The organism is Marinomonas gallaica (assembly GCF_001639745.1).
GTDB classification, from domain to species: domain Bacteria; phylum Pseudomonadota; class Gammaproteobacteria; order Pseudomonadales; family Marinomonadaceae; genus Marinomonas; species Marinomonas gallaica.
This window is the reverse complement of sequence record NZ_LTAX01000008.1, coordinates 1-172,005: the sequence shown is the minus strand read 5'-3', so window position 1 is coordinate 172,005 and position 172,005 is coordinate 1. Positions and strand designations below refer to the sequence as shown.

Sequence of the window (172,005 nt, the reverse complement as noted above, 5' to 3'; positions counted from 1 at the left end):
CAATTTAACGATGGAGTGCCACCTGCCAAAGCAGAGAATCAACCTAATTTACTGTCCGGAATTAGTTGACCACTACATATTTCAACGAGTAAGTGGCACACGTTTATTTCATAGCACTTCAATCAGCGTGAGGTTTTTTAGCGATCTTTACATAAAGACGATAGATTAATGAAACCTGACTTCGAACTGCTCTAACCTCATTGGGGCTAAAACCCATAGAATAGATGTCAAAATCCATTTTAAAATCCTTTTATCGAGCGCACGAAAGTTAATTTATCTTTAATAGTCAGAGTGTAACTCAGACATCGATGAGTAGATCAGCCTCCAGATGTAAATAAAAAGTAAAATCCGTTAACATTAATAACCAATGTCTAAGGTGAATTTATCTACCGGTAAGTGATTAAAACCACATTAATTTATGCAAGATACATCAGCCTGCAAAAAAAAAAGCGAGTTAGGACTGCTCGCTTTGGTTGTGGGCTATGTGGCGTTTTTGAGTGACTACAGCAATTCCCAAACTCGTATAATCACGGCAGGATCTTCAGCAAAGTTGTCGGCCAGTTCAACGGTGCCTAGAAATATAGACTTGTTCATCCACTCGTAAGGACTGTCGATCGGAGCGTCGAAGCTCAACACACTGCGCACGTAGTCATTCTCTGGGTTGTCTGGCGTTGGACGACGATCAATCAGTGCCTTGTTATTCACCAGAATCACATACCCATCGTCGGTCTTCAACGCATACTTCGCTTCCAGATCTCTCACACCGTCAGGACGTCCAAGCTGCCAATCTCCACCGCCGGAGATCACATTGGCTTGAATCTTTGGCCCTTTTACAGTGCCACCAGTAATCCAAACGATGCCTCGTTCTCCGTGTTTACTCTGTCCTACCGTAACGCGCTGCGGATCAATGGACACACGTGATTCGTAGACAAATTCAGTATCAAAGCGGTTAGGTCGGTTCGGATCCGGCTCAGCGCTGATTGCTTTGACACTACACATGGAAAACAACATTGTTAAAAGAAGCATTCGTATTGTCATTCTTTATTTCCTCCGAGGTTTCTTAGCAAACAAAGAATGACTGTATAGTATTTGTACGGACTACCTGTATCCGCGATCGGCAAACTATAAAATACACGCGACTTAAATACGGAAATCCGGCAGAGTTCTTGCTTGCTACCTTCTCTATGGGCTCAACATTTCATACACTGACCCAGATGGCTCTACGCGCCATCAATGTTTTCACTGTATCTGTTTTCGTCCACTTTTTTCTGTAGATCCCAGCATGACTATTGAGATTTCGAGCCAATATATTTTTCTTGCAGGCTTGCTCGCACTGCTCAGCATTTTAGCGAGCGTATTGTCGAGCCGTTTAGGCACACCGTTGCTATTAGTGTTCTTAGTCATCGGCATGTTGGCTGGAGAAGACGGTATTGGCGGTATTCACTTTGATGACGCGGGCCTTGCCTTTCTGTTTGGTAACTTGGCACTCGCAACCATTTTGTTAGATGGTGGTCTCGGCACTCGACGCGAATCGTTCGCCATCAGTTTAAAGCCCGCCTTTTTATTAGCTACGGTAGGCGTGCTGCTGACGGCTGGAATAACGGCTTCAGCGGTGTATTGGTTGTTTGGGCTGCCATGGAAAGAAAGCTTGTTACTCGGTGCCATCATTGGCTCAACCGATGCCGCCGCGGTATTTGGCTTAATTCGTAACGCAGGCTTACGCATTAAGGAACGAACGGGGGCGACCCTTGAAGTGGAATCAGGTGCCAACGACCCGATGGCCATTTTCTTGACGATCACTATGGTCAGTTTGATCAGCAACCCTGAACAAGGCCTTGGCTGGCCTATATTAGTGAAGTTTATTCAACAAATGGGGCTGGGGCTAACCATTGGTGTATTGGGCGGTTTGCTGCTCAAACGGGTGCTACCAAAACTGCATTTAGCCAGCTCGTTGTACCCGCTTTTAGTCACCAGTGCGGGACTGAGTATTTTCGGCATTACCAACTTATGGGGCGGCAGTGGCTTCCTCGCCATCTATATTGTTGGCGTTATTCTAGGTAACGCTAATAACATGCCTTACAAACGCGATGTTCACCGTTTCCATGATGGTATGGCGTGGCTCAGCCAAATCAGTATGTTCTTGATGCTAGGTCTGTTGGTCACACCAAGTGAAATTGGGCCGGTGATTTTGCCTGCTTTGGCTATCGGCGCGGTGTTAATCTTTATTGCGCGCCCTGTGGCGGTACTAATATCGTTATTGCCGTTTCATTTTCCGTGGCGAGAACAGCTGTTTATCAGCTGGTGTGGCTTACGCGGCGCTGTGCCGATCATCCTCGCTATGTATCCGTCTTTGTCTGGCGTCGAGCAAACGCCCATTTACTTTAATTTCGTTTTTGTTGTGGTCATCATGTCGCTGGTCTTACAAGGCTGGACTATTCCTCAAGTCGCACGCTGGCTCAAAATCGAGCTACCAGACAAAGAAGCGACACCAAAAGCTTTTAGCATTACCTTTGATGACTACAATAATCGCCATATTTTGATTTACGAAGTGCCAGATGACAGTGACCTTGTAGGCTGTTCTGTTGAGTCATTACCGTCGACACCATATTCACGGCCAATGGGCGTGATGCGTGGTGGACAACTGCTGGTCGAATACGATGAAGTACTGCGTGGGACTGACAAAGCGGCGTTTTTCTCTCAGTTAGAAAATGACTCCGAGCTGAACCGATATTTCACCCCAGGCCAACGTATGCAACAAACGTCCATGAGTCAGTTTTATGGTGACTTTGTCGTCAACAGCGATGCAAAAATGCGCGACATTGCCTACGTCTACTTTTTTAGAGTTGAAGAGGCGTACCTCGATAGCAGCGTAAAAGAGTTTTTCAAAGAGAAGTTCCATGGACGAGTCGTGATCGGCGACCGTTACCGCTTTGGTGAGATAGAACTGACGGTTAGAGAGTTTGAAAACGGAGAAATCAGCAAGTTTGGTCTTAAAATCATTCGCCAGAAGTAAGCATTTAAACGCTTACGTCATGATCAACCAGCGCTTCATGGCGCGCCGAAAGTTGCTGACATCGTAGAAGCATAACGTGTCAGCGATTTGCTCAGAACTGTAACCTAATACATGTGCGTAATGATGACTGAGTAGGGCGCGCGCACTGTCGACTTGCTTCTGATAACTGGTGCGATGCGCTTTTAACTTGCGCTTCAGCGTTGCGGGACTCATCGCCAGCCGGTCGGCCATTTGCTGCAGTGACGGCATATCGGTTACCTGCTCCAGTAAGTAACTTTGTATGGTCCCAAGAAAGCTCGCAGGGACACTTTCAATCTGCTGACACGTCATCTGATACAGGCTATCGGAAGCGTGAATAAACGGCTGCGTCAGCTGTGCTTTAGGAATCCTCAAACAAGCAAACGTGGCATGCTTCACATCCCCCAATAGCCAGTGGCTTTGGCACTCCGAATTCAGTGCTGGCGATAAGCTGTTTAGCTCATAACGCCATTGGCGACCGTCGATGCCTTGCCCAAACCAGCAGAGCGCAGAACGCAATGCTTCCATGGTTGCCACAAACAATGTATTACGCTCATAAGCGTCTAACAACACACCTTGGGCATCGCTGAAATACCAGTGCAAATGACCAGCACTGCTCAATGAAGTGATGTGTACCAGTGGTGACCACAGTGCTTGAGTGTGTTCTAAAAACACCAACGCCCGCGCCACATCTGGGGCGTACATTAAACCAGCACTAAACTGTACCAAACTGCTGGGCAAAAGTTGCTGCCCGAGCCGTAATGCTAAATCAGGGTGAGTCGTCATGGCGCGGGTATTGCGATACAACTGAGCCAACTGCATCGCCGAAAGCGTGACATCTGGACGCTGTAAATCGTTTCGAAAGAGTTTGGTTTTACGCAGAAACACATCAAGATGTTCGCCATTCTGGAGAACAAAATCGGTTAATTGCGCTGATCCTGCCTGTAGAGGTAGATACGAGTCGTGATTTTCACGCCATTCAGTCATCACTTAAGCGACTTGCACATCAGTCACTGAGTGGCGTGACCAAATACCATCGCACTCATCCGAGAGTGTCTTTTGTACACACTGAACTTTGTCTCGCAATGCTCGCTCGCTCAAAACGCCCTCAATCAATACCGTACACGCTTTGACGTGCAAATGGCTGGCTAACACACGTTTCTCGCCATGAAAGCGCATCGCGCGCAGCAGCAAGACCACATCATTGATTTGTTCTTGAGCAATCGGAGTAGAGGAAAATAGCGCATAGCTCTCGCCCGTTAAATGGAATACCTTGATCGACTCAGGAACGTTCCACAGCAACATCTCCGCCAATAGGAAGCGCAGTTTACTGGTATCAGACACTGACAACGGGGGTTGATTCGTGGTTTCGGGGGTCGCTCGCAACAGCACTAACGTGGACTGTCGATTCGGTGCTTGGTCAATGGCGTTTACAAGACCAGTCCAAGAGGGCAGCAAACTGTCATCGTTTAGCGGTGGCTGATTCTGAAACGCTGGCGCCCGCTTGCCTAGATAGTGGTCCAATTGACGCTGCTCGCGATACCAAAAGAGCAGCCCAATCGCCAAGGCTGTTAACCCAATAGGAAAAGATTCCACCCAGCCATCCCAATGCATGTGCGTCGGAATCAAAAACATTTCATCCATCACATCCTGCAAACACGCCACATACATACCAAGAAAACCGAATGCGAGCCAATTGGTCGTGTGGCCTTTCTTACGGGTCGCTAACACGATCATCATCCAAAATACGGAAAACAGTGCGAAGCCACCTTCTCCGACAATATCTAACCAAGTCCAATCGGAGACGGGAATGAGCCCCCCCGTCGCACTGTTTGCCAACAGAACCAGTGATGTAGCAACCGGAATAGACATTAACCAAATCCAATGCAAACTGACTAACTTTATAAACTTATGGGTATGTAGGGCGACATAATGTAGGTGTCGGATCATATAACTCTCCTAGAAACTGTACCGTTTTGTACTCCGATCACATGACATTTATGTGACAACCAAAGTCCGATCGGCTCATAGAAGACGCTATTTTTTATCAAACAACAGAGTCTGGTGTTAAATATCGTCGGTTCATGCTGATAAAACACAGCTAAAACCCAGTCAAATAAGCTCAAATAGCGTCGATCTCCCATGAAAACTTGCTTATAAAGAGGTTGGGGATGATACCTGTCACAAATCTGCCATGAGTAGGTCGTACTGTGCCTGCATCGCTTTTCTTAAGACACATTTTTTGGAGCATGACCATGAGCTTTTTCAAACCCACACTGATCGCCACAGCCATTCTGGCTGCTAATATTAGTTACGCCGTTGTCACGGACACCAGCTACGAGGACATTGCCGACAGTGCGGTCTGGCAGTCCAGCGATCAGCAACAGTCCCTATTGATCGCGACCCTTGAGGGCGATGGCATTGCTGTGTATGACGCGCAAGGCAGAGAACGCCAGCGTATTAAAGGCATTGAAGCCATGGGAGCGGACGTGCGTTATGGCATTCAAGCAGCGAATGGTGCACGCATCGACATCGCCGCCATCGCGCTGCCAGACGAAGACGCAATTGGCTTTTACCGTATTGATCCAGAGAGTAGCACCCCTTTAACGAAGCTAAATCAGTTGTCTATTTCCATGACGCCCGAAGGCGTCTGTTTGGGTAAAAACGCAACGACCAGCGCATTATTTGTCGCCGCTTACGATGAAAAAGGTACCGTTAAGCAATACAAGTTAGGCTTCGATGGGCATCAGATCCAAAGCATTATCAACAATACTGACGGCCCGTTACCGGTTCGTATTACTCAAGTGGGCGGAGAGTTAAGCGCCTGTGCCATCGACGATGCAACCAGCACGATATACGTTGCCGAACAAAACGTTGGCATCTGGGTGTATGGTGCCGACCCTGAAAATGTCAAAGACCGTACCTTGGTTGACGTGGTCGCCCCCATTGGCCAGTTACAAGAAATCGAAGACCTGGACATTCTTTACTCTGCCGAAGGCAAAGGGGCTTTAGTGGTCGCAGACGAAGGCCAAGGCTTTTTACTGTACGACCGCGAATCGCACGCCTTCATCAATAAATTTGCCGTCGACAACATCGAAGAAGCTAAATTAATCACCACGGCCAGCAATCAGCTGTGGCTCGGCAATACGGAGCTGGATACCCCTGTTTATCAAACGTTATCGTGGTCAGAGCTGAAAACGTTATCTGGCTATGATGTCACTAATGCCATCACGCCACATCAGCTAGAGATCACTGGTGTTAAACTGGTGCCCGCGAAAGCGGAAACAAAAGCCGTAGCAAACGGTGGCGATGCAGCCGATGATCCGGCTTTGTGGATCAATCCGGACCATCCGGAAAAGAGTCTTATCATTGCCACCAATAAGAAAGGTGGCTTAATGGCCTACAACCTATCCGGTGAAGAGGTCCAATACCTAGAAGGCGGTCGACCAAATAACGTTGATCTACGCCAAGGCCTGCATGATGCCCAAGGCCACACACTGACGCTGGCGGCTGCGTCAAATCGTGACTTAAACACGATCGCTCTTTACACCATTGATGGCAGCAACACCCCGATTAAACCTCTGCCAGTGAAGCAAGGCCCCGTTCACTCGGAAGCACCAGAGCTGCTGTCTAACGTCGACGAAGTGTACGGCCTGTGTATGTCTCGCGGTGAAGACGGTACGCCGTACGTGTTTGTAAACGGCAAAGATGGGCAGATTGAACAATGGCGCATCGGCGTCGACCAGGGTGTCGCAGAAGGCAAGCGAGTCCGCACCTTGCAGGTGGCCACGCAACCAGAAGGCTGTGTCGTCGATGACGCGACTCAAACGCTTTATGTTGGCGAAGAAGACCACGCGATCTGGTCGTTTGATGCGCGCCCTGATGGTCATGATGACGCCACCTTGTTTGCCAAGGTCGATGGCGAGCACTTGATTGATGATATCGAAGGTCTAACACTGTATCAGACGGCACAACAGAACCTGCTGATTGCTTCAAGCCAAGGCAATAATACCTATGCCGTGTTCGATTTAAACAACGACGGCGCATTTGTGAACAGCTTCGCTATTGTCGGCGATGACGCATTGGGCACAGATGGCGCGACGGATACCGATGGTATTCACGCGGTATCCGCGAACTTAGGTAAAGACTACCCTAATGGTCTGTTCATCGCGCAAGACTGGTACAACATTGACCACCAATACCAAGTCAATAATCAAAACTTCAAAATTGTGGATTGGGATGCAATCCAAGCCATTCTGAAATAAAAAATCGCGGACTCTAACCATAAAGACGGCCTCACGTGAGGACGTCTTTATGGCACGATGGCGCCATATGTGATCAGAAATCTGGACGATGCCGACTCGGCATTCTTACCAAAGATGACAAAAAAATAGAGATTATCCCCTTATATTCGCACCAAAAGAAGGCTTTAGTAAGTTAAGTGCACCAAATATGAGCATTTTTTGACCTTTTCCTATTGCCAAATCCCTCAAAATCGCTAGGCTTACCCTCCTTCACAGCTTCCTTAGTAAGCGTGAAGTGCTTCTAGGACTCTTTAAGAGCCCATTCCCCTTGCAAATAACGACAAATAACCGGGAGTGCCTAATGGCAACACTTATCGATTCTTTGAACACCCTATTCTGGGGCTATATTCTCATTTATGGCCTGTTAGCAGTCGGCGTGTTCTTTACCCTACGTTTGGGTTTTATTCAGATTCGCCACTTTCCAGAGTTTATTCGTACCGTTTTCAAAGCCCCTCAAGCCGACCGTGGCGGAATTACCCCTTTCCAAGCACTGTGTACCAGTCTGGCATCACGTGTCGGTACGGGTAACCTTGCTGGTGTGGCCGTTGCATTGGCCTTAGGCGGCGCTGGTGCGATTTTCTGGATGTGGGTCGTCGCTTTGATCGGTATGGCGACAGCGTACGCTGAGAGCACCTTAGCGCAGCTGTACAAAGTACGTGATCAAAATGGTCAGCTACGTGGTGGCCCTGCGTTTTACATCAGTAAAGGCTTAAAAGCCCCTTGGGCAGGCGCAGTCTTCTCGCTGGCACTGATCCTAGCGTTTGGTTTGGTCTTCAATGCCGTACAAGCCAACTCGATTGCTGGTGCAATGGAAGGTGCGTTCGGTATTCCAAAACTGACCACAGGCTTGATCATCATGGCTTTAGCCGCGATCGTGATTTTTGGCGGCATTCGTAAAATCGCTCGTTTCGCTGAAATCGTCGTGCCATTTATGGCCGTTGCTTACTTGCTATTGGCCTTGTTCGTTATTGCGATGAACATCACCGAAGTGCCGGCCATGTTTGCGCTGATCTTCAAGAGTGCCTTTGGTATCGAGCAAGCAGCTGGTGGTGTGGCGGGTGCCCTATTAAACGGTGTGAAACGCGGCCTATTCTCTAACGAAGCCGGTATGGGTTCTGCTCCGAACATTGCGGCGGTTGCGACACCTAACCCGCATCACCCATCGTCACAAGGTATGGTTCAGGCACTGGGTGTCTTCATTGATACGCTATTGATCTGTACGGCAACGGCGCTGATGATCTTGCTATCTGGTGTACTTGGTAACGGCGAGTCAGGCATTGTGCTGACACAGACCGCTTTATCCCACCACATCGGTGGCGCGGGTCATTACTTTGTTGCGATTGCGATCTTCTTCTTCGCCTTCACGTCGATCATTGGTAACTACAGCTATGCTGAAAATGCCCTAACCTACCTAAAATGGGCCAGCAAACCGGGTATCTTTATTCTACGTATCTTAGCGTTGGCGATGATTCCTTGGGGCGCTTACGAAAGTGTTGCGATGGTATTCAATGCCGCCGATGCGGCGATGGGTCTAATGGCGACGATCAACTTAATCGCAATCGTATTGCTGTCCGGTCTGGTTGTGAAACTGACCAAAGATTACTTCGCGCAAAACAAAACGCATACACCGACGTTTAACTCAGACGACTATCCAGAAGTCCAGAAAGACATTGACCTAAGTGTGTGGGACGAAAAGCCAAAACAAGACTAATCCAGTCTCTGGAAAAGCAAAAAAGCGGTTGGCTTATACCACCCGCTTTTTTTATACCTGTTAAACAAACTACCCAACATTCCGTTTAAACAAATACTTAAATAAAGTCATTACACGTTTAGCAATAAGTGCTCACGTTCCCAAGAGCTAATTACTCGGTTAAACGTTTCAAACTCACTGCGTTTCACCCCCATGTAGGCGGTCACAAAGTCCTTGCCTAAGATGTCGCACAGTGGCTCGCAATCCTCCAATAGACGCAGACCCTCTTCTAATGTACGAGCAATCTCAACTTCCGGGTATTCAGAAGGTGGCACATTACCTTGTATCGGATCGGTTGGCTTGAGCTGTTGCTTAATGCCAAGGTAGCCACAGGCCAGGGTCGCGGCAATCGCAAGATAAGGGTTACAGTCCGCACCGGGGAAACGGTTCTCGATGCGTGTCGCTTCAGGCGCAGCATAGGGAATACGCAGCCCGGCCGTACGGTTATCAAAGCCCCAGTTCATGTTTATCGGCGCCGCCATCTCTGGCGAGAATCGACGATAGGAATTTACATTCGGTGCAAAGAACGAAATCGCATTGGGCGTGTATTGCTGCAGACCACCTAGATAATGGTAAAACAACGCGCTGGGCTCGCCGTTATCATCAAACACATTTTTACCCGTCTTGGCATCAATAAGACTTTGATGAATATGCATGGAGCTACCGGGCTCATCCCTCATAGGTTTCGCCATAAACGTGGCATAAACACCGTGTTTCAAGGCGGCTTCACGCAAAGTACGTTTGAATACAAAGACTTGATCCGCCAAATCCAATGGATCGCCATGAATAAAGTTGATCTCCATCTGGGCCGCACCCGATTCATGAATCAAAGTATCGACGTCTAGGTTTTGTGCTTCACAATAACTGTAGAGTGTGTCGATGATGGTATTGAACTCATTCACCGCATCAATGCTATAGGAGCGTCGAGAAGTCTCACGTTTACCAGAGCGACCAGCCGCAGGTTTCAGCTCATAATCAGGATCGGTGTTTGGATCAATCAGGTAGAACTCCACCTCGGGTGCAATCACCGGTTGCCAGCCTTCTTTCTCGTACAAAGACAAGATGTGGCGCAATATGGTGCGACTGGAAAGCGGATGCAAGCGGCCGTCCGTGGTGTAACAATCATTAATCACTTGCGCTGTTGGCTCATCTGCCCAAGGCACCATGCGCAAGGTATTTGGGTCAGGCTTGAGCACCATGTCGCGGTCACTGGCGTCGACAATATCGTAGTGGTTATCGGCCCAATCTCCGGTGACACTTTGCACTAACACGGTTTCAGGAATACGTCCGGTCTTCTCTGCTAAAAACTTAAATGTTGGATAGAACTTGCCACGAGCATTGCCTGTCATGTCTGCTAACGTTGATTCGACTTCCGTAATGGCATGCTCTTTTAAAAACGTCTCGAATTCTGTCATAACTCACCTTACGTGGACGGCTTTGTACACCATACAAAGCAGTACATTGCTCTTGCGATCTGTTTGTATTGGGTTATGCTTGGCAATAAACCGAACAATACTTCGGTTTAACCATATTTTAGATTACGGGTTAAATCAACCATATCGCCTACATCGATACCAGAAAGTGATGACATATTTATCAACTGACGAAGCAACCCGTTTTTAGGCTTTGATACCAACAGGAGTGTCTTTGTTTGAGCACACATGAAACGTCTTATTACACCGCTACCGCCGCAAAGATGAAAGAGCATCCCCAGCTTATCGGCGAACACAGCAGTGATATTTGCATCATTGGTGGCGGCTTTACTGGCACCTCTGCGGCGTTGCATCTGGCACAGGCGGGCTATAACGTCACCTTACTCGAAGCGAATAAAATAGGCTGGGGGGCCTCCGGACGTAACGGTGGACAACTGTGCCCAGGTCACAACATGAGCCATGCCGATATCGCGAAACAAGTCGGCAAAGCGACAGCCGACATATTGTGGCAGAGCTCAGTTGACTCAGTGGCCTTGGTTAAATCTCTAATCAACACCTATCAAATCGACTGCGACCTGACCGATGGCGTCTTACACGTCGCGAATAAAGCGCGTCACGCCCAAGACATACAAGCGGCTGTCGACTATAAACATTCCACGTTGCATTACGAGGCCGTCGAATACCTTGATGCGAACGCCGTTGCCCAAACATTAGGCACCGACCGTTATCACGGAGGCGAATGGTACAAAGAAGGCGCTCATCTTCACCCGTTAAATTTTGCATTGGGATTGGCCGATGCAGCCCAATCCCATGGGGCTCAGCTGTATGAGAATTCTGCGGTCATCGGATACACGACGGGGCCGCGACCTGTGATCACCACGGCGAACGGGCAAGTAACCTGTCGTTATGTCTTGTTTGCCTGCAACGGCTATCTAGGGCACTTAAATGGCCCAGCGGCACGAAAAATCATGCCGATCAACAATTTCATCATCGCCACTGAACCATTGCCTGAGGCTGTAGCAGATCGCATCAACCCGCACCGCTTAGCCGTTGCCGATTCAAAATTCGTGGTGAACTATTACCGCCTATCTAAAGATAGGCGCATGTTATGGGGCGGCGGCGAAAACTACAGCGCCCGCTTTCCAACAGACATCGCCAGTTTCGTTAAAAAGCACATGCTGCAAACCTATCCCGAGCTAGGCGACTATCAAATTGACTACGCTTGGGGCGGCACATTAGCCATCACGCTCAACCGCATGCCACACATAGCACGTCAAGAAGACACTATCTTTGTGGCACATGGTTACTCTGGTCATGGTGTGGCCATGGCCACTTACGCAGGCGCTATCTTTGCCAAAGCCGTACAAGGCTCACTGGAAGGCATCGATGCGTTTGAGCGGCTGCCGATGCGAGATTTTCCTGGCGGCACGCTGTTGCGCTGGCCCGGCTTAGTGGTAGGTATGCTCTATTATTCTATGCTCGACCGGTTACCCTAGCACCGCAAACCACATGCCCAAGCTGAACAAAGATATTCAGTGTGAAATCGGAAGTGTATAATTTCAATCTACGACTCACCGTCATTAGCTAAAAGGATGCCACCCTCATCATGGCCAAGACCCACGAGACGATGAAAACCCTGCAATCTGTTTCTCCGCGGAGTGAGCCGGTACAATCGCGCTCGATTAAACGCACACAACAGATTTTAGATGTCACCAGTGAACTGCTTGAAACGGTAGGTCTAAATGACTTAAATACGGCGATCATCGCTAAAGAAGTAGGGATCTCGGTTGGTTCTCTGTATCACTATTTCCCCAATAAGCAGGCCATTTTATACGCCATGGGCAAAACTTGGCTCGACAGTATCGAAGTCGTACTGAAAGAAATCCAAGAGTGGGATTTAGAAGCGCTGAGCCTATCGGAATTCATCAATCAGGTGGTCGATATAAACCTGCATACCTATCGTCAACAGCGTGCAGTACTGCGACTAGTACAAGCGATGTTCTCCGTGCCAGAACTGCGTGAACTCGACGAGCGTCATGACGACATGGTGATCTCGCAAATGTCGAAAGTCTTTAAACGCATTGGCTTGAAAAAGCATATCCGAGAGCGTGAGCGGATCGCCCGCTTATACCTTGAATTCACACACAGCACCTACTTAGTTGTGGTCAACCAAAACGAGCGCCGTGCTTTACGTACCCTTGAAGATCTGAAACTGATGCTAACCAGCCTGCTGGCACACCATCTACAAACAAGCGACTGATCGTACCTTCTTTACAGAAAAGCCTTGAGACATTATATGTTCAAGACTTTTCTCGTCCTTGGCTTAGTGATTCTTTTCAAGCGCCAGGTAGTTTTCAATGCCTGATATCTGGTCTTCGGCATGATGATTTACATACAGTACTGTTGTTTCATGGCCTGCGCAGATTTTCTCAATCAACGCTAGCACCAGCTGGCGGTTCATGTCGTCCAACCCCAAGCACGGCTCGTCTAGGATCAATAGTGGCGGGTGTTTGACCATGGCACGAGCAATCATTAACAAACGCTGATCGCCATATGAAAGCTTATTAAACGGCTGATCAGCACGATCTTTCATACCGAGCAGCGCAAGCCACTCATCGGCAATTTTTTTCTGATTATCGGTCGATTTTGAGTACATACCGATACTGTCGTAGAAACCAGAAATAATCACGTTTTTACAGCTTACGCTGACGCGGTATTCCCACTGCAACGACGTCGAAACATAACCAATGAACTGTTTAATTTGCCAGATGCTTTCACCGTTACCACGCTGGAAACCAAACACAAAAATATCGTTGCTGTAACACTGCGGATGATCGCCAGTAATCAATGACAAAACACCGGTTTTACCGCTGCCGTTGGGGCCGCTCAACTGCCAATGCTTACCCGGTTCAATCGTCCAATTGAGCTTGTCGACAATCACGGTTTCATCGTATTTTATGGTGGCATCAGTGAGCTTTACCAGCGGTTGATCGGGGTCGAGGCTTGGGAGCTTAGACGCTGAATCCGGCGCAGGGACTTGCAGATCGGTGGTTTTCAGATGCAGCAGTTGGTACAACTCAGCAAAGGCGCTTTTATCCTGACGATCCACTTTGAACGCCAATTGACCGCAATCGTCGGCGGCTTTTTCTAAGTACGCCACATGGGTAATAAAGTCGGGCATTTCGTCAAAACGGTTCAACACCATGACCATCGGCGTGGTCTCAATGATGGATGCAAGATGCTGCTGCAACATCGCCAAAGTATCCACATCCAAACCATCAAACGGCTCGTCTAAGATCAGTAAATCAGGTTTGCTCGATAAAGCCCGGATCAACATCACTTTGCGGGTTTCACCGGTCGATAACTTACGAAACGCACGGTCTAATAAATGGCTTAGGCCAAACTTCTCAACTAAGTCCGTGGCCAACTCAGGGTCGGCACACGCATCAAAAATCATCTCTTGAACAGGTGTGCCTAACGAAATGACATCCATAATGTCGGCGTCGTCTTTCTTCAGCTCTTTGGCAATCAACTCGGCTTGCGCCTCAAAGGACACCAAGCCTACGCGGCTCGGCAGGCCGGATAACGTACCTTGCTCGATATCGCCGACACCCGCCAACACCGCCGCCAGAGCCGACTTCCCTGAACCATTGGTGCCAGTAATGACCCAGTGCTGGTTCGGCTCAATCGTCCAGTTGATGTGATGTAGATGAAAGCGATCATCAAAGTTAACGCTCAGATCGTCTAAGCAGATGGCAGTATCCATGAGAGATTCCTTTTCAAAGACTAAAAGCAAACAGTAACGCGACAAAAAAGCCGAGCAACTCTAGGAGTCACTCGGCTTTTCATATAAACATTACGATGTCATGAGCGAAGCCAAGACGAGTCTATTTTTAACAAAGTATTGGCAAGCGCAATAATCGTATTAAACGATTTTTTTCATGTCCGCCATATGGCCACGTAATACAGAACCAATCGCTTCAACTGGGTGAGAACGTAGCGCTGTGTTTACTTCGATTAGGCGAGCGTTATCAACGCCGTTGTCATCAGAAGAAAGACCTTTACCGATCACGTCAGTTTTGATGTCTTTCATGAAGTCAGCCAATAGAGGTAGACACGCGTGGTTGTATAGGTAACAACCGTATTCAGCTGTATCAGAGATTGTCGCGTTCATTTCGTAAAGTTTCTTACGAGCGATTGTGTTCGCGATTAGCGGCGTTTCATGTAGAGACTCGTAGTAAGCAGATTCAGCAATGATGCCGGCAGCCGTCATTGTTTCGAATGCTAGCTCAACACCTGCTTTAACCATAGCAACCATCAAGATACCGTTGTCGAAGAACTCTTGCTCAGAGATTTCAACGTCACCCGCTGGTGTTTTCTCGAAGTTAGTTTCAGCCGTGTCTGCACGCCATTGTAGAAGGTTCTTATCATCGTTCGCCCAGTCTTCCATCATAACGCGAGAGAAAGTGCCGTCGATGATGTCATCTTGGTGCTTGTTGTAAAGTGGGCGCATGATCACTTTAAGCTCTTCCGCTAGATCGAATGCTTTGATCTTAGCTGGGTTAGAAAGACGGTCTAGCATGTTAGTCACGCCACCGTACTTAAGTGCTTCAGTGATGGTTTCCCAACCGTACTGGATCAGCTTAGATGCGTAACCTGCGTCAACACCTTCTTCAACCATTTTGTCGAAGCAAAGGATCGAACCTGTTTGCAACATACCACAAAGGATCGTTTGCTCACCCATAAGGTCAGACTTAACTTCCGCGATGAAAGAAGACATTAGAACGCCTGCTTTGTGACCGCCAGTACCAACAGCGTACGCTTTTGCTAGTGCAAGACCTTCGCCTTTAGGATCGTTGTCTTCGTGAACAGCGATAAGCGTTGGTACACCGAAGCCACGAACGTATTCTGCACGCACTTCAGAACCAGGACACTTAGGTGCAACCATGATAACCGTTAGGTCGTCACGGATTTGCATGCCTTCTTCCACGATGTTGAAACCGTGAGAGTAAGATAGGCAAGCGCCTTCTTTCATAAGCGGCATAACCGCTTTAACAACTGGTGTGTGTTGCTTATCAGGCGTTAGGTTAAGAACAACGTCTGCAGTTGGGATCAAATCTTCGTAAGTGCCTACAACGAAACCGTTTTCAGTCGCGTTTTTCCAAGACTGACGCTTCTGCTCAATCGCTTCAGGACGTAGCGCGTAAGACACGTCTAGGCCAGAATCACGTAGGTTAAGACCTTGGTTAAGACCTTGTGCACCACAACCGATAACAACCATTTTTTTGCCTTTAAGCGCTTCAACGCCATCTGCAAATTCAGAGCTGTCCATAAAACGACATTTTGCTAGTTGAGCTAATTGCTCACGTAGCGGCAAAGTATTGAAGTAGTTAGCCATGGTAAACACATCCTAAAATTTTATGTTTAAAGTACCGACATCTAAGCACGCCGATATTAAAAAAGAGTGACACAGACACGCCTTGAACAAATAAGACCTGCTGCGAGTGAGATCAATGTATAGAAGCGCAACTCTTTCGTAAATTGATATATTTGCAATATAACGTCCCATTTTTTGCAAAACAGAGCTATCATAAGATCTATGAACACAAAAGCACTTAAACAATTCCTCGCGTTAGCGGAAACACTCCACTTTGGCCGCGCCAGTGACGAGTGCCACATCAGCATTTCCGCACTGTCCCGTAACATCCGAAGCTTAGAAGAAGAGCTGGGGGTCGACTTATTTAATCGGGACAACCGTACCGTCGCACTGACTCGCGAGGGTAAGCGCTTTGTTAAATACGCACGGGAAACCACCAGCCAGTGGAACTTAATTCGTCACGAGTTAACCGACAACTCTGATCAACTGAGTGGTGAAATCAGCATCTATTGCTCCGTCACCGCCAGTTACAGCTTTCTATTCGAACTGTTGAACCGCTTTCGTCAAGTACACCCACACATTGAAATCAAGTTGCACACCGGCGACCCAGACAAAGCCATCACTCGCATTTTAGATGGCATCGAAGAAATCACCATCGCCGCACGCCCCGTGACCATGCACCGAGGTTTGGCGTTTAAACCCATTACCAAATCCCCCTTGGTATTTATCGCGCCCGTCGAGCAACAACCCAACGTACCTACGACGTCACCCACTACCTTACAAGATTGGGAAAAAATACCGATGATCGTGTCGGAAGGCGGTGTCTCGCGTATTCGCGTAGACGATTGGTTTAGCGAACTCAACATCACACCGAATATCTACGCGCAAGTCGCGGGTAATGAAGCGATCGTCAGCATGGTGAGTCTAGGGTTTGGCATCGGCGTAGTACCGAAAATCGTGCTGGACAACAGCCCATTGATGGAACGGGTACAGATTTTAGACGTACAACCCGAACTGGAACCGTACGACATCGGCTTGTTTACATTAAAGAAAAGCCTGAAAAACCCACTGGTAGAGGCGTTCTGGGAATTGATGTAGGGGGCAACTAAACTTGCGCCATGTCTCGCAACTCGACACATCAGCGCTTAATTAAAGGGTGGGCGCGGCTTAATGTTGACAGTAAAGCTGAAATTGAAATACGCGCCCGTCATATCATGCTAGAAACACTAATTAAGCCTACTTTTTATTTAGAAGCTATAAGCGCAACCTGCTCTTTCTTGCTAACATCAGCGAAAATAAGCAAAGCGATAAATGACAAAATATTAACACTAAACAGGTCTATTACTGCGATCACACCCAGCTGTATTGACTTTCTTTTAACTATGGTAAAATGCTTCCAAGCTGAAAAACCAGTTAATATAATAAAGGAAAATAAAAATAGACCCAGAGAAGAGCTATCTTCTTTATCACTCAAAAATTTACTAAACAAAAATCCGACCAATACCAAGGTGAACAACCACATCAGTATTATATAAACTTTTCGTACCCAACCAAGATTTGAAAAACAAAAGTCTTCCTTGTTCATAAACCATTTCCCTATGTAAAAATATTTATTCAAAATTGATAAACGTATTTTATCCATAAAAATTTTACATGTGAAAATTTCTAAATCTATCCTGCGAAAAATTACAATAAACTGACATTTGAAAGAATCATGACTGCGTTTTGGCCGTGAAAAACCATGCTGGTCGAGGTATTTTGGGAGTTGAAGTAGCGATCAAAGCACATGCACACTCAAAACAGTCGCATTAGCCCTTGATCCGATTGGCTTTTTTAAAGCGTCTTACCTTAGTTCGAACATTTTTCATGGGCGACGACGTGTTGAACTGAATCATGCGTCCGAGCGTATAGTTCTCGTACCACAAGGTTTCATAAAGGTCATAATTATCAAGGGATTGAACCAACGCCAAAATCTCTTGAGTTACTTGTTGAAGCTCCTTCTGCAAGCTAATGAAACTCCAATCTTTATATTCTTCTTGGAAGTGCTGCGCTAACGGCCCTAACTGATTCCATTTATATCCAGTTTCAGGAAAATCAACTTGCTGCCCACTAGACATTCGAGAGTGCCACTTAAGTATCAGCCTACCCCAGCCGATTAAGTATGCGGCGGTGTCACATACGCTGATCTCTGTTCCCTTAACATTGCCTTCAATCCCAACAACTCTCGACATATCTTCGGGTATCGCAATGTAATCCTCTAACAGCTTTGATGACGCCGCGGTGATAGCGCTAAGCAACTCGTCTTTGTTCTTGGGTATGGATGACATGAATGGCTCCGATTAGCTAATACCCTGTTAAGGTGTGAGCAACGCAATACAGACACACCAGCTTAAACATAAAACCCAACGATGGGATGAGAAATGCCATGCGTTGGGAGTCACTCTTAAATAACTTGTTATAACACAGCTTCACACTTCATCTTCCGACAATATTTGACAAAAATTACGAACTGTTAGTACGCGGATCTCATGGCTTAAGCTGTAGATAATACGATAGTGACCAAAAATGATTTCACGATACTTAGTATGGGTATTTCAGGAACAAAGCGTCCCATTTCAGACATACTTCCAAGTAGTTCAGTTTTGTTAAAAACTTCATTTACCCACTTTTCTGCCGCTGATGGATTATCTAATGAAATAAATTCCGCTTCATCGCCTAGCTTCTGAAGTGCTAATGGAGACCAAACTACTTTCATTTCTTAATGCGACCCAGCACTTGAGTACGCGCATCATCATTTGAAACACCAAGCCCTGATGCTAATTGGGTTTCAGCTGTACGCATTTCTTCAAGTAACTCGATTTTCTCTTGCATTGCTTCATACTCTGCAACATCGATAACAACAGCTACACCTTTACCCCGCTGTGTGACGACCAATGGACGGCGAGTCTCATTGATTTGTTTGATGTAAGAAGCTACGCCTGCGCGAAATTCTGATAACGGCTGAATATCTTGATCGAAACGAATACGACTCATATTGAACTCCAGTTGGTACTAAATAACATACAAATAATGGTTCAACCAGCCGCTTTGAACAAGGAGTTGATTCTGTGCCATAACGCTCGGCTCCTCGGAAATTTGTCTGGAGCAGCCGTTTGTTAGCGCAGAGCTACTGCATAGATCTAATTTTCTTTAACTCTTCTAGGCTTTTTTTTATCTGACCCCAATTATTATTTGTAATCTATAATGCAAAGAATGTGATCAATAAGTGAAAATTGATATATTACCAACTCTAATCAATGAAAAGTGGAGCCAGCATGCGTTTCAGCCATAAAGTCGTTGCGATGTCATCGCTATTGTTAGCCTTAACCGTTGGCTTGTTGAGCATTCAGCAGTTAATGACTGTTCGCTCAGAGGTCGAAGGTTTAGTAAAAGTCAGCCTGAAGGAAATGGTTGTCGGAGTAGGGAATACAATTAGCGCAGAATTGTCTAATAAACGGGCTTTGGCGCAGAGTATGACCGAGAGTATAGAAATCAACCCTAACGATCGCACATACGTTAAACAACTCCTTGAGAAGCCAGCCATCAAAGAAAGCTTCTTGGCCATCGGATTGGGTTATGAGTCTGATGCTGCTGTCGTTGAAAATGATGCGGGGTGGGAGCCGGATGCGAGCTATGATCCGCGTAAACGCCCATGGTACATGGACGCTAAACGCGAGCGACAACAAGTTGTTACTGCCCCTTATGTCGATGTATCGACTAAGCAGATGATTATCTCTATTGGCAACCCAGTGATGAACGGTAACCAATTTGTTGGTGCCATGTTTTATGACCTAGAACTGGGTGGTTTGTCTGAGTTGGTAAACTCTGTGAACATCTTTGATGCGGGTTATCTATTTCTTGTGACGGGCAACGGACAGGTCATTGCACACCCTGAAACACAACTCAACGGCAAGTCAATGAGTGATATCATGCCCTCCGTGACGTTGAAAGAAGGCTTACAAGAGTTGGAAGTTGATGGCGTCAAAAGCCTCATCAGCATCGCCCGTGAAACAAGCCAAGATTGGTACGTGATCGCCGTTGTAGATGAAGACAAGGCCTTTTCAGCGCTGGCGACACTTCGTAATAACGCACTGGTATTTGGCATTCTAGGTATCCTCGTGAGCATCGTCGTTATGACGCTGCTGATTCGTGCCCTGTTGCGACCTCTAGGCGAGCTGAACTTAGCCATCCAAGATGTTGCCACAGGCGAAGGCGACTTAACCAAGCGCATCACACCTAGCAATACACCAGAGTTCGCAGAGCTCGCACAAGGGTTTAACCAATTTGCAAGCAGCCTACAAGATCGAATCACCCAACTAAAATCGTTAGGTGATAGTGTGGTAGCAAGCGGTGCAGAAACCATTACCAGTTCGCGCCAATCTTCGCAAGCCATGCAAGATCAGCTGAAAGAGCTAGAAATGCTGGCAACGGCCATCCATGAAATGTCATTGGCATCCAACGAAGTGGCTGAAAATGCGCAACGAGCCTCCGAGTCAGCAAACGAAGTCGACCGCACGACGATAGAAGGCTCATCTGTTGTCAGTGACACAGCGAAATCGATTGATGCGCTATCAGATCGAATTGATCAAGCAGTTGAGCAAGTAAAAGGCCTAGAGCATGCAACCAGTAACATCGAGACCATTTTGGCGGTGATTAACGAGATCGCAGACCAAACTAACTTGCTAGCTCTGAATGCGGCGATAGAAGCCGCTCGCGCAGGGGAATCTGGTCGAGGCTTTGCTGTCGTAGCGGATGAGGTTCGTACTTTAGCGCAACGTACTCAAGAATCAACAACAGAGATTCGAGGCATGATTGAGCAACTACAGAATGGTTCTGCTGCGGTTTCTCATGCGATGACGGAAAGTCGCAATACCGCCGTAAAAGCCGTGGAGAATGCAAAGCTGGCTGACACGGCTCTGATTCGCATTCGTCAATCCATTGAGCAGATCAGCGACATGAATGCGCAAATTGCATCCGCGGCTCAGGAGCAAAGCCACGTTGCGGAAGAAATTAATCAAAATGCCGTAAAAATTAAAACCCTGTCCACTGCTGTTGTTGATCTAGCACAAGACTCTAATAACGCCATGGACACACAACGCTCACACACTGAGTCTCAGAAATCCATTCTGGATCGTTTCAAAGTATAGGTCCTGCATGCCCTCCTAAAAGCCAGCGATCTTAGCTGACTTTTTTATACCCCCAAAGGGCTAACCCTTTGGGGGTATATGTTCCATCTTGTGTTTCAAGGTAGTTTTTAAGCCATAACAACTATTCTACGAATCGGGAACACTCCATGGAACAAGTCATTAAGGTAATGAAAGCCATTCATCCTAAGCGACATCTGTTGCTCTCTATATTAATTACGCTCGCCGCCATTGCCTTCTTTTGGTCACTGTCAGCCAGCCATTCCCCTGGGGAGGAGTGGGGCGCTCAATCTTTATTACCCACCTTACTTGTTCTTGCGATTGCTCTGATATCTCGCGCCCCGTTTGAATCTCTACTGATCGGTGTTGTCGCAGGTTTAATCATGATCGACAACACCACGGTGGTCGCGTCATTCACGGATACTATTTCTGCTGTCATGGGCAACGACACCATTGTCTGGGTAGTGTTGGTCTGTGGTTTGATGGGCGGGTTGATTGTGCTACTGGAAAAAAGTGGCTGTCTTAATAGCTTTAGTGATTGGCTCAAAGGGCGCATAAAGTCCCGTCGCCAATCGTTATTAACGACCTTCTTTATCGGTTTAGTGGTGTTCATAGACGACTACTTAAACTGTCTAGCCGTCTCGTCTACGGTTAAAAAAGTCACCGACCATTACAAAGTATCCCGTGAAAAACTGGCGTACATCATCGACTCGACGGCGGCGCCTATGTGTATCTTAGTGCCGGTTTCTACTTGGGCGGTGTTCTTCTCTGGTCTGTTAGAAGAAAACGACTTAGCCGCTACCGGTAAAGGTCTGAGTGTTTATATGTCGGCCATCCCATATATGGTTTATGGCTGGGTTGCACTGGTAGTGGTGTTCCTGGTTGCTAGTGGCATGCTGGGTAACTTCGGCCCGATGAAAAAAGCTGAACAGCGCGCGATGAATGGTCAGCCATTGCCGGATGACTACACTGGGGACACCATGGAAGCGGCGGCACCTGAATACCGCAAAACCAGCAACTTGGTCGGCATGCTTAACTTTATCGTCCCGATGTTGATCCTCATCGGTGCCACGCTGTATTACGATATTGATCTATTGAAAGGCATTATCGTCACGCTCGCCATCACTGTGGCTATGTATTACGTGCAAGGGTTGCTTTCATTAGAAGATCAAATGAAGGGGATCTTTGAAGGCTTTAAAGTCATGTTGTACCCACTTTCAACGGTGATCGCCGGCTTTATGCTTAAAAGCGTGAACGATGACTTGGGCATGACCAGCTACCTAGTGAGCGTTGTAGCACCACTGATGACGGCAGAATTGATGCCTGCACTGGTATTTGTCGTAATGGCCGCAGTGGTCTTTGGTACCGCTTCAAGCTGGGGGTCGTTCATCATTGCGATTCCCATCGTGGTACCGATTGCTTTAGGTGTCGATGCCAATATGGCATTGATCATCGGTGCACTGTTGTCAGCGTCTTCATTCGGTAGTCATGCGTGTTTCTTCAGTGACTCGACCGTACTCGCGGCCCAAGGGGCAGGTTGTTCGCCTATGTCGCACGCTCTTACTCAACTGCCGTATGTCGCCATTGGTGCGGTTCTCAGCTTCGCTATCTTTGTGATACTGGGCTACACCGTCTAGCAAGCACATAACTCTCAACGCAAAAACCAGAGCGCTTGCTCTGGTTTTTTGAATCTAAAACACGTCATTTTTCCAACGTCATATCGATGTGCTCAATACCGTCTTCCAAATACATCGTCGACGAGGGTTTAAAACCGTGGCGCTGATAAAAAGCGGACAAATGATGTTGCGCTCCGATCTCTATTGATTCACTCGGCCAACGCTCTTCACACACCTTCAGCGCCTCTTCGAGCAACTGATGCCCTGCGCCACCACCACGATGGGCCTCGGCAATCGCCACTCGGCCAATACTCACCGAAGGGTAGCTCAGCCCTTGGGGCAACAACCGCGCGCACGCAACAAGCACATCGCCTTGATAGCCTAATAAATGATACACCCCTTGATGATGATCTTTATCATCCAGCTCGGCATAAGCACACTGTTGCTCAACAACGAACACATCCACTCTGAGTTTGAGCATTTGGTATAACTGCAAGGTTGTCAGCTGAGAGAAACGTTTAATTTGCCAATTGATCATGCTGTGTCTTCTTTCGAGTTTATTGACTTGAAAGTAATGGTAAGGATGCCTCGGCTCCTAGTCCAACAAACAGCGTCATTTTTAACGACTTTGAATCATGACATTCAGCAAAGGTTGTTATTCAAGTGACGACCATGAGCAAGTGCATTAAGTTGCATGGATTCAGAAGAACCCTTCCAGTGGATCGCCGCCTTCGTAGTGTTCAAACTGCATTAAGGCGCCCATGAAAAGGTTGTGTAGGTCCACTTGGGAACCAATATCGAGTTTTCGGTAGCTGTTGCGCAGATGAACTCGCACTGTACCGGGTGAAATAAATAACTTTTCGGCGATGGCGGACGTGGAGTAGCCCTGCAACACCATGCGGATGACGGTGCCTTCGCGGTCGGTGAGTTTCGACGAGCCAAAGTTGGCGAGGGCCTGATCCAGTTGTCGATTCAATGGGTTGGAGAGTTGCTCGCCCCAGTGCTGTTGGCACAGCATGTCGATCAGCGGCGTCAAAGTGTCCAGCAATTGCAGTTCGGAGGGGTTTAAGCGAGCCTCGCTGCCCTTTCCATGACCGACACTTAGGTGCAAAAATTGCCCGCCAGGGAAGATAATCAAATAACCACATTCATCTTCTAGCCCGATTTTAACGAGATATTGCTTGTAGAATTCGCTCTGACGAAAGCCATCCGGCACCAACTCATCGTAGGTAAAGAATTGGCTTTTTTTCAGATCAACACTGGCGCGGTAGAAAGGATCCAGCAAGTAAGCACCGGCCAGATACATATCAACAGACTGGCTGCCAATCAGCTCCGTCTTTTCCGAGACCAGAAAGACGGGCTTATCTTCAAACAGGATCAGTGTGAGCTCGTCTGATGGCACAAACTCTTTGATCACCTCAGCCAGTAAGCGAGGAAAGTCCTCGCTACCGATTTGAGGGACGAGATCAACCAAGCCTTTTGACAACCGATCGACCATTGCTAGGGCGGTTGGAGATATTGTTCGACTCATACGTACCTCAATGTTATATACCTGCGACGAATTGTTGCAGGATATAGACCGTTTCCACTAGCAACGGATCACTCATTAAAGCTGCATGATCACGGTTTTGACTTGTAGAAAGTGATCTAACTGCTCTGGGCCTAAATCTCGACCAATACCAGACTGCTTGTAACCACCGAATGGCAATGATGAATCCATGGCATCATGAGTGTTTACAAATACTGTACCCGCTTCCATTTTCTTAAGCAAACGGTGCGCACGGCTGACATTTTGGGTGAAGATCGACGCCGTTAGACCATAATCCGAGTCGTTAGCAAGACGTACTGCTTCCTCTTCGGTATCAAATGGGATCACCGCCAGCACAGGGCCGAAGATCTCTTCGCGTACGATTTTCATGTCGTTGGTACAGTCCGCAAACACTGTGGCCTGTACGTAGTAGCCTGGGCGATCTTCCTGCTGACCACCGCATACTAATCGTGCACCGTCGGCTTTACCTGATTCAATGTAGTTCAGTATTTTGTCCAGTTGCGCACGGCTAATCTGAGGCCCTTGTGTAATATTCGGATCAAGTGGATCGCCCGTAACCATCTCGTTGGCGGCTTTGGCGACCGCCTGTACTGCTTGTTCGTATAAGCCGCGCTGAACATACAAGCGCGAGCCTGCTGAACACGTCTGGCCCGAGTTGAAGAAGACGGATTGCAATGTGCCAGTGACGATGTCATCTAGCTTGGCATCGTCAAACGCGACCATTGCCGATTTACCGCCTAGCTCCAGTGTCGCGGGGTTCAGATTCTCCATGGCGGCTTTACCCACGAGCTTACCGACCGGCGTTGAACCTGTGAAGGAAACTTTATCGATCCCAGGATGGCCTGCCAATGGGCTACCAATCTCAACACCCGTCCCGATCACGATGTTGACCACACCGTCTGGTAGGCCCGCTTCTTGCCAGATTTTCATTAGGTAAATCATGCTCATAGGCGTGATTTCAGCGGGTTTCAGGACAATCGTACAACCGACGACCAGCGGCGCGCACATTTTCCACATTGCCATGTTCAGTGGCCAGTTCCAAGGTACAATCGCTCCCACCACGCCGATGGGCTCTTTCAAGGTAAAACCAAATGCTTCCCCAGGGCAGGAGACATTACGCGTGTTGCCTTGCAGCTTCGTGGTCCAACCGGCCATGTAACGCAAGAAGTCGATGGAGCCTGCGATGTCCACTTCTTGGCAACCGCTGATGGCTTTGCCGGCGTCGATGGCTTCTAGCTCTGCCAGTGTCTGAGCGTGTTCTTCCATCACATCGGCCATGCGGAAGAGTAGCGCCTGACGCTCATTTGGTTTCATGTCTACCCAAGGGCCACTGCGAAAAGCACGATTGGCCGCCGCGACGGCTTTATCCAAATCAGCCTCGGTCGCTCTCGGGACAGTCAGTAAATGTTCGCCGTTGGAAGGGTCTTCGATGTTCAGTGTTTGCCCGCCCTCACTGTCAACGAACTGTCCATCAATAAACATTTTTTGATGGCCGGCTTCAAGGAAAGCACGCGTCTCGGGGGTGACATTGTATTTTTCCAGCATTGCTTCAATCGTCTTATTCATAACAGATCTCGTAATTGTCTTGGTGGAAATCAAACGGAGGGGGCGGTTGGACGAGCGTTTTAACTCACCACTCAACACAAACCTTCCATGCACTTCAGAAAGTCTGAATCGCCGTGTGTCAAAGCGGTATACCCTGCGCAAGGTATTTTTCCCGATTGCATCGCGCAAATTACACCACAGGGGATATAGCCTTCTTTTGATACGCCTCTCACACTAGGCTCCATGGTCATATACCAACCAAACACTTAGCGACTCTCTATTCTTGAAAGGATAAAAACATGACGAATCATTCATCTTTGGCTAACCGTAATCCGCCTCAGTTTGAACTGTCCCAAATCAAATCATTGGTGCAGGAACTGTATGGTCTGGAAGGTAGCTTTACTGCCCTAAACAGCGAACGGGATTTAGCTTGGTTGATTCGTAATGACGATGGCCCACAAGCTGTCATCAAAATCTCCAATGCGCAGGAGCCAGAAGGCATCGTCGATCTGCAAATCAAGGCGGTGGACCACATTTTAGAGCAGGAGCCAACGCTGGTGGTTCCGCCTGTCATCACGACTCGCGAAGGCAAAGCCTACGACTGGATTACGTCTGATATCAGTGGTGAGCGCCACATGATCCGCCTGATTGCCTTCATGGATGGGCGCGTGGTGGAAGACACCCCCGAGGCCTATTGCGATGCGTATTACTACAATATTGGCGAGACCATGGGGCGCATGAACGCCGCGTTGCAAAGCTTCTACCACCCCTATGCGGGCAGCAACAAGCACTTATGGGACTTGGGCCACTGTCTGCAATTACGTGACATGATTTCCGGTATTCCTGAAGGCGAACTGCGTGATCTGTTGACCTCTGTTTTCACGCTTGCAGAACAACACACGCTACCGGCATTGAAGAAAACGCGCTGCCAGTTAGTCCATCAAGACGCAAACGACGCCAATGTCATGGTCAGTCATGATGATCCGACAGAAATCGCCGCGATTTTGGATTTTGGCGATGTGGGTTTCAACAGTATTTTGGCAGAAATCGTTACTATTTCAGAGACTTACGGCGAAGGCGAAGACGATCCAATCCGCCCTTTACTGCATGTGGCACAAGGGTTCGACAGCGCTTACCCATTGACGGGGCAAGAAGTCGATTTGCTGTTTGATGTCATGCGTCTGCGCTTGGCGATGGCGTCTCTTATTATCAACTTCCGCCAGCTCAACGACCCCGAAGCCGGCACGCATTTAGAAGATCGCTTCTTTACCAAGATGCTGTTCAAACTGAACGACATGGGCCAAGAGACGGTGACTCGCCGCTTGCGCGAGGCGTTACGCTTCCCTGTCTACAGCCCCATTGACAACGAGGGTCAGCCGTTTGCGACCGATCAAAACGAATTGGTGCAGCACCGTGAACAGCACCTCGGCAAGATTTGGCACTTCTATGATCAGCCTTTGCACATCACTCGTGCACAAGGCGGCTGGATGTACAGCGCGGATGGCACGGCTTACCTTGACGCCTACAACAATGTCCCTCAGATGGGCCATTGCCACCCGCACATCGTTAAAGCCATCGCCCGTCAGGCCGAGGCCCTAAATACCAACACGCGCTATATGTGTGACATCGTTGCCGATTATGCCGCCCGATTGACCAAAGACCTCCCCGACCATTTGGACACCTGCATTTTTGTCAACTCAGGCAGTGAAGCCAACGATTTGGCGATTCAGATTGCCCAATCGCTAAGCGGCCATCAAGGCGGTTTGGTGCTGCATAACGCTTATCACGGCTGTACCGAGCTGACGACCAAATACTCGCCTGAATCGTGGCAACACCTGCCTGAGGCGTTGCATCCCAAGCAGATTGAACGTCTGATCGAACCAGACATGTACAACGGCCCCTATGCGGGCCAAGCGGATGCCGCGTTACACTACGCCGCGGATGCCGACCGCGCCATCGCAGCGCTGGACAATCGTGGCTATAAAACCGCGGCGTTGCTGCTCGACACCGCCCTGTGTGCCCATGGCGTGATCACACCTCCTGAGGGGTATTTTGATCAGGTGGCGGACAAAACACGTGCAACTGGAGGTTATGTCATCGCCGATGAAGTGCAAGCGGGTCTTGGCCGCATGGGATCGTTTTGGGGATTCATGGGCGCGGGACTCAATCCCGAAAAAGTGGACTTCATCACCATGGGCAAACCGGTCGCCAACGGTCATCCATTGGGAGTGGTGATTCTCTCTAGCAAGATGATGAAGCAATTTATTGGTGGCACCCATCCGTTGCTGTTCAGTACATTTGGCGGCAATACCGTGGCGTGTGCGGCCGGCATGGCGGTGTTGGATGTCATCGAACGTGAGCAACTGGTGCAAAAATCCAACGACATCGGTGACTTACTCCGCGCAAGACTGCGCCAGTTGGCAGAGAAACACCCGTTGATCGGGGATGTTCGCGGCCGTGGTATGTTGGTCGGTATCGAGCTGGTGAATTGCCGTGAGCAACGCACCCGTGCAGAAGCCGAGACCGAGCAGTTGATCACAGAAATGATTAAACGCCACGTTATGATCGGTAAATCCCTTCCCGGCACTCTCAAGGTCCGCCCTTCGTTGGCGTGGGGGGAAGCGGAAGTCGATTTCTTCATCAACGCGATGGACGAGAGCCTCACAGCGCTGGGTTAATACCCCAGCACTCTGTTGATCTCTCAACACGTTACGCTCAAAAAAGCCTGGTCGATTCGCCAGGCTTTTTATATTTCTTTATGACCCATTAAGCCTTAATGCTTTCAGTCTCTTATGAGTCGTTCAAAGGTATGCTCCGCCATCCCCGCCGACAATCCGCCGTCCACACTGATGGATTGCCCTGTCAGGTAACTGCAATCCGGCGCAGCGAGAAAATGGCACAGCGCCGCGACTTCCTCCGGATGACCCACCCGTCCCATAGGGCTGGTACGTTCAGTCATCAGAACTTCTGGATGGTCTGGCGTCAGCATCTCCGTCCATACCGACGCTGGGCAGATGGCATTGACTCGAATCTTTCTGGGTACCAACTCCATCGCCGCGACGCGCGTTAGGCTGCACACCGCTGATTTGGTAGCCGAGTATTGACCGTAACCGGGGTAGCCGACTTTTGATACGTCTGATGATGTATTGATAATGGAGCCGCCGTCGTTCATGTGCTGGGGCGCGAAGCGCAAGCCGTTGTAGACCGCCTTAACATTGATGTCCAGAATACGCTGAAACTCATCCGCGCTTTGCTCGGCAATGGTCGGCCCTGAATTCTCAATGCCCGCGTTGTTCATAATAATATCGAGCTTACCTAGGCGCGCTTCGGCCGCTTCAAAACACGCACGTAACTGATCTTCGTTGGTCACATCTGCCTGCAAAAATATTCCATCTAGCTCTTCTGCAAGACTCGTGGCATCCCGACGGCCCACAATCGCCACCCGAGCCCCTGCGGCTGCAAACCGTCTGGCCGTTGCCAGTCCAATACCCGACGTACCGCCCGTAATAAGTGCATTCATTCCTTCGAGAGAAAACATAGAGACCCCTGAGATTTATGGCAACGTCATACGTGCCTGTGGTGAGTAGGTAGCGCGCACGATAGCGCATCGATCATTGAGCATAGGTCAGTTACGAGCATCGCTAAAATACCCAACAGAGCGTAGTTCTCCTTTGTAAACCGACAAAAAAAGCCCCATCAACATGATGGGGCTTTTCGTTCTGACTCGTGATACGGCAAACGTTTGCGCCACATTGACCAACAGAGGTGTTATCGACAAATGCGGTTTCGGCCGGCGTCTTTCGCCTGATACATTAATTTATCCGCACGTTTCAGTAGGTCACTCTCGTTATCCGTCGCGGTATTTTCTGCGATGCCTGCACTAAACGTCACGGGGCCGTGCTCCAAATCCGTCGTGCGAAATGACTCTGCAAGGTAATTCAGCTCTCGATAGGTGTCATCTAATGTCAACGGTAACAGGAGCACAAACTCCTCTCCCCCTTGGCGGATCGCTAAGCCCTTATTACGCGCTGCGGTCTCTTGCAATAACGCCGAAAAGCTTTTTAGAATCTCATCGCCATAGCTATGGCCCCATTGATCATTTTGGTACTTAAAATGATCGAGGTCCAACAAAGCCAGACTGAAAATAGGTTGATGACCTTTCCATGTCAGAAACTCTTTCTCCAACATTCTCCTATTGAACAATCCGGTCAAAGCGTCTTTTTCTGAAAGGGCGCGTAACTGTTCAGCCAACGTCTCTGCTTTCGCTCTTTCTAGCTTGAATCGAGTTGATAAACTTTCCATCATGACCACTAAAAAAAGCCCCATAATGATGAACGCAAACGTCAGATCAAATTGTTTCTGTTCTTCCGTCGCATATTGAAAAATAATATCGGGATAATGTTTCTCAATTAAAATCAATGGAATAGGGATGATGATACAAAATAACTGCCCGAGGCGTCGGTACCAACCTAGGTCTTTGAAGGACACAGAAATATAGCTAAGGCAACCAAAGATCATGAGATAAGTAGGGCCATTAGATCCCGCATTTCCAATCCAATTTGCGGGGATCGACACCAATACAACCAGACCGATAAAGACAAACCTCATCGCGTGGAATTGCATTTTCCAGCGCGACAGATACCAAATCATCAGTATCAAGAGAGAGAGCGCGTATTGAAGGTAAATATTAAAAGCGCTGGTTAATTCTAAGCCATAATTGAAAACGGCCGAACACAGATACAGCACTGAAGCGACCAAAAGCACCGCATGATGTGTGTATTCAAATGGCTGATTGTTATCACCAAGCAGCCACTCCAATGTCTTACCTAAATAACGTTTGTTCATACCGTCTGTCCATGCCTTCACCTGTTTATAATAGTGGTTGCGCACTCGACAAACGACACCCATATTGAAATAAACGGTGTCTGTAATAGCGACTTTTGTATGGATTTGGTTAATATCGACGATATTAGGAAGGGAACGTCGCGCATGATGGGGACACTAGCGAATCTGCTCAATTAAGAAATCCACCATGGCTCTTACAACAGGGCGCTTAGCGCTGCTGGCTTTCCAATTAAGGTAGATCATGGCTTCGCCACTTTCAGTTAACGAGGGTTGCCAGTCTGGTAATAACTCTACTAGACGCCCAGAGCGCAAGTCGTCCTCAACAAATGTGCGGCTTACCAATGTGATGCCTTGATTCGCGCGCGCCCACATTAGCAAAGGCGCACCACCGTCTGACGCCAGCACAGGATCAATGCGCACTTTGCGAGTGTCGTTGCCTTTTTGAAAATACCACCAGGTAAATTGACGGGGTCGGAAAAACGTCAAACACGCATGCTTGTGTAAATCCTCGGGGGTGGTTAAAGGTGGGTGTTTGGCGACATAGTCTGCCCCCGCGACCAAGACCGCAGACATATCCAGTAATGGGCGATAAATCAAATTGGAGTCTTCTGGACGACCATAGCGAATGGCTAGATCGAAAGGGCTTTCATAGAGGTTAACCAGTTGATTCGTCAAATGAATTGCTACGCGGGCGTCTGGATAACGCTTGCGAAACTCTGCCACGAGCGGCGTCAATGTTTCTCGTCCAATCGTGTCAAAGGTCGTTATCTGGATCAGCCCTTCTACCCGCTCGCTTGGCTTGCCAAAGCTCTCTTTGATTTGGTTAACCGACTGCAAAACCTCTTGGCACTGACTGTAGAACTGTTTTCCATCCGGCGTTACTTCAAGGTGCCGTGTTGAGCGCACCAGTAATTTGACCCCTAGCTCGTGCTCCAGTTGGTCCAGCCGACGCGTAATGGTACTGGGCGTTTTCCCTAATGTGGACGCCGCGGCACTGAACGAACCCAGCTCTACCACTTTGACAAACTGCTCCATCGCTTCAAGCATGTTCTGCTCCCTTAGCCAAACCTGAACTAAATACCACCATCGACCACAAAGTAAAGCGTTTGCTTTTGCAAAATACGCAAAACCGAAACGATGATATCGATAATTTACGCAAAGAGCATATCAAAACACAATGGCTTCTATCGTCACTGACCCTTTATAGGAGCTCCAAATGAACACTATTGAAGCCATTCATCATCGTCGTTCCATTAAGCAATACGACCCTAACCATGTTATGCCCCAAGAGGATGTAAACACCCTGCTCGAAGCCGCCAGCCTCGCACCGACCTCGTTCAATATTCAACATTGGCGTTTTGTGCATGTCACAGACATGGACATTCGCCAACAGCTGCGTAGCGCAGCATGGGATCAAACACAGGTGACCGATGCGTCGACTCTGCTGGTGGTTACCGCGAATACTCAATCATGGCAAGAAACACCAGAACGCTACTGGGAAAATGTCGATCAAAGCACTCAAGAAACCTTGGTCAACATGTTGCAGGATTTTTATCATGGCCGAGAGTGGCTACAACGGGACGAAGCCATCCGCTCAGGAGCCATGGCCGCACAAAATATTATGCTCTCTGCCACAGCACTGGGTTATCAGACCAGCCCCATGATCGGTTTTGATATCGATAAAGTCGGTGAGATTATTAACCTGCCCGAAAGCCACGTGATTGTTATGATGATCGCCATCGGCAAAGGCACCACGCAAGCCTACCCGCGAGGCGGCCAGCTACCGCTGTCTGAAATCGTCATTCAGAATACGTTTTAAATAACGGTGGCGACGGCAACGTTGCGCAGAGAATAGTGAGAGTCAGATGAGAAGCATGGCTCCTTTTCATTTGGCTCAATTCGCTGCCTGATCGGGTAGCTTTTTTAATCTAGTGATCAACTTAACACGCGTTAGATCGTTATTTCGCTCGTTGCGTTAGGCTAAACCAATTTCCCGAGTTATCGACGCCTAAGGCTTCGACCCCGTAAAACTGCTCGGTAGGCGGTTGGATAAACTCAACGCCTTTCGCGACAAGCTCTTCGTAGGTCTTTTGACAGTTCGCTGTTTCGAAAACCCCAGCACCAAACGCGCCATCCGCGACGAGGGCTCGTATCTTGTCCGCGGCATCCTTGGTAAACATTGGCCCTTCTTTTGGCTCGGCTAAGACAAGCTCAAGATCCGGCTGCGCTTTTGCAAAGACGGTTAGCCAACGGAAACCTCCGTCTACGGTCATGTCGGTTCCGACTTCAAAACCTAACTTATTTTGGTAGAAATCGAGCGCTTCATCTTGGTTAAGAACGTAAACGGTAACATGGGCGATTGACTGAATCATTGGCATCTCCGGCAACAAAGTAAGTAGAACCACTGATCATAGCCAAAGGAAGCGAAGATACCTTATTCAATATTGCTCTTTTCAAGCTTGGCGCCAAACAAACGGTGCGCGTAACACATAGGAATAGACTGAATGGGGTGAGTGAGCGGGTCGTTCGCTAACGCCTGTAATTTTGTCCGATATTGCGTCGGCGACAACCCAGTCTTTTTGCGAAATAACACAGAAAAGCTGCCAATACTGGTGTAGCCAACCAACTCACAAATGTCATTGATACTGCGTTGGCTCGTTACCAAGAGTTCCTTTGCTCGCTCTATCCTAATTTTCGAAATGTACTGGTACGGCGACTCTCCAAACACTTCAGAGAACACACGGCAAAAGTGATATTTAGACATGCACGAATACGTTGCGACGTCCGCTAGATCGAAAGCGAGCGCGTAGTGCTGGGTGAGATAGTCTCGACCAAGGCAAACTTTCTTATATTGCGTGTGGTTAACCGTCATGCGTATCCAACATAATATTTGCTTACGTTGTCACTAACGCTACCACAAAGCTAATAATTTTAGACCTTTGGATCCGAGTAAATCGCTGCAGGGGAGTCATTTTCAGGAAGGTAACGCCTACTCGACTTATCGAGTAGGCGTTGAGTTTACGCTTTGGCTTTTAAAAACTGTCCAATCCAAGCCATCAACTGGGGGCTTTGTATATCGTCTTGCTCCACACTCTGACGGGCTTTTTCAGCCACCTCAGGGGTTAACGTAACCCCATCATACAGCTCGATTAGTTCGTTTTCGTATTGCTTCGAAAACTCCGGATGCCCCTGAAACGTAAGAATACGATCTTGGTAAATAAGCCCTGCATGTTGGCAGAAGTCACTGGTTAAAAACGTCTCCAACTTCTCGGGTTTTTCAAGCACTTGGTCTTGGTGAAACGCACAGAACGCAATGTCTTTTTGATCCACTGGAATGTCAAAACCCTCCACGACTTGGTAATGATGCACACCCACGCCCCAGCCGTTCTGGAATTTTGCTACACGCCCACCCAGTGCTCGGGCAATCACTTGATGCCCAAAGCAGATACCGACTAAGACTTGGCCTTTAGCATCCGCGTCACGAATGAAATCACACAGCTGAAGAATCCACGGCTCATCGCCATAGGCATCCGACTTAGAGCCCGTAATGAGCCAGCCATCACACACATCGATGCTGGCTGGAAACTTATCTAGGCGCACGTCGAAGATTTCAAATGCGAGCTCAGGTTCATGCGCTTGCAGCTGCTGTGCAAACATTTGTGCGTAAGTCGGATACTGCGACTGCAGTACCTCGGGCGTCACACCCGCCGCAAGAATACCTATTTTCATGTACAACTTTCCTCTGACAAACCGCGTTTAAGGCCCTTGGAATCGATTTTGACGACGCATGATCACAATGGCCGCAATCACTGCGATGGATACGGCAAGAATCATTAAGGTCGCTAGGGCATTGATTTCTGGTGTAACACCGAGACGAACTTTAGAGAAAATCACCATCGGCAAGGTCGAGTTACCCGGACCGGAAACAAAGCTGGCAATCACTAAATCATCCAGTGATAAGGTAAACGACAGCAACCAACCCGACAAGATAGCAGGGGCGATCAACGGTAATGTAATTAAGAAAAACAACGAGGTAGGTTTGGCACCCAAGTCCATCGCCGCTTCTTCCAGTGTTTCATCTAACGACGCTAGGCGTGATTGCACCACCACGGCGACGTACGCCAAACAAAACGTCGTATGCGCGATGACGATCGTCATCGTGCCTCGGCCCGCAGGCCAGCCGAACATATTTTCCAAAGCAACGAACAACAGCAACAAGGATAAGCCGGTGATCACTTCTGGCATCACCAAAGGTGCCGTTACCCAACCCGATAAGATGGTTTTGCCACGAAATTTACGCATTCGGCTTAAAACAAAGCCCGCGATTGTGCCTAGAACCGCAGCTAAAGTCGCACTGATCAGAGCAATTTTCAGGCTCACCCACGCGGCATTCATGATTTGCTCATTCTGAAACAGCTCGCCATACCATTTCAATGACCAACCACCCCAGACCGTTACCAGCTGAGATTTATTGAAGCTGTAGACAATCAGCGCAATGATGGGCGCATAAAGAAACAAAAAACCAAAGCCCGCACTGAGTTTAAGTGTCCAAGAGTTACCTTTAATCATAACCCCTCCTTATTGCCATTACGCATGAACATAATTGGCCCTACCAGCACAATTAACATGACAATGGCGACTGCAGAAGCGAGCGGCCAGTCTCGATTTAAGAAGAACTCATCCCACAGTACTCGTCCGATCATCAGCGTATCGGAACCGCCTAAGAGTGCCGGGATAACGTATTCGCCCACCGCTGGAATAAACACCAGCATACAGCCAGCAATAATGCCGGGCTTGGCCAACGGCAACGTTACTAAGCAAAACGCGCGCCAAGGTTTGGCACCAAGATCTTGCGCGGCTTCGATCAAGCTCAAATCCATTTTTTCCAGCGTCGTGTAAAGCGGCAAAATCATAAACGGCAAATAGGTATACACAATGCCGAGGTACACGGCAAAATCCGTCTGTAGTATCTGCAACGGCTGATCAATCAAACCAATCGACATCAAAACTTCGTTGACCAAACCATTCTTTTTCAGCAGCGCCATCCAGGCGTACACACGTAATAAAAACGAGGTCCAAAAGGGCAGTATCACCAACGACAGTAGAACCGTACGCATTGTCGGTCCACTGCGAGCAATCAAATAGGCAATGGGAAAACCGATAATTAAGGTGAAAAACGTTGAGATGGCCGCAATGCGTAATGAGCTTAAATACGCGTCGAGGTAAAATCGCGATTCAAACAAAAACAAGTAGTTGCCAAAGGTCACTTTAAGCGTCGCAAAGGCACTGTCTGGGTCCCATTCAAACAAAGGTGAATAGGGCGGAATGGCAATCATCGCCTCGGATAAGGAGATTTTGAACACCACCAAAAAGGGAATAAAGAAAAAGGCCGCCAACCACAACATGGGAACCATGATCACTAACCAGCGACCTAAACGACGTGATTTAAACCGCTGAAACAGACTTGGACGCGAGGAATCGGAGGGTGCTGAAGTAGTCATCATGATGTCAGTACCACGCTACTCTCAGGTTCCCATGAAAGGTAGACATGATCATCCCATGTTAAACGGTCGCCCGAATCTCGATACACATTAGGCTGTGTCACTCGCACTTCTTTGCCTGAAAGTAATCGCACTTTGTAGATCGATTGGCTGCCCATATACGCCACGTCTGTGATCACGCCTTCGCTGCGATTGTGAGGGCTGTCGGGGGCATCACGGGTGATGCGTATTTTCTCTGGACGAATGGCAACACTGACACTTTGGTTCGGCGCACAGCTGACACCATGATCCAAATACACCATCTCTTGGAGGTCAGAGCAATGCACGGTAGCGCTATCGCGTTCATCCGTAACCACGGTACCTTCAAATAGATTCACATTACCAATGAATTCGGCGACAAAACGATTGTTTGGGTATTCGTACATGTCATGGGGCTCGGCCGTCTGCACAATCACACCATTGTTCATCACGCCAATACGCGTCGCCAACGTCATGGCTTCTTCTTGGTCATGGGTGACCACGACGAAGGTAATGCCCAACTCTTCTTGTATGCGCATCAGTTCAAACTGCGTTTCTTCACGGAGTTTTTTGTCCAGCGCACCGAGCGGTTCGTCCAATAGAAGAAGCTTGGGTTGTTTCACCAACGAGCGTGCCAGTGCAACCCGCTGACGCTGTCCACCCGACAACATATGCGGTTTTCGGCGCGCCAAGTGACCGAGTTGCACCATGTCGAGCATATCAGCAACGCGCTTTTGCACTTCACCACTGGGCAACCCTTCGCGTTTCAGGCCAAACCCCACATTGGCTTCCACGCTCAGGTGCGGAAATAACGCGTAGGACTGAAACATCATATTGACTGGGCGTTCCCAAGGAGGCGTGTTAGACATATCAACGCCATCAATAATGATGCGGCCTGACGTCGGCGCTTCAAAGCCCGCTAACATGCGTAATAAGGTACTTTTCCCGGAGCCAGAGCCCCCCAGCAGACAAAACAGTTCATTCTTATAAATATCCAGCGAGACATTATTGACGGCGGTGAAATCGCCGAACTGTTTGTTGATTTGTTCGATTCGGACAAAGGGTTCCGCATCGTTCTGACGCCAGTTTAGTTTCTCATGTGACGTCGTTTGAGGCATAACGGAGGATACAGACATAGCTCACCTACTTAGCAATAAAAGAAAGCCGCTAGGCGATGAAGGGCACCGCCTAGCAACGTCGCGTGAGCTTAACGACCGGTTTTGATATTGGTCCAAGCACGCGTTAACGAACGGTCAAAGCGCGATGTATGCGCCGACTGTACGTATAGATTTTCTTTTACCGCTTGCGGAGGGTAGATGCCTTTATTGTTCGCTACGTCGTCATTAAGCATCGACTCAGCGGCTGTATTCGGTACCGCGAAGTACACATAGTTTGAGATCGCCGCAGCGATGTCCGCTTTTAAGATAAAGTCGATGAATTTATGCGCTGCTTCTGGGTGAGGGGCATCGGCAGGAATCGCCATCAAGTCGAACCACGCCACCGTGCCTTCTTTCGGAATCACAAATTCAATGTCTACGCCCTGTCCCGCTTCGGTAGCACGACTTTGCGACTGCAATACATCGCCGTTGTAACCCACTGAGACACACACATCACCGTTGGCCAGATCAGAAATGTACTGACTCGAATGGAAGTACTTAATGCTGTCACGAAGACCCGCCATCAGTTTAGCCGAGGCTTCCAGCTCACCTTTGTCTTCCGAATTTGGATCTACGCCGCGATAGTTATTCACGACAGACATCATTTCAGCCGGCGAATCCAACACGGTAATGCCACAATCCGCCAGTTTTGCCGCTGTATTGGGGTCAAACAGAACATCCCAAGAATCGATCTCAGTAGTCCCCAGACGCTCTTCGATCATTTTGGTGTTGTAGCCAATCCCAATGGTGCCCCATGCGTAAGGAATATTGTATTGGTTGCCAGCATCATGCTGCTCAATCGTCTTCGCCAAGGTCTGGTCGAGGTTGGCGTAGTTGCTTAGCTTGCTCTTATCGATTTTCTGGTACACGCCAGCCTGTACTTGACGCTCAAAGAAAGAGTTAGACGGCATGACAACATCGTAGCCAGAACCGCCCGCCATCAGCTTGGCTTCTAGCACTTCATTGCTGTCATACACGTCGTAATTCACCTTGATACCGGTTTCTTTGGTGAATTGATCCAAAGCGCCCGGCGCCATGTAGTTTGACCAGTTGTAAACGTTGACAACGTCCTCTGCGTAACTACTCATAGCAAAGGTCGACACAGCACCAGCGATCAAAAAACTTAATGTATTACGTTTCATATTGGGGACTCCCATTATAGGCCAACTGTCATTGGCCTGTTCCAGTTGTGACATTATTTTTTGTTCTTGGAGGCTTTGAGACTCTCTTGTTATTTATTCAGGGTAACGCGCTTATAAATAGGCTTCATATTCCACATTGGATATGCGCGCATAAATTTTTTGTTGTTCCTGTTCTTTGGCCGAGCCATAAACACGGACAAATTCAGGCCCTAAGTAATCCAGCAAAAAGGCGCTATCCAGAAACGATTCAGACGCCAACTCCCATCGATTAGGCAGTGCTTCAAAGCGTTCAGACATCGCGTAGGCATCGCCTTCAATAGGTTCAGGTGGCGACATTTTCGCTTCAATGCCATGTAAGGCAGCGCCCAAGACGGCGGCTAAAACAAGGTAAGGATTCGCATCGGCGCCCGAGACACGGTGCTCGATACGGCGTGCAATGTTTTCGCTTTCTGGAATACGAACGGCTACGGTGCGGTTTTCATAGCCCCAGCTGGCGAAGGTAGGTGCATGAGCGCCATTTTGAAAACGGCGATAAGAGTTTAAATGCGGCGCAAACACCAGCATAGAATCTGACATGTGATTGAGCAGTCCGGCCACGGCTTGTTTTAACAAACTTGAGCCTTCTTCCGTGCCATTGTCGAACACGTTATTGCCCTTTTCGTCCAGCAAGCTGAAATGTACATGGAACCCATTACCACTCTTATCCGCGTACGGTTTCGCCATGAAGGTCGCGCCGAAATCATGCTGACGCGCCACGCCTTTGATTAAACGCTTGAACATGATCGCGTGGTCCGCAGCAAGTACGGCATCATCGGTGTGCTTCATGTTAATTTCGAATTGGCCTGGGCCTAATTCCGAAATGATCGTATCCGCTGGAATGCCTTGCGCTTCACAGGCAGCACGTACTTCGGCGAAAAAGCCTTCTAGGCCATCCATTTCTTCAATGGAATAACAATCTGTCTTGCTAAGACGACAGCCATTGCCATCCACAATGACCGGTGGCGAAGGGACACGCTTGGCTTCAGACGAACCATCCAACAGGTAAAACTCTAATTCTGTTGCCACCACTGGGGTATAACCGAGATCTTTAAAGCGCTTTACGATGCGCGTTAGGATTTGACGAGGATCTGGGTAAAACGGTGTGCCATCGGCATTGAACATCATCGCTAAGAGCTGATCACGTGCCGACTCGGCCCACGGTACAGAAATCGGTGCATCATGAACGGGTAAACAAATACCGTCGCTGTCGCCTGTCTCAAACACCATGCCATTTTCAAGCACGTCATCTCCCCAGTGGTCAAAACCGATGACAGAATGAGGCAATTTCACTCCTTGCGTCATCACGCTTTTCAAACCACTCGAAGGCATACGCTTACCGCGCAAGTTACCGTTAAGATCTGTAATGAACAAATCAAACTCATTGTTGCTATCGTAAATATCCGACATAAAAAGCTCTCTTATGAAATTAGTCTTACTGCGGGAGACTCTTTAACGCATGAATAGCCGAACTTTAATTCGAGTTAAGCATTAAATCAGTGATTTCAGGTTAGGTTCTCTCGATATAACTCACTGTAACCCGAGCAAATGATGCGAGTAACTATCCCCGATTAGGTATATGCAATAAGGCACTATTTGTATAAAAACTACTCTAATAGGATTACAGTTATTTATCTTTACTGCTCTAAAGGCATTGATATATAGGCACTTTGATAAGAAAGCAGACCTAAATGGAGCGAAGCTGCGCATCTTAAACCGAAAAATATTTCGGGTTATCCGATTTATTTTTACTACACGGAAAGATACAAAGTCGATGTATTTTTGTCTGACTAAGAGCACATTCCTAGACGGGATAAGAAAATAAAAACCGACATTTTGATCGATTTACAGAGGATGCGTTAAGGCCTGAAAACTGGCGCACAAGTTGCTTCATTTAAGCCAGCGTCAAGACGGCTAGGCTTGCTTGACCCGTCACACCGTATTCGATCCAAGTAGAAGAGGCGTTATACTCATGCAAACAAACACCTTACGAGGACAGCTAGGTCTTTCAGAAATCATGAAGGATTTAGCCACACTGACCTGTCACGTTCGTGTGCCTAGCTTTCCAAGTGTATTAGAAGGGGTTTTAAGCAATCTATGCTACTTTGACACCATTATCGTGGTGACTTATAAAAAAGCACTGAAACCACTGCTCATTTATCCCTCCGACCCAGCGGAACAAAGCCAAACCTTACGCACGTATTTAAATCAAGCGTATTTACTCGACCCTGTGTTTAACTCGATCCAACAAGGCATTGCACCCGGCATTTATCGTTTGGTGGATATGGCGCCCGATTCATTTGAAGAAACGGAGTATTACCAGTCCTGCTATCAAAAGTTTGATTTGGTCGATGAGATCAACATCTTGGTGGACTTGGATAAAAACACCACCTGCGCCGTGTCTCTGGGGCGTAAAAAAACGGTTGGCTCTGTGCGCCGTACAGAGCTGAATAATCTAAAAACCGTGTTCCCTATGTTGGAAGCGTTAATAGGGCAGTTTTGGATGGCGCAAGCAGGGGAGTTTATTGAGCGAGCACCGTCTACCGGGCCACTTAAACATGCACTGAAAACCTTTGCCCAAGGTGTTTTAACGACCCGCGAGCAGGAGATACTCGGGCTATTACTGAAAGGGCACTCATCAAAATCCATTGCCAACGAACTGGGCATCAGCGCTGGCACAGTTAAGGTGCATCGTAAAAACATTCATGCGCGCTTGGACACCTCCACACAATCTGAAATTTTCACGCTATTTCTCAGTCACTTAGACGCATTAGACCGAGAAGTTGTATAACTGACTGCGATCACTGCCGAATGTATAAACACAAAACAGCCGCTCATGAGCGGCTGTTTTCATTGCTTTATCCGTGACCCCGCTAGATGCCTAATCGATCACGCATGTTGTAGTACGCCGCGCCAACAACGGTGTAGGGCACGCGTAACATGCGACCGCCCGGGAACTGATACTGTGGCATGCTGGCGAACACATCAAAGCGTTCGGTATCACCGTCTATCGCATCCGATAAGATTTCGCCCATCAGATGTGAATTGGTCACGCCATGGCCTGAGTAGCCTTGTGCGTAGTACAAGTTCTCGCCGATTTTACCGACCTGAGGCATGCGCATCATGGTCAACAGGAAGTTACCGGTCCACGCAAAATCGATTTTTGTGCCTTTCAACATCGGATAGGTTTTCAGCATCTTCGGCACAATGATCGACTCAATTTCACCTGGATCACGCGCGCCATAGGTGGTGCCGCCGCCATAAATTAGACGTCCATCGCCGGATAAGCGGTAGTAATCCAGCACATAGTTACAGTCTTCTACACAACGATCCGTTGGTAACAGTTGTTTTTGCATCTCAGGCGATAACGGCTCGGTAGCAATCACTTGTGTGCCACAAGGCATGGCCTTTTTCTCGATCTCTGGCAATATGCCAAAGATGTACGCATTACCTGCGACGACGATTTTATCGGCAATCACAGAACCTTGTTTGGTCACGACTTTGCCTGGCACACCTTTTTCTAAACGCACCACTTCTGAGTCTTCGAAGATCAGTCCACCAAGACTTTCAAAGGCTTGTGCTTGGCCTAAAACAAGGTTTAACGGTTGAATATGGCCGCCTTTGCGATCCAGTAAACCACCCTCGTAGCGATCGCTACCAATGTGGTCTTGAATCGTAGAGGAAGTCAGTAGTTCAAGTTCATTGTGGCCATGAGACTCCCACAATGCTTGCTTGGCTTTTAGCTCTTCAAATTGCTTTTTATTACAGGCCGCAAAGACGTTGCCGTGTTTTAAGTCGCAATCAATATTGTATTTTTCAATGCGATGACGGATCAGATCGGCCCCAGCAAAGGCCATTTTCGCCATTTTCTGGCCAATATCCTCACCGTAATTATCAAAGATGTAATCAATATCTCGGTTGAAGCTGTTAACGATCTGACCGCCGTTACGACCCGAGGCGCCAAAACCAATGCGACTGCCTTCAACGACAATCACACGTTTGCCTTTTTCGGCCAACGCCAGCGCAGTAGAGATGCCGGTAAATCCAGCCCCCACCACACAGACATCGCAACGGTGCTCGCCGGTTAACTGCGGACGCGGTGTTTTGTCGTTTGCGGAGGCCGCATAATAAGAGTTTGCATGAGTAGGAGATGACATAATAAACGACCTTCCAAAGCTTAAAGACTGATAATAGGTTTATGGCAGGTTTCGCCTGCCGCCCTCGTTTTAAACGCTGAGAGGGCGATAAACGGTGGTTAGCAACCCCAATATTTATTTGAGACTGATCCACGTATTTTTGAGTTCGGTGTATTTCTCTAGTGCGTGCCATGATTTATCACGGCCATTACCAGAGGCTTTAACGCCACCAAATGGCACTGTGCTATCACCATCGCCCCACGTGTTTACCCACACCATGCCAGATTCCAGCAAGCGGCTGACACGGTGAGCGCGTCCTAAATCATTAGTCCACACGGACGCCCCTAAGCCATATTGGGAATCGTTCGCTAGCTCAATCGCTTCGTCTTCGCTGTCAAACCCCATGACCGCCAATACTGGGCCAAAAATTTCTTCGCGAACAAACTCCATCTCATGTGTCGCATCGGTAAAGATGGTCGGCTTAGCATAGAAGCCTTGCCCCGCTTGATACTCAGGTACGCCGCCTAAGGCTAACGTCGCCCCATCCGCGATGGCACTTTCAATAAAGCGCGTCACGGTATCTAGCTGGGCTTTGTCGACCATCGGCCCCATTTTGGTTGCAGGGTCCAAAGGGTCGCCCGGCACATACGCTTTGGCCGCCTCCAGTAGCGCCACCATGAATTCATCTTTGATGCTGTTTTGCACATACAAACGCGAACAAGCGATACAGACTTCGCCTTGATTAGTAAAGATGGCCGTTGCGGCGCCTTTCGCGGCCGCTTGAATGTCTTTGCAGTCTTCAAACACCAAGCACGGGGATTTACCGCCGGCTTCGAGCCATACGCGCTTCATATTGGACTGACCCGCATATTGCATCAGCATTCCGGCGACACGGCTGGAACCAGTGAAAGCCAACGTGCCAATATCGTGGTGCAACGCAAGGGCTTTACCAGCGGTGTGACCATAACCGGGGAGGACATTGAAGACACCATCTGGGACCCCCGCTTGCGTTGCTAACTCGGCAATTCGTAACGCACTCAACGGCGACTTTTCAGAGGGTTTCAGGATAACGCAATTGCCCGCTGCCAGCGCAGGCGCAATCTTCCACATCACCATCATCAAAGGGTAATTCCATGGTGTGATGATCGCTACCACACCTAATGCTTCGCGACTGATCAACGCTAGATTGTCTTTATTGGTTGGCGCAATTTCGCCATACAGTTTATCGATGCATTCCGCCGACCAACGTAGGGAGTCGATCGAGTCAGGTACATCAATGTTGACCATTTCAGAAATGGATTTCCCCATATCTAAGGTATCGATTAACGCCAACTCGTCTTGGTGCTGCTCCAGTAAATCGGCCCACTTTTGTAAAATGCGCTTGCGTTTACTCGGTGCCATCTCCGACCAAGTACCGCTTTTAAAGGCCGCTTTCGCCACATCCACAGCGATGTCGACATCCGCCGCATCACAGCTGGCAACGTTTCCCAGTAAGCGCTCGTCAGTCGGATTAATGCAGGCGAATGTGTCACCGCTTTGCGCTGGCGTTAAACGTCCATTGATGTAGGCCTGCGTCGACAGAGACAGTTCCTGTTGAAGTGTTTGCCATTGTTGATAGGTTTTCATTCGTCCGTCCTTTCTCTGACGCTCACGGGGAACGTGTAGTGAATTGCTAGGGTTCTAAGTTAACTGAGTGCCATCCTATCTCACCATATCCCCGTGGGGGTATATCGTTTTTTTAGCAGCTCACTAAGATGAGGCAGTACGTCAAAGCAAACTCTTTGCCGATTTGTTTATTACAATAACTGTACCCATCTGGGTGATGATCTGGAGAGCACACTATGTCAAAAGTAACGGTGGCGGCCACACAAATGCACTGTACTTGGGATCAACAGGACAACCTCAGCCGTGCTGAAAAGTTGATTCGCAACGCGGCCTCGCAAGGCGCACACATTATTTTGATCCAAGAGCTTTTTGAGACGCCGTATTTTTGTATTGAGATTCATGAGCCTTACCATGACTTGGCCACCACACTTGCTGAAAATGAGGCATTCCAGCGTTTTACCACTCTGGCCAAAGAGCTTAATGTGGTCTTGCCGTTCAGCTGGTTTGAAAAAGCAGGGCAAGTTCGCTTTAACTCCGTCGCCATGATCGATGCCGGTGGTGAGTTACTGGGCGTATATCGTAAAACACATATCCCAGACAGCGATGGCTACTTAGAAAAATACTACTTCAGCCCTGGGGATACCGGCTTTAAAGTATGGCAAACCAAGTTCGGTTGCGTTGGCGTAGGCATCTGTTGGGATCAGTGGTTCCCTGAAACCGCACGCTCTATGGCCTTAATGGGTGCGGATATCTTATTGTTCCCAACTGCGATAGGCTCTGAACCTAGCCAACCACAGCTTGATACCATGCCACACTGGACCAACACCATGCGCGGTCATGCCGCCGCCAACCAAGTACCTGTGATTGCCTCCAACCGTATTGGCAAGGAAACCGCTCAGCATCGCGATTTAGAACTGACGTTCTACGGGTCTTCATTTATTTGTGATGAAACTGGCGAGCTTGTTCAACAAGCCAACCGCGACAGCGAAGACGTGTTAGTGCACACATTCGATCTTGCGCACATACGCACTCAGCGCAAAGCGTGGGGCTTATTCCGTGATCGTCGTCCAGAGCATTACGATGTGATCAAAACCCTTGATGGACAAGTCAAATAGGAGCCGCTATGCAAGTACCTACCCCTAAAACAGACGGTTTTTGGATGCCGGGAGAGCATAGCCCTCTTGCCAGCGTTTGGCTGGCGTGGCCCACTCGACCAGACAATTGGCGCAAACAGGCTGTGCCAGGGCAGGCAACGTTTGCGCACTTTATCGAGCGTCTCAGCGACTACGTCACCGTCAAAGTCGCCGTCCTGCCGGAGCAAGAGGCACAAGCAAGAGCCATGCTGCCAGAAAAGGTACAGATTTTCCCGATGGCCTATAACGATGCGTGGATGCGGGACATCGGCCCGACTATGGTCGTGAACAGCGCTGGCGAAAAACGCGCCGTCAATTGGCAGTTTAATGCGTGGGGGGGCGAGCTAGATGGCCTCTACGATGATTGGTCTGACGACGAAACCGTTGGCATACGTATCTCCGAACATGAAGATGTGGTGTGCTACAACGCCCCGCTTATTCTTGAAGGTGGCTCCATTCACTGCGATGGGGAAGGTACCGTCTACACCACCGAAGAATGTCTACTGCACCCCAGTCGTAACCCAGATTTAAGCCGTGCAGAGATCGAAGCGTATCTCATGGATTACTTGGGCATCGAAAAAGTCATCTGGCTGCCATTGGGTTTATTCAACGATGAAACCAACGGCCACATCGACAACATCCTGCATGTGGTCAAACCCGGCGAAGTGATTCTGACTGTCTGTGAAGACAGCTCTGATCCGCAGTATGCCATCAGCCAACAAGCACTCGAAATACTGGCCAATGAAACCGATGCCAAGGGGCGGAAGATCAAAGTGCATCAGATGCCGCTTCCGGGACCACTCTACATGTCTCAAGAAGAAGCCGCAGGCTTGGTACAACCGGACCGCATGGCACGCGAAGCAGGCGAACGTCTCGGCGGATCGTACGCGAACTTCTTAATCTGCAACGGCGCCATCTTCTACCCGCAACTGGACAGCACACAAGATGAACGCGCGAAAGACGTCTTAGCAACCGCCTTTCCAGAGCATACGTTAGTGGGCATTCCCTCACGCGAAATCCTACTGGGCGGCGGGAACTTGCACTGCATTACCCAGCAAATTCCTGCGTAACCAACACGCCTGACACACAAAAGACACGCCTGATACAGGCGTGGCTTTTTTTGGTTACTTTCATCTGAACCCAATTACTTCACGGAAAACTTTACGGTTTCAACACCTCTATTAACCGGACGTATCACGACTGTACCAGCAAGCTTGTCATGCCACGCTTGTTTCTTTTTATCCCAAGCGACCCAGAAAAAACCAAGACCAAACGGGAGCATTGAAATAAAATAGCCAAAATAACGAATGATTGACTGCTTTATTGTTGGAACGTTACCTGTAGCGGCATCGAGTATTCTGGCTTTGATCACCATTTTACCTGGGGTGGCTGATTTATAAATCCAAAACAAAACTGTTACGACAATAGGCAGCACCCAACTAATAATAAAATCAGGCAACCCTATAATGAACTGATCTGAGCTCCAATACTGACTGCCATAGATTGTATGTAACATTGGAAATGTAAATACAATTATTAAAATACTGTCAATAAATGACGCGCCACATCTTGCCCAAAACCCAACGTACTCTTGTGTTGATTCGAATGCTTCCATTTCAGTCCTATTCATCCTTACTACTCCATTTTCAAAAATCTTAAATCCCTAATGTTCTGCTACGCTGATGCGTTATCACACACAGACTTGAGTGCCGCATTATAAGCCAATTGACCGATAATCAGCACATGCCTAAAGCAAGAAGCCAACGAATTCCCCTACTACCACTGTGTTTCACGCTGTGTAAGACGCGTCTTTCTCTGCAGTGAAGACATCAGATTAAGGAAAAGCTACGAGCATCGCCGTTGGCGGTTCGAGATTATTTTCATCTTACCCAAACCATCTGATCCCAATTACCCAATGATTTTAGTCACTTAGTGTTTGCACTCTTTTTGTCCAGTTGATCGATTTTATAATTGCTATGTTTAATGTCGCGCTGTCTTTGCGTGCTTCCAGGGAAGGGGCGCTCGATCCTATGCTCCATGTGCTTTCCCTACATAAAAACATAATATGGAGAGTCTTATGGCTGCTATTATTGATACATTAAACAATCTATTTTGGGGTTATATCCTCATTTATGGCTTGCTCGCGGTCGGTGTATTCTTCACCATCCGACTCGCATTTATTCAAATCCGACACTTCCCAGAGTTCATTCGCACCATCATGCGCACCCCACAAAACGACCGTGGCGGTATTTCTCCTTTTCAAGCACTTTGCACCAGCCTTGCTTCTCGTGTCGGCACCGGCAACATGGCAGGCGTGGCTGTTGCACTCGTCTTAGGTGGCCCAGGCGCGATTTTCTGGATGTGGATGGTCGCATTGATTGGTATGGCAACCGCCTATGCTGAGAGCACTTTGGCGCAGCTTTATAAAGTGCGCGACGCCAACGGCCAGCTACGCGGCGGCCCTGCATTCTATATTGCTAAAGGCCTAAAAGCCCCGTGGGCTGGAGCGCTGTTTTCATTGGCATTGATTCTTGCCTTTGGCTTAGTGTTTAACGCCGTGCAAGCCAACTCAATTGCTGGCGCAATGGAAGAAGCCTTTAACATCCCTAAACTTGCAACCGGCTTTGTCATCATGGCGCTGGCTGCTGTGGTAATTTTCGGTGGCATCAAGAAAATTGCCCGTGTTGCCGAGATCCTTGTTCCGTTTATGGCGGGCGCCTACTTGCTATTGGCGCTGTTCGTGATTGTCGTCAATATTGAAGAAGTACCTGCCGCACTGGCACTGATTGTGAAAAGTGCCTTCGGCTTTGAGCAAGCGGCAGGTGGCGTCGCGGGTGCCTTACTAAACGGTGTAAAACGTGGTTTGTTCTCAAACGAAGCGGGCATGGGGTCGGCGCCGAACATCGCCGCCGTCGCGACACCCTATCCGCATCATCCATCGTCTCAAGGCATGGTGCAGTCACTCGGTGTGTTCATTGATACCTTGCTTGTCTGTACTGCCACGGCATTGATGATCTTACTGTCAGGCGCAATGGGTACAGATGAAACCGGCATTATGCTCACACAAACAGCCCTTGATGAGCACCTAGGCGGCTTTGGTAGCTACTTTGTTGCCATTGCGATTTTGTTCTTTGCCTTTACATCCATCATTGGTAATTACAGCTACGCAGAAAATGCGCTCACGTACCTCAAATGGGCGACCAAGCCCGGTATTTTCATTTTACGTATCTTAGCCCTAGCTATGATCCCTTGGGGCGCTTATCAAAGTGTCGCGATGGTGTTCAATGCCGCCGATGCGGCCATGGGATTGATGGCAACCATCAACTTAATCGCCATCGTCATGTTGTCAGGCGTGGTCGTGAAATTGACCAAAGACTACTTCAAGCAACGTAAAACTCATATTCCTATCTTTGATGCCAGAGAATACCCTGAGCTGAAAGACCAGATCGATGAAAACATCTGGAATGAAAACAACGAAGATGAAACCCAAGACATCCCCACGACGAAATCGTAACGATTTGCCTGTCTAACAAAAACGGCCTCATCGGAGGCCGTTTTTTGTGCTAATCATTGTCAAATAGAAAGAGGTACAGACCTGATAAGTCTAAAAGACCTTAAACAACATGCTTTGTCGAATCCAAAAATGCATGACAGCTATTTTTCATCTGAACCCAGTAACCGTTCAAGCTGAGCAATGCTAAAGACCTTCTTTCGCTCGCGAGATGGCAGCTTCAACAGCCGCCAATGCTTGAGGACTATTTTTCCAACAGCTGGTTCTCAGCATTGAAGCCACCATTTCTGCGACATTTTTTGCAGTGTGCGCAGATAACGCCTCGAAGGAATCAATACCGATTTCTTCAAACCTCCTAACCACAGTAGGCCCAACACCTTTCACCGCTAACAAAGCGGCTTTTTCAGATTCTGAGAACCCCACGACTCATCTCCTTGTAGCAGCATAACGCCCGCTTAAACGGTGAAAACTTAATGGCGCTTATTTTGGGCTATTTTTCATCTGCCCCCGATTACCTCAATGACCCACCATCTCAAGCTTGTCTTTATATATAACAACTAATCTCATGCGTATTCCTTGAATACTTAACGCCCAAAGAAAGGGTAATTACTAGTAATGATAACGGCACGAAATAACCGTAATTGCTGTATCATCCACGGCATATACCAAACGATTGGTATCATCTATTCTGCGAGACCAGAAGCCTGAAAGGTATTCTTTAAGAGGTTCCGGTTTTCCAATCCCAGCAAATGGCGTGCGCTTTACATCGGCCATTAGCTTATTGATACGTTTCAAGGTTTTCTTGTCATGAGTCTGCCAATATACGTAACCATTCCAAGCTTCATCAGTCCATGATAATAGCCTGTCACTCATCAATAAGTTCTCGCTGGGTCGTTTTACCCGCTTTAAACTGTGCCATTGAACGATTTAAGTGTTCAGCGTTCGCTGGAGAACGAAGTAAATGAACCGTTTCCATAAGACTGTTGTAGTAATCCAATGACATTACAACAGCATCTTCAGAGTCACGACGAGTGATTACAGTCGTATCCGCATCGTTAATGACATTATCCAAAACGGCTTTTAGGTTATTTCGAGCTTCGGTAAAAGAGACTATTCTCATTTTGCACCTCACTTGTACAATATATGGGACAAGTTTAGTTTAAGACTAAGTACATGTACAGTATGTTGTACATCAGTTTACAGTACTGCTAATGCCGCAATAATCGGCGCGAGGTAGGAGCATCCGGCTCTGCAGGCGCGCAGTTGATTGCACTTACTACAAGTGATTCCACTCCGAAGCAGTAGCACCACAGTAGGAGCACTGGAACTATCGTGATCCATGCCGAGAAGCTTCTTTTACTTGCTCATTTGTTGGAACAATTATTGGGACTATTTTTCATTTGACCCCAATCAATTAATACTTGAGCGAAAGCGAATTCGGTACATGTTTACGAATCCGACTTGAAGTCGTTTGTTAGGCATAGCACCTAGATGGCCTTTATTGCAACATAAATCCCAAAACCTAGCCCAGCAAAAAAGGTAACAACCTGAATGAAGGATGTCCATTTAACCGATGAGTTGTAGATATCTAAAGATGGAAGCGGCTTTCTATTTGAGCCAAGTATCCCAGTCAATGCCATTAAGCAGATTTGCCCAAACAAGACTGATATCAAAAGCAAAACCCAAACTGCTGTTGCTTTCCACTTTACTTCATCTGGAGCATTACTTATGAAATCTTTTGAAAACGTTACTGTTAATGCAATAAAACCTGTTGCCAGAGTCATTAATTGTTTCGTTGTCTCTTTAGCATAATCAAATGCTAATTTATCTCTTTCACTACTATCCATCAACTACTCCCCAAAAGGCCAAATATCACTTAGCAACTTTTTTATACCACTCAAAAGAGACCTACGAATAACCGCTCTTTTCTCGTGACTTTTTGATTTTGGAGCATCTTGATGAAGCTTTTTTGAAAACTCTTCAATTAAGTGTCTAATCTCTAGATGATTTAACTCTTCCCAAGTCTTGCCTTTAGGTATTCTAGAGCGTACTAAAAACGCTATATCTCTTTGACAAGTGTCTGATATACGTGTCTGTTCATCATGAACTCTGTCAATTATTTCTTTAATGATATGACGTTCAATATCAAGTTGGTTTTTATCCATATAAATCCCTTTATTTTTGTTTGTGAATGAGAAAAAAGCCTAACGCCTCAATCTGCCGCCGCTTCAGCGGTCGGCTGAATTGATTTGTTAGAGTCTTTTCTGATTGCCTTAATCTGAATTAAATATTTTTCACCAAAGGTAGTCAGCTTCCAATAAGTGTTTGTGTCAGAGACTGCTCGCTTTTTCGTCCCCGGCTCCATCAATCCAAGAGCCTGAAGCTGTACGTGAATTTGGTCTTCACAAACATAAGGCAATCCCATCCTTCGATACTGGGTATACTCTAAAAACTCATCAGGAATTGAATGGTAATATGCCAACACAATCTTATCTTTCAGCTCTGAAGCCGTACATTCGCCAGCCAATACTGGACCACAGTAAGAGAATATTTTATCCCATGAAGCCCTAATGGGCATTCTTTCTGTATCACCATCATCGTTAATGACGATATTGCACGGAACAGTATACTCTATTTCCCCACCAGCCAATTCATCGAAGTTATCAGGTACAGTATTTTGTTTTAACAAGGACTCCATTTCCAGCTCAGCAACCCTGGCTCTCATTTTCTCCATTTCCGCAACCATCTTTTGATCAACGGCAAAACGACCAGGAACCCAGCCATCTGACGGGTGTTTCTTTTTCAACTGGACTAAACTTCTTGAGACTTTCCCTCCTAGATCAGGAGCAGAACTCCAAAATTTACAATGTTTCTCACTAGCTTTCTCTCGAAATTTAGCTAATCTAGATTTGCCAACTTCGGAGGACTCGATCTTTTTAGCCGGTAGGTTTTCGATATCATCGTAAAGAAAGCAAATAATTGGCTTCCCAGTGTCTAGAGCATAGTCAAATTCCATTTCAGTGAAGCCCACTCCATCTTTGTTTACGGAACCATACTTGCCGGCCAATATAAGTAAATAATAGTCACACCCATCGATTACTTCCGTAATGAGAGACCAAGCATCTTCATCAGTAGCGGGAAAAAGTTCCATTCCAGATGGAATGCAATCTAGCTCAAGAAGCGCATGAATAACTTCTTTCCGCTCTTCAACTAAATCCTTAAATGTAGATGAAACGAAGACCTGATGCTTTCTTTCCATAAATATCTCTGATTATTCGATTAAAACTCTAACAATTAAGGGTTATACGGCAGCGTAGCTGCGGCTATAAACCCACGGTTGAACGGCTGCGTTGTCTATATAAAGGATTTGCTTTTTTCATGGTGGGACTTCCCTGTTAAATAACTCGCTAAACTTCAGAGTCTGTTTGGACTATGCCGCTTCAGATCGTCTTTGATCGCCGCTATGTTGGTTCTTAATGTACCCTTTTGTAGCGTGATTTGATCAGAGAGGCAAGCGATTCCCTGAGGCCTTATGACCTGATCTTTTTTTATACTCTGATCTCACTAAGCACTAACGCTAACCGCTATTGTCCCATAGCAACATGACGCGAAGCCGTTCTGTCACTTTACTCTCAGAGACGTCGCCAAGATATGTAACAGTACGTTCTTCACAAGCAGGGCATGAACATCCTGATTCAGCCGTCTTTTCACTGCCTCCATTGGCTTTCGGTTCGTACCTGCCTAACTGCTTATCTACCCGCTTCTTCACCTTGGCTCTTATGGCATTCGATAAACAGCCATAGTGCCTGATTCTCATAAATCCTTTGGGTAAGACATGGAGTAAGAAACGCCTCACCAACTCTTGTGGCGTGAGTGTTAAAAACGACTGTTTATTAGAGCGGTAATCTCGATATTGAAGGCTGATTTTGTCGTTGTTCCACACTTGGAAGCGATTGTTAGATAAAGCAATACGGTGACTGTATCGGGCTAAGTAACTGACTAATGATGAGCGATATTCAAGCGCTGATTTGCAATAGACCACCCAAGGCTTTTGCATTAAAACATTCAGTAGCTGACTCACCTCCGTTTTGCATAACGCTGGCAATAACCCTTCGCTAAAAGCGGCTCTTAGTTGACTGACCATAGCCCCTCTAAAACGATTTGATAACAGCTTTACCGGAAGAAAATAGTGTTTCCTCAGACTATGCCAGCCTTGATCTCTATACACTTCAGAGGGAACCAAGGCATGAAGGTGAACATGACGCACCAATGTCTGGCCCCATGTGTGTAAGACTGCTGTCATACCTGCCCGACCTTTGTGTTTTCGTTGGCTTAACTCATTCAGCGCCTGCCATGCAGCATGAAACAAGGCGTCATAAATGACTCGATCGTGTTTGGCTATCCAAGCGTTTAGCTCATGAGGCAGCGTAAAAACGATGTGAAAATATGGCACTGGCAAACATCGTTCTTCTTGCCTCAATAGCCATTGTTCGCTTGCCTTCTTTTGGCACTGGGGACAATGCCTATCTCGACAGCTATGATGCCAAAACCAATGATGACCACAGCCATGGCATTGATATTTGCCTGTGCCCATGCGCTCGGTTCGACAATCTTCTATATGATGCAGCACTTGCCATTGTCTTGCATTGGCGTGTATCTGTTGTTGTTCGTGACAATAATGAATCACGCTCGCTAGGCTTATCCCGTTCATGATGGACTCCAGTCGATGGCAATAGATTCTCACTGTCCCGTCTTTTTAGATCCATCATCGCGATCCATTGCAGATAGCGAAAAGTGGTTTGTATCTGCTTATGGCCTAATAAGGCTTGCAGCCGTGGTAATGGCATTCCAGCTAACAGTTGATGGCAAGCAAACGCAAGGCACTCTAACCTCTACGGATTAGCTCAATTCTGAAATCAACCTATACTTTTTAAGTACTAAAAGAAGGGGCTTTCTTAATGAGAAAAATGACGGCTACAGATGCTCAAAATTCACTTTATGAGTTGATTGATCAGCTAAAACAAGACGATGAAGTCATCGAGGTTCAACATAAAACGGGGAATGTAATGATCATGTCTCGTGAACACTATGAAGGCTTACAAGAGTCTCTGTATTTGCTTTCTCAAACAGGCTTTAAGAGCGACTTCGATCAATCGGTAAGAGAAGCAGACCAAGGGCAGACAGATAGTTTTGAGCAAGTTTTTGGTAAGTCGTAAACTTTTCCCCGATTGAGTCGGTTCGTACAAGCGCCTTGCTAAGCGATGCTACGCGTTTGATTCGCGCTGACGGTCTCGGCACAAGACATTGCGCAAGCGAAGGAAATGCATGGCAGCTCCAACCAGCAGATGAGAAGCGGAGCGGGGGCGGGTTCCCTCGCACAGCGAGGTCGTACAACGTGTCCCTGATACAATCGGGTCGTACAAACGCTTTGCTAAGCGATGCCATGCGTTTGATTCGCGCTGACGGTCTCGGAACGAGACATTGCGCAAGCGAAGCAAATGCGTGGCATTGCAAACCTGCAGGTTAGAAGCGGAGCGGGGGCGGGTTCCCTCGCACAGCGAGGTCGTACAAAGCAAAGAAAATGCGTGGCATCGCCAACCCACAGATATGAAGGGATTCTATTGAGTTCCGATTTCGTCGCATGTTTACAGGTGTGATGATTTACACTGTTGCTGACACTCTTTTTTAATGGGTAATAGGGATGAGCAGTAATACGCTTTCTAGTCAGCAGCGGTCGGCCTTTCAGCAAGCAAGGCTGGCGCGTGATCAGCGCTTTGATGGGACGTTTTTCGTGGCGGTCAAAAGTACGGGGATTTTCTGTCGTCCTATTTGCCCTGCGCGTTTGCCGAACGAATCCAACGTTACCTACTACCAACAAGCGCTGGAAGCGATGCGCGACGGTTTTCGACCGTGCTTACGTTGTCGACCCGACAGTGCGCCCGGTTCCTGTGCTTGGCAGGGCACTCAAACCACAGCCACGCGAGCGCAAACGCTGCTGTCGAATCTGCCACCGGAGCCGATTAGCACGATTGCCGAGCGTTTGGGCATCTCCGAGCGTTACTTACATAAATTGATTCATGCCGAGTTGGGCCTGTCACCTAAGAGTGTTCAGCTTTATCACCAGCTGATGTTTGCTAAGCGTCTGTTGCAGCAAACCCGTCTGCCCATTGATGATGTGGCATCGAGCGTTGGCTTTCACTCCGCCAGACGTTTGCAGAGCGTTATGAAAAGCCATTGGTCATTAACCCCCTCGCAACTGCGTCGCGCTAACCCCGACTGCATGGAACAGGCTGTGCCTCAGTTAACGCTCTTTCTTGCGTATCGTCCGCCTTACCAATGGGCGATGGTTCGGGACTTCTTGCGTAGGCGCGCTATTACCAAGGTAGAAGAGGTGCGTGATAGCAGCTATCGACGTGTATTTAGCGAGGATGGCGTCAATGGTTGGATTTATGCAGAGCATCAACCCGAGCACAATGGGTTTGCAGTGAGCGTATCGATTGATACGTTGCAAGCGGCACCTAACATACTGGCGACGTTAACGCGCGTGCTCGACCTCAATGCCGATCCTGATCTTATTTTCCAAGCGCTCTTGTCGGCGGGCATTAGCCCTAATGAGGCGGTCGAAGGGCTGCGGTTACCCGGTGTTTGGAGTGTGTTTGAAGCGGGGTGCCGAGCCATTTTAGGTCAGCAAGTGGCGGTGAAAGCGGCCATTTCCCAACTCAATAAACTGACTCAAGCCTTAGGGCAAGACAACGGCTTTGGCCTGTCATTTCCGACGCCAGAGGCGGTCGCGGCCAGTGACCTAGCCTTCTTTAAAATGCCGCAAGCGAGAAAAAACACCTTGCGAACGTTTGCTCATTATATGGCCACCACCGACACCAAAGACTTTGCACCCGACGCCGTACTCGCGTTAAAAGGCATTGGCCCTTGGACGCTGGATTATATAATGATGCGCGGATTGAGCGACCCAGACAGAACGTTAGCCGGCGACTTAATCGTCCGCACTATGACCGATACACTGCCGATTCAACCTGAGCACGCGGCTCCTTGGCGCAGTTATTTAGCCATTCAGTTGTGGCACATGGCCGATGTCATCAAGAATAAGGAGCCTGCTATGTACAACCAATACCTTCAAAGCCCATGCGGCCTGATTCATATTCAAGCGACTGAGGAGGGCATTACGTCGATTCGATTTGTCGAAGCGTCGGGGGCGCACACGTCGAATCCATCTGAGCTTACCATCGAAGCCTGCCGCCAACTCGACGCGTATTTTGCGGGCCAGCTGACGGTGTTTGATTTGCCTTTAGCGGCTCAAGGAACGCCGTTTCAGCAAAGTGTCTGGCAAGCACTCTGCGCCATACCTTTTGGTGAAACGCGCAGCTATAAAGAAATCGCGAATGCCATCGACAACCCGAAAGGCGTGCGCGCGGTTGGGCTAGCCAATGGCAAAAACCCTATTTCCATTGTAGTACCGTGCCACCGCGTCATCGGCAGCAACGGCAAACTCACTGGCTATGCGGGCGGGCTAGAACGCAAAGCCGTGCTATTGGAACTGGAAGGCGTCCATTAAACCAGCGTCTTTTTCAGTGCTTACACTTTCTCCGCCAAGCGATGGGCCAGTTGATGTAAGAAGGGCGCAAACACAAACGAGATGACACCCGCTGCAGGCCAAGCCAATATCCAAGCGTGCAGCCAAGAGGAAACGAAGTCAGGGTGCAGGCCGATGTTCAAGAAGGTAATCCAAGCGGACATCAATAACGACAATACGAAAGACATCATCGTCGCAAAAATAATACGGTGTTTCATAGGAAGCCTCAGCGTTACTGCATAAGTTTAACAATGCATACAGCATAACAAATCGCTATATTGGTAAAAATAGACACTTTTAAGGACCCTTTTTACAAATATGCAAAATGCTAGATGATCTAAAAATCTTTATCACCGCGGCGCAAACCAAAAGCCTGACGGCGACAGCCGAGAAGTTGGGTATGACCATCGCAACGGTGTCACGTCGTATAGCGAATCTTGAAAGCACCCTTGGTTCGGTGTTGCTGCATCGCTCTACCAAAGGCCTGACGCTGACAACAACGGGGGCGTCTTATTATCGTGAGTGCGCGGAATTTATCGAAGCCCTCGACCAACGTATCTCCGATTTGGACCACACGCTAAACAGTTTAGAAGGGGAGGTGAAGATCCTCGCGCCGACGAACCTTGGTGCGGGGCCGTTGGATGAGTTTTGGCCTCTGTTCGCCATCAAGTACCCACAAATTTCACTTCGTATTGAGCTGAGTAATGATTTTCAAAGCTTACAAGATACTCAAGCAGACCTCGCTTTGCGCTCTGGCCAGTCCAGCAATCAATCGTTAATTCAACGTAAGGTGGGTGAAATACAAGGAATATTGGTGGCTTCACCCAGTTTGTCGCCTTTTCCCGAGACGATAGAGCAACTGGAACAAACACAAAGTATTGCAGGGCAGCTGTTTAATGAGTGGCATTTGATTCACGATGCGTCTGGCGCGGAGCAAACCATCGATAAGCCCCATCGCCACACCTGTAACGATATGCGCATCTCAGTCAACCTTGTCAAACATGGGCACGGGGTGACGTTTTTACCCGAAAGTCTTGTGTATGACGAGATTCAAGCAGGGCAGCTCAAGCGTGTGCTACCTGAATGGCGTGGTCGATCGCGCGAAATCTATGTGGTATGGCCGTATCGCCGCAGTTTATCTGTCAGAGCAACACTGGTACGCGATGAGTTGATGGCCTTTCTCCATAGCCAAGCGTGGTTCAAACCCTCATAATTTAGCCACTCAGATTCACAACGAGACCACCTCATCATGGAACATTTAGTTTGGTGGCAGTACGCTGCCATCGCAGGGATTTTTATTTGGAGCGGCTTTGTCCGTACAGGATTAGGCTTTGGCGGTGCCGTCTTAGCATTGCCATTTCTACTGCTCGTCCATAACGACCCACTGGTATTTTTACCCATCATTTCGATTCATTTACTGGTGTTTTCGAGCTGGATCGCCTGGCGAGGCTCGCAAAAAGCCAAACAGGAACACGCCACCACAGAGCACGGCGAAGCCACGGGCAATATCGCATGGGGCTATTTGCGCAAAGCGCTGGGGATTATGATTGTCCCAAAATTGATCGGTGTATTTGGTTTGCTGACCTTGCCCCATGATATTGTGACTGGGGTGATTTTCATTATCGTTGCGGTGTTTGCCGTGTCTTATATTCTGGCTAAACCGTTCTACAGCAACAACCCTGTTGTCAGCACCGGTCTGCTGATGATGGGTGGTTATGTGAGCGGCACGTCATTAATCGGCGCGCCATTGATTGTTTCGGTGTTTGCCACCAAAGTACCGCGCCATCAGTTACGCGATACCTTGTTTGTGCTGTGGTTCATCTTGGTCTGCATCAAGATGGTCTCGTTCCTGATTGCGGGCGTCGATCTGCAACTGATCCATCAGCTGTGGTTGCTGCCTTGTGCTTTCATTGGGCACCTGATCGGCCAGCATTTTTACGACAAAATTCAAAAGGCCGAAACGCCTGTGTTCTTCAAATTCATCGGCTGGGCGCTGTTACTCGTCTGTGTGTTTGGGTTATACACCACGTTTTGGTTGTAACCCTCCCCTTAAAAAAACAAGGGGAGGGAACCCGAAACGCGACAGTGCCGGAAGGGGTGAGCTCAATGTGTCAGTTGATCTACTAGATACACAATCGACTGGTACTCTATCCCCGAATGCTCGGTTAAACCTATCTCGCAGGTGCGGGAGTTGGAATAGCCGACATCAAAGTCTTGTACAGCGCTTTTCAGGGTTTTGAGGGCGCTTTGGTTCAGCTCAGGTGTGGAGAATCCTTTGTCTCCGGCAAAGCCACAGCAGGTGATATCAGGCGGTATCACAACATCGTCTGCCAACTGTCTCGCCAAGTCGATAAACGTTTGACCCAAGCCCATACGGGTGGTGCTGCAGGTGATGTGCAGGGCCATTTTTGGGATTTTGCGTTCAATAGTAAGCTTCGGCAGCGCTTGCTCTGCAAGGAACTGCACTTGCTCGTACAGTTTCAAGGATGGATCCAGCGTGTCTTTCATGGTGAGTAAGCATGGGCTAGTATCACACACGATCGGTAATGCGCCTTGTTGACTGGCGTCCATTAGTAACGTGTTGAGATCCTTGGCTTTTTTCGCTGCTGCGTTAAATTGGCCTTTAGATTGAAACGCCATGCCACAGCATTGGCTTTCGACGTCTTTAGGTACAATCACGTTATAACCCGCTTTTTCGAGTACAGACAACATGACTTCCATCACAGGACGTTTGTCAGAAGCATCTGGGCCTGCGCCCATAACACGGGTGGCACAACTGGGCATGTAGACGACGCTGGGGCGTTCGTCATTGACCATAGGAATACGTTTTGGCATAGACGCGGCTGTGGGCATTTGCGGATGCCAGTTAGGCACCATGCCGCCACTGACTTTATGGGCCACGCCCGTCACCGCTTTCATAGCGCCGTTACCCAAGGCACCTCGCATCGTACCCGCGACAGCAAGCCCCGTGCGTGCGGTTTTGGTGACGCCGGCAAAATGATCGGCGATCCAATAGCCAACTTTGGTGTCCTGATAACGCTCATGTCGCAGCTCGCGAGTCAGGTCGCCCGTATTAATGCCGACAGGACATTGCATTGAACATAAGCCACACGCGGCGCAGGTATCGACGCCTTGGTAACTGTATTCTTCTCGCAACTCAGCAAGACGCTGGGGCGATTCACCAGAGCGCTCTAAACGCTGTATTTCACGCCACAGTACGATGCGCTGGCGTGGTGTTAAGGTCAGATCGCGGGAAGGGCAAGCGTGCTCACAGAAGCCACACTCGATGCAGGTATCTACCTTGTCGTTGGCTTGCGGTAAGGGCTTTAGATTTTGCACATGGATATTAGCGTTATGACTGAGTATCACATCGGGATTCAGTAAGCCTTTAGGATCAAAGGCTTTTTTCAACTGCCACATGATGTCGTAAGCTTGTTGCCCCCATTCCAGCAGCACATACGGTGCCATGTTGCGGCCCGTGCCGTGCTCTGCTTTTAGCGAGCCGTTGTATTTCACCGCCACCAATTGCGCCACTTCATCCATCAACGCTTCGTAACGTGTTACTTCCGCCGGATCATCAAAGCCTTGGGTAAAGACAAAGTGCAAGTTGCCTTCCAGCGCGTGGCCAAACAGGATAGCTTCGCGATAACCGTACTTTTGAAAGACGCCCTGCAGTTCCGCGACGCCTTCCGCTAATTGTTCCACGGGAAACGCGACATCTTCAATGATGACGGTGGTGCCAACTTTCCGGACGGCGCCCACCGCGGGAAACATGCCTTTGCGGATTTTCCAGTAGGTATCGTAAAGTGCTTTTTCTTGGGTAAATTCAATCTCGTACAGCGCGTTCATACCCTGCAATGATTGTGTTACCTGTTGTACTTTTTGATCGAGTTCATCGGCTGTGCTGCCACGAACGTCGATCAGCAGGCCAGCGACGTCATCGCCTAAGTCCGCCAAAATGGCTGGCATGCCCGGTTTACCGGCGACGGTACGAAGACCAGCACGGTCAATCAGTTCAACCGCGGAGACAGGCGTGCTTTTTAGAACCGTCACCGCACGACAGGTCGCTTCCATATCAGGGAAATAAATCAGTGCCGCGGCTTTGATCGGGTGATCTTCAACCGTTTCATAGGTCACTTCACTGATAAACCCCAGTGTGCCTTCCGAACCGATCATTAAGTGAGTCAGAATGTCGAACGCATCCTCAAAATCAACCAAACTGTTCAGACTGTACCCTGTGGTATTTTTTAGCCTGTATTTGTGTCTGATTTTATTGGCTAAATCGCTGTTATTTTTCACGCTGTTCGCGAGTGTTTCCAATTCAGACAGCAAATCTGCGTGGCTTTCGCGAAACGCTGTACGACTGTGCTCATCGGATGTATCAAGCAAGGTGCCATCTTCCATGATCACGCGCATGCTTTTCACGGTGTGGTAGCTGTTTTGTGCGGTACCACAACACATGCCACTGGCGTTATTGGCGGCAATGCCGCCAATCATGCAGGCATTGATCGAGGCCGGATCTGGGCCGATCTTGCGTTGATAAGGCGCCAATAGCTGGTTGGCTCGGGCACCAATGATACCGGGCTGTAACGACACCGAATGACCGTGATCGTGAATGCGATAGCCTTTCCATTGATCCGACAGTTGAATCAGTACCGATTCTGTCACGGCTTGCCCTGATAGACTGGTCCCAGCGGCGCGAAAGGTCACCGGAATATCAAGCGCACGGGTCTGTTGCAGCACGAACCGCACTTCGTCTTCGTCATGCACACGTACCACAAGCTGCGGCACAAGGCGGTAAAAGCTCGCATCCGTGCCGTAAGCGAGGGTGCGCAACGGGTCATGAATTAAACGTTCTGGGGCGATGCGGCTGGATAATTTGTCGAACAGAGATTGATACTGAGATTTCATAATGCCTTCCACGATCAAAATAAATTGGTATTACCAATTTACCTTTGTTATTTTGTAGACAATAGAAACCTTTCCGATCATTGTCAATATACGACTTTAACGGATTTTAAGCGCATAATTTCTGATTTTTATTGGTTTTACCAATTTTAGTTTTATCCACAGATATTGTGGATAGTGGGATAACATGATCCTTGGTCTGACCAATTTTAGAACACTATGCAGTTCAACCATTTAGCGATAACCACAGCAGGATTTAAAATGGATCGACGCCCTTTAGGCCGTGTACAGCAGCCAAAAATCTCTGACATCATCATGCAAGAGCTGGAAAGCATGATACTAGATGGCACCTTTAAACCCGGTGAGAAACTTCCGCCTGAGCGTCAATTGGCCGAACAATTTGAAGTATCACGTCCATCGCTACGCGAAGCCATTCAAAAATTGGTGGCTCGTGATGTGCTGTATTCGCGCCAAGGCGGAGGTACATATGTGTCAGACAAGCTGGGAGCGTCGTTCACGGATCCACTGCAAGCCTTGCTCAGTTCTCATGATGAGTTTCTGTACGATCAGCTTGAGTTTCGTGATGCTCTGGAAGGGTTATCCGCTTATTACGCGGCACTACGCAGTACGGCCGCCGATAAAGCCATGCTTACACGTAAGTATCAAGCACTCGTCGCAGCAAACGAAGTAGAAGACGCACAACAAGAGTCTAAACTCGATGCGGAATTTCACATGGCCATCGCAGAGGCTGCTCATAATGTTGTTCTGCTACACACGCTAAGAAGCTTATTTTCGACACTAGAACGCAGCATCTCCTCTAATCTCACTAATTTGTTTGAGAAGAAAAATGCTCGATCACAAGTGATGGCTCAGCATCAAGCACTGTATGAAGCGATTATGGAAGGCAGACCAGAAGATGCACGCAAAGCCGTGCATGAACATCTGATCTTTGTCGAAGACAGCCTATTGAAAATGCGCCGCGAGGAGTCACGTATTCAACGCTCCTTGCGACGCACAAAAAGCGGCACTTGGTAAGTTACCAATAGTACCCAGCTCCCACAGTAAATGAGGTGTCTTGGGACTTTTCTAAAGTTACTCTTACATCCCAATGAGGCGAAGAGCTGAAGGCTTGCTGCCACTTAATACTGTCTGACGACAAAGAGCTATTCAACCCTAATTCGGACGTAATCACCAACCTAGAACGCCACCAATTAACAGGTTTAATAACGGCACCGATTTCAGCGCCTAAATAGCCAGTATCGATGTTGTGATGATGAGTTTGTAGACGTGTTGTTAATAAACCATAAACCGTTCTATTGAAGCCTCCGAATGCTTTACCGAAGCCACCTTCAACGTATCCTACAGAGCAATTTGAGCATGCTGTTGTAGCCGGTTGAAAACCAAATTTTGCAGTCCACGCATGACTTTGATCGCCATCCAGCTGAGTATTATCTGGCTTAATATTTCGAACATTGATTAAATCTATTCTCTTCAGGCCTTTCGATTCACTATCTGACAATACAAAGTTCATTGTTTCAAGTGCTGAGAAGTTGTTCTCTGGTTCGTTAATGGACAAGGCATCGTAATAGCTGCCTCGTACCTTCAGCTGAGTCTCTGAACCATTTTGTTGCCAAACATGTGATAACTGTATCAGCATTGGACGTTGAGTTTTGTGGGGGGGTAATACTTCACGGGTAGTCCATTCAGCCGCCCCTATTCCCATAGAGAAGCGAGCAACTAGTAGTTCTTGCCTCTGCTTTAATTGTATCTTAGTAAGCGAGTCTTGGCGGATTTCTAAATAGCTAAAGTAATCGAGCAACACTTCAATTAACTGTTTTTTCTCACTTTTCTGACTTACTGAATCTAGAATTTGAGATAAAGATCGATTCTCTGAGAGGTAATTTTCAATTAAATTTTGAGTAATAGCTGTCAATTGTTGGTAGCGATCATAAAACAACTGTTGTCGGGAGGGCCTACGTTTAAAGGAAGTTATTATCGAGGGCTCAAAATCCGCTAGCGCTGTAATCACGTCAATCGGCAGTACCCAAGGATATTTCCTCTGTAACACAGGCTCGTCATTCACTAAGCCTAATAAAAAAGCCAGTTGATAGGCGCAATTCTCCGTAAAAAAGTAATAGTCGAACGTTACATTTCTAAGTTCAAAACGATGTGCTAGCAATAACGATATCTGAGTCTCATCAAGATCTAGTTCATACTCCCACATGTTACGAAGTTCATCTTCATTATAGATGTTACTGTGATGATAAAACGGCTCATCGGAAAAACGGGAGACATATCCGCCTGTAATTCCTTTGAATATATAAACGAATTTATTATCTTTTGGTGGCACAATCGCACCAAAGTTGAAAGTGTTATCTAATAGTTGCGAAGACTGGCCTAAGTTCAAGCGTAATAACAAGTGCCCAAACATCGAAGCTGGATTACCTAAAAACCCGGAAGCGTATACTAAGCTGATACTCTTTACAGGCAGCTCTGCTAAGTAGTTTCGATATTCAATACACGCCGATTTTACATCTCGCGGATTAACTAATTTATATTGTAGTAAAAACAGGTATCTAGCAGGGTACTGACAATAAACTTTAAGCTGATCTGATTGAAAGGCTTCTATCGTTGCAATGAGCTCGGCTTTAGGGTCATTTGAACCCTGCTTAGCCAAAAAAAAATTCGCTGAAGTAATAGAGCTTTTAAAAGCGCCAAAATACGGCTGATAATGCCCTAAGACACGCCACTGCTGAGTGCTTGCAATGGTCTCAAGAGAAGTTGATGCGGTTGAGTAGACTTGAGTACTCAATAGACCAACCAATATACACAGTATGATTTTATACATATCAATGGCTCATTCCATCTGCGCCACAAATAAAAAAGGCCATACAAAGTATGGCCTTAAAGAAAATTCAAATAATTACCTTAGGCGCCACAAGTTGCTGCATTTGCAGTCAATGCAGTGTAGTAAGCTTCTGATTTAGCACTAACAGACAGTCCTTGATAACTTGGCTGAGCCACCTGATCCGCCACGTCGATACGAACATTTGATAAAATAGCGGTAAAGTCTTCTTCACGACAATCCATCATGCCTAACATTGCAGTAACGTACTCACCTTCACCTTTAGCTGTCTCTTCTAGCACATTGTTAAAGCTCTTTTGAATAAACATAGCTGTTTGTATACGCTTACCTTCACAAGAGTCTTCAGATGTGACTTTTGAAGAAACAGCTGTTGTTCCTAAATCCCAAATGATGTTTGAGATAGCTGCTGCAGTCCCATTGTCATCAAAAATCATTGCACCGATACCACAATGTTTCCAAGGATTGATGTTATCTTGTGCAAGAGCTTGAGTAGATGCCAAAGCGGCTGTTGCTAAAATCGCTGCAGAAACTAATTTCATGAAATTTTCCCTAAATATATAGTTAAGATTTAACAATTCAAATCATTATGAATTGCTAGCAAGATACAAAAGCCTCTTTGTTATGGCAATATAAAGTCTGTAATTTTGTAAGAATTATTCACGATATTGCGTTAATTAAACCAAACACCATTTCTCATATTCCGACGATAACACCACCAAAGTGTGATCGCGCGGGCGACAAAGAACACCGCCATACTGAACCATAAGCCATGGTTGCCGAACCCTTGGGTGACAAACCACAATGGAAAGAAGATGCCTAGAACACTGGCGATCATGGTGTTTTGCATCTGTTTCACACTGGTCGTGCCGATGAAAATACCATCGAGCATATACGACCAAATACCCAACAGAGGGAAAGCGATTAACCAAGGCAGGTACAGTTTGGCGTCAGCGCGAACAGATTCAACATTGGTCAGTAAATCAATGATCATGCCGCCAAAAGCGCTAAAAATCAGCATCAAGAGTACAGCAGCGAGCAGTGCCCAATAGGTTGATAGACGTATCACCTTTTGAAACAGCGCTTTTTGCTTACGGCCGAGAGACTCGCCACACAGCGCTTCCACGGAAAAAGCAAAGCCATCCAAAGCATTGGAGATAATCATTAGAAAGGTCAGCAACACCGCGTTGGCCGCTAGGACCGAGTCCCCTAGGCGAGCCCCTTGCGCGGTAAAGAAGCTCATCACGGTAAGCAGTAAAATCGTGCGCACAAACAAATAACGATTCACTTGTATCAATTCGATATAAGTACGCCATTTCGATAAGTCGATTAACGGCACATGACCGTCAAAACGTCGTAATTGTTTCGCCGCGAAGAATAACGCCACCATAACGCCCAAGTAATGAGACGCTACGGTCGCCCAAGCGACGCCAACACTGGCCATGTCCCACTGATACACCGCCACGTAATCCAATACCATATTGGCAATGTTGATCACCAACAGCATCCAAAGAGGCCCTTTAGAATATTGCACGCCAAAGAACCATCCCATGAGCGCATAACCCGCCAACACGGCAGGCGCACTGTAAATACGCGCTTCACAATAGGCTCTCGCCCAAGGCTCTAATTCAGCACTGGGTGCCATAAAGTAGAGGGCAAGCTCAATGATTGGGGTTTGCAGCAGAATCAGCAGCAAGCCGAGTCCCACGCCCATGGTAATGGACTGCAATAACAATGCTCGAACTTGGCGGCCATCCTCTCGGCCGAGCGCTTGCGCGGTCAATCCGGTGGAGCCCATACGCAAAAAGCCAAACGCCCAGAATAGAAAACTAAAAATGCTCGCGCCAATGGCAACAGCGCCAAGATGTACGGCCGTCCCTAGATGACCCACGACCGCCGTATCCACCAATCCCAATAGAGGCGTGGTGATATTGGCAACCATCGGCGGCCAAGCCATGCGCCAAATTTTTAGGTTCAATTCACCGTCTTTTTGAAAGCGCTTTATAAGATGTTGATAAAACAATACAAGCCTCAACAATAGGTCATCTGTGGATATCCACTCATTGTGGATAAGTGGTTGTTTTATGCACTGCCAAAGAAAAATATTCACTTGTGGACATAACAGCACTTTATACACAAAACAGGGAATACTAGAAAGTTTTCAACTGCAAGCTAGGGAAATAAACACCATTTATACCCACAATCCACTCTTTGAATTTGTTTATCCACAAAACAAACCGCTCATCTTGTATCGCAAGGCAAACATATTGACTTCTGGATAAGTGGGTGTTTTTTCCACAATTTGCTTTAAAATAGTCGGTATTTTGCTAAACTCAGCGTCGAAAAATTTGGGGAATTTTATGAAAAAAGCACTAAAACCTGTTCTTGAAGGCCTCGCCGTTGGCTGTGTCTTTGTCAGCATTACCATGTTGTTTGATATTCCAATGTACATGAGTTTAGTCATTGGCGCTTTAGCGGCGTTAGGCGGTTACCGCAACTCCATCAAAATGGACAAAGCGAAAGCGGACAAAGCAGCCGCTGCGGAACAAAAACATGACTGAAGCGACTAAAACAAGCGTATACGGTGAAGGCGATGCTACCTTACAAGCCATGGGTGGCTTAGAAGGGTTGACCAAACTGGTGCATAACTTTTACCGCATTATGGCTGAAGTACCCACTTACCGTCCGCTGTACGACATGCATCCGCAACCCATTGAGACTTCGATTGATAAGCTCATCTTGTTTTTGCATGGTTGGTTGGGTGGTGAACGTCTGTATGCAAAGAAATACGGTCAAATCGCACTGCCGCGTGCCCATGCGCACCTGAAGATCAACGATCACGAACGCTTAGTTTGGCTAAACTGCATGTCGGATGCGATCAGTGATTTAGGCTACCCTGAAGACCTACGTGAATACTTAGTATCCGCATTTAGCGTGCCAGCTGGGCGTATTCAACAAGTCAGCCAAGCAACGCACGCCGCACAATCTTAATCCCCTCTAATGAGCAGCGTATCAACTGCGCTGCTTAGTGATTTCGATACCCAAGCGCTTCGCTAAACGCACTAAGTTTGCTCTATCCATGGACAACAAGCGTGCGGCTTGCGACCAGTTTAACTGTGATTGATCAAGCGCCCGTTGAATCAAACGACGTTGATAAGCTTCTGTGACCTGTTTCAAATCGAGTGTTTCAACTGCATCCTTTTCATCCTCGCTTATCGCGGGCGTATCCCAAGGTTCAGGCTCCGCTATAAACGCATCCAGGTCACTCAAATGCGTCACGTCAATGCAGGTAATCCCTTGATTTGTATGTTGTTTGGCTAACAACGCCGCACGCGAGAGTACGTGTTCTAGCTCCCTGACATTGCCTGGCCATGGATACTGCTGCAATTGCTGACGTGCTGATGCACTGAGGGTAATTTGCTGTAAGCCAAACTTGCGACGCAGTTGTTCGGCAAAAAATCCTGCCAACAAGAGTACATCGCCCTGACGCTCTCGCAATGGCGGCACTGTAATCGGAAACACACTCAAACGGTGGTACAAATCGGCTCGAAAACGCTTTTCGCCGACTTCTTGTTTTAAGTTACGATTGGTCGCCGCAACTATGCGGACATCGACGTACTCGACAGTATCTTTCCCCACGGCTTGAATTTCTTGGTTTTGGATGGCTCTCAGCAAGCTCCCCTGTGCTTCGAGTGGCAGCTCACCAATTTCATCCAAAAATAGGGTGCCGCCATTGGCCAGCGTAAACTTGCCCGTTCGATCCCGATCCGCGCCAGTAAACGCCCCCTTCACATGACCAAACAGCTCACTTTCAATCAAGCTTTCCGGAATGGCCGCACAATTGACGTACACCATCGGCGCTTGGGCACGTTTCGAGAGTCGATGCAGCGTTCGCGCCGCCAGTTCCTTGCCGACACCGGTTTCACCTTCAATCAATACCGCAAGATCGGCGGGCGCGACCAGTTCAAGATTTTGTCGAAGGGTTTGCATACTCTGACTGTTGCCAACCATATCACTGCCTTCTTTGAGCAGCGCTTCTTCGTTTAATTCGACAAGTAGGTTTTGCGCATGCTTCGATTTCTGCTCAAGGCGATCCAACAACATGGCCGTGTTAAGGCTCATCGCCGCCATCGTCGCGACAATGTCCAGTGCCCGTGAATCAATGTCATCAAAGACCCCCGGGGTCATGCTGTCGAGCGTCACTACACCCAGTAGCTTCCCTTGAACATACAGAGGAATCCCCATACAAGCATGCACAGGCAGACCGTCATCGTGTCCGGCGACCATGCCATCATAAGGGTCAGGCAGTGTACTGCCGGTCGGAAAGCGTACCGGCTGATACGAGTCACAGATGGCCGCGAAGCGTGGGTGCTCAGCAATCACAAAACGACGACCCATCACATCATCCACTAAGCCTTGTTGCGCCAGCGGCTGAAGATGTTCACCTTGATGCACAAGCAACACCACGGCATCGCTTTCAATGGTGGCACGCACCGCACGAATTAGCCGCTCAAAGCGATCTTCAAGCGTGACAGAGCTGGCAAGATCTAAGGCAAAACGGAGCAGATTATCGCTGGCAATCATAGAGTTCTCACTGATTCGTTCTTGTATATGTCATATTGACCTATTTAAAGCATAATGACATATCTTAAAAAGAGTCAAATTGACATAAATCAGATTTATTGAATTTATTAACCTTATGATTTTTAAGGAAAATTAAAACTGGCACTGTTTTCGCAATAGATCTAGGTAATTGTTATGAAAATTGCTCAGTCAATCGAGCTTATTACCTTGAGCGTTCTTAGGAGCCTATTTATGTTATCGCAAACTCATATCGACACCGTCAAAGCTACTATCCCAGTCTTAGCGTCTGCTGGTACTGCTATCACCGATCATTTTTACAAGCGTATGTTCACACACAACCCTGAGCTTAAAGACGTGTTCAATATGTCGCATCAAGCCACTGGCCGCCAACCAGCGGCTTTGTTTAATGCCATTGCCGCGTACGCGACACACATCGATAACTTAGAAGTATTGACGGGCGCCGTGATGCGAATTGCTCACAAGCACACCAGTTTTAACATTCAGCCTAATCAATACCCAATCGTCGGCCATCACTTAATCGAAACACTACGTGAATTACTGGGCGATGCGTTCACACCAGACATCGAAGAAGCATGGGGGGCAGCGTACCAACAACTGGCGGATCTGTTTATTCAGATTGAAGGTGATTTATACAAAGCCAATGCGGCGAAGCAGGGTGGTTGGGATGACTTCCGTACTTTCCGCGTTGCCAAAAAACACCCTGAATCTGAGTTGGTGACAAGTTTTGTGCTCGAGCCAACGGATGGCGCTGCGGTGGTCGATTACGTTCCCGGCCAATACTTGGGCATTAAGTTACATCCAAGTAATCATGAATTCGATGAAATCCGTCAATACAGCCTTTCTACGGCCCCAAATGGCAAAAGCTACCGCATTAGCGTGAAACGCGAGCTGAGCGATGTGAAAAATGGTGTGGTATCGAACTATCTACACGAAAGTGTTCAAGAAGGCGATGAAGTTGCATTAATGCCACCAGCCGGTGACTTCCATTACCAAGAGCGCGAACGTCCAGTCGTTCTGATCTCAGCAGGGGTGGGTTTAACCCCAATGAACGCAATGCTGGATACGCTGGCGGCACAAGGCAGTAAAAACCCTGTTTTCTACCTACACGCATGCCGTAACCCTCAACAACACTCATTCGCCGAGCATGTTGCCAGCTTAGCGGATACGTTAGCACTGACTTACTACACTTGGTATGAAACCGATGCGCCTGAGAACACTGATCATGTGTTAGCCGGCCAAATGCAACTGGCACAAGTGGCTGAAGTACTGCCGCTAGCAGAGGGTGACTTCTACTTATGTGGTCCTGTAGGTTTTATGATGTTCGTCAAAGAACAGCTGCTAAGCCTTGGCGTGAGCGAAGATCGCATTCATTACGAAGTGTTTGGTCCGCATCAAAGCTTTTAAGAAAAAGCCAATGTAGTACCGCGGTTTCCGCGGGAATGGCTTCAATTCAGAAGCTTAATCCCTTGCGCAGCGAGGTTTCTACTGGTTAGGGGATTTAAACGGCAGTAACGCGTGGGTATCTTGATAGTAGCCACGCACGGCTTCGGCTTCTTCTTTGCAGAAGTGGCCGATCGCGTCACGAAAGCCTGGGTTGTCGATGTAGTGAATGCTGTGGCTAAAGACAGGTTCAAAGCCACGGGCGATTTTGTGTTCCCCTTGAGTGCCTGGATCAAAATGCTGTAACCCTTTTTCGATGCAGAACTCGATGCCTTGGTAGTAACAGGCTTCGAAGTGCAAGCAATCAAATTCCTCGATACAACCCCAATAACGGCCATAAAGTGAGTAATCGTCGAAGAAACACCATGATGCGCCTACTGGCTGATCGCCTTTATACGCCAATACCAATAGAATTTGATCTGCCATGGTATCGACCAATTGCAGGAAGAAGGCTTCGGTTAAATAACCTGTCTGACCGCGTTTAGCGTAGGTACTCTGATAGCAAGCATAAAAGAACTGTATCTCTTCTGAGGTTAACTCCGAACCCAGTTTACGGGTTAAATGCAGCCCTTGTTGAACAATCTTATCGCGCTCTTTTCGGGCGCTTTTACGTTTGCGGCTGGAGAAATGGCTAAAGTAGTCCTCCATGGACTGGTAGCCCTTGTTAAACCAATGGAACTGACAGGAGACGCGATGTAAGTATTCATCAGATTGCCCTAAGTGTTTGGCAAGATGCTCGCGACAAAACAGTAAGTGCCAGCTGGAGAACTGACGATCTTGGTTGGCTTGCGTCAGTAGCGGCGCCAGCGCTGCATACATAGACACGTATTCTTCAGAGCGGCCACTCGGATCTAGATGCGTAAACAGACGCGGGCCAGTCACAGGCGAATAGGGAACCGCCCAAATGCGCTTGGGATAATAGGGGTAGCCATAGCGCTCATAGGCTTCGGCCCATGACCAATCAAACACAAACTCGCCTTGCGAATGCGTTTTCAAAAACGTCGGTGCGATCGCAACCGGGCTTCCATCGTCCTCCATAACCAGCAGGTATTCTGGATACCAACCTGTTCCATCACCCAGGCAGTTGTGCGCTTCTAATGCTTGATAAAAGGCGTATTGGGCAAATGGATAAGAAGTCTCACCAATGGCTTCTTGCCACCGGTGGTAGCCTATGTCCGCTACCGACGCAAACCATTGTGCTTTCATGACACCTCCGAAATGAAGTTATTTATTGTGACTTAGCCATCATCTCCGAGTCGACTAAACAGCACATCCCTGTGCCGTTTAGTCAGTGCGAGGTGAGTTTATGATTTTAAAACTGAAAGCCTTACATCTCAGCGCGAAGTTTCTCAATCACGGGAGCTTGCTCTGGGCGTTTATGAAGCCATAAAAAGAACGCTTCTGCGGCTTGCCCAACCAACATACCAAGACCGTCCGCGCCTTGCGCACCACGGGCAAAGGCCCATTGCATAAAGACCGTCGGTTCAGCACCGTACACCATATCGTACACCCAGGTTTTATCGCTCACGAGGCTGTCTTTTAGTGGCGGTAGTTCGCCCCCTAAGCTAGCCGACGAGCCATTGACAATGATATCAAACGGCCCTTCAAGGTCATCATAGCTTGAGTAATCGCAACTGAACTGCAATGCCAACTCTTCCGCCTTGGCCACCGTACGGTTTGCAATGGTAATAATGTCGGGATTTTGCGCCATCATCGGACCCAAGACTCCGCGTACCGCACCGCCTGCGCCCAACACCAAGATACGCTTATCTTTGAGCGGTTGCTCAAGTACTTTGACAATGTCTCGTACCATGCCAGCGCCATCTGTGTTGTCACCGTATAACTCACCGTTTTTGCCCATCATCAAGGTGTTCACAGCACCGGCTTGTTCGGCGCGTTTGCTCAGTTTGTCACACATATCAAAAGCACGCTGTTTAAACGGCACGGTGACATTTAAGCCTAGGCCGCCGTCAGCAAAGAAGTCACGCACTTGCTGCTCGAAGCCTTCTAAGTCGCCCAGAATTTTAGTGTAATTCACGGACAATTCTGTTTGTGCGGCAAAAGCATGATGAATATCTGGAGACTTGCTGTGTTCTATTGGATTACCAATTACTGCGAGCTGTTCCACTGTACACCCCAATCATTGATCTAGTTATGCTTATGAAAATTAGGCGCGACCTAGCCAATCGCGACCCGTTAAGTAGTAATCCGTTAATGCAGCTTCTGGGCTGCCTGCTTCTGGCTCATAGCCGTAAGTCCATTTCACTTCTGGTGGCAAAGACATCAGTATTGATTCTGTGCGCCCCGCGCCACTTTGCAAACCAAAGTGCGTGCCACGGTCAAATACTAAGTTAAATTCTACATAGCGACCACGACGATGTAATTGAAAATCGCGTTCATGTTCGCCAAATGGCGTATTTTGATGTTTCGCTAAGATCGGTTCGTACGCTTCAATGTAGCCATCACCGACGGCTTGCATGAGAGCAAAGCTTTCATCGAACGGTAACTCATTGAAATCATCAAAGAAAAGACCACCAATGCCGCGGTGCTCTTGGCGATGTTTTAGGAAGAAATATTCGTCACACCACGCTTTAAAGCGGTCGTAATAGTGTTCGCCAAATGGCGCTAACGAGTCGAACGCTTGTTGGTGCCATTGGATACAGTCTTCATCATCGCCATAATAAGGGGTCAGATCAAAACCTCCACCAAACCACCAAACCGGGTCTAAGCCTTCTTTGTGAACAACGAATAAACGGACATTGGCGTGCGATGTGGGGGCGTAAGGATTACGCGGATGAATAACAAGCGAAACGCCCATGGCTTCAAAGCTACCACCGGCCAGTTCTGGACGATCGGCCGTTGCTGACGGCGGGAGTTTATCACCACGAACGTGGGAAAAGTTAACGCCCCCTTTTTCGATCACTTCACCTGACAGCACTCGAGTGCGGCCCATGCCGCCGGTGTCACGCTGCCACGCATCTTCATGGAAACGAGCACTGGGTTCAAATACTTCCAGACGCTGACAAATGCGATCTTGCAGGCCCATCAAATACGCTTTGACGGTGTTGATCTTATCCTCGGTTAATGCGCTCACAATTTGGCTCCAATCCGTATGACATAAATTGGAGCCATTCTAGCATTGTTCAGCGCGTACACTGAACGCTCTCGCTGGATAAGATTAAATGCGATCGACGAGGTTACGCCATGGGGCAACCGCTTGTTCAAAGCACTCTGACTGACCGGTAGCACGTACCAGCACCGAGGCACCATGCATGCTGGCCAAGATTTGGCTGGCATATTGGCGGGATTCTTCGGTCGGCATCCATTCTTTTTTCATATACGAGATAACCGTAGCGAGCCAGTCGTACTTCATTTCATAAAATTCAGACATGGCTTCCAATGTTGCCTCGTCGAGTAGACTTTTCTCCACCGCCAAGACCGTACAAAGGCTGACGTACTCTTCGTCAATCACTTGCAGCTTAAAATCGTCAATAAACTTATTCAGTGCTTTCTGCGCGGCTTGACGTTTTTTCTTCGGTAATACCAAGCGCTCGGCGTAATCATCTCTATAGCGGCGCATGACCGCTGTGCATAGATCACCTTTGGTCGGGAAATGATAATGCACACTGGCACTTTTAATCCCCACTACAGCCGCTAAATCACGAAAGCTCATAGCCTTGTAACCTTGCTTTAGCATGGCCTCAAGTGCCGCATCAAGAATCGCTATCTTGGTCGTATTAACCGCTTTGTTTGGCGCTTCCAACTTTGACTTCATATCCATCGTGCGTATCCATGTTTAAAACTAATCAATTGATAGATCTATTTTTAACCTATCGCTACGTCAGACGCTATAGGGAAATATGGAGAGACAGTTTAAATGAAACTTTATGAGCAGATGCTACAATGCGCTGTTTTTTTTATTTTGAGCGAAAAATATTGTATGAAACACCTTGATTACCAACCCATGCGATCCATCAGCTGGAGCTTAAGACTGGGTTTTGTCTGCTTAGCATTTGGTTATTTAATTGCTTTACGTTATCTTGCTGGCGTAGCGTGGCCTGACTCCTTTCTTGGTGCTGTTTATCTGACAACCGCTTTTGTCGGGCATTTCGCCTTCTTAGCGCTCATCGCTTGGTGCAGCGTCATCTTGCCCACGGCGTTAATTATCCCCAATCTGAAACTCGCCAAGGTTCTGATCACGCTTGAACTGGGCGCGTTACTCTTGCTTCTTATTGTGGACACCTTTGTATTCCAACAATACCGCTTTCACCTAAACATGTTTCTCTGGAAACTGATTCTTAATGATACCAATAATGAGATCTTCGCTTTTTCCAATACAATGAAGGCCTTGGCTGTGATGGCCATTGCGTTGGTAATGGCGATATTGTTCTTTATCGGTCAAAAGCTCGCACAGCCCAAAAAATCATGGCCACATGTACGCCTCATCTCAGCACTTTTGGTAGTCTATTTAAGCGCAAACCTCATTCATATCTGGGCCGATGCTCAATATATTCAAAGTCTCACGCGCTATAATCGCAATCTGCCCGTCTATTACCCAGCGACCGCGACCAAGTTTATGGCGAAACATGGCTGGCTCAATGAAGAGGCGCAACAAGCCAATGCTTCGTTGTCGATGAATAAACAAAATGCCAGTATTCAATACCCGCTGAATCCGCTGCGAGCGGCCCCATTAACAGCACCGATGAATGTCCTGATTATCGCGGTGGACTCTTGGCGTGCCGATGAAATGAACGCAGAAGTGTCGCCAAACATTTGGGATTTCTCGCAAAGAAGCATGCGCTATAACGCGCACTTTAGCGGAAGTAATTCGACACGCGCTGGGATATTTTCGCTGTTTTACGGTTTACCCAGTGTTTACTGGGATGCCATGTTTGCCAACAAACAAGGCCCCGTACTAATACAACAGCTCAAAGACAACGACTATCAATTTGGCGTATTTACCGCCGCGACCCTAACTAACCCAGAGTTTGACCGTACTGTATTTCGCGACGTCGATAACTTGCGTCTAACCTCTGAAGGCGATACCCCTATTGCGCGAGACATTGATCTCACAGAGGATTGGCTACAATGGATCGATCAACATCAACAACAAGGCGCTGATAAACCTTTCTTCGGTTTCTTATTCTACGATGCCCCTCATGGCTACTCGATAGATGACTCATTGCCTGCGCCATTCTTGCCAGAAGAAGACATTAACTATCTGGTACTGGATAATGATTATGATCCCACCTTGATCCGTAACCGCTATCGCAATGCCGTTTACCAAGATGACAAATTGATCGGGCAAGTCCTCAGCGACTTGCAAGATAAACAGTTGTTAGACAACACCATTGTCATCATTACCGGCGACCATGGGCAAGAGTTTAATGATACTAAGCACAACTACTGGGGGCACAATAGCAACTTTGCGGCCCCTCAAACCCATGTCCCCTTTATCATGCACTGGCCTGGGCAAACAGCAAATGAAATCGCTGTAGAGACCTCTCACTTTGATATCGTACCAACACTATTGCATCGCGCTTTGAGTGTGACTAGCCCTGAACGAGACTACTCTATGGGTGGTAACTTACTCGCTCCAGTACAGAAGAACTGGCGCCTAGCGGGTAGCTACAGCTCTTTTGCGGTGATTTCTGAAGGGCTTATTATCGTCTCCAGTTTAGACGGATCCATGCACATCTATAATGAAAACATGGATGAGGTCTCTTCCGCTGCACTGGACTATAGTGTGTTATCAAAAGCTATGGACGAAATGAAGCGCTTTTATAAATAATCGAATTTCTATCTGTACAGGGACGTACTAACACAAATATTTACTCCCCCTTGAGCTTCCTCTTTTTAAATCGCTTGTTTTTTTAAACCTACTCTTTTTCAACCTTTCAACAGAATCTAACTTCAGATTTTGATCAGCAGCTCATGAAAGATCATGAGGTGAAATACTCTTAAAGTCAGACAACATAAAGCCATTCTTTTTAAAATAACATAAGTTATTGATATATATTGATTTTATAATTCAGCCTTAGTTCACGATCGTATTTTTTGAACAATTTTCACCCATCTTTATTGACGCCCCTATGCGCCAAGTGTATTTTGGATACAAAATACACTTCTAATAAAAAACATAGAGGAACACAGACAATGAAATGGCCATTAACATCGTTCATCGCCGCAGCAAGCATTTTGGTATCAACTCAAGCCAGCGCTGACACCCTAGACAATGTCGTCGATCGCGGCACCCTTCGCTGTGGCGTCGTATTAGACTTCCCCCCAATTGGCTATCGCGATGCCAACAATCAACCCGCCGGTTTTGATGTGGAATATTGCCAAGATTTGGCGAAATCACTGGAAGTGGAAGCGGAAATTATGCCGGTGACGTGGTCAGAGCGTTTACCAGTCATTGCCACGGGGCGCGCAGACGTCGTTTTCGGCGCCACCTCTGACACCTTAGCGCGAGCGCGTACGGTTGGCTTCAGCATTCCTTACGCTGTCTATTTCTCCCAAGGGGTGATCAACGCAGACAGCGGAATTGAGTCTTTTGAAGACATTCGCGGCAAACGTGTTGCCGCGGCATTAGGCACCATGCCAGAACAAGAATGGCTGAAAATCGCAGAGCAATGGGACGAGACCCATTCTTACCAGAGCTATCAGTCTGAAAACGAAGTCTTTTTGGCCGTTGCGCAAGGCAAAGCCGACATTGGTTTAACCACTAATACGGCGGTCAAAGCCATCACAGAACAGTATGACAGTCTCGACCCAGGCCCTCGCATGCCTTGGACACCAGATTACACGTCCATTGTCGGCAAGCGCCAAGACGTGACGTGGCTAAACTACCTCAACCTGTTTGTCACTCACCAAGTACGTTCTGGTCGTTACGATGAATTATGGAGCAAGTATGTTGGTGCCGAACAGTCGCCTGAACTGCGTATTCCAGGCGTGTTGTACTAACCGCTGATGATCGAACGCGCCTTACCTAATCGGTAGGGCGCTAAATGAGGTAGCTCTATGTTTGATTACAATTTCCATTGGCGCCCGGTACTGAAAACGCTGCCAGATCTTATTCAGGCAGGGTTGACGACACTTGAGGTCGCCTCTCTGTCTATGCTGATCGGCATTGTTTTAGGTCTTTGCTTAGCGTTGATGCGAATGAACATGACAGGGCCTTTAAAATGGTTCGCCGTGTCTTGGATTGAGCTGGCACGTAACACGCCCGCGTTATTTCAACTGTTCTTTTTTGGCTTCGGTTTAGGTGCCATCGGCATCAACTTAACGCCTTATACCATTATCTTAACCGGCCTCAGTTTTAACTGCGCAGGTTACTTAGCCGAAAACTTTCGCGGCGGTTTTCAAGCCGTTCCCGACACACAGCTTAAGGCCGCACGCTGTTTGGGTATGAATGCGTGGCAAGCGTACACCCGTATTGTTATTCCGCAAGTTTTTAGGGTGGTGTATCACCCCATTACGAACCAGATGGTTTGGGCGGTCTTAATGTCTTCCCTTGGTATGTTGATCGGCTTTCGAGAGCTCAGCGGCGAAACCCAGTTTTTCGCTAGTCGAACCTTCCGCATCTTTGAATACTTTGCGGTCACAGCGGTGCTGTATTACATCATCGTTAAGATTGTTCTAGCGGCCAGTCGTTTACTAGCAATGCGATTGTTCCGCTATTAGGAGAGCCATAATGCAAGAGTCTATGAGTTTCTTTACCGGCTTTGGCCTAAACGATCTTTGGTTTTTGGGGGAAGCGGCTTTAAAAACCCTTTGGATTTCCGTCCTCTCGATCTCCATCGGCACCCTATTGGGTACTTTTTTTGGCTGGTTACTGCATGAAGGCAAATGGGTGGCGACGTTTACCATTGCCCCCATTTTAGATGTCTTTCGATCTGTACCCTTAATCATTCAGTTGGTGCTGTTCTATAACTTTGCGCCGATTATTGGCTTAAATTTTGATCCGTTCGCCTCTGGCGTAGTGATTTTAACGTTGTACACGGCAGCGTTGGTCGCCAGTGTGGCGCGCGGTGGTATTGAGTCTGTACCGCCATCGATGCGTCGCGCGTCGCGTTCACTGGGCATGAGTTACTGGCAAGACTTGTTTCATGTCGTGTTGCCCATCGGTGGCCGTGCGGTTTTTCCTGCATGGGTCGGCGTGGTACTGGGCGTTATGAAAGACAGCGCTTTGGTGTCCGTACTGGGCTATGTTGAGCTGCTTAAAGCCAGCCAAGTGCTGATTACACGCACCCAAGAGCCCTTATTGATCCTCGCTATAGCTGGTGCATTTTATTTTGCCCTGTCTTACCCCATTTCACGCTACGCACACAAGTTTGAACAAAGGTGGTCTAAATGATTCAAGTTCGCGGCCTACATAAACATTTTGGTGATCTTCATGTACTAAAAGGGATCGACTTAGACGTAAATAAAGGCGAAGTATTGTCTGTTATCGGTTCTTCCGGTTCAGGAAAGTCCACTCTGTTGTACTGTCTCAACAGCTTAGAGCAGATCCAAAAGGGCAGCGTGCACGTCGACGGTATCGATGTGCACGCCAAACAAACCGACGTAAACAAGCTGCGTCAAAAATTGGGCATGGTATTCCAACAATGGAACAGTTTTCCGCATCTGACCGTCTTGGAAAATGTGGCTTTAGCGCCGCGTATTGTGTCGGGAAAATCAAAAGAAGAGGCCTACGCCATGGCCGAAAAGCAACTCAAACACGTGGGTCTGGGCGATAAGCTCAAAAATTATCCCTCGTCTTTGTCAGGTGGCCAACAGCAACGTCTGGCGATCGCCCGTGCTCTGGCGATGGAACCAGAATACATGCTTTTTGATGAAGCGACCTCGGCACTCGATCCCGAAAAAGTCGGTGAAGTACTCGACACCATGCGTCTGCTCGCAGAAGAAGGCATGACCATGATTTGTGTGACCCACGAAATGGGCTTTGCGAAAGAAGTCTCAGACCGTGTGGCGTACTTTCACGAAGGCATCATGGAAGAAATCGGCCCACCAGAGCAAATCTTTCAAGCGCCACAATCTGAGCACACACGCAAATTTTTAGCGAATGTGCTTTAACACCAAAACGCAATATTTGAGTGCTCTCACTCCCCCTAACCAGCGAAAATTATAAGGTAAATGATCATGAACAAAGATGTATTCAATGGCGTAATGCCCGCTCTAATGACGCCTTGCAAAGCCGACCGTACCCCCGATTACGATGCGTTGGTTAAAAAAGGCCATGAGATGATTGCCGCAGGCATGTCTGCCGTCGTCTACTGTGGGTCGATGGGTGACTGGCCATTGTTGACCGATGCAGAACGGATGGAAGGTGTAGAACGCCTTGTCAACGCAGGAATTCCCGTCGTTGTCGGTACCGGAGCCATCAATTCCAAGTCGGCTGTGGCGCACGCGGCCCATGCTCAAAAAGTGGGGGCAGCAGGGTTAATGGTTATCCCGCGTGTTTTATCTCGCGGTGCTTCAGTCACCGCCCAGCGTCACCACTTTAAAGCCATTCTGGAAGCGGCGCCCGATGTGCCTGCGATCATTTATAACAGCCCAGTCTATGGCTTTTCTACGCGCGCTGATTTGTTCTTCAGCTTACGCGCAGAGCATGCCAACCTAATCGGTTTCAAAGAATTTGGCGGCGCCGAAGACATGCGCTATGCCGCCGAAAATATCACCTCAAAAGACGATGATGTGCTATTAATGGTGGGCGTCGATACCGCTGTTTTCCACGGTTTTGTGAACTGTGGAGCCGTCGGTGCGATCACAGGTATTGGTACTGCGTTGCCAAAAGAAGTGCTGTTGTTAGCCAATTTATCTCGCAAAGCTGTAGCAGGCAGCGCTGAAGCGCGCACTCGGGCACTGGAGTTGGAATCTGCATTCAATGTGTTGGCAAGCTTCGACGAAGGGCCAGAGCTGGTTCTGTTCTTTAAATACCTACTCGAATTGAATGGTGAAGAAGAATACCGCTTACACTTTAATGAAACGGATGCTTTAGACGATGCGCAACGTCACTACTGTGAGCAACAGTATGCATTGTTCAAAGCATGGTTTGCCGACTGGTGCCAACAAGGTGGAGTTATTACAGAATGCTTAAAGTAGTCGATAGCCATACAGAAGGCGAACCGACCCGCGTGGTACTAGAAGGAGGCCCTGATCTTGGATCAGGGCCTTTGTCTGAGCGGGCGCAGCGGCTTGCCACAGAACATACCGATTTTTACCGATCTCTAGTGGTGGAGCCTTACGGCCAAGAAGCCATGGTGGGCGCATTGCTCGTGGAGCCCACCGATCCAAGCTGCGTCACAGGGGTCATTTATTTCGATGCCGCCGCGGTCATTGGCATGTGTGGCCATGGCACGATTGGCTTAGCCGCCACGTTAGCGCATCTGGGCAAAATAGGCGTTGGGCGGCATCGAATTGAAACTCCTGTTGGCGTTGTCGAAGTGACCTTAACCGACTGCAACACCGTTACCGTGCAGAACATCGAGAGTTACCGCTTTAAGCAAGGCGTCGAATTAGAGGTAGAAGGCGTTGGAAAGGTAATCGGCGACATTGCCTACGGTGGTAACTGGTTCTTCATTGTTGACGACAGCCCCGTGCCGGTATTACCCAGCAACTTACGCACTTTGACAGAGGTGGGTATTAAGGTGCGTGAACACCTCTATGCCCAGGCCATCGAGGGCGAACACGGTGGGGTCATTGACCATATTATATTTTATGGTCCCGCATTAAACGCTCACGGCCACAGCCGAAATTTTGTGCTCTGTCCAGACAACGCCTACGATCGTTCGCCTTGTGGTACTGGCAGTTCCGCACGCTTAGCGTGTCTGGCCGCCGACCAGCGTTTGGCACCAGGGGAAGACATCTATCAAGAGAGTACGATTGGAAGTGGCTACACCTTGAGCTATCAGCCTGGGCACTCTGGCCGCGTTATCCCCTCGATTACAGGTCAGGCCTTTGTGACTCGAGAAGCCAATATCCTAAGTCATCCTTCGGACCCATTACGCCACGGAGTCTCGCTATGACTGCACAGCCATACGACGTTGTCGTGATTGGCGCGGGCATTATTGGTATCAGTGCTGCGCTTAAGCTGCAGCAAAAAGGCAAGCACGTACTGGTGCTGGACAGTAAAGGCGTTGCCGCGGACACTTCTGCGGGCAACGCGGGGGCCTTTGCCTTTGCCGACGTCATTCCTCTGGCTACACCTGGGGTCATGCGCAAAGCGCCAAAATGGTTATTGGACCCATTGGGGCCATTGTCTATCCGACCCGCGTACGCGCTTAAAATACTGCCTTGGATGATGCATTTTTGGCGTGCAAGCTGGACCGACAGATACCAACAAGCCCTCACAGCTCAAGCACAGCTGATGGCATTGTCGAAGGCGGCCCTTGAACGCCAAATTGATTCAGTTGACGGCCAGCATTTGATCCGTCATGAAGGGCAGCTGCAACTCTATGAAGGTGAAGCGGAATTCAATGCTGCCTTGCCCAGCTGGCAAACACGTAAAGCGCACGGCGTAGCATTTGAGCTGCTCGAAAGCGCCGAAGCCATTGCCAACATTCAACCAGGGATCGATCCGCGCTTTACGCACGCAGGCTTCACGCCCGAGTGGAAAAACGTTGTGCATCCAAAAGTGTGGACCGAACACTTGGCCAACCACTTTCAATCTCTGGGCGGCACCCTCACTCTCGACACCGTTCAATCTATCGAATTGTCAGTGGATCACGTACGAGTGGTCGCTGCGCAGCGTACTTATCAAGCCGAGCACATAGTACTGGCAACAGGGGCATGGTCGAAAACCCTCGCCGCACAGCTAGGTGACAGAGTGCCTCTGGATACCGAGCGTGGGTACAATACTACCTTGCCAGCGGGCGCATTCGACTTAAAAACGCACATTACTTTTAGCAACCACGGCTTTGTGGTCACCAAAGCGGGGGAGGGCATCCGTGTCGGAGGGGCCGTCGAGCTGGGCGGATTAGCGCTGGCACCCAATTATAAACGCTCCGATATTTTATTGGCTAAAGCGGCGCAATTCTTACCGTCCTTAAAAACGGATCAAGGGGTACAGTGGATGGGGTTTCGCCCGTCAATGCCAGACAGTTTACCCGTCATCAGCTATGCCAGTTGCTCTAAACGCGTCATTTACGCGTTTGGTCATGGCCACCTTGGGTTAACCCAGTCCGCCGGCACCGCTGAACTTATTCTGGCGCTTGTGCAGGGCAAAATGCCGAGTATTTCTGTCACTCCTTATCGAGTGCAACGCTTTCAATAATCCTTTTTGCCATGTGAGGTACCGTATATGCGCAGTGTTAAAACCATTCATGTAATTTCCGCTCACGCTGAAGGCGAAGTAGGCGATGTCATTGTCGGAGGGGTTACGCCGCCTCCGGGTGACACGCTTTGGGCGCAGCGAACCCACATTGCAAACGATCAAACCTTACGCAATTTTGTGCTTAACGAGCCACGTGGTGGCGTCTTTCGTCATGTTAATCTGCTCGTACCGCCAAAACATCCAGACGCCGATGCTGCCTTTATTATCATGGAGCCGGAAGATACACCGCCGATGTCAGGCTCTAACTCCATCTGTGTAGCAACCGTATTACTCGACAGCGGTATTCTGCCAATGCAGGAGCCCTACACAGACCTAACGCTGGAAGCACCCGGTGGCTTGGTGCATATTCGAGCGGAGTGTCGCGCGGGCAAAGCCCAGCGCATATTCGTCAATAATGTCCCCTGCTTTGCCGCAGAGCTAAACGTTCCCCTACAAGTCGAGGGCTTGGGCACGATCTACGTGGATACGGCTTATGGGGGCGACAGCTTTGTCATGGTGGACGCCGACAAACTTGGCTATGGTCTAATCCCCAGTGAAGCCAAAGATCTGGCGCAATTAGGCGTCAAAATCACCCAAGCAGCCAATGCCCAGCTCCGCTTTCAGCACCCGACCAATCCAGAATGGACCCACTTTTCCTTTTGTGGCTTTTGCGGGCCATTGGAAACCACCGAAAATGGGTACCGAAGCCGATCTGCGGTGGCCATTCAACCGGGTAAAATCGACCGTTCACCAACGGGAACCGCTGTCTCTGCACGCATGGCGTTACTGCATGCCAGAGGCTTGTTACAACCCGGTCAGCAGCTGGAAGCCCATTCTATTATGGGGTCGACGTTTACCGGCACATTGTACGACGTGACCGAGTTAGCCGGCAAAGCCGCGATTATTCCGCAAATCAGTGGTCGCGGCTGGATCACCGGCACTCATCAGCACATGCTCGATCCAGACGACCCTTGGCCTGATGGGTACAAACTAAGCGATACCTGGGGCGCGTGACCTCACACATGACCAACACGACAACCAACACAGCTAATTAACCGCCCCCAGCGACACAGGGCGTCACACAGTGGAGACAATATGAGCGAACACATCACCTTGAGCTTAGAAGATGTCCGCGACCTAAGTGAGTCTATACTCAGCGACAATGGGTTTAATTCGGCGCATGCTCAGGCCATTACCGACATTATTTACACCAATCAGTTAGGCGACTGCCACTCACATGGCCTTTACCGCCTGTTTATGTGCACAGAAAGCATTCGCTCTGGACGCGTCAGCGGTACAGCAGAACCCACCATTGTGGACGCAGGGCCTGCGGTTGTTCGCGCCGATGCAAACGATGGCATCTCACTGCTGGCCATGAAAGCGGCCATGCCACTGTTGATTGAGAAGGCGAAGAAAAATGGGGTGGCGGCGCTTGCCATCAACCGCTGTTTTCATTTTTCAGCTCTGTGGCCAGAGGTTGAAATGCTGTCGGAAGCAGGCTTAGCCGGTATGGCCATGCTGCCCAGCCACGCTTGGGTCGCACCGGCGGGAGGCAAGCGCGGCTTACTCGGCACGAACCCTTTTGCTTTTAGCTGGCCGCGTCACAACCAAGCACCTTTTACCTTTGATTTTGCTACCAGCCAATTCGCTCGGGGCGAGATCGAACTCTACCGTCGTGCCGGTAAACCCTTACCTGAAGGCGTTGCCATCGATCAAAACGGGCAACCCACCACCGATGCTGAAGCCGCTCTGAACGGTGCCATGTTGACATTTGGTGGCCACAAAGGCTCAGCATTATCCCTGATGATTGAGTTGATGGCGGGCCCCTTGATCGATGACCTAACCAGCAAGGAAAGCATGGACGCTGCTGGGGGCAAGCCCGAAGCGCCGTATCACGGCGAGATCATTCTGGCATTCGACCCAAATATGCTCAGTGGCGGGCGTGCAGCACAAAATAGTGAGCGAGCCGAACGCCTTTTTGCGGATGTAATTGACCAAGGTGCGCGTTTACCGTCGCAACGTCGCCAAGCCGCTCAAGCGTATAATACTCAGCGCCAAGCCGTGGAGATTCCACAGGCTCTCTACAACGATTTACAACAACTTAAAACGTCACCTTAAAACAGATTAACGGATACAGTGCGCTATTTGCTCTCAAAAAGTAGGTTTGGAAGGGGCAAACAAAAAGCGGTGTGGGATATCCCACACCGCTTTTTTTACGCCAACTGACTGCTGCTCGTTACCTCAAGTCGCTGGGTAACAATGCTTCAGGGATGTCCTGGAAGCACACCGGGCGCAGGAATCGACGGATCGCCATGGTGCCAACAGAAGTCGCGCCAAAGTTTGTTGACGCTGGGTAAGGGCCGCCGTGAACCATGCTGTCGCAGACTTCAACGCCCGTAGGAAAGGCATTGGCGAGTACGCGGCCAGCTTTGCGGGTTAGCACTGGCATAAACTCACGTGCCGCATCTAAATCGGCATCGTCAAGCTGTAGAGTACACGTTAGCTGGCCTTCTAAGCCTTGTGCCACACGCAGCATCTCGTCTAGGTTGCTGGCGATCACCACCACACCCAATGGCCCAAAAACTTCTTCTGACAAGTCTTTATTGGTCAGCCATTCTTGCGCCGTGGTAGCATATAAGTAGGGGGTTGCGTCGCGCAGATTGCACTGAGTACTGAGCACTTCATGTACCCCTGCACTCGCGGCCATACGCTGCTGACCTTGTCGGTAAGCGTCTGCAATGCCCTCTGTCAACATTATTTGGGAAGGTACAGATGCCAGTGCTTGCGCAGCCACAGATACAAACTCATCGCTGTCTGTTCCCGCTAGCAGCACTGCGACCCCAGGGTTGGTACAAAATTGTCCGGCACCCATGGTCAGCGAGGCCGCCCAACCTTTGGCGAGCTCAACACCTCGGTTCGACACCGCTTGAGGGAACAAGAACATCGGGTTAATAGAGCCCAACTCACCAAAGAAAGGGATCGGCTCTGGGCGGGCCGCACACAGATCGTATAAAGCACGGCCGCCACGTAAGGAACCGGTAAAACCAACCGCTTTAATTAGGGGGTGCTCGACCAGCGCTTTACCCACGTCAAACGATTCACCACTGTCTTGGATGACGCTGACCGTTCCAGCGGGCATATCACAGCGAACAATAGCGGCCAGTAGAGCTTCTGCGACAATTTCTGCTGTGCCAGGGTGAGCGGGATGACCTTTCACTACCACTGGACAGCCCGCCGCTAATGCCGACGCGGTATCGCCACCGGCGGTTGAAAAGGCTAATGGAAAGTTCGAAGCCCCAAACACAGCAACCGGGCCAATAGGGCACTGCATCATGCGCAAATCTGCCCGCGCTAAGGGGGTTCGGTCAGGCAACGCGTCATCATGGCGACGATCTAAGTAGTCGGCATCTAAAATATGCTGAGCAAATAAGCGCAATTGCCCGCAGGTGCGGCCACGCTCGCCTTGCAGGCGGGCTTCAGGCAGGCCGGTTTCAGAAGTACCAATGGCGGTAATCGCGTCGGCGCGCGCGTCAATTTCCTCAGCAATGGCGTTTAAAAACGCCGCCCGCTGTTCACGGGTGGTCGTACTGTAGGCATAGAAGGCCGCTTCAGCGGCGTCTACTGCGGCATTGACCTGTGCGGTGTTGCCTTTGGCAAACGAAAAAGCGTCTCCGTGAGCAGGAGACGACTGAAACTGCGATTCTGAGCTGACCCATTGACCGGCAATGAGATGGTGACCGTGGGGCGTGAAAGTCATGTGGTTCGCACTCCAATAATTATAATGTATTTTGTATCCATTTTATTGTTCACTATTTTACCAGCGCTGACAAGGGCCACTTTTGAGAATTCCTAAATAGGCTTTGCAACGCAAAGAGCCTACGCTGATGTCTCAGTGTAGGCTCTTTATAAGGTCAGGGAGTTCGGCACGGCTCACGCCCGCTAAGGGCTTATTATGACCCGTTTGCTTGGCGATTTTCTTTGATAAGTTCAATCACTTGGTTCTTAGTGTTGACTAGGTGAGAGCGCAGTTGCTCGGTTGCCCCAACGATGTCGCGCTTACGCGCACTGTACAGGAGCGCATGATGATCACGGCTGGCATCATCACGATGATCAAGCTTATCTATGTGCATGCTGACATAACGATCTGCTTGTAAGGTCACCCGTTCAAGCAAATTTTCCGTCAGGTGTCGGGCGGCCGCTTCATACAATCGACCATGGTATTCGGTGTTTAAAGGGCCCCAATCGGCGACATTACCCAGTCTGTACGAATTATCCATTTCTTCTAGAACTTGTTCACAAGCCGTAAAGTGCGCCTCTGTCATGTTCGGGATGGCACGAGCAAATAAGTCTACTTCCAACAAGGTGCGCACATCAAAGATCTCCGCTATTTCCTCCAGGGAGTGTTTGGTCACCGTGGCGCCACGATTGTTTTTAAAGACGAGCAAGCCCTCTGCATCTAGACGCTTTAGTGCTTCCCGTACGGGCATACGAGAGACATCGTATTCCTCCGCTAACAATTCCTGACGGATTAGAGCGCCTTCTTCCAAGTTCCCTGAAAGGATGCGCTTACGTAGATCTGCAACAATCACATCAGGCAGGCTTTGTCTTACAACTGCACGCTTTGGGGCCAAAAGGTGTCTCCTTTCATTATCATTCTGACAGGTAATAAATCGATTATACCTAATAATACGTCGAACAACGCTAGTGTTCTGATTGGGTGTCACCAGAGTATTTACTCTTTTCTTCATTATGGTTTCATTTTTCTTAAGCAAATACTGCCCTAATAAAGCGCTATATTGAAACCAGCCGTAGGAATCGACCCTACAGAAGTCACCAAGCGTTCAAGTTAAAAGCTTAAACGCACTACCTCACTATGAGTCTGGAGCAATGATGAATATCACTCTCGCACAACCAAACTTATTGAGAAACCAATCTTACATCAACGGCCAATGGGTCCCAGCGGATTCAGGTAAGACCTTTGCTGTGACTAATCCCGCTAATGGCGAGACCATCGCCGACCTTGCCGACTGTGGTGCAGATGAAACCACACGCGCCATTGAAGCCGCCGATGTAGCGCTCACGACGTGGCGACGCAAAACTGCCAAAGAGCGCTCCCTGATCTTGCGTAAGTGGCATCAGCTTATCTTGGACAACCAAGAAGACTTAGGCAAAATTATGACGCTTGAACAGGGCAAGCCGTTAGCCGAAGCGAAAGGCGAGATCTTGTACGGCGCATCATTCATAGACTGGTTTGCCGATGAAGCGCGTCGTATTTATGGTGATGTCATCCCAACCTTTGCGGAAGGTAAGCGAGTACTTACTATTAAACAGCCTGTTGGAGTGGTTGCTACGATTACTCCGTGGAACTTTCCAAATGCGATGATCGCTCGTAAAATTGCACCCGCATTAGCCGCTGGTTGTACGGTGGTCGCTCGCCCATCCAAAGAGACGCCTTTGAGTGCGTTAGCACTGGCTGAATTGGCCCACCAAGCAGGCGTACCTGAGGGTGTCCTCAATATCATCGTCGGCAGTAGTTCAAAAGATGTGGGTGGCGTGATGACGAGCCATCCAACCGTTCGCAAGCTAAGTTTCACTGGCTCAACGCCTGTCGGTAAGGCGCTTCAGTCGCAGTGCTCTGACACCGTAAAACGCACATCGATGGAGCTAGGCGGTAATGCGCCGTTTATTGTCTTTGACGATGCTGACATCGATGCCGCCATTGATGGCTTGATGGGCTGTAAATTCCGTAACGCCGGCCAAGTATGTATCAGCGCCAACCGTATCCTAGTGCAAGACGGCATTTACGATGAGTTTGCCGACAAGCTGACTAAACGCGTTGCTGAGCTAAAAACAGGCAATGGCCTTGAAGAAGGCGTTAAAGTGGGCCCTTTGATTAATAAAGGCGCCGTAGAGAAGGTAGTCGAATTGGTCGATGACGCCGTGAAGAAGGGCGCACAAGTGACTGTCGGCGGACATGATTCTGAGCAAGGTGACGAGCGCTACTATCAGCCCACCGTATTGACCAATGTAACCGATGATATGGATGTGTTTTCCACCGAGATCTTTGGTCCTGTTGCTGCACTCTACCGCTTCAAAACAGAAGACGAGGCGATTGAACGTGCTAACAATACCCCATTTGGTTTAGCGTCTTACTTCTATTCCCAAGGGTTTAGCCGTATTTGGCGTGTTTCAGAAGCCTTAGAGTACGGCATGGTCGGCATCAACGAAGGTGGTATCTCTACCGAAGTCGCACCCTTTGGTGGTATTAAAGAATCCGGCAACGGTCGAGAAGGCTCTAAATACGGTATTGATGATTATGTTGAAATCAAATACCTGTGTATGGGCGGTATACAAGAAGCTTGATCCATTCAGCTTTGTTAGACAATGACGCTCAACCTCGAAAGCCCCGCTTGCTCATTTAAGCGGGGCTTTTTTTGTAATCCCTTAAAAGGTTAAGTTCGCCGTGACATTGTAAGAGCGCCCTAAGCCTGGGTAGCGACCCACAGGGCTGGTGTCCACGCCACGGAAGTAGTATTCCTCGTCGAACAAGTTATTGACCGAGACATCGACACTCAACGTTGTGCTGTCTTGCTGGTATAGCTCTTTACTAACATTGAAATTCCAGACCATATAAGACGGAATTTTGCCGGTTGCACCCGTTGTATCTTCTTGCGCGGTATTCGCATTATCTGAGTAGGCATCGCTGTAGTAGTAGCCCGATAACGTCGATAGGTAGCCAGAAAAGTCGTAGCTCGCATCCCATGAAACTTGATGTTTCGATGCATACGGTAGCTCATTACCTTGATTTGGACCTTCTGCCTCAGAGGTTGCATCTAGGTAGGTATACGCTAGGCCAAGGCTTAAACCCGGTACGTTTTGCGTGGCGTAGCGTCCCGCCAGCTCAACCCCTTGGTGACGCGTCTCGCCAATATTATCAAAGGTTTGCGTAGCACTTTGCCATTGCAGCTGATCTTTATAATCCACTTGGAATAGCGCTGCGTTAAAACTACTTTGCCCTTGAGTAAAGCGCGCGCCTAACTCGTAGTTCCAAGAGACTTCGCCTTCTTCATCACCCGCACCACGTACTTGTGCAATTTGGGGGGCACGCAAGGATTTCTGAGCATTAGCATACGCTACCCATGCATCGTCTAAGCTGTATGCGGCGGTGATGCCCGGCAGCACTTCATTAATTTGGTTAGAATCGGTGGCACCTGAGTTACGGTCCTCAAAGTTCATATGAATCGACTCAAAGCGCACGCCCGGTGTCACTTTTAGGCGGCCATCTAGCAAACCTAACTCGTCACTGATATACGCCGCCACGGCATCAGTTTTCAAGTTCCAGTCTCGTGGCACCGTGACGTTACCGGTAGCAATATTGGCCTGACGCAGACGATAATCAATATTTTCGTTGACGTAACGCGCCCCAACGATGAGGTTATGGGTCAAGCCATCGTGCTCGCCAAATGACACCGATAGCTTAGGTTCCACACCGTACACATCAAACTCACGTGGCGAGTTACGGATATCCGTGGAAGGCTGCGCCGGATCCGCCCAGTGACCGCCCGCTGTATTAAAGCCCCAAATAAAGTTACGAGTATCGTGATGACCAAACGTGAGCACTTCAAGCTGTGAACTGTTGCCCCAATCTAGGTCTTGTAGATATTTTAAATGCCAGCGCGTTGCTGTAGCCTCATAGTCATCATTAAGACGTTGAGATTGTTGACGGTCCGCATCATAAGCCGTAGGGGAAAGGGCGCCCGACATTTCCATATCAGAGTCGTAGCGCTGTAAAAAGGCTTGCAGCTCTTTATCTTCAGAAATCAGCCAATCGGCTTTGATATCAAAGTCGGTCACATCCGTGTCGGAGTGCTCACGGTAACTGTCACCATTTAATGTATTGGCTGAAAACTGAATCCCAAAATCATCGCTTAGCCAGCCACCAGAACGCAGATATAGATTATTCATCAGGTTGTCAGAGTCTTCGTAAGCGCTAATACGATTGCTGATTTGTTTTTCCCATTTGTTTGGAATCGGCTTAGTGACAAGGTTAATCACTCCACCTACGTTGTTCGGGCCATACTGAACGGCCGCACCACCACGCACGACATCAATACGATCCAACGTGTTAAACGTAGCAGGGAACACCGATTGCCCAGTATGACCGTAAGGAGCCAAGGTCAGTGGCACGCCGTCCATTAAGAACTGTGCTCGCTCACTTCGGCTGCCACTCAGACCACGTACCGAGACATTTGGCAATACTCCTGTCCCCGATTCGTCTTGAACTTTGACGCCGGGGACCTGCTGCAACGCACCATCAATCGACGTGGCGGCGGTTTTCTTTAATTGCTCTTGCGAGAGGACCGTACGGTTGCCTGGATACTTAGCAACGTCTTTTTCATCCGACGTGCCAATGACGCTGGATTGCACGGATAGGGTATTCAGTTGGATCACTTCATTGGCAGCGTGAGCCGATACCCCATAGGCCATGGCATAAGTTAAAACAGAGAAACGAAGTGCCGCTACAAGCTGCAACGATTTGTCACGACTAGTCATGATGTAAACCTATACTTTTGTTAACAAAGAATTGAACAGACATTAAAGCTCGTAGTGATAACTCACCATAAACTCTGCTGGAGCGCCGTAACCGATTGAGTTCACACCCGACGTCCCGTTGGTGGAACCTAGGTAATACTCTTCATCGAATAGGTTGTAGGCGTTTAGTTGGATACGATGTTTGCCAACATGGTAAGACGCCATAGCGTCTACGAGGGTGTAATCCCCTAGGGCAACGGCTTCGTTGTTACCCGCGAAACGGTCACCAACATATTTCACACTCGCACCGAAGCGCCAAGCGTCATCCAGTTGATATGTTGCCCCTAAGGCCGCTAGCTGATCCGATACATCGTTAGGTTTTTTACCCGTATCACGATCCTCTGCATCCATATAGGTGTAGCTTGCGGTGGCACTCAATTGCTCGGTGATCTGACCGCGCATTTCTAATTCAATCCCTTGATGACGGGCACGGCTTTTATCGACAATAAAGCCATCCGCATCGGTGCTTGGCTGTTCTTGGTCAATTTGGAACACCGCGGCGTTAAGCATCAAGGCATCGTCTAGAACGTAGGCTTTGGCCCCCACTTCGAGCAATTCCGTGGAGAAGAATTCCGCTTGGGTTGGGCTGACAAAGCTGCCGCCATAAGGCAACTGCCATGATTTAGCCACGGTCGTGTAAGCGGACATGTCGTCGGTCAAACGATACACCGCCCCCAGACGATAGCTGGTTTTATTGTCATCATTGTTGCTGTTCACGCCAGCCGCCGTGGTTTGGTCCAACTCCATACGGTCTTGGCGCACATTCCCTGTGAACGACCAATCTCCCACCGTAATCATATCCTGCAAATATAGGCCTAGGGTTTTGGTGGTGTTTTCACGGAAAGCAGGAAAACCAGGATTGGGCGCATTGGTCGCAGTAGGGTTGTAGATATCCTTAGTCGGCAAGTTCATGCGCGCCAGATTTAAGTCGATATCGATCTGGTTGTAATCGGCACCAAACAGTAATTGATGATTATCCAGTTGCCATTCCAGCTCCGATTGCAGCGTTTGCGTGGTGCGCGGATCGTAGCCAAAGGTATTCACCGTTTGCACTACTTTATTTGTATCTGAAACCGGCGTGGTTGCTTGTCTTGTACCTTGTTGTTCCAATGTCACGCGATTGTAAACCGCACGATTGTGCCAAGTGATCTCCGGTGTCAGCGTCAACTCATCTTCGATGGCGATGCGCGCACTGTCAGATTCTTGGTAATCATTAAGACTGCCGAAGTAAGTACTTCTTGGCACCGCAACAGGTTTGCCATCTTTGGACGGAATACCACGGTAGGGCACTAACTCTTGATGCATAAACTCTAAATTAAGGTTCACCACATGGCCTTCAGACGGATTAAATTGCAACGACGGGGCAATAAAATAGTCTTCTGAATCCACATGATCGACAAACGAATTCGACTGTCGAATCTCGGCATTGATACGACCATTGACGGTATCTGTCAGCTGAGTTGAGCTGTCTATCGAGCCAGTCACCTGATCATGGCTGCCATAGCTCGTACCTAAGCGTGTAAATTCATCTCCATTGGCACGTTTGGTGACAAGGTTAATAATCCCACCCGCTGAACCACGACCATACAACGCACCGGCAGGGCCTTTTACTACCTCAACTTGCTCAACATTGGCCAAACTGCGATAGGACTGTAAATTACCATCGTCTCTCAAACCATCGCGATACACGTCTCGAATCGCATCAAAACCACGAATCACAAACTGATCACGACTGCCTTCTCCTAGGGTATTGTTCACCCCAGCCACACCATCGAGTGCATCCACTAAGCGCACCGCACCACGGTCTTCCATTTCAGTATTCGTCACCACCGATACGGACTGTGGCACATCTAGCCATTCAGCATCGGACTTGCTACCCGATGTTGGCAACTCCTGAGCGTATCCCTTGTAATCTTGAATCATGATTGGATTCATCATATTTTGGCGATCAGAAATAGGGGCTTCCTGCGCGCCATGCGCAGCCGATGAAACAGCGATTACTGCCGTAAGAGGCGTCACTAAAAACGTTTTTATTTCCATTACGAATGGCTTCCAAGTGTATGCCTGTAAAGCGTTGCGAAAATCGCAACATCTTGTTTTCTTAATAGAAATGAAACCACACTCAATAACCATTATCAATTAAAAACAAATATCATTTGTATTTAAATTAATCAGTCTTTCGCTTTAAAAACAGACAAACGCTAGACACGTCCTTTTGATGCTATCGAAAAACTACCTGACTATACATTGGCCAACTTCATGGCTAGATTGCAATTTGAATGTCTCGTCCCATCACTATTTACCAGTTTAAAAAACGCGGCCGTGTATGACTTATCTTTGCCTTAACGCAGTAGTAATTTCTAATGTTTGAATAACATCAAACAAAGCATTGATAGCTTCCCATTTTTTCCGCCCTATAGTTCTCCTACTATCCATTCATTACGGACAAATAGTGTCCGAACACACATACCTCATTATGAGTCTGGAGTTATTATGCAAGTAACATTAGCTCAACCAAACCTACTGAAAAGCCAATCATTCGTGAACGGTGAGTGGGTTGCGGCTGATTCTGGTAAAACCTTCGCAGTGATCAACCCTGCAACGGGTGAACACATTGTTGATGTAGCAGATGTTGCGGCAGACGAGACAACGCGTGCTGTCGAAGCGGCGAATGCGGCGCAAAAAGCATGGCAAGGTAAAACAGCAAAAGAACGTGCGATGTTACTACGCAAGTGGAATCAGCTGATTCTTGATAACCAAGAAGACCTGGCTAAGCTAATGACTCTAGAGCAGGGCAAACCGTTTGCTGAAGCGAAAGGCGAAGTGCTGTACGGCGCGTCGTTCATCGATTGGTTTGCCGACGAAGCACGTCGTTTATACGGTGAAGTGATCCCATCTTTCGCCAATGACAAACGTGTTCTAACCATCAAGCAAGGGGTGGGCGTTGTTGCAGCGATCACGCCTTGGAACTTCCCAATTGCCATGATTACGCGTAAAGCCGGTCCTGCACTTGCAGCGGGCTGTACGATCGTTATCAAACCATCAGAAGAAACACCTCTGTGTGCCTTGGCGCTTGCCGAGTTGGCGCATCAGGCGGGCATCCCAGCGGGTGTTCTGAACGTGGTAGTGGGTACCGACGCTAAGGCGATAGGCGGCGTACTGACTGGCAATCCTATCGTGCGTAAATTGAGCTTTACTGGCTCAACACCAGTAGGAAAACTACTACTCTCTCAATGCGCACAAACGGTAAAACGCACCTCCATGGAGCTAGGTGGCAACGCACCTTTCATCGTATTCGATGACGCTGACCTTGATGCAGCGGTAGAAGGCGCGATTGCTTCCAAATACCGCAACGCCGGCCAAACGTGTGTGTGTGCCAACCGTATTCTTGTTCAAGACGGTGTTTACGATGCCTTTGCTGAGAAATTGGCAAAACGTGTTGCGGAATTTAAAACCGGTAACGGTTTTGCAGACGGCGTAAACATCGGTCCTCTGATCAACAAAGCAGCGGTTAACAAGGTTGAAGAGCTTGTTAACGATGCGGTGAGCAAAGGCGCAAAAGCATTAATCGGTGGCGCAAAAGCAGAGCAAGCAGGCGAGCAGTTCTTCGAGCCAACCATCCTAACGGGTGTAACACCCGACATGACCATTTTCTCAAGCGAGATCTTTGGCCCTGTGGCTCCGTTGTTCCGCTTTAGCACAGAAGATGAAGCTGTTGAGATGGCAAACAATACCCCATTTGGTTTGGCATCTTACTTCTATTCCCAAAATATCGGCCGTATTTGGCGTGTTTCCGAAGCGTTGGAATACGGCATGGTCGGTGTTAACGAAGGCATTATCTCCAGCGAAGTTGCGCCATTTGGTGGTGTGAAAGAGTCTGGCAGTGGCCGTGAGGGTTCCAAGTACGGTATCGACGAGTACGTGGAAATTAAATACCTATGCATGGGCGGCATTAACTAAGTCACCCATAATGCCCGCCAGTGTCAGACAAAACAGTGTTTCTGTAGCTGTGTGATAGCAAGCATTAGCCCATGGATGGGCGCTCCGCCCCTTTAGGGCATGGACGCCCTACAGGGCGGTGCTGCTATCACACCGTCTACAAATACGACTGATATATTGACTGACATTGCTCGCACCTAATTAAGAGAGATCGAGACAAATGAACAACGCTAGCTTACAAGAACGCAAAGTAAATGCCATCGCACGTGGCCAAGGCAACATGGCTCCTGTGTATGTAGACCGTGCCCTAAACGCTGAAATTTGGGACGTTGAAGGCAACCGTCACATCGACTTCGGTGCGGGTATCGCGGTAGTGAACACGGGCCACAACCACCCGAAAGTGAAAGCCGCAGTCCAAGCACAAGTTGAGCGCTTCACCCACACGTGTGTCATGGTGAGCCCATACGAGTCAGCTGTTGCTCTTGCAGAAAAACTAAACGCTGCCGCACCTGGTAACACGCCGAAGAAATCTATCTTCGTAACGACGGGTGCAGAAGCGGTTGAGAACTGTGTGAAAATCGCCCGTGCTTACACGGGTCGTCCGGGTATCATCGCGTTCAACGGTGGCTTCCACGGCCGTACCAACATGACCATGGGTCTAACAGGTAAAGTAAACCCTTACAAAATTGGCTTTGGTCCATTCCCAAGCGACATTTTCCACGTGCCGTACCCAAATGAGTACCTAGGCATTACTGAAGAGCAAGCACTTGCTGACCTGCAAATGCGTTTTACGTGTGACATTGAGGCGTCTAAAGTAGCGGCGATCATCATCGAGCCAGTTCAAGGCGAAGGTGGTTTCTACATGGCGTCAGCAAGCTTCCTACAAAAGCTACGTGCGGTATGTGATGAGCATGGCATTCTATTGATCATGGATGAAATCCAAGCCGGTTTCGCCCGTACTGGTACGATGTTCTGCCACGAACAATCTGGCGTCGAAGCAGATCTTATGACGGCAGCAAAAGGCATCGCAGGTGGTTTCCCCATCGCAGCGGTAGTGGGTAAAGCAGACATCATGGACGCGCCAATTCCTGGTGGTCTTGGCGGTACTTACGGTGGTTCTCCAGTAGGTTGTGCAGCGGGTCTTGCAGTATTCGACGTGATCGAAGAAGAAAACCTATGCGAACGTGCTAACCAAGTGGGCGCGCGTTTTGTTGAGCACCTAAAAGGTCTACAAGCGGAATACCCACACATCATTGGCGACGTGCGTAACGCTGGCGCCATGATCGCAGTTGAATTCGTTCACGACGGTGACGTAACTAAGCCGTACCCAGAGCTAGCGAAAGGCCTATCGGCAAAAGCCGCTGAAAATGGTCTAGTACTGCTTTCTTGTGGTATCCGCGGCAACGTTATCCGCTTCCTACCAGCATTGACGATCGAAATGGAGATCATTGATGAGGGTATGGACATCTTCAAGCGCATCTTTAAAGAGCTTGTGTAAGATGTCAGTTTTAACGGCTTAGTCCACCTAGACTTCCGTTTACAAGACAAGCCCTCCAGGTTGAATGTCTTGTTTTCAGCCGCTGCCTCACAAGGGCAGCGGCTTTTTTATGTGCGCTTTACGCTAAGTTTAATTGATGCTCGGGTACAATCGCGCCACGGTGCTGTATGACTTGTGCTGCAATGTTGTGCGCAAGCTTGGCGCTGTCGGCTTTACTCTTGCCTAACGCTAAGCCGGCTAAATAGCCGCCATTAAAGGAATCACCCGCACCCGTTGTGTCCAGTGGACGAATGCCTTCCAGCGAGGGGACAAGCTGTTCTTCTGAGGCAATTAGACAGCCTTCTGCGCCTTTTTTAACGATGACTTCCTGTGCGCCTGCTTGCTTCCAAAACGCAACCACATCACGGTCTGTATGCAGGTCATTGAGCAGTTGCTCGTCGTCAAGGGTTGTCATTACCGTGGCTTGGGTAGCTGAGACCAGATCTTGCATGGCAGACGATGCCTCTTTGGCACCTTGCCACAGTTTAGGGCGGTAGTTCGGATCAAACACTACGCTGACATGCGCCGCTTTTAATGCATTGACCAGCTTCATGCGTGCTACCGGCGTCAAGATCGCCAAAGAAATACCAGACAGATACACCATTTGATAGTCACTTAACGAAGCTAATAGAGCATCGCCTTCATCGCCATCAAACATGCGCTTAGCCGCCGATGTTTCACGCCAATAGGTAAAACTGCGTTCACCATCGTCATCATTTGATACAAGGTATAACCCCACCTTGCCATCCTCAAGGCAACGGATCGAGCCCGTATTCAAATCAGCGGCGCTGAGTGCATCAATGAGTTTATGACTGAGCTCATCTGTACCTACTGCAGTTATATAGCTCACATCTGCTTGGTTATTTAATAGCTTCTTTAAGTAATAAGCCGTGTTGTAGGTGTCACCGGCGTAATTTTTAATCAAGTTGTTAGGGGTATCGCCTGTTGTTAGCTCGATCATGCATTCACCGATGCAGGCAATTTTTATGTTGGACATATGAGAACTCCAAGCATAGCCGCTTAATCTGAGGTTAAGCGGCTATGACAATGTCTAAGAAGAGAGGGAACTGAGTGTTGGCTGTAAAGGCGACTGCTGCAGCTGTGTGACTAAGTAACTGATTCGTTCACACAATGCCGTGTCGTCAGCTAAGAGCGCAGGAAAAATGTCTGTCATAGCCAGCAAAGACGCGACTCTTTCTACCGTATTCTCGCTCTGACTGATCGCAGCGAACACAGTAGTTTCTAACGGGTCATTTATCGAGGTCAGCGCTTGTTGATGTTGCATAACATACAGCATCCAGCCCGCTAGCCCAAGCTCTGTCGCTTGTCGAGCCATACCTTGCTGCGACAAATCGCACCAGCCTTGCAACCAACGCTGTGGCAATTTTTGCGATCCATCCATGGCAATTTGTTGTAAGCGATGCTGCAAACTGTCATTTTTAAAGCGTTGAATCAAGGCAGAGCAGTAATCTTCTAATTCTTGTTGATCAAACGATGGCAGGGTCGGCGCCACTTCTTGCATCATATAGAAACGCAGAAACTGTTCAATCGCAGGATCGGTCATCGCTTGAGCGACAGTTTCATAACCTGCAATAGGACCCAAATACGCTAACAGTGAATGGCTACCGTTGAGCATACGCAACTTCATCATTTCGTATGCAGACACGTCAGCGACCATCTGCACACCAAACGCCTCCCACTGTGGGCGACCTTGTGGGAAGTTATCTTCTACTACCCATTGGCTAAACTGCTCACACTTTACCACCGTCGGGCTATCGATCCCGGTGTCTTGTTTGATCGCTGCAAAATCCGCCTCGGTCATAGCAGGCACAATACGGTCAACCATCGAACTTGGGAAAGCCACCTTCTGCTCTATCCATGCCGCGAGCTCAGCATCAAACGCTTTAGCAAAGCTCACCACCGCCGTTTGCACGCGTTTGCCATTGTGGGGCATGTTGTCACAACACAGTACGGTAAAGGGCTCAAAACCCGCTTCTCGGCGCAAACGCAAACCTTGGACCAATAACCCGATAATCGTCTTTGGACTCTCTAGGTTCGCCAAGTCATGTTGGATATCCGCATTGTCCGTTTGCAACTGACCAGTCGCAGGCGATAGAAAGTAGCCTTTTTCTGTCACTGTCATCGTGACAATCTTGGTATGTGTATCCGCCAGACGCTGCACCAACGCTTGTCGGCCCATTGCATCACCTGCGAATAACGCTTCTTTCATGGCGCGAATTTCTCGCACTGTGGCGGTATTCTGATCAGCGTATTCCACCACATGAAACACATTGTTGGCCCCATTTAATTGCTCAACCAATGTTACATTAGAGCGGATATTCGCACTGACCAACGCCCAATCACCACCACATTTGGCTAAGGTGTTTTCGATATAAACCGCTTGGTGGGCACGATGAAACGCCCCCAAACCAATATGAACGATGCCAGCTTGATGCTGTTCAGGGACGACATGACTCGCCTCTACAGTAATATTCATAACGTTGTCTCAACTAATCCATTAATGAAGGAAGCCACAGCGAAACTGCCGGTACGTAAGACACCAGCAATAATACGGCAAGGTTGCATAATAAGAATGGCCAAATGGCTTTCACCACATGAGACATCGGGATCTTACCGATACCCGCCGCCACAAACAGACACACACCAACTGGTGGTGTGGTCAAACCGATCATCAGATTCAATACCGCCATGATGCCAAAATGAATAGGATCCATACCGATACCTTCCGCGACTTTAAGCAGTGTCGGGAACAGAATAATCAGCGCGGCGATGGTTTCCATAAAACCACCCACCAACAGCAGTACCAAGTTCAGGATCAAGATGACGAGAATGGGATTAGAGGTGATGCCGAAGATCGCATCAGACAGCATCTGTGGGATTTGCTCGCTGGTCAGGATCCAGCCAAATAAGTTTGCCATACCAACAAGGAGCAGCAAGCTCGACGAGCTTAACGCGGTATCCATCAGAATCTTCGGAAGATTCTGCCAAGTAATGCCTTTATAGACAAACATACCGACAACAAAGGCGTACAAACTCGCCACAATCGAGGCTTCCGTTGGCGTAAAGATGCCGCCGATGATGCCGTACAAAATAATGAAGGTCATCAACAGCGCCCAAAACGCACCACGACCAACGCTTAACACTTCACGTAACGTCGCGCGTTTTTCTCGTGGGTACTGTTTTCGCACCGCAATAATGTACGCCGTCACCATCATCGCCAGACCCAGCATCAAGCCAGGCACCACCCCTGCGATGAACATCTTGCCGACCGAAATACCACTTAAAGAGCCAACGATAATCATCGGAACACTGGGTGGAATAATCGGGCCAATAGTCGAAGAAGCCGCCGTGACCGCGGCTGCAAATGGCTTATCGTAGCCAGAGCGCGCCATCCCCGGAATCATCACCGAGCCGATGCTGGCCGTATCGGCTACAGCGGTACCGGAAATACCCCCAAAGATCATCGAGCCGCCGACATTAGCGAGACCAAGACCACCACGAATATGGCCTAAAAGGGCGTTACTAAAACGAATGATGTAGTCGGTAATATTGCCGACGTTCATCAGATTACCGGCCAAAATAAAACCTGGAATACACAGCAACACGAAGGAATCCATGCCTGCATATAAGCGCTGCGGCACGATCGTCATGGGGATATCCGCCATGAACAAGTATGCCATCGAAGACAATCCCAAACAAAAGACAATGGGCATACCAAACAGAAGCAGCGCAAAAAAGGCTACAAATAAAATCGCAACTTCCATGGTTATTGACCCTTACGTTGAGTGAATGAAAGTAACTCTAAGAGAGCCCCTAGCACACTGTAAAAAGCGGTTAAGTAAAAGAAAATGGTCACTGAAATGAACACCCAGTACATTGGCATTTCAAGGGTAGGCGACATTTGCCACTGGCCTATTTGAGCGTACTGCATAGAGAACGGAATCAAATACAACGCAAAGGCGGCAGTCAGAACATGGCAGATCAGTACGTAGATGCGTTTCCAAAATGGACTTAGAAACCCTTGAAACAGCTCTAAGCGCACATGACGATCATCGCGAATCACCAATCCGGAGCTTAGAACAATTAAATAAATAAACAGATAACGCGACAGTTCCTCGGTCCAAACCGGCGAGGTGGGCAACATAAAGCGGGAAATAACCTGCAATAGAACCACTGCAGCAATCGCCAGCAACGCCGCTGACGCAAGGATGGCAAAGCACTTATCAATCACTGCACGAATCGCCAGCAGCAATGAGGTGACTTTCACCGTTAAAGTGCTCGTAGAAGCGGGAGCATTCATCGGACAGAACTCCAAAAAATAAAGAACCTCCCCAAGCGTAACAAGGGGAGGTTGAGCATGCCGTTATTAAATTTTGTTCAAAAGTTCTAGCTGCTCAGGTGTCAAAGACTCTTGCACCGCGGCTTTTACTTCTTTTTGGAAAGCCTCAATATTTGGCTCAACAAACGTCATACCGCGCGCTTCTAAGTCTGCTCGCAGTGCCGCTTCGTCAGCTTTAAACATTTCATGTTCGTATGACTGCATTTGCGCCGCTGCATCCAGCACGATCTCACGTAGGTCCGCTGGCATGCTGTTTAATTTGTGTGAGCCAATCACAACATAGATCCAGCTGCGCACATGACCGGTTAGGTTTACGTAGTCTTGCACTTCATAGAAGCTAGCGCTTTTGATTAAACTCAGTGGGTTTTCTTGGCCATCAATCGTGTTCTGTTGAAGCGACGTAAAGACTTCACTGAACGACATTGGAATCGGCTTAGCACCTAATTTGTGCCACGCTTTTACAAACAGTGGTACGTTAGGTACACGCAGTTTCATGCCTTCTAGATCACTTGGCTCCATAATTGGGCGATTGGATGTTAGGTGGCGCGGACCACGCTCAAACCAAGCAATCGGCTGTAAACCCGTTTGCTGCTTGATCTGCTCTTCGATCTCTTGACCGACTTCACCTTCTACCGCATTTTTAAGCTGCTCAGAACTGGTAAAGGCATAAGGCACGGCCAGCAACGCGGCTTTTGGTGCCCAATTTTGCAACGATTCACCGGTCATGGTCATGTCCGCTGTGCCTAACTGAATGCTGTTAATCACATCCTGTTCTTTACCAAGCTGTGAGCTTGGGTACAGTTTCACTTCAATTCGACCATCCGATTCAGCTTCGGCCACTTCTTTGAACTTGAGAGCGGCTTTGTGCCAAATATTGTCTTCTGACGCTGGATGACCAAACTTAAGGGTGACATCCGCGGCATGGGTAAGACCCGCCGCAATTAACGCAGAAGAAAGAGCAATGGCTTTGAACATTGGTTTAATCATGGGTAACTCCATTTTTTTATTTTCGATCGTTTTAAGTTACTCACCCATAGTGACGAGCACTTTGCGGGTAATCTCTGGGTGTTTTTCCATTAACTGGATGCCATCCGGCATTTCATTCAAGGCAACACGGTGACTGATTAATTTCAGTGGGTCCAGTTGACCAGACGCAATCAATTCCAGCACTTGTGGGAATCGGCGATTATTTAAGCGAGAGCCAACCAGTGTGAGCTCTTTCTTAATCACTTCGATTTGCGACAGATCACTGGGTGCAGAACTAAAGCCCAATAGACCAACACGGCCCGCAGGACAGGCAATGCGCAAAATTTCAGGCAATAGGGCAGGAATGCACGCCGCATCTGCGATCAAAGGTACGCCTTCGCCATTTGTCCATTCACGTACGGTGTCTTCGACGTTTTGCTCGCGGCTATTGATCGTATCGGTTGCGCCCAATGCTTTGGCGGTTTCTAAACGCTCCGCAACGATGTCCGTCACGATAATTCGCTCAATGCCAATCGCTTTAGCGACTTGCACGATGGTCAGACCAATCACGCCCGCGCCATAAACCAATAGCGTATCCCCATCAATTGGGTTCATACGCGATAACACATTCATCGCAATGGAATACGGCTCGACCAACGCGGCTTGTTCTAGCGTGACGTTGTCTGGCAGTTTAATCACATTGGACGCTGGCGCACTGGTAAACTGGCTAAAGCCGCCGTTACGGTGTACACCAAATACTTGCATGTTCATACACACGTTATGGCGTCCAGCGCGGCAAGGGTAACAGGTGCCACAACTAATAACGGGGTCAACGCACACGCGATCACCGACGGCTAAACCTTCGACATCGTCCGCCAGCGCCGTTACCACGCCAGAGAATTCATGGCCTGTGACACGGGGGAACTGTACGAATGGGTTTTGACCATGAATGATGTGCAAGTCGGAACCACAAATCCCTGCGAACGATGTTTTAATCATCACTTCACCGGCCGCCACTTCTGGCATCTCGGTGTCGATTAGGTTGTATTCGTTAACGTTTTTAACTTGGAAAGCTTTCATAGGGTTACCAGTTCCACAGGGTGCCATCTTCCAAGCGATTCACTGGAAGATAAGCAGGTTTATAAGGGTATTTCGCGGCCAGTTCTTCATCGATGTCAACACCGTGCCCAGGCACTTCGCCCGGAGTGAAGAAGCCGTCTTTAAATTCGTAGGCATGTGGGAACACAGCATCCGTTTCAGCGGTGTGCGGCATGTGTTCTTGAATACCAAAATTCGGTACCCACGTATCAAAATGCAGCGCTGCGCCCATGCAGACAGGCGATAAATCGGTTGCGCCATGGAAACCTGTTTTAACATGGTACAAAGCAGCGAAATCGGCAATGCGGCGTACATTGGTAATACCACCAGCATGGGTAATCGTGGCGCGAATGTAGTCGATCAGCTGCTTTTGTATCAGCTCTTGGCAATCATGCAATGAGCTGAAAACCTCACCAATCGCCAACGGAGTAGTGGTGTGCTGGCGGATGATTTCATAAGACGCTTGATGCTCGGCAGGGGTACAGTCTTCCAACCAAAATAAGTGGTAAGGTTCCACTTCTTTGCCAAGACGCGCCGCTTGAATCGGCGTTAAACGATGGTGTGCGTCGTGCAAAATATGCAAGTCTTCACCGAATTGATTGCGTACTGCTTCAAATAATTTTGGCACGTGGTTGAGATATTTTTCCGTCGACCAAACATGCTCAGCGGGCAGATCAGAGTCGGCTGGCTCGTAAGGCTTACCCGCTTCTTTAGCGACGCCATAAGTAGTCGGTACGCCAGGGATGCCACATTGCACACGTACGGCTTTATAGCCTAGGTCGACATGCTTTTGCACTTCTTCTAAACAAGAGTCGATGTCTAAACCGGTCGCATGACCATAGACCATCACTTTTTCACGGCTTTTACCACCGAGCAATTGGTACAACGGCATGTTTGCCATTTTTGCTTTGATGTCCCACAGGGCCACATCGACGGCTGCAATAGCGGTCATGGTCACAGGACCGCGACGCCAGTAAGCACCGCGGTATAAGTACTGCCAAGTATCTTCGATACGCTGCGGATCTTTACCAATGAGCGTTGGGATAACATGGTCTTCTAGATACGCTACCACCGCTTTCTCGCGGCCGTTAAGCGTCGCATCACCAATACCATATACGCCTTCATCGGTTTCAATTTTAAGCGTAACCATATTGCGTCCGGGGCAGGTCACAATCACTTTTGCGGATCGAATTTTCATACTGACAAACCTAACTTATTATTTTTGGCATACCAAAAAATGGATTACGAGGCTAAAACTAGCCTAATTTTCAACCACAAACAAGCATTCTTGCACTATTGGCATACCATTTTTCGCTGTAACCGGACAAGATCGCGACTTTCTATCGACTTTTTCGAGGAAGTGCGTAAATATGGCATACCACTTTTGTAACCATCTAATCAGTAGAAATCATGGCAGAACGTCTTTACAAAGAAATTGGTGAGAAGATTAAACAAGAAATACTCAAATCAGACATGGGTATTGGCGATAAGCTTCCGACAGAGCGAGTCTACGCAGAGCTGTTTGGTGTGAGCCGAACGTTGGTGCGTGAAGCATTCATCATGCTTGAAATTGAAGAGCTCATTGAAGTCAAAAAAGGCTCTGGCAGCTACCTAAAAGCTCGCCCATTTGATCGCCCTGACCGACAAGTATCAGATGTCGGCCCTTTCGAATTGCTTCAAGCAAGGCAAGTGATTGAGAGCGCCGTGGCCGCCTGTGCAGCATTGACAGTGACAAAAGCAGATTTACAGCGACTGCAAGACACATTAGACCTTGAAGAAGCCGAAATGCAAAACGTTGAAAAAGCGAATGCCGCCGATCGTGAGTTTCATTTATTGGTCGCCCAAGCCACGCAAAACACGTTATTGGTCGATAATGTACTGCGTCTTTGGGACATGCGCGACAACAACCCCATGTGGCAGCAACTGCATGCTCGTATCCCTGAGTCGTCCTATCACGGCCAATGGCTAAAAGATCACGAAAAAGTATTGATGCAACTGCGCAAACGCAGTGCTGAAGGCGCGCGTGATGCGATGTGGCAACACCTAGAGAACGTCAAGCGAACCCTGTTTGAACTGTCTGACACCGAAGCGCCGGATTTTGATGGGTATTTGTTTTCTTAGCGACGGAATAACCATTTCTGGCAACTTAAGAGCGTATTTTAGATAGTACGGGGCCAGCTACGTACTGCAAGACAAGGTAAACGAATGCGCCTGCCAATACACCAATCCCTAAATTAATCAGCATCGGGATAAGTCCAGATACAATGGTTTCGAGTGCGGGTGGTAAGGATGACAGCGGAGCTTCCCAGTGTGGTAAGGCGTGAGCAATGATGCCACCACCGACTAAGAACATGGCGAAGGTGCCCACCACAGAAAGTGTTTTCATTAGCTTAGGTGCGAAGGTTACGAGCCCCATCCCCAGAGTGTTTAGTAAGCCATCTGGGTATTTTTTTCTTAGATAAAGTCCTAGATCATCGAGCTTAACGATCCCAGCAACCAGAGCATACACACCGGCGGTCATAACAAAGGCTATAAGGGAAACCACTAAGACTTGGCTAATAAACGCAGCGCTTTGAACCGTACCTAAGGCAATAACGACGATTTCTGCTGATAGTATAAAATCAGTGCGGATGGCGCCTTTGATTTTATTTTTCTCGTAGGCCACCAAATCTGTACCCTCTGGTAGATTTAACTGGTCACTGTGCTCTTTTTTATGCGTTAAGCTTTGCAGAACCTTTTCGAAGCCTTCAAAACAAAGATACAAGCCTCCAATCATTAACAACGGTGTAATGAGCCACGGCGCAAAGGCTGAAATCAGTAAAGCGAGCGGCACTAGAATCAGTTTATTAATAAAAGAGCCTTTGGCAACGGCCCAAACTACTGGTAGCTCTCGGTCAGCGCTGACACCTGTAACTTGCTGAGCGTTCAGTGCTAGATCATCACCGAGCACTGCACCGGTTTTCTTAGCGGCCACCTTAGACATCAACGCAATGTCGTCCAGTAGGGTAGCGATGTCATCAATCAACGCGAGTAAATTTGTACCAGCCATGGTTCTAGCTCCTGTGTGGATGTTTCATTGACAGTACCATTAACCCACTTTAAAAAACGCCAATGACTTCGAAAATTAAATGCAGTATTAGCGATTTAGAAGATGATCATGTGGTTACTCTGAGCCTAATCCTAATAAGGTGCTGCCCCCATTTCACCTTGTCCAAAGTACGCTCTAATCACGTCTAAAAACAATTCTCTAGGCTTATTAGGCTGGGCGGTTTTCTTGTAGATAGCGGCCATGCCGAGGTTATAAAAACGCTGAGATGTGGCAACAGCAACAATATCACCGCGTTTTAGATACTCCGCCGCGTAAGTTTCGGGTAAAAAGCCAATGTATCGCCCGGATAAAATAAGCGCTAAACGCGTGTCGTAAAAATATGAGATTGCAGATAAAGTCATGTTAGATATCTGCTCACTTGCCCCTTCATGAGGCTTCAAGCCCGCATGTGTGGCGGGAAAGCTATCAACAGAATCGATTTGCTCTTGCTCTGATAACAGCGCCAATGGATGCGTTTTGGCCACATAGATATAGCAGGGCTCACTGTATAAATGGATGTACTCAAGGCCATCAAGTTTACGGTGATAGGGAATAAACCCCACGTCTGCGCCATCGTTTAAAATAGTACGCTCAATTTTAGCCATCGAAGTGATGTTGGTTTCGAGCGTCACCTCCGGTGCACGGTCGGTGAACTCACGAATCAACTCAGGAAAACGGCAACGCGGATCCAGACTCACCGAGTCTGACAGCGCAATCCGCAAACGGCCCGTCAAGCTGGCATTGAGGTTGTTCACGGTAATACGAAACGCATCTAACGATTCCAGTAAGGTTTCGGTCATGCGGTAAATGATTTCACCTTCTTCGGTCAACGAGAAGCCACCACGACCACGCTTACAGAGGGTTAGGTTCAAACGAGACTCAAGGTTTGAAATATGCAGGCTGATCGTAGAGCGGCCAATATTTAACATGGTCTCCGCCGCTGAAAACCCACCGCAGTCTACGACTGTTTTAAAGACTTTCAGTTGCTTGATTTCGTAGTCGCCTACTTGACCAAGCGAGTAATTTTTCACGCTCATCATGCCCCCTAACAACTCAGCTAGATGTCTAATGTTACTCAGTATATCCGATCTTTATAGCATTCCACATGGCCAATTCATTGTGATCCCTAGGTTTGTTTGGTCAACACCTAACTTTAGGTTTAGACAACAGCGTTTCACTCCCTAGTGAGCTTCTCTAATGTGGAGCTATCAGTGTTGAGTAATGGCATCACCCTTGTTAATTAGCGCTGGTAGCTCTTAAGAAGCCCTCTCAATGCTTCTTATTTTGAGAATCTTTGTACTTTTTATTAGCCCGTGCACTTGCTCGGGCTTTTTTTAAATGTACTGTTCATATTTATGCGTTAATTTATGCTCTTCTCACTTCCTTTGACTTAGGAGTTTTTGTGTCCTTAAAACTTTCTGTTCGACAAAAGCTGATCGCTATTTTGCTTTTCGTATGTATCGGTTTTGCTGGGTTTGGCTTATACGCTGTGATGAATTTTCAGCAGATGCAACAAGCTGGGCTAAAAGCCAATAGTATTGCCGATTCCTATGCTCAGCTGAGTAATCTGGAAATCACGCTGCTCAAATTCGAACGCCATGCGGATACACCTAAGCAAGAAGACATTGCCAAACTCTTTCAAGAACTCGACAGTCTTATCGAAGAAGACGCTCTGCAACAAGTACTGGCGAATCCTTTCCTAGATGAGCAAGCGAAACAAAGTGTGCGGACACTTAAGCAAAACCTTCCAAACTACTTTGATCGCTTACAAAGCTATTTAGAGACCACTCAAAAACTGGGTACAGATAATCAAAGTGGTGCGTTATTGGCTCTAAACCAAGCCGCAGCGACCGCTGAGGAAAACCTCGCAATGTTGGCCAGCTTTGCGGCCACATTTAAAGAAGTGCGCACCAAAGAAAAGGACTTTTTAGCCTACCCAACACAGGCCAACCAAGTCATATGGTTTGAGTCTTTAGATGGGCTGGTTACACAAGTGAATGAGATTGGCTTTGGCGATGTATTTAATCCATTGTTAGACGCCTATCGCACGGCCGCTCAACCCGTTGCGAATTACGCTTTGTCGCGCAAACAAATCAAACAAGCGCTGAATCAGGCTCGCGAGCAAAACTCACAAACCTTGAACAATACGACAGAGTACCTGAAATCACCTTTATTAGAACAAGCACAGCTGCAAGCCAATGTTACAGCCACAAATGCACGCCGTAATTTGATCATTGGTGGCATCGTCCTTACGTTACTCATCGGTGCCATCATTGCGACGGTGATTTACAGCTTAAATCAAAAAATCCAAACCATCTTGAAACGCTTACAAGAAGTGGCGGCCGGCAAACTGGTTCGCCATGACAACAACACGATGAATCCAAACGATGAATTCGATCAGATTTTAATGACCTCGAATGAAATGACGGACAACCTCAGTCTTCTGGTCAGCCAATTACGCAATAGCAATCAAGCGTTAGTCAGCACCGCCGACCAATTAAGCGAGGATGCGATTACGATCGTGTCTGGCAGTGAGCAGATTCGCGACCGTAGTAATACTTTGGCTGCTGCGACTGAAGAAATCTCTCACACATCTGCGGATGTCGGCAATATGACACAACAGGTCAATGCGGCCACTAACGATGCCTACAACTCAGCTCAAACCGGGGCGCATGTGATTGGTGATGCGATTGACGCCATTCAAGCGGTTGCCTCTTCCATTGAACAAACCCATGTCAGCGTGTCGCAGCTCGGTGAGCGCTCCAAAGAAATTGACTCCGTGATCGACCTAATCGTGGGCGTTGCAGAGCAAACTAACTTACTCGCTCTGAACGCAGCCATCGAAGCCGCACGTGCCGGAGAAGCAGGCCGAGGCTTTGCGGTGGTCGCAGACGAAGTCCGAACCTTAGCCGAGCAAACCGTTCAAGCCACCAGCAGTATCACCAGCAAAATTGAAGGCATTCAGCGAGAAACCCAAAATGTTATCGCGGCCATGGCGTCCAGCTTAGAACAAGTCGCCGCTGGAAAAGAGAAAGGCGAAACGGCTGTCTTTACCATCAAAGAAGTGGAAGCGTTAACCTTAGATGCTGCAGAGCGGACACAATCGATTTCTGCTTCGATTCAAGAAGTTGTACTGACGACACAGACCATGGCCAAAGATATGGATGATATTGCTCAAAGCATCGAACATAACTACCATGCGACGCAAAATATCAAAGCATCCGGCCAAGACATCCATGGCCATGTTTCCAGCTTAACCCAACAAATTGCGCAATTTGAAATTAGATAGTCATTTATTTTTTAGAATTAGTTTGAGAAAAAGGGGAAGCATCGCTTCCCCTTTTTTACGGTCTAATCATCCCCTTAATTGCACCATAAGAGTGCATTATAATACACTCTGATTGTTGGGCATTCATTGATCAATAAAAACCGACGTAATTTTTTGAAAATGCTTTAATAATCAAATTACTAGATCATCATGGGCGCGTCATAATTGTGACACTATTTGAGCCCTAATATAGGGCACACGCACGAATCTAAACCAACTATACATCTGATTTATAAAGACTTTTAAAATACGTTCTATTGTTTGGTCACAACAAAACTTTAGGTAGGTTTTGTATGGTTTAATTTGTGCAAGCTTTTTGAAAATATCCGTAAAAGCCGCCATCGTCGGGGAGGACATGGCTAAATCTAGCAACTCTTTATCAAGAGGTTACTCATGTTAAAAACACTACAAAAAGTAAAAAAACATTTAGTCGCGAGTTCTCTTGCTGTCGCTTTAGGCGCTGGCGCAGTAGCAACTTCAGCTCATGCAGCTGATTACAACTGGCGTTTCGCCAACCTATACGGTCGCGGCACAGCGTTCGGTGAAATCTACGAAAACTTAGCAAAGAATATCGAAACCAATACCGATGGCGCAGTAAAAGTACAAGTTCTTTACTCGGGTGAAGGTGTCGGTACAACCGGTATTCTTGGCGCAGTAAAATCTGGCCTTGTAACGATGGGCGCACCGTTCCAATCGATGCACGCGGGTGAATTACCTGCAGGGGTTGTAGAGATCGGTCTACCAGGTGGTACTGATGATACAGACAAATTGCATGAACTGTTTTACGACAAAGGTTGGGGCGAAATCCTTAAAGAAGCGTACGGTTCTCAAGGTCTAGTATGGCTTGACCCGTACATTCAGCCTCCGGTTTACATCATCACCAAAGAGCCAATCAACTCGATTGAAGACTTCAAAGGCTTAAAAATCCGTGCACCAGGCGCATACGGCAAGTTCCTTCGTAATCTAGGCGCTTCACCTGTCTCTCTAGCTTGGTCTGAAATTTACACGTCTCTTTCAACGGGCGTAATCGATGGGTCTATCGGTTCTAACATGATCGATCACCGTGACGGTAACCACGTTGAAGTTGCGAAGTACATGTACAAACTGCCTCTAGCTGGCGCGCAAGTACTGCCAATCGTTGTTAACCGTAATGCATGGAATAAACTAACGGACGAGCAAAAAGAAGAAGTTCGTGCAGCGACAAAAACACATGCAGAAGAGCAGCTAACTAAATCTAAGCAATGGGAAGCTGAAGCCGTTGCTGAAATGGAAGCTAAAGGTCTGAAATGGTCTCCAGCGCCAAGCGAAGCTGATAAAAAAGCTTGGGCTGAAGCCGGTGCCGGTCTTTGGGACGAATACGCTGCCGCGGATCCATACAGCAAGCGTCTAATCGACGTGTTACGCGCAGAACAGAAATAATCTATACCCCCTCCAAAGGCGAGCGTCTCCACGCTCGCCTTTTTTTGTTTAAATCTCGAGGTACATTTCCATGTTATTGACTGCGATGAGGCTATATTGTCATGCGGTCCGCCGAGTGGTGGAATTCGTAGGCAAATCCGTTTCTTATGTCATGCCTGCCTTGGCGTTTGTCGTAGCTTTCGAAGTATTTTCTCGCTACTTCCTGAATAAGCCGACAATCTGGGCTTATGACTTATCATTGTTTATGTTCGGTTACATTGCTGCGCTAGGGGGTGCCTACGCACAACAGCGCCGTGGCCATATCAACGTCGACATCCTGTACAACAAAGTTCCCCCACGCATTCGCAGCTTGTTTAACTTGTTTTCCTTTGCATTAGGCATCTTTTTCTTAGTGATCGTTTTCAAAATGAGCGTGGGTAAGTTTGAAGAAGCCATTGAATTTAACTACCGCCGTCAGAGTGAGTGGGCCCCACACATGCACCATTTCTGGGTCATGATCTGCATTGCCAGCAGCCTGTTGATAGCGCAATTATCAAGCGATTGGTTGGACGATGCTGTGCATCTGTTTACTGGTAAACGCTTATTACCTGAGCTGAATGTTGACGACGAGGACGACGCATAATGATGAGTATCGAAGTATTAACCGGCGTCCTACTGGTCTGTATCTTAGTGACGTTTGCCCTTGGGGCACCAGTCGGTCTAGCGCTAGGTGGCATTGCCATGGGTGTTGGCTACATTACATGGGGCGATGCGTTATTTAACGTGATTCCCACCACGCTTGAAGGTACCTACTTCAGCTTTATTCTGTTAGCCATTCCTTTGTATATCTACATGGGGCAACTGCTAACACGCTCTGGTATTGGCGATGCCATGTTCAGTGCCAGCCAAATGTTGATTGGTAAAGTCCGTGGTTCATTGGCGATCAGTGTCATCATTGTATGTTCCATGATTGGTGCCATGGTGGGTATCATCGGCGCAGGTATCATGACCTCTGGCAGTATTGCACTGCGTCCCATGCTTGAGCGTGGTTACGATAAACGCTTAGCACTGGGCGTTATCATGGCCGGTGGTGGGTTGGGTATTTTGATTCCACCCAGCATTCCAATGATCATGTTCGCGTCATCGACGCAGAACTCTGTCGGCCGTATGTTCATCGGTGCGTTGATTCCAGCATTGATTACCATTGTGCTACTGATCACGTACGTGGTGATCTCTTGTAAGATGAACCCGAAGAAAGCACCGTTAGACAAAGTACCGGACGTGCCACAAACCACCAAAGAGAAGCTACTAACAGCCCGTGATGGCGGCTTGTCACTGCTGCTGATCGTTGCGGTTTTAGGCAGCATCATCATGGGTATCGCGACGCCAACTGAGTCAGGCGCCATTGGTGTTGTGGGTGCCATCATTCTGGCAATCTTCTTTAAGCGCTTTAAGCCTAAAATGGTACGAAGTGCAGGGCTACGTGCCGCGGTTCTTGTCAGCGTCGCCATGTGGATCATCTTTGGTGCTACGGTGTTCAGTAACTTCCATCTATTGATGGGTGTGCAAAACATGGTGGCGGGCTTCACTCAAGATCTTGGCTTACCGCCAATGATGGTCATTTTGTTGTTCCAACTGATCATGCTGCTGCTGGGGTTCATCATTGATGAATTCATCATCGTTTTGATGTGTGCACCGATCTTCACACCGATTGCCGTATCGCTTGGCTTTGACCCAATCTGGTTTGGTATCTTAATGATTCTGAACATCGAAATCGCGGTACAAACACCGCCTTACGGTTTCGCGTTGTTCTACCTAAAGGGGATCGCTCCACCGGGGATCACCATGCTCGACATCTACCGCTCGGTCACACCCTTCGTCTTGATTAAGCTTTTGGTGCTATTGATCGTGATGTTCAACCCAGAGCTTGTGACGTGGCTGCCAAATAAACTCATGGATTAGCGGCAGTTAACAACGACTCTCGCGACGTTAAAAAGCCCCTTAGATTGATCCCTAAGGGGCTTTTTTAATACTGGAGATGACGGCTTCGCTAGTTAAATAAACGCGCTTCTCACCTCATTCACGATAGCGTTTTAATAGCAATGCCGCATTCACGCCACCAAAACCAAAGCCGTTACACAATACATACTCCACCGCTTGCTCGCGTGCTATGAGAGGAATGAGATCCAAATCGGCCATGCTGTCTTCGGGTTGATGCAAGTTAAGCGTGGCGGGTAGGGTATCGGTACGCAGAGCCTGAACACTAAAAATCGTTTCCACCCCGCCTGCTGCGCCTAATAAATGTCCTGTTGCAGACTTGGTCGAGGAAATGGCCACCTTTGTGACAGCCTCGCCAAAGACGGTGCGTAGGGCGTTGATTTCGCCCCGATCGCCGACTGGGGTTGAGGTAGCATGAGCGTTCACATATCCGATATCTGAGGCGCGAATGCCGGCCATGTTGATAGCCTGCTGCATGGCTCTGGCTGCGCCTTCTCCTGACTCTGGCCCTGCTGTAAGGTGATAAGCATCGCTACTGGTGCCATAACCAACAATTTCAGCAAGCGGTTTTGCACCGCGCTCTAGCGCATGCTCTAAGGTCTCAATAACCACCAAACCCGCGCCTTCGCCCATTACAAAACCTTCGCGGTCCGCATCAAATGGACGAGAAGCTTGCTCGGGCGCATCGTTGCGTTTGGACAAGGCTTTCAAGGCGCCAAAACCGGCCAACGAGAGTGGATCAATACAGGCTTCCGTACCTCCCGCTAACGCCACTTTCGCTTCGCCTGTCTTGAGCAGACGCACGGCATCGCCAATCGCCTGAATGCCCGCTGCGCAAGCGGTGACAGGCGTACCCAAAGGCCCTTTAAAGCCATAGCGAATGGATACGTTACCTGCGGCAAGGTTGGCTAAAAAGGCAGGAACGGTAAACGGAGACAAACGCTTAGCTCCCTGTGCCTTGCGCACGCTTTCTGCATGGGTAATAGTCGGCAAACCACCGATACCGGTGGCAATGATGGTGGCCGTTGCTTGTTGGTCTGCTGCGCTTTCTGGTTTCCAATTGGCTTGATCAAGTGCCTCTTGCGCCGCCGCAATGGCAAATAAAGTAAACAGATCGACTCGTTTACGTTCCTTTGGAGACAGATAATCGTCTTGATTTAAACCATTTTCCAATTGCTCATGGCTTGGGACTTGCCCAGCAATATGTGTGGTTAACCCTTCTGATAATTCGGTCGGTAGAGTTCGCACCCCGGACTCTCCATGAATCATTCGCTGCCAGACCGCATCGACGCCGATTCCTAATGGTGAGACGATTCCCATTCCTGTGATGACATAGCGTTGGCTGGTTAACATAGTGTTCTCCACATTTATTTGCGCATGGTTGAAAACCCTTATGCTAAAGTTGATCTATATATGATCAAGATAATATTTTATGGAGAGTGATATGTCTTATTCGCCACAGCACAAAGAACAATCGCGCCAGCGTATTTTGCAAGCTGCGGCGTTGCTATTTTGTTCAAAAGGATTTGATCGTGTCACGCTAAGTCAAATTATGAAACAAGCCAATATGACCCACGGGGCGTTCTATGCGCACTTTCCTGGTAAAAGCTCTTTGTACGAAGCCGCATTGAAGTTTGCGACTGCGAAAAGCTTTTGGGCACGGTCTGAGAAAGGTAGCGAAGCGAAAGACACTCACTTAAAAGCACTCATTACACGTTATTTGAGCTGGAGCCGACCTGATACAAATAAACCCTCGCCATTAGAGTTTTTAGTCACCGACGCAGCTCATAAAGACGAGAAGGTGCGTCAGACCTATCAGGATTGTTTTGAAAATTTAGTCACACGACTGGCCACTATTTTAACTAAACGGGGCACAGATAACGCCCAGAGCTTAGCGGAAGAAACAGTTGTATCGCTTGTAGGAACCGTATCAGTCGCGCGCTCCATTACAGCCCCCTTAAGAGAGGAGTTTGTGAAGCGCGCCCGAGCGCGTATTCTGCAACGTCTCAATCAAGAATCATCCCTTACCGAGAAGCCGCTAACACGTTAACTAACCAAGATACCCGAGTGAATCTATTAAAATAGTCTCACTCGTCTTCGTTTTGCTCGTACCAATCCAAAATCACGGGCGTGATCTCAGGCCCTGCTACGATAAAGTGCCCATTGAGTAATGACTCACGCTGATTATAACGGAACGGTTTGCCGCTTGGTGCAACCAGCTGACCGCCGGCGGCTTCGATAATCGCTTGTTGCGCTGCGGTATCCCACTCACTGGTTGGACCACGACGTAGGTGTAAATCTGCAATACCTTCAGCAATACGACAACCTTTAATCGAACTGCCTTTGGGCAATTCACGAACTTGCTCGTAAGACGCTTTAAGCGTGTCTTTTAAATCGTCGGGCAGGGCAGGACCATGACTACGACTGGTCATGGCGACCAGCGGCTCACGCGGCTCACGCACAGAAATCGATTCAAATGCCTCGCCGTGCCATTTGATCGCACACGGTTCAATCTCATGCCATGTTTGCGTCACGCCGAAGTAGCCTTCACCCGTAGTCGGTAAATAAACAATGCCTAAGATCGGTTCGCCATCCACCACCAGCGCGATGTTAATACTGAACTCGCCATTGCGTTTGATAAACTCTTTGGTACCATCAAGTGGATCAACGACCCAAAGCTGTTGCCAATCTTTACGCTCTTCAAAGGTCACCACAGCTTCTTCCGACAAGATCGGAATCTCTGGGGTAAACGATGTCAAGCCTGCCATAATAATACGGTTAGCGGCAATGTCGGCAGACGTGACAGGGCTATCATCAGACTTGTGCTCGACCCCTAGGTCGGCTTTCTGATAAATCTCCATGATCGCATCGGCGGCATTGTGTATTATGTCTTGCAGTGCCTTAAAACTAGGGTGACGACTTACATCCATCATAATGGTACTAATTCTTTCGTTTCATCATTCGTGTGTCCACTTTAATAAGTAAAGCAGAAAAGCATGAGTAAAGCAGAAAAACATCAGCAATCACAAGCAGTAAGATTAGATAAATGGCTTTGGGCGGCACGTTTTTACAAAACTCGCTCGCTGTGTAAAGAAGCCGTAGACGGCGGCAAAGTCATGTACAACGGCTCTAAAGGTAAAGCCTCTCGCAATGTTGAGCTCGGCGCACTGATCACTATCCGTAAAGGCTGGGACGAAATGACCGTTGAAATTAAAGGCCTGAGCGAGCAACGTCGTGGCGCACCAGAAGCGCAATTACTTTACAGCGAAACCGCAGAGTCTATTGAAAAACGGGAGCGTCGAGCGGTCGAGCATAAATCGTTTGGCGGGCGGATCATGGCCGATCATCGTCCAAACAAGAAAGAGCGCCGTGACATCCAGCAATTAAAGCGTGATATTTTCAGTTCTGACTGAGTATCGAACTCTGAGAACGAACTCTTGAAACACTACGGGGCAAACTGATATTGCCCCTGAGTGTTCACCACCATTCCGGACAACTCCAATTCCATCAAAGTCTGCGATAAATCCGCCGCCCCTAATCCTGTTCGGCGAACCAATGCATCAAAGTCAAAACTGATACGCTCTGTACTCAGGACGGTTAACAACCCCGCAGCATGAGAAGAAAGGTTCGAAGCATCAACCACGTCAGAATCTATCAACGTTGGCACCGATGGCTGCTCACGAAGTTCTCGCGGCATTTCCGCGACGATGTCATCAACGGAGCGCACTAGAGTAGCGCCTTGGCGAATCAGATGGTTTGTTCCAGAGGCTTGCGGATCGCCCACACGGCCAGGTACCGCAAACACCTCACGGTTTTCTTCCAACGCATAGCGAGCACTGATTAAAGAGCCACTTTTTTCGGAGGCTTCAACCACCAACACACCATGACTCATACCACTGATAATACGATTACGCGGCGGGAACAATTGCGGTCTAGGGCTGGTGGTCAGTGGGTACTCGCTAATCAACACACCTGCATTATCTAGAACACGCTCAAACAGTTTTTGATTTTGGCGTGGGTACAGGTTAAAGAGCCCCGTTCCCATGACTACGATTGTTTCCGCTTGCGCGTTAAGTGCGCCTTGATGAGCGTGGGCGTCAATGCCTTTTGCGCCACCACTGCAAACACAATAACCACGCTCAGATAACTCCAATCCCCATTGCTCTGCGATTTTCTTGCCGTAGCCAGATGCGTTACGTGCGCCCACCACACCAATACAGGGCTTAGCCCAAGATTGAGTATTGCCCTGCGCATAGAAAAACGTTGGCGGTACAGCAATGGTCTGCAATAGGGGGGGATAGTTCATATCGTCGCGAAATACAATGGACTGATTGGATTGTGCCAACCAGCGTTCGGTTACGTCAAAACGCTCTTCGGCATCGTAGGGGAGTTTACCTGTTTTCAGATAGAGCATCGCTGCACGAGCGGTGTTGTCAGACCAATTTAAAGCACGTAGAACGTGATAATCAACCGATTGCGCAGCGTTACGATGAACCGTTGTAGGATCTTCGAATAAGTCACCTGAATCCGTGTCTTCTGACGCCCATGCATCAAGATAGGTCCAGAGATGGGCAAGACGGTTAGGACCGACTCCTGGGATGAAGCTTAGGGCCATCCAGTCACGTTGCGTAAAACCATTGTGAACAATATTCATGCGGCAATCCTTTGCAAGCATCGGGATAAAATAGTGGTTTGAATCGAAAAAGCACTGTAAATACGCTAAAAAATTGCGACGCATTTAACCATATTGCACAAAATTTAGCCAGCTTCATACACGCATTTTGTGATTAATGAGTTACAATAGGGTTATTGAAATTCATCCTGCTAAACCCGATGTTTTAGTAGAACAAAGAACTGATGAGTGACTGGAAAACCATATGGCAGTATTACCCGTTTTAGAGTATCCAGATCCGCGCTTACGCAAAGTTGCTGAACCTGTTACAGAGTTCACCGATGCGTTACAAGCGACGATCGATGATATGTTAGACACCATGTACGATGAGAATGGTGTCGGCCTTGCGGCGACGCAAGTTGATTTCCATTACCGTATTGTCGTGATGGACTTCTCTGAAGAGCGCGACGATCCCATTGTCTTCGTTAACCCTGAGTTTGAGGTGTTAGATGAGGAACCCAACGAATTCCAAGAAGGTTGCCTGTCCGTACCAGGTTACTACGAGCACATTTACCGTGCAGCGAAAGTAAAAGTAAAAGCCTTAGATCGCTACGGCAAAGCGTTTGAAATGGAAACGGATGAATTGATGGCGGTCTGTGTTCAACACGAGATTGATCACTTAGATGGTAAGCTAATGGTAGATTACCTTTCTCCGCTAAAGCGGAATCGTATCAAAACCAAATTACTGAAAGCACAAAAGCAGCGTGCTTAATTAACAGTTAGAAGCGCATTCGTTCTATTCAACGTTGTTTGAACTTGTACAGTGCCGCACATGATCCTTCATGAAAAATCAGGCTTCGGCCTGATTTTTTTGTTACATGAGACAAGAACCACACTATGACCGACTCAACTCAGCTAAACCCAAACACTCCGCTGCGTATCATTTTTGCTGGCACACCAGACTTTGCAGCGTCCAGCCTTCAAGCGGTATTAGATAAACAAGCCGTTAACCATTACGATGTTGTGGCCGTTTACACCCAACCTGATCGTCCAGCTGGACGCGGTCAAAAGCTCGTTGCCAGCCCAGTAAAACAATTGGCGCTAGAGCACGATATTCCAGTCTATCAACCGCTGAACTTTAAAGACGAAGCGGACCGTAAGACACTTGCCAAACTTGATGCCGACATCATGATTGTGGCAGCTTATGGTTTAATTTTACCTAAGACCGTGTTGGATACGCCCAAGCTTGGTTGTATTAATGTTCACGCTTCTTTATTACCACGTTGGCGTGGTGCAGCACCGATTCATCGTGCTGTCATTGCGGGTGACAGTATAACGGGCATCACGATCATGCAAATGGACGTAGGCTTAGATACCGGTGATATGTTGCTCAAGAAAGAATGTGACATTAAACCTGAAGACACGTCTGGCAGCTTACACGATCGTCTAGCGCTACTCGGTGGCGATGCTTTGATTGACGGTCTTGAAGCCATTCGTCATGGCCATGCCAAACCGGAAAAACAAAACGAAGACCTAACGTGTTACGCAGAGAAGCTCACCAAGCAAGAAGGGGAAGTCAATTGGAGTTTGGATGCGTCGATCATCAGTCGTCGAATTCGTGGTCTATTACCATGGCCAGGTGCCTATACACAAACGCCATCTGGGGTGATGAAAATTCACGCGGCACGCTTACTAGACACACAAGATCAAGATTTCGAATGTGGTGAAATCACGATGGTCAGCAAAGAGGGTATCGTCGTTGCTACTGGCAAAGGCTCTATTTTGATTACTGAACTGCAGTTCCCTGGCGGTAAGCGTATGTCCGTTCAAGATGCACTGAACGGTAAATTCAAAGAGCAACTGCAATTAGGCAAAACACTGGGGAGCCAAGAATGAATCAATCCGCTCGTTTAATCAGCGCCAAAATCCTCGAGCAAGTACTACTGCAACGTGGTTCTTTATCGACACAGATTGGCAAACAAATTGGCGAGGTGGACTATGATGAACAAGGTTTAACAAAAGAACTTTGTTTTGGTGTCTGCCGTTATTATCCGCAACTAAACAGTATTGCACTTAGCCTGCTCAGCAAGCCGTTTGAAGAAAAGGATTTTGATTTGTATGCAGCCTTATTGATGGGCCTGTATCAAATCGACCACATGAGCACTCCGGACCATGCTGCAGTACACGAGTCGGTAGAGCTGTGCCGCCAACTTGATAAAGAGTGGGCAACGAAGTTAATGAACGCCGTACTTCGTCGTTACCAACGTGATCGTGATGAAATTTTAGCAAACCTCACTAAGCAGCCGTCGGTAGAGTTTAACATGCCTAAGTGGTTGGTGAAACGCTTTAAAAAGCATTGGCCTGAGTCGTTCGAGCAAATCGTCGAGGCCACCAACACTCATCCGCCAATGTGTATTCGCGTGAACGAGTCACGTGTTTCACGTGAAACATATCAATCAATGCTGTTAGAACAGGATACTGTTTCACGTGAAACAGCTTTTTCAGCATCAGGTTTGTACCTAGAGTCAGCTGTTCCAGTATTTATGTTACCCAATTTTGATCAAGGCGACGTGAGTGTTCAAGATGAATCCGCACAGTTAGCCGCAAGCTTACTTGCCCCTCAAGCAGGCGAACGCATTCTAGATGCGTGCGCAGCACCCGGTGGCAAAACGGGTCATCTGTTAGAAAAACAACCAAACATCGAGCTGACGGCAGTGGAGTTAGAACCTTGGCGTTTGACTCGTATTGAATCAAACTTAGAACGTCTTGGCGTGTCAGCAGAACTGATCTGCGGTGATGCCAGCCAGCCAGCGCAATGGTGGAACAAGCAAGCGTTCGATAAGATTCTATTGGATGCGCCATGCTCTGCAACGGGTGTGATTCGCCGTAATCCAGATATCAAGATCAACCGTAAACCAGATGACATAGATGATTTGGTTGAGATTCAAGCGGTGATATTAGACGCGACGTGGCAAACGTTAAAGCAGGGCGGCTACATGCTTTATGCAACATGCTCTTTAATGCCAGAAGAAAATGAGCAACAAATGGCCGCGTTTCTTAACCGCCAAGGGGATGCCAGTGAATGTCCGCTGAATCAGTTGGCCCCAGATCAGACACTGGCATTTGGTAAACCTGTCTCACACGGCGTCCAAGTGTTTCCAACGGTCGATGGACAAGACGGCTTTTACTACTGCTTATTACAAAAGCATTAAGCAGCACACCATACGGTTCCTGTTACCATACTCTTCCTTAATGAGGAGTATGGTTCATACCTTATGAAAATATATGCGCATTATTCACACAAACACCATTAAAACTTTGGGCATTCAAGTTTAGAATGAGTTCTATCACCTCAAACCGTTTGAGGCCGGTTCTTTTTACAATGCGATGAGCGAAATAGGCTCTAAGGCGATCCATGAAGATCATAATTATTGGCGCTGGCCAAGTTGGTGCGACGCTTGCTGAGAACTTAGCAAATGAAGACAACGATATTACAGTAATCGATACCGATCTGAACCGTTTGCGAGAACTGCAAGATCGACTGGATATTCAAACGATCCAAGGCAGTGGATCTCATCCCGATGTATTAGATCAAGCCGGTTGTAATGATGCCGACATGCTGATCGCCGTGAGTAACCAAGACGAAACCAACATGATCGCCTGTCAGGTGGCTTATACCTTATTCAAGACGCCAACCAAAATCGGCCGTATTCGTTCTAACGCTTATTCTAAATACCCTAAGATTTTTGCAGATACCGCACTACCGATGGACGTACGCATCAGTCCAGAAAAGGAAGTGACCAAGCATTTAAGCCGTTTGATTCGTTATCCAGGCGCCTTGCAGGTCATGGAATTTGCCGAAGGCAAAGTTCAGCTGGTAGTGGTAAAAGCCGAAAAGGGTGGACCACTGATTGATCGACCGATCAGTTTCTTACGTGAGCACATGCCATCAATTCAGACACGAATTGCGGCAATCTATCGTAATGGCCAATCGATTAAACCAGACGGTAACACCCATATCCACGCGAACGATGAGGTGTTCTTCCTTGCTGCGCAACGGGATGTGCTCGATGTGATGAGCGAGCTACGTCCACTGGATACGCCTTATCGTCGCATCATCATTGCCGGTGGCGGTAACATTGGCGAACGCTTGGCACAGAGCCTTGAGAAAGAATACCGCGTTAAGATCATCGAACGCGACCCTGAGCGCTGCCGCTACTTATCTGAAAACCTAGATAACACCATCGTGTTAAACGGTGACGCGTCGAAGCAAGAGCTATTGTTAGAAGAGAACATCGAGTCAACGGATGTGTTCTGTGCCATCACTAACAACGACGAAGCCAATATCATGTCGTCTATGTTGGCTAAGGTATTGGGAGTACGTACGGTAATGACCATTATTAATAACCCAGCGTATGTCGATATTGTTCAAGAAGGCATGATCGACATTGCTATATCACCACAGCACACGACCATCAGCTCGCTGCTGACCTATATTCGTCGTGGTGACGTGGTCAACGTTCATACCATGCGTAAAGGGGCTGCGGAAGCATTAGAGGCGGTGGCTCATGGGGATTACCGTTCTTCAAGAGTAGTGGGGCGTTCCATTGCTAATATCAATTTGCCAGAAGGTGCCACCATCGGAGCGATTGTTCGGGGTGATGAGGTAATACTCGCTACCGGTGAAGTGGTGATCCAAGCAGAAGACCACGTGATTATTTTCGTCTCCAACAAAAAGCAGATTCCTGCAGTCGAGCAGCTGTTCCAAGTTGGATTAAGTTTCTTTTAAACACTACTCATTTGATGATTGTCCCACGCTTGCGTGGGACATTTTTAACAAGGCTACTGCATGCATATTCAGGTAATCCTACGCGTTATCGGTTTGCTCATTATGATCTTCAGCTTAACGCTGTTACCTCCGATTGCTGTCTCTTTAATTTACCAAGATGGCGCAATACTCGCGTTTCTTTATGCCTTGGTCATCAACTTAATTGGCGGCTTGGTGATTTGGTTTCCGTTTCGTAATCATCGTGGAGACTTAAAAATACGCGATGGCTTCTTAGTCACCGTTTTGTTTTGGTCAACACTGGGATTGTTTGGTGCGGTGCCTTTCTTACTTGCCACGGAACCAGATCTAACATTTACCGACTCTTTGTTTGAATCCCTGTCCGGCTTGACAACCACGGGTGCGACCATTCTAACGTCCATTGATGATCTGCCAGAGTCGATACTGTTTTACCGCCAATGGCTACAGTGGTTAGGTGGTATGGGTATCATTGTGCTAGCCGTTGCGATCATGCCAATGCTTGGTGTTGGGGGAATGCAGTTGTATCGTGCCGAAACCCCAGGGCCCGTTAAGGATTCTAAATTGACGCCTCGTATCGCTGAAACCGCCAAAGCTCTTTGGTACATTTATGCCACTCTGACACTCGCCTGTACTCTGGGTTACTGGGCCGCAGGCATGACATTTTTTGATGCGTTGTGTCACAGCTTCTCTACCGTCGCAATCGGCGGATTCTCAACCCATGATGCCAGCATTGGATATTTCAACAGCGTCACCATTGAAATCATCTGTACGGTTTTCATGGTGATATCGGCGTTGAACTTTGCCTTGCATTTCTATGCATGGCGTACACGCAGTGTGTGGCATTACTTTAAAGATCCGGAAGCGCGCTTCTTTTTCTTTATGTTGCTATCAACCATTTCGTTAGCAACGCTGGTATTGATTCTTACTGCGACGTTCGATTGGCAAACCTCGCTCCGCTACGCCGTATTTGAAAGTGTGTCGATTGCTACGACATCTGGTTTTAGTACATCAGACTTCTCCGTGTGGCCTCACTTCCTGCCGTTCTTGTTAATCGTCACATCCTTTGCTGGCGGCTGTGCGAGCTCCACCGGTGGTGGTATGAAAGTTATCCGTATTCTACTGATTCTTAAGCAGGGCTTTCGTGAGATTCAACGTCTAGTCCATCCGAATGCTGTCATTCCTATCAAAGTCGGTGGTAAAGCGATTCAAGAACGTGTGGTGTCTGCGGTATGGGGATTCTTCTCCGCGTACTTATTGGTCTATGTCATGTTAATGATTGGCTTGATGGCTACGGGTATCGACCAAGTCACCGCGTGGTCGGCTGTGGCCGCAACGCTCAACAACTTAGGTCCAGGTTTGGGTGAAGTCGCGGCTAACTTCGCTTCAATCAATGATCCGTCTAAATGGATGCTGTGTTTTGCGATGTTACTAGGGCGTTTAGAAGTGTTCACCTTATTGGTATTATTCACGCCTATGTTTTGGCAGAAGTAAGCAATATAAGGAAATAGTCCCATGACACCTGCGACTCAAACATTGAAGAAACGTAAGATTGCTTTCACGCAGCATGAATACGAGCATGACCCGAATTGCCAAAATTTTGGTGAAGAGGCGGCCAGCAAACTTGGACTGGCACAAGAAGAAGTATTCAAGACGTTGCTGGTCACAGATGACAAAGACGTGTTTGTTGCCATCGTGCCAGTGACAGGAAACTGAATTTGAAGCGAACCGCAGCCGCACTGAAGGTGAAGAAGCTACGCATGACTGAACCAAAAGAGGCAGAACGTCTGACCGGTTATATTGTCGGAGGCATCAGCCCCATAGGGCAGAAAAAAGCCCTTATAACGGTCATTGATGACAGCGCTCAGGTTTTAAATAAAATGTATGTCAGTGGCGGTAAGCGAGGGTTTGATATTGGTTTAGCACCAAGCGATCTCGCGACTGTGTGCCGGCAAACGCTTTTCTCACACATTGCTGAGCAATAAAAAATGGGGCGTAAAAAGCCCCATTTTTACGGATATAACTTACCGATTTATTGTTGATCGTGCTCTTTGTAAGGATTCAGTGCATCGTGCGGCTGAATCTTAAAGCGCTTGTATTCCCATTGGTACTGGCTTGGTGCACGTTGAACAAGTTGCTCAATCGTCGTATTCATGCCTTCAAGAGATGTGCTTACATCCGCGTCATAGAAGCGCGGATCCACTTCTAGCGCCGTCATTTCAAAGCCTTTTTTTGTTTGAATGCAGCCTACGACAAATGCTTTCGCGTTGGTTTTCTGTGCAAGTTGGCTTGCTAATGTCATGGTATAGGCTTGATGACCAAAGAACGGAGCAAACTCGCCACTGCCTTTTTGCGGCACTTGATCAGGTAACATCCCAACCACACCATCCGCGTTAAGTGTTTTCACAATTTGCATTACACCACGGCGATTAGTTGGCACCAGCTCACCACCTGCGCGGTTGCGGGCCTTAAGAATAAACGCATCCAAAGCCTCGTCTTTATAAGGACGGTACATGGCCGTCATCGGACGGATAGAGCTGATATAGACGTTTACGGCTTCCCAGTTCCCTAAGTGCGGCGCTAAAAGAATAACTCCGCCTTTGCCTTCTACCGCTTCTTTGAGAGCCTGCGCGCCTTCTCCGTCATAACACTGATTCAATATAAACTTCACATCACGTGTCCACAGATGGCCCATTTCAGCGAAAGTTTGGCCCATGTGTTGTAAACGACGATTGCGTAAACGCGTACGTTGCTCTTTGTCCATGTGGGGTAAGCAAAGTTCTAAGTTTCGATCAATAGCACGGCGTGTACGACGATCAAAACGAAGGCTCAATAAGCCGAAAATGCGTCCTGCACAACGAACAAATGGAAGCGGAAGCTTGCCAATGATGGTAATTAATTTCGTCATTGGCGAAGAGGAAACTTGATCGGACATAACACCCACTTAGTAAATTCACTAACTATTGGTTCTTGGCAAACTGGCGGAAACAAAAAAGTGTTTCACGTGAAAACTCAACCTAAGCCAACCTGAAACCATTATACTACCATCTAATACCGTTCATTTATCTGAGGCAGACACAATTATGGCCAATAACAAGCCTATTATCATTCTTGATCGCGATGGCGTCATTAACCAAGATTCGGATGCGTATGTGAAATCCGTCGATGAATGGATCCCTCTATCCGGTAGCATCAAAGCCATGGCAGCACTTAGCAAAGCAGGTTTTCAAATTTTTATCGCAACCAACCAATCTGGTATTGCCCGTGGTTACTATGACGAAGCGACATTGCATGCGATGCATGACAAAATGCTGGACTTATTAGAGGCCGAAGGCGGCCAAGTGGAAGGCATAGAATATTGCCCCCACGGGCCAGATGATGCCTGTGAATGCCGTAAACCAAAGAGCGGTATGATTGAAACCATTGAAGCGAAACTTAGGGTTAGTTTTAATGACACCCCTGCCATTATGGTCGGCGATTCATTGCGAGACCTAGAGGCAGGCAAGGCACGTGGCTGCGCGCCAGTTTTAGTACTGACAGGCAAAGGTCGTGAAACCCAATACAAAGACATCGACTTTCATTTTGATATTTACACCGATCTCGCTGCATTTGCCATCGCCACGTTGCATAAATACTCATAGTACCGAAACCGTGTAGATAGTGAGTGCTCACATATCGTTACAATAGTTAAATTTGATACACAGTAATAGCGTAATAAGCTCTTCAAAGGCCGTGAGGGCTTATTACTTTTACAGAAATCCGCTTTTTGCTTTTTGCTTTTTGCTTTTTGCTTTTTGCTTTTTGCCTAAGCTTGCTGGCGATTATTCAAAATCCCCATTAAGTTATCTTCCAACCATCCAACTAGATCAATCACTTTTTGCCCAAACTCTATCCCTAGTGGCGTCAGTTGGTATTCCACATGGGGCGGTACAACCGGGTACACAATACGTGTTACAAAGCCATCAGCCTCCAGCTGTTGCAGCGTCTGCGCGAGCATCTTTTCACTCACACCTTGAATGGTGCGACGCAAATGACTGAAACGCTTTGCTTCACCATCACGTAAAGCCAAAAACACCAACATCCCCCAGCGGCCAGTCACGTGTCGTAGCACTTCTCGGGATGGACATTTATTTGAGAACACATCACCACGATCAAATTTGATCGCCATGGCATCGGAACTCACATCAGTAATTTTTTTCATACTTACCTTTTTGTGCGTACTTACTAAAAGTAAGTTTTAAGTCTAACCTATATTCAGACACTAACCAATGAACAGGAGTGCAGTATGATTTTAGTAACCGGTGCAACAGGCCAATTGGGTAAATTAGTTATTACAGGTTTATTAGCTCGCGGAATCGCGGCCGATGGCATCGTTGCCGCCGTTCGTAGCCCAGATAAAGCAGATGATTTAGCCCAACTTGGCGTCATCGTTCGTAAAGCAGACTATACCGACCCAACGTCATTAAAAGCAGCAATGGTCGGCGTAAAGCGTGTGGTTTTGGTATCATCCAGCGAGGTTGGCCAACGTGCTCCGCAACATCAAAATGTAATTGATGCCGCAAAAGAAGCCGCCATTGAGCTGTTAGCCTACACCAGCATTTTACACGCTGAAACGTCACCTTTAGCATTAGCCGAAGAGCATCGCGTAACCGAAGCGGCTCTAAAAGCATCAGGCATACCACACGTTGTACTGCGTAACGGTTGGTACTCAGAAAACTACACCGCTTCCGCAGCCATGGCACTTGAGCATGGCGCGGTATTAGGCAGCGCCGATGAAGGCCAATACGCAACCGCGACTCGTGCAGATTATGCAGACGCTGCGGCCATCGTGATTACGTCGGAAGATCAAGCCGGTAAGGTGTACGAGCTTGCAGGTGATGAGGCATTCACATTGGCCGAATACGCCGCTCTCTTGGCGTCTATCAGTGGTAAAGAAGTGGTTTATAAAAACTTATCTGAAGCTGAATACACGAAAGTATTAGTAGACGTCGGCTTACCAGAAGGACTGGCTACGATCTTAGCCGACTCAGATGTCGGTGCAGCAAAAGGCGGCTTATTTGACGACAGCCATACGCTTTCAACGCTCATCGGACGACCCACTACACCGATCCAAGACAGTATTAAAGTCGCACTTAAATAAGACTCAGCAACGCCTTAGACAAGACACAAAAAAGCCAGAGTCAACTCTGGCTTTTTCATTACATTGCAAAAAAACATTTAGACTTAAACGTCTAAGTTCGCAACTTTCAAAGCGTTTTCTTGGATAAAGTTACGACGTGGTTCCACTTCGTCACCCATCAAGGTGGTAAACATCTGATCCGCTGCTACTGCATCATCAATGGTAACGCGCAGCATACGACGCGCATCTGGATCCATCGTTGTTTCCCAAAGCTGCTCAGGGTTCATCTCGCCCAAACCTTTATAGCGCTGAATCGTTAGACCACGAGACGCTTCTTTCATCAGCCATGCTTTCATACCTTCGATGGTCGTCACAGGTTCTTTACGCTCACCACGCTGGATGTACGAACCTTCTTCAAACAATTCATCAATCGTTTGTGACAACTCAACAATGCGTTTGTAATCTGGCGATGAGAAGAATGCAGACTCAAAACGGTAACGCGTGTTCACACCGTGAGACATGATGTCGACGACAGGTAAGAAGGTATTACGCTCCGCATCTTTTTCGACACCGAAGTCAAAACGGAAACCTGTACGTACGTCTAATGGCATTTGCTGTGCTAACGTATTCACCCAAGATTGAACCGTCGCTTCGTCGTTCAACTGATCAACGGTCAACTCTTTACAGTACAGAAGCTTGTTCATAACATCTTTCGGATACACACGAGCCAAGCGTTCAATGTCTTCTTCAACACGAATGTAATCACGGATCAGCTTAGATAAGCCTTCGCCTTGAATACCAGGTGCATCGGCATTGATGAAGAATTTCGCGCCATCCAGTGCGACCTCAATAAGGTATTGCTCCAGCGCGGGTTCATCTTTGATGTACTGCTCTTGCTTGCCACGCTTGATTTTAAACAGCGGAGGCTGAGCAATAAAGATGTGACCACGTTCGATGATTTCCGGCATTTGACGGAAGAAGAACGTAAGCAGCAGGGTACGAATGTGCGAGCCGTCGACGTCAGCATCGGTCATAATAACGATGCTGTGATAACGCAGTTTGTCCGCGTTGAATTCGTCACGGCCGATACCACACCCTAATGCCGTAATCAGTGTGCCGACTTCTGCAGAAGACAACATCTTGTCAAAACGCGCTTTCTCAACGTTGAGGATCTTACCTTTCAGTGGCAGGATCGCTTGCGTACGACGGTCACGGCCTTGTTTCGCAGAACCACCGGCCGAGTCACCCTCCACTAGGTAGATTTCAGAAAGCGCTGGGTCTTTCTCCTGACAGTCAGCCAGTTTACCGGGTAGTCCGGCGATGTCTAAGGCACCTTTACGACGTGTCATATCACGAGCACGACGTGCGGCTTCACGCGCACGGGCCGCATCCAACATCTTGTTAACGATGATTTTGGCTTCGCTCGGTTTCTCTAGCAAGTATTCAGCAAAACGCTTCGCCATTTCTTGCTCAACCGCGGTTTTCACTTCAGACGACACCAATTTATCTTTGGTCTGAGAAGAGAACTTCGGATCCGGCACTTTTACCGATACGATCGCCGTTAAACCTTCACGGGAGTCATCACCTGTGGTCGCGACTTTTTGCTTCTTCGCCAAGCCTTCAGACTCAATGAAGTTATTAAGTGTACGTGTCAACGCACCACGGAAACCAGCAAGGTGGGTACCGCCATCGCGCTGTGGGATGTTGTTGGTGTAACAGTAGATATTTTCTTGGAAACCTTCGTTCCACTGCAGTGCCACTTCTACGGCGATGCCATCTTCTAAGTCATCGCGTTGACAAATAAAGTGGAAAATATCGTTGATTGGCGTTTTGTTGGTGTTCAAATGCTCAACGAAGGACTTCAAACCACCTTCGTAATTAAAGAATTCTTCTTTCCCCGTACGCTCGTCTTTCAGGTGAATGGCCACACCCGAGTTTAGGAAAGACAGTTCACGTAGGCGTTTAGCTAGAATGTCGTAGACAAACAGAATGTTTGAGAAGGTATCAGCCGACGGCTTGAAGTGTACCGTGGTACCAGCACCATCGGAGTCTCCCACAATGGCAAGAGGCGCTTGAGGTACACCGTGCGCATAATTCTGCTCATAGACTTTGCCGTTCTTGCGAATCGTCAGTGTCACCGTTTCGGACAGGGCGTTTACCACTGAAACACCTACACCGTGCAAACCACCGGAAACTTTATAAGAGTTGTCATCGAATTTGCCCCCTGCGTGCAAGACCGTCATGATCACTTCAGCTGCCGACACACCTTCTTCTTCGTGCATCTCAACTGGAATACCACGACCATTGTCCGATACAGAAATGGATTCGTCTGGATGAATGATGACTTTGACTGTGTCACAGTGACCCGCTAACGCTTCGTCAATGGAGTTGTCCACTACCTCAAACACCATGTGGTGTAGACCGGTTCCATCATCCGTATCACCGATATACATACCGGGACGCTTACGCACAGCGTCTAGCCCCTTAAGCACCTTGATACTGGACGAATCGTAATTATTTTCACTCATTTAACTCTCCTGTGCGTTTGGGGACAATTCGCCTTGTCTCATGGAGAAGTGACGAACATCTATCTGATCAGACCAAGTAAAGTCCATACTATCTGGCCCAACGCTTGTAATAAAAATTTGGCTATCCAGAGATTCCAGCAGCTGACAGAGCTTGCGGCGGTGATTAGCGTCCAGTTCAGCGGGTAAATCGTCGACTAAAAACACTAACTGTCTACCACGCTCAATCAGCAATTGCCCTTGGGCAATTTTTAACGCCGAGACCACCAGCTTTTGTTGGCCGCGAGACAACGTATCGAGTGCATCCCCTGTCGGGGTTTTAACTCGTAAATCGGCCCGTTGAGGTCCGGTGTTGGTGTAACCAACATCTATATCTCGCTGATAACTGTGTTCAACGGCTTCTGCTAAGGAACGCTGTGCGTCCCAACCTTGAAAGAACGTTAAATGCACATCAAGATCTGGTGCGAGCTGCTGTAATACGCTTTCAAAATGCGGCGTTAGCGCGGCCACATACGCTTTACGCGTATGATTGACTTGCTCACCTAAGCGGATCAACTCTTGATCAAACGCCGCCAGTAAATTGGCAGATATTTTACCACGTCTGAGCACGCTATTCCGCTGTTTTAACGCTTTTTGCCACCCACGCCAGGCATTTATAAACTGCCCATCAAAATGGAACACCCCCCAGTCGACAAATTGGCGTCGAATCTTAGGTGAGCCCTCCAATAAACGGAACGCATCTGGGTTAATTAGCTGGACGGGTAAACATTCGGCTAATTCTATGGCTGACTGTGCGGCACGACCTTGAATACGCACTTCGACTTGGCCATCACGACCACGTTTGATACCGACGGGTAACTGCTGAGTACCTTGATCAACTTGCGCAAACACAACACATTCCGGCTGTTCATACTGGATGTAAGTTTTGTGCTTATGACTGCGGAACGAACGTCCAAAGGACAATAAATAGATCGCTTCCAGTATCGAGGTTTTACCGCTGCCATTTTCCCCGACAATGATGTTCACCTGAGGGGACGGTTCAAAGCGCACATGGGTAAGGTTACGAAGACGAGAAATGTCGAGACGAGCCAGTGGCATAGGGGTCTTATAAAGTAAGAAGAGGGCGCGAGCGCACCCTCTTTATTGGGTTTACAGTCGCATTGGCATCACAACGTACTGCGATGCATGGCCTTGACCTTCTTCGATCAAAGCACTGCTGTTGGAGTCATTCAAAGAAATACGCACTTCTTGAGAATTGACAACGCCCAGCACATCGAGCAAGTAACCGACGTTAAAGCCAACCTCAAGGTTATCACCTTGGTACTGAACCAGTACGGATTCTTCGGCTTCTTCTTGCTCTGGGTTGTTAGCAAACACTTGCAACATGCCATTGGACAGAATCAAACGCACACCACGGTATTTCTCGTTCGATAAAATCGACGCACGCAAGAAGACTTGGCGTAGCTCAAGGCGATCTGCCGTGACCGTTTTCTCGTTATTACGTGGAATAACGCGATGATAATCAGGGAACTTGCCGTCAACAAGCTTCGATGTGAAGGTATAATCGCCGACGTTAGCACGAATATGATTCGAGCCAATGGTCAATTCAACTTCGTCCTCTGAGTCGTTCAGTAGACGGTTCAATTCCAACACACCTTTACGCGGTACGATAACTTGCGTCAGATCACCTTGTACGTGAGCATCTTCAACCGCCGTCGCCAGTCGGTGACCGTCTGTTGCCACCGCGCGAAGTTGGCCATCTGCCACTTCAAACAGCATACCGTTTAGGTAATAACGTACGTCTTGGTTTGCCATAGCAAAGCCAGTGCGATCAATCAGCTTACGTACATTTCCTTGTGGGATCTTCACCACAAGTTCGCCTTGCATATCCTGAATGTTTGGAAACTCTTCCGCAGGCAAGGTAGATAAACTGAAGCGTGAACGGCCAGAACGGATCACGGCTTTTGACTCATCAACTGAGAATTCGATCACAGCACTGTCAGGCAAGCTTTTACAAATGTCCATTAACTTACGAGCAGGGACGGTGATGCGGCCTTCTTCGCACTCATCTAGCTGCGCACGACCTACCAGTTCCACCTCAAGGTCTGAACCCGTCAATGTCAGAGTTTGATCTTTTACTTCCACCAACACATTGGCTAATACTGGCATCGTTTGTTTACGCTCAACCACACCAGCTACTAATTGTAGCGGTTTAAGGAGCGTTTCGCGGACGACTGAAAATTTCATTCTTTTCCTCGTTAATTCAAAGTCTTAGACCAATTAGGTGGTCAGAATGCGCATCAATTGCTTGTAGTCTTCACGGATATCCGAATCCGTATCCTGCAGCTCTTTTATCTTACGAATCGCGTGCAGCGCCGTCGTATGATCTCGACCACCAAAGGCATCGCCGATTTCCGGCAAACTGTGGTTGGTCAGCTCTTTGGCCAACGACATAGCGACTTGACGCGGACGAGCAACGGATCGACTGCGACGTTTAGACAGCAGGTCACTGATCTTAATTTTGTAATATTCGGCGACAATACGCTGAATATTATCAATGTTCACTAACTTGTCCTGCAAGGCCAATAAGTCTTTTAATGACTCGCGCACAAAGTCGGGCGTGATGGAACGTCCGGTAAAATGAGAATTGGCAATCACTCGCTTTAAAGCGCCTTCTAATTCTCGCACATTCGAGCGTATTTTTTGCGCTATAAAGAATGCCGAATCATAAGACAGTTTAACACCGCTTTCTTCCGCTTTACGCATCAAAATCGCCACACGAGTTTCAAGTTCCGGCGGCTCTATCGCTACTGTTAGACCCCAACCAAAGCGCGACTTCAAACGATCCTCTAAACCTTGAATCTCTTTTGGGTAACGGTCGCAAGTCAAAATCATCTGCTGACCGCCTTCAAGCAAAGCATTAAAGGTATGGAAAAACTCTTCCTGAGTTCGATCCTTACCAGCAAAGAATTGAATATCGTCGATTAAAAGGGCGTCAACAGAACGGTAATAGCGTTTAAAATCATTAATTGCGTTGAGTTGCAACGCTTTTACCATATCCGCCACGAAACGTTCCGAATGCAAATACACAACTTTGGCATTGGGATTATGACGCATTAGTTCTGTGCCCACGGCTTGCATTAAGTGGGTTTTACCTAAACCCACACCACCGTAAATAAACAGCGGATTGTAAGCGCCCCCTGGATTTTCAGCCACTTGTTGCGCGGCCGCATGAGCAAGTTGGTTCGACTTACCTTCGACAAAGTTCTCAAAGGTAAACGAGTTATTTAAATTGGCGCCGTGATTAATGCCCCCTTCAACTTCAACCTTACGATTAGGCGGGGTAAGCGGCAATTGACCTTGTTCATAAGGCTCCGGTTCAGGGCGAACATAATTGTCGCCTAAACTAAGCGGTGCCTCGAATTCGATTTCTGGGCCGTCGCGATCGTTATGGTCCATCAAGCTAAAACCAGGGCTATAACCTGATTCAAACACAGGTTCCGAATGAGACCCTGAACGTGGTGCAGGCTCCGGGGCTTTGGCCGCTGGCGGTTGTTGGGGTGGCGGCGGAGTAGGGTTGACGAAATTATTTTGGCGTACCGCCAAGACTAGGCTTGGCGCTGGCTCATTTCCCGCAAACTCAGACAACAACTCTTTGATGCGCGCTTGGTACTTATTCGTTACCCAATCGAGCACAAAACGATTTGGAGCATACAGGCACAGATCCCCATTAGACTCGGCTTGCGCTTGCAGCGGACGAATCCAGGTATTGAACTGTGATGTGGAAAACTCTTCCTGCAAGGTAACAAGACAGCGCTCCCAATACTGCAAAGACACGATAAACGCTCTCCTTGATTGAGTTTTAAATTCGACAAATTTTAAGCAAGAGGGGGATTTTAGCGTGAGCATTCGCAGTTATCCACAAAAAATGCAGTATCTAGCTCAAATCATAAAAAATAAAAAAATGTTAACAACAGGAAGACTTATGCACAGCAGTGAATGAACCGTATCTAGTGTGCATAAAATACCTACTTACCCACATATTAACAGCGGCTTTAGAATATTTTTATCAACAGGTATTTCGTCACTCAACTATTTGTTAACAAAACAATTTATATGGTTCACATAATGCTATGTGCATAACTATTAGAGCGAAAATTATTTTTTACGCACATCTTCGGTATAACGCTGTGCATAAGTTATTGAAGCATTGGTGGTTAATTTATTTACAGAAAAGCGTCTGTGCTGGATTGAATTGTGCCGGTAAACCCTCTAAAATCCGCGCCCTGATTTTGTAATCAAACCAAGAGGCTTGGCGGACGCTAACCCTCACACTCAGAACACTGATTCAGTGAGAGAATTGAAATGAAAAGAACTTTCCAACCTAGCGTACTAAAACGTAAACGCGCACACGGTTTCCGTGCTCGCTCGGCAACAAAAAACGGTCGTAAAGTATTGGCGGCTCGCCGTGCTCGCGGTCGCAAGGTTCTAAGCGCGTAATCTTTGATGACACGCTTTATGTTTCCCCGGCAGGTCAGGCTCCTGAATGCCGGGGACTACCAATCCGTCTTTAATGACACCTCCTCCAAAGTCTTTGCTGGCGAATTTCTCTTACTAGCTCGAAAACACGAAGGTCAGGCACGTCTTGGCTTAATAGTGTCCAAGAAAACAGACAAGAGAGCCGTAGGCCGTAACCGCATCAAACGCGTGGTACGCGATTCCTTCCGTCACCAGAAAGACCTGTTAAATGGTTTAGATATCATTTTTCTAGCTCGCCACGGCATTCGCGATGTAGATAACCCAGATTTGCACAAACGCTTAGAAAAAGCGTGGAAGCAACTGGCCAAGAAAGCCCAAAAGCCAAATTTTGAGCAAAAACAACGCAAGACATCGCAGAAATAGGCTGAAAAATCAGCTAAAGGCTGGTTTAATACGGCGTGATTTTAAAACGGGTGTTTTCACCTCCATCGTCCAACCAAAGAAACTAGTTGAATACCATGGATTTCAGACGTTACTTATTATGGGGAGCTCTGTTTGTCAGTGGCTACCTGCTGTTCCTGCAGTGGAACCAAGACTATGGCACAGCTGCAACAGCACAATCTGCAAGCACGCCAAGTGAAACGGTTGTAGCAACTAATGCAGATTCCGATCTTCCAAGCGCGAACTCGATTACCCAAGCGGCGAGCAATGCGGATATTCCAGATCAAGCAACACCTGTTGCTCAAGGCCAACTGATTCACGTTAAGACCGATACTCTTGATGTGGCAATCAACCCTTTGGGTGGCGATTTGGTTGAAGCCTCTTTGTTGCAATACATGAAAACCAATAATGGCACAGAGCCATTTGTGATTTTAGATAATGGCGGTGAACGCCTTTATGTCACGCAAAGTGGTTTGATTGGACGCGACGGCCCAGATGCAAGCGGCACTCGACCAACATACAGTGCAGAGCAAACGTCTTACACCCTTGAAGAGGGTGATAACACACTGGATGTGAACCTTTACTACACGGATGACAAAGGCATTAGCTACACTAAAACCTTCGTTTTCACACGCGGCGCTTACAGCATCCGTCAGTTGATTACCGTAAACAACACCAGCTCTGAAACATGGCGCGGTAATCAGTTTGCGCAAATCAAACGTGATAACAGTGAAGACCCTAGCACAGCAACAAATATGGGCTTGCAACCATTTATCGGTGGTGCAATCTCTAATGAAGAAAACCCATACGATAAAATTTCGTTCGATGACATGGCGGAAAATCCAGTTAAGTCAACAACAACGAAAGGTTGGGTAGCATTGCTGCAACACTACTTCGTATCGGCTTGGATTCCGGAGCAAGGTCAAAAAGTGACGCTGCAAGCGCGTACGAACAATGGCTTTAACCTAATTGGTTTCACAGGTTCTGCTGTCGAAGTACCACCGGGTCAGCAAGGCACGCTAAGTTCGACTTTCTACGTGGGACCTAAACTGCAAGATCAATTAGCCGCAACGGCTGAAAACCTAGACTTAACCGTAGATTACGGCTGGTTATGGTGGTTAGCACAACCGTTGTTCTGGTTATTAACGGCGATTCAATCGGTTGTTATTAACTGGGGTGTGGCGATTATCTTGATCGTAGTCTGTGTGAAGGCATTGTTCTTCAAACTGTCTGCAGCAAGTTACCGCTCTATGGCGAAAATGCGTAAATTTGGTCCTGAGCTTGCTCGCCTTCGTGAACAGCACGGTGATGATCGACAAGCCATGTCCCAGGCGATGATGGCCCTGTATAAGAAAGAGAAGATCAACCCTCTGGGTGGCTGTCTTCCTATTCTGGTACAAATGCCAGTATTCCTATCCCTTTACTGGGTATTGATGGAATCGGTAGAGCTACGCCACGCGCCATTTATGCTATGGATCACTGACCTGTCAGCAATGGATCCATACTTTGTACTGCCGATCCTAATGGGTCTGAGTATGCTAGGTCAGCAAGCGCTGAATCCAACGCCTCCAGATCCAATGCAAGCGCGCATCATGAAGATTATGCCGATCGCATTTACGTTCTTCTTCTTGTGGTTCCCGTCTGGTCTTGTACTGTACTGGGTTGTGAACAACACGCTTTCGATCATCCAGCAATACGTGATCACTAAGAACATAGAGAAAAACGGCTAGTTATTTACCGTCATTCCATTGTTAAAAAAGGCTTCCTACGGGAAGCCTTTTTGTTATTAAAGTCTTACACTAAGCATATTATTTTTATCGTTTATACAGGCCGTTATGTCAGATTTTCAGCAACTCATCGACCAAGATACCATTGTCGCGCAAGCCACCGCTCCTGGTCGTGGCGGTGTCGGCATCGTGCGAGTTTCCGGCGCCAAAAGTCTCGAAATTGCACAGGCGATTATCGGTTTTGAACCAACGCCTCGTTACGCTCATTATGTTCCATTCAACGATACTCAAGGCGAGCAGTTGGATATGGGCATTGCACTTTACTTCCCAGGGCCAAACTCCTTTACCGGTGAAGACGTATTCGAATTACAAGGCCATGGCGGCCCTGTCATTATTGATATGTTGTTAAGCCGTTGCCTGAAGCTTGGCGCGCGTCTAGCGCGTCCTGGTGAGTTTTCAGAGCGTGCTTTCTTGAACGATAAGATGGACTTAACACAGGCTGAAGCCATTGCCGATTTAATCGACTCATCGTCCGAACAAGCGGCAAAATGTGCTTTACGCTCGTTACAAGGTGCGTTTTCCAAACGCATTGACGAACTGGTGGAAGCCCTTATTTATTTGCGTATTTACGTAGAAGCCGCCATTGATTTTCCTGAAGAAGAAATCGATTTTATCGGCGACGGTAAAGTCGCGGCTCAGCTGCAAGAGATTCGCGATAAACTGCACAGCGTGATGAAAGAGGCCAATCAAGGCGCACTGCTACGTGAAGGCATGAGTGTGGTGATCGCAGGGCGTCCGAATGCGGGTAAGTCGAGCCTTTTGAACGCATTATCAGGCAAAGACTCTGCAATCGTGACGTCGATCGAAGGCACCACTCGCGATGTACTGCGAGAGCATATTCATCTAGATGGTATGCCACTGCACATCATTGATACCGCGGGGTTACGCGACAGCCCAGACGAAGTAGAGCGCATCGGTATTAAGCGTGCTTGGGAAGAAATCCATAAAGCCGATCGCATTCTATTAATGGTCGACAGCCAATCGGTCAATTCCAATGATCCAAACGATATTTGGCCAGAGTTTATGGGGCAATTGACCTCTAAAGATCACCTAACACTGGTCCGAAACAAAGTCGATCTAACCAAAGAAAGCACGGGCTATGAAGAATGTAACGGACTGCCTGTGATTTCTTTATCGGCAAAAACCAATGATGGCATCGATGCGTTAACCACGCATTTGAAAACTGTGATGGGCTTTGACAGTACAACGGAAGGTGGTTTTATCGCTCGTCGTCGCCATATCGAAGCGCTGCAGAAAGCCAACAGCTTCCTTGACGCAGGCTTTGAACAGCTACATGGCCATGGTGCAGGAGAGTTGTTAGCAGAAGATCTAAAAGAAGCGCAGCAAGCTCTCAGTGAGATCACAGGTGCTTTTACCAGCGATGACTTGCTCGGTCGTATCTTCGGCTCTTTCTGTATTGGTAAGTAATGCTAACGCCCACCAGCAAAGGTGGGCGTTTCTTCTAACATGTCGCTACATTGATACGATCACTCGCCCGCGAACGCTTCCGTCTAAAAGCTTGTTCGCGTATTCCAAGGCATCCTCTAAACCAATCGTTGCACCGATCTGGTCTAAATCCTCAGCATTTAATAGCTCAGCAAGACGCTGCCATGCTTGTTCGCGATCGACTAATGGGCGCATCACGCTGTCGATACCATAGAGCGTCACCCCTCGAAGAATAAACGGCGCCACTGATGCTGGGAAATCCATGCCTTGCGCGAGTCCACACGCTGTGACCGCACCACCGTATTTCACACTCGCACATGCGTTCGCTAAAGTATGGCTGCCAACACAATCAACCACTCCCGCCCAGCGCTCTTTTTGCAACGGTTTTCCTGCTTCGGATAACTCTGCACGATCCATCACGTCACTAGCTCCTAGTTGCTTTAAGTACTCCGACTCTTGTGGTCGTCCAGTGCTGGCCACCACATCAAAGCCTAATTTACTTAAAATGCGTACGGCATAACTGCCGACGCCGCCATTAGCGCCAGTGACTAAAACAGGACCATGAGAGGGCGTAATACCATGTTTTTCCAACGCTAACACGCTGAGCATCGCTGTATAGCCGGCAGTACCAATCGCCATCGCTTGTTGGGCGTTGAATGCACTGGGTAACGCAATCAACCAGTCACTGTTTAAGCTGGCTTGTTCCGCTAGACCACCCCAATGAGTTTCCCCTACACCGAAACCGTTTAACAAGACTTGATCACCTACTTGAAAACGGTCACTTTCAGTCGCCACTACCTCACCAACCAAATCAATCCCTGGCACCATTGGAAATTGACGCACCACTGGCGATTTACCTGTAATCGCTAAGGCATCCTTGTAGTTTAGAGTACTTGCACGTACTGCAATCTGAACGTCTCCTTGCGGTAAGTCAGCTGTTTCTAATTGACTTAGCTGAGCTTGGTAACCTTGTTCGTCCTTCGTTATAACCAGTGCTTTAAACATGCGGTCCTCCTAATTAGACCAGTTGTCTATAAATAGTTAAATTTCTAACGGGGCAAGCCCGCCAAATAGAATTTTTCAAACTGAATCAATGGTCCACTAGACTGCAGTAATCTAGCGCGCGCCACAGCACCTTCCCAACCAATCCAAAAAACATGTGCTAACGCATCGACATCTGCATCATGAGCCAATAACCCTTGCTGTTGAGCCAGCGTCAGACAGTCCGCCACTTTACTCTGCCAGCTTTGATAAGTGTCAAGCACTGCTAAGCGGATCGTCTCAGGTAATGCATTGGCTTCTTGCTCTAGGTTACCCACTAAACAGCCACGTTGATAAGCGTATTTCTCCATACCGGCTTTGGCCGATTCGATAAAGTTACGCAATCGCGTTACTGGAGGTAAATCATCATCCAGCAAATAGCGATCAAGCTTATTTTCAAAGTAATGCCTGTATCGTTCGAGTACAGCTAGAGCAAATACTTCTTTGCTATCAAAGTAATGGTAGAAAGAACCTTTTGGTATTTCCGCAAATCGCAGCATCGGCTCCAATCCTGTGGCATGAAATCCGTTCTGGGTCAGCCAAATTAAGCCAGCCTGCAACAGTGCGTCCTTTGTATCACGGTAACTCAGATCATTTTGCTTCGGTCGACCGCGTCGGCTCTGAAGTACTTCCATTAACATTCCTCTTAATTAGACCGCCTGTCTAAAAATAGTTGGTTATGCACAAATTCGCAACCAGCATCGTTAGATAGGTTATGCACATAACCATTGAAAGAGACCTAAGTGGCTGTCAAGAAATTTTATTCACAAAATCATTGCGCAAAAAAGATGAAGATGAAGAAAAATTTAACTTTTTTACCTGTGGACTAAATTTTCAGATTTTTGCTGTATGTATAACCAAAAAAACACATAATTATTAACAATATTAGTAGGTTATAAACATATTTTCCGTAAATTTAGCTTGTGGACAAACACGGTAATAAGTCCATAAGAAGTTTTGCACAGTTTTGCACAAGTAGGTCAGTAAAAAAACGGTCTGTATAACTAACACATTTATACACAGCAATTGGTTATCCACATCACAGGATTACAGGTGGGAACTTAACATGTTGTTATGTTCATAAGATTATGATGTATATAGTTTTTTATAAGTTACTAACAGAAATTGTCTTGCTATATAAATAACTTAAACATAAAAAAATCATATATAACCTATTTATACTATTATTGATGACCGGGTTAATGGCCTGAAAGGTCTCTTTCAATTTGGAATTTACTCGATATACTAAGCGCCCTGTTAGATCAACTGTTCATTTTTTATTCATTACCCGAGGTTCGTGTGGATTTCCCAACTCACTTTGATGTGATTGTGGTCGGTGGTGGCCATGCTGGTACCGAAGCCGCTCTTGCTGCAGCTCGCATGGGTGTAAAAACCCTTTTACTTACTCACAATATTGAAACGTTGGGGCAGATGTCTTGTAACCCAGCGATTGGTGGTATTGGGAAGTCCCACCTAGTTAAAGAAATTGATGCCTTGGATGGCGTGATGGCTCTAGCTACGGATAAAGCGGGCATCCAATTTCGTACGCTAAACAGCCGAAAAGGGCCTGCAGTCCGTGCAACACGTGCTCAAGCCGATCGAATTCTTTATAAAGCGGCTGTTCGATATACGTTAGAAAACCAAGAAAATTTATGGTTGTTTCAACAATCATGTGAAGACCTAATTGTTGAAAACGGTGCCGCTCGTGGCGTTATTACTCAAAGTGGTATTCGTTTTTTAAGTAAGACAGTCATCATGACGACCGGCACATTTTTAGGCGGCATTATTCATGTGGGTATGCAAAATTACTCAGGTGGACGAGCAGGAGACCCTGCTTCCATTGGTTTAGCGGAAAAGCTACGCGCTCTGCCGTTTCGTATTGACCGCTTGAAAACCGGAACCCCGCCACGTATTGATGCTCGTACTGTCGATTTTTCAGTTATGCAAGCTCAGCCTGGAGATGACATTACTCCGGTGATGTCTTATATGGGCAGCCGTGCTTTGCATCCAGAGCAAATAAATTGCTTTATTACTCATACCAATGAGCAAACACACGACATCATTCGTTCAGGTATGGATCGCTCACCTATGTACGCAGGTGTCATCGATGGGGTAGGACCACGTTACTGCCCATCAATCGAGGACAAGATTGTGCGGTTTGCGGATAAAAACTCGCACCAAGTGTTCATCGAGCCCGAAGGGTTAACGACGCACGAGCTTTATCCAAATGGTATTTCGACGTCACTGCCATTTGATGTGCAGTTGGATTTGATTCGCTCTATGAAAGGCTTGGAAAATGCACATATCACGCGGCCAGGTTATGCCATTGAGTATGATTTCTTTAATCCGCAAGACTTAAAGTATTCGCTTGAAACTAAGCACATGGAAAGTTTGTACTTCGCTGGTCAGATCAATGGCACAACGGGTTATGAAGAAGCGGGCGCACAAGGTTTGTTAGCCGGGATGAATGCGGCTTTGCAGGCACAAGGCAAAGAGCCTTGGACGCCACGTCGTGATGAGGCGTATTTAGGCGTATTGGTTGATGACTTAATCACCATGGGAGCCGATGAACCTTATCGGATGTTTACCAGTCGTGCCGAATACCGTTTAATTCTTCGTGAAGACAATGCTGACTTGCGATTGACTGAAAAGGGCCATCAATTAGGTTTGGTATCCGAAGAGCGTTGGGCTGCATTCAATAAGAAACGTGAAGCCATTGAGCTTGAAACACAACGTATGAAAGCGGCTTGGATTGTACCCAATACACCGGAAGCGGAATCGATCAATCCAAAACTGGAAACACCGATTTCCCATGAGTACAGCTTACTTGACTTATTAAAGCGCCCTGGCGTGGAGTACTCGGATGTTGCTAATCTGAAAAATGCACCGGAGCAGCCAGTTGATGAGCAAGTGGCCGAGCAGGTACAAATTTCAGTAAAATACGCTGGGTACATTTCTCGCCAAGCAGAGGATATTGAGCGTTTGCGTCGACAAGAAAATACAGCGCTGCCTGAAAACATGGATTATTCCATCATTGATGGTTTGTCTAATGAGGTGAAGCAAAAGCTTGAAGCGGCACGTCCGGCTACACTTGCGGCCGCGTCCCGTATTCAAGGCATTACACCCGCTGCGGTATCTTTACTCTTGGTTCATTTGAAAAAACGTGCCATAAGCCACAAAAGTGCCTAGAATCAGCAGCCAATAGTATGCATTTCTAGGAACGACTGTGAGTTATTTTGATACCCTCAAACGAGGTGCCGAACAAATGGGCATCTCGTTATCTGACGAAACCATTGAACGTCTTGTTCAGTATCTAGGACTTCTTGAGAAGTGGAACAAGGCGTACAATCTCACTGCTATCCGTGACACAGACAAAATGGTGTCGCTACATCTACTGGATAGTCTTGCAACATTGCCTTTTATTACCGGTAAAAAAATTATCGATGTTGGTACCGGTCCAGGCTTGCCTGGCATGATATTGGCTATCTGTTTACCAGAGCATGATTTCACATTGTTGGACAGTAATGGTAAAAAAACGCGTTTCCTGACCCAAGTAAAAATGGAAATGGGGCTGACCAACGTTACCGTTGCGAATGAGCGAGTTGAAAACCACGTTAATCAAGGCGCATACGATCATGTCACTTCCCGTGCTTTCGCATCGCTTGAAGACATGATTAATTGGTGCTTACCATTGCCGTCAGCAAAGGGTAATTTTTTGGCCATGAAAGGCGTATATCCTGAAGATGAGCTGGAAAGCCTACCAGATACGGTAACGGTAAAAGAGATTAAAGCATTGAGTGTTCCCACCATTGACGCCGAGCGTCATATGGTGATTATGACCCGCAAAGGATAGTAAAACTATGGCGCGTATCATCGCAGTGACCAATCAAAAAGGTGGCGTAGGCAAAACCACAACCTGTGTTAATTTAGCCGCATCACTGGGCGCAATGAAGCGTCGTGTACTCTTGATTGATCTCGATCCACAGGGAAATGCCACCACCGGCAGTGGCTTATCGAAAGATGAGCTAGAACGATCTGTGTATGATGTCCTAGTTGGAACCCATGGCGTTAAAGAAACCATGGTCTACAGTGAAACAGCTGGTTTCACGGTGTTGCCTGCTAACGGTGATTTGACGGGCGCAGAAGTCGCATTACTGGACTTACCCAGTAAAGAGACGCGCTTACGTGCAGGCCTATATGAAGTTGAAAATGAATTTGACTACATCTTATTGGACTGCCCACCTTCCTTGAACATGTTGACGGTCAATGCCTTAGCTGCAGCTCAGGGCGTGCTTATTCCTGTGCAATGTGAATACTATGCTTTGGAAGGATTGACGGCACTGCTGCAAACCATTGAAACAATTTCCACGGCACTGAATCCAGCGTTGGAGATCGAAGGCATATTACGGACTATGTATGACCCTCGTCCAAGCTTAACGCACGATGTATCGACGCAACTTGTCGAGCATTTTGGCAATAAAGTGTTTGATACGGTTATTCCTCGCAATATCCGTTTAGCCGAGGCGCCGAGCTATGGTTTGCCAGTATTACAATACGAGAAGCAGTCTCGAGGCGCTGTCGCGTATTTAGCGCTGGCTGGCGAGTTTATTCGTAAGCGTGCGGTCGCCGCTTAAACAGTTAAAAGGTTTGATTGGAATGACGATGAAAAAGCGTGGATTAGGTCGCGGATTAGATGCTTTGTTGGCGCCGAAAGCGGCACCCGCTCAAGATACGGCTGCTGGCGACGCCATTGAAACGGCTGATAATGTTATTCAAGGGCTGACGTACTTGCCCGTTGATTGGCTGAGCAAAGGTAAATTCCAGCCACGTCGCGACATGAACCCCAATCAGTTGGATGAACTGGCGAACTCGATTCGTAATCAAGGTATCATGCAGCCGATTGTTGTGCGTCCAATTAGCGAACAAAACTACGAAATCATTGCCGGTGAACGTCGTTGGCGTGCCGCTAAAATCGCTGGTCTAGATAAAGTACCGGTGATAGTCCGTCACGTAGAAGATTCTGATGCCATTGTTTTAGCGTTAATCGAAAACATTCAACGAGAAGACTTGAACCCTGTTGAAGAGGCCATGGCCCTTCAGCGTTTGGTGGACGAATTTAAGCTAACGCAGCAACAAGTCGCAGATACGGTCGGTAAGTCACGTTCTGCCGTTGCAAACCTTCTTCGTTTGTTGAATTTATCGCCTGATGTACGACGTTTATTAGAACATGGTGACATTGAAATGGGGCATGCCCGAGCTCTGTTAGGGCTTGATGCTGAGCTTCAGCCGCAAGCGGCATCAGTCGTCATCACTAAGTCACTTTCTGTTCGAGAGACAGAGAAATTAGTGAAATCTTATCAAACGCCAGCCGAAGAGCAGGTAAAAAAGGCGTTACCGGACTTCTCTGAGCATGCTTCTAAGATTGCAGAAAAAATTAATTCTGGCGTGAAGGTGCAGCCAAGCGCTAAAGGGAAGGGGAAATTAGTCATCGAATATCGAGATCAAGCGCATTTAGAAGCGATGATGAATGAGTTTTTTGGGGTATAGCTGCAAATTTGGTGCGTTAAAGCACTAAAATAATCGACATTAGACTAATAGTGCACTTTCTGTGCCGCGTTTGTATTGAACCGCCTTAATATAACCCATATAATGCGTCGGATTTTAAATTTGATCACATTGTGTGCGTATTTAAACGCATCATCATTGTGCGTCAACTAGGGGAAATTGATGGCTCATACTAAGCCGCTCAAGGCGAGTGCTTTATTAGCCGCCAAAAAACGCGCTGTGTTTCGCTTTATTGCAACACAACTCGTGTTAGTTTTTTGCCTTAGTGTTGGAATTTATGCGATGTACGATGGTCTACACGCCTACTCCTTTTTAGCAGGAGCGTTAGCCAGCGTACTTCCAAGTTTATATATGGCATGGCGTGTGTTTGGCCATGCTGGGACGAGAGCCGCGCAAGACGTGGTGAAGTCATTTTACCGGGGTGAAGCAGGTAAATTGGTACTGACGGCTATCTTACTTTCCGCTGTCTTTATTTTTATCAAGCCAATTGCTGCAGGCGCGTTATTTGCCGGCTTCGGTGTTGCAATTTTGAGCCATTGGCTCAGCCCTTTGTTGCTAAAGTATTAGCTGCAAAGGTAACGGTTTTAATCATTGAAAGAGTGTGGATGTAAATATGGCAAGTGAAAATCTCACAGCGTCAAGCTACATTCAGCATCACCTTCAGAATTTGACCTATGGTCAACATCCTGATGGTACGTGGGGTATTGCTCACGGTGCTGAAGAAGCTGCGGCAATGGGGTTCTGGGCGATTCACCTGGACACAATGTTGTTCTCGATCGGCCTAGGTATCCTGTTCCTTTGGTTATTCCGTAAAGCGGCGAAGAAAGTATCGGTTGATACCCCTTCTGGTCTTCAGAACTTCGTTGAGCTGATGGTGGAATTCGTTGACCAGAGCGTGAAAGAAACGTTCCATGGTAAGAACAAAGTCATCGCGCCGTTGGCATTGACGATTTTTGTTTGGGTGTTCTTGATGAACACGATGGACTTAGTACCGGTCGACTTTTTACCTCATTTAGCGTCTTTGTTGGGTGTTCCATACTTCCGTGTGGTACCGACGACAGATCTTAACGCGACACTTGGTATGTCTATTTCAGTCTTCATTTTGATCATTTATTACAGCATCAAAGTGAAAGGCGTGAGCGGATTTGTTGGCGAATTGACATTGCAACCTTTCGGTAAGTGGATGATTCCATTCAACTTATTGCTTGAAGGTGTGGGTCTATTGGCTAAACCTGTTTCTCTAGCATTACGACTTTTCGGTAACTTGTATGCTGGTGAATTGATCTTCATCTTGATCGCGATCTTGCCTTGGGGCATTCAATGGGCTCTGTCTGTGCCTTGGGCGATCTTCCACATTCTAGTAATCGTATTGCAAGCATTCATCTTTATGATGCTGACAATTGTTTACCTGAGTATGGCGCACGAAGATCACTAAGATCGCGTTGTTAAAACGATTTATTAAAACCTTGAAATCTTAAAAACTGTGAAAATTAGGAGTTAAAATGGAAACTGTAGTTGGTCTAACCGCTGTTGCTGTAGCCCTTCTTATCGGTCTTGGTGCCCTAGGTACTGCGATTGGTTTTGGTCTACTTGGTGGTAAATTCTTGGAAGGCGCTGCGCGTCAACCAGAAATGGTTCCAATGCTGCAAGTTAAAATGTTCATCGTAGCGGGTCTTCTTGATGCCGTAACTATGATCGGTGTTGGTATTGCATTGTTCTTCACTTTCGCAAACCCATTCGTTGCTCAGGTTGCTGGCTAATACGTCGCTTTACTTTGAAGTGATTTATTAATTTTGAACGACTAGAGCGAGGATATTTGCGTGAATATTAATCTCACACTAATAGGCCAAGCTATCTCGTTTGCTATTTTTGTGTGGTTCTGCATGAAGTTCGTGTGGCCACCAGTAATTGCTGCGCTCGAAGAGCGTAGCAAGAAAATAGCAGACGGTTTGGAAGCAGCTAACCGTGCTTCACGTGATCTAGAGCTAGCTCAAGAGCAAGCGACTAAGACACTACGTGAAAGCAAGGAACAAGCGGCCGAGATTATTGAACAAGCCAACAAACGTGCTAACCAAATCATTGATGAAGCGAAAGAGCAAGCGATCACAGACGGCAAACGCCTACGTGATTCAGCTCAGTCAGAGATCGAACAAGACGTCGTACGTGCTAAAGAAGCGCTGCGTAGTCAAGTTTCAGCTCTAGCTCTTATCGGTGCAGAGAAGATTTTGGGCGCCAGCGTTGATCAAAAAGCACACAGCGAGATCGTTGAACAACTCGCCAAAGAGCTATAAGCGAGGGTCCTATGGCTGAATTAAAAACAGTCGCGCGACCATACGCCAAAGCCGCTTTTGAAGTAGCTCGTGAGCAAGGCCAAGTAGCTGAGTGGGCCAATATGCTAAGCATATTGGCTACTGCTACAACTGAGCCAAAGCTAAAAACAGCGCTTCAAAATCCAGCTTTTAGTGCGCAAGAGAAGGCAGCAGCTCTAGCGGAAGTGTGCAACGAAGTCGTCACTGAGCAAGGTAAAGCATATTTGCTAAGTCTTGCTGTGAATAAGCGTTTAACGCTTCTTTCAGCGATTTCTGAGTTATTTGAGCAGTTCAAGCTGAACTATGAAAAAGCGGTAAATGTTGTAGTGACATCTGCCTTTGATTTATCAGCTGAACAAGAGCAAACACTGGCCGCTTCACTGGGTAAAAAGTTAGATCGTCAGATCAACCTTACCAGTGAAACAGACGCAAGCCTTATTGGTGGCGTGGTAATCCGTACCGGTGATTTAATCATCGACGGTTCAGTACGCGGAAAACTGGCGAAACTGGCCGAAGCGATAAACTCCTAAGGTTTCATTCGCGAAACCAGGGTTGAGGAATTTAGCATGCAGCAACTGAATCCATCTGAGATCAGCGAGATCATTAAGAAGCGCATCGAAACACTTGATGTGACTTCAGATGCCCAGAATGAGGGCACAATTGTCAGCGTTGCAGACGGTATCGTATTGATTCACGGTCTAGCTGACGTAATGTACGGGGAAATGATTGAGTTCCCTGGTGGTATCTTTGGTATGGCATTGAACCTAGAGCGTGACTCTGTCGGTGCCGTAGTACTTGGTAACTACCAAGACCTTGTAGAAGGTCAAAAAGCAAAATGTACTGGTCGTATTCTTGAAGTACCAGTAGGCCCTGAGCTACTAGGTCGCGTTGTTGACGCACTTGGTAACCCAATCGACGGCAAAGGCCCAGTTGATGCGAAACTAACTGACGCAGTAGAGAAGGTTGCACCTGGTGTAATCGCTCGTCAGGGTGTTGATCAGCCAGTACAAACTGGTTACAAAGCAATCGACTCTATGGTGCCAATCGGTCGTGGTCAACGTGAGTTGATCATCGGTGACCGTCAGATTGGTAAAACGGCTCTAGCAATCGACACTATTATTGCTCAGAAAGATTCTGGCATTAAGTGTGTGTACGTTGCGATTGGTCAAAAGCAATCTACGATCGCTAACGTAGTACGTAAGCTAGAAGAACATGGCGCATTGGAATACACGACTATCGTTGCAGCGGGTGCATCTGACCCAGCAGCGATGCAGTTCCTAGCACCATATTCTGGTTGTTCTATGGGCGAATACTTCCGTGACCGCGGTGAAGATGCGTTGATCGTATTTGATGACTTGACGAAACAAGCTTGGGCTTACCGTCAAATCTCATTGCTACTTCGTCGTCCACCAGGTCGTGAAGCGTACCCAGGTGACGTATTCTACTTGCACTCTCGTCTTCTAGAGCGTGCATCACGTGTAAGCGTTGAATATGTAGAAAAGTTCACTAACGGTGAAGTTAAAGGCCAAACGGGTTCTTTAACAGCTCTACCTATCATCGAGACTCAAGGTGGTGACGTATCAGCGTTCGTACCAACGAACGTTATCTCTATCACCGATGGTCAGATTTTCCTTGAAACGAGCTCATTCAACGCAGGCATCCGTCCTGCAATGAACGCTGGTATCTCGGTTTCTCGTGTAGGTGGTGCAGCGCAAACTAAAATCATCAAGAAGTTGGGCGGTGGTATTCGTCTTGCTCTTGCTCAGTACCGTGAATTGGCTGCGTTTGCTCAGTTCGCTTCTGACCTTGATGATGCGACTCGTAAGCAACTTGAGCACGGTAAGCAAGTAACTGAATTGATGAAGCAACCGCAATTCAGTCCAATGTCAGTAGGTGACATGGGCGTAATCCTTTACGCTGCCAACGAAGGCTTCCTTGCAGATGTTGAAACAAGCAAAATTGCTAGCTTTGAAAGTTCATTGTTGAGCTACATGAACAGCGAACACGCTGCCATGATGCAAGACATTAACAAGTCTGGTAATTACAACGACGAAATCGCAGGTACTTTCAAGTCAGCGATTGAGAAGTTTAAAGCTACACAAACTTGGTAATGATTGGGTGGCTGGCTTGCTGGCCACCAATCATCTCTGCAGTTTGTGAATTAACATTCTCACAAGGGCAGGTCTAATATGGCAGTCGGAAAAGAGATACGCGCTCAGATTGGGAGCATTAACAATACGCGAAAAATTACGCGCGCTATGGAGAAAGTAGCTGCAAGTAAAACGCGTAAAGCTCAGGATCGTATGGCCTCTTCTCGTCCGTATGCAGATCGCATTCGTCAAGTGATTGGTCACTTGGCAAACGCGAATCCTGAGTATAAGCACCGTTACCTAACCGAGCGTGAAATCAAGCGAGTTGGTTACGTCATCGTATCCAGTGACCGTGGTTTGTGTGGTGGCTTGAACGTTAACGCGTTTAAAGCGGCTATTAGAGACATGAAGCAATTTGTCGAAGCAGGGGTCGAAGTTGAGATCTGTGCCGTTGGCTCAAAAGCAGTGTCTTTCTTCAAAAACTACGGTGGTAATGTATCCGCAGCAGTAACTGGTCTAGGCGATGCTCCAGAAGCATCACGTTTGGTTGGTAGTGTGAAGGTTATGTTGGATGCGTTTGATGAAGGTCGCATCGACCGTCTAGTTTTGGTGTCTAACGAATTTGTTAACACCATGACTCAGAAACCATGTGTCGAGCAACTTTTGCCGCTACAAGCAGAAGAAAATGCAGAACTGAAGCACCACTGGGATTATCTGTACGAACCTGATGCAGTAGAGATCTTAAATGATCTACTGGTTCGTTACATTGAGTCTCAGGTATACCAAGCCGTTGTTGAAAATATTGCGTGTGAACAAGCCGCTCGAATGCTGGCTATGAAAAACGCAACGGACAACGCGGGCGATATCATTAATGAATTGCAGTTGGTGTACAACAAGGCACGTCAGGCAGCCATTACTCAGGAAATTTCTGAGATTGTTGGCGGCGCGGCAGCGGTTTAAGGTATTTAGGTATTAAGAGGATCCGAACATGAGTAGCGGACAAATCGTACAGATCATCGGTGCGGTTATCGACGTGGAATTCCCACGTGATAGCGTGCCAAAAGTATACGACGCCCTTACTATTGAGGGAAAAGAGTTGGTGTTGGAAGTTCAACAACAACTAGGTGATGGTATTGTACGTACTATCGCCATGGGTTCTACCGAAGGTATGAAGCGTGGACTAGAAGTTCAAAGCACTGGTAACCCAGTGTTGGTACCTGTTGGTACTAAGACTCTAGGCCGCATCATGGATGTTCTAGGTAACCCAATTGATGAAAAAGGCGCCATCGGTGAAGAAGAGCGTTGGTCTATCCACCGTTCAGCTCCTTCATACGCTGAGCAGTCTTCAAGCAACGAATTGCTTGAAACAGGTATCAAGGTAATCGACCTTGTTTGTCCTTTCGCGAAAGGTGGTAAAGTTGGTCTGTTTGGTGGTGCCGGTGTAGGTAAAACCGTAAACATGATGGAGCTTATCCGTAACATCGCAATCGAGCACAGCGGTTACTCTGTATTCGCAGGTGTTGGTGAGCGTACTCGTGAGGGTAACGACTTCTACCATGAGATGACTGACTCGAACGTAATCGACAAAGTATCTCTAGTATACGGTCAGATGAACGAGCCACCAGGTAACCGTCTTCGTGTAGCATTGACAGGTCTAACCATGGCGGAGAAATTCCGTGATGAAGGCCGTGACGTACTATTCTTCGTCGATAACATCTACCGTTACACACTAGCGGGTACGGAAGTATCAGCACTGCTAGGTCGTATGCCTTCTGCGGTAGGTTACCAGCCAACTCTTGCAGAAGAGATGGGTGTGCTTCAAGAACGTATTACGTCGACTAAGACGGGTTCTATCACGTCTGTACAAGCGGTATACGTACCTGCCGATGACTTGACTGACCCTTCTCCAGCGACAACGTTCTCGCATTTGGACGCAACCGTTGTATTGTCACGTGACATCGCATCTTTGGGTATCTACCCAGCGATCGATCCATTGGACTCTACTTCACGTCAGCTTGACCCACTTGTAATTGGTCAAGAGCACTACGACGTAGCACGTGGCGTACAGATGGTTCTTCAGCGTTATAAAGAGCTGAAAGACATCATCGCGATCTTGGGTATGGACGAGCTTTCTGAAGAAGATAAGCAGACTGTAAACCGCGCTCGTAAGATCCAGCGTTACTTGTCTCAGCCTTTCTTCGTAGCGGAAGTATTCACTGGTTCTCCTGGTAAATACGTTTCTTTGAAAGACACTATCCGTGGCTTCCAAGGTATCCTTAACGGCGAATTCGACGAACTTCCAGAGCAAGCGTTCTACATGATCGGTAGCATCGACGAAGCTGTTGAGAAAGCTAAGAAACTTTAATCCACGCAGTGTCAGTGAGCCTCGGCTCACTGACAAAGCCTGACTGAAAAGAGGCAACTTATGGCTATCACGGTACAATGCGATATCGTAAGCGCTGAACAAGAGATCTTCTCAGGTTCTGTTGAGACTCTTGTGGCTGCAGGTAGTTATGGCGATCTAGGTGTTTACCCAGGTCATGCGCCTTTGTTGACTACATTGCAACCAGGCCCTGTTCGTGTGATTAAGCAAAACGGTGACGAAGAAATTATCTTTGTATCTGGCGGCTTCCTTGAAGTTCAGCCTCATCGTGTAACTGTCTTAGCAGATACCGCTGTTCGTGCGAACGACCTTGATGAAGCGGCAGCACTTGAAGCGAAGAAACATGCTCAAGATCTGTTGGATCAGCAACATGCTGATTTGGATATTAGCCGTGCAACGGCTGAATTGGCGGAAGCCGTAGCTCGTCTACGTACTATCCAGCAGTTCCGTCAAAGCAAATAAGCTAGACGTTATCCAGATCATAAAAAGCAGCCTTAGGGCTGCTTTTTTTATGCCTATAATTTGGTGATGAGAAGCATCTACCCAACATGCTGACTTATAAAAGGAGTAGCATTGTGAAAGTTGGAAGGGTTTATGCATCCTGCACAGCACCCAACGTAGTTTAAAAAGGAGTTTTTATGAGTCATACCATTCTTTGCGACATTGTTAGTGCCGAACGCACGCTGTACTCGAGTCCTGTGAGGTATATTGTTGCGCCTTCAGATCAGGGTGAAGTCGGCATCTTTCCAGGGCATGCCCCGTTATTGACCTTATTAAAATCGGGCAGTGCTCGTCTGGTAAAAGAGGATGGCAGTGAAGAGCTGTTGTATATTTCGGGTGGTTTTATGGAAGTGCAGCCTCATCGTGTCATTCTGTTAGCGGACTTTGCAGAGCGAGCGGGCGAGTTAGACGAAGCAGAAGCCCTTGCGGCTAAGCAGCATGCGCAAGAGCGCTTAGGCAGCTCCGGCAATGATCTTGATCATACCCGCGCTTTGAAAGAGCTAAGCGAAGCGGTAGCACGCCTTAAAGTGATTGAACAGAATCGTAGAACGGTTCGTTTTGTCGACAAAAAATAAATAATGTTCAAATATTAGCCTTTAGTATTAGATTTTTTGGCGCTTTTTTCGTCTATATTTGGTTTCGACGTTTCAGATTGTAGACAATCTGAAGTTTGGCAAAGAATAAACATAAAAGGTCTGCCTGCATGTCATATCAAATAGAGTATCAACGTGCCTGTACTGAACCAGAGGCATTTTGGCGCGAAAAAGCGCAAGCGTTAGAGTGGTTCAAATTTCCGCATACCGTGCTCTCACAGGATGAGCATGGCATGGACCGATGGTTTGCTGATGGCGAACTCAATACCTGCTATCTTGCGCTTGATCATCACGTCGCTAACGGCCGTGCTGATCAAGCGGCGCTGATTTATGACTCCCCGGTGACCAACACCAAGCAGACTTACAGCTATCAAGAGTTGTTAGATGAAGTGTCTGTGTTTGCGGGCGCTTTGAAGCAGCAAGGGGTTGGCAAGGGCGATACGGTCGTTATTTATATGCCAATGATTCCTCAAGCTTTGATGGCCATGTTGGCGGTTGCACGATTAGGGGCGATTCACTCCGTTGTCTTTGGTGGCTTTGCTGCCCATGAGTTAGCGGTACGCATTGATGATGCTAAGCCTAAAGCCATCGTGACGGCCTCCTGCGGCATTGAAGTGTGCCGTATCGTGTCTTACAAACCGTTACTTGATGAAGCGTTGAGACAAGCCAAGCATGAACCCAATGCTTGCATTGTTTATCAACGAGAACAAGAACTTGCAGAGCTTAAAGCAGGCAGGGATTACGACTGGAACGAGCTAGTAAAAAGTGCTTTTCCGTGTGACTGTACCCCTGTTAAAGGCACTGATCCACTCTATATCCTATATACTTCGGGAACGACTGGAAAACCGAAAGGTGTGGTTCGCGACAATGGTGGTCATGCTGTTGCCTTGAACTATTCTATGAAAGCCATCTACAACATGTCTCCGGGTGAGGTGTTCTGGGCGGCATCGGATGTCGGTTGGGTCGTAGGCCATTCATACATCGTATATGGCCCTTTGATTTATGGCTGTACCACTGTGATGTACGAAGGTAAGCCAATCATGACGCCGAATGCCGGTGAGTTTTGGCGGGTCTGTAAAGAATACGATGTGAAGACTTTGTTTGCTGCGCCTACGGCGTTTCGTGCCATTCGTAAAGAAGATCCGCATGCAGAGTTACTTAACAAAGAAGACTTAGCCGGTTTGCGGGTCATCTTTATGGCAGGAGAACGTTTAGATCCCCCTACGTACGAATGGACTAAAGCCGTCACCGGAAAATGTGTTGTTGACCATTGGTGGCAAACAGAAACTGGCTGGGCGATTTGCGCTAACCCAATAGGATTGGAAATGAAGATTGCCAAACCAGGTTCTTCGACAGTGCCATCCCCAGGGTTTCAAGTGCATGTACTGGATGATCGAGGCGAGTCGCTCGCACCAATGGAGCAGGGCAGTATCGCCTTAAAAAGACCGCTGCCCCCCAGTTGTTTACCGGCTATTTGGGGGGACGTCGATCGATTTAAGTCGGGGTATTTAAGTGAATACCCCGGCTATTACACCTCTGGAGATGGTGGTTACATCGATGAAGACGGTTATGTGTTTATCATGGGGCGAACCGACGACGTTATCAACGTGGCAGGACATCGTCTATCAACGGGTGAAATGGAAGAAGTTGTCGCCATGCACGATGCTGTCGCTGAATGCTGTGTGATCGGTATCAATGACGATCTAAAAGGCCAGTTACCATTAGGATTGGTACTGTTGAAAAATGGCTATGAAGAACACACCGATAAAATTCAAGAAGAGTTAGTGGCTTTGGTTCGTCAAGAAATTGGCGCCTTGGCCTGCTTTAAGATTGCTATGGTGGTACCGAAGTTACCGAAAACCCGTTCTGGTAAAATCCTGCGTAAATTACTGCGTCAGATTGCTTCGGGAGAAGAGTTTAATATTCCTTCCACCATCGACGATCCAAACAGTATTCATGACATTCAGGATTTAATGGCCGAGCGCGGCATCATTGTCGACAAACTGGCGGGTTAGCAGCCTAGCTGAGTTTTTGAGCAAGCCAACATGGCCACGCCATGTTACTCCACTGTTGCCCGAGCCTACGCTCGGGCTTTTTTATAACGGCTATTTTTTGCCTTACAGCAGTCGCCATAAAGTATCAAAGATAATTTGTTGCGCTTTGGCAATGTCGTTGGATTCCAAAACCACGGCCGAAGGGAAGTTGTCGCGCGCGAGCGAAATGATGGCACACTTGGGTGGATAGATGGCGATGTAGCTGGCATCGACACTGCCTTCGGTTTTAATCCACTTACGCTCGGACAGTTCGGCATCCTCACCACCGTCGCCTAGGGCGATGACGTTTACCTTAATGCCCAGTTTAATACGTTGTTTGGTATAGGTTGGGAATGGTCGATACAAGTACGGTCGGATCGGTTTGGAGGAAAATACACAGTATTCCTTATGGTCTTGCTGGGACACCACGTTTAAAATGTCGCGCAATACCCACTCAATACCATCGTCACCTTCGTAATAACGCACGTCGGTGTGGTGAAAGGTTGGTTGGGACTGCACCAAGCTTGGAATAATCGTGTGTTTGAGCGAATCAATAGTCTTCTCTATGTTCTGCTTACGCTCTTCAGCAAGGTTGAGCAGAATATCCGGATTCTCAGCCATGAAGAAGCGACGTTTGCCTTTTGGAAAATAGCTGACGACGCCTTTATTTTGCAGCTGTTTGAGAGATTCGTAAGCGGAACCCCGGTTAACGCCTGATTGTTCGGCAATATCACGAATCGACGCTGGCCCAAGTTTAAGCAAAGTTTGGTACAGCGTGGCTTCTCGCTCTGTAAGACCGAGTTGTTCTAACACTTGATGCAGCATATTTTATTAATCGTTTTAATCGCAGCCGCCAGAGGCATGGTTGAATAGAGACCTTAGTGACGCGCGTCTAAACATGACAACATCGCCCTGCGGACGTCCCTGTCCGCGAAGGGCGCGCACGCCCATCCTTGGGCGTTGTGCTTGTCATGATTTAGACGCCGCTAGGCTAAGCCGTTATTTTGCCTTATCGGTAAGATTCTGCAAGGAGTTAAAAGAGTGAGTGATGATCAGCGTTTCGGTGGTATTCGTCGCCTATACGGCCATGCTGCCTATGACTGTTTTCAACAGTCCCACGTTTGTGTGATTGGTATCGGTGGAGTAGGTTCTTGGTGTGCTGAGTCTCTTGCGCGTTCAGGCATTGGTCAGATTACCTTAATCGATATGGACGATGTGTGTGTCACCAATACCAATCGCCAAATTCATGCTCTAGATGGCAACATAGGCAAATCGAAAGTCGACGCTATGGCAGAGCGTATTAAGTTGATCAACCCCAACTGCCAAGTGAACTGCATTGAAGACTTTATCACGCCCGAAAACATCCCTGAGCTGCTCGATACGCCGTTTGACTATATTATAGATGCGATTGACAGCATCAAACCTAAAGCAGCTCTGATCGCTTGGTGTAAGCGTAATAAGCGTTCTGTTATAACCGTCGGTGCAGCAGGCGGTCAGCTAGATCCGACTCGAATTGAGATTTGTGACTTGGCGCGTACCGAGCGCGATCCGCTCGCGGCGAAACTGAGAAACTTTCTACGTCGCCATTACAACTTCACTCGAAATACTAAGCGTCGTTTTGATATTGAATGTGTGTACTCGCAAGAACAGCTGAAATACCCACAGCTAGACGGTACAGTTTCTCAGCAACGTCGTCGAGGGGATACAGAGACCAAGATGAATTGCGATACAGGGTTTGGCGCTAGCACGGTCGTTACTGCTACCTTCGGCTTTGTTGCTGTAGGGCGAGTGCTAGAGAAATTGGCACAAAAGGCCATACAAGACTGAACAATTTTTTACCGGTGTTTGAGTGTGCCACGGGGGAACGTTATGCGTGCTGAAGAATTTTGCTATGTGAAGACCCATAAAGTATTAAATGGTCTTGAAGTCATTCATGCGCAATTCACGGATACGGTATTTGGTAAACACGCTCACGCTGATTATGTGATTTCTATTGTCGATACAGGTGTGATGCACTTTTGTCATAAAGGTGCGAGTCACAATGCTTTACCGGGGCAGTTGTCTATTGTCAGCCCTGATGAGCTGCATACCGGTTCCAAAGGACAGGGTGAAGGTTGGCGTTACCGTGCTTTATACCCTTCATTAGAACGAGTTAGCGATCTGTACCAAGAGTTGTTTGGTCGATCTGGCGTACCGAGCTTCCATGCGAGTATTTTGCAAGATGAACGCTTGAGTCGGCAAATGCAGTTATTATTGGCTAAGCTCGAATCGGGTGCGGAGGCATTAGATTTAGAAGTGCATTGGGAGCTATTTTTAGTCAATCTGCTGCAAAAGCACGCCATTAAGCGCGGTCAATCGCCAAGAGCGCTCGGATCGGCGCAATCGAATATCGAACAGGTACGTGATTACCTAGCCGATCAGTATCAACATAAAGTATCTTTGGAAACTGTCGCGCAACAAGCGGGCATCAGTAAGTTTCATTTAATCAAAGAATTCAAACGCTACTTTCAGCTCACGCCACATCAATATCAAATCCAACAACGACTGAATCATGCCAGAGCGCAGCTAAAACGTGGCATGAGTGCGGTCGATGTAGCGCTTAACTGTGGCTTTCATGATCAAAGCCATTTTAGCAAAGCCTTCGTCAGAGCCATGGGGATTACGCCTTCGGCTTATCGACAGCAATTTTTTACAAGATAACACTGAGCGTTAGGATTACATTGGTGACTTACCTAATTAATGAGTCACATTATGGAAAGCCAGTTAGCGTTTTTAGCCATTTGCCTTGCATCGGCGGCTTCACCAGGGCCAGGTGGTTTGGCGGTGGTCAGTAACAGCATTAACCACAATCTTCGCCGTACCTTACCGGTGATCTTTGGCATTGCCACAGGGCTTATGTTGGCATCTTTACTGGCCAATACATGGCTGTTAGCCGTGATTCATTCGAGTGAGCAAGCGTTTCAAATCATGACCTGGTTATGCAGTGGCTACATCGCCTATTTAGGCTGTAAAGCGCTGTATTATGCTAACAGTACAATGACTATTGCGGCACAGGGCTACAGTTTTAAAAATGGGGTACTGATCTCGTTATTGAATCCAAAAACATTGGTGTTTTTCGGTGCGCTGTTTCCGATGTTTATCCCAGCTGATGAAGACTTTCTTCGCTATGCGATACTACTGACAGCAGAGCTGGTACTGATTACTTTGGTCATTCATATTTTGGTGTCATCAGCGATCGACAAAGTCTCACATTTGCTACAACACCACCTCGTCGCGATTAATCGCGCTACCGGTGTGATGTTTATCGCATTAGGAATCAGTGGTTTTATCTTCTAACAAAGCAGAGACAGTTTAGGCCTGAATCTGCTTAAGGATGCCCAATATCCCATTAGTACGAGAGCTGGTGAAGTAGCTAGACAGGTTAAACTCATTCAGCTCTGCGGCCAAATCCATTGCTTGTAACTCGCTTTGCTGTTGTGGCCATTAGTAAGGCTTCTAAGTTTTGAGAGCATTGACGCGCTATATTAAGCTTAGGCATTGGCTCTTGTCCTTTGCATGGCACCCTCGTTTGGGGTTGTCTATCTCTGGTTCTTTTGGTTTTTTCGCAGGGCGTTCTCTCGCCTCAATAGTCGTTCCATCACGACAGATATGTCCAATTAAATTGTCTCCAAAATGCGTTTTAGTAAAGGCTTAATGAGCATGTTATGCTAATTAAGCTTCAGGAAATTCATCAAAAGCACGAGAAAAAGTGGACTCTGATGGAAGTTTTTTGTGGTATGGGAAACCACAGATACGTCGCAGAGTTCGATCTATGGTCAGTTTCTCAATCAAATGAACCGTGGTGGTCAGCCCAAGCACGACTTTTGCAATGAAAGCATTTACGATACAGCTTCGCTCATGTGGTATACGTCCTTCAGCAGTACGAGAAACGCAGACAAATTCTTCTATGCGAGCCCATTCTAGGGTATGGATAAGCTTTTCCAGTTTCGGGATCAGCACATCGCTATCCAACAATAAATCTGGTAATAATTGAAATTGAACGGTATGTATAATTTGATGGGGACGTAGCATTCATCTTGTGGGTGTTCTAATGAATGACATTGTCATCTTGTGGGTGTTCTAATGAATGACATTGTGCCGGAAACGGCCACCCACATCCTTCCTTTTTTGTCTTCAAGCAAAGGAAATTCTGCTCGAAAGCGGGTTTTTGCAACTACCTCTTTCATAAAACAATTTTTGAACAATATTTACTAAAACAAACATTGCAAACACGTATCACTCTCTTTAACCTCACATACTAATAACCATAACTCATGGATGGAGCTTATGCGCGGTCTTGCCTCGTCAACATATCTACCCCAATATTCCCATCCAGACTAAACTTTTTTCAATAAACGCATCCTGCGTTGTACACAACGGAAACACATGCCATTTCAAGGAAGCACAATGAGTATAGAAGCGACAAGACAATACCAACTATTAGATAATGGATCCTATCTCGTATTTGCATCGAAGCCAATCACCGAGCTAAATGAAGGCGAGCAAGTTACCTTTACCATTGAAAGAACAAGCAACCTGAGTACAAGCGAGACGGTGCACTGGGAAGTCACCGAAGCAGGTGATGCACTACAGCAAATTCTGCAAATCCAAGGTACCTTAAGCGATACCTATATCAATGGCGATCGAAGCACTGCTCTACTCAGTAGTTTTGCCTCCGATATGGCGGGTGACTTGGTATTCTCAGCTGGACAGAAAAGCGCCAGCATGACCGTTGCGACACACGACGACCCAAGCATTTCAAGCAATCCTTACCGCTCCTTTCCTCTGGTGTTAACACCTGAGGATAGCGAGTCTTTTTCAGTTAACTATGGGATCGCAGATCAACAAAGCCGGACCATCGAATTGATACCGAATCAAGCCGCAAAATTCATGACCGAAGGCGGTCAAGCCGTCGAAATCCAAATAGCGCTTGAAACAGATACGCCCTACACCTTAACCCTGAATGAATTGCATGAGGGCGGCGATGTCACAGCAAACGAGTCCCCCTTTACATTAGAGTCGTTTGAAACATTTGCTATTTACAGCCCAACCGGCGTGCTTGTTACACCCACCTTAGCAAAAGATGCCACCACGATTACTTTTACACCGACAGAGTCAGGTCAATACCGCATCATCTTTGTCGGTGACCGTGCTACGCATGATGTGTCCATTACTGAAAAAGACAGCGATGCGCTAATCACCTATGTCAATTTCGCCAACGATGACAGCCAAGTGACCACAACGGATACGTCCTATGAGCTGGACATATTCACTGATACACTAGATCGCGAGCTCTCTTTGTACTCTTCGCTAGACCCAACACACATCGAAGAAGGTGAAGAAACCATCATCACCCTAGAGCGCTCAAGCAATCTGGATGTTGATGAAACCTTTGTCTGGGCCATAAACCTTAATAGTCTATACAATTCCGCCCGTGATCAAATAGATTGGGAGAGTTTTGAAAATCAAAATCCCGAATATGATCAAATAGATTGGGAGAATTTGGAGAATCAATGGTCAGAGTTACCGGAGTATTTCCTTCCATCTTATCAACAGGCCGATTGGGCCGATGTAAACTCACCATTAACGGGGCTGTTGCATTTTGCCGCAGGTGAATCACAAGCGTCATTTACCTTTTCAGCCACAGATGACCACGCTCTAGAGTTTAATGCGGAGCGCATTACCTTGGCATTAAGCCCAATCTCTGAGCTGCCCAACATCGCTGGACTGACGCATACTGTGAGTTATATCGAAGAAGTAAGCGAGGGTGTTTTTGAACAACGTACAAAAGTAATCACTGAAACTCTAACGCCTGACGACGTTCTCGCCAATGACGGTATCAATACCACATTAATCATCGCTGATAATGAAAGTCCGCAACAAACCATGTCCGTCGACGATCACCTTACCTTTGTTCAGAGCGAAGCAACCCCGGTTGGAATCAGCATCGAATTCGACACACCAGGGCAATATGTCTTCGACTTAGCTTTAGTGCAAGACGGTAACTACCAAGGAGAAAACCGAGCCGAAATCACTATTTTTGACAGTCAAGGCAATCAAATTGATACCTTATACACTGACCATGAGGTACTTGTAAGCTTTAACCTCACGGCACAAGACACGGGACAGTATTCATTTGTGTTCGACAGCGAAAAAGGGGCGGAGAAGTTCTCTTTAGACGTCTATAAAGACTACACAAACGACGCCTTACAGTTCTTTAACAACGATGAAGAAGCACTCGCGCAAGCCGCTGAATTAGTGTTGGATGCGGTAGCAGATAATTATATTGCAGGACTCCACCAGCAGGCGCAAAACCTTGGCATCGATACCACCTTACTGTCTGGAATCGTAAATGCGGCTGGACTAAACGGCGTCAGCATCAACGACATAAACCAATACTTCTTAGACGCAGGCCTAAGCCCACTTTAGTTAGACTGCGCTGTGCGCAGGAAAAGGGTTACGTACTCATGAAAAACCGCGGTCCTACCATGTGGAACATGCTTTAGTAGGACTGCGCTGTACGCAGGAAAACACTCATGTATTCATGTGAATTAGCATGGGTGTGCATACCATTTTACTGTCATGGTACAAGTTATTTAAGAATAACTACGCTTAAACATTTCGTGATTTCGAATATTATTGTTCATATCTTCTATATCCCAAACCTACTCATACAAGCACGTTGTATGTGCGATGGGCTTTTGGTCGCAGATAAAATCTGCTCATTGGTGACTTACCTAATTAATGAGTCACATTATGGAAAGCCAGTTAGCGTTTTTAGCCATTTGCCTTGCATCGGCGGCTTCACCAGGGCCAGGTGGTTTGGCGGTGGTCAGTAACAGCATTAACCACAATCTTCGCCGTACCTTACCGGTGATCTTTGGCATTGCCACAGGGCTTATGTTGGCATCTTTACTGGCCAATACATGGCTGTTAGCCGTGATTCATTCGAGTGAGCAAGCGTTTCAAATCATGACCTGGTTATGCAGTGGCTACATCGCCTATTTAGGCTGTAAAGCGCTGTATTATGCTAGCCGTGAAATGACCATTGCCGCACAGGGTTACAGCTTTAAAAATGGCGTACTGATTTCGCTGTTGAACCCGAAAACCCTAGTTTTCTTCGGGGCGCTCTTTCCAATGTTTATTCCTGATCAAGGGCATTTTATTTCCTATGCGATCTTACTGACCTTAGAGCTGGTATTGATTACCTTGGTCATTCATATTTTGGTGTCATCAGCGATCGACAAAGTCTCACATTTGCTACAACACCACCTCGTCGCGATTAATCGCGCTACCGGTGTGATGTTTATCGCATTAGGAATTAGTGGTTTTATCTTTTAACAAAGCAGAGACAGTTTAGGTCTGAATCTGCTGTAAAATCCTCAATATCCCATTAGTACGAGAGCTGGTGAGGTAGCTAGACAGGTTAAACTCATTCAGCTCTGCGGCCAGATCCATTGCTTGTAACTCGGCTTTGCTGTGGCCATTAGTAAGGCTTAAGATCACCATGAGGACACCACGCATGAGTTTGGCGTCGCTGTCGGCTTGAAAAGTACATATGCCATTTTCTTGGCGCTCAATTAACCAGACGGCGCTTTCGCAGCCTTTTACCTTGTTCTCTTCAATCTTTTCAGCATCCGTCAGTCGCTCAAGCTGTTTGCTAAGGCTTACTAACTCTTTAAAGGTAGCTTCTTTACTGGTGCAGGCTTTTAGTTGTGCTTGGATAGCGTCGCGGTTTAATTCAGTCATCACCTAATATCTCTATGGCTTCGAGAAGAACATCACAAAAGCGGCGTGCTTCGGATAAAGTATTGTAACAAGCAAAGGATGCGCGCAGGGTACTGCTGACGCCAAGTTGGGCCATCAGTGGATGGGCACAATGACTGCCTGCGCGGACGGCAATGCCTTGGCTGTCCAAGTAGCCGTTTAAATCCAATGTATGAATACCGGGCACACTGAGAGACACCACTGTGGTGTCTATGGCAGGCGAGTAAATTTCAATGTCATTATTGAATTTCAGCTCGTCGTAGACATAGCGCGCCAGCTTTTGCTCCCAGATCAGCATGTCCTCACGATCTTGGCTGGCCAGAAAATCACACGCTGCTGAAAGGCCAATCACGCCTTCGATATTGGGTGTGCCCGCTTCAAGCCGGTAGGGCAGTGTATTAAACTCGGTGCTGTTGTAGGTCACGTGGCTGACCATTTCACCGCCGGTTTGCAAAGGCGTTAGCACGTCCAGTGCATGGGCTTTACCGTACAGCGCGCCAATGCCTGTTGGACCATACATTTTGTGGCCGGAGAAAGCATAGAAGTCGCAATCCAGCTCAGTCACATCCACTTCATAATGAGCAACGGCTTGTGCGCCATCCACTAAGGTAAAGGCGCCTACGGCTTTCGCTGCCGCTAGCATGTCTTTGAGCGGAGTCTTTACTCCGATGGCATTGGATATCTGAGTGCAGGCAAAAATACGCGTGTGTTCGTTAAAGTAATGGGCGTATTCCGGCTCCCACTCACCCTTTGATGTAAGTGGTAGTACACGCAAGCGCGCGCCAGTCCGAAACGCTAATTGCTGCCAAGGGACGAGATTTGCATGGTGTTCAAGACTGGTGATTAAGATTTCATCATCGGGTGTGATACACCACTCAAGGCCATGAGCCACTTGGTTAATGGCTTCCGTGGTGCCTTTTGTCCAAATGACATAGCTGTTTTCGGGCGCATTCAGAAACTGTGCGACGCGATCGCGGGCGTGTTCAAATTGAGCGGTGGCGCGATCACTAAGGTAATGGGCTCCCCGGTGAACATTGGCGTTGCTGGTGGTGTAATAGGTTATCAGAGCATCCAATACCACCTGTGGTTTTTGAGTGGTGGCCGCATTGTCGAGGTACACCAACGGGTGCTCGTTCGCTTCCATTGACAGGATTGGAAACTCATCTCGAATTGTATTTGCGTCAAAAGACATACACCACTCACTCAGACCGTTTTTGAAAATAGGGGTAAATTGTACCTCAAAATGAGCTAATGGCTGCAATAATGCATGTTACAGGTGGTAAACACTTGTCATTTCAGCCTGATTCGCTAAGGTTCTAACAGAATGCACAGATTTAGACATTAAAGGTACAGTGACCGTGGCGGACTTTTTATACAAAGGCGTAGTGGATTGGTTTTTAGAGCAAATGAGCCAAGGGAAATTGGCCCCAGGGGATAAGATGCCGTCCCTGCGCAAACTTGCGAAACAGCTTGAGCTGAGTCTCAATACCGTGATTCATGGCTACGATTTGCTGGCTGAGGAAGGCTGGATCGAGTCTCGTCCTAAATCCGGCTACTTCGTATGTCATAAGCCCAGCGTGAAGCACGCTCATGTGCTGGCCGGTGATAAAGTGGTGCAGTTTGGCGAGGCGTTGAGTAAGAAAATGCCGTGGTCTGCTTTATCACATCGTGCTGCGATGGTGGACCAAAGTGATGAATTCTTGATTGCGAGCGTCAAACAGGGGGAATCGGATCTGCCTATTTTAGGCAAAGGCCATCTTGCGGTACGTGAGGCGGTAAGTGAGCACTTACGTAAAGTCGCTATCAACGTCCATCCATCGCATATTTGGCTAGGCCGTTCCCCATTGTCTATGTACACCCAAGCGGTTCAAACATTGACGGATCGCGGTGACGCTGTGCTGGTGATCACCCCATGTGATCCACGTTTAACCTCGACACTGATTAATCTTGGTCGCCAAGTATTTACCTTAGCCGCGGGTGAAAGAGGGGTCGATTTGGATGAAGCCGTGCGTTGTATGCGTGACGATGCCATTAAATTGGTCGTGTTCCCAAGTCAGTTTGCTTTCCCAAGTGGTAGTGAAGTGTCAAATCTAAGCTTGCGCCGTTGGTTAGCTATTCTCCAGCACGTTGCAATTCCTGCGATTGAGTGGGATATGACGTCGCATCTTGGCTATAAATCCTCGACATTGATGACGTACAAGTCCTTAGACGATAAAAACCAAGTGGTGTACATCGGTGGCGTAGAGTCAAAAGGTGTCGACCGTAACGCAGCATGGTGTATTCCTGGTCAGTATACGGACTTGGAAGGGGCTTTATTGAGTGCTGACTTAGCCTTGAGCGATCCGCAGCAGCAAGCGCTTATGGACGCCTTGCAATCGACGCAGCGTCAGTCTTTGATGCGTCGAGCTCGTCAAATATGGTCTGTGGCGGAGAAATCGAAAAGCATCTTGGAAGCGGCGTTGGAAAATACCGTGCGCTTTGCCAGTTGCAAAGGCGGGTTAACATTATGGCTGCAATTGGATCAGGCGCTTACCGATGCGCAGATGACGCAGCTGTTAGCGAAACATCGCCACGGTATTGTGCCGGGTTATTATCTGTCAGCGCAAAACGATGCGGACCATTGGTTGGCAGTCAATGTGACCTACGATGCGATCGATAAGCTAGCTTTACAGCTCAGTCGTTTTGTCAAAGCGTCGAAGGTGGCGGATACGATCGAATCTGACTGCGCCGAAGCGCTGTCTCAAGTGGAAACGGAGCCGGATATGACCGACGAGTCATCAACGGCACCGCAAACCTCAGAATCAGAAACTTCTGGCTTACTACTCGAACCGAGTGATTTTGAGTTAGACGATGTAATGCTGAAAGAAGGCGAGACAGAAACAGAACTGGATGCGCTGCAGTCAGTTACTGATGATAGTGCCCTAGTTGATGACGCCCTACCAGCTGACGTGAAGTCTGACGCGCCTCCGGAATCTGAAAGCAACGAAGAAAAAACGTCGAAAACCGTCTATAACCCTATGTTGGATTTGATCAATCACGATTTTGGCTAATCCCAACTTCTTGCATAGAGTGTGATTTCCGTTTTCAGGGTAAGCATTTTTTCTGAGTCCTCCTATACTGCTAATAAATCAAACATTTAGAGTAAGGAGGCACTCGCATGCCCGCATTGGATTTGCAGTTTGTTCGTTCACAGTTCCCTGCATTTGATGAGCCTACGTTGGCAGGCCAAGCGTTTTTCGACAACGCGGGTGGTGCTTACGCCTGTTTGCCTGTGATCGTGCACCTTAATCGCTATTACCATCAAAGCAAGCTTCAGCCCTATCATCTGCATCCTGTATCTCAAGATGCCGGTAAGCAAATGGACGAGTCCCATGATCGTTTGGCTGGGTATCTTAATGTCTTGCCTGAAGAAGTACACTTAGGCCCGTCTACTTCTCAAAATACCTATGTATTAGCGCAAGCGTTTGCGCATCTTTTGCAAACTGGTGATGAAATAATTGTTACCAATCAAGATCATGAAGCCAACATAGGCGTATGGCGCCGGCTTTCTGAACGTGGCATTGAAATTAAAGAGTGGCGCGTTAATACGATTACAGGTGAGCTGGATCTAGCTGATTTGGATACACTTATTACGGATAAAACTAAATTACTGGCGTTCACGCATTGCTCCAATATAGTGGCGCATATTAACCCAGTGAAAGAAATTTGTGCCAAAGCCAAGCAAGCTGGCGTGTGGACCGTTGTCGATGGTGTGGCGTATGCTGGTCATGGCTTCCCTGATGTAAAAGAGCTAGGCGCTGATATCTACCTGTTCTCGCTTTATAAAGTATTTGGGCCCCATTTAGGCGTTATGGTAGTGCGTCAGGCACTAGCGTTACAGTTGGGGAATCAAGGACACTATTTCAACGGTGGGTATCGGCATAAGTGGTTCGTCCCAGCGGGACCTGACCATGCGCAAGTGGCGGCGGCCCGTGGTGTAGTAGATTACTTTGATCGGTTACATGATCATCATTTTGACTCCAGCAAAGACATCAGTGTGAGAGCCAGCAATGTACGTAAGCTTCTACATGATGCCGATGCAGCGTTGTTACCACAGTTGTTGGATTATGTTTCAGAGCATCCAAAGCTGACGTTGGTTGGTCCTGCAGACTTCTCAAAGCGTAGCGCAACGGTGTCTTTATTAGCTACTGAGCAAACACCTCAAGAATTGGCGGCTAAGCTTGTGAAACAAGGGATTATTTGTGGCGCTGGGCATTTTTACGCGGTGCGCTTGCTTGAAGCGCTGGGCGTGGATCCGGCGACCGGTGTGTTGCGATTATCTTTCGTACATTACACCAGTCAGGAAGACATCAATCAGCTGCTAGAAGCACTTGATAAAGCGCTTTAACCCCTAGAATTAAAGAGATTTTAGGCGCTGTTCAATCTGTGCCAACATCGGCGTGTGATCTTGATAATCTATGGATATTTCCATCAGTTCTTCGCCGATGAGTAATGCCAGTGACGGAAATGAGTTCAATCCCAACTGACGTGCGTTATCGATTTCTTTTTCGGCTAATTCTTGTTGCAGAGAGTATTGCATGCTGAGTAAAAAGCCATCGCGGTTTAAGCCTATCTGTTCGGCACAATCCGCAAGGGTACTCAAGTTAGAGGGGTTTTTAGCGTCTAAGTAATAGGCCTTTTGAATTGCGTGATACATCTCCATTTCAAGGTTTTGGTCACGCGCGACCAAACAAGCACGATTAGCAGGATAGGTTGAGCGACGAGGCTCTGTATCTGTCCAAAATCGGTAGTTAAATTTTGTCCCCAAACTTTGTTCGATCTGTTGCCACGTCCCTTGCAGTTTCTCGCGCATGGCGACTGGCATCGGTTCATTTGAGTCCACCGCCAATCCACCCAGCATCGGCTGTATGATCAAGTCTTCACGATCTATGTGTTTCGCTAGCGCTTTTTGCAATGCAGTCCAAGTTGGTCGGAACCCCCAACACCAACTACACATCGGGTCGTAGCAATAAATTAATGTTGCGGTCATGTCTTTGTTCCTCATACTTGGGCCTTGCTATAAAACGCAAGGCAAAAAAAAGCCAGCTGAGTGATCTCGGCTGGCTTTTATTATTAAGCGATTAGCGCTTAGCTAGCAAGTACCTTAGCAATGCCTTCGCACAGTGGTTCCATATTGTCTTTTGTCATACCTGCAACGCTGATACGACCAGAGCCCACAATGTAAATACCAAAATCGGTACGCAGTTGTGCGACTTGATCAGGTGTTAGACCTGAGAAAGAGAACATACCATTTTGATGTGAGATGAATGAGAAGTCTTGCTCCACACCCTTCGCACGCAAAGTACTCACAAACAAGTTGCGCATTTCGTTAATTCGCGTACGCATTGCTTGTAGCTCTGTTTCCCAAAGGCTACGCAGTTCCGGATCTGTTAGGACTTCAGTGACAACTGCTGCGCCGTGTGCTGGTGGGTTAGAGTAGTTTGCACGAATACAACGTTTAACTTGAGAGAACGCAGCGTCTGCTTGCTCAGATGTTTCACATACAACGGTAATGCCGCCAACGCGCTCGTTGTACAAACCGAAGTTTTTAGAGAATGAGTTAGCGATCAGCATTTCTTGAGCTTGGTCCAAGAAAACACGTAAACCTGCCGCATCTTCTTCTAGGCCACTGCCGAAACCTTGGTAAGCAAAGTCAAACAATGGCAGGAAGCCTTGTTTGCTGCAAAGTTTTGCCAATTGTGCCCATTGCTCTGTGGTCGGATCGATGCCTGTTGGGTTATGGCAGCAACCATGGAACAGAACAACGTCACCTTCTGGTACTTGTGAAAGGCTAGCAAGCATGGCTTCGAAATCCAGTGATTTAGTTGCTGCGTCGTAATACGCGTAGCTGCCAACTTCCAAACCAACTGATTGGAAAATTGCTTGGTGGTTCGCCCATGTTGGGTTACTTACCCAAACGGTTGCACCAGGTAGGTGTTTTTTGATGAATTCTGCTGCAATACGTAACGCACCAGTACCACCAGGTGATTGAGCGGTACGGGCACGTTGTTTAGCGATGACATCGTGGCCTGCACCAAATAACAGCTCTTGAACAGCTTGACGGTAAGCTTCTGTGCCTTCAATGCTCAAGTAGCTTTTGGTCTTCTCGGTTGCGACTAAACGCTCTTCAGCTTGCTTAACAGACTTTAGAATTGGCGTCGCGCCTAGCTCATCTTTATAAACGCCTACACCTAAATTAATTTTGTTTGGGTTTGGGTCGTTACGATAAGCATCATTTAAGCCGAGAATAGGATCAGCAGGTGCAACTTGAATGTTTTCGAACATGATGACTCCCCATAAGGGTTATATGTACTGTTTTTATTGTGCGTTGACGGTAAAAAATCAGCCGTAATGTTACTCGAAGCGTGTTCCCTTCGCTATAACAAGAGACAAAATTGGTTTGTAAATACGACAATAATTGACAAATAACAGAGGGAAAAAGCGTGTAGGGGAGGACGTCACTCAAATCTTGGTTTAGGATCTGAATTTAAAGGTAAAGCAGTCCCACTGGCACAGCTTGCGAGACTGCCAGAATGTGGTGTGACGTTTGGGGCTATTCGTCCCAGCCGTCTGAAATCGCTTGATTAAGGCGCTTTTCTTCTAGGTAAGCTTCAATTGCTCGCCGAGCTTTCAATAAGCGTTCGCTATCTTCTTTCTGGTTGCGTTCGTTTTCCTCTTTCTTCAAGCTGATGGAAGCGTGTAACAGATCGGTTTTAACTTCGGAAATAATTTCCGCTGGCGTACTCATCATTTTTTCCTCACAGGTCCATTTCGACGACAGAAATGCACACATCACTGTCATCGACAGGTGAAAAAAGTCAAAATAGACAGACATCAAGACTTCAGTGATATAAAAAACGCTAACTGGTCAAAAATCAACCTATTTATTATGAATTTTTTATTGGCGGATACGAATGGATGTTTCTTTTATCCTCGATGCTTTGAACGATAAGCAGCGGGAAGCGGTGGCAGCACCGTTACAAAACAGCCTAGTGTTAGCAGGCGCAGGGTCTGGTAAAACGCGCGTGTTAGTGCATCGCATTGCTTGGCTGATGCACGCTTACGACATTTCCCCCTATAGCCTGATGGCCGTAACTTTTACCAACAAAGCGGCGCGCGAGATGCAAGGCCGTATTGAGCAATTGGTGGGCGTACCGCCACAGGGTATGTGGGTTGGCACTTTCCACGGTATTGCGCACCGTTTACTGCGCGCTCATTGGCGTGATGCAGGGCTGAAAGAAAACTTCCAGATCATGGACAGCGATGATCAGCAACGGTTAGTGAAACGCATCATGCGTGAGCTGAGCATTGATGAGACACGCTGGCCGCCGAAGCAAGTTTGCTGGTTTATCAACGCGCAAAAAGACGAAGGTCGACGCGCGGCCCATGTGCCGGACAGCCATGACCCGTTTTCTCGCGGTATGCGTGAAATGTATTACCACTACGAAGAAGCCTGTGAGAAAAACGGCTTGCTGGACTTTGGTGAGCTATTATTGCGGGCTCATGAGTTAATGTTGACCACGCCGGCCTTGTTGAAGCATTACCAACAGCGTTTTGTACATGTATTGGTGGACGAGTTTCAAGACACCAACACCATTCAGTACGCGTGGCTACGCTTAATGGTTGGCGACAGCGGCACGATTACAGCAGTAGGTGACGATGACCAATCTATTTATGGTTGGCGTGGCGCGAAAATTGAGAACATTCAAAGCTTATCTAAGCACTTCAAAGACTTGCATACGATTCGTTTGGAGCAAAATTACCGTTCTACGGGGCATATCCTAAAAGCAGCCAACGGTTTGATCAGTAATAACGACGATCGTTTAGGCAAAGAACTTTGGACAGACAGCGGTGAAGGTGAACCGATCTCGGTATACGCTGGCTTTAATGAGCAAGATGAAGCACGTTTTATCATCGAGATCGTCAAGAAGTGGCGTGATGACGGTACAGCGTTAAAAGATATGGCCATTCTGTATCGGTCTAACGCGCAATCGCGTGTGATCGAGGAATGCTTAGTTAGGGAACAGATTGCTTACCGGATTTATGGTGGTCACAGATTCTACGATCGTCTTGAGATTAAAAATGCCTTAGCGTATGCGCGTTTGGCCATTGATCCTAACGACGATGGTGCAATGGAGCGTGTGATTAATGTACCGACACGAGGCATTGGTGAGCGCAGCATTGGCACCATCCGCGAACTGGCACGCGACCAAGGCTGCTCTATGTGGCAAGCCGCTGACCAGATTGTTACTCATAGCTTAATGCCTGCTCGCGCTTCGAATGCTATCAAAGGTTTTATGCAGTTAATTCATGGTATGGCAACGATATTGCAAAATCCTGATCTTGGCTTAGGTGATATCTTTGATCAGATTATTGCTGAAGCTGGCTTGATTCCCTATCACGAGAAGGAAAAGGGCGAGAAAGGCGAAGCCCGTGTAGAAAACTTAAAAGAACTCGTAAATGCGGCGAGTGGTTTCAATTGGCTAGACTCGGAGGAAGAGTTTAGCTCGCCGATGATGGCGTTTTTGGATCAAGCGGTTCTCGATGCGGGCGAAGCTCAGGCCGATGAATATCAAGACTCAGTACAATTGATGACTTTGCATTCAGCTAAAGGCTTAGAGTTCCCATTGGTGTTTTTAGCAGGTGTTGAAGAAAACCTATTTCCGAACCGAATGTCCTTTGAAGAACCTGGTCGTCTCGCGGAAGAGCGTCGTCTGTGTTACGTTGGTATTACTCGTGCGATGCAGAAACTCTATATTACCTACGCGGAATCCCGTCGACTATATGGTTCTGAATCGTTTAATAGTCCATCGCGTTTTATTCGTGAAATTCCAGAAGAGTGTTTAGAGGAAGTGCGCTTACGTTCACAAGTAGCGCGTCCTGTGTCAATGCAGCGTCCAGACTACTCGGCTTCAGTACAGCGTCAGAACCAAAACATTCTCCATGGGCATCAGGTGCCTGAGACGAATGTCTCCATGGGAGATCGTGTTAAACACCCGATCTTTGGCGAAGGCTTGGTTGTGAACTATGAAGGCCAAGGTCCCCAGGCACGTGTTCAAGTGAACTTTGATGATGCCGGCACAAAGTGGTTAGTTTTATCATTCGCTAAGTTGGAAGTTTTATAGAGGCTTCTAATAAGTAACTAGTTTCCGTTTTATCAAATGAGGCTGTAACTTGCTGTAACTGCATGAATTGAATAAAGAGCCTCATTTGAAGTGGCTTGTTTAGATATGTCGGAGTTAATCGAGTCGCTATAGCAGGGAATATGGTGTGATTGGTGGTATATTGATCAGTTTTATCTGGGGTTAGTTTATTATTTGAACGATCCTAGCGATTATTAAGTAAAAAGTGCATTTTTATTAATTTAACTCAAAAACCGCTTGCGCTAAAAATTCAGATGCGTATTATACGCCTCCACTGACACGGACAACGCTTCACAACAACGAAGCACAACGCGTCAGCCGCTCTTTAAAATAGATAATCAGATAATTTGTGTGGGCGCTCGCTGGAGACTTCTAAAAATTTTGAAGTCTTAAATG

Annotated in this window: 151 protein-coding genes and 2 pseudogenes; 78 read left to right on the top strand and 75 right to left on the bottom strand. The window is 47.7% G+C overall.

Going from position 1 to position 172,005, the window contains the following annotated elements:
• Positions 1 to 501: 501 nt before the first annotated feature.
• A complete protein-coding gene (locus AYW76_RS09915) occupies positions 502 to 1,038 on the bottom strand; it encodes a DUF3237 family protein (protein WP_082866184.1) in 537 nt (178 codons plus the stop codon).
• Positions 1,039 to 1,282: 244 nt separating this feature from the next.
• On the opposite strand from AYW76_RS09915, the gene AYW76_RS09910 reads away from it, so the two are divergent.
• Positions 1,283 to 3,013, top strand: a complete 1,731-nt coding sequence (locus tag AYW76_RS09910) for a potassium/proton antiporter (RefSeq protein WP_067219241.1) — start codon at positions 1,283 to 1,285, stop codon at positions 3,011 to 3,013.
• A gap of 12 nt (positions 3,014 to 3,025) precedes the next feature.
• Here AYW76_RS09910 and AYW76_RS09905 read toward each other — a convergent pair whose 3' ends face one another.
• Together AYW76_RS09905 and AYW76_RS09900 are read right to left on the bottom strand one after the other, a co-directional pair.
• Complete coding sequence (locus tag AYW76_RS09905) at positions 3,026 to 4,018, bottom strand: AraC family transcriptional regulator (protein ID WP_067219238.1); 993 nt, start codon at positions 4,016 to 4,018, stop codon at positions 3,026 to 3,028.
• Positions 4,019 to 4,021: 3 nt separating this feature from the next.
• On the bottom strand, positions 4,022 to 4,981 hold the full coding sequence (locus AYW76_RS09900) for a hypothetical protein (protein WP_067219235.1): 960 nt from the start codon (positions 4,979 to 4,981) through the stop codon (positions 4,022 to 4,024).
• A 305-nt stretch (positions 4,982 to 5,286) separates the two neighbouring features.
• On the opposite strand from AYW76_RS09900, the gene AYW76_RS09895 reads away from it, so the two are divergent.
• Positions 5,287 to 7,296 (top strand): phytase, encoded by a 2,010-nt coding sequence (locus tag AYW76_RS09895; RefSeq protein ID WP_067219232.1) that lies wholly within the window; start codon positions 5,287 to 5,289, stop codon positions 7,294 to 7,296.
• A gap of 340 nt (positions 7,297 to 7,636) precedes the next feature.
• A complete protein-coding gene (locus tag AYW76_RS09890) occupies positions 7,637 to 9,046 on the top strand; it encodes an alanine/glycine:cation symporter family protein (RefSeq protein WP_067219228.1) in 1,410 nt (469 codons plus the stop codon).
• 110 nt (positions 9,047 to 9,156) lie between these two features.
• Here AYW76_RS09890 and AYW76_RS09885 read toward each other — a convergent pair whose 3' ends face one another.
• Positions 9,157 to 10,500 (bottom strand): glutamine synthetase family protein, encoded by a 1,344-nt coding sequence (locus AYW76_RS09885; protein WP_067219225.1) that lies wholly within the window; start codon positions 10,498 to 10,500, stop codon positions 9,157 to 9,159.
• 236 nt (positions 10,501 to 10,736) lie between these two features.
• On the opposite strand from AYW76_RS09885, the gene AYW76_RS09880 reads away from it, so the two are divergent.
• Entirely contained in the window at positions 10,737 to 12,014 is a 1,278-nt protein-coding gene (locus tag AYW76_RS09880; RefSeq protein ID WP_067219222.1) for an NAD(P)/FAD-dependent oxidoreductase, read from the top strand.
• Positions 12,015 to 12,124: 110 nt separating this feature from the next.
• On the top strand, positions 12,125 to 12,778 hold the full coding sequence (locus AYW76_RS09875) for a TetR/AcrR family transcriptional regulator (protein ID WP_067219220.1): 654 nt from the start codon (positions 12,125 to 12,127) through the stop codon (positions 12,776 to 12,778).
• Between the two features lie 63 nt (positions 12,779 to 12,841).
• On the opposite strand, the gene modF is transcribed toward AYW76_RS09875, so the two are convergent.
• Together modF and ilvC are read right to left on the bottom strand one after the other, a co-directional pair.
• Entirely contained in the window at positions 12,842 to 14,284 is a 1,443-nt protein-coding gene (gene modF / locus AYW76_RS09870; protein ID WP_067219217.1) for a molybdate ABC transporter ATP-binding protein ModF, read from the bottom strand.
• A gap of 159 nt (positions 14,285 to 14,443) precedes the next feature.
• Complete coding sequence (ilvC, locus tag AYW76_RS09865; RefSeq protein WP_067219214.1) at positions 14,444 to 15,916, bottom strand: ketol-acid reductoisomerase; 1,473 nt, start codon at positions 15,914 to 15,916, stop codon at positions 14,444 to 14,446.
• Between the two features lie 201 nt (positions 15,917 to 16,117).
• Here ilvC and ilvY point away from each other — a divergent pair, with 201 nt between their 5' ends.
• Entirely contained in the window at positions 16,118 to 16,993 is an 876-nt protein-coding gene (gene ilvY / locus AYW76_RS09860; RefSeq protein ID WP_067035236.1) for an HTH-type transcriptional activator IlvY, read from the top strand.
• A 145-nt stretch (positions 16,994 to 17,138) separates the two neighbouring features.
• Here the strand turns inward: ilvY and AYW76_RS09855 are convergent, their stop codons facing one another.
• The 4 genes from AYW76_RS09855 to AYW76_RS09840 all read right to left on the bottom strand — a co-directional run bounded on the left by AYW76_RS09855 (position 17,139) and on the right by AYW76_RS09840 (position 18,928).
• Positions 17,139 to 17,480, bottom strand: a complete 342-nt coding sequence (locus AYW76_RS09855) for a hypothetical protein (protein WP_156489055.1) — start codon at positions 17,478 to 17,480, stop codon at positions 17,139 to 17,141.
• Between the two features lie 223 nt (positions 17,481 to 17,703).
• On the bottom strand, positions 17,704 to 18,222 hold the full coding sequence (locus AYW76_RS09850; protein ID WP_067219208.1) for a ClbS/DfsB family four-helix bundle protein: 519 nt from the start codon (positions 18,220 to 18,222) through the stop codon (positions 17,704 to 17,706).
• Between the two features lie 206 nt (positions 18,223 to 18,428).
• A complete protein-coding gene (locus AYW76_RS09845; RefSeq protein ID WP_231872585.1) occupies positions 18,429 to 18,650 on the bottom strand; it encodes a type II toxin-antitoxin system RelE/ParE family toxin in 222 nt (73 codons plus the stop codon).
• Entirely contained in the window at positions 18,647 to 18,928 is a 282-nt protein-coding gene (locus tag AYW76_RS09840) for a type II toxin-antitoxin system Phd/YefM family antitoxin (protein WP_067219206.1), read from the bottom strand. The genes AYW76_RS09845 and AYW76_RS09840 overlap by 4 nt, the downstream gene beginning before the upstream one ends.
• Positions 18,929 to 19,209: 281 nt before the next feature.
• Between AYW76_RS09840 and AYW76_RS09835 the strand changes: the two genes are divergently transcribed.
• Positions 19,210 to 21,081 carry a methyl-accepting chemotaxis protein gene (locus AYW76_RS09835; protein ID WP_067219204.1) on the top strand — a complete coding sequence of 624 codons (1,872 nt, stop codon included), beginning with the start codon at positions 19,210 to 19,212 and terminating at the stop codon, positions 21,079 to 21,081.
• A 146-nt stretch (positions 21,082 to 21,227) separates the two neighbouring features.
• Positions 21,228 to 22,715 carry a Na+/H+ antiporter NhaC family protein gene (locus AYW76_RS09830; protein WP_067219201.1) on the top strand — a complete coding sequence of 496 codons (1,488 nt, stop codon included), beginning with the start codon at positions 21,228 to 21,230 and terminating at the stop codon, positions 22,713 to 22,715.
• 64 nt (positions 22,716 to 22,779) lie between these two features.
• On the opposite strand, the gene AYW76_RS09825 is transcribed toward AYW76_RS09830, so the two are convergent.
• The 3 genes from AYW76_RS09825 to AYW76_RS09815 form a co-directional block, all read right to left on the bottom strand.
• A complete protein-coding gene (locus tag AYW76_RS09825; RefSeq protein WP_067219198.1) occupies positions 22,780 to 23,232 on the bottom strand; it encodes a GNAT family N-acetyltransferase in 453 nt (150 codons plus the stop codon).
• A 162-nt stretch (positions 23,233 to 23,394) separates the two neighbouring features.
• Positions 23,395 to 24,225: a helix-turn-helix domain-containing protein gene (locus AYW76_RS09820; protein ID WP_067219196.1), complete on the bottom strand. Its 831-nt coding sequence runs from the start codon at positions 24,223 to 24,225 to the stop codon at positions 23,395 to 23,397.
• A gap of 75 nt (positions 24,226 to 24,300) precedes the next feature.
• Positions 24,301 to 25,809: an aldehyde dehydrogenase family protein gene (locus tag AYW76_RS09815; RefSeq protein ID WP_067219193.1), complete on the bottom strand. Its 1,509-nt coding sequence runs from the start codon at positions 25,807 to 25,809 to the stop codon at positions 24,301 to 24,303.
• Between the two features lie 278 nt (positions 25,810 to 26,087).
• On the opposite strand from AYW76_RS09815, the gene AYW76_RS09810 reads away from it, so the two are divergent.
• Positions 26,088 to 28,466, top strand: coding sequence for an aminotransferase class III-fold pyridoxal phosphate-dependent enzyme (locus tag AYW76_RS09810; RefSeq protein ID WP_067219190.1), 2,379 nt, complete (start codon positions 26,088 to 26,090; stop codon positions 28,464 to 28,466).
• 104 nt (positions 28,467 to 28,570) lie between these two features.
• On the opposite strand, the gene AYW76_RS09805 is transcribed toward AYW76_RS09810, so the two are convergent.
• The 3 genes from AYW76_RS09805 to AYW76_RS09795 all read right to left on the bottom strand — a co-directional run bounded on the left by AYW76_RS09805 (position 28,571) and on the right by AYW76_RS09795 (position 31,680).
• The gene (locus AYW76_RS09805) at positions 28,571 to 29,326 is read right to left on the bottom strand and encodes an SDR family NAD(P)-dependent oxidoreductase (protein WP_067219187.1); all 756 of its coding nucleotides are present in this window, start codon (positions 29,324 to 29,326) and stop codon (positions 28,571 to 28,573) included.
• 230 nt (positions 29,327 to 29,556) lie between these two features.
• On the bottom strand, positions 29,557 to 30,633 hold the full coding sequence (locus AYW76_RS09800; RefSeq protein ID WP_067219184.1) for a GGDEF domain-containing protein: 1,077 nt from the start codon (positions 30,631 to 30,633) through the stop codon (positions 29,557 to 29,559).
• 156 nt (positions 30,634 to 30,789) lie between these two features.
• Entirely contained in the window at positions 30,790 to 31,680 is an 891-nt protein-coding gene (locus tag AYW76_RS09795) for a LysR family transcriptional regulator (RefSeq protein WP_067219181.1), read from the bottom strand.
• A gap of 169 nt (positions 31,681 to 31,849) precedes the next feature.
• On the opposite strand from AYW76_RS09795, the gene AYW76_RS09790 reads away from it, so the two are divergent.
• Entirely contained in the window at positions 31,850 to 32,452 is a 603-nt protein-coding gene (locus tag AYW76_RS09790) for a nitroreductase family protein (RefSeq protein ID WP_067219179.1), read from the top strand.
• 139 nt (positions 32,453 to 32,591) lie between these two features.
• On the opposite strand, the gene AYW76_RS09785 is transcribed toward AYW76_RS09790, so the two are convergent.
• The 8 genes from AYW76_RS09785 to AYW76_RS09750 all read right to left on the bottom strand — a co-directional run bounded on the left by AYW76_RS09785 (position 32,592) and on the right by AYW76_RS09750 (position 39,897).
• On the bottom strand, positions 32,592 to 33,005 hold the full coding sequence (locus AYW76_RS09785; RefSeq protein ID WP_067219177.1) for a VOC family protein: 414 nt from the start codon (positions 33,003 to 33,005) through the stop codon (positions 32,592 to 32,594).
• Positions 33,006 to 33,067: 62 nt separating this feature from the next.
• Positions 33,068 to 33,505 (bottom strand): helix-turn-helix domain-containing protein, encoded by a 438-nt coding sequence (locus AYW76_RS09780; RefSeq protein ID WP_067219174.1) that lies wholly within the window; start codon positions 33,503 to 33,505, stop codon positions 33,068 to 33,070.
• A 146-nt stretch (positions 33,506 to 33,651) separates the two neighbouring features.
• Positions 33,652 to 34,362, bottom strand: coding sequence for a glutamine amidotransferase-related protein (locus tag AYW76_RS09775; protein ID WP_067219171.1), 711 nt, complete (start codon positions 34,360 to 34,362; stop codon positions 33,652 to 33,654).
• 27 nt (positions 34,363 to 34,389) lie between these two features.
• The gene (locus AYW76_RS09770) at positions 34,390 to 35,202 is read right to left on the bottom strand and encodes an ABC transporter permease subunit (protein WP_067219168.1); all 813 of its coding nucleotides are present in this window, start codon (positions 35,200 to 35,202) and stop codon (positions 34,390 to 34,392) included.
• The gene (locus AYW76_RS09765) at positions 35,199 to 36,137 is read right to left on the bottom strand and encodes an ABC transporter permease subunit (RefSeq protein ID WP_156489053.1); all 939 of its coding nucleotides are present in this window, start codon (positions 36,135 to 36,137) and stop codon (positions 35,199 to 35,201) included. Before AYW76_RS09765 ends, AYW76_RS09770 begins: the two co-directional genes overlap by 4 nt.
• Positions 36,134 to 37,288 carry an ABC transporter ATP-binding protein gene (locus tag AYW76_RS09760; protein WP_067219166.1) on the bottom strand — a complete coding sequence of 385 codons (1,155 nt, stop codon included), beginning with the start codon at positions 37,286 to 37,288 and terminating at the stop codon, positions 36,134 to 36,136. The genes AYW76_RS09765 and AYW76_RS09760 overlap by 4 nt, the downstream gene beginning before the upstream one ends.
• Positions 37,289 to 37,359: 71 nt before the next feature.
• Entirely contained in the window at positions 37,360 to 38,451 is a 1,092-nt protein-coding gene (locus AYW76_RS09755; RefSeq protein WP_067219163.1) for a polyamine ABC transporter substrate-binding protein, read from the bottom strand.
• A gap of 111 nt (positions 38,452 to 38,562) precedes the next feature.
• The gene (locus AYW76_RS09750; protein ID WP_067219160.1) at positions 38,563 to 39,897 is read right to left on the bottom strand and encodes a glutamine synthetase family protein; all 1,335 of its coding nucleotides are present in this window, start codon (positions 39,895 to 39,897) and stop codon (positions 38,563 to 38,565) included.
• A gap of 562 nt (positions 39,898 to 40,459) precedes the next feature.
• On the opposite strand from AYW76_RS09750, the gene AYW76_RS09745 reads away from it, so the two are divergent.
• Positions 40,460 to 41,278, top strand: coding sequence for a LuxR C-terminal-related transcriptional regulator (locus AYW76_RS09745; RefSeq protein ID WP_067219157.1), 819 nt, complete (start codon positions 40,460 to 40,462; stop codon positions 41,276 to 41,278).
• Positions 41,279 to 41,360: 82 nt separating this feature from the next.
• Here AYW76_RS09745 and AYW76_RS09740 read toward each other — a convergent pair whose 3' ends face one another.
• Positions 41,361 to 42,644 carry an NAD(P)/FAD-dependent oxidoreductase gene (locus AYW76_RS09740; protein WP_067219154.1) on the bottom strand — a complete coding sequence of 428 codons (1,284 nt, stop codon included), beginning with the start codon at positions 42,642 to 42,644 and terminating at the stop codon, positions 41,361 to 41,363.
• Positions 42,645 to 42,758: 114 nt separating this feature from the next.
• On the bottom strand, positions 42,759 to 44,249 hold the full coding sequence (locus AYW76_RS09735; protein WP_067219151.1) for an aldehyde dehydrogenase: 1,491 nt from the start codon (positions 44,247 to 44,249) through the stop codon (positions 42,759 to 42,761).
• A 215-nt stretch (positions 44,250 to 44,464) separates the two neighbouring features.
• On the opposite strand from AYW76_RS09735, the gene aguB reads away from it, so the two are divergent.
• Together aguB and aguA are read left to right on the top strand one after the other, a co-directional pair.
• Entirely contained in the window at positions 44,465 to 45,343 is an 879-nt protein-coding gene (gene aguB / locus AYW76_RS09730; RefSeq protein ID WP_067219147.1) for an N-carbamoylputrescine amidase, read from the top strand.
• A gap of 8 nt (positions 45,344 to 45,351) precedes the next feature.
• Positions 45,352 to 46,431: an agmatine deiminase gene (gene aguA, locus AYW76_RS09725; protein WP_067219144.1), complete on the top strand. Its 1,080-nt coding sequence runs from the start codon at positions 45,352 to 45,354 to the stop codon at positions 46,429 to 46,431.
• Between the two features lie 74 nt (positions 46,432 to 46,505).
• Here aguA and AYW76_RS09720 read toward each other — a convergent pair whose 3' ends face one another.
• The gene (locus tag AYW76_RS09720; protein ID WP_067219262.1) at positions 46,506 to 46,976 is read right to left on the bottom strand and encodes an RDD family protein; all 471 of its coding nucleotides are present in this window, start codon (positions 46,974 to 46,976) and stop codon (positions 46,506 to 46,508) included.
• Positions 46,977 to 47,438: 462 nt separating this feature from the next.
• Here AYW76_RS09720 and AYW76_RS09715 point away from each other — a divergent pair, with 462 nt between their 5' ends.
• The gene (locus AYW76_RS09715; protein ID WP_067219141.1) at positions 47,439 to 48,875 is read left to right on the top strand and encodes an alanine/glycine:cation symporter family protein; all 1,437 of its coding nucleotides are present in this window, start codon (positions 47,439 to 47,441) and stop codon (positions 48,873 to 48,875) included.
• 183 nt (positions 48,876 to 49,058) lie between these two features.
• On the opposite strand, the gene AYW76_RS09710 is transcribed toward AYW76_RS09715, so the two are convergent.
• The 7 genes from AYW76_RS09710 to AYW76_RS09680 form a co-directional block, all read right to left on the bottom strand.
• On the bottom strand, positions 49,059 to 49,295 hold the full coding sequence (locus AYW76_RS09710) for a hypothetical protein (protein WP_067219136.1): 237 nt from the start codon (positions 49,293 to 49,295) through the stop codon (positions 49,059 to 49,061).
• A 186-nt stretch (positions 49,296 to 49,481) separates the two neighbouring features.
• On the bottom strand, positions 49,482 to 49,745 hold the full coding sequence (locus tag AYW76_RS09705) for a Txe/YoeB family addiction module toxin (RefSeq protein ID WP_067219132.1): 264 nt from the start codon (positions 49,743 to 49,745) through the stop codon (positions 49,482 to 49,484).
• The gene (locus tag AYW76_RS09700; protein ID WP_067219129.1) at positions 49,738 to 49,992 is read right to left on the bottom strand and encodes a type II toxin-antitoxin system Phd/YefM family antitoxin; all 255 of its coding nucleotides are present in this window, start codon (positions 49,990 to 49,992) and stop codon (positions 49,738 to 49,740) included. Before AYW76_RS09700 ends, AYW76_RS09705 begins: the two co-directional genes overlap by 8 nt.
• Before the next feature lie 367 nt (positions 49,993 to 50,359).
• Positions 50,360 to 50,719, bottom strand: a complete 360-nt coding sequence (locus tag AYW76_RS09695; RefSeq protein ID WP_067219126.1) for a hypothetical protein — start codon at positions 50,717 to 50,719, stop codon at positions 50,360 to 50,362.
• Positions 50,720 to 50,722: 3 nt separating this feature from the next.
• Positions 50,723 to 51,037 carry a hypothetical protein gene (locus AYW76_RS09690; RefSeq protein ID WP_067219124.1) on the bottom strand — a complete coding sequence of 105 codons (315 nt, stop codon included), beginning with the start codon at positions 51,035 to 51,037 and terminating at the stop codon, positions 50,723 to 50,725.
• Positions 51,038 to 51,084: 47 nt separating this feature from the next.
• Positions 51,085 to 52,131: a DUF4062 domain-containing protein gene (locus AYW76_RS09685; protein ID WP_067219119.1), complete on the bottom strand. Its 1,047-nt coding sequence runs from the start codon at positions 52,129 to 52,131 to the stop codon at positions 51,085 to 51,087.
• Between the two features lie 318 nt (positions 52,132 to 52,449).
• Entirely contained in the window at positions 52,450 to 53,583 is a 1,134-nt protein-coding gene (locus AYW76_RS09680; protein WP_067219114.1) for an IS91 family transposase, read from the bottom strand.
• 15 nt (positions 53,584 to 53,598) lie between these two features.
• On the opposite strand from AYW76_RS09680, the gene AYW76_RS19100 reads away from it, so the two are divergent.
• From AYW76_RS19100 to AYW76_RS19655, 3 genes are all read left to right on the top strand, one after another.
• Positions 53,599 to 53,775: a hypothetical protein gene (locus AYW76_RS19100; RefSeq protein WP_156489052.1), complete on the top strand. Its 177-nt coding sequence runs from the start codon at positions 53,599 to 53,601 to the stop codon at positions 53,773 to 53,775.
• A 55-nt stretch (positions 53,776 to 53,830) separates the two neighbouring features.
• Entirely contained in the window at positions 53,831 to 54,088 is a 258-nt protein-coding gene (locus AYW76_RS09675) for a type II toxin-antitoxin system Phd/YefM family antitoxin (RefSeq protein ID WP_067219111.1), read from the top strand.
• 485 nt (positions 54,089 to 54,573) lie between these two features.
• Positions 54,574 to 56,442, top strand: coding sequence for a methylated-DNA--[protein]-cysteine S-methyltransferase (locus AYW76_RS19655; protein WP_067219107.1), 1,869 nt, complete (start codon positions 54,574 to 54,576; stop codon positions 56,440 to 56,442).
• A 20-nt stretch (positions 56,443 to 56,462) separates the two neighbouring features.
• Here the strand turns inward: AYW76_RS19655 and AYW76_RS09665 are convergent, their stop codons facing one another.
• Positions 56,463 to 56,678, bottom strand: a complete 216-nt coding sequence (locus tag AYW76_RS09665; protein WP_067219104.1) for a DUF2798 domain-containing protein — start codon at positions 56,676 to 56,678, stop codon at positions 56,463 to 56,465.
• A gap of 107 nt (positions 56,679 to 56,785) precedes the next feature.
• Here AYW76_RS09665 and AYW76_RS09660 point away from each other — a divergent pair, with 107 nt between their 5' ends.
• Both AYW76_RS09660 and AYW76_RS09655 read left to right on the top strand, forming a co-directional pair.
• Positions 56,786 to 57,673: a LysR family transcriptional regulator gene (locus AYW76_RS09660; RefSeq protein WP_067219101.1), complete on the top strand. Its 888-nt coding sequence runs from the start codon at positions 56,786 to 56,788 to the stop codon at positions 57,671 to 57,673.
• 36 nt (positions 57,674 to 57,709) lie between these two features.
• Entirely contained in the window at positions 57,710 to 58,501 is a 792-nt protein-coding gene (locus AYW76_RS09655; RefSeq protein WP_067219098.1) for a sulfite exporter TauE/SafE family protein, read from the top strand.
• A gap of 62 nt (positions 58,502 to 58,563) precedes the next feature.
• On the opposite strand, the gene AYW76_RS09650 is transcribed toward AYW76_RS09655, so the two are convergent.
• Positions 58,564 to 61,371, bottom strand: a complete 2,808-nt coding sequence (locus AYW76_RS09650; RefSeq protein ID WP_067219095.1) for an FAD-binding and (Fe-S)-binding domain-containing protein — start codon at positions 61,369 to 61,371, stop codon at positions 58,564 to 58,566.
• 258 nt (positions 61,372 to 61,629) lie between these two features.
• Here AYW76_RS09650 and AYW76_RS09645 point away from each other — a divergent pair, with 258 nt between their 5' ends.
• Positions 61,630 to 62,403 (top strand): FCD domain-containing protein, encoded by a 774-nt coding sequence (locus AYW76_RS09645; RefSeq protein ID WP_067093829.1) that lies wholly within the window; start codon positions 61,630 to 61,632, stop codon positions 62,401 to 62,403.
• 1 nt (position 62,404) lies between these two features.
• Here AYW76_RS09645 and AYW76_RS09640 read toward each other — a convergent pair whose 3' ends face one another.
• The 3 genes from AYW76_RS09640 to AYW76_RS09630 form a co-directional block, all read right to left on the bottom strand.
• Entirely contained in the window at positions 62,405 to 64,216 is a 1,812-nt protein-coding gene (locus AYW76_RS09640; RefSeq protein WP_067093826.1) for an Lnb N-terminal periplasmic domain-containing protein, read from the bottom strand.
• An 80-nt stretch (positions 64,217 to 64,296) separates the two neighbouring features.
• On the bottom strand, positions 64,297 to 64,773 hold the full coding sequence (locus AYW76_RS09635; RefSeq protein WP_067093823.1) for a DUF3015 family protein: 477 nt from the start codon (positions 64,771 to 64,773) through the stop codon (positions 64,297 to 64,299).
• A 131-nt stretch (positions 64,774 to 64,904) separates the two neighbouring features.
• Complete coding sequence (locus tag AYW76_RS09630) at positions 64,905 to 66,188, bottom strand: MATE family efflux transporter (protein WP_067219259.1); 1,284 nt, start codon at positions 66,186 to 66,188, stop codon at positions 64,905 to 64,907.
• A 403-nt stretch (positions 66,189 to 66,591) separates the two neighbouring features.
• Between AYW76_RS09630 and AYW76_RS09625 the strand changes: the two genes are divergently transcribed.
• On the top strand, positions 66,592 to 66,792 hold the full coding sequence (locus tag AYW76_RS09625; RefSeq protein ID WP_067219092.1) for a hypothetical protein: 201 nt from the start codon (positions 66,592 to 66,594) through the stop codon (positions 66,790 to 66,792).
• On the top strand, positions 66,785 to 67,222 hold the full coding sequence (locus AYW76_RS09620) for a group II truncated hemoglobin (RefSeq protein ID WP_067219088.1): 438 nt from the start codon (positions 66,785 to 66,787) through the stop codon (positions 67,220 to 67,222). Before AYW76_RS09625 ends, AYW76_RS09620 begins: the two co-directional genes overlap by 8 nt.
• Positions 67,223 to 67,243: 21 nt before the next feature.
• Here the strand turns inward: AYW76_RS09620 and norR are convergent, their stop codons facing one another.
• Positions 67,244 to 68,815 carry a nitric oxide reductase transcriptional regulator NorR gene (norR, locus tag AYW76_RS09615; RefSeq protein WP_067219086.1) on the bottom strand — a complete coding sequence of 524 codons (1,572 nt, stop codon included), beginning with the start codon at positions 68,813 to 68,815 and terminating at the stop codon, positions 67,244 to 67,246.
• 231 nt (positions 68,816 to 69,046) lie between these two features.
• On the opposite strand from norR, the gene hmpA reads away from it, so the two are divergent.
• Positions 69,047 to 70,240 carry an NO-inducible flavohemoprotein gene (hmpA, locus tag AYW76_RS09610; RefSeq protein ID WP_067219082.1) on the top strand — a complete coding sequence of 398 codons (1,194 nt, stop codon included), beginning with the start codon at positions 69,047 to 69,049 and terminating at the stop codon, positions 70,238 to 70,240.
• Positions 70,241 to 70,318: 78 nt separating this feature from the next.
• Here the strand turns inward: hmpA and AYW76_RS09605 are convergent, their stop codons facing one another.
• The 4 genes from AYW76_RS09605 to AYW76_RS09590 form a co-directional block, all read right to left on the bottom strand.
• Positions 70,319 to 71,482: a GNAT family N-acetyltransferase gene (locus tag AYW76_RS09605; protein WP_067219078.1), complete on the bottom strand. Its 1,164-nt coding sequence runs from the start codon at positions 71,480 to 71,482 to the stop codon at positions 70,319 to 70,321.
• Between the two features lie 121 nt (positions 71,483 to 71,603).
• On the bottom strand, positions 71,604 to 72,404 hold the full coding sequence (aroE, locus tag AYW76_RS09600) for a shikimate dehydrogenase (protein WP_067035344.1): 801 nt from the start codon (positions 72,402 to 72,404) through the stop codon (positions 71,604 to 71,606).
• 39 nt (positions 72,405 to 72,443) lie between these two features.
• Positions 72,444 to 73,370 (bottom strand): oxygen-dependent coproporphyrinogen oxidase, encoded by a 927-nt coding sequence (gene hemF / locus AYW76_RS09595; protein ID WP_407943007.1) that lies wholly within the window; start codon positions 73,368 to 73,370, stop codon positions 72,444 to 72,446.
• 84 nt (positions 73,371 to 73,454) lie between these two features.
• The gene (locus tag AYW76_RS09590) at positions 73,455 to 74,057 is read right to left on the bottom strand and encodes a TetR/AcrR family transcriptional regulator (RefSeq protein ID WP_082866181.1); all 603 of its coding nucleotides are present in this window, start codon (positions 74,055 to 74,057) and stop codon (positions 73,455 to 73,457) included.
• Between the two features lie 159 nt (positions 74,058 to 74,216).
• Between AYW76_RS09590 and AYW76_RS09585 the strand changes: the two genes are divergently transcribed.
• The 10 genes from AYW76_RS09585 (at position 74,217) to AYW76_RS09540 (ending at position 84,707) form a co-directional block, all read left to right on the top strand.
• On the top strand, positions 74,217 to 76,067 hold the full coding sequence (locus AYW76_RS09585; RefSeq protein WP_197467800.1) for a DUF3413 domain-containing protein: 1,851 nt from the start codon (positions 74,217 to 74,219) through the stop codon (positions 76,065 to 76,067).
• Positions 76,068 to 76,432: 365 nt separating this feature from the next.
• Complete coding sequence (locus tag AYW76_RS09580) at positions 76,433 to 77,239, top strand: transporter substrate-binding domain-containing protein (protein ID WP_067219072.1); 807 nt, start codon at positions 76,433 to 76,435, stop codon at positions 77,237 to 77,239.
• A 57-nt stretch (positions 77,240 to 77,296) separates the two neighbouring features.
• Positions 77,297 to 77,959, top strand: a complete 663-nt coding sequence (locus AYW76_RS09575; RefSeq protein WP_067219068.1) for an amino acid ABC transporter permease — start codon at positions 77,297 to 77,299, stop codon at positions 77,957 to 77,959.
• 10 nt (positions 77,960 to 77,969) lie between these two features.
• The gene (locus tag AYW76_RS09570) at positions 77,970 to 78,632 is read left to right on the top strand and encodes an amino acid ABC transporter permease (RefSeq protein WP_067219065.1); all 663 of its coding nucleotides are present in this window, start codon (positions 77,970 to 77,972) and stop codon (positions 78,630 to 78,632) included.
• Positions 78,629 to 79,351, top strand: a complete 723-nt coding sequence (locus tag AYW76_RS09565) for an amino acid ABC transporter ATP-binding protein (RefSeq protein WP_067219061.1) — start codon at positions 78,629 to 78,631, stop codon at positions 79,349 to 79,351. Before AYW76_RS09570 ends, AYW76_RS09565 begins: the two co-directional genes overlap by 4 nt.
• A 66-nt stretch (positions 79,352 to 79,417) precedes the next feature.
• Entirely contained in the window at positions 79,418 to 80,380 is a 963-nt protein-coding gene (locus tag AYW76_RS09560) for a dihydrodipicolinate synthase family protein (RefSeq protein ID WP_067219058.1), read from the top strand.
• Complete coding sequence (locus AYW76_RS09555) at positions 80,368 to 81,303, top strand: 4-hydroxyproline epimerase (protein WP_067219055.1); 936 nt, start codon at positions 80,368 to 80,370, stop codon at positions 81,301 to 81,303. The genes AYW76_RS09560 and AYW76_RS09555 overlap by 13 nt, the downstream gene beginning before the upstream one ends.
• Complete coding sequence (locus AYW76_RS09550; RefSeq protein WP_067219052.1) at positions 81,300 to 82,550, top strand: NAD(P)/FAD-dependent oxidoreductase; 1,251 nt, start codon at positions 81,300 to 81,302, stop codon at positions 82,548 to 82,550. The genes AYW76_RS09555 and AYW76_RS09550 overlap by 4 nt, the downstream gene beginning before the upstream one ends.
• Before the next feature lie 27 nt (positions 82,551 to 82,577).
• A complete protein-coding gene (locus AYW76_RS09545; RefSeq protein ID WP_067219049.1) occupies positions 82,578 to 83,603 on the top strand; it encodes a trans-3-hydroxy-L-proline dehydratase in 1,026 nt (341 codons plus the stop codon).
• A gap of 81 nt (positions 83,604 to 83,684) precedes the next feature.
• Positions 83,685 to 84,707, top strand: a complete 1,023-nt coding sequence (locus AYW76_RS09540; protein ID WP_067219045.1) for an Ldh family oxidoreductase — start codon at positions 83,685 to 83,687, stop codon at positions 84,705 to 84,707.
• Between the two features lie 118 nt (positions 84,708 to 84,825).
• On the opposite strand, the gene AYW76_RS09535 is transcribed toward AYW76_RS09540, so the two are convergent.
• Positions 84,826 to 86,346, bottom strand: coding sequence for an aldehyde dehydrogenase (NADP(+)) (locus AYW76_RS09535; RefSeq protein ID WP_067219042.1), 1,521 nt, complete (start codon positions 86,344 to 86,346; stop codon positions 84,826 to 84,828).
• Positions 86,347 to 86,539: 193 nt separating this feature from the next.
• Positions 86,540 to 87,220: a GntR family transcriptional regulator gene (locus AYW76_RS09530; RefSeq protein WP_067219039.1), complete on the bottom strand. Its 681-nt coding sequence runs from the start codon at positions 87,218 to 87,220 to the stop codon at positions 86,540 to 86,542.
• A 259-nt stretch (positions 87,221 to 87,479) separates the two neighbouring features.
• On the opposite strand from AYW76_RS09530, the gene AYW76_RS09525 reads away from it, so the two are divergent.
• Positions 87,480 to 88,952 carry an NAD-dependent succinate-semialdehyde dehydrogenase gene (locus AYW76_RS09525; protein WP_067219249.1) on the top strand — a complete coding sequence of 491 codons (1,473 nt, stop codon included), beginning with the start codon at positions 87,480 to 87,482 and terminating at the stop codon, positions 88,950 to 88,952.
• 81 nt (positions 88,953 to 89,033) lie between these two features.
• Here AYW76_RS09525 and AYW76_RS09520 read toward each other — a convergent pair whose 3' ends face one another.
• Positions 89,034 to 91,142 carry a TonB-dependent receptor family protein gene (locus AYW76_RS09520; protein WP_067219035.1) on the bottom strand — a complete coding sequence of 703 codons (2,109 nt, stop codon included), beginning with the start codon at positions 91,140 to 91,142 and terminating at the stop codon, positions 89,034 to 89,036.
• A 42-nt stretch (positions 91,143 to 91,184) separates the two neighbouring features.
• A complete protein-coding gene (locus AYW76_RS09515; protein ID WP_067219031.1) occupies positions 91,185 to 93,221 on the bottom strand; it encodes a TonB-dependent receptor in 2,037 nt (678 codons plus the stop codon).
• A gap of 453 nt (positions 93,222 to 93,674) precedes the next feature.
• On the opposite strand from AYW76_RS09515, the gene AYW76_RS09510 reads away from it, so the two are divergent.
• Together AYW76_RS09510 and gabT are read left to right on the top strand one after the other, a co-directional pair.
• Positions 93,675 to 95,141, top strand: coding sequence for an NAD-dependent succinate-semialdehyde dehydrogenase (locus AYW76_RS09510; protein ID WP_067035376.1), 1,467 nt, complete (start codon positions 93,675 to 93,677; stop codon positions 95,139 to 95,141).
• Positions 95,142 to 95,340: 199 nt separating this feature from the next.
• Positions 95,341 to 96,618: a 4-aminobutyrate--2-oxoglutarate transaminase gene (gene gabT / locus AYW76_RS09505; protein WP_067219028.1), complete on the top strand. Its 1,278-nt coding sequence runs from the start codon at positions 95,341 to 95,343 to the stop codon at positions 96,616 to 96,618.
• A gap of 118 nt (positions 96,619 to 96,736) precedes the next feature.
• Here gabT and AYW76_RS09500 read toward each other — a convergent pair whose 3' ends face one another.
• The 7 genes from AYW76_RS09500 to manD form a co-directional block, all read right to left on the bottom strand.
• Positions 96,737 to 97,654 (bottom strand): sugar kinase, encoded by a 918-nt coding sequence (locus AYW76_RS09500; protein ID WP_067219024.1) that lies wholly within the window; start codon positions 97,652 to 97,654, stop codon positions 96,737 to 96,739.
• Positions 97,655 to 97,708: 54 nt separating this feature from the next.
• Positions 97,709 to 99,154: a mannitol dehydrogenase family protein gene (locus tag AYW76_RS09495; RefSeq protein ID WP_067219021.1), complete on the bottom strand. Its 1,446-nt coding sequence runs from the start codon at positions 99,152 to 99,154 to the stop codon at positions 97,709 to 97,711.
• A 13-nt stretch (positions 99,155 to 99,167) separates the two neighbouring features.
• The gene (locus AYW76_RS09490) at positions 99,168 to 100,442 is read right to left on the bottom strand and encodes a TRAP transporter large permease (RefSeq protein ID WP_067219017.1); all 1,275 of its coding nucleotides are present in this window, start codon (positions 100,440 to 100,442) and stop codon (positions 99,168 to 99,170) included.
• A gap of 2 nt (positions 100,443 to 100,444) precedes the next feature.
• Positions 100,445 to 100,978, bottom strand: coding sequence for a TRAP transporter small permease (locus tag AYW76_RS09485; RefSeq protein WP_067219013.1), 534 nt, complete (start codon positions 100,976 to 100,978; stop codon positions 100,445 to 100,447).
• Positions 100,979 to 101,044: 66 nt separating this feature from the next.
• Positions 101,045 to 102,004 (bottom strand): TRAP transporter substrate-binding protein, encoded by a 960-nt coding sequence (locus AYW76_RS09480; protein ID WP_067219011.1) that lies wholly within the window; start codon positions 102,002 to 102,004, stop codon positions 101,045 to 101,047.
• A 36-nt stretch (positions 102,005 to 102,040) separates the two neighbouring features.
• Positions 102,041 to 103,063, bottom strand: a complete 1,023-nt coding sequence (locus AYW76_RS09475) for a Zn-dependent oxidoreductase (RefSeq protein WP_067219009.1) — start codon at positions 103,061 to 103,063, stop codon at positions 102,041 to 102,043.
• Positions 103,064 to 103,067: 4 nt separating this feature from the next.
• Positions 103,068 to 104,279 carry a D-mannonate dehydratase ManD gene (gene manD / locus AYW76_RS09470; RefSeq protein ID WP_067035401.1) on the bottom strand — a complete coding sequence of 404 codons (1,212 nt, stop codon included), beginning with the start codon at positions 104,277 to 104,279 and terminating at the stop codon, positions 103,068 to 103,070.
• 212 nt (positions 104,280 to 104,491) lie between these two features.
• Between manD and AYW76_RS09465 the strand changes: the two genes are divergently transcribed.
• The gene (locus AYW76_RS09465; RefSeq protein ID WP_067035404.1) at positions 104,492 to 105,202 is read left to right on the top strand and encodes an FCD domain-containing protein; all 711 of its coding nucleotides are present in this window, start codon (positions 104,492 to 104,494) and stop codon (positions 105,200 to 105,202) included.
• A gap of 25 nt (positions 105,203 to 105,227) precedes the next feature.
• On the opposite strand, the gene AYW76_RS09460 is transcribed toward AYW76_RS09465, so the two are convergent.
• Positions 105,228 to 106,130, bottom strand: a complete 903-nt coding sequence (locus AYW76_RS09460; RefSeq protein WP_067219007.1) for a DUF808 domain-containing protein — start codon at positions 106,128 to 106,130, stop codon at positions 105,228 to 105,230.
• Between the two features lie 131 nt (positions 106,131 to 106,261).
• Positions 106,262 to 107,206 carry a LysR family transcriptional regulator gene (locus tag AYW76_RS09455; protein WP_067219005.1) on the bottom strand — a complete coding sequence of 315 codons (945 nt, stop codon included), beginning with the start codon at positions 107,204 to 107,206 and terminating at the stop codon, positions 106,262 to 106,264.
• 365 nt (positions 107,207 to 107,571) lie between these two features.
• Between AYW76_RS09455 and AYW76_RS09450 the strand changes: the two genes are divergently transcribed.
• From AYW76_RS09450 to AYW76_RS09430, 4 genes are all read left to right on the top strand, one after another.
• The gene (locus AYW76_RS09450) at positions 107,572 to 109,458 is read left to right on the top strand and encodes a methyl-accepting chemotaxis protein (RefSeq protein ID WP_067219002.1); all 1,887 of its coding nucleotides are present in this window, start codon (positions 107,572 to 107,574) and stop codon (positions 109,456 to 109,458) included.
• Between the two features lie 432 nt (positions 109,459 to 109,890).
• The gene (locus tag AYW76_RS09440) at positions 109,891 to 110,916 is read left to right on the top strand and encodes a TRAP transporter substrate-binding protein (protein WP_067218995.1); all 1,026 of its coding nucleotides are present in this window, start codon (positions 109,891 to 109,893) and stop codon (positions 110,914 to 110,916) included.
• A gap of 70 nt (positions 110,917 to 110,986) precedes the next feature.
• On the top strand, positions 110,987 to 111,538 hold the full coding sequence (locus AYW76_RS09435; RefSeq protein ID WP_067218990.1) for a TRAP transporter small permease subunit: 552 nt from the start codon (positions 110,987 to 110,989) through the stop codon (positions 111,536 to 111,538).
• Positions 111,538 to 112,857: a TRAP transporter large permease gene (locus AYW76_RS09430; RefSeq protein WP_197467799.1), complete on the top strand. Its 1,320-nt coding sequence runs from the start codon at positions 111,538 to 111,540 to the stop codon at positions 112,855 to 112,857. Before AYW76_RS09435 ends, AYW76_RS09430 begins: the two co-directional genes overlap by 1 nt.
• 114 nt (positions 112,858 to 112,971) lie before the next feature.
• Here AYW76_RS09430 and fabF read toward each other — a convergent pair whose 3' ends face one another.
• Positions 112,972 to 114,246, bottom strand: a complete 1,275-nt coding sequence (gene fabF / locus AYW76_RS09425) for a beta-ketoacyl-ACP synthase II (protein ID WP_067218986.1) — start codon at positions 114,244 to 114,246, stop codon at positions 112,972 to 112,974.
• 91 nt (positions 114,247 to 114,337) lie between these two features.
• Between fabF and AYW76_RS09420 the strand changes: the two genes are divergently transcribed.
• A complete protein-coding gene (locus AYW76_RS09420; protein ID WP_067218982.1) occupies positions 114,338 to 114,943 on the top strand; it encodes a TetR/AcrR family transcriptional regulator in 606 nt (201 codons plus the stop codon).
• 37 nt (positions 114,944 to 114,980) lie between these two features.
• On the opposite strand, the gene cysQ is transcribed toward AYW76_RS09420, so the two are convergent.
• Positions 114,981 to 115,826 carry a 3'(2'),5'-bisphosphate nucleotidase CysQ gene (gene cysQ, locus AYW76_RS09415; RefSeq protein ID WP_067218979.1) on the bottom strand — a complete coding sequence of 282 codons (846 nt, stop codon included), beginning with the start codon at positions 115,824 to 115,826 and terminating at the stop codon, positions 114,981 to 114,983.
• A gap of 63 nt (positions 115,827 to 115,889) precedes the next feature.
• Here cysQ and hslR point away from each other — a divergent pair, with 63 nt between their 5' ends.
• Positions 115,890 to 116,306, top strand: coding sequence for a ribosome-associated heat shock protein Hsp15 (gene hslR / locus AYW76_RS09410; protein WP_067035431.1), 417 nt, complete (start codon positions 115,890 to 115,892; stop codon positions 116,304 to 116,306).
• Positions 116,307 to 116,338: 32 nt separating this feature from the next.
• Here the strand turns inward: hslR and dprA are convergent, their stop codons facing one another.
• The gene (gene dprA / locus AYW76_RS09405) at positions 116,339 to 117,547 is read right to left on the bottom strand and encodes a DNA-processing protein DprA (RefSeq protein WP_067218976.1); all 1,209 of its coding nucleotides are present in this window, start codon (positions 117,545 to 117,547) and stop codon (positions 116,339 to 116,341) included.
• A 223-nt stretch (positions 117,548 to 117,770) separates the two neighbouring features.
• Here dprA and def point away from each other — a divergent pair, with 223 nt between their 5' ends.
• The 6 genes and pseudogenes from def to ybaK all read left to right on the top strand — a co-directional run bounded on the left by def (position 117,771) and on the right by ybaK (position 124,294).
• The gene (def, locus tag AYW76_RS09400) at positions 117,771 to 118,277 is read left to right on the top strand and encodes a peptide deformylase (protein ID WP_067035437.1); all 507 of its coding nucleotides are present in this window, start codon (positions 117,771 to 117,773) and stop codon (positions 118,275 to 118,277) included.
• A 125-nt stretch (positions 118,278 to 118,402) separates the two neighbouring features.
• On the top strand, positions 118,403 to 119,401 hold the full coding sequence (gene fmt / locus AYW76_RS09395; protein ID WP_067035440.1) for a methionyl-tRNA formyltransferase: 999 nt from the start codon (positions 118,403 to 118,405) through the stop codon (positions 119,399 to 119,401).
• On the top strand, positions 119,398 to 120,717 hold the full coding sequence (gene rsmB / locus AYW76_RS09390) for a 16S rRNA (cytosine(967)-C(5))-methyltransferase RsmB (RefSeq protein ID WP_067218972.1): 1,320 nt from the start codon (positions 119,398 to 119,400) through the stop codon (positions 120,715 to 120,717). Before fmt ends, rsmB begins: the two co-directional genes overlap by 4 nt.
• Positions 120,718 to 120,920: 203 nt before the next feature.
• Entirely contained in the window at positions 120,921 to 122,294 is a 1,374-nt protein-coding gene (gene trkA, locus AYW76_RS09385) for a Trk system potassium transporter TrkA (protein WP_067035446.1), read from the top strand.
• A 60-nt stretch (positions 122,295 to 122,354) separates the two neighbouring features.
• Positions 122,355 to 123,803 (top strand): TrkH family potassium uptake protein, encoded by a 1,449-nt coding sequence (locus tag AYW76_RS09380; protein ID WP_067218968.1) that lies wholly within the window; start codon positions 122,355 to 122,357, stop codon positions 123,801 to 123,803.
• A 21-nt stretch (positions 123,804 to 123,824) separates the two neighbouring features.
• Positions 123,825 to 124,294 (top strand): annotated as a pseudogene (gene ybaK / locus AYW76_RS09375) (Cys-tRNA(Pro) deacylase).
• Between the two features lie 47 nt (positions 124,295 to 124,341).
• Here ybaK and AYW76_RS09370 read toward each other — a convergent pair.
• Complete coding sequence (locus AYW76_RS09370; RefSeq protein WP_067218965.1) at positions 124,342 to 125,244, bottom strand: lysophospholipid acyltransferase family protein; 903 nt, start codon at positions 125,242 to 125,244, stop codon at positions 124,342 to 124,344.
• A 148-nt stretch (positions 125,245 to 125,392) separates the two neighbouring features.
• On the opposite strand from AYW76_RS09370, the gene gmhB reads away from it, so the two are divergent.
• The gene (gene gmhB / locus AYW76_RS09365) at positions 125,393 to 125,950 is read left to right on the top strand and encodes a D-glycero-beta-D-manno-heptose 1,7-bisphosphate 7-phosphatase (protein ID WP_067218961.1); all 558 of its coding nucleotides are present in this window, start codon (positions 125,393 to 125,395) and stop codon (positions 125,948 to 125,950) included.
• 164 nt (positions 125,951 to 126,114) lie between these two features.
• Here gmhB and AYW76_RS09360 read toward each other — a convergent pair whose 3' ends face one another.
• Positions 126,115 to 126,510: a winged helix-turn-helix transcriptional regulator gene (locus AYW76_RS09360; protein WP_197467798.1), complete on the bottom strand. Its 396-nt coding sequence runs from the start codon at positions 126,508 to 126,510 to the stop codon at positions 126,115 to 126,117.
• 84 nt (positions 126,511 to 126,594) lie between these two features.
• On the opposite strand from AYW76_RS09360, the gene AYW76_RS09355 reads away from it, so the two are divergent.
• On the top strand, positions 126,595 to 127,449 hold the full coding sequence (locus AYW76_RS09355) for an SDR family oxidoreductase (protein WP_067218960.1): 855 nt from the start codon (positions 126,595 to 126,597) through the stop codon (positions 127,447 to 127,449).
• An 83-nt stretch (positions 127,450 to 127,532) separates the two neighbouring features.
• Here the strand turns inward: AYW76_RS09355 and gyrB are convergent, their stop codons facing one another.
• From gyrB to dnaA, 4 genes are read right to left on the bottom strand one after another with little or no spacing between them, the layout of a single operon-like run.
• Positions 127,533 to 129,956, bottom strand: coding sequence for a DNA topoisomerase (ATP-hydrolyzing) subunit B (gene gyrB / locus AYW76_RS09350; protein ID WP_067035464.1), 2,424 nt, complete (start codon positions 129,954 to 129,956; stop codon positions 127,533 to 127,535).
• Positions 129,957 to 131,051 carry a DNA replication/repair protein RecF gene (gene recF, locus AYW76_RS09345; protein ID WP_067035467.1) on the bottom strand — a complete coding sequence of 365 codons (1,095 nt, stop codon included), beginning with the start codon at positions 131,049 to 131,051 and terminating at the stop codon, positions 129,957 to 129,959. It abuts the gene before it with no gap.
• A 51-nt stretch (positions 131,052 to 131,102) separates the two neighbouring features.
• Positions 131,103 to 132,200 (bottom strand): DNA polymerase III subunit beta, encoded by a 1,098-nt coding sequence (gene dnaN / locus AYW76_RS09340; protein WP_067035471.1) that lies wholly within the window; start codon positions 132,198 to 132,200, stop codon positions 131,103 to 131,105.
• A gap of 33 nt (positions 132,201 to 132,233) precedes the next feature.
• Positions 132,234 to 133,790, bottom strand: a complete 1,557-nt coding sequence (dnaA, locus tag AYW76_RS09335) for a chromosomal replication initiator protein DnaA (protein WP_067035474.1) — start codon at positions 133,788 to 133,790, stop codon at positions 132,234 to 132,236.
• A 528-nt stretch (positions 133,791 to 134,318) separates the two neighbouring features.
• On the opposite strand from dnaA, the gene rpmH reads away from it, so the two are divergent.
• The 4 genes from rpmH to mnmE all read left to right on the top strand — a co-directional run bounded on the left by rpmH (position 134,319) and on the right by mnmE (position 138,088).
• Complete coding sequence (gene rpmH / locus AYW76_RS18955; RefSeq protein WP_082856320.1) at positions 134,319 to 134,453, top strand: 50S ribosomal protein L34; 135 nt, start codon at positions 134,319 to 134,321, stop codon at positions 134,451 to 134,453.
• A gap of 6 nt (positions 134,454 to 134,459) precedes the next feature.
• A complete protein-coding gene (gene rnpA, locus AYW76_RS09330) occupies positions 134,460 to 134,855 on the top strand; it encodes a ribonuclease P protein component (RefSeq protein ID WP_067035478.1) in 396 nt (131 codons plus the stop codon).
• Between the two features lie 95 nt (positions 134,856 to 134,950).
• Positions 134,951 to 136,603, top strand: coding sequence for a membrane protein insertase YidC (gene yidC, locus AYW76_RS09325; protein WP_067218957.1), 1,653 nt, complete (start codon positions 134,951 to 134,953; stop codon positions 136,601 to 136,603).
• A 105-nt stretch (positions 136,604 to 136,708) separates the two neighbouring features.
• On the top strand, positions 136,709 to 138,088 hold the full coding sequence (gene mnmE / locus AYW76_RS09320) for a tRNA uridine-5-carboxymethylaminomethyl(34) synthesis GTPase MnmE (RefSeq protein ID WP_067218954.1): 1,380 nt from the start codon (positions 136,709 to 136,711) through the stop codon (positions 138,086 to 138,088).
• A gap of 45 nt (positions 138,089 to 138,133) precedes the next feature.
• On the opposite strand, the gene acuI is transcribed toward mnmE, so the two are convergent.
• Both acuI and acuR read right to left on the bottom strand, forming a co-directional pair.
• The gene (gene acuI, locus AYW76_RS09315; protein ID WP_067218950.1) at positions 138,134 to 139,111 is read right to left on the bottom strand and encodes an acrylyl-CoA reductase (NADPH); all 978 of its coding nucleotides are present in this window, start codon (positions 139,109 to 139,111) and stop codon (positions 138,134 to 138,136) included.
• Between the two features lie 44 nt (positions 139,112 to 139,155).
• A complete protein-coding gene (gene acuR, locus AYW76_RS09310; RefSeq protein ID WP_231872583.1) occupies positions 139,156 to 139,782 on the bottom strand; it encodes an acrylate utilization transcriptional regulator AcuR in 627 nt (208 codons plus the stop codon).
• 664 nt (positions 139,783 to 140,446) lie between these two features.
• On the opposite strand from acuR, the gene mnmG reads away from it, so the two are divergent.
• From mnmG to AYW76_RS09235, 15 genes are all read left to right on the top strand, one after another.
• Complete coding sequence (gene mnmG, locus AYW76_RS09305; RefSeq protein ID WP_067218944.1) at positions 140,447 to 142,336, top strand: tRNA uridine-5-carboxymethylaminomethyl(34) synthesis enzyme MnmG; 1,890 nt, start codon at positions 140,447 to 140,449, stop codon at positions 142,334 to 142,336.
• Between the two features lie 37 nt (positions 142,337 to 142,373).
• On the top strand, positions 142,374 to 143,000 hold the full coding sequence (gene rsmG / locus AYW76_RS09300) for a 16S rRNA (guanine(527)-N(7))-methyltransferase RsmG (protein ID WP_067035498.1): 627 nt from the start codon (positions 142,374 to 142,376) through the stop codon (positions 142,998 to 143,000).
• A 7-nt stretch (positions 143,001 to 143,007) separates the two neighbouring features.
• A complete protein-coding gene (locus tag AYW76_RS09295; RefSeq protein WP_067035500.1) occupies positions 143,008 to 143,781 on the top strand; it encodes a ParA family protein in 774 nt (257 codons plus the stop codon).
• Between the two features lie 22 nt (positions 143,782 to 143,803).
• The gene (locus AYW76_RS09290) at positions 143,804 to 144,694 is read left to right on the top strand and encodes a ParB/RepB/Spo0J family partition protein (protein ID WP_067218940.1); all 891 of its coding nucleotides are present in this window, start codon (positions 143,804 to 143,806) and stop codon (positions 144,692 to 144,694) included.
• A 180-nt stretch (positions 144,695 to 144,874) separates the two neighbouring features.
• Positions 144,875 to 145,279, top strand: coding sequence for an ATP synthase subunit I (locus tag AYW76_RS09285; protein ID WP_067218937.1), 405 nt, complete (start codon positions 144,875 to 144,877; stop codon positions 145,277 to 145,279).
• Positions 145,280 to 145,325: 46 nt separating this feature from the next.
• On the top strand, positions 145,326 to 146,147 hold the full coding sequence (gene atpB / locus AYW76_RS09280; RefSeq protein WP_067035510.1) for a F0F1 ATP synthase subunit A: 822 nt from the start codon (positions 145,326 to 145,328) through the stop codon (positions 146,145 to 146,147).
• Between the two features lie 67 nt (positions 146,148 to 146,214).
• Positions 146,215 to 146,472, top strand: coding sequence for a F0F1 ATP synthase subunit C (atpE, locus tag AYW76_RS09275; RefSeq protein ID WP_067035513.1), 258 nt, complete (start codon positions 146,215 to 146,217; stop codon positions 146,470 to 146,472).
• Positions 146,473 to 146,532: 60 nt separating this feature from the next.
• On the top strand, positions 146,533 to 147,003 hold the full coding sequence (locus AYW76_RS09270) for a F0F1 ATP synthase subunit B (RefSeq protein ID WP_067218933.1): 471 nt from the start codon (positions 146,533 to 146,535) through the stop codon (positions 147,001 to 147,003).
• Positions 147,004 to 147,014: 11 nt separating this feature from the next.
• Positions 147,015 to 147,551, top strand: a complete 537-nt coding sequence (locus tag AYW76_RS09265; protein WP_067218930.1) for a F0F1 ATP synthase subunit delta — start codon at positions 147,015 to 147,017, stop codon at positions 147,549 to 147,551.
• Between the two features lie 36 nt (positions 147,552 to 147,587).
• Positions 147,588 to 149,132 carry a F0F1 ATP synthase subunit alpha gene (gene atpA, locus AYW76_RS09260; protein WP_067035522.1) on the top strand — a complete coding sequence of 515 codons (1,545 nt, stop codon included), beginning with the start codon at positions 147,588 to 147,590 and terminating at the stop codon, positions 149,130 to 149,132.
• A 78-nt stretch (positions 149,133 to 149,210) separates the two neighbouring features.
• Positions 149,211 to 150,071 carry a F0F1 ATP synthase subunit gamma gene (gene atpG / locus AYW76_RS09255; protein ID WP_067035525.1) on the top strand — a complete coding sequence of 287 codons (861 nt, stop codon included), beginning with the start codon at positions 149,211 to 149,213 and terminating at the stop codon, positions 150,069 to 150,071.
• Between the two features lie 28 nt (positions 150,072 to 150,099).
• The gene (gene atpD / locus AYW76_RS09250; RefSeq protein ID WP_067035528.1) at positions 150,100 to 151,476 is read left to right on the top strand and encodes a F0F1 ATP synthase subunit beta; all 1,377 of its coding nucleotides are present in this window, start codon (positions 150,100 to 150,102) and stop codon (positions 151,474 to 151,476) included.
• 60 nt (positions 151,477 to 151,536) lie between these two features.
• Entirely contained in the window at positions 151,537 to 151,956 is a 420-nt protein-coding gene (locus tag AYW76_RS09245; protein WP_067035531.1) for a F0F1 ATP synthase subunit epsilon, read from the top strand.
• 176 nt (positions 151,957 to 152,132) lie between these two features.
• Positions 152,133 to 152,570 carry a F0F1 ATP synthase subunit epsilon gene (locus tag AYW76_RS09240; RefSeq protein ID WP_067218926.1) on the top strand — a complete coding sequence of 146 codons (438 nt, stop codon included), beginning with the start codon at positions 152,133 to 152,135 and terminating at the stop codon, positions 152,568 to 152,570.
• Positions 152,571 to 152,698: 128 nt separating this feature from the next.
• Positions 152,699 to 154,603 carry a propionyl-CoA synthetase gene (locus AYW76_RS09235; RefSeq protein ID WP_067218923.1) on the top strand — a complete coding sequence of 635 codons (1,905 nt, stop codon included), beginning with the start codon at positions 152,699 to 152,701 and terminating at the stop codon, positions 154,601 to 154,603.
• Positions 154,604 to 154,705: 102 nt separating this feature from the next.
• On the opposite strand, the gene AYW76_RS09230 is transcribed toward AYW76_RS09235, so the two are convergent.
• Positions 154,706 to 155,446 carry a TrmB family transcriptional regulator gene (locus AYW76_RS09230; RefSeq protein ID WP_067218920.1) on the bottom strand — a complete coding sequence of 247 codons (741 nt, stop codon included), beginning with the start codon at positions 155,444 to 155,446 and terminating at the stop codon, positions 154,706 to 154,708.
• A gap of 216 nt (positions 155,447 to 155,662) precedes the next feature.
• Between AYW76_RS09230 and tcdA the strand changes: the two genes are divergently transcribed.
• From tcdA to AYW76_RS09215, 3 genes are read left to right on the top strand one after another with little or no spacing between them, the layout of a single operon-like run.
• Positions 155,663 to 156,448: a tRNA cyclic N6-threonylcarbamoyladenosine(37) synthase TcdA gene (gene tcdA / locus AYW76_RS09225; RefSeq protein ID WP_082866179.1), complete on the top strand. Its 786-nt coding sequence runs from the start codon at positions 155,663 to 155,665 to the stop codon at positions 156,446 to 156,448.
• A 42-nt stretch (positions 156,449 to 156,490) separates the two neighbouring features.
• Positions 156,491 to 157,321: a helix-turn-helix transcriptional regulator gene (locus AYW76_RS09220; protein ID WP_067218913.1), complete on the top strand. Its 831-nt coding sequence runs from the start codon at positions 156,491 to 156,493 to the stop codon at positions 157,319 to 157,321.
• Positions 157,322 to 157,372: 51 nt separating this feature from the next.
• Complete coding sequence (locus AYW76_RS09215; RefSeq protein WP_067218910.1) at positions 157,373 to 157,957, top strand: LysE family translocator; 585 nt, start codon at positions 157,373 to 157,375, stop codon at positions 157,955 to 157,957.
• Between the two features lie 267 nt (positions 157,958 to 158,224).
• Here the strand turns inward: AYW76_RS09215 and AYW76_RS19355 are convergent.
• Positions 158,225 to 158,692, bottom strand: a pseudogene (locus tag AYW76_RS19355) (transposase); the annotation flags it as partial.
• A gap of 375 nt (positions 158,693 to 159,067) precedes the next feature.
• Here AYW76_RS19355 and AYW76_RS09205 point away from each other — a divergent pair.
• Entirely contained in the window at positions 159,068 to 161,089 is a 2,022-nt protein-coding gene (locus AYW76_RS09205) for a hypothetical protein (RefSeq protein WP_067218904.1), read from the top strand.
• A 327-nt stretch (positions 161,090 to 161,416) separates the two neighbouring features.
• Positions 161,417 to 162,001 carry a LysE family translocator gene (locus AYW76_RS09200; RefSeq protein WP_067218899.1) on the top strand — a complete coding sequence of 195 codons (585 nt, stop codon included), beginning with the start codon at positions 161,417 to 161,419 and terminating at the stop codon, positions 161,999 to 162,001.
• A 15-nt stretch (positions 162,002 to 162,016) separates the two neighbouring features.
• On the opposite strand, the gene AYW76_RS09195 is transcribed toward AYW76_RS09200, so the two are convergent.
• The gene (locus AYW76_RS09195) at positions 162,017 to 162,409 is read right to left on the bottom strand and encodes a SufE family protein (RefSeq protein WP_067218895.1); all 393 of its coding nucleotides are present in this window, start codon (positions 162,407 to 162,409) and stop codon (positions 162,017 to 162,019) included.
• On the bottom strand, positions 162,402 to 163,619 hold the full coding sequence (locus AYW76_RS09190; protein WP_067218892.1) for an aminotransferase class V-fold PLP-dependent enzyme: 1,218 nt from the start codon (positions 163,617 to 163,619) through the stop codon (positions 162,402 to 162,404). Before AYW76_RS09190 ends, AYW76_RS09195 begins: the two co-directional genes overlap by 8 nt.
• 166 nt (positions 163,620 to 163,785) lie before the next feature.
• Here AYW76_RS09190 and AYW76_RS09185 point away from each other — a divergent pair, with 166 nt between their 5' ends.
• Entirely contained in the window at positions 163,786 to 165,477 is a 1,692-nt protein-coding gene (locus tag AYW76_RS09185) for a GntR family transcriptional regulator (RefSeq protein WP_082866175.1), read from the top strand.
• A gap of 107 nt (positions 165,478 to 165,584) precedes the next feature.
• Positions 165,585 to 166,814 carry an aminotransferase class V-fold PLP-dependent enzyme gene (locus AYW76_RS09180; RefSeq protein WP_067218885.1) on the top strand — a complete coding sequence of 410 codons (1,230 nt, stop codon included), beginning with the start codon at positions 165,585 to 165,587 and terminating at the stop codon, positions 166,812 to 166,814.
• Positions 166,815 to 166,823: 9 nt separating this feature from the next.
• Here AYW76_RS09180 and AYW76_RS09175 read toward each other — a convergent pair whose 3' ends face one another.
• The 3 genes from AYW76_RS09175 to AYW76_RS09165 all read right to left on the bottom strand — a co-directional run bounded on the left by AYW76_RS09175 (position 166,824) and on the right by AYW76_RS09165 (position 169,214).
• A complete protein-coding gene (locus tag AYW76_RS09175; protein WP_067218880.1) occupies positions 166,824 to 167,456 on the bottom strand; it encodes a DsbA family protein in 633 nt (210 codons plus the stop codon).
• Positions 167,457 to 167,554: 98 nt separating this feature from the next.
• Positions 167,555 to 168,751: an amino acid aminotransferase gene (locus AYW76_RS09170; RefSeq protein WP_067093633.1), complete on the bottom strand. Its 1,197-nt coding sequence runs from the start codon at positions 168,749 to 168,751 to the stop codon at positions 167,555 to 167,557.
• 268 nt (positions 168,752 to 169,019) lie between these two features.
• The gene (locus tag AYW76_RS09165) at positions 169,020 to 169,214 is read right to left on the bottom strand and encodes a PA3496 family putative envelope integrity protein (protein ID WP_067035575.1); all 195 of its coding nucleotides are present in this window, start codon (positions 169,212 to 169,214) and stop codon (positions 169,020 to 169,022) included.
• Between the two features lie 166 nt (positions 169,215 to 169,380).
• On the opposite strand from AYW76_RS09165, the gene uvrD reads away from it, so the two are divergent.
• Complete coding sequence (uvrD, locus tag AYW76_RS09160; protein WP_067218877.1) at positions 169,381 to 171,591, top strand: DNA helicase II; 2,211 nt, start codon at positions 169,381 to 169,383, stop codon at positions 171,589 to 171,591.
• Positions 171,592 to 172,005: the final 414 nt, after the last annotated feature.

Bases quoted from the DNA above. Each gene is read 5' to 3' on its own strand.
- AYW76_RS09915 (WP_082866184.1), bottom strand. From the start codon at position 1,038: ATGACAATACGAATGCTTCTTTTAACAATGTTGTTTTCCATGTGTAGT.
- AYW76_RS09910 (WP_067219241.1), top strand. From the start codon at position 1,283: ATGACTATTGAGATTTCGAGCCAATATATTTTTCTTGCAGGCTTGCTC.
- AYW76_RS09905 (WP_067219238.1), bottom strand. From the start codon at position 4,018: ATGACTGAATGGCGTGAAAATCACGACTCGTATCTACCTCTACAGGCA.
- AYW76_RS09900 (WP_067219235.1), bottom strand. From the start codon at position 4,981: ATGATCCGACACCTACATTATGTCGCCCTACATACCCATAAGTTTATA.
- AYW76_RS09895 (WP_067219232.1), top strand. From the start codon at position 5,287: ATGAGCTTTTTCAAACCCACACTGATCGCCACAGCCATTCTGGCTGCT.
- AYW76_RS09890 (WP_067219228.1), top strand. From the start codon at position 7,637: ATGGCAACACTTATCGATTCTTTGAACACCCTATTCTGGGGCTATATT.
- AYW76_RS09885 (WP_067219225.1), bottom strand. From the start codon at position 10,500: ATGACAGAATTCGAGACGTTTTTAAAAGAGCATGCCATTACGGAAGTC.
- AYW76_RS09875 (WP_067219220.1), top strand. From the start codon at position 12,125: ATGGCCAAGACCCACGAGACGATGAAAACCCTGCAATCTGTTTCTCCG.
- modF (WP_067219217.1), bottom strand. From the start codon at position 14,284: ATGGATACTGCCATCTGCTTAGACGATCTGAGCGTTAACTTTGATGAT.
- ilvC (WP_067219214.1), bottom strand. From the start codon at position 15,916: ATGGCTAACTACTTCAATACTTTGCCGCTACGTGAGCAATTAGCTCAA.
- ilvY (WP_067035236.1), top strand. From the start codon at position 16,118: ATGAACACAAAAGCACTTAAACAATTCCTCGCGTTAGCGGAAACACTC.
- AYW76_RS09855 (WP_156489055.1), bottom strand. From the start codon at position 17,480: ATGAACAAGGAAGACTTTTGTTTTTCAAATCTTGGTTGGGTACGAAAA.
- AYW76_RS09850 (WP_067219208.1), bottom strand. From the start codon at position 18,222: ATGTCATCCATACCCAAGAACAAAGACGAGTTGCTTAGCGCTATCACC.
- AYW76_RS09845 (WP_231872585.1), bottom strand. From the start codon at position 18,650: ATGAAAGTAGTTTGGTCTCCATTAGCACTTCAGAAGCTAGGCGATGAA.
- AYW76_RS09840 (WP_067219206.1), bottom strand. From the start codon at position 18,928: ATGAGTCGTATTCGTTTCGATCAAGATATTCAGCCGTTATCAGAATTT.
- AYW76_RS09835 (WP_067219204.1), top strand. From the start codon at position 19,210: ATGCGTTTCAGCCATAAAGTCGTTGCGATGTCATCGCTATTGTTAGCC.
- AYW76_RS09830 (WP_067219201.1), top strand. From the start codon at position 21,228: ATGGAACAAGTCATTAAGGTAATGAAAGCCATTCATCCTAAGCGACAT.
- AYW76_RS09825 (WP_067219198.1), bottom strand. From the start codon at position 23,232: ATGATCAATTGGCAAATTAAACGTTTCTCTCAGCTGACAACCTTGCAG.
- AYW76_RS09820 (WP_067219196.1), bottom strand. From the start codon at position 24,225: ATGAGTCGAACAATATCTCCAACCGCCCTAGCAATGGTCGATCGGTTG.
- AYW76_RS09815 (WP_067219193.1), bottom strand. From the start codon at position 25,809: ATGAATAAGACGATTGAAGCAATGCTGGAAAAATACAATGTCACCCCC.
- AYW76_RS09810 (WP_067219190.1), top strand. From the start codon at position 26,088: ATGACGAATCATTCATCTTTGGCTAACCGTAATCCGCCTCAGTTTGAA.
- AYW76_RS09805 (WP_067219187.1), bottom strand. From the start codon at position 29,326: ATGTTTTCTCTCGAAGGAATGAATGCACTTATTACGGGCGGTACGTCG.
- AYW76_RS09800 (WP_067219184.1), bottom strand. From the start codon at position 30,633: ATGAACAAACGTTATTTAGGTAAGACATTGGAGTGGCTGCTTGGTGAT.
- AYW76_RS09795 (WP_067219181.1), bottom strand. From the start codon at position 31,680: ATGCTTGAAGCGATGGAGCAGTTTGTCAAAGTGGTAGAGCTGGGTTCG.
- AYW76_RS09790 (WP_067219179.1), top strand. From the start codon at position 31,850: ATGAACACTATTGAAGCCATTCATCATCGTCGTTCCATTAAGCAATAC.
- AYW76_RS09785 (WP_067219177.1), bottom strand. From the start codon at position 33,005: ATGATTCAGTCAATCGCCCATGTTACCGTTTACGTTCTTAACCAAGAT.
- AYW76_RS09780 (WP_067219174.1), bottom strand. From the start codon at position 33,505: ATGACGGTTAACCACACGCAATATAAGAAAGTTTGCCTTGGTCGAGAC.
- AYW76_RS09775 (WP_067219171.1), bottom strand. From the start codon at position 34,362: ATGAAAATAGGTATTCTTGCGGCGGGTGTGACGCCCGAGGTACTGCAG.
- AYW76_RS09770 (WP_067219168.1), bottom strand. From the start codon at position 35,202: ATGATTAAAGGTAACTCTTGGACACTTAAACTCAGTGCGGGCTTTGGT.
- AYW76_RS09765 (WP_156489053.1), bottom strand. From the start codon at position 36,137: ATGATGACTACTTCAGCACCCTCCGATTCCTCGCGTCCAAGTCTGTTT.
- AYW76_RS09760 (WP_067219166.1), bottom strand. From the start codon at position 37,288: ATGTCTGTATCCTCCGTTATGCCTCAAACGACGTCACATGAGAAACTA.
- AYW76_RS09755 (WP_067219163.1), bottom strand. From the start codon at position 38,451: ATGAAACGTAATACATTAAGTTTTTTGATCGCTGGTGCTGTGTCGACC.
- AYW76_RS09750 (WP_067219160.1), bottom strand. From the start codon at position 39,897: ATGTCGGATATTTACGATAGCAACAATGAGTTTGATTTGTTCATTACA.
- AYW76_RS09745 (WP_067219157.1), top strand. From the start codon at position 40,460: ATGCAAACAAACACCTTACGAGGACAGCTAGGTCTTTCAGAAATCATG.
- AYW76_RS09740 (WP_067219154.1), bottom strand. From the start codon at position 42,644: ATGTCATCTCCTACTCATGCAAACTCTTATTATGCGGCCTCCGCAAAC.
- AYW76_RS09735 (WP_067219151.1), bottom strand. From the start codon at position 44,249: ATGAAAACCTATCAACAATGGCAAACACTTCAACAGGAACTGTCTCTG.
- aguB (WP_067219147.1), top strand. From the start codon at position 44,465: ATGTCAAAAGTAACGGTGGCGGCCACACAAATGCACTGTACTTGGGAT.
- aguA (WP_067219144.1), top strand. From the start codon at position 45,352: ATGCAAGTACCTACCCCTAAAACAGACGGTTTTTGGATGCCGGGAGAG.
- AYW76_RS09720 (WP_067219262.1), bottom strand. From the start codon at position 46,976: ATGGAAGCATTCGAATCAACACAAGAGTACGTTGGGTTTTGGGCAAGA.
- AYW76_RS09715 (WP_067219141.1), top strand. From the start codon at position 47,439: ATGGCTGCTATTATTGATACATTAAACAATCTATTTTGGGGTTATATC.
- AYW76_RS09705 (WP_067219132.1), bottom strand. From the start codon at position 49,745: ATGAGTGACAGGCTATTATCATGGACTGATGAAGCTTGGAATGGTTAC.
- AYW76_RS09700 (WP_067219129.1), bottom strand. From the start codon at position 49,992: ATGAGAATAGTCTCTTTTACCGAAGCTCGAAATAACCTAAAAGCCGTT.
- AYW76_RS09695 (WP_067219126.1), bottom strand. From the start codon at position 50,719: ATGGATAGTAGTGAAAGAGATAAATTAGCATTTGATTATGCTAAAGAG.
- AYW76_RS09690 (WP_067219124.1), bottom strand. From the start codon at position 51,037: ATGGATAAAAACCAACTTGATATTGAACGTCATATCATTAAAGAAATA.
- AYW76_RS09685 (WP_067219119.1), bottom strand. From the start codon at position 52,131: ATGGAAAGAAAGCATCAGGTCTTCGTTTCATCTACATTTAAGGATTTA.
- AYW76_RS09680 (WP_067219114.1), bottom strand. From the start codon at position 53,583: ATGAACGGGATAAGCCTAGCGAGCGTGATTCATTATTGTCACGAACAA.
- AYW76_RS19100 (WP_156489052.1), top strand. From the start codon at position 53,599: ATGGCAATAGATTCTCACTGTCCCGTCTTTTTAGATCCATCATCGCGA.
- AYW76_RS09675 (WP_067219111.1), top strand. From the start codon at position 53,831: ATGAGAAAAATGACGGCTACAGATGCTCAAAATTCACTTTATGAGTTG.
- AYW76_RS19655 (WP_067219107.1), top strand. From the start codon at position 54,574: ATGAGCAGTAATACGCTTTCTAGTCAGCAGCGGTCGGCCTTTCAGCAA.
- AYW76_RS09665 (WP_067219104.1), bottom strand. From the start codon at position 56,678: ATGAAACACCGTATTATTTTTGCGACGATGATGTCTTTCGTATTGTCG.
- AYW76_RS09660 (WP_067219101.1), top strand. From the start codon at position 56,786: ATGCTAGATGATCTAAAAATCTTTATCACCGCGGCGCAAACCAAAAGC.
- AYW76_RS09655 (WP_067219098.1), top strand. From the start codon at position 57,710: ATGGAACATTTAGTTTGGTGGCAGTACGCTGCCATCGCAGGGATTTTT.
- AYW76_RS09650 (WP_067219095.1), bottom strand. From the start codon at position 61,371: ATGAAATCTCAGTATCAATCTCTGTTCGACAAATTATCCAGCCGCATC.
- AYW76_RS09645 (WP_067093829.1), top strand. From the start codon at position 61,630: ATGGATCGACGCCCTTTAGGCCGTGTACAGCAGCCAAAAATCTCTGAC.
- AYW76_RS09640 (WP_067093826.1), bottom strand. From the start codon at position 64,216: ATGTATAAAATCATACTGTGTATATTGGTTGGTCTATTGAGTACTCAA.
- AYW76_RS09635 (WP_067093823.1), bottom strand. From the start codon at position 64,773: ATGAAATTAGTTTCTGCAGCGATTTTAGCAACAGCCGCTTTGGCATCT.
- AYW76_RS09630 (WP_067219259.1), bottom strand. From the start codon at position 66,188: ATGGCTTGGCCGCCGATGGTTGCCAATATCACCACGCCTCTATTGGGA.
- AYW76_RS09625 (WP_067219092.1), top strand. From the start codon at position 66,592: ATGAAAAAAGCACTAAAACCTGTTCTTGAAGGCCTCGCCGTTGGCTGT.
- AYW76_RS09620 (WP_067219088.1), top strand. From the start codon at position 66,785: ATGACTGAAGCGACTAAAACAAGCGTATACGGTGAAGGCGATGCTACC.
- norR (WP_067219086.1), bottom strand. From the start codon at position 68,815: ATGATTGCCAGCGATAATCTGCTCCGTTTTGCCTTAGATCTTGCCAGC.
- hmpA (WP_067219082.1), top strand. From the start codon at position 69,047: ATGTTATCGCAAACTCATATCGACACCGTCAAAGCTACTATCCCAGTC.
- AYW76_RS09605 (WP_067219078.1), bottom strand. From the start codon at position 71,482: ATGAAAGCACAATGGTTTGCGTCGGTAGCGGACATAGGCTACCACCGG.
- AYW76_RS09590 (WP_082866181.1), bottom strand. From the start codon at position 74,057: ATGGATATGAAGTCAAAGTTGGAAGCGCCAAACAAAGCGGTTAATACG.
- AYW76_RS09585 (WP_197467800.1), top strand. From the start codon at position 74,217: ATGAAACACCTTGATTACCAACCCATGCGATCCATCAGCTGGAGCTTA.
- AYW76_RS09580 (WP_067219072.1), top strand. From the start codon at position 76,433: ATGAAATGGCCATTAACATCGTTCATCGCCGCAGCAAGCATTTTGGTA.
- AYW76_RS09575 (WP_067219068.1), top strand. From the start codon at position 77,297: ATGTTTGATTACAATTTCCATTGGCGCCCGGTACTGAAAACGCTGCCA.
- AYW76_RS09570 (WP_067219065.1), top strand. From the start codon at position 77,970: ATGCAAGAGTCTATGAGTTTCTTTACCGGCTTTGGCCTAAACGATCTT.
- AYW76_RS09565 (WP_067219061.1), top strand. From the start codon at position 78,629: ATGATTCAAGTTCGCGGCCTACATAAACATTTTGGTGATCTTCATGTA.
- AYW76_RS09560 (WP_067219058.1), top strand. From the start codon at position 79,418: ATGAACAAAGATGTATTCAATGGCGTAATGCCCGCTCTAATGACGCCT.
- AYW76_RS09555 (WP_067219055.1), top strand. From the start codon at position 80,368: ATGCTTAAAGTAGTCGATAGCCATACAGAAGGCGAACCGACCCGCGTG.
- AYW76_RS09550 (WP_067219052.1), top strand. From the start codon at position 81,300: ATGACTGCACAGCCATACGACGTTGTCGTGATTGGCGCGGGCATTATT.
- AYW76_RS09545 (WP_067219049.1), top strand. From the start codon at position 82,578: ATGCGCAGTGTTAAAACCATTCATGTAATTTCCGCTCACGCTGAAGGC.
- AYW76_RS09540 (WP_067219045.1), top strand. From the start codon at position 83,685: ATGAGCGAACACATCACCTTGAGCTTAGAAGATGTCCGCGACCTAAGT.
- AYW76_RS09535 (WP_067219042.1), bottom strand. From the start codon at position 86,346: ATGACTTTCACGCCCCACGGTCACCATCTCATTGCCGGTCAATGGGTC.
- AYW76_RS09525 (WP_067219249.1), top strand. From the start codon at position 87,480: ATGAATATCACTCTCGCACAACCAAACTTATTGAGAAACCAATCTTAC.
- AYW76_RS09520 (WP_067219035.1), bottom strand. From the start codon at position 91,142: ATGACTAGTCGTGACAAATCGTTGCAGCTTGTAGCGGCACTTCGTTTC.
- AYW76_RS09515 (WP_067219031.1), bottom strand. From the start codon at position 93,221: ATGGAAATAAAAACGTTTTTAGTGACGCCTCTTACGGCAGTAATCGCT.
- AYW76_RS09510 (WP_067035376.1), top strand. From the start codon at position 93,675: ATGCAAGTAACATTAGCTCAACCAAACCTACTGAAAAGCCAATCATTC.
- gabT (WP_067219028.1), top strand. From the start codon at position 95,341: ATGAACAACGCTAGCTTACAAGAACGCAAAGTAAATGCCATCGCACGT.
- AYW76_RS09500 (WP_067219024.1), bottom strand. From the start codon at position 97,654: ATGTCCAACATAAAAATTGCCTGCATCGGTGAATGCATGATCGAGCTA.
- AYW76_RS09495 (WP_067219021.1), bottom strand. From the start codon at position 99,154: ATGAATATTACTGTAGAGGCGAGTCATGTCGTCCCTGAACAGCATCAA.
- AYW76_RS09490 (WP_067219017.1), bottom strand. From the start codon at position 100,442: ATGGAAGTTGCGATTTTATTTGTAGCCTTTTTTGCGCTGCTTCTGTTT.
- AYW76_RS09485 (WP_067219013.1), bottom strand. From the start codon at position 100,978: ATGAATGCTCCCGCTTCTACGAGCACTTTAACGGTGAAAGTCACCTCA.
- AYW76_RS09480 (WP_067219011.1), bottom strand. From the start codon at position 102,004: ATGATTAAACCAATGTTCAAAGCCATTGCTCTTTCTTCTGCGTTAATT.
- AYW76_RS09475 (WP_067219009.1), bottom strand. From the start codon at position 103,063: ATGAAAGCTTTCCAAGTTAAAAACGTTAACGAATACAACCTAATCGAC.
- manD (WP_067035401.1), bottom strand. From the start codon at position 104,279: ATGAAAATTCGATCCGCAAAAGTGATTGTGACCTGCCCCGGACGCAAT.
- AYW76_RS09465 (WP_067035404.1), top strand. From the start codon at position 104,492: ATGGCAGAACGTCTTTACAAAGAAATTGGTGAGAAGATTAAACAAGAA.
- AYW76_RS09460 (WP_067219007.1), bottom strand. From the start codon at position 106,130: ATGGCTGGTACAAATTTACTCGCGTTGATTGATGACATCGCTACCCTA.
- AYW76_RS09455 (WP_067219005.1), bottom strand. From the start codon at position 107,206: ATGAGCGTGAAAAATTACTCGCTTGGTCAAGTAGGCGACTACGAAATC.
- AYW76_RS09440 (WP_067218995.1), top strand. From the start codon at position 109,891: ATGTTAAAAACACTACAAAAAGTAAAAAAACATTTAGTCGCGAGTTCT.
- AYW76_RS09435 (WP_067218990.1), top strand. From the start codon at position 110,987: ATGTTATTGACTGCGATGAGGCTATATTGTCATGCGGTCCGCCGAGTG.
- AYW76_RS09430 (WP_197467799.1), top strand. From the start codon at position 111,538: ATGATGAGTATCGAAGTATTAACCGGCGTCCTACTGGTCTGTATCTTA.
- fabF (WP_067218986.1), bottom strand. From the start codon at position 114,246: ATGTTAACCAGCCAACGCTATGTCATCACAGGAATGGGAATCGTCTCA.
- AYW76_RS09420 (WP_067218982.1), top strand. From the start codon at position 114,338: ATGTCTTATTCGCCACAGCACAAAGAACAATCGCGCCAGCGTATTTTG.
- cysQ (WP_067218979.1), bottom strand. From the start codon at position 115,826: ATGATGGATGTAAGTCGTCACCCTAGTTTTAAGGCACTGCAAGACATA.
- hslR (WP_067035431.1), top strand. From the start codon at position 115,890: ATGAGTAAAGCAGAAAAACATCAGCAATCACAAGCAGTAAGATTAGAT.
- dprA (WP_067218976.1), bottom strand. From the start codon at position 117,547: ATGAATATTGTTCACAATGGTTTTACGCAACGTGACTGGATGGCCCTA.
- def (WP_067035437.1), top strand. From the start codon at position 117,771: ATGGCAGTATTACCCGTTTTAGAGTATCCAGATCCGCGCTTACGCAAA.
- fmt (WP_067035440.1), top strand. From the start codon at position 118,403: ATGACCGACTCAACTCAGCTAAACCCAAACACTCCGCTGCGTATCATT.
- rsmB (WP_067218972.1), top strand. From the start codon at position 119,398: ATGAATCAATCCGCTCGTTTAATCAGCGCCAAAATCCTCGAGCAAGTA.
- trkA (WP_067035446.1), top strand. From the start codon at position 120,921: ATGAAGATCATAATTATTGGCGCTGGCCAAGTTGGTGCGACGCTTGCT.
- AYW76_RS09380 (WP_067218968.1), top strand. From the start codon at position 122,355: ATGCATATTCAGGTAATCCTACGCGTTATCGGTTTGCTCATTATGATC.
- AYW76_RS09370 (WP_067218965.1), bottom strand. From the start codon at position 125,244: ATGTCCGATCAAGTTTCCTCTTCGCCAATGACGAAATTAATTACCATC.
- gmhB (WP_067218961.1), top strand. From the start codon at position 125,393: ATGGCCAATAACAAGCCTATTATCATTCTTGATCGCGATGGCGTCATT.
- AYW76_RS09360 (WP_197467798.1), bottom strand. From the start codon at position 126,510: ATGAAAAAAATTACTGATGTGAGTTCCGATGCCATGGCGATCAAATTT.
- AYW76_RS09355 (WP_067218960.1), top strand. From the start codon at position 126,595: ATGATTTTAGTAACCGGTGCAACAGGCCAATTGGGTAAATTAGTTATT.
- gyrB (WP_067035464.1), bottom strand. From the start codon at position 129,956: ATGAGTGAAAATAATTACGATTCGTCCAGTATCAAGGTGCTTAAGGGG.
- recF (WP_067035467.1), bottom strand. From the start codon at position 131,051: ATGCCACTGGCTCGTCTCGACATTTCTCGTCTTCGTAACCTTACCCAT.
- dnaN (WP_067035471.1), bottom strand. From the start codon at position 132,200: ATGAAATTTTCAGTCGTCCGCGAAACGCTCCTTAAACCGCTACAATTA.
- rpmH (WP_082856320.1), top strand. From the start codon at position 134,319: ATGAAAAGAACTTTCCAACCTAGCGTACTAAAACGTAAACGCGCACAC.
- rnpA (WP_067035478.1), top strand. From the start codon at position 134,460: ATGACACGCTTTATGTTTCCCCGGCAGGTCAGGCTCCTGAATGCCGGG.
- yidC (WP_067218957.1), top strand. From the start codon at position 134,951: ATGGATTTCAGACGTTACTTATTATGGGGAGCTCTGTTTGTCAGTGGC.
- mnmE (WP_067218954.1), top strand. From the start codon at position 136,709: ATGTCAGATTTTCAGCAACTCATCGACCAAGATACCATTGTCGCGCAA.
- acuI (WP_067218950.1), bottom strand. From the start codon at position 139,111: ATGTTTAAAGCACTGGTTATAACGAAGGACGAACAAGGTTACCAAGCT.
- acuR (WP_231872583.1), bottom strand. From the start codon at position 139,782: ATGGAAGTACTTCAGAGCCGACGCGGTCGACCGAAGCAAAATGATCTG.
- AYW76_RS09295 (WP_067035500.1), top strand. From the start codon at position 143,008: ATGGCGCGTATCATCGCAGTGACCAATCAAAAAGGTGGCGTAGGCAAA.
- AYW76_RS09290 (WP_067218940.1), top strand. From the start codon at position 143,804: ATGACGATGAAAAAGCGTGGATTAGGTCGCGGATTAGATGCTTTGTTG.
- AYW76_RS09285 (WP_067218937.1), top strand. From the start codon at position 144,875: ATGGCTCATACTAAGCCGCTCAAGGCGAGTGCTTTATTAGCCGCCAAA.
- atpB (WP_067035510.1), top strand. From the start codon at position 145,326: ATGGCAAGTGAAAATCTCACAGCGTCAAGCTACATTCAGCATCACCTT.
- atpE (WP_067035513.1), top strand. From the start codon at position 146,215: ATGGAAACTGTAGTTGGTCTAACCGCTGTTGCTGTAGCCCTTCTTATC.
- AYW76_RS09265 (WP_067218930.1), top strand. From the start codon at position 147,015: ATGGCTGAATTAAAAACAGTCGCGCGACCATACGCCAAAGCCGCTTTT.
- atpA (WP_067035522.1), top strand. From the start codon at position 147,588: ATGCAGCAACTGAATCCATCTGAGATCAGCGAGATCATTAAGAAGCGC.
- atpG (WP_067035525.1), top strand. From the start codon at position 149,211: ATGGCAGTCGGAAAAGAGATACGCGCTCAGATTGGGAGCATTAACAAT.
- atpD (WP_067035528.1), top strand. From the start codon at position 150,100: ATGAGTAGCGGACAAATCGTACAGATCATCGGTGCGGTTATCGACGTG.
- AYW76_RS09245 (WP_067035531.1), top strand. From the start codon at position 151,537: ATGGCTATCACGGTACAATGCGATATCGTAAGCGCTGAACAAGAGATC.
- AYW76_RS09240 (WP_067218926.1), top strand. From the start codon at position 152,133: ATGAGTCATACCATTCTTTGCGACATTGTTAGTGCCGAACGCACGCTG.
- AYW76_RS09235 (WP_067218923.1), top strand. From the start codon at position 152,699: ATGTCATATCAAATAGAGTATCAACGTGCCTGTACTGAACCAGAGGCA.
- AYW76_RS09230 (WP_067218920.1), bottom strand. From the start codon at position 155,446: ATGCTGCATCAAGTGTTAGAACAACTCGGTCTTACAGAGCGAGAAGCC.
- AYW76_RS09220 (WP_067218913.1), top strand. From the start codon at position 156,491: ATGCGTGCTGAAGAATTTTGCTATGTGAAGACCCATAAAGTATTAAAT.
- AYW76_RS09215 (WP_067218910.1), top strand. From the start codon at position 157,373: ATGGAAAGCCAGTTAGCGTTTTTAGCCATTTGCCTTGCATCGGCGGCT.
- AYW76_RS09205 (WP_067218904.1), top strand. From the start codon at position 159,068: ATGAGTATAGAAGCGACAAGACAATACCAACTATTAGATAATGGATCC.
- AYW76_RS09200 (WP_067218899.1), top strand. From the start codon at position 161,417: ATGGAAAGCCAGTTAGCGTTTTTAGCCATTTGCCTTGCATCGGCGGCT.
- AYW76_RS09195 (WP_067218895.1), bottom strand. From the start codon at position 162,409: ATGACTGAATTAAACCGCGACGCTATCCAAGCACAACTAAAAGCCTGC.
- AYW76_RS09190 (WP_067218892.1), bottom strand. From the start codon at position 163,619: ATGTCTTTTGACGCAAATACAATTCGAGATGAGTTTCCAATCCTGTCA.
- AYW76_RS09180 (WP_067218885.1), top strand. From the start codon at position 165,585: ATGCCCGCATTGGATTTGCAGTTTGTTCGTTCACAGTTCCCTGCATTT.
- AYW76_RS09175 (WP_067218880.1), bottom strand. From the start codon at position 167,456: ATGACCGCAACATTAATTTATTGCTACGACCCGATGTGTAGTTGGTGT.
- AYW76_RS09170 (WP_067093633.1), bottom strand. From the start codon at position 168,751: ATGTTCGAAAACATTCAAGTTGCACCTGCTGATCCTATTCTCGGCTTA.
- AYW76_RS09165 (WP_067035575.1), bottom strand. From the start codon at position 169,214: ATGAGTACGCCAGCGGAAATTATTTCCGAAGTTAAAACCGATCTGTTA.
- uvrD (WP_067218877.1), top strand. From the start codon at position 169,381: ATGGATGTTTCTTTTATCCTCGATGCTTTGAACGATAAGCAGCGGGAA.